Annotated in this window: 213 protein-coding genes, 3 tRNA genes and 5 pseudogenes (2 of these 221 running past the window's edge); 124 read left to right on the top strand and 97 right to left on the bottom strand. The window is 55.4% G+C overall.

Going from position 1 to position 228,959, the window contains the following annotated elements:
- The 6 genes from ACZ1G5_RS15055 to ACZ1G5_RS15080 all read left to right on the top strand — a co-directional run.
- Positions 1-351, top strand: partial view of a MauE/DoxX family redox-associated membrane protein gene (locus ACZ1G5_RS15055; protein WP_472733615.1) — the end only. Its footprint begins 399 nt before the window's first position; 351 of the gene's 750 nt are visible here — the last part of the coding sequence; its start codon lies off the left edge, out of view; it ends in the stop codon at positions 349-351.
- A gap of 73 nt (positions 352-424) precedes the next feature.
- The gene (locus tag ACZ1G5_RS15060) at positions 425-859 is read left to right on the top strand and encodes a c-type cytochrome (protein ID WP_472733616.1); all 435 of its coding nucleotides are present in this window, start codon (positions 425-427) and stop codon (positions 857-859) included.
- A gap of 27 nt (positions 860-886) precedes the next feature.
- Entirely contained in the window at positions 887-1,228 is a 342-nt protein-coding gene (locus ACZ1G5_RS15065) for a copper resistance CopC family protein (protein WP_472733617.1), read from the top strand.
- A 2-nt stretch (positions 1,229-1,230) separates the two neighbouring features.
- Positions 1,231-2,079: a copper resistance D family protein gene (locus ACZ1G5_RS15070; RefSeq protein WP_472733618.1), complete on the top strand. Its 849-nt coding sequence runs from the start codon at positions 1,231-1,233 to the stop codon at positions 2,077-2,079.
- 8 nt (positions 2,080-2,087) lie between these two features.
- Positions 2,088-3,386: a multicopper oxidase family protein gene (locus ACZ1G5_RS15075; protein WP_472733619.1), complete on the top strand. Its 1,299-nt coding sequence runs from the start codon at positions 2,088-2,090 to the stop codon at positions 3,384-3,386.
- On the top strand, positions 3,383-3,808 hold the full coding sequence (locus ACZ1G5_RS15080) for a c-type cytochrome (protein WP_472733620.1): 426 nt from the start codon (positions 3,383-3,385) through the stop codon (positions 3,806-3,808). Before ACZ1G5_RS15075 ends, ACZ1G5_RS15080 begins: the two co-directional genes overlap by 4 nt.
- A gap of 18 nt (positions 3,809-3,826) precedes the next feature.
- On the opposite strand, the gene ACZ1G5_RS15085 is transcribed toward ACZ1G5_RS15080, so the two are convergent.
- Together ACZ1G5_RS15085 and merF are read right to left on the bottom strand one after the other, a co-directional pair.
- Positions 3,827-4,051, bottom strand: a complete 225-nt coding sequence (locus ACZ1G5_RS15085; protein WP_081498354.1) for a GDCCVxC domain-containing (seleno)protein — start codon at positions 4,049-4,051, stop codon at positions 3,827-3,829.
- Positions 4,030-4,236 (bottom strand): mercury resistance system transport protein MerF, encoded by a 207-nt coding sequence (merF, locus tag ACZ1G5_RS15090; RefSeq protein WP_081498355.1) that lies wholly within the window; start codon positions 4,234-4,236, stop codon positions 4,030-4,032. The genes ACZ1G5_RS15085 and merF overlap by 22 nt, the downstream gene beginning before the upstream one ends.
- 107 nt (positions 4,237-4,343) lie before the next feature.
- Here merF and ACZ1G5_RS15095 point away from each other — a divergent pair, with 107 nt between their 5' ends.
- Complete coding sequence (locus ACZ1G5_RS15095) at positions 4,344-4,751, top strand: MerR family transcriptional regulator (RefSeq protein ID WP_014874030.1); 408 nt, start codon at positions 4,344-4,346, stop codon at positions 4,749-4,751.
- Between the two features lie 28 nt (positions 4,752-4,779).
- Here ACZ1G5_RS15095 and ACZ1G5_RS15100 read toward each other — a convergent pair whose 3' ends face one another.
- The gene (locus tag ACZ1G5_RS15100; protein WP_472733621.1) at positions 4,780-5,292 is read right to left on the bottom strand and encodes a Crp/Fnr family transcriptional regulator; all 513 of its coding nucleotides are present in this window, start codon (positions 5,290-5,292) and stop codon (positions 4,780-4,782) included.
- A gap of 118 nt (positions 5,293-5,410) precedes the next feature.
- On the opposite strand from ACZ1G5_RS15100, the gene ACZ1G5_RS15105 reads away from it, so the two are divergent.
- From ACZ1G5_RS15105 to ACZ1G5_RS15115, 3 genes are all read left to right on the top strand, one after another.
- A complete protein-coding gene (locus ACZ1G5_RS15105; RefSeq protein ID WP_369438745.1) occupies positions 5,411-5,932 on the top strand; it encodes a hypothetical protein in 522 nt (173 codons plus the stop codon).
- 163 nt (positions 5,933-6,095) lie between these two features.
- A complete protein-coding gene (locus tag ACZ1G5_RS15110; RefSeq protein ID WP_472733622.1) occupies positions 6,096-6,656 on the top strand; it encodes a recombinase family protein in 561 nt (186 codons plus the stop codon).
- Between the two features lie 241 nt (positions 6,657-6,897).
- Positions 6,898-7,488, top strand: a complete 591-nt coding sequence (locus tag ACZ1G5_RS15115; RefSeq protein ID WP_472733623.1) for a hypothetical protein — start codon at positions 6,898-6,900, stop codon at positions 7,486-7,488.
- Positions 7,489-7,601: 113 nt separating this feature from the next.
- On the opposite strand, the gene ACZ1G5_RS15120 is transcribed toward ACZ1G5_RS15115, so the two are convergent.
- The gene (locus ACZ1G5_RS15120; RefSeq protein WP_472733624.1) at positions 7,602-8,846 is read right to left on the bottom strand and encodes a hypothetical protein; all 1,245 of its coding nucleotides are present in this window, start codon (positions 8,844-8,846) and stop codon (positions 7,602-7,604) included.
- Between the two features lie 294 nt (positions 8,847-9,140).
- Here ACZ1G5_RS15120 and ACZ1G5_RS15125 point away from each other — a divergent pair, with 294 nt between their 5' ends.
- From ACZ1G5_RS15125 to ACZ1G5_RS15135, 3 genes are read left to right on the top strand one after another with little or no spacing between them, the layout of a single operon-like run.
- Positions 9,141-9,305 (top strand): hypothetical protein, encoded by a 165-nt coding sequence (locus ACZ1G5_RS15125; protein ID WP_472733625.1) that lies wholly within the window; start codon positions 9,141-9,143, stop codon positions 9,303-9,305.
- 46 nt (positions 9,306-9,351) lie between these two features.
- Positions 9,352-10,011 carry a hypothetical protein gene (locus ACZ1G5_RS15130; RefSeq protein WP_472733626.1) on the top strand — a complete coding sequence of 220 codons (660 nt, stop codon included), beginning with the start codon at positions 9,352-9,354 and terminating at the stop codon, positions 10,009-10,011.
- Positions 10,011-11,084, top strand: coding sequence for a helix-turn-helix domain-containing protein (locus ACZ1G5_RS15135; RefSeq protein WP_472733627.1), 1,074 nt, complete (start codon positions 10,011-10,013; stop codon positions 11,082-11,084). Before ACZ1G5_RS15130 ends, ACZ1G5_RS15135 begins: the two co-directional genes overlap by 1 nt.
- 376 nt (positions 11,085-11,460) lie before the next feature.
- Here the strand turns inward: ACZ1G5_RS15135 and ACZ1G5_RS15140 are convergent, their stop codons facing one another.
- The 3 genes from ACZ1G5_RS15140 to ACZ1G5_RS15150 are packed head-to-tail and all read right to left on the bottom strand — an operon-like array spanning position 11,461 to position 13,487.
- Positions 11,461-12,252 carry a hypothetical protein gene (locus ACZ1G5_RS15140; RefSeq protein ID WP_472733628.1) on the bottom strand — a complete coding sequence of 264 codons (792 nt, stop codon included), beginning with the start codon at positions 12,250-12,252 and terminating at the stop codon, positions 11,461-11,463.
- A gap of 31 nt (positions 12,253-12,283) precedes the next feature.
- Positions 12,284-13,162: a heparin lyase I family protein gene (locus ACZ1G5_RS15145; RefSeq protein ID WP_472733629.1), complete on the bottom strand. Its 879-nt coding sequence runs from the start codon at positions 13,160-13,162 to the stop codon at positions 12,284-12,286.
- A gap of 55 nt (positions 13,163-13,217) precedes the next feature.
- Positions 13,218-13,487: a hypothetical protein gene (locus ACZ1G5_RS15150; RefSeq protein ID WP_472733630.1), complete on the bottom strand. Its 270-nt coding sequence runs from the start codon at positions 13,485-13,487 to the stop codon at positions 13,218-13,220.
- Between the two features lie 62 nt (positions 13,488-13,549).
- Here ACZ1G5_RS15150 and ACZ1G5_RS15155 point away from each other — a divergent pair, with 62 nt between their 5' ends.
- Positions 13,550-13,774 carry a hypothetical protein gene (locus ACZ1G5_RS15155; RefSeq protein ID WP_472733631.1) on the top strand — a complete coding sequence of 75 codons (225 nt, stop codon included), beginning with the start codon at positions 13,550-13,552 and terminating at the stop codon, positions 13,772-13,774.
- Positions 13,775-13,790: 16 nt separating this feature from the next.
- Complete coding sequence (locus ACZ1G5_RS15160) at positions 13,791-14,288, top strand: helix-turn-helix domain-containing protein (protein ID WP_472733632.1); 498 nt, start codon at positions 13,791-13,793, stop codon at positions 14,286-14,288.
- Between the two features lie 11 nt (positions 14,289-14,299).
- Here ACZ1G5_RS15160 and ACZ1G5_RS15165 read toward each other — a convergent pair whose 3' ends face one another.
- Both ACZ1G5_RS15165 and ACZ1G5_RS15170 read right to left on the bottom strand, forming a co-directional pair.
- The gene (locus ACZ1G5_RS15165) at positions 14,300-15,946 is read right to left on the bottom strand and encodes a tyrosine-type recombinase/integrase (protein WP_472733633.1); all 1,647 of its coding nucleotides are present in this window, start codon (positions 15,944-15,946) and stop codon (positions 14,300-14,302) included.
- A gap of 93 nt (positions 15,947-16,039) precedes the next feature.
- Positions 16,040-16,124, bottom strand: a tRNA-Tyr gene (locus tag ACZ1G5_RS15170).
- Positions 16,125-16,249: 125 nt separating this feature from the next.
- On the opposite strand from ACZ1G5_RS15170, the gene rlmB reads away from it, so the two are divergent.
- The 5 genes from rlmB (at position 16,250) to ACZ1G5_RS15195 (ending at position 20,095) form a co-directional block, all read left to right on the top strand.
- Positions 16,250-17,026 (top strand): 23S rRNA (guanosine(2251)-2'-O)-methyltransferase RlmB, encoded by a 777-nt coding sequence (rlmB, locus tag ACZ1G5_RS15175; protein WP_472734355.1) that lies wholly within the window; start codon positions 16,250-16,252, stop codon positions 17,024-17,026.
- 17 nt (positions 17,027-17,043) lie between these two features.
- Positions 17,044-17,367: a hypothetical protein gene (locus ACZ1G5_RS15180; protein ID WP_472733634.1), complete on the top strand. Its 324-nt coding sequence runs from the start codon at positions 17,044-17,046 to the stop codon at positions 17,365-17,367.
- Positions 17,368-17,440: 73 nt separating this feature from the next.
- The gene (locus ACZ1G5_RS15185) at positions 17,441-17,914 is read left to right on the top strand and encodes a YHS domain-containing (seleno)protein (protein WP_472733635.1); all 474 of its coding nucleotides are present in this window, start codon (positions 17,441-17,443) and stop codon (positions 17,912-17,914) included.
- A 182-nt stretch (positions 17,915-18,096) separates the two neighbouring features.
- Positions 18,097-18,570 carry a CoA-binding protein gene (locus ACZ1G5_RS15190; protein WP_472733636.1) on the top strand — a complete coding sequence of 158 codons (474 nt, stop codon included), beginning with the start codon at positions 18,097-18,099 and terminating at the stop codon, positions 18,568-18,570.
- 208 nt (positions 18,571-18,778) lie between these two features.
- On the top strand, positions 18,779-20,095 hold the full coding sequence (locus tag ACZ1G5_RS15195; RefSeq protein WP_472733637.1) for a serine/threonine protein kinase: 1,317 nt from the start codon (positions 18,779-18,781) through the stop codon (positions 20,093-20,095).
- Positions 20,096-20,098: 3 nt separating this feature from the next.
- Here the strand turns inward: ACZ1G5_RS15195 and ACZ1G5_RS15200 are convergent, their stop codons facing one another.
- Both ACZ1G5_RS15200 and hisF read right to left on the bottom strand, forming a co-directional pair.
- Complete coding sequence (locus tag ACZ1G5_RS15200) at positions 20,099-20,410, bottom strand: phosphoribosyl-ATP diphosphatase (protein ID WP_472733638.1); 312 nt, start codon at positions 20,408-20,410, stop codon at positions 20,099-20,101.
- Positions 20,407-21,168, bottom strand: coding sequence for an imidazole glycerol phosphate synthase subunit HisF (hisF, locus tag ACZ1G5_RS15205; RefSeq protein WP_472733639.1), 762 nt, complete (start codon positions 21,166-21,168; stop codon positions 20,407-20,409). The genes ACZ1G5_RS15200 and hisF overlap by 4 nt, the downstream gene beginning before the upstream one ends.
- A 102-nt stretch (positions 21,169-21,270) precedes the next feature.
- On the opposite strand from hisF, the gene ACZ1G5_RS15210 reads away from it, so the two are divergent.
- A complete protein-coding gene (locus ACZ1G5_RS15210; protein WP_472733640.1) occupies positions 21,271-21,717 on the top strand; it encodes a DUF302 domain-containing protein in 447 nt (148 codons plus the stop codon).
- Here ACZ1G5_RS15210 and ACZ1G5_RS15215 read toward each other — a convergent pair.
- Together ACZ1G5_RS15215 and hisA are read right to left on the bottom strand one after the other, a co-directional pair.
- Positions 21,714-22,166 carry a DUF2867 domain-containing protein gene (locus ACZ1G5_RS15215; RefSeq protein WP_472733641.1) on the bottom strand — a complete coding sequence of 151 codons (453 nt, stop codon included), beginning with the start codon at positions 22,164-22,166 and terminating at the stop codon, positions 21,714-21,716. The genes ACZ1G5_RS15210 and ACZ1G5_RS15215 overlap by 4 nt on opposite strands.
- 3 nt (positions 22,167-22,169) lie before the next feature.
- Positions 22,170-22,889 carry a 1-(5-phosphoribosyl)-5-[(5-phosphoribosylamino)methylideneamino]imidazole-4-carboxamide isomerase gene (gene hisA / locus ACZ1G5_RS15220; RefSeq protein WP_472733642.1) on the bottom strand — a complete coding sequence of 240 codons (720 nt, stop codon included), beginning with the start codon at positions 22,887-22,889 and terminating at the stop codon, positions 22,170-22,172.
- 142 nt (positions 22,890-23,031) lie between these two features.
- Here hisA and ACZ1G5_RS15225 point away from each other — a divergent pair, with 142 nt between their 5' ends.
- Entirely contained in the window at positions 23,032-23,421 is a 390-nt protein-coding gene (locus tag ACZ1G5_RS15225) for a DUF2147 domain-containing protein (protein WP_472733643.1), read from the top strand.
- Positions 23,422-23,601: 180 nt separating this feature from the next.
- Here ACZ1G5_RS15225 and ACZ1G5_RS15230 read toward each other — a convergent pair whose 3' ends face one another.
- The 4 genes from ACZ1G5_RS15230 to hisB all read right to left on the bottom strand — a co-directional run bounded on the left by ACZ1G5_RS15230 (position 23,602) and on the right by hisB (position 26,805).
- On the bottom strand, positions 23,602-24,708 hold the full coding sequence (locus tag ACZ1G5_RS15230; protein WP_472733644.1) for an ankyrin repeat domain-containing protein: 1,107 nt from the start codon (positions 24,706-24,708) through the stop codon (positions 23,602-23,604).
- Between the two features lie 207 nt (positions 24,709-24,915).
- Positions 24,916-25,392, bottom strand: a complete 477-nt coding sequence (locus tag ACZ1G5_RS15235; protein WP_472733645.1) for a transglycosylase SLT domain-containing protein — start codon at positions 25,390-25,392, stop codon at positions 24,916-24,918.
- 190 nt (positions 25,393-25,582) lie between these two features.
- Complete coding sequence (hisH, locus tag ACZ1G5_RS15240; protein WP_472733646.1) at positions 25,583-26,221, bottom strand: imidazole glycerol phosphate synthase subunit HisH; 639 nt, start codon at positions 26,219-26,221, stop codon at positions 25,583-25,585.
- Positions 26,218-26,805, bottom strand: coding sequence for an imidazoleglycerol-phosphate dehydratase HisB (hisB, locus tag ACZ1G5_RS15245; protein WP_472733647.1), 588 nt, complete (start codon positions 26,803-26,805; stop codon positions 26,218-26,220). The genes hisH and hisB overlap by 4 nt, the downstream gene beginning before the upstream one ends.
- Before the next feature lie 145 nt (positions 26,806-26,950).
- Here hisB and ACZ1G5_RS15250 point away from each other — a divergent pair, with 145 nt between their 5' ends.
- Complete coding sequence (locus ACZ1G5_RS15250) at positions 26,951-27,619, top strand: imidazoleglycerol-phosphate dehydratase (protein WP_472733648.1); 669 nt, start codon at positions 26,951-26,953, stop codon at positions 27,617-27,619.
- Positions 27,620-27,696: 77 nt separating this feature from the next.
- Here the strand turns inward: ACZ1G5_RS15250 and ACZ1G5_RS15255 are convergent.
- The 6 genes from ACZ1G5_RS15255 to ACZ1G5_RS15280 form a co-directional block, all read right to left on the bottom strand.
- Positions 27,697-27,771, bottom strand: a tRNA-Gly gene (locus ACZ1G5_RS15255).
- A gap of 101 nt (positions 27,772-27,872) precedes the next feature.
- Complete coding sequence (locus tag ACZ1G5_RS15260) at positions 27,873-28,679, bottom strand: metallophosphoesterase (protein WP_472733649.1); 807 nt, start codon at positions 28,677-28,679, stop codon at positions 27,873-27,875.
- Between the two features lie 5 nt (positions 28,680-28,684).
- Positions 28,685-29,074, bottom strand: a complete 390-nt coding sequence (locus ACZ1G5_RS15265; RefSeq protein ID WP_472733650.1) for a VOC family protein — start codon at positions 29,072-29,074, stop codon at positions 28,685-28,687.
- Positions 29,074-29,565 (bottom strand): DUF2314 domain-containing protein, encoded by a 492-nt coding sequence (locus ACZ1G5_RS15270; RefSeq protein ID WP_472733651.1) that lies wholly within the window; start codon positions 29,563-29,565, stop codon positions 29,074-29,076. The genes ACZ1G5_RS15265 and ACZ1G5_RS15270 overlap by 1 nt, the downstream gene beginning before the upstream one ends.
- A gap of 6 nt (positions 29,566-29,571) precedes the next feature.
- On the bottom strand, positions 29,572-33,015 hold the full coding sequence (locus ACZ1G5_RS15275; RefSeq protein ID WP_472733652.1) for a pyruvate carboxylase: 3,444 nt from the start codon (positions 33,013-33,015) through the stop codon (positions 29,572-29,574).
- 60 nt (positions 33,016-33,075) lie between these two features.
- Positions 33,076-34,215: an alpha-hydroxy acid oxidase gene (locus ACZ1G5_RS15280; RefSeq protein ID WP_472733653.1), complete on the bottom strand. Its 1,140-nt coding sequence runs from the start codon at positions 34,213-34,215 to the stop codon at positions 33,076-33,078.
- Positions 34,216-34,354: 139 nt separating this feature from the next.
- Here ACZ1G5_RS15280 and ACZ1G5_RS15285 point away from each other — a divergent pair, with 139 nt between their 5' ends.
- The gene (locus ACZ1G5_RS15285; RefSeq protein WP_472733654.1) at positions 34,355-36,748 is read left to right on the top strand and encodes an ATP-dependent helicase; all 2,394 of its coding nucleotides are present in this window, start codon (positions 34,355-34,357) and stop codon (positions 36,746-36,748) included.
- Positions 36,749-36,810: 62 nt separating this feature from the next.
- Here the strand turns inward: ACZ1G5_RS15285 and ACZ1G5_RS15290 are convergent, their stop codons facing one another.
- Entirely contained in the window at positions 36,811-37,410 is a 600-nt protein-coding gene (locus ACZ1G5_RS15290; RefSeq protein WP_472733655.1) for a LysE family translocator, read from the bottom strand.
- Between the two features lie 72 nt (positions 37,411-37,482).
- Between ACZ1G5_RS15290 and ACZ1G5_RS15295 the strand changes: the two genes are divergently transcribed.
- The 7 genes from ACZ1G5_RS15295 to mnhG all read left to right on the top strand — a co-directional run bounded on the left by ACZ1G5_RS15295 (position 37,483) and on the right by mnhG (position 43,966).
- Complete coding sequence (locus tag ACZ1G5_RS15295) at positions 37,483-37,935, top strand: Lrp/AsnC family transcriptional regulator (protein WP_472733656.1); 453 nt, start codon at positions 37,483-37,485, stop codon at positions 37,933-37,935.
- A 116-nt stretch (positions 37,936-38,051) separates the two neighbouring features.
- Complete coding sequence (locus ACZ1G5_RS15300; RefSeq protein WP_472733657.1) at positions 38,052-40,925, top strand: monovalent cation/H+ antiporter subunit A; 2,874 nt, start codon at positions 38,052-38,054, stop codon at positions 40,923-40,925.
- A gap of 1 nt (position 40,926) precedes the next feature.
- Positions 40,927-41,271 carry a Na+/H+ antiporter subunit C gene (locus tag ACZ1G5_RS15305; protein WP_472733658.1) on the top strand — a complete coding sequence of 115 codons (345 nt, stop codon included), beginning with the start codon at positions 40,927-40,929 and terminating at the stop codon, positions 41,269-41,271.
- A complete protein-coding gene (locus ACZ1G5_RS15310; protein WP_472733659.1) occupies positions 41,268-42,815 on the top strand; it encodes a monovalent cation/H+ antiporter subunit D in 1,548 nt (515 codons plus the stop codon). Before ACZ1G5_RS15305 ends, ACZ1G5_RS15310 begins: the two co-directional genes overlap by 4 nt.
- A gap of 1 nt (position 42,816) precedes the next feature.
- On the top strand, positions 42,817-43,317 hold the full coding sequence (locus tag ACZ1G5_RS15315; protein WP_472733660.1) for a Na+/H+ antiporter subunit E: 501 nt from the start codon (positions 42,817-42,819) through the stop codon (positions 43,315-43,317).
- Positions 43,314-43,601, top strand: a complete 288-nt coding sequence (locus ACZ1G5_RS15320) for a K+/H+ antiporter subunit F (protein ID WP_472733661.1) — start codon at positions 43,314-43,316, stop codon at positions 43,599-43,601. Before ACZ1G5_RS15315 ends, ACZ1G5_RS15320 begins: the two co-directional genes overlap by 4 nt.
- Positions 43,598-43,966: a monovalent cation/H(+) antiporter subunit G gene (mnhG, locus tag ACZ1G5_RS15325; RefSeq protein ID WP_472733662.1), complete on the top strand. Its 369-nt coding sequence runs from the start codon at positions 43,598-43,600 to the stop codon at positions 43,964-43,966. Before ACZ1G5_RS15320 ends, mnhG begins: the two co-directional genes overlap by 4 nt.
- On the opposite strand, the gene ACZ1G5_RS15330 is transcribed toward mnhG, so the two are convergent.
- Positions 43,963-45,198, bottom strand: coding sequence for a urate hydroxylase PuuD (locus ACZ1G5_RS15330; protein ID WP_472733663.1), 1,236 nt, complete (start codon positions 45,196-45,198; stop codon positions 43,963-43,965). The two genes, mnhG and ACZ1G5_RS15330, sit on opposite strands and share 4 nt — an antisense overlap.
- Positions 45,199-45,296: 98 nt before the next feature.
- Between ACZ1G5_RS15330 and ACZ1G5_RS15335 the strand changes: the two genes are divergently transcribed.
- The gene (locus ACZ1G5_RS15335) at positions 45,297-46,208 is read left to right on the top strand and encodes a LysR family transcriptional regulator (RefSeq protein WP_472733664.1); all 912 of its coding nucleotides are present in this window, start codon (positions 45,297-45,299) and stop codon (positions 46,206-46,208) included.
- On the opposite strand, the gene uraH is transcribed toward ACZ1G5_RS15335, so the two are convergent.
- On the bottom strand, positions 46,205-46,558 hold the full coding sequence (gene uraH / locus ACZ1G5_RS15340) for a hydroxyisourate hydrolase (RefSeq protein WP_472733665.1): 354 nt from the start codon (positions 46,556-46,558) through the stop codon (positions 46,205-46,207). The genes ACZ1G5_RS15335 and uraH overlap by 4 nt on opposite strands.
- A gap of 151 nt (positions 46,559-46,709) precedes the next feature.
- On the opposite strand from uraH, the gene puuE reads away from it, so the two are divergent.
- The 3 genes from puuE to ACZ1G5_RS15355 are packed head-to-tail and all read left to right on the top strand — an operon-like array spanning position 46,710 to position 50,097.
- The gene (gene puuE, locus ACZ1G5_RS15345; protein WP_472733666.1) at positions 46,710-48,122 is read left to right on the top strand and encodes an allantoinase PuuE; all 1,413 of its coding nucleotides are present in this window, start codon (positions 46,710-46,712) and stop codon (positions 48,120-48,122) included.
- Positions 48,119-48,610 carry an ureidoglycolate lyase gene (locus tag ACZ1G5_RS15350; protein ID WP_472733667.1) on the top strand — a complete coding sequence of 164 codons (492 nt, stop codon included), beginning with the start codon at positions 48,119-48,121 and terminating at the stop codon, positions 48,608-48,610. The genes puuE and ACZ1G5_RS15350 overlap by 4 nt, the downstream gene beginning before the upstream one ends.
- A gap of 47 nt (positions 48,611-48,657) precedes the next feature.
- Positions 48,658-50,097, top strand: coding sequence for a nucleobase:cation symporter-2 family protein (locus ACZ1G5_RS15355; protein WP_472733668.1), 1,440 nt, complete (start codon positions 48,658-48,660; stop codon positions 50,095-50,097).
- 59 nt (positions 50,098-50,156) lie between these two features.
- Here the strand turns inward: ACZ1G5_RS15355 and ACZ1G5_RS15360 are convergent, their stop codons facing one another.
- Positions 50,157-50,498 (bottom strand): RidA family protein, encoded by a 342-nt coding sequence (locus tag ACZ1G5_RS15360; protein ID WP_472733669.1) that lies wholly within the window; start codon positions 50,496-50,498, stop codon positions 50,157-50,159.
- Between the two features lie 26 nt (positions 50,499-50,524).
- The gene (locus tag ACZ1G5_RS15365) at positions 50,525-51,349 is read right to left on the bottom strand and encodes a bifunctional allantoicase/(S)-ureidoglycine aminohydrolase (RefSeq protein ID WP_472733670.1); all 825 of its coding nucleotides are present in this window, start codon (positions 51,347-51,349) and stop codon (positions 50,525-50,527) included.
- A gap of 218 nt (positions 51,350-51,567) precedes the next feature.
- Here ACZ1G5_RS15365 and ACZ1G5_RS15370 point away from each other — a divergent pair, with 218 nt between their 5' ends.
- The 3 genes from ACZ1G5_RS15370 to ACZ1G5_RS15380 all read left to right on the top strand — a co-directional run bounded on the left by ACZ1G5_RS15370 (position 51,568) and on the right by ACZ1G5_RS15380 (position 53,849).
- Positions 51,568-52,191, top strand: a complete 624-nt coding sequence (locus ACZ1G5_RS15370; RefSeq protein ID WP_472733671.1) for an outer membrane protein — start codon at positions 51,568-51,570, stop codon at positions 52,189-52,191.
- Positions 52,192-52,227: 36 nt separating this feature from the next.
- On the top strand, positions 52,228-53,046 hold the full coding sequence (locus ACZ1G5_RS15375; protein WP_472733672.1) for a hypothetical protein: 819 nt from the start codon (positions 52,228-52,230) through the stop codon (positions 53,044-53,046).
- Positions 53,047-53,117: 71 nt separating this feature from the next.
- Positions 53,118-53,849, top strand: a complete 732-nt coding sequence (locus ACZ1G5_RS15380; protein WP_472733673.1) for a LytTR family DNA-binding domain-containing protein — start codon at positions 53,118-53,120, stop codon at positions 53,847-53,849.
- A gap of 336 nt (positions 53,850-54,185) precedes the next feature.
- Here ACZ1G5_RS15380 and ACZ1G5_RS15385 read toward each other — a convergent pair whose 3' ends face one another.
- Positions 54,186-54,419 (bottom strand): DUF1127 domain-containing protein, encoded by a 234-nt coding sequence (locus ACZ1G5_RS15385; protein ID WP_472733674.1) that lies wholly within the window; start codon positions 54,417-54,419, stop codon positions 54,186-54,188.
- A gap of 231 nt (positions 54,420-54,650) precedes the next feature.
- Between ACZ1G5_RS15385 and ACZ1G5_RS15390 the strand changes: the two genes are divergently transcribed.
- The 10 genes and pseudogenes from ACZ1G5_RS15390 to murD all read left to right on the top strand — a co-directional run bounded on the left by ACZ1G5_RS15390 (position 54,651) and on the right by murD (position 65,849).
- The gene (locus ACZ1G5_RS15390; protein ID WP_472733675.1) at positions 54,651-55,724 is read left to right on the top strand and encodes an Mrp/NBP35 family ATP-binding protein; all 1,074 of its coding nucleotides are present in this window, start codon (positions 54,651-54,653) and stop codon (positions 55,722-55,724) included.
- Entirely contained in the window at positions 55,721-56,212 is a 492-nt protein-coding gene (locus ACZ1G5_RS15395) for a GNAT family N-acetyltransferase (RefSeq protein WP_472733676.1), read from the top strand. Before ACZ1G5_RS15390 ends, ACZ1G5_RS15395 begins: the two co-directional genes overlap by 4 nt.
- 592 nt (positions 56,213-56,804) lie before the next feature.
- Positions 56,805-57,299: a division/cell wall cluster transcriptional repressor MraZ gene (locus ACZ1G5_RS15400; RefSeq protein WP_472733677.1), complete on the top strand. Its 495-nt coding sequence runs from the start codon at positions 56,805-56,807 to the stop codon at positions 57,297-57,299.
- Positions 57,300-57,302: 3 nt separating this feature from the next.
- Positions 57,303-58,283, top strand: a complete 981-nt coding sequence (gene rsmH / locus ACZ1G5_RS15405; RefSeq protein ID WP_472733678.1) for a 16S rRNA (cytosine(1402)-N(4))-methyltransferase RsmH — start codon at positions 57,303-57,305, stop codon at positions 58,281-58,283.
- The gene (gene ftsL / locus ACZ1G5_RS15410) at positions 58,284-58,643 is read left to right on the top strand and encodes a cell division protein FtsL (RefSeq protein ID WP_472733679.1); all 360 of its coding nucleotides are present in this window, start codon (positions 58,284-58,286) and stop codon (positions 58,641-58,643) included.
- On the top strand, positions 58,640-60,424 hold the full coding sequence (locus ACZ1G5_RS15415) for a peptidoglycan D,D-transpeptidase FtsI family protein (protein ID WP_472733680.1): 1,785 nt from the start codon (positions 58,640-58,642) through the stop codon (positions 60,422-60,424). The genes ftsL and ACZ1G5_RS15415 overlap by 4 nt, the downstream gene beginning before the upstream one ends.
- A 15-nt stretch (positions 60,425-60,439) precedes the next feature.
- Positions 60,440-61,927, top strand: coding sequence for a UDP-N-acetylmuramoyl-L-alanyl-D-glutamate--2,6-diaminopimelate ligase (locus ACZ1G5_RS15420; protein ID WP_472733681.1), 1,488 nt, complete (start codon positions 60,440-60,442; stop codon positions 61,925-61,927).
- Positions 61,924-63,357 (top strand): UDP-N-acetylmuramoyl-tripeptide--D-alanyl-D-alanine ligase, encoded by a 1,434-nt coding sequence (locus tag ACZ1G5_RS15425; protein ID WP_472733682.1) that lies wholly within the window; start codon positions 61,924-61,926, stop codon positions 63,355-63,357. Before ACZ1G5_RS15420 ends, ACZ1G5_RS15425 begins: the two co-directional genes overlap by 4 nt.
- A 10-nt stretch (positions 63,358-63,367) precedes the next feature.
- Positions 63,368-64,449: pseudogene (gene mraY / locus ACZ1G5_RS15430) on the top strand (phospho-N-acetylmuramoyl-pentapeptide-transferase).
- Positions 64,449-65,849, top strand: coding sequence for a UDP-N-acetylmuramoyl-L-alanine--D-glutamate ligase (murD, locus tag ACZ1G5_RS15435; RefSeq protein WP_472733683.1), 1,401 nt, complete (start codon positions 64,449-64,451; stop codon positions 65,847-65,849). The pseudogene mraY and the gene murD overlap by 1 nt, the downstream one beginning before the upstream one ends.
- On the opposite strand, the gene ACZ1G5_RS15440 is transcribed toward murD, so the two are convergent.
- Positions 65,838-67,025, bottom strand: coding sequence for a BaiN/RdsA family NAD(P)/FAD-dependent oxidoreductase (locus tag ACZ1G5_RS15440; RefSeq protein WP_472733684.1), 1,188 nt, complete (start codon positions 67,023-67,025; stop codon positions 65,838-65,840). The genes murD and ACZ1G5_RS15440 overlap by 12 nt on opposite strands.
- Positions 67,026-67,210: 185 nt before the next feature.
- Between ACZ1G5_RS15440 and ftsW the strand changes: the two genes are divergently transcribed.
- From ftsW to recN, 15 genes are all read left to right on the top strand, one after another.
- Positions 67,211-68,380 carry a putative lipid II flippase FtsW gene (gene ftsW, locus ACZ1G5_RS15445; RefSeq protein WP_472733685.1) on the top strand — a complete coding sequence of 390 codons (1,170 nt, stop codon included), beginning with the start codon at positions 67,211-67,213 and terminating at the stop codon, positions 68,378-68,380.
- A complete protein-coding gene (locus ACZ1G5_RS15450; protein WP_472733686.1) occupies positions 68,377-69,474 on the top strand; it encodes a UDP-N-acetylglucosamine--N-acetylmuramyl-(pentapeptide) pyrophosphoryl-undecaprenol N-acetylglucosamine transferase in 1,098 nt (365 codons plus the stop codon). Before ftsW ends, ACZ1G5_RS15450 begins: the two co-directional genes overlap by 4 nt.
- Before the next feature lie 17 nt (positions 69,475-69,491).
- The gene (gene murC, locus ACZ1G5_RS15455; RefSeq protein WP_472734356.1) at positions 69,492-70,889 is read left to right on the top strand and encodes a UDP-N-acetylmuramate--L-alanine ligase; all 1,398 of its coding nucleotides are present in this window, start codon (positions 69,492-69,494) and stop codon (positions 70,887-70,889) included.
- Positions 70,886-71,143, top strand: a complete 258-nt coding sequence (locus ACZ1G5_RS15460) for a DUF2484 family protein (protein ID WP_472733687.1) — start codon at positions 70,886-70,888, stop codon at positions 71,141-71,143. Before murC ends, ACZ1G5_RS15460 begins: the two co-directional genes overlap by 4 nt.
- The gene (locus tag ACZ1G5_RS15465) at positions 71,140-71,427 is read left to right on the top strand and encodes a UDP-N-acetylmuramate--alanine ligase (protein ID WP_472733688.1); all 288 of its coding nucleotides are present in this window, start codon (positions 71,140-71,142) and stop codon (positions 71,425-71,427) included. Before ACZ1G5_RS15460 ends, ACZ1G5_RS15465 begins: the two co-directional genes overlap by 4 nt.
- An 82-nt stretch (positions 71,428-71,509) precedes the next feature.
- Positions 71,510-71,794 carry a hypothetical protein gene (locus tag ACZ1G5_RS15470; protein WP_472733689.1) on the top strand — a complete coding sequence of 95 codons (285 nt, stop codon included), beginning with the start codon at positions 71,510-71,512 and terminating at the stop codon, positions 71,792-71,794.
- Positions 71,795-71,840: 46 nt separating this feature from the next.
- Positions 71,841-72,125 (top strand): hypothetical protein, encoded by a 285-nt coding sequence (locus ACZ1G5_RS15475; protein WP_472733690.1) that lies wholly within the window; start codon positions 71,841-71,843, stop codon positions 72,123-72,125.
- Positions 72,122-73,060 (top strand): UDP-N-acetylmuramate dehydrogenase, encoded by a 939-nt coding sequence (gene murB, locus ACZ1G5_RS15480; protein ID WP_472733691.1) that lies wholly within the window; start codon positions 72,122-72,124, stop codon positions 73,058-73,060. Before ACZ1G5_RS15475 ends, murB begins: the two co-directional genes overlap by 4 nt.
- 117 nt (positions 73,061-73,177) lie before the next feature.
- The gene (locus ACZ1G5_RS15485) at positions 73,178-74,056 is read left to right on the top strand and encodes a D-alanine--D-alanine ligase (RefSeq protein ID WP_472734357.1); all 879 of its coding nucleotides are present in this window, start codon (positions 73,178-73,180) and stop codon (positions 74,054-74,056) included.
- Entirely contained in the window at positions 74,056-74,943 is an 888-nt protein-coding gene (locus ACZ1G5_RS15490; RefSeq protein WP_472733692.1) for a cell division protein FtsQ/DivIB, read from the top strand. The genes ACZ1G5_RS15485 and ACZ1G5_RS15490 overlap by 1 nt, the downstream gene beginning before the upstream one ends.
- A complete protein-coding gene (gene ftsA, locus ACZ1G5_RS15495) occupies positions 74,943-76,274 on the top strand; it encodes a cell division protein FtsA (RefSeq protein ID WP_472733693.1) in 1,332 nt (443 codons plus the stop codon). Before ACZ1G5_RS15490 ends, ftsA begins: the two co-directional genes overlap by 1 nt.
- Positions 76,275-76,451: 177 nt before the next feature.
- Entirely contained in the window at positions 76,452-78,077 is a 1,626-nt protein-coding gene (ftsZ, locus tag ACZ1G5_RS15500) for a cell division protein FtsZ (protein ID WP_472733694.1), read from the top strand.
- Positions 78,078-78,300: 223 nt separating this feature from the next.
- On the top strand, positions 78,301-79,218 hold the full coding sequence (gene lpxC, locus ACZ1G5_RS15505) for a UDP-3-O-acyl-N-acetylglucosamine deacetylase (RefSeq protein WP_472733695.1): 918 nt from the start codon (positions 78,301-78,303) through the stop codon (positions 79,216-79,218).
- A 136-nt stretch (positions 79,219-79,354) separates the two neighbouring features.
- On the top strand, positions 79,355-80,203 hold the full coding sequence (locus ACZ1G5_RS15510) for an outer membrane protein assembly factor BamD (RefSeq protein WP_472733696.1): 849 nt from the start codon (positions 79,355-79,357) through the stop codon (positions 80,201-80,203).
- A 36-nt stretch (positions 80,204-80,239) separates the two neighbouring features.
- On the top strand, positions 80,240-81,892 hold the full coding sequence (gene recN / locus ACZ1G5_RS15515) for a DNA repair protein RecN (protein ID WP_472733697.1): 1,653 nt from the start codon (positions 80,240-80,242) through the stop codon (positions 81,890-81,892).
- Between the two features lie 694 nt (positions 81,893-82,586).
- Here recN and ACZ1G5_RS15520 read toward each other — a convergent pair.
- The 6 genes from ACZ1G5_RS15520 to ACZ1G5_RS15545 all read right to left on the bottom strand — a co-directional run bounded on the left by ACZ1G5_RS15520 (position 82,587) and on the right by ACZ1G5_RS15545 (position 88,695).
- Positions 82,587-82,814 (bottom strand): hypothetical protein, encoded by a 228-nt coding sequence (locus ACZ1G5_RS15520; protein ID WP_472733698.1) that lies wholly within the window; start codon positions 82,812-82,814, stop codon positions 82,587-82,589.
- Between the two features lie 114 nt (positions 82,815-82,928).
- Positions 82,929-83,360, bottom strand: a complete 432-nt coding sequence (locus ACZ1G5_RS15525) for a rhomboid family intramembrane serine protease (protein WP_472733699.1) — start codon at positions 83,358-83,360, stop codon at positions 82,929-82,931.
- Positions 83,361-83,567: 207 nt separating this feature from the next.
- A complete protein-coding gene (locus ACZ1G5_RS15530) occupies positions 83,568-84,800 on the bottom strand; it encodes a hypothetical protein (RefSeq protein ID WP_472733700.1) in 1,233 nt (410 codons plus the stop codon).
- 37 nt (positions 84,801-84,837) lie between these two features.
- Complete coding sequence (locus tag ACZ1G5_RS15535; protein WP_472733701.1) at positions 84,838-85,422, bottom strand: polysaccharide biosynthesis/export family protein; 585 nt, start codon at positions 85,420-85,422, stop codon at positions 84,838-84,840.
- 129 nt (positions 85,423-85,551) lie between these two features.
- A complete protein-coding gene (locus tag ACZ1G5_RS15540; protein WP_472733702.1) occupies positions 85,552-87,978 on the bottom strand; it encodes a tetratricopeptide repeat protein in 2,427 nt (808 codons plus the stop codon).
- A gap of 39 nt (positions 87,979-88,017) precedes the next feature.
- Complete coding sequence (locus ACZ1G5_RS15545) at positions 88,018-88,695, bottom strand: sugar transferase (RefSeq protein ID WP_472733703.1); 678 nt, start codon at positions 88,693-88,695, stop codon at positions 88,018-88,020.
- A 509-nt stretch (positions 88,696-89,204) separates the two neighbouring features.
- Between ACZ1G5_RS15545 and ACZ1G5_RS15550 the strand changes: the two genes are divergently transcribed.
- The 3 genes from ACZ1G5_RS15550 to ACZ1G5_RS15560 are packed head-to-tail and all read left to right on the top strand — an operon-like array spanning position 89,205 to position 92,521.
- A complete protein-coding gene (locus ACZ1G5_RS15550; RefSeq protein WP_472733704.1) occupies positions 89,205-90,002 on the top strand; it encodes an ExeA family protein in 798 nt (265 codons plus the stop codon).
- 2 nt (positions 90,003-90,004) lie between these two features.
- A complete protein-coding gene (locus tag ACZ1G5_RS15555; protein WP_472733705.1) occupies positions 90,005-91,573 on the top strand; it encodes a GumC family protein in 1,569 nt (522 codons plus the stop codon).
- A gap of 18 nt (positions 91,574-91,591) precedes the next feature.
- Positions 91,592-92,521, top strand: coding sequence for a CpsD/CapB family tyrosine-protein kinase (locus ACZ1G5_RS15560; RefSeq protein ID WP_472733706.1), 930 nt, complete (start codon positions 91,592-91,594; stop codon positions 92,519-92,521).
- 76 nt (positions 92,522-92,597) lie between these two features.
- Here ACZ1G5_RS15560 and ACZ1G5_RS15565 read toward each other — a convergent pair whose 3' ends face one another.
- The 3 genes from ACZ1G5_RS15565 to xrtD all read right to left on the bottom strand — a co-directional run bounded on the left by ACZ1G5_RS15565 (position 92,598) and on the right by xrtD (position 96,044).
- Positions 92,598-93,206 carry a VPLPA-CTERM sorting domain-containing protein gene (locus ACZ1G5_RS15565; RefSeq protein WP_472733707.1) on the bottom strand — a complete coding sequence of 203 codons (609 nt, stop codon included), beginning with the start codon at positions 93,204-93,206 and terminating at the stop codon, positions 92,598-92,600.
- Positions 93,207-93,483: 277 nt separating this feature from the next.
- Positions 93,484-94,434 (bottom strand): sulfotransferase family protein, encoded by a 951-nt coding sequence (locus tag ACZ1G5_RS15570; protein ID WP_472733708.1) that lies wholly within the window; start codon positions 94,432-94,434, stop codon positions 93,484-93,486.
- A gap of 11 nt (positions 94,435-94,445) precedes the next feature.
- Positions 94,446-96,044 carry a VPLPA-CTERM-specific exosortase XrtD gene (gene xrtD, locus ACZ1G5_RS15575; RefSeq protein ID WP_472733709.1) on the bottom strand — a complete coding sequence of 533 codons (1,599 nt, stop codon included), beginning with the start codon at positions 96,042-96,044 and terminating at the stop codon, positions 94,446-94,448.
- 206 nt (positions 96,045-96,250) lie between these two features.
- Between xrtD and ACZ1G5_RS15580 the strand changes: the two genes are divergently transcribed.
- The 6 genes from ACZ1G5_RS15580 to ACZ1G5_RS15605 all read left to right on the top strand — a co-directional run bounded on the left by ACZ1G5_RS15580 (position 96,251) and on the right by ACZ1G5_RS15605 (position 102,221).
- Positions 96,251-97,366, top strand: coding sequence for an acyltransferase family protein (locus tag ACZ1G5_RS15580; RefSeq protein WP_472733710.1), 1,116 nt, complete (start codon positions 96,251-96,253; stop codon positions 97,364-97,366).
- A gap of 319 nt (positions 97,367-97,685) precedes the next feature.
- Positions 97,686-99,275 carry a hypothetical protein gene (locus ACZ1G5_RS15585; protein WP_472733711.1) on the top strand — a complete coding sequence of 530 codons (1,590 nt, stop codon included), beginning with the start codon at positions 97,686-97,688 and terminating at the stop codon, positions 99,273-99,275.
- A complete protein-coding gene (locus ACZ1G5_RS15590; RefSeq protein ID WP_472733712.1) occupies positions 99,263-99,574 on the top strand; it encodes a hypothetical protein in 312 nt (103 codons plus the stop codon). The genes ACZ1G5_RS15585 and ACZ1G5_RS15590 overlap by 13 nt, the downstream gene beginning before the upstream one ends.
- Positions 99,575-99,938: 364 nt before the next feature.
- Positions 99,939-100,202 carry a hypothetical protein gene (locus ACZ1G5_RS15595; RefSeq protein WP_472734358.1) on the top strand — a complete coding sequence of 88 codons (264 nt, stop codon included), beginning with the start codon at positions 99,939-99,941 and terminating at the stop codon, positions 100,200-100,202.
- A complete protein-coding gene (locus ACZ1G5_RS15600) occupies positions 100,130-101,458 on the top strand; it encodes a GMC oxidoreductase (protein ID WP_472733713.1) in 1,329 nt (442 codons plus the stop codon). Before ACZ1G5_RS15595 ends, ACZ1G5_RS15600 begins: the two co-directional genes overlap by 73 nt.
- Positions 101,448-102,221 carry an SDR family oxidoreductase gene (locus ACZ1G5_RS15605; RefSeq protein WP_472733714.1) on the top strand — a complete coding sequence of 258 codons (774 nt, stop codon included), beginning with the start codon at positions 101,448-101,450 and terminating at the stop codon, positions 102,219-102,221. The genes ACZ1G5_RS15600 and ACZ1G5_RS15605 overlap by 11 nt, the downstream gene beginning before the upstream one ends.
- Here the strand turns inward: ACZ1G5_RS15605 and ACZ1G5_RS15610 are convergent.
- A complete protein-coding gene (locus ACZ1G5_RS15610) occupies positions 102,160-103,692 on the bottom strand; it encodes a hypothetical protein (RefSeq protein WP_472733715.1) in 1,533 nt (510 codons plus the stop codon). The two genes, ACZ1G5_RS15605 and ACZ1G5_RS15610, sit on opposite strands and share 62 nt — an antisense overlap.
- A 269-nt stretch (positions 103,693-103,961) precedes the next feature.
- On the opposite strand from ACZ1G5_RS15610, the gene ACZ1G5_RS15615 reads away from it, so the two are divergent.
- Both ACZ1G5_RS15615 and ACZ1G5_RS15620 read left to right on the top strand, forming a co-directional pair.
- A complete protein-coding gene (locus ACZ1G5_RS15615; protein ID WP_472733716.1) occupies positions 103,962-104,738 on the top strand; it encodes a glycosyltransferase family 2 protein in 777 nt (258 codons plus the stop codon).
- Between the two features lie 199 nt (positions 104,739-104,937).
- A complete protein-coding gene (locus ACZ1G5_RS15620; RefSeq protein ID WP_472733717.1) occupies positions 104,938-106,302 on the top strand; it encodes an oligosaccharide flippase family protein in 1,365 nt (454 codons plus the stop codon).
- A gap of 4 nt (positions 106,303-106,306) precedes the next feature.
- On the opposite strand, the gene ACZ1G5_RS15625 is transcribed toward ACZ1G5_RS15620, so the two are convergent.
- Positions 106,307-107,155, bottom strand: coding sequence for a glycosyltransferase family 2 protein (locus tag ACZ1G5_RS15625; protein WP_472733718.1), 849 nt, complete (start codon positions 107,153-107,155; stop codon positions 106,307-106,309).
- A 247-nt stretch (positions 107,156-107,402) separates the two neighbouring features.
- Positions 107,403-108,155: a VPLPA-CTERM sorting domain-containing protein gene (locus ACZ1G5_RS15630; RefSeq protein WP_472733719.1), complete on the bottom strand. Its 753-nt coding sequence runs from the start codon at positions 108,153-108,155 to the stop codon at positions 107,403-107,405.
- 331 nt (positions 108,156-108,486) lie between these two features.
- Between ACZ1G5_RS15630 and ACZ1G5_RS15635 the strand changes: the two are divergent.
- From ACZ1G5_RS15635 to ACZ1G5_RS15660, 6 genes and pseudogenes are all read left to right on the top strand, one after another.
- Positions 108,487-114,926, top strand: a pseudogene (locus ACZ1G5_RS15635) (type I polyketide synthase).
- Positions 114,927-115,916 (top strand): glycosyltransferase family 2 protein, encoded by a 990-nt coding sequence (locus ACZ1G5_RS15640; protein ID WP_472733720.1) that lies wholly within the window; start codon positions 114,927-114,929, stop codon positions 115,914-115,916.
- 4 nt (positions 115,917-115,920) lie between these two features.
- The gene (locus ACZ1G5_RS15645) at positions 115,921-118,587 is read left to right on the top strand and encodes an LLM class flavin-dependent oxidoreductase (RefSeq protein WP_472733721.1); all 2,667 of its coding nucleotides are present in this window, start codon (positions 115,921-115,923) and stop codon (positions 118,585-118,587) included.
- Positions 118,497-120,488: a MupA/Atu3671 family FMN-dependent luciferase-like monooxygenase gene (locus ACZ1G5_RS15650; protein ID WP_472733722.1), complete on the top strand. Its 1,992-nt coding sequence runs from the start codon at positions 118,497-118,499 to the stop codon at positions 120,486-120,488. Before ACZ1G5_RS15645 ends, ACZ1G5_RS15650 begins: the two co-directional genes overlap by 91 nt.
- Positions 120,488-121,117: a 4'-phosphopantetheinyl transferase family protein gene (locus ACZ1G5_RS15655; RefSeq protein ID WP_472733723.1), complete on the top strand. Its 630-nt coding sequence runs from the start codon at positions 120,488-120,490 to the stop codon at positions 121,115-121,117. The genes ACZ1G5_RS15650 and ACZ1G5_RS15655 overlap by 1 nt, the downstream gene beginning before the upstream one ends.
- On the top strand, positions 121,110-122,048 hold the full coding sequence (locus ACZ1G5_RS15660; RefSeq protein ID WP_472733724.1) for a hypothetical protein: 939 nt from the start codon (positions 121,110-121,112) through the stop codon (positions 122,046-122,048). The genes ACZ1G5_RS15655 and ACZ1G5_RS15660 overlap by 8 nt, the downstream gene beginning before the upstream one ends.
- Before the next feature lies 1 nt (position 122,049).
- On the opposite strand, the gene ACZ1G5_RS15665 is transcribed toward ACZ1G5_RS15660, so the two are convergent.
- The 6 genes from ACZ1G5_RS15665 to ACZ1G5_RS15690 all read right to left on the bottom strand — a co-directional run bounded on the left by ACZ1G5_RS15665 (position 122,050) and on the right by ACZ1G5_RS15690 (position 127,550).
- On the bottom strand, positions 122,050-123,285 hold the full coding sequence (locus ACZ1G5_RS15665; protein ID WP_472733725.1) for a glycosyltransferase family 4 protein: 1,236 nt from the start codon (positions 123,283-123,285) through the stop codon (positions 122,050-122,052).
- Entirely contained in the window at positions 123,242-124,111 is an 870-nt protein-coding gene (rfbA, locus tag ACZ1G5_RS15670) for a glucose-1-phosphate thymidylyltransferase RfbA (RefSeq protein WP_472733726.1), read from the bottom strand. The genes ACZ1G5_RS15665 and rfbA overlap by 44 nt, the downstream gene beginning before the upstream one ends.
- Positions 124,098-124,979 (bottom strand): dTDP-4-dehydrorhamnose reductase, encoded by an 882-nt coding sequence (gene rfbD, locus ACZ1G5_RS15675; RefSeq protein ID WP_472733727.1) that lies wholly within the window; start codon positions 124,977-124,979, stop codon positions 124,098-124,100. The genes rfbA and rfbD overlap by 14 nt, the downstream gene beginning before the upstream one ends.
- The gene (rfbB, locus tag ACZ1G5_RS15680; protein WP_472733728.1) at positions 124,976-126,013 is read right to left on the bottom strand and encodes a dTDP-glucose 4,6-dehydratase; all 1,038 of its coding nucleotides are present in this window, start codon (positions 126,011-126,013) and stop codon (positions 124,976-124,978) included. The genes rfbD and rfbB overlap by 4 nt, the downstream gene beginning before the upstream one ends.
- Complete coding sequence (gene rfbC / locus ACZ1G5_RS15685) at positions 126,010-126,576, bottom strand: dTDP-4-dehydrorhamnose 3,5-epimerase (RefSeq protein ID WP_472733729.1); 567 nt, start codon at positions 126,574-126,576, stop codon at positions 126,010-126,012. Before rfbC ends, rfbB begins: the two co-directional genes overlap by 4 nt.
- 140 nt (positions 126,577-126,716) lie before the next feature.
- Positions 126,717-127,550: a 2OG-Fe(II) oxygenase gene (locus ACZ1G5_RS15690; protein WP_472733730.1), complete on the bottom strand. Its 834-nt coding sequence runs from the start codon at positions 127,548-127,550 to the stop codon at positions 126,717-126,719.
- A 299-nt stretch (positions 127,551-127,849) separates the two neighbouring features.
- Between ACZ1G5_RS15690 and ACZ1G5_RS15695 the strand changes: the two genes are divergently transcribed.
- The 6 genes from ACZ1G5_RS15695 (at position 127,850) to ACZ1G5_RS15720 (ending at position 134,480) form a co-directional block, all read left to right on the top strand.
- On the top strand, positions 127,850-128,890 hold the full coding sequence (locus ACZ1G5_RS15695) for a glycosyltransferase family 61 protein (protein ID WP_472733731.1): 1,041 nt from the start codon (positions 127,850-127,852) through the stop codon (positions 128,888-128,890).
- Between the two features lie 162 nt (positions 128,891-129,052).
- A complete protein-coding gene (locus ACZ1G5_RS15700) occupies positions 129,053-129,601 on the top strand; it encodes a serine acetyltransferase (RefSeq protein ID WP_472733732.1) in 549 nt (182 codons plus the stop codon).
- The gene (locus tag ACZ1G5_RS15705) at positions 129,598-131,163 is read left to right on the top strand and encodes an AMP-binding protein (RefSeq protein WP_472733733.1); all 1,566 of its coding nucleotides are present in this window, start codon (positions 129,598-129,600) and stop codon (positions 131,161-131,163) included. Before ACZ1G5_RS15700 ends, ACZ1G5_RS15705 begins: the two co-directional genes overlap by 4 nt.
- Before the next feature lie 37 nt (positions 131,164-131,200).
- Positions 131,201-131,437 carry an acyl carrier protein gene (locus ACZ1G5_RS15710; RefSeq protein WP_472733734.1) on the top strand — a complete coding sequence of 79 codons (237 nt, stop codon included), beginning with the start codon at positions 131,201-131,203 and terminating at the stop codon, positions 131,435-131,437.
- Between the two features lies 1 nt (position 131,438).
- On the top strand, positions 131,439-132,659 hold the full coding sequence (locus ACZ1G5_RS15715; RefSeq protein WP_472733735.1) for a type III PLP-dependent enzyme domain-containing protein: 1,221 nt from the start codon (positions 131,439-131,441) through the stop codon (positions 132,657-132,659).
- Between the two features lie 210 nt (positions 132,660-132,869).
- Positions 132,870-134,480 (top strand): chloride channel protein, encoded by a 1,611-nt coding sequence (locus ACZ1G5_RS15720; protein WP_472734359.1) that lies wholly within the window; start codon positions 132,870-132,872, stop codon positions 134,478-134,480.
- Here ACZ1G5_RS15720 and ACZ1G5_RS15725 read toward each other — a convergent pair.
- From ACZ1G5_RS15725 to cobS, 6 genes are all read right to left on the bottom strand, one after another.
- Positions 134,477-134,818 (bottom strand): DUF427 domain-containing protein, encoded by a 342-nt coding sequence (locus ACZ1G5_RS15725; protein WP_472733736.1) that lies wholly within the window; start codon positions 134,816-134,818, stop codon positions 134,477-134,479. The two genes, ACZ1G5_RS15720 and ACZ1G5_RS15725, sit on opposite strands and share 4 nt — an antisense overlap.
- Positions 134,819-134,884: 66 nt before the next feature.
- Complete coding sequence (locus ACZ1G5_RS15730) at positions 134,885-136,669, bottom strand: aminopeptidase P family protein (RefSeq protein ID WP_472733737.1); 1,785 nt, start codon at positions 136,667-136,669, stop codon at positions 134,885-134,887.
- Between the two features lie 48 nt (positions 136,670-136,717).
- Positions 136,718-138,598, bottom strand: a complete 1,881-nt coding sequence (gene cobT / locus ACZ1G5_RS15735; RefSeq protein WP_472733738.1) for a cobaltochelatase subunit CobT — start codon at positions 138,596-138,598, stop codon at positions 136,718-136,720.
- Between the two features lie 72 nt (positions 138,599-138,670).
- Entirely contained in the window at positions 138,671-139,036 is a 366-nt protein-coding gene (locus ACZ1G5_RS15740) for a hypothetical protein (RefSeq protein WP_472733739.1), read from the bottom strand.
- 94 nt (positions 139,037-139,130) lie between these two features.
- On the bottom strand, positions 139,131-139,505 hold the full coding sequence (locus ACZ1G5_RS15745; protein ID WP_472733740.1) for a hypothetical protein: 375 nt from the start codon (positions 139,503-139,505) through the stop codon (positions 139,131-139,133).
- 149 nt (positions 139,506-139,654) lie between these two features.
- On the bottom strand, positions 139,655-140,641 hold the full coding sequence (cobS, locus tag ACZ1G5_RS15750; RefSeq protein ID WP_472733741.1) for a cobaltochelatase subunit CobS: 987 nt from the start codon (positions 140,639-140,641) through the stop codon (positions 139,655-139,657).
- Between the two features lie 202 nt (positions 140,642-140,843).
- Here cobS and msrB point away from each other — a divergent pair, with 202 nt between their 5' ends.
- Positions 140,844-141,299 (top strand): peptide-methionine (R)-S-oxide reductase MsrB, encoded by a 456-nt coding sequence (msrB, locus tag ACZ1G5_RS15755; RefSeq protein WP_472733742.1) that lies wholly within the window; start codon positions 140,844-140,846, stop codon positions 141,297-141,299.
- Between the two features lie 352 nt (positions 141,300-141,651).
- Positions 141,652-142,167, top strand: a complete 516-nt coding sequence (locus ACZ1G5_RS15760) for a hypothetical protein (protein WP_472733743.1) — start codon at positions 141,652-141,654, stop codon at positions 142,165-142,167.
- Between the two features lie 46 nt (positions 142,168-142,213).
- On the opposite strand, the gene ACZ1G5_RS15765 is transcribed toward ACZ1G5_RS15760, so the two are convergent.
- Positions 142,214-142,849 carry a DnaJ domain-containing protein gene (locus ACZ1G5_RS15765; RefSeq protein ID WP_472733744.1) on the bottom strand — a complete coding sequence of 212 codons (636 nt, stop codon included), beginning with the start codon at positions 142,847-142,849 and terminating at the stop codon, positions 142,214-142,216.
- Positions 142,850-142,927: 78 nt separating this feature from the next.
- Here ACZ1G5_RS15765 and ACZ1G5_RS15770 point away from each other — a divergent pair, with 78 nt between their 5' ends.
- Positions 142,928-143,179, top strand: a complete 252-nt coding sequence (locus ACZ1G5_RS15770; RefSeq protein WP_472733745.1) for a BolA family protein — start codon at positions 142,928-142,930, stop codon at positions 143,177-143,179.
- On the opposite strand, the gene ACZ1G5_RS15775 is transcribed toward ACZ1G5_RS15770, so the two are convergent.
- From ACZ1G5_RS15775 to pepN, 4 genes are all read right to left on the bottom strand, one after another.
- Positions 143,180-143,596 carry a DUF4177 domain-containing protein gene (locus tag ACZ1G5_RS15775; RefSeq protein WP_472733746.1) on the bottom strand — a complete coding sequence of 139 codons (417 nt, stop codon included), beginning with the start codon at positions 143,594-143,596 and terminating at the stop codon, positions 143,180-143,182.
- 86 nt (positions 143,597-143,682) lie between these two features.
- Complete coding sequence (gatB, locus tag ACZ1G5_RS15780; RefSeq protein WP_472733747.1) at positions 143,683-145,194, bottom strand: Asp-tRNA(Asn)/Glu-tRNA(Gln) amidotransferase subunit GatB; 1,512 nt, start codon at positions 145,192-145,194, stop codon at positions 143,683-143,685.
- Positions 145,195-145,267: 73 nt separating this feature from the next.
- The gene (locus ACZ1G5_RS15785; RefSeq protein WP_472733748.1) at positions 145,268-146,137 is read right to left on the bottom strand and encodes a 1-acyl-sn-glycerol-3-phosphate acyltransferase; all 870 of its coding nucleotides are present in this window, start codon (positions 146,135-146,137) and stop codon (positions 145,268-145,270) included.
- 102 nt (positions 146,138-146,239) lie between these two features.
- Positions 146,240-148,792 (bottom strand): aminopeptidase N, encoded by a 2,553-nt coding sequence (pepN, locus tag ACZ1G5_RS15790; protein WP_472733749.1) that lies wholly within the window; start codon positions 148,790-148,792, stop codon positions 146,240-146,242.
- Between the two features lie 125 nt (positions 148,793-148,917).
- Here pepN and ACZ1G5_RS15795 point away from each other — a divergent pair, with 125 nt between their 5' ends.
- The 4 genes from ACZ1G5_RS15795 (at position 148,918) to ACZ1G5_RS15810 (ending at position 152,658) form a co-directional block, all read left to right on the top strand.
- On the top strand, positions 148,918-149,073 hold the full coding sequence (locus ACZ1G5_RS15795; RefSeq protein WP_472734360.1) for a DUF2256 domain-containing protein: 156 nt from the start codon (positions 148,918-148,920) through the stop codon (positions 149,071-149,073).
- Positions 149,074-149,167: 94 nt separating this feature from the next.
- Positions 149,168-151,312, top strand: a complete 2,145-nt coding sequence (locus tag ACZ1G5_RS15800; RefSeq protein WP_472734361.1) for a malate synthase G — start codon at positions 149,168-149,170, stop codon at positions 151,310-151,312.
- Positions 151,313-151,329: 17 nt separating this feature from the next.
- The gene (locus ACZ1G5_RS15805) at positions 151,330-151,758 is read left to right on the top strand and encodes a GlcG/HbpS family heme-binding protein (RefSeq protein ID WP_472733750.1); all 429 of its coding nucleotides are present in this window, start codon (positions 151,330-151,332) and stop codon (positions 151,756-151,758) included.
- Positions 151,759-151,890: 132 nt separating this feature from the next.
- Positions 151,891-152,658 carry a gamma-glutamyl-gamma-aminobutyrate hydrolase family protein gene (locus ACZ1G5_RS15810; RefSeq protein WP_472733751.1) on the top strand — a complete coding sequence of 256 codons (768 nt, stop codon included), beginning with the start codon at positions 151,891-151,893 and terminating at the stop codon, positions 152,656-152,658.
- A gap of 63 nt (positions 152,659-152,721) precedes the next feature.
- Here ACZ1G5_RS15810 and ACZ1G5_RS15815 read toward each other — a convergent pair whose 3' ends face one another.
- From ACZ1G5_RS15815 to ACZ1G5_RS15825, 3 genes are all read right to left on the bottom strand, one after another.
- On the bottom strand, positions 152,722-154,956 hold the full coding sequence (locus ACZ1G5_RS15815; RefSeq protein ID WP_472733752.1) for a xanthine dehydrogenase family protein molybdopterin-binding subunit: 2,235 nt from the start codon (positions 154,954-154,956) through the stop codon (positions 152,722-152,724).
- 2 nt (positions 154,957-154,958) lie between these two features.
- Positions 154,959-155,426: a (2Fe-2S)-binding protein gene (locus ACZ1G5_RS15820; protein ID WP_472733753.1), complete on the bottom strand. Its 468-nt coding sequence runs from the start codon at positions 155,424-155,426 to the stop codon at positions 154,959-154,961.
- Between the two features lie 121 nt (positions 155,427-155,547).
- Positions 155,548-156,711: an FAD-binding domain-containing protein gene (locus tag ACZ1G5_RS15825; protein WP_472733754.1), complete on the bottom strand. Its 1,164-nt coding sequence runs from the start codon at positions 156,709-156,711 to the stop codon at positions 155,548-155,550.
- A gap of 104 nt (positions 156,712-156,815) precedes the next feature.
- Between ACZ1G5_RS15825 and ACZ1G5_RS15830 the strand changes: the two genes are divergently transcribed.
- Positions 156,816-158,264, top strand: a complete 1,449-nt coding sequence (locus tag ACZ1G5_RS15830; protein WP_472733755.1) for a TrkH family potassium uptake protein — start codon at positions 156,816-156,818, stop codon at positions 158,262-158,264.
- Between the two features lie 2 nt (positions 158,265-158,266).
- Positions 158,267-159,880, top strand: coding sequence for a thiamine pyrophosphate-binding protein (locus ACZ1G5_RS15835; protein WP_472733756.1), 1,614 nt, complete (start codon positions 158,267-158,269; stop codon positions 159,878-159,880).
- Here the strand turns inward: ACZ1G5_RS15835 and ACZ1G5_RS15840 are convergent.
- Positions 159,867-161,600, bottom strand: a complete 1,734-nt coding sequence (locus ACZ1G5_RS15840; RefSeq protein WP_472733757.1) for a serine protease — start codon at positions 161,598-161,600, stop codon at positions 159,867-159,869. The genes ACZ1G5_RS15835 and ACZ1G5_RS15840 overlap by 14 nt on opposite strands.
- 177 nt (positions 161,601-161,777) lie before the next feature.
- On the opposite strand from ACZ1G5_RS15840, the gene ACZ1G5_RS15845 reads away from it, so the two are divergent.
- The 9 genes and pseudogenes from ACZ1G5_RS15845 to glmM all read left to right on the top strand — a co-directional run bounded on the left by ACZ1G5_RS15845 (position 161,778) and on the right by glmM (position 173,107).
- Positions 161,778-162,698 carry a glycine--tRNA ligase subunit alpha gene (locus ACZ1G5_RS15845; protein ID WP_472733758.1) on the top strand — a complete coding sequence of 307 codons (921 nt, stop codon included), beginning with the start codon at positions 161,778-161,780 and terminating at the stop codon, positions 162,696-162,698.
- Positions 162,698-163,213: a DUF6446 family protein gene (locus tag ACZ1G5_RS15850; RefSeq protein ID WP_472733759.1), complete on the top strand. Its 516-nt coding sequence runs from the start codon at positions 162,698-162,700 to the stop codon at positions 163,211-163,213. The genes ACZ1G5_RS15845 and ACZ1G5_RS15850 overlap by 1 nt, the downstream gene beginning before the upstream one ends.
- Complete coding sequence (locus ACZ1G5_RS15855; protein ID WP_472733760.1) at positions 163,213-163,914, top strand: FkbM family methyltransferase; 702 nt, start codon at positions 163,213-163,215, stop codon at positions 163,912-163,914. Before ACZ1G5_RS15850 ends, ACZ1G5_RS15855 begins: the two co-directional genes overlap by 1 nt.
- Positions 163,915-163,944: 30 nt before the next feature.
- Positions 163,945-166,251: a glycine--tRNA ligase subunit beta gene (glyS, locus tag ACZ1G5_RS15860; protein ID WP_472733761.1), complete on the top strand. Its 2,307-nt coding sequence runs from the start codon at positions 163,945-163,947 to the stop codon at positions 166,249-166,251.
- A 78-nt stretch (positions 166,252-166,329) separates the two neighbouring features.
- Positions 166,330-168,884 (top strand): annotated as a pseudogene (locus tag ACZ1G5_RS15865) (putative PEP-binding protein).
- A gap of 189 nt (positions 168,885-169,073) precedes the next feature.
- Positions 169,074-169,742: a cell wall hydrolase gene (locus ACZ1G5_RS15870; protein ID WP_472733762.1), complete on the top strand. Its 669-nt coding sequence runs from the start codon at positions 169,074-169,076 to the stop codon at positions 169,740-169,742.
- Positions 169,743-169,836: 94 nt separating this feature from the next.
- Positions 169,837-170,757, top strand: a complete 921-nt coding sequence (locus ACZ1G5_RS15875) for a dihydroneopterin aldolase (protein WP_472733763.1) — start codon at positions 169,837-169,839, stop codon at positions 170,755-170,757.
- On the top strand, positions 170,754-171,767 hold the full coding sequence (folP, locus tag ACZ1G5_RS15880; RefSeq protein ID WP_472733764.1) for a dihydropteroate synthase: 1,014 nt from the start codon (positions 170,754-170,756) through the stop codon (positions 171,765-171,767). Before ACZ1G5_RS15875 ends, folP begins: the two co-directional genes overlap by 4 nt.
- Positions 171,764-173,107: a phosphoglucosamine mutase gene (gene glmM / locus ACZ1G5_RS15885; protein ID WP_472733765.1), complete on the top strand. Its 1,344-nt coding sequence runs from the start codon at positions 171,764-171,766 to the stop codon at positions 173,105-173,107. The genes folP and glmM overlap by 4 nt, the downstream gene beginning before the upstream one ends.
- 3 nt (positions 173,108-173,110) lie before the next feature.
- On the opposite strand, the gene ACZ1G5_RS15890 is transcribed toward glmM, so the two are convergent.
- The 3 genes and pseudogenes from ACZ1G5_RS15890 to ACZ1G5_RS15900 form a co-directional block, all read right to left on the bottom strand.
- The gene (locus ACZ1G5_RS15890; protein WP_472733766.1) at positions 173,111-173,965 is read right to left on the bottom strand and encodes a tellurite resistance TerB family protein; all 855 of its coding nucleotides are present in this window, start codon (positions 173,963-173,965) and stop codon (positions 173,111-173,113) included.
- 70 nt (positions 173,966-174,035) lie between these two features.
- The gene (locus tag ACZ1G5_RS15895) at positions 174,036-174,941 is read right to left on the bottom strand and encodes a DMT family transporter (RefSeq protein ID WP_472733767.1); all 906 of its coding nucleotides are present in this window, start codon (positions 174,939-174,941) and stop codon (positions 174,036-174,038) included.
- 14 nt (positions 174,942-174,955) lie between these two features.
- Positions 174,956-175,255, bottom strand: a pseudogene (locus ACZ1G5_RS15900) (antibiotic biosynthesis monooxygenase family protein); the annotation flags it as partial.
- 67 nt (positions 175,256-175,322) lie between these two features.
- Between ACZ1G5_RS15900 and ACZ1G5_RS15905 the strand changes: the two are divergent.
- A protein-coding gene (locus ACZ1G5_RS15905; RefSeq protein WP_472733768.1) for an IS3 family transposase occupies positions 175,323-176,451 on the top strand; the annotation gives its coding sequence in 2 pieces (ribosomal slippage) (positions 175,323-175,573 and positions 175,572-176,451; 1,131 coding nt in all).
- Positions 176,452-176,529: 78 nt separating this feature from the next.
- Here the strand turns inward: ACZ1G5_RS15905 and ACZ1G5_RS15910 are convergent.
- Positions 176,530-176,853 carry an NIPSNAP family protein gene (locus ACZ1G5_RS15910; protein WP_472733769.1) on the bottom strand — a complete coding sequence of 108 codons (324 nt, stop codon included), beginning with the start codon at positions 176,851-176,853 and terminating at the stop codon, positions 176,530-176,532.
- 78 nt (positions 176,854-176,931) lie between these two features.
- Here ACZ1G5_RS15910 and ACZ1G5_RS15915 point away from each other — a divergent pair, with 78 nt between their 5' ends.
- Complete coding sequence (locus ACZ1G5_RS15915; protein WP_472733770.1) at positions 176,932-177,615, top strand: ArsR/SmtB family transcription factor; 684 nt, start codon at positions 176,932-176,934, stop codon at positions 177,613-177,615.
- 61 nt (positions 177,616-177,676) lie between these two features.
- On the opposite strand, the gene ilvC is transcribed toward ACZ1G5_RS15915, so the two are convergent.
- The gene (gene ilvC / locus ACZ1G5_RS15920; RefSeq protein ID WP_008234219.1) at positions 177,677-178,699 is read right to left on the bottom strand and encodes a ketol-acid reductoisomerase; all 1,023 of its coding nucleotides are present in this window, start codon (positions 178,697-178,699) and stop codon (positions 177,677-177,679) included.
- 131 nt (positions 178,700-178,830) lie between these two features.
- Between ilvC and ACZ1G5_RS15925 the strand changes: the two genes are divergently transcribed.
- The 3 genes from ACZ1G5_RS15925 (at position 178,831) to ACZ1G5_RS15935 (ending at position 180,993) form a co-directional block, all read left to right on the top strand.
- A complete protein-coding gene (locus tag ACZ1G5_RS15925; protein ID WP_472733771.1) occupies positions 178,831-179,286 on the top strand; it encodes an Lrp/AsnC family transcriptional regulator in 456 nt (151 codons plus the stop codon).
- A complete protein-coding gene (locus ACZ1G5_RS15930; protein WP_472733772.1) occupies positions 179,283-179,735 on the top strand; it encodes an Lrp/AsnC family transcriptional regulator in 453 nt (150 codons plus the stop codon). Before ACZ1G5_RS15925 ends, ACZ1G5_RS15930 begins: the two co-directional genes overlap by 4 nt.
- 130 nt (positions 179,736-179,865) lie before the next feature.
- Complete coding sequence (locus ACZ1G5_RS15935; RefSeq protein WP_472733773.1) at positions 179,866-180,993, top strand: aminotransferase class V-fold PLP-dependent enzyme; 1,128 nt, start codon at positions 179,866-179,868, stop codon at positions 180,991-180,993.
- Here ACZ1G5_RS15935 and ACZ1G5_RS15940 read toward each other — a convergent pair.
- Entirely contained in the window at positions 180,990-182,180 is a 1,191-nt protein-coding gene (locus ACZ1G5_RS15940) for a UbiH/UbiF family hydroxylase (RefSeq protein ID WP_472733774.1), read from the bottom strand. The genes ACZ1G5_RS15935 and ACZ1G5_RS15940 overlap by 4 nt on opposite strands.
- Positions 182,181-182,219: 39 nt before the next feature.
- Positions 182,220-182,867: a pyrimidine 5'-nucleotidase gene (locus ACZ1G5_RS15945; protein ID WP_472733775.1), complete on the bottom strand. Its 648-nt coding sequence runs from the start codon at positions 182,865-182,867 to the stop codon at positions 182,220-182,222.
- A gap of 100 nt (positions 182,868-182,967) precedes the next feature.
- Between ACZ1G5_RS15945 and ACZ1G5_RS15950 the strand changes: the two genes are divergently transcribed.
- Positions 182,968-183,621 carry a GntR family transcriptional regulator gene (locus ACZ1G5_RS15950; protein ID WP_472733776.1) on the top strand — a complete coding sequence of 218 codons (654 nt, stop codon included), beginning with the start codon at positions 182,968-182,970 and terminating at the stop codon, positions 183,619-183,621.
- 106 nt (positions 183,622-183,727) lie between these two features.
- On the opposite strand, the gene carA is transcribed toward ACZ1G5_RS15950, so the two are convergent.
- The gene (gene carA / locus ACZ1G5_RS15955) at positions 183,728-184,864 is read right to left on the bottom strand and encodes a glutamine-hydrolyzing carbamoyl-phosphate synthase small subunit (protein WP_472733777.1); all 1,137 of its coding nucleotides are present in this window, start codon (positions 184,862-184,864) and stop codon (positions 183,728-183,730) included.
- 174 nt (positions 184,865-185,038) lie between these two features.
- Here carA and ACZ1G5_RS15960 point away from each other — a divergent pair, with 174 nt between their 5' ends.
- A complete protein-coding gene (locus ACZ1G5_RS15960) occupies positions 185,039-185,500 on the top strand; it encodes a GatB/YqeY domain-containing protein (RefSeq protein ID WP_472733778.1) in 462 nt (153 codons plus the stop codon).
- 11 nt (positions 185,501-185,511) lie between these two features.
- On the opposite strand, the gene ACZ1G5_RS15965 is transcribed toward ACZ1G5_RS15960, so the two are convergent.
- From ACZ1G5_RS15965 to ctaD, 3 genes are all read right to left on the bottom strand, one after another.
- On the bottom strand, positions 185,512-186,009 hold the full coding sequence (locus ACZ1G5_RS15965; RefSeq protein WP_472733779.1) for a DUF2244 domain-containing protein: 498 nt from the start codon (positions 186,007-186,009) through the stop codon (positions 185,512-185,514).
- 62 nt (positions 186,010-186,071) lie between these two features.
- Positions 186,072-186,908 (bottom strand): glycosyltransferase family 25 protein, encoded by an 837-nt coding sequence (locus tag ACZ1G5_RS15970; RefSeq protein ID WP_472733780.1) that lies wholly within the window; start codon positions 186,906-186,908, stop codon positions 186,072-186,074.
- 92 nt (positions 186,909-187,000) lie between these two features.
- Positions 187,001-188,674: a cytochrome c oxidase subunit I gene (gene ctaD / locus ACZ1G5_RS15975; RefSeq protein ID WP_472733781.1), complete on the bottom strand. Its 1,674-nt coding sequence runs from the start codon at positions 188,672-188,674 to the stop codon at positions 187,001-187,003.
- A gap of 249 nt (positions 188,675-188,923) precedes the next feature.
- On the opposite strand from ctaD, the gene ACZ1G5_RS15980 reads away from it, so the two are divergent.
- The gene (locus tag ACZ1G5_RS15980) at positions 188,924-189,556 is read left to right on the top strand and encodes a hypothetical protein (protein ID WP_472733782.1); all 633 of its coding nucleotides are present in this window, start codon (positions 188,924-188,926) and stop codon (positions 189,554-189,556) included.
- Positions 189,557-189,688: 132 nt separating this feature from the next.
- The gene (locus ACZ1G5_RS15985) at positions 189,689-190,318 is read left to right on the top strand and encodes a TIGR02466 family protein (RefSeq protein WP_472733783.1); all 630 of its coding nucleotides are present in this window, start codon (positions 189,689-189,691) and stop codon (positions 190,316-190,318) included.
- Here ACZ1G5_RS15985 and lipB read toward each other — a convergent pair whose 3' ends face one another.
- Both lipB and ACZ1G5_RS15995 read right to left on the bottom strand, forming a co-directional pair.
- A complete protein-coding gene (gene lipB, locus ACZ1G5_RS15990) occupies positions 190,319-190,969 on the bottom strand; it encodes a lipoyl(octanoyl) transferase LipB (RefSeq protein ID WP_472733784.1) in 651 nt (216 codons plus the stop codon).
- On the bottom strand, positions 190,970-191,740 hold the full coding sequence (locus tag ACZ1G5_RS15995) for a LytTR family DNA-binding domain-containing protein (protein ID WP_472733785.1): 771 nt from the start codon (positions 191,738-191,740) through the stop codon (positions 190,970-190,972).
- A gap of 88 nt (positions 191,741-191,828) precedes the next feature.
- On the opposite strand from ACZ1G5_RS15995, the gene ACZ1G5_RS16000 reads away from it, so the two are divergent.
- Together ACZ1G5_RS16000 and ACZ1G5_RS16005 are read left to right on the top strand one after the other, a co-directional pair.
- Positions 191,829-192,332, top strand: coding sequence for a DUF2306 domain-containing protein (locus tag ACZ1G5_RS16000; protein WP_472733786.1), 504 nt, complete (start codon positions 191,829-191,831; stop codon positions 192,330-192,332).
- A gap of 22 nt (positions 192,333-192,354) precedes the next feature.
- Positions 192,355-192,441, top strand: a tRNA-Leu gene (locus ACZ1G5_RS16005).
- Positions 192,442-192,770: 329 nt separating this feature from the next.
- Here the strand turns inward: ACZ1G5_RS16005 and ACZ1G5_RS16010 are convergent.
- From ACZ1G5_RS16010 to ACZ1G5_RS16075, 14 genes are all read right to left on the bottom strand, one after another.
- On the bottom strand, positions 192,771-194,522 hold the full coding sequence (locus tag ACZ1G5_RS16010; protein WP_472733787.1) for a phosphate ABC transporter substrate-binding/OmpA family protein: 1,752 nt from the start codon (positions 194,520-194,522) through the stop codon (positions 192,771-192,773).
- Positions 194,523-194,597: 75 nt separating this feature from the next.
- The gene (locus ACZ1G5_RS16015) at positions 194,598-195,890 is read right to left on the bottom strand and encodes an ABC transporter substrate-binding protein (protein ID WP_472733788.1); all 1,293 of its coding nucleotides are present in this window, start codon (positions 195,888-195,890) and stop codon (positions 194,598-194,600) included.
- Positions 195,891-196,145: 255 nt separating this feature from the next.
- Positions 196,146-196,625, bottom strand: a complete 480-nt coding sequence (locus ACZ1G5_RS16020) for a winged helix-turn-helix domain-containing protein (protein WP_472733789.1) — start codon at positions 196,623-196,625, stop codon at positions 196,146-196,148.
- Positions 196,597-196,857: a response regulator transcription factor gene (locus ACZ1G5_RS16025; protein ID WP_472733790.1), complete on the bottom strand. Its 261-nt coding sequence runs from the start codon at positions 196,855-196,857 to the stop codon at positions 196,597-196,599. Before ACZ1G5_RS16025 ends, ACZ1G5_RS16020 begins: the two co-directional genes overlap by 29 nt.
- Positions 196,857-198,803, bottom strand: coding sequence for a PAS-domain containing protein (locus ACZ1G5_RS16030; protein WP_472733791.1), 1,947 nt, complete (start codon positions 198,801-198,803; stop codon positions 196,857-196,859). Before ACZ1G5_RS16030 ends, ACZ1G5_RS16025 begins: the two co-directional genes overlap by 1 nt.
- Before the next feature lie 177 nt (positions 198,804-198,980).
- Positions 198,981-201,542 carry an aconitate hydratase AcnA gene (gene acnA, locus ACZ1G5_RS16035; RefSeq protein WP_472733792.1) on the bottom strand — a complete coding sequence of 854 codons (2,562 nt, stop codon included), beginning with the start codon at positions 201,540-201,542 and terminating at the stop codon, positions 198,981-198,983.
- 18 nt (positions 201,543-201,560) lie between these two features.
- On the bottom strand, positions 201,561-202,034 hold the full coding sequence (gene rraA, locus ACZ1G5_RS16040) for a ribonuclease E activity regulator RraA (protein WP_472733793.1): 474 nt from the start codon (positions 202,032-202,034) through the stop codon (positions 201,561-201,563).
- Between the two features lie 8 nt (positions 202,035-202,042).
- A complete protein-coding gene (gene otnC / locus ACZ1G5_RS16045; protein WP_472733794.1) occupies positions 202,043-202,684 on the bottom strand; it encodes a 3-oxo-tetronate 4-phosphate decarboxylase in 642 nt (213 codons plus the stop codon).
- Entirely contained in the window at positions 202,681-203,958 is a 1,278-nt protein-coding gene (gene otnK / locus ACZ1G5_RS16050; protein WP_472733795.1) for a 3-oxo-tetronate kinase, read from the bottom strand. The genes otnC and otnK overlap by 4 nt, the downstream gene beginning before the upstream one ends.
- Positions 203,952-204,701, bottom strand: coding sequence for an aspartate/glutamate racemase family protein (locus ACZ1G5_RS16055; RefSeq protein ID WP_472733796.1), 750 nt, complete (start codon positions 204,699-204,701; stop codon positions 203,952-203,954). Before ACZ1G5_RS16055 ends, otnK begins: the two co-directional genes overlap by 7 nt.
- 18 nt (positions 204,702-204,719) lie before the next feature.
- Positions 204,720-205,805 (bottom strand): isocitrate/isopropylmalate dehydrogenase family protein, encoded by a 1,086-nt coding sequence (locus ACZ1G5_RS16060; RefSeq protein ID WP_472733797.1) that lies wholly within the window; start codon positions 205,803-205,805, stop codon positions 204,720-204,722.
- Between the two features lie 49 nt (positions 205,806-205,854).
- Positions 205,855-207,399 (bottom strand): tripartite tricarboxylate transporter permease, encoded by a 1,545-nt coding sequence (locus ACZ1G5_RS16065; protein ID WP_472733798.1) that lies wholly within the window; start codon positions 207,397-207,399, stop codon positions 205,855-205,857.
- An 11-nt stretch (positions 207,400-207,410) separates the two neighbouring features.
- Complete coding sequence (locus tag ACZ1G5_RS16070; RefSeq protein ID WP_472733799.1) at positions 207,411-207,842, bottom strand: tripartite tricarboxylate transporter TctB family protein; 432 nt, start codon at positions 207,840-207,842, stop codon at positions 207,411-207,413.
- Between the two features lie 67 nt (positions 207,843-207,909).
- The gene (locus ACZ1G5_RS16075; protein WP_472733800.1) at positions 207,910-208,890 is read right to left on the bottom strand and encodes a Bug family tripartite tricarboxylate transporter substrate binding protein; all 981 of its coding nucleotides are present in this window, start codon (positions 208,888-208,890) and stop codon (positions 207,910-207,912) included.
- 383 nt (positions 208,891-209,273) lie between these two features.
- Between ACZ1G5_RS16075 and ACZ1G5_RS16080 the strand changes: the two genes are divergently transcribed.
- The 3 genes from ACZ1G5_RS16080 to ACZ1G5_RS16090 all read left to right on the top strand — a co-directional run bounded on the left by ACZ1G5_RS16080 (position 209,274) and on the right by ACZ1G5_RS16090 (position 211,370).
- A complete protein-coding gene (locus ACZ1G5_RS16080) occupies positions 209,274-210,188 on the top strand; it encodes a GntR family transcriptional regulator (RefSeq protein WP_472733801.1) in 915 nt (304 codons plus the stop codon).
- A gap of 1 nt (position 210,189) precedes the next feature.
- Complete coding sequence (locus ACZ1G5_RS16085; protein ID WP_472733802.1) at positions 210,190-210,582, top strand: methylglyoxal synthase; 393 nt, start codon at positions 210,190-210,192, stop codon at positions 210,580-210,582.
- 266 nt (positions 210,583-210,848) lie between these two features.
- Entirely contained in the window at positions 210,849-211,370 is a 522-nt protein-coding gene (locus ACZ1G5_RS16090; protein WP_472733803.1) for a winged helix DNA-binding protein, read from the top strand.
- Here the strand turns inward: ACZ1G5_RS16090 and ACZ1G5_RS16095 are convergent.
- The 3 genes from ACZ1G5_RS16095 to ACZ1G5_RS16105 all read right to left on the bottom strand — a co-directional run bounded on the left by ACZ1G5_RS16095 (position 211,367) and on the right by ACZ1G5_RS16105 (position 214,220).
- A complete protein-coding gene (locus ACZ1G5_RS16095) occupies positions 211,367-212,665 on the bottom strand; it encodes a TRAP transporter large permease (RefSeq protein ID WP_472733804.1) in 1,299 nt (432 codons plus the stop codon). The genes ACZ1G5_RS16090 and ACZ1G5_RS16095 overlap by 4 nt on opposite strands.
- A 2-nt stretch (positions 212,666-212,667) precedes the next feature.
- Entirely contained in the window at positions 212,668-213,192 is a 525-nt protein-coding gene (locus ACZ1G5_RS16100) for a TRAP transporter small permease (protein ID WP_472733805.1), read from the bottom strand.
- Positions 213,193-213,260: 68 nt separating this feature from the next.
- Positions 213,261-214,220 carry a TRAP transporter substrate-binding protein gene (locus ACZ1G5_RS16105; protein WP_472733806.1) on the bottom strand — a complete coding sequence of 320 codons (960 nt, stop codon included), beginning with the start codon at positions 214,218-214,220 and terminating at the stop codon, positions 213,261-213,263.
- A gap of 112 nt (positions 214,221-214,332) precedes the next feature.
- Between ACZ1G5_RS16105 and ACZ1G5_RS16110 the strand changes: the two are divergent.
- Positions 214,333-217,933 (top strand): annotated as a pseudogene (locus tag ACZ1G5_RS16110) (hydantoinase B/oxoprolinase family protein).
- 133 nt (positions 217,934-218,066) lie between these two features.
- On the opposite strand, the gene ACZ1G5_RS16115 reads toward ACZ1G5_RS16110, so the two are convergent.
- Complete coding sequence (locus ACZ1G5_RS16115) at positions 218,067-219,500, bottom strand: hypothetical protein (protein WP_472733807.1); 1,434 nt, start codon at positions 219,498-219,500, stop codon at positions 218,067-218,069.
- Entirely contained in the window at positions 219,497-220,060 is a 564-nt protein-coding gene (locus tag ACZ1G5_RS16120; RefSeq protein ID WP_472733808.1) for a pseudouridine synthase, read from the bottom strand. Before ACZ1G5_RS16120 ends, ACZ1G5_RS16115 begins: the two co-directional genes overlap by 4 nt.
- Before the next feature lie 239 nt (positions 220,061-220,299).
- Between ACZ1G5_RS16120 and ACZ1G5_RS16125 the strand changes: the two genes are divergently transcribed.
- The 3 genes from ACZ1G5_RS16125 (at position 220,300) to ACZ1G5_RS16135 (ending at position 224,259) form a co-directional block, all read left to right on the top strand.
- Entirely contained in the window at positions 220,300-221,472 is a 1,173-nt protein-coding gene (locus tag ACZ1G5_RS16125) for a type III PLP-dependent enzyme (RefSeq protein WP_472733809.1), read from the top strand.
- 128 nt (positions 221,473-221,600) lie between these two features.
- Positions 221,601-222,881, top strand: coding sequence for a DUF3422 family protein (locus ACZ1G5_RS16130; protein WP_472733810.1), 1,281 nt, complete (start codon positions 221,601-221,603; stop codon positions 222,879-222,881).
- A gap of 64 nt (positions 222,882-222,945) precedes the next feature.
- A complete protein-coding gene (locus ACZ1G5_RS16135) occupies positions 222,946-224,259 on the top strand; it encodes a cytochrome-c peroxidase (protein ID WP_472733811.1) in 1,314 nt (437 codons plus the stop codon).
- On the opposite strand, the gene ACZ1G5_RS16140 is transcribed toward ACZ1G5_RS16135, so the two are convergent.
- Both ACZ1G5_RS16140 and ACZ1G5_RS16145 read right to left on the bottom strand, forming a co-directional pair.
- The gene (locus ACZ1G5_RS16140) at positions 224,256-225,722 is read right to left on the bottom strand and encodes a CRTAC1 family protein (protein ID WP_472733812.1); all 1,467 of its coding nucleotides are present in this window, start codon (positions 225,720-225,722) and stop codon (positions 224,256-224,258) included. The genes ACZ1G5_RS16135 and ACZ1G5_RS16140 overlap by 4 nt on opposite strands.
- The gene (locus ACZ1G5_RS16145) at positions 225,719-226,924 is read right to left on the bottom strand and encodes an ROK family protein (protein WP_472733813.1); all 1,206 of its coding nucleotides are present in this window, start codon (positions 226,922-226,924) and stop codon (positions 225,719-225,721) included. Before ACZ1G5_RS16145 ends, ACZ1G5_RS16140 begins: the two co-directional genes overlap by 4 nt.
- A 269-nt stretch (positions 226,925-227,193) precedes the next feature.
- Here ACZ1G5_RS16145 and xylF point away from each other — a divergent pair, with 269 nt between their 5' ends.
- Positions 227,194-228,222 (top strand): D-xylose ABC transporter substrate-binding protein, encoded by a 1,029-nt coding sequence (xylF, locus tag ACZ1G5_RS16150; RefSeq protein ID WP_472733814.1) that lies wholly within the window; start codon positions 227,194-227,196, stop codon positions 228,220-228,222.
- Between the two features lie 91 nt (positions 228,223-228,313).
- Positions 228,314-228,959: the 5' portion of a sugar ABC transporter permease gene (locus tag ACZ1G5_RS16155; protein ID WP_472733815.1), read on the top strand. It continues 620 nt past the right edge of the window; 646 of the gene's 1,266 nt are visible here — the first part of the coding sequence; it begins with the start codon at positions 228,314-228,316; its stop codon lies off the right edge, out of view.

The raw sequence follows: 228,959 nt of genomic DNA on the forward strand, positions 1-228,959 counted from the left end.
GTCTTGTTGGGTCTACAGAAACTGCAAGATGTTGAACGGTTCGCCACCATGTTCCTGAATTATGACCTGTTGGCTCAGCGGTGGGTTCGATATGGATATATCTATCCGTTTGTTGAGACGGGTGCGGGGCTGCTCATGATGGCGGGCGTTCTCACATGGTTGTCTGCACCAGCCGCGTTGTTTGTGGCAAGCATCGGCGCGATCAGTGTGTTCAAGGCGGTCTACATCGACAAACGCGAACTCAAGTGCGCCTGTGTCGGCGGTGACAGCAAAGTTCCACTTGGGTTCGTGTCGCTTACCGAGAACCTGATGATGATCGGTATGGCAATCTGGATGCTCTCAAAGCTGTGATAAAAAAGCGTTTGACCCTCCACCAACTGGAAGGCTTAGCGATGGCAGAAAGATGTGAGGAGCAGTGCCTTCAATGAAATCGACTATCGCTATTGCTGCTATTCTGGTTGCAGGTGGTGTGGGCTACGCGATGTGGCCCACAGTACCGCACACCACAACGACAAACGCTGCCATCGCCATGGAAGACGGAGTTCTTGCAAATGTCCTGCTGCCTGACACGTTGTCGCAGAATGCCCAGATCGGGCAACTCGCCTATGAGGCCAAATGCGCGGCTTGCCACGGGCTGAATGCGGCGGGCCAAGATGGCGTCGCACCGCCGCTGGTCCACGTTATCTATGAGCCAAGCCATCACGGTGATGAAGCCTTCCAAAGGGCTGCTGCCATGGGCGTTAGGGGCCACCACTGGCCGTTTGGCGACATGCCGCCAGTTGAGGGTGTAACACGGGGCGATGTCACCATGATCATTGCCTACATTCGAGAACTGCAACGTGCCAACGGGATCAACTGATCTCCAACAACAAGACTGGAAACAACAATGAAAGCTATTCTACTCGCAGGCATGATCGGGATTTGGGCGACAGGTGCGATGGCACACTCGCCCCTAGACGCAACGACACCAGCTAACGAGGCCATCGTCACAGAGATGCCGACCGAAGTCTTGATGAACTTCAAAGGTGACATCCGCCTGACGCGGGTCGCGATCACACATGCCGACACCCACAGTATGGACATGGACCTTGGCGAACAAACGGCCTTCACGCAGGGGTTTGCGTTGCCGATGCACGACATGGGTGCGGGAACCTATGTGGTTGAATGGCGCGGGCTTGGTGTCGATGGCCATGCCCTGAACGGTAGCTTCAGCTTCACTGTCGAATAACGATGCCTGATGCGTTCGGTCTGGCGGCCATCGTCACAAAATTTGCCCTCTACCTTGGCGTGATGACTGCGGCTGGCACTGTCATGGCGACGCTGATGTTTCGGCTAGATCGCACACGTGGTTTGGCCGCAGCATTCGCTGTTCTAGGGTTGGCGGCGACCATCCTTGCCTTCTCATTACGCGGAGCCAACCTGACGGGTGATCTCAGCGGTATGACTGACCCAGAGATGCTGGGCCTGCTATGGACGACCCCTGTCGGTACGGCACTGCTATTGCGTTTGGTGGGTCTCGGCCTGTTGATCGCTGGCTTGTTCATGGGGCGTGTTGGAGCTTGGGTCTCGGCTCTCGGTGGAGTCGTGGCAATCTGGTCATTCGATCACGTAGGACACGTCTCTAGCCGAGACACGACGCTGCTCGACATCGCTTTGACGTTGCATTTGCTGACCGTCGCCCTGTGGATCGGTGTTCTCACTCCATTGAAACGCCTGGCATCGTTACCCGACACCTTTAACATGGCTGCGAACGTGGGGCATCGATTTGGTGTTGTTGCGACCGCCACAGTCCCCGTGCTGATCATCGTTGGTGGTTACATGGGCTACCAGCTTGTTGGGTCGTTCACCGCACTTATCGGGACTGGATACGGGCAAGCATTGATCATCAAGGTTCTTCTCATAGTTGCTCTGCTGGGGTTGGCTGCGGCCAATAAACTTCGGTTCATTCCCGCGCTCCGAGCAGGTGATTCAGCCGCTGCAAGCCATCTCTCCAAATCTATATCGGTTGAATGGCTGATCATCCTTGCTGTGCTTGGCACGACCGCTGTTTTGACAACACACCTGACTCTGCCAGCATGAGGCACCACATGAATAGACGATACTTCTTGGCCTCCGTTTCAGCCACCGCGATCTTACCTATGCCCATATTCGCAGCCGAAGATACGTTACGATTGAAGGCAGAAGCGGTGACGCAACAAATCCTACCAGATGGAAGTGGTGTGACATCCATGCTGGGCTTCAACGGATCAATGCCAGGTCCCGAACTGCGGGTGCGTCGTGGTGAGCGTGTGAACATCGATGTTGAGAACGGTCTTGAAGAAGGCACCGCAGTGCATTGGCACGGCATCAGGCTGGAAAACCAGATGGATGGTGTGCCGATGCTGACGCAAGAGTTGATCGAACCCTCCGACACCAAAACCTATAGCTTTATACCGCCAGACGAAGGCACCTATTGGTATCATTCCCATTACATTTCTCATGAACAGGTCGCACGTGGCATGATGGGACCGTTGATTGTTGAGGACGAAACGCCCCCAGATATCGATCACGACATCACCGTGTTGATGGCAGATTGGCAGATGCAGGAAGATGGTAGCCTGTCCAAAGAGTTTACCGATATGCACAGTGTCGCCCATGGCGGTTACATGGGGAATTTCGCCCGTGCGTTCCTGTCCCAAGATCAGGTGAAGACTGGAGATCGTGTTAGGTTTCGGTTGATTAATGCAGCGACGAATCGCATTTTTCCTGTAGCGGTAAGCGGCGTCAGCGGGTTGGTTGTGGCCTTGGATGGCATGGCTCTATCGGAGCCACGTCCTATGGCCAAGCTTACCCTCGCACCTGCACAACGGGCAGACTTGATCGTTGATGTCACTGGCCCCGTTGGGTTTGATATGCTGACCCGTCAGGGACCATATCAGTTGGCTGATCTGGCTGTGAGTGGCACAAATACGGATAGGGTGGATGGGCCGATCATGGCTCTGTCACCGCCCAATCTGCCAACACCTACTGATCCCACGCAACATCTGACGTTGACGATGATGGGTGGTGCAATGGGCGGTCGCCACGATGGCGACAATATCTGGGCCTTCAACAACGTTTCGGACCTACAAGGCGACCCGTTCGGATCATTCCAAAATGGCGAGACTGTGCGGATCACATTTGTAAACGACACCTCGTTCCCGCACGGCATCCACCTGCATGGTCACCACTTCTACGAGGTTGATGAGAGTGGGGCCTTGGGCGATCTGCGAGACACAACTCTGGTAAACGCAGGTGAAAGCCGTGATGTGATCTGTGTCTTCGATAACCCTGGTCGCTGGTTGATCCATTGCCACATGCTCAGCCACGCCGTTGGCGGAATGCGCACATGGGTGAACGTTGCATGAGGTGTTTGATCCCGATCTTGCTGTCTTTTGCATCCCCAGTCGCTGCTGATCACAACTGGGAGCATCGCGACATCGTTGCAGGTCAAAGCCTGTATGCAGACAACTGCGCATCGTGCCACGGTGCCAACCTTGAGGGACAGCCGAACTGGCAATCTCCAAACGCTGATGGTGTGCTTCCAGCACCGCCTCATGACGGGACAGGTCACACGTGGCACCATGATGATGAACTGCTGTTCGAATATACTAAGCTCGGTGGCACTGCCGCATTGGAGGTTAGGGGTGTCACTGGGTTCAACAGCGGGATGCCAGGCTTAGGCGGAACACTCACAGATGATGAGATATGGGATATCCTCGCCTACATCAGATCAACTTGGTCTGAGCGGGAACGCGAAGTCCAAGCCAGCAGGATCCCTCCCCACTAACAATTCAGTGGAGTCGCTTCATCCACAACAGGACTTGCCCTCTTGTATCGGCGGGCAAGGAACCGTCGCATACGAACAGTAAACGCAGCAGTCACCGCTCAGTGGCTTGAGTACAGTTTGGCATGACTTGCATTCATAAAACCACTGACACGCATCTGTTGGCATCATTTCAGTTTCGACATGCCCACAGTCGGGACAGGTCAGTGTGGACTCAAGAACAACTACTGTTTCCGTCGTTGCCATATCGCGTACCCCGTAAGAATAAGAAACCCTGCCAGAATTGGCAGCAAAACTGCGTCGTTATACAGCACACCCAATAACCTAGTAAGACCGAGTGCGGTCAAAACGATTGGTAGCAACGGCGTAAAGCAACACAGCGCAGCAAGCAGCGTTCCCCCAATGCCAAATGCCAATAGTTTATTTTTCATATTGCTATCCCTCGTCGTACCGACTGTGCGGTTATAGCCAAGGTTTGATTTGCATTGGCACCCGCCATCCAGTCATAGCTCCTGTAGCGACTACAGGAGCAAGAGAAATGTTTACCATCGGGAAAGCTTCGCAGAAGAGCGGCGTCCACATTGAGACGATCCGTTATTACGAACGTGAGGGGCTTGTTCCGAAACCTGATCGCTCGGCGGCAGGGCGACGCCTGTATACCGCTGATGAAATCGCAAAGTTGCGTTTCGTAAAGCGTTGCCGTGATCTTGGGTTTCCGATGTCGATCATCCAAACGTTGCTTTCATTGAACGACCAGCAAGGCCGTTCTTGTAAGGAAGTGAAGAGCATGGCCGAGGACCAACTAGTCGCGATCAATGCCAAGATTGATAGTCTTGAACGACTTCGTGCGGCCTTACAGAGCCTGTCTGCGAGTTGTGATGAGGGGACATCTTCATGCCCGATGCTGGATAGCTTGATGAGCGAGGCTCCAACGGTGCCACTTTAGCTGACTATCAGCCAACTGATCTGAATGATTACGTTAGGCTGTACTGTCCACGTCCTGTTTGAACCACACGACCGTCATCACACAATGCCCGCAGTGCGCGATAGCAGGCTTCTTGACTGAGATTGATGCGGGTGGCCAACTCGGTCACCGTAGCATCGAAGTACCCTGCCTGAACCGCAGCCAAGATGCGGTCTTTGGCCGACGGGATTGCCAGCAACTCGATATGTGCGCGGTACTGTTGGACCTGAATTGCAAGCAACCTTGTGAAGCCTTCGAAGAACTCTGGATTGGATTGCAATGTGGCTTTGACATCTGCCTTTGCGATCTTCGTGACGCTCCCAGCTTCAGTGCAAATCGCATCGCAATGGTAGGTCTCTGAGAAGACTGATGCCTCAGCAAACAGCCCGCCCGAAACCGCCCTATGAAGGGTCAAAGTGTCGCCACCCAGCCCAGTACGTTTCAGCGTCACGCACCCAGAGACGACACGGTAAAGTCCTGATGTTGTCTGGTTTTGGCGAAACAGCACGTCACCTTTTTGCATGTCAATTGCGCGACACGCAGTCCTGGGTAGATGGGAGAAAGGATCAGCAATCATATGATTGAGATCATAAGCGGCCAGAGTGAAGTTGGATAGGGTTATCAAGAAATAGGAGGATTCAATGAAGCTAGGACTTTTATCAGCAGCCATGATGTTCGTCGCATCCAACGCCATGGCACAACATGCGCATACGTCGGGGTCACCAAACGAAGCGGGTCAGTCCCAGTTCGCAGCGATTTCTGAGATCGTGAAATTGCTGCGTGACGACACAGACACGGACTGGACGCAGGTAGATATCAAAGCACTGCGTGATCACCTCGTGGATATGGACAACGTGACGACGAGGGCATCGGTTGAGCGAAAGGTCGATGAGTTGAGTGTGACGTTCACAGTCACGGGAGATGATGTGGTAGCATCGTCCATCAGACGCATGGTGTTGGCACATAGCCCGATGTTGCAGGGATCATCGGATTGGACCGTCACCGCTGGGGAAATAGATGATGGCGCATCGATGCTGGTCCAGGTCGGGTCAGATGAAGAGCTAAACCAAGTGCTGGGATTGGGATTCTTTGGATTGATGACAATCGGTGCGCATCACCAACAGCACCATCTCATGATCGCGACTGGGCGGTCGCCACACTAACCGCTTCGTTTCTCACAAACGGTCGGTTACGAGGTTCTCGATTGACCCCAGTACGCACGTAATCCTGGCCCATATATCACTAGCATTAGGAATCTCATTACCCCCTATCGAAACCCTTCAGTGATGTTGATAGACTTCTGACGAGTATTGAGAAGGAGGATGTATGAAGGTTGGCTACGCAAGGATCAGCACAGATACACAGACCCATGATGCACAGGTTGCAGCACTGAAGGCGGCAGGGTGTGAACGCATCTTCACAGAGGTTGCGTCGGGTTCAAGGAAAGATCGCCCAGTGCTTGCCGAGGTCATGGGATACCTACGTCCTGATTCGTGTGACACTTTAGTGGTCTACAAGTTGGATCGGGTTGCACGAAGCCTCCCACATCTCATCGAAATCATGGATCACCTGAAGGCCAATGGCATCGAGTTCCAGAGTGTCACTGAGGCCATTGATACAAACACGCCTGGTGGGCGTTTATTGTTCCACGTGGTTGCGGCCATCGCTGAGTTTGAACGTGACCTTATCCGCGAACGTACTCAAGCTGGTCTGAAGGCGGCACGAGAAAAGGGACGTGTTGGAGGTCGGCCCCGTCAGATGACCCAAGAGAAGGTCATGGCCGCGAAAGAACTCCTGACTAACGGTACTGCCGTGAGAGACGTGGCAGAGGCCATGGGTGTCTCAGTCCCGACACTATACAGATGGCTACCTGCGTCGGTGCGGTGAGGACCCCTCGAACCCAGTTGCACACCCGCTGATCCAGACCTATCCGTAACGGATGAAGGTATCTATTCCCGTTACGGCTTGTCGGCATTGCAAAGCCGAACTCTCACCTAATAGCCATCGTTCTGATCGGAAGTTCTGCTCAGACCGATGCAAGCAAGCTGACTATAGACGCCGACGGAAGATTAAAGAGAAACCAGTCGAAGCACTGATACGGGGTGACAACGCCGACCTGATCAGGAACGTGGCCAGTCTGTACGCCACTGATCCCGCCCTCACCATTGCTGATGTGACCTATGGCAAAGGTGCGTTCTGGAGGAAAACGCCTCATCTGAAAATCACGGGATCGGACTTGCTGACCGTGCCAGACCGTCCATATGATTTTCGCAACTTGCCATATGACGACCAGTCGTTCGATATTGTGGTGCTTGATCCCCCGTACCTCGTCTGGCCTGGCAACCACATGTCGGATGACCGCTACCGCAATGCAGAGACGACCAAGGGCATCGATTACAAAGGCGTCCGTCAATTGTACCAAGACGGGCTCCTGGAGGCTGCACGGGTCGCCAGGCGACAGATATGGGTGAAGTGCAAAGACACCGTGGAGGGGCCACGTCAACGGTTCCTGCATGTACACCTGCTACAGGATGCTGAGGCATTGGGTCTGCGGGGGCGTGATCTGTTCGTATTGGATGCGACTAGCAGGATGCCGAACAACCATTTGTCCACGCAAAAACACGCACGGAAAACCATGTCGTATCTGTGGGTCTTTGATGTCTTGGATCAGGCACAACCAGCCGTTCACCGTCGCGCTGATGGTGTCAAATCTGAATGAAAGGGTTCAAAATCGCCCCCAGTCTTGTACTCAAACCCGCATCTTCCCTGATTTCATCAACTAACATGCCATTTTGGGCATAAGAGCCGAAGTGCGGATGTTGCAGATGGCAATTATTCGAGCAGGGCATCCGCATAGTCAAAGAAACAAGGTGCTTCGGGACTATCCTCGGCACACCAGTTCTTTACTAAGGCCAAAGACTGAAGGAAGCGATCAACTGTCGTAAGACCAAGATTGACCCACTTGCTAGGCTTCTTAATGACCTTGATCATCCCTGATCTCCACATGTGTAAAAACCACTCGGCATATGCTTCACCGTCTTTGTTCTTCTTGATCCATTCCAGTCGTTCAATCAGCAGAAGTTCATCAACCCGATCCTGATCAATCTTTGCACCAGTCACAGAAAGTGACTTACCCATGGAGAACGACTTGTTCCGTTTCGTCCATGTCTTGGACAGACGGGCATGGGCGATAGTCGCTTCTTCACGTTGCTTGGCAGTGTCGAACTTGATCTCAACCTTATCCATAGCAGCATATTCCAAGTACCCCTGACCACCACGAGTCCGTTCACCGTCTTCGGTTTCTTCTTCAGGCTGAACCTTTCTGACGCAAACACGATGACTGCCAGGGAACGCATCAACAACGATGTCACGCACCTGCCTCTTGGTCAGGAACGGATCGGAGATGTCACAGTGGATGTGGAACAAGGCGAAGAGTTCGTCTGGGCGGTTCACAGGATCAAATCCGTCAGGCCACTCATCTATCGGGAACATTGCTTGGAGGTATGCCGCAGTCTTCATCACATACGAAAACATGCCTTCGATCTGTACGCCGAATGAGAACCCAACCAGCTTGCATCGTAGGTTCTGCCGCTGGAGATCGGCTGCAAGTTTCAAGCATCCCCAAACAGGTACGATGCAAAGGTTGATGGTTGTTGGATGACGCATCACGTCTGGAAAGCCCGCCTTCTTCGCCTCCATACGTGCACCAGCACGATTGGCATACGAACGTCCGACCTCAAGTCCACATTCGTTGAAGCCTTCTGGTGACCTGTAGTCTTTGCGGCCACCTGGTTTTCTGCTGGCATTGGCCCGACGTGTGCGACGTGGCGATGCATGTTCACAAGCGGCTTTGTACTGGGCCTCCAGCTTATCTTGTTCATGCAGAACCGACATCAGGGTCATATCGCCAGTGATCTCTGCGGTGTTGCGCAGTACCCGTCTCTTGTTCTTCTGATCGGCTGCAAGGCCCGCTTTGCCGATATTGATGGCAGCAATACCGCTTCTCATCTGATGAATGTTTGGTCTCGTCATTGTTGGATATCCCCATACTCGTGATTTGCTCGACCCAAAGAACATAGTGAGATTGCAGGCGATGCGGTGACATCCATCTGAATTTTCTTGGGTGTGGGGGCAGAGATGCTGCTCGGAAGCTGGTGCATCATCAATGATGCCCAGTGTGTTAAGTGTTGTTGTGCCATGAAAATCTCCTCAGTTGTGATGCATTTGCAGTGCATCGTCGGCGAGGTATTTGGGGATTCATGACGAATAATGTGTGCGGTTCTGATCCATACTGCGATCTACCTTGAAAGCTGGCAAAGTCGGCAGTGCATGTGCACCCCAAACCCTAAATATGGGTAGGAGGATCACACGATGTCGGATCGCAAACAGGTAACAATTCGGGCCGTGAAGGTCACAACTTACGAACGTCTGAGAGAGATTAAGAGATCGTCACGTACGCCCTTGGGTGCCTTACTGGACGAAGCAGTTGAGCTTTGGTGGGATAGCTTGCCTGAGGAAGAAGAAGCTTGCGTTTAATATTTTTCCCCTCTAAGTATGGAGAAAATATTAAACGGAGCAGTTCATGCCATCTTTCAACGCGTCAATCGTTGACGAACATACCGCCATCGAAGCACGTCTTGCCGACTTTGGCCTGAACATTGGACAGTTCCTGTCAATTCGTGACTCGGCGAGGGCAGCGACTGATGATGCCAGTCCACTGATGCCACTGAATGCGCCAGGTACACTTGGCTATATCCATGGTGTAGAAGCTTTACGTGGGCAAGTCCTAGACGGGACATGGCAGATCGACAGGACACTTGGTGTGGAGGCTGTCATTAATCGTGAGATGGGCATTCGGATCGGCTACCAGAACGTCGATAAGGCTTGTGATCCTGTGTTCAAGCCCATGCCACGAACTGCAAAGGGACCAGCATCCGAGAAGATGTGTGGAGCCTCTCTATTCGAACACTATGGCATGGCACTGGAGACTGACGCCAACCGTCTGCCAAGTGAAGACGTTAAAGACCCTCTTGCAGATCAGGTGACAACTTACTTCGTTATGGTGGGTGAAGATGGAAGTGTTGAGCTTTCTCGTCCGATTATACGAAATCATCGTTATGCTGACTTTGTGGAACGTATTTTCATCGAAACCCCTGATGCCGATTGGGAAGAAAAGATCGAAGGTGAGGACGGTCCACTGGACGACTTTGATGTCGATGTCAGCTTTAAAGACGTAAGATAATGTTCTCAGCAGAACGACTGAAGATAGCCCGTCATCGGCGGAAGCTGTCTGGTAAAGGACTCGCTGAACGAGCAGGTCTTACCCCTGTTACCGTGTCCAAGGTAGAGAATGGACATCAGCCTGATGAAGATACGGTGGTCAAGCTGGTCGATGCATTGTCGTTCCCTCGTGACTTCTTCTTCATGGAGAACCCTGAGGTCCTTGACGCTCGTGAGGTCTCTTTTCGCAGCTTAAAAAAGATGAGCGCCGCCGAACGTAACGCATCCTTGGCTGCTGGTACGCTCGGCATATCATTCTATGAGTGGATAGATGAACGCTTTAATCTTCCCCAGCCTGACCTGATCGACCTGAGTAAGGAACGGGAACGCCCTGAAGTCGCAGCCCGACTATTGCGTCAGCACTGGGGGCTTGGGGACCGCCCGATTGGCAATCTCTTGAAGCTGTATGAAGCCAAGGGCATCAGAGTGTTGTCGTTATCGGAAAATACACGCAACGTTGATGCGTACTCGTTCTGGCATTCGGACAGTCCATACATGTTCCTGAATCAACAGAAGACCGCCGAACGATCAAACTTTGACTCAGCACATGAGCTTGCGCACCTCGTTCTTCACTTTCATGTGGATGCTGCCACTGCACCAACCGAAGATGCTGAGAAACAAGCCGATCAGTTTGCATCGGCGTTCCTGATGCCCGAGGCTGACATCAAAGGGCGGATCGGCCACGTGTATTCGGCTTCCCAGATTATCAAGGCCAAGGTCCGTTGGAAAACATCTGCAATGGCACTGGCGACTAGGCTCCATCACCTGGGTATGCTGACCGAATGGAACTATCGGTCAATCATCATCGAGCTTGGGAAGCGAGGTTACCGCACTGGCGAACCGATAGGGGTCGAGCGAGAAAACTCTATCATTCTGGAAAAGGTGTTCCGTGCACTCTGGGGCAATGGGCTTACGAAGTCAGGTATCGCAGAGGAATTGAACGTTCCATGGGAAGAGGTGGAAACATTGGTATTTGATCTGGCGGGCAAGCTACCCAGCCCATCAAGTGACTCAAAATTGCGTTTGGTAAGGTAGGGCCGAATCCATCAATCGTGCCATGTCATTGGCCCTCAGTTGGAGCGTACTGTTCAAGCATTTTCACCATGTCTGGCTTCTTTGCCCGTGAGTCGAAGATGCCTTGCTCCCGATACAATCTAGCCACCGCACTATGATGCAGTTTTACGGCCAGCAGGGTCGAGGGGTGAACCCAACAGGCCAATCTGCGGACTGGAATGCGGCAACCAGGTACGGCTCCAACAGCATGTTGTATCGATGTTCTTCGGTCAATCTCAACTTCCTCTTGAATACGGTTGGAACATGAAACTGGCGAATGCCGAGTTCTCGACGGATGGCATTCTTATGGCGGAGCTTCCTGAACAAGACCTGTTTTTCCATGGATGATACCAGCAGGTCAGAAGTCCTCCGATGGGAGGCATGGAACGTCGCCAAGGGCGTCACGTGAACCACGCAAGCTAAATGCTGCTGAGCGGCCATTAGAGGCGCGTACAGTCAACAGATTGCCAGCCGCTGTTGCTTCCCAGAGTGCGGTATAAGTATCGGCACAGACGGTGCACTCAGTATTGACACTGCCACCATCGGCCCACACGGTCGTTGGGAACGTCTCGCCATCAACGTCGAAGGTGATTTGCCCACCAGCCACAGGCTGACCACCGAGTTCGACATATAGACCACCATCCTCGCCGATATCGTTGCAGGAGAACGAGATCGAATTCCCAGTGGGATCACGTGTGCTGCTCTCAGAGAAGCCCTGGCGAAAGTCGTAGACCCATTTGCCATTGGTCGGCTGTGTCGATGCGTCCTGAGCTTCAGAGAGGCCCTGAGTGGCCCCACAGGCTTCCCAGTAGACGGTTGATCCATCCCGTTCGAGGCTCAGGCCATTTGCGGTCGGTGTCAGGGTCAGGTCTTCGCGGTATTCTTCGCCTTCTGCCGAACAAACTGCTGTGTACCTTGTACCAGTGCCATCGGGTCTCGGAGAGGTGAGTTCGCAACGATTCTCGACGCCATTGAGGGCATCACCTTGTATCGACAATGCCCCACCATCCATGCCGACCTGATCCGCAGAACAAGACCACGATGCCCCTGAGGGTTGGTAAAGACCATCGATGCTTTGAGCATGGCCCGCAATTGCCCAGCTTAGGGCAGCAGATTGGGCCAGTAACCATAGATTGGTTTGGTTCTTCATGAATGATCTCCTTCGCGGCGGCTCGATGATGTCAGTCTACAGGTGGCAACCCTGCCTGCTCAATCAGTCTGATGTCCACGTCTTGGCGTGACCGTCCGACACGAAACTCATCGTAAAACGCAACCATCGTCGGCTTTGGTATGTTCGGCTGGACCCGATCCCATCTCGTTGTAGAGCTACCGTAGATTCCACGTCGGACATTGGGACCTGGATACAGCGACGTGTCGGTGATGACCGAGATCGGGCCAGAATAGTCGCAGCGTTGGTCGCCATTGATCCAGACACGAAGGTATCCATCGGTACCTGCGCTGAAGTTCGTGTTGATCACTATATCCGTCCAACGTCCACGTGCTTGGTCAACGCTGAAGAGGCGGCAAACAATGCCCCAGTTGCGGCGCTCACCCCAGTTCAAGCCCTCGTTCGCATCGTCCATTTGGATGACAACATCTTGGGTGCGGTTGCCATTGCGGTAGGCTTCGCCACGTCCAATCTGCACCAGCTTGATACTGGGCGGATTGCTGCCCCCCATCTTCCACTGGCCAAACACATTCATCAGGCTGACACTGGCGGGGTATGATTGGATATTCTGGTTGTAGAAAGACCAGCCGTACCAGATGTCTTCACCAATGCGGGCTTGAGTACGGTTTGATGCCAGTCGCACTTCGCTGCGATACCGTGGACTGATGCAATCATCGCCGCCACAATCGCCATCACGCAGTTCATACCTCTCGCTGACCAAGCCAGCCCGCACAGGTTCACCTTCGGTGGAATATCGAAACCCATGGCTGTGCGGCATAAGATTCCGCAGATACCCGTTAGGGGCATCGGCATTGCGTGAGACGCTGGCGAGGTTTGTCATGCAGGCTGATAAAGCTAGGATCAGCGTTATCGGGAACAGACTTTTCTTCATGAATGACTTTCCAAAGGTGCGGGTGCGGTCGGCTGGTGGATAAACTGCGGTGCTGCTACCACCGACACGTCGTCGATTGTAAATCAGGCGATCCCTGGATCAGGTACTTTATGAATCGCGTCGCGCTCCCGTCGCCGTACGACTGGTAAACTTCGACCTCGACCACATCCGTCAGGTAGACGCTGTGGTTTCTCTTGATCCCATATTGGCGGCTGCTCTGCTCCAGACAGTCACGGACATTCTGGCGCTCTACGCCCTCTGCGATCCAGAAATACAGACCAACACCTGCTGCGATGCAAGCAGCCCAACCAATCAATCGCCCCATATCTAACCTTCTCCTTCGTCTCTTCCATCAACGTCTTCTGCGTCTGTGCGGGCGCTGCACCGATGAACACAGTGAAGTCCTACGAGGTCATTTGGCGTCACAAGACCATTCGTTGCTTGATAGATGCGATGCATCAGGTCTCTGCGGGGCACGACGGTGCCATCGGCAACGCGACTAATGGTGGCCGTGGTCGTCCCTACCGTTTGCGCAAAACTGGCCATGGAAGTGCTGTTGGAAGTGAGGAAGTCATTGAGTTTCATGTCCTTACGGTATTACGAATTACGTAAGTGATTCGCCACCCCAATGTTCGAATTTGGATCAGGGCTTCACGAGCGTTACAAAAAATGTAAGGGTGGAAGAGATATTGCTGACGAGACGAACACCTTGCCGATCCACCAAACCCTCAAGCAAGCCCGAGAACAGGCTGGCCTCACTCTGGAGAAGGCTGCTGAGCTTATTGGCATCAGCGGAGCCAGTTTCTCACGAATGGAGAATGGGCTATCGAAAATCACTATGGATCGGTTGGAGATGCTGGCCGCCTTGTACGAGGTGTCAGCCTCAGCTCTGGTCGAAGGCAGTATCGTGACGAGGCCTTCAACCATCGACATCGACCGCCTGAAACTGGTTGTGGAAGTTGTGCAAAAGGTGGTGAACGACCAGGCGGCACATCCGTCACCAGAGAAGATGGCCTTGGCCGTGAGTGAACTTTATCGCCTAGAAATCACTCATATCGTCAACGATGCCAAGGCAGAGTTCGATCCGACGCGGCACTTGGGCATCGTAACGGCTATGTTTAAATGATGCACCTGATTTCACCTCGTTCTTGGATCAGTTGCCTTCACCCATTTTTGCTTAACATCAAATTCAGGACCATCGTCATAGTGCCTAATCGCACCAGCCTCCTTGTGGCCCAGTATCGCCCGCTGAACCTGAATGTCAGCACCAGCACGTCGCATTGCGTTAACGAAAGTTGAGCGGAGTGAGTAGAGGGTCTTCTTGGGGTCTTTGATCGGTTCCTTCATCTTTTGGCGGAGCAGGCGACCAAAGTTGTGTCGGACAGAACCTACCTGATCTGTCTTGATTGACTGGAACGTTTCGAGGCCACCTGATGCAACCCACTCAGGGAAGTCTGCGATCTCGGGATGCAATGGAACAACCCGCGTTGAGCTTTCGGTTTTGCTGCCCGTTATTCGAATGAGTGTGTCGTTCACATCGTCAGGCTTTAGTCTGATAACCTCGACAGGGCGCATCCCAGAGAATGCGAGGACACGCACCACCATGTAGATCGCTTCACGCCGAGCATCTGAAAGGCCAATTGCTGGGTGACCCCAGTGTTCTTCGGCAGCCTCCAGGATACGAGTGAACTCCAAAGGTTCAAAGGGCTTCCATTTCCGCTCTTCGATAGGGCGTTTGTCTCTCGGCAACTTGACACCTTGCATCGGGTTCATCTCGACCATGCCCTCGTCGAACGCAAAACCAAAGATGCCCTTGATCGGAGTGAAGACCGCTTGGATCGAAGCAGGTTTTATCTGACCGATTAGGTCGTCGCGAAGTCGCCGCAAGTCCTCGACACGAACATGTCCAATTGGCACGTCCCCAGTGATCGCTGTTAGACGAGCGACCTCCCGACGATACTTTGATCGTGGACCTGGGCGTATCGAGTTGAAGTCACAATACCTCTCCAGCACCCTATTGAGTGTATTCGGATCGGGGGAAAGCTCGGATATCTTCCGTTCCAGCTTTCGTTTGATGAAGTCGTATTCATCTTTCTGATCTGGATCAGATGGCGGCTCCCGATCTGGACCGAAGCCAATATCATACGCAGCCTGCAACCTATCCAGGAATAGATCGGGGTACATTGGCATCAATGGAGTGTCGCGTATCTCGATCTTCGCAGCCGCAACCAAATCGGGGGCCAGAGTAGCAACGTACTCCTTTAACCCTGGTAACCCAGGCAGGGACTTCGTGCCTACGATAATGTCGCCACGTTGCAATTCTTCGATCCGAGAGTTGATCTCTCCAATCGGTACGTCCAATGAAGGTTTTCCTGCGTAAGCTGCCTCAGCTTCTGCCAGCATCTTCGCCGCCGCTTGCCAAGGTCGGGGGAGGTCATCTCTGGTAAAGAATTGTTTTTCGCCTTCCAACCGCTCCGTCATCTCGTAGAAGCCAGGCAGGTCTAATGGATCAGGCTCAGCAGCACGTCTGGCCCTGGCTTGTCGTACAGCAGCTACACCAGCCTCTCTTAGCTTGTCGGGGTTATGAAGGTTGGCGATAAGCTCGTCATGCTCTTCAGCCCAAGTCACTACCTTCTGAACGGCCTTGGAGTAGCTGACATTGCCACATGGTAGCTGCCATCGACGAATGCCGAGGTGTGCCTGCATCTTCTGAGGTACGCGACGCTGGTAGAAGTATCGACCACGGTCGATCTTGAGGTAGGGAACCTTCTCTTCGTCACTCATTGTATCGAAATCATATCTGTTTGTATCGAATATCGGCCATGTAGGGTGCATGGTAGCACCCCATGGTCATAAAAAACAGCATGTTGATTAGAATGGTGGGCGACCCTGGAATCGAACCAGGCGTGAGGTCGCCTCGAGGGAGTTACAGTCCCCTGCCACACCTTGCGGCCTGTCGCCCACTGCGGGGGTGACTACCTGCGGCCCCATGATGCGTCAACCACAAAAGTGGCCTGAGATGCGATCCTCTTCACAGCCTGACCAATGTCGGGTATCGCCTGCGTGAACGCAAAGGTTGGGACCGATATGAAAAAGCCAAAGTGGGTGATCGCAAAAGAGCAAGCCAAGCGGGTTGCAGCGCAGGAAACCGTTTGGCTGTTTGGCCTGCATGCGGTGCGCGATGCGCTTGAAAACCCGGCCCGTCAAAGACTGCGTTTGGTGGTGACGCGAAACGCGCTTGAACGGTTGGGTGACGCTGTCGAAAAGGGCGGTATTGAGCCCGAGATTTCTGACCCCCGCAAGTTTGCAGCCCCCCTTGATCCGCAATCGGTCCATCAGGGTGCGGCTTTGGAGGTCAAAGCGCTCGATTGGGGCAGCCTGGATGATGTCGCATTGGGCGAGGGACCAATGCCGCCGCGCATTGTCTTGCTCGACCGCGTAACAGATCCGCATAACGTGGGGGCGATTTTGCGGTCGGCTGAGGTGTTTGGCGCGCGCGCAGTTGTTGCCGTCCAACGGCACTCAGCGCCTGAAACTGGGGCACTCGCCAAGACTGCCAGCGGTGCGCTGGAGCGCCAGCCCTATTTGCGCGTCCGCAATCTGGCTGATGCAATGGAAGCACTAAAAGGCATGGGGTATCTTGTTCTTGGGCTTGATGGCGATGCAGACCGCACGGTCGAGGCCGCCGTGGATGGCAAACGTGATCGCCCCGTGGCGCTTGTGATGGGCGCCGAGGGTCCGGGTTTGCGCGAAAAGACCCGCGAAACCTGCGATGAACTGGTTCGCATTGACGCAGCCGCAGGATTTGGGTCGCTCAACGTCTCAAATGCCGCCGCAGTTGCCCTATATGCAGTAAAAGGCTGAACGTGAGGACCGAACAGATGGGTGCCACAAAAATCGCAACATGCTGCTATTGCGGCACCAAGGCCGCGCTTGTGCTTCGCGGCAAGGACAAGCACGAACTGACCTGTGGGACATGCGGCGCGCCATTGCGCAAGCTGAAAATGTTACCAACGCAGTCAGGACGGGCAACTGCGCCTGCGGCGACACCCGCCCGCCCGACCCACCGAAAACGCGTCGAGAAACACGCGCAATACCGGGTAGAGAAGCCCAAGAAACGTAAGAAATCCAAAGGCTTCGGGCAACGTGTGATGTCGGGTCTTTGGGACGTGGTTGAAGACGTCGTCGATGAGATTTTCGACTAGAGACTGATCACCTTCGCTCACGGCTGGGCGAGGGGGCTAGCCAGGCGCAGGCTGCATATCCCATTTTGCAGTTATGTTGACCCCGAACGCATCATCCGCCTTGTCGCGCCGCAGTTTTATCTGTGGGATCTCTCTTCTGCCGCTGACTATGCGCCCGGCATTCGCAGGCACCCCGGCCATATTTTCCAAGAACGGTCTTGCCATTCATGGGATTGATCCTGTCGGCTATTTCACCCAAGCGCGCCCTGTGCCCGGATCCGATGTGTTTCGCCTGCAGTGGCGCAACGCCATTTGGCGGTTCGCATCTGCGGATAATATGACGGCGTTTGAGCGCAATCCACACCGGTTTGCCCCGCGCTATGGCGGCTTTTGTGCAATGTCGATGTCACAGGGTGGCGTATCGGAAAGCCAGCCCGCCGCATGGGCGATCCATCAGAACCGCCTTTATCTGGCGCATTCCGTTGTGGCGATAGAGCGTTGGCAGCGCGACCCAGTGGCATATATCGCTCAGGCGGATGCCCACTGGCCAACAGTCCTTTGTCCGTAACCGCACGCGCAGATCACGTTTGCCTGAAGAGCTCTGTAAATCCTGTATGTCCTTCATAGCTGTTTGTCAGAGGCATACCGCTGGAACAGGTATGTTTCTTCTCACTGTCCCTCGTTCCATAACTTGCGCCCGGTTCAACCCGGGCGCTTTTTTGTTTGATCGGCGCGCGCTAGGGTGATGCCATGATATACTCAGATGATTTTCTGCGCCGCATTCTGGAGCGGACCAAAACCATTGCTGTTGTTGGTGTGTCAGCCAATCAGGTCCGCCCGAGCTTTTATGTCGCGCGATATTTGGGCCTGAAAGGATATCGCGTCATTCCCGTTAATCCTGGTTTGGCCGGCCAGACCCTACTGGGAGAGATGGTCTATGGCGATGTGTCTGAAATTCCCGATGACGTGGACATGGTCGACATCTTTCGCCGGTCCGAGGCTGTGCCGCCGATTGTCACGGCGTCATTGGCGCGGTGGCCGGGGCTTCAGACGGTCTGGATGCAGATCGGGGTTCAGCATCCTGAGGCCGCTGCGATGGCCCAAGCACGCCACGTCGATGTGATACAGGACCGGTGCCCAAAGATCGAATATCAGCGACTTTTTGGTGAGTTGCGGATGGGTGGGTTTGCGACGGGAATCATTTCTTCGAAACTTAGGCTCTAACTCTGGGTTGAGATCGCGAAAGTCTGTCCGGCTATTCACGTGGCGTTAATTTTGGCCCTGATTTCGCTGATTTCCATGCAAAAAGATTGAAAAAGCATTAAATTGCAATCGCTTATTCGTTGACTTGGCCCCCTGTGATCTACCTATAATCAAGTTCCTCTTAAGAGTGTTCGTTTTCCCATTGTTGCGTTGAACCTTAGGACAACAGATGCAAGAGACCCGTATTATCGATACTTCACAGACTTATGAATACGAAGGGCAGGCATTGCCCGCCGGATCGGTCCTGCTTGATGGCAAGTTTACGATTGACCGTCAGATCGGGGCGGGCGGCTTTGGTATTACATACATCGCCAAAGACAGCTTTCTTGAGCGTGCCGTCGTAATCAAGGAATGCTTTCCTGAGTCGATTTGTGTTCGGTTTGGCGAAAACGTCACGGTGAACTCGCACACCCACGAGCGTCAGTATCGCCACATTGTCGATATGTTCATGCGCGAGGCGCGCAGCGTCGCAAAGCTGCGCCACCCCAATATCGTCACCGTGCATCAGGCGTTTGAGCAGAATAGCACGGCATATATGGTGCTGGATCTGTTTGACGGGCGCGATCTGATGGACCTGATCGACGATGAGAATGACCTTCTGAGCCCCGATCAAATTCGCGATGTGATGGTGAAACTGCTGGACGCAATCGGTCTGGTGCATCGCAACGATCTGTTGCACCGTGATATCTCACCTGACAACATTCTGATCGACAAGTGGGGCAGCCCAGCCTTGATCGATTTTGGTGCCGCGCGCGAAGATGCAAGCAAGAAAACCAACAATGTATCGACCATGTTGGTAGTCAAGGATGGCTACTCTCCGCATGAGTTTTATGTCGCCGGAAGCAAGCAGGGACCGTATAGTGACCTTTATGCGCTGGGCGCGACGATGTATCACCTGATCTCGGGACAGGCGCCACCTGATAGCCAGACCCGTGTGGCTGAGCTGACCAACAACAATGGTGATCCTTACGTCCCGCTTGCGGGGCGTTTCCCGCAATACGAACCCAGCTTTTTGGATGCGATTGACAAAGCGATGTCCGTGCCTCCCAAGGATCGCATCCAAACTGCTGACGAATGGCTGAGCCTGATCGAGCAGGAAAGCAAGAAAGTCAAAACAGTCAATATCCCTGAACCAAAGGGATTGAGCAAAACCCTGAGCGAATTGATCGCTGAGACCAACCATCATGTGCGCAGCACGCCACTTGCCGCTGCCGCAACAGAGGCGATGCCAAGGGCACCGCGGCCTGCAAAAAGTGATGTGTTCCGGCCCGAATGGGTCGATGAGTTCAACCGAGAGACCGCTGAAGTGGCCGCGCGTCGCCGCGAAGAAGCGCGCGCCGCAGCCGAGGCTGCACGTCAGGCCGAAGAAACCCGTATTGCAGAAGAAGCACGCATGATCGCACAGGCGCAGGAGGCGGAATTAGCCCGTCAGCAAGAGGCGCGATCGTCAAAGATACTTGATTGGGTTTCACGCAGTCGCGCTTAGACTTCAGGTGCCGCGTGATGATTTCTCGGCAATCCCGGATGTACTCTGACGCGCCGCAAGTTTTGCCATAACATCGGCAAGCGGCACATCGGACGCGGCCAGCATCACCAGCAAATGATACAAAACATCAGCCGCCTCTGATGTCAGCGCGTCCTTGTCCCCCTTCACGGCCTCTATGACGGCCTCAATAGCCTCTTCACCGAATTTTTCGGCGCATTTTTCCGGGCCCTTGGCCAGCAATTGTGCGGTCCAGCTGCTGGCAGGATCAGCATTTTTTCTTGCGGCGATGATATCGGCAAGATCTTGCAGGGTCATGTCAGCCTCACTGGAATGCCGGCGGCGGCCATATGGGCCTTGGCTTCGCCAATTGTATGGGTGCCAAAGTGAAAGATCGATGCAGCCAGCACGGCTGACGCACCACCTGCGGTCACGCCTTCGACAAGGTGGTCCAAGGTGCCCACGCCACCCGATGCGATCACAGGCACGTTGACAGCATCTGAGATCGCCCGTGTCAAAGGCAGGTTGAAACCCGCCTTCGTGCCGTCGCGGTCCATCGAGGTCAGCAGGATTTCCCCAGCCCCTTTTTCAACAACGGTCTCGGCAAATTCTACGGCATCAATGCCCGTCGCGCGCCGTCCACCATGTGTAAAAATCTCCCATTTGCCGGGGGACACTGTTTTGGCGTCAATTGCCACCACAATACACTGTGAACCAAAGCGCATCGCGGCCTCGGCCACGACATCGGGGTTGGCCACGGCTGCAGAGTTGAAACTGACCTTGTCAGCACCCGCCAAAAGCAAATCGCGCACATCATGGTGGCTGCGCACACCGCCACCAATGGTCAGCGGCATAAAGCATTGCTCTGCCGTGCGGGTGGCCAGATCAAACATCGTGCTGCGGTTTTCTTCCGTGGCCATGATATCGAGAAAGCAAAGCTCGTCCGCGCCGGCGGCATTGTAGGCGATCGCGGCATCAACAGGATCGCCAGCATCAACCAGATCGACGAAATTCACGCCTTTGACCACGCGCCCTTCGGCGACATCAAGGCAGGGTATGATACGGGTCTTCAACATAGTCCGTTCTCTATGCACAATTGCGTGAAATGGGAAGGGGCAGGGTGGTGTCGCGTGATGAACTCCGGCTTAGTCAGGCCACTGGAAAACGGGAGCAATACCATGAAAATCTCACTCACTGCCGCCCTGATTGGGCTTTGCGCTGCACCACTTTGGGCTGAAAATATGATGAAATCCTCACCACTCTCTGTTGCTGAAACAATTGACGGGCTCGAAGCCGCCGTGAATGGCGCAGGCGCCACGGTCTTTGCCCGCGTCGATCACGCCGCAGGAGCCGCAAGCGTTGGCAAAGAAATTCCTGACGCGACCTTGCTGATCTTTGGCAACCCGGCCTTGGGTACTTTGGCGATGGAAGACGATTTGCGCGCAGGTCTCGTGCTGCCGCTGCGTGTGTTGGCCTATGAAGACGCGGACGGGAACACGCAAATGACGTGGACCCCGGCAGAGGATCTGTTTGCAGGTCTTGATATTGCGGCGGACGCCGACGTCGTTGGTAAGGTGAACGGCGCGCTTAACATGCTCACTGACAAAGCAATGAGCGCGAACTAAGCGCGGCCCACGCGCGCCAAAGCGTTGCGCGCAATCGCGATATGAAACGGCATGATGGCGGCAAGGTAGATCTTGCCGCCCATATTGTGTGGATTGACCCATGTCGCCAGACTGACGTGGCCTGCATGCGCCAGTACAGACACCCGAAAGTTCAGGTGCTTGTCGTCGAAACCTGCGATCAGTTCGTGATCGGTCTCCGTCTCAACCGGGAAAATACCAACCTTATCAGCCACGTCCGGCCCGTCATTATCAAGCCCAAAGGGGGCAGTGACCACCCGGCGGATGATCAGTAAGCCCTTCGCCCAGCCGGGGAAGGTTGTGATGACGTTGGCCGCATCGCGCGGGTTCATGGCAGAGGGAACACTGTAGCAATCCAGAAAGTCACCCGGTACGCGACGGTCATGTAGCGCGCTCACTTCCGGGAGTGCGGTTTTTCTGACCTGCACCATGTTCTATCCTTTCAGATGTGCCAAAGCCTGTTGCAGATCAATCGCCCCGTCATAAAGCGCACGGCCAGAGATCGCGCCGGAAATCGCGCCTGTCGCCTTTAACGCGGTCAAATCCGCCATCGACGACACACCACCCGAGGCAATCACCGGGATATCCACCGCACGGGCCAGATCAGCGGTCGCATCAATGTTCGGCCCCTTCATCGCACCATCGCGCAGGATGTCCGTATAGATGATGGCGGCTATCCCTGCGTCCTCGAACGATTTGGCAAGATCGGTGACCATCACGTTCGTTTCTTCCGCCCATCCCCGTGTGGCCACACGCCCGTTGCGCGCATCAAGTCCGACGGCGACCTTGCCGGGGAAGGTTTTGGCGGCGTCCCGCACCAGACCGGGATTTTCCACCGCAACAGTGCCAAGGATCACCCGCGCCAACCCTTTGTCCAGCCAGCGTTCTATCGTCGCCATATCGCGGATACCGCCGCCCAGTTGGGCAGGTACAGGACAGGCCTTAAGGATCGCCTCGACCGGGGCGGCGTTGACGGGTTCGCCCGCAAATGCGCCGTTCAGATCAACAAGGTGCAACCACTCACAGCCCGCGGCGACGAATTCTTTGGCCTGTGCCGCCGGATCGTCATTAAAGACGGTGGTCTGATCCATGTCCCCATTCACGAGCCGGACTGCATTACCGTCTTTGAGGTCAATCGCGGGGTAGAGGATCATTTTTGATTACCTTTTGTCTGTTTGGCTGCGTTTATGCATGGCCTTTACCGGATTGCAACGCACGGCTTTGACCCAACGTCTTACTTGATCGGGCGGCGGGGGCGAGGGCATGATTGCCCCAGAACTCAGGGAGGAATTGAGTATGAAGAAAATCGTAATGACAGCCGCCGCGCTGATGGCGCTGGCCAGCACTGCCATCGCCGACCCGCTAGAAGGGCTGTGGCAGACAGCCCAGGACGATAACGGCAACTTTGGGCATATTCAGGTTGCCCCATGTGGTGCGGCCCTTTGCGGGACATTGGTGCGATCGTTTGACGCCAGTGGTGCGCCGTTGCAGACCGATAACATCGGACGCCAGATTATCTCGGAAACGGTGGCAAGTGGTGGCGGCGAATATAGCGGTAAGGTCTACTCACCCGATCGCGACAAGACGTATAGTTCGCGCCTGCGCCTGACGGGCGATCAGTTGTCCGTATCCGGCTGCGTATTTGGTATCTGCCGTGACGGCGGGACTTGGGTGCGCGTGCAGTAGGCGCGACGGCAGTCAAAAGACAGCGCCTGCCCCGAGGGGCAGGCCCTTTTTTGAGCCTGGGTTTCAGTTCATATTGACTGATACCCAGCCATATTTAAAGGCCTGCTTTTGCGAAATGGGCCTCGGCCTGTCCTGTGCGGACATCAAAGCCCACGATCGTTTCTGAGCGTGTCGCCGACATCATTCTGCCTCAGCCGCGCGCAACCGCGCGATTGCTTCAGGTGCGTCCAGGTTGCCCAGTTCCATCGCTTGTTGCAGTGCCGTCCGCCCATTGTTGTCGCGTGCACTTGCATCAGCGTTCGCATCCAAAAGTGCCATAAGGATATCCGTGCTTCCCATCGCTGCGGCCAGCATAAGTGGGGTCCTGCCAAATGAGTCTGGCGTATGAATATCTGCGCCCAACGCCATCAGTGCCTGGAAACTCTCTGTTTTGCCGCCCATCACGGCCAAAGAGAGCGGTGTCAGTCCGAGAACATCTCTGTGATCGATATCCGCCCCCGCTGATAGCAGCATCCGGACAGCCTCAGGGCTGCCCCATTGTGCCGCAACCATAAGCGCGGATTGGTCATTGTCGTCCTTGTGGTTCACATCTGCCCTAGCGTCGAGCAACGCCGCCATGACGTCCAGATTGTTGTCAAAGGTTGCTTCCAAAAGCGCGGTTTTGCTTTTGGCATCTTGCGCATCCACATCGGCCCCTGCGTCAAGCAGTAGTCTTGTTGCTTCAATCCCACCATGACGTGCAGACAATATGAGTGTGGGTTCGTTATCGGGCCCAGGCGCATTGATGTCGGCCCCGGCCTCGATCAACGCCGTTATGCTGCCCAGGTCCTGTTCCAGAACCGAGAAGGTAAGCGGTGTCCATCCGTCATCATTTTTCGCATTCGGATCCGCGCCTGCGTTTAGCAACGCAATGGCAATATCAGGCGTCCTGTTGTCAAGCGCCATCATCAGTGCCGACTGTCCGGTTCTGTTCGTCTGATTAAGGTCCGCGCCTGCATCTATCAACGCAGCAACGATATCAGCATGGTCATCGTCAGTTGCCCACATGAGTGCGGTTTGCCCGTTCTCGCTGGCGTAGTTCACGTTCGCCTCAGCTGCGAGCAGCGCCACGACCCCATCCAGACGGCCCATAAATATTGCATGATTAAGTGCCGTATCGCCATATTCATCCCGCGCGTTGATATCTGTGTCCAGAATGGCGGATTTGATATCGTCTTGCGACGCGCTGTCCCAAAATGCGCTGGTACACAGCGTTGAACAGGACTGGGCCAGTGCAGGTGACGTCATAGATAGCGTGATCAACAACAGGCCTCCGGACAAATATGGGTGCAAAACTCATCCTCCGGATGCATCAAAGTTGGCGCAACATACTGAGACCGGAAAACGGATTGCAAGCGCCGAGGTGCAGCGCGATGAGTATAAAGCTATCCGGCTTGACGTGCGACAACTGAAATGAACTTGGACAGGTGTTAGCTCTGCGGCTCTGCCCGTTGTTTACCCTGACCGCAATCCTGTTTCCACAAGCATCCCGCGTCGCTTGGCCTCGTAGTAGTAGCCGCGCGCATACCAGTTGACGGCCGTTTGCTCGTCGCCGTCGGATATCAGCCATGCGCCGCGCAGATAGCGGCCTGCGTAGATCAGGTTTGTTTCGGCATCGAGCAACCCTTCGGGTGATCCGCGATAGCCCATCGTGCGTGCCGTTTCGGGCAGGATCTGCATCAGGCCATAGTAGGGACCGTTGCGCGCCGCCGGATTATGCGTGCTTTCGCGGATGATAACGCGGTGCAACAGGGTCACCGGAATGCCGTGCACCCCAGCATATTTGTTGATGAGCGTACGAAGTTCCGGTGTTTCGTTAGGGTAAAGCGGGATGTCCGCCGCGCGGCTGACACTTGGCGTATCGCGACGGCGATTGCCGCATGCGGCCAGCCCGCTGGCGGCGATGATCATGAAATGGCGACGGTTCAACATGGGTTCTGCTCTCGTTCGGGCGCTCTTGTACGGCGCGGTGACGGGTCGTTTACCTTGGCGACATAGAACCATCGTTAAGGATGTCTTTCCAGACAGGCCCATGGAGTCCGACGATCTGCCGACGGGTGGTTGACCCACGGCTGACAGTCGTTTGACGCGCATTGCTATGCAATATCAACTGGTTGGTGCCTTAAGGGGTCCAACGCAAAAAATTGCCGATCATTCGCAAACCGGCGGCCTGACTTTTTTCTGGGTGGAACTGTGTGCCGATCATTGTGTCGCGTCCGATAATGGCGGTCACATCACCGGCATAGTCCACATGGGCCAAACGCTCAGCCGGGTTGGTCACATCCATCGCGTAGGAATGCACGAAATAGGCGTGATCGCCTGTCGCAATCCCGTCCAGCACAGGGTGGGGATTGTCGATGACCAGATCGTTCCAGCCCATATGAGGGACCTTCAGGCGCGGATCAGCGGGCGCAATTTTGCGGATATCGCCTGAGACCCAATCAAAGCCGGGGGTTTCCTCATACTCATGGCCTGTCGTGGCCATCATCTGCATGCCGACGCAAATACCAAAGAAGGGGCGCGCGCGGATCGTGACGGCCTCGACAATCGCCTCTGCCAATGCAGTGCGGGCAAACAGTTCGGCCCGGCAATGCGGGAAAGCGCCGTCACCGGGCAGGACAATACGGTCAGCCTTGGCCAAGATGTCAGGGTCGGAGGTCACAACAATGGGGCCGGCCCCGACGTCCGCCGCCATCCGCTCAAACGCCTTTTGTGCGGAATGCAGGTTGCCGCTGTCGTAGTCGACAAGTGCTGTGGTCATAGGCTGCCTTTGGTCGATGGGATGGCGTCCGCCTTGCGCGGGTCGGTTTCAAGCGCTTCACGCAGCGCGCGCGCCACAGCCTTGAACGCCGCCTCAGCGATGTGGTGGGCGTTGAAGCCGTGCAGCTTGTCGATGTGCAAAGTAATACCGCCATGTGTGCTAAGCGCCTGAAAGAATTCGCGCACCAGTTCGGTGTCAAAGGTGCCAATCTTGCCAAAGGGCAGATCCAGATTGCAGATCAGGTAAGGGCGCGCCGATAGGTCCAACGCACAGCGTACCTGCGCATCATCCATCGCCAGGTGGCAACTGCCATAGCGGCGAATACCGCGCTTGTCGCCCAAAGCCTCGGTCAAAGCCTGACCCAGTGCGATACCCACATCCTCGACCGTGTGGTGATCATCAATGTGCAGATCACCCTTGGCGCGGACTGTCATGTCAATCAAAGCATGGCGCGACAGCTGATCCAGCATGTGGTCAAAGAAACCAACACCGGTTTGGTTGTCATAGCTACCGGTACCATCAAGGTTGATGGTGACGGTGATATCAGTCTCGGCGGTGGCCCGTGTGATCGTCGCTGTCCGCATGTGCGCGTCCTTTGATAGTGCACCCGCTCTATAGGCGGAACGAAGGCAGGGGCCAAGCCCACCCAAAAACTGTTGTGACTTTTCAGCAAAATTTAATGGTTCGATTCTTATGGTGACGTCAGTTGCCAATGATCAGGAGAATCCGATGAAAGCCCTCATTCTACGTCACGATGCTCAGGCATCTGTCGCTGTCGCCCGTGAACTTACTGACAAAGGGTTCCAAATTCTGTCAGTTGATACACTTGCGGTGGCGCATGCACTGATCCGCATTGATACAATTGACCTGCTTGTTCTGGATGAGCGGGTAGAGGGGCAGCTGACCCATTCTCTCGCGCTCTCAGGTGAGCGGAAAAACCCTTACCTGAGTGCCATATTGCTGACTGATCGGCCACGGGAAGAGACCGATGACCTTTATGACTTGATTCCGTCGCTTTATGCGCTGGTTGGTGGGGAAACACCGGCAAACCTGTTGGGCCAACTTGCCTTGTCAGCGGTCAGCAATGTCGACGCTGCCGCGGCGCGGGTGGCTGAAAATGCCGCGATTGATCAGGCGGAAGAGGCAGCCAGCGTTGAAGCTGCGCCACTGATCTTGACCCCATCGGATATGACCACGCCCGCAGAGGTCATTGATGACGATATGCCAACTTACGCCGATGTTGCCATTGCGGCACCCGCGTTGGCCGAGATTGAGCGACGCATGCTTCTGGACACGACAGATGACACTGTGAGCGCTGAAGTTGCAGCACTATTTCGAAAGCACCCTTTGCCGCATTTCTTGCAGGCGGATCGCGTTGTCGCTGCAAAAGTGGGGTAACCGTTGCGGCAAACGCTGTGCCCCAAAAACAAAGAACCACAGCAAATGCTGTGGTTCTTTGTTTTTAAGCTTCGAAATGGAGCGGGCGATGAGATTCGAACTCACGACCTAAACCTTGGCAAGGTTTCGCTCTACCCCTGAGCTACGCCCGCAACCGCTTCGTTGCGCTGATCTATAAAGAGTTTGGCGGTTCTGCAAGACATAAATCGCAAGAATTTTTGTTTTTGTTGGGAGCCGAAACTTGAGCCGGTACTTAATCGCCATAGTCGCCAAAGACCTGCGCGCCGGTTTCAACGTCAACGCTGTGAAGGATCAACCCATCGTGGGCCAGCAGCGCCAATCCGTAACTGCCCGCCTCATCTGATGACAGGCTAGTATTGTCCTTGGTCAGCGTCACAACCCCCTGGTGGCAGGTGCTTTTGAAGACGGTCCACGGAATCCCGCGTGCATTGCCGCTAATGGTTTGGTGCAAATGCCCGCAGATCAGATGCAAGTTGCCATGGCGCGCGAGCAGATCCAGCACATCGGCCCCATTGCGCAGGCTGATTTTATCCATACCAACGACACCGGTCAAAAACGGTGGATGGTGAATGCAAACAATCGCATGGCGTCCGTCTCGACCGGTCAATGCGTCATCGAGGAAGGTGAGCCGCTCCGCGCACAAGAAACCCGCATGATGCCCGGCGGGATGGGGCGGCCCATCCAGCGAATCCAATATAATCAGCCGGTGCTGCCCGATATCGCGCCACTGCTGAATATGCCCGGCCGGCGTTTGAGGGGCGTCGGGGAATTGGTTGAGAAAGACCGCACGGATGTCGTGGTTGCCCATCATCGGGATGACCGGGATCGCGACATCGGCCAAGATGCGGTGCAATGCGCGATATGCGTCGGGTGACCCTTCATGTGTGAGATCACCAAGCAAGATGAGGGCCTTGGCATCGGGATGGGCTGTCAAGGCGGCCTTTAGGACTTGCGACAGGCGCGCAGAAGGGTCCAGGCCAATGATTTTTTTGCCGGAATCACGCAGATGCGGGTCGCTGAGAAAGAGCAATTTCTGCATGCCGCCTAACCTTTGAACTGGATCAAGTCCCACCTGTTCCCAAAAGGATCACGAAATACTGCGACCTGACCATAAGGTTCATCGCGCGGGGCTTCTTCAAACTCTACGCCTTTTGCCGTCATCAGCTCGTAGTCCTTGTCGAAATTATCGGTCTGCAAGAACAGCCAGACGCGCCCGCCACCCTGATTGCCGATCGCAGATTCTTGTTTGGGGCCAACCGCACATGCCAACAGAAAACCTGTTTGTGCGCCCGCAGGGGCCACACGGACCCAGCGCTTGCCATTGCCAAGATCCGTGTTTTCCAGCAACACAAAGCCAAGTTGATCAACGAAAAAAGCGATCCCTGCGTCGTAGTCGGGCACCAGCAGGCTGATGAAGGCAAGCTGCCGCTGCACTACCACGTTGCGGGAACAGGATCGTCCGACATCTCAGGAACCATATCGGGCGTGACTGCGCCACTCGCCACCATTTCGCGGATCGTATAGCCGCCGTACATCACACCATCGCTCGCAAACACGGCCCAATCAGCGATTTGCTTGCTATCGAATGTGACAGTGTCGCCAGCGTTTACCCCTTCCATAAATTGAGGCTGATTTGCCAATACGCCGATCCATTCGTTTGCAGCGGTTTGGGCGAATGGGGTGATCCAGATAATCTCATTACCATTTGACGCTGGCATGCTGACCTTGAGCATCGTTTGTGGCCCGGATTGCCCATCGGCCAGGGTGTTTTCGAGGAATGTATCCAGCGTGCCACGGGCTTCGGCGATCGCGGCGTTCATGCGCGGATCGTCTTTCGAGAAGTTGAAGACCGGATCACCGTCGGCCCAGATGGGTGCGCCGAACGCTAGAAAAGCGATAGAAGCTAAGATGGTAAGCTTTGACATTGCATTCTACTCCAACTCGACCAGCAGGTCCTTGGCGTCGATCTGGCCACCTGCCTGCACATGCACAGCCTTTACGACCGCATCACGTTCGGCATGGATACCGGTTTCCATCTTCATCGCCTCGATCGTTAGCAAAAGATCACCCTCCTTGACCTCTTTGCCGGCAATTGCTGCAACCGTGGCCACAACCCCCGGCATCGGCGCGCCGATGTGGTTGGCATTGCCATCCTCAGCCTTGGGGCGCGAGATTTTTTCCGCCGCAGCCAGTCGGTTCATCACACGAATTGTGCGCGGTTGACCATTGAGTTCAAAGAAAACTTTGACCTCGCCATCTTCGTTCATGTCCGCCACAGCCTGCAGGCGGATTTCCAGTGTCTTGCCGGGGTCAATTTCGGCCACGATCTCTTCGCCGGGTTCCATCCCATAAAAGAACGTGCGCGTCGGCAGCGTGCGGACCGGGCCATAGGTCCGGTGCCGTCCCATGTAATCAAGGAAGACCTTGGGATACATCAGATAGCCATTCAGGTCTTCATCGTCGACGGTCTTGCCATCAAGTTGCGCGGACAAGTCAGCGCGGGTTTTTTCCATGTCAACGGGTTTAAGCGACTTGCCCGGGCGATCCGTGATCGGCTTGCCGCCCTTCAATACCTTTTTCTGGATTGCTTTTGGCCAGCCACCGGGCGGCTGACCCAGATCACCGTGCAGCATTTCCACAACGCTGTCGGGGAAGACAACATCAACGGTCGGGTCTTCGACCTGCGCGCGGGTCAGGTTCTGGCTCACCATCATCAACGCCATGTCGCCCACGACCTTGGACGATGGTGTCACCTTCACGATATCGCCAAACATCTGGTTCACATCCGCATAAGTTTGGGCGACCTCGTGCCAGCGTTCTTCCAGTCCCAGAGACCGTGCTTGCGCCTTGAGGTTCGTGAATTGCCCACCGGGCATTTCGTGCAGATAGACTTCGGATGCTGGGGCCTGCAACCCGCTCTCGAACGCTGTATAGTGGCCGCGGACCTGTTCAAAGTAGTTGCTGATTTCGCGGATCGCCGCAATATCAAGCCCGGTGTCACGTTCGTCACCGCGCAAGGCCTCAACGATAGAGCCCAGCGTCGGCTGAGAGGTGTTGCCTGACAATGCATCCATCGCGCCATCCACGCAGTCAACACCAGCCGCAGAGGCCGCCAATACTGTCGCAATTGCAGCGCCAGACGTGTCATGCGTGTGGAAGTGGATCGGAAGATTTGTTTCTTCTTTCAGGGCCTTGACCAGCGAAGTTGCAGCGGCGGGCTTCATTAGCCCCGCCATGTCTTTGAGGCCCAGCACATGTGCACCAGCGGCTTCCAGTTCTTTCGCCATTCCCACATAGTATTTCAAGTCGTACTTGGATCGGTTCGGATCCATCAGATCGCCCGTGTAGCAGATTGTGCCTTCGCAGACCTTTTCGGCCTTGATCACTGCGTCCATCGCGACGCGCATGTTTTCGACCCAGTTCAGGCTGTCAAAGACGCGGAACACATCAACGCCAGACGTCGCTGCCTGTGCCACAAAGCTTTGGACCACGTTGTCAGGGTAGTTGGTGTAGCCCACTCCGTTGGAGGCGCGCAGCAGCATTTGCGTCATGATATTGGGCATTTTTTCGCGGATATCGCGCAGGCGCTGCCATGGGCATTCTTGCAAGAAGCGGTAGGCGACATCAAAGGTCGCACCACCCCAGCATTCCACGCTGAACAGCTGATGCATATTGGCGGCATAGGCGGGTGCCGCGTTGATCATATCTATCGAACGCATTCGCGTGGCGAGCAGCGATTGGTGCCCGTCGCGCATTGTCGTGTCGGTGATCAACAACTGCTTTTGGTCGCGCATCCAGTCGGCCACGGCCTCCGGCCCGAATTGGTCCAGAATGTTGCGGGTGCCGGGGGTCACGTCGGTCGTTGGCTTCACTGGCGGACGCGGTGGTTTCACGTCTGCGGCAGGACGTGGGCGGCCCGCTGTTTCGGGGTGCCCGTTCACGGTGATATCCGCGATGTAGGTCAGGATTTTCGTGGCCCGATCACGGCGTTTGGTAAAGTTGAACAGGTCCGGTGTCTCATCAATGAATTTGGTGTGGTATTCGTTGGTCAGGAAGACCGGATGTTTCAGCAGGTTTTCCACGAAAGCAATGTTGGTGGAAACGCCACGAATACGGAATTCGCGCAGGGCGCGGTCCATGCGGGCAATCGCCATCTCAGGCGTGGGTGCGCGGGCGGTGACCTTGGTCAGCAAGCTGTCGTAGTAGCGGGTGATCACAGCGCCGGAATAGGCGGTGCCGCCATCCAGACGGATGCCGGGGCCGGTGGCAGAGCGGTACATCTGGATGCGGCCATAGTCGGGGATAAAGTTGTTCTGCGGATCCTCAGTTGTGACCCGGCATTGTAGGGCGTGACCATCGAGTTTTACGTCATACTGCGACGCGCAGCCCGTTGCCTCGACTAACGACTTGCCCTCAGCGATAAGTATCTGGGCGCGGACGATGTCGATGCCGGTGACTTCTTCAGTCACCGTATGCTCCACCTGTACGCGCGGGTTTACTTCGATGAAGTAGAATTCACCGCTGTCCATATCCATTAGGAATTCGACGGTGCCTGCGCATTCATAGTTCACGTGCTGGCAGATTTTCTTGCCCAAATTGCAAAGCTGTTCGCGTTGCGTGCCCGACAGATAAGGGGCCGGGGCGCGTTCCACGACTTTTTGGTTGCGGCGTTGGACGGAACAATCGCGTTCCCACAGGTGATAAATCTGGCCGTGGCTATCGCCGAGGATTTGCACCTCAACGTGGCGGGCGCGCATGATCATCTTTTCCAGATAGCCCTCGCCGTTACCAAAGGCGGCTTCAGCCTCGCGACGGCCTTCAAGAACTTTTTCTTCCAGCTCATCCTCAGACATGATCGGGCGCATGCCGCGACCGCCGCCGCCCCAAGAGGCTTTCAGCATCAGCGGATAGCCAACCTCGGCCGCCTCTTTCTTGATCGCTTTCATGTCATCGCCCAGAACTTCTGTGGCTGGGATCACAGGCACGCCAGCCTCAATCGCGACGCGGCGCGCGCTGGCTTTGTCGCCCAACTGGCGCATGGTCTGCGCTTTGGGACCGATGAAGGTGATGCCGTTGGCGGCACAAGCATCGACAAAATCGGGGTTTTCGGACAGCAGGCCATAGCCGGGGTGGATCGCATCAGCACCGGACATTTTGGCGACGCGGATAATCTCGTCAATTGACAGATAGGCGGCAACCGGGCCCAGATCCTCACCAATCCGGTACGCCTCATCCGCCTTGAAGCGGTGCAGGCCCAGTTTGTCTTCCTCGGCAAAGACCGCGACCGTTTTCTTGCCCATCTCGTTGGCCGCGCGCATGATGCGGATCGCAATCTCGCCCCGGTTGGCAATCAGGATTTTTTTAAAGTCAGTCATGGCAGTCCCCTTCGCAGTTGCAGCATTCGTAAGGGGCAAATGATGTGACGTCTATAACGATTACTGGGTAGATCGCAGGCGATTTGCCAATTCTTTGAGCGTTTTGGTGCCCAACTGCCCCATATTGCTGATCATATCCTGCCGCAGAATATCCAGCACATGTGCCGCCCCTGGTTCCCCCAACGCGGCCAATCCGTAGTGAAATGCACGGCCCAGCATGACAAAATCGGCCCCCAAGGCCAAGGCGCGCAAGATATCAAGCCCACCCTCAATGCCGCTGTCGAAAATGATCGGCAGGTGCGTGGCGGCGCGCACCAAGGGCAGCGTTTCGATGGTCGCTGGTCCCCCGTCAAACTGGCGACCGGCATGGTTGCTGACCCAGATCGCGTCGGCACCTTCATCGGTCAGGCGCGCGGCGTCATCGGGGTTGCCCACGCCTTTGACGATCAGGGAGCCGTCCCAAACATCGCGGAGCGATTTGAAATATTCCCAATCGGGTGAGGTGCGCAGCAGGTATCCGACGTGTTCGTTCGAGGGCAGCGTGCCTTTGACGTCAGAATAGCTTTCCATCAGACGCAGGCGAGGCATGCCGGTTTTGCGGATGCCATTCAGCCACGCGGGGCATTGCGCCGCCTGTAATGCCAGTCGCGGGGTTAGCTTTGGCGGCTGGGTCAGACCGCCCCGTGTTTGCCTTTCACGGCGTGATGCGACGGGGACATCGACGGTTAGTACAAGGGTATGAAAGCCGCTGTCCTTGGCCCGTTTCAGAATGTCATCGCGAATACCCGGATCACGCGGGGGATAAAGTTGGAACCACGCGTGCGCGCCAGCATGGGGCCCCACATCCTCTGGCAATTGGCTGGCCACCGTGGACAGGGTGAAGGGAATGTTTTGGGTTGCAGCCGTGCGCGCCAGCATTTGTTCTGCACCGGGCCAGATTAGGCCAGACATGCCAACCGGGGCGATGCCGATGGGCAGCGGATGCGTTTGATCCAGCAGCGTTGCCGACAGATCGGGTGTGAATTCGCCATGCAGGATGGATGGGTTCAGCAGCACGCGATCCAACTGATCGCGGTTGCGTTTTTGCGTCGCCTCTACCCCGGTGGCGCTATCAAGGTATTCCCAGACGAAATGCGGGATGCGGCGGCGCGCGCGGGCTTTCAGATCAGCGATGGCGGGATAACGGCTGTGCAGGGTCATGCGGTGCACGCTATTGCGAGTGCTGCGTGCTTGGCAATCCTTCGAAGCCTCCGGCGGAGGTATTTTGGGAACATGAGAAGAATAGAACGGAAGTAGAACAAGGCTTTTCACGCGGGGCGGTTGGCGCTATGTGTGAGGGATGAGTGGATTTACCGAAGATGATGCGTTCGAAGCGGCGGCTGTGCCGCTCAGCCAGCGCGCGATGGCGCGGCCCAGTGCAGCTTATCTGGATGGGTTGAACCCAGCACAACGCGAGGCGGTTGAAACGCTCAGCGGGCCGGTTTTGATGTTGGCGGGTGCGGGCACGGGTAAGACCAAAGCGCTGACCACACGGATTACGCATTTGCTGGCCACCGGCACGGCGCGTCCGCATGAGATTTTGGCGGTGACCTTTACCAACAAAGCCGCGCGCGAGATGAAGTCGCGGATTGGCGGACTAATGGGAGAGGCCGTTGAGGGGATGCCTTGGTTGGGCACTTTTCATGCGGTTTGTGCCAAGCAATTGCGCCGTCATGCTGAACTCGTCGGTCTGAAATCGAACTTCACCATCCTCGATACCGACGACCAAATCCGCCTGATGAAACAGCTGATCGAAGCGGCTGGCATTGATCACAAGCGTTGGCCTGCGCGCATGCTGTCGGGCATTATTGATGGCTGGAAAAACAAGGCGCTGACACCGGATAAGATACCGGTCGCTGAGAGCGGCGCTTTTGACCACAAGGGCCCGGAGCTTTATGCCGCCTATCAGCGTCGCTTGCTTGACCTGAATGCTGTCGATTTTGGCGATATCCTGTTGCATATGGTCACGATCTTCCAAACGCACGAAGACGTGCTGCAACAATACCAACGCTGGTTCCGTTATATTCTGGTGGACGAGTATCAGGATACCAACGTCGCCCAGTATATGTGGCTGCGTCTGCTGGCTGCTTCGCATAAGAACATCTGCTGCGTGGGTGACGACGATCAGTCGATCTATGGATGGCGCGGGGCTGAGGTGGGCAATATCCTGCGGTTTGAAAAGGATTTTCCGGGCGCGCACGTCGTGCGGTTGGAAGAAAACTATCGCTCGACTGGGCATATCCTGGCCGCAGCCTCTGGCGTGATTTCCGCCAATAAGGGGCGGCTGGGCAAAACTTTGTTTACCAATGGGGATGACGGCGAAAAGGTCCGCCTGATCGGCCATTGGGACGGCGAGGAAGAGGCGCGCTGGATTGGTGAAGAAGTAGAGGCGATGCAGCGCGGGACGCGGGGCATGGCGCCTGTGGGTCTGGATGATATGGCGATTCTGGTGCGCGCTTCCCACCAGATGCGTGCCTTCGAAGATCGTTTTCTGACCATTGGGTTGCCTTATCGTGTCATCGGCGGCCCCCGCTTTTATGAACGGATGGAGATTAGGGACGCGATGGCCTACTTCCGGTTGGCCGTTTCCCCCGATGATGATCTGGCGTTTGAGCGGATTGTGAACACGCCCAAGCGTGGTTTGGGTGACAAGGCGGTCCAGACGATCCAGCGCACTGCACGCAGCAATGGCGTGTCGCTGGTTGAGGGCGCGCGGTTGGTGTGTCAGGGTAAACTGCTAGGTGGTAAGGGCCTGAAGGAGCTGACGATCTTGGTCGCCGGGTTGGATCGTTGGGCCGGGCAAGTGCGGGCAGAGGCAGATACCCATGTCGAACTTGCCGAGATGATCCTCGATGAGAGCGGCTACACCGGCTTTTGGCAGAACGACAAAACGCCCGAAGCGCCGGGCCGCCTCGAAAACCTCAAGGAACTCGTCAAAGCGCTGGAGAATTTTGAGAACCTGCAAGGCTTCCTCGAGCACGTCAGCCTGATCATGGATAATGAGCAGGAAGAGCAGGGCGAGAAGGTCAGTATCATGACCCTGCACGCCGCCAAGGGCCTTGAGTTTCCGGCGGTCTTCCTGCCCGGCTGGGAAGATGGATTGTTTCCGTCGCAACGCTCCATGGATGAAAGCGGGATGAAGGGCTTAGAGGAAGAGCGTCGCCTTGCTTACGTCGGTATCACGCGGGCGGAGGAGATTTGCACGGTTTCCTTTGCTGCGAACCGTCGCGTTTATGGTCAATGGCAATCGGCCATGCCCTCGCGGTTCATCGATGAACTTCCCGAAGACCATGTCGAGGTCCTGACCCCACCCGGCCTTTATGGCGGAGGTTTTGGGGCGGCTGGCATGTCGACCTCGGCCTCGCCGGCGGCGCAAGGTGTGGTGGGCTCTGACCTGCATGAAAAGGCGCATAAGGCCGATGTGTATAATTCGCCCGGCTGGAAGCGCCTGCAATCGCGCAGCCAGCAGCGCGGCATGTCGATGCCATCTGAGGCGCGCAATATGACGATTGATATGGATGCGGTTAGTGCGTTTACGGAAGGCGAGCGGGTGTTCCACCAGAAATTCGGCTATGGCGAGGTGATGGGGATTGAGGGCGACAAGCTGGTCATTGAGTTTGACAAGGCCGGCTCAAAGCATGTGGTGTCGCGGTTCATTGTGAGTGCCGATAAGGCCGATGATGTGCCTTTCTAGGGAGCAGAGATTTTTCTTGTAAAATCTTTGCTCGTAACAATTTTCGTGAAAATTGTTCGCCGTCAGTGCGTCAGCATTGGATAGAGTGAGACGACCAACAGCACCGCCATTGAGACGTTGAAGATCCGCAACCGCTTGGCCGTGCCCAGCCAGCGTCGTACTTGTACGCCCATCCAAGCCCAGATCGTGATCGACGGCAGGTTGGTGGTCGCAAAAATCCCAGCCACCATCAGAGATCCGATCAGCACGCCTTGTTCTTGTGGTGCATAGGCGCTGATCGCAGTGATCGCCATGAACCATGCCTTTGGATTGACCCATTGAAACGCCGCTGCTTGCAGGAAGGTGAAGGGTTTACCGGTGACCTCTTTCGCCTCGGGCGGGACCGCGTTGGCGATTTTCCATGCAAGCCAGAGCATGTAGGCCGCGCTCACCACTTTCAGTACAATGTTGAGCACCGGATAGGTTTCGAACACTTGCAGCAGCACGAGCCCCACCATCGTCACCATGAACGCATGCCCCAGTGAGATCCCCAGCATATGCGGCACTGTGCGCCGCAGTCCGTAATTGGCACCTGACGCCATCAGCATCAGGTTGTTCGGGCCCGGTGTGATGGAGCTGGCTACGGCAAACCCGATGAGGGCGATGAGGACTTCATAGGTCATTGCGCAATGATAGGCGGTCTGGAACACAATGAAATTGCTAAAATGGTGCAGTTTACTGTATTACTGCAATCCATGACGAAGATTGACCCAGTCAACGACAAGATATTGCGCGCATTGTCCCGCGATGGGCGTATCAGCAACCTGCAATTGGCGGATGCCGTTGGTCTGTCGCCGTCGGCCTGCCTGCGCCGTGTGCAGGAATTGGAGCGCAGTGGTGTGATCAAGGGCTACCGCGCGCGGCTTGATCCCGCACAGACGGGCCGTGCTTATGTGGTTTATGTGGCGGTCGGTTTGGCCGAACATACCAAAGCTGCACAAGTCGGTTTTGAGCAGGCTATGGAGCAGGCCGATGAGGTGGCCGAGTGTCACAATGTGGCAGGGGCCTTTGAATATATGCTGCGTGTCGAAGTGGCGGATCTACCAGCGTACAAAGCGTTCCACACCGATATCCTTGGAACGGTGCCGCATGTCCGTTCCATCACCAGTTATATGGTGATGGGATCGCCAAAAGATGTGCGCGGTTGAATTGCAGACCTGCGCAAGCTTTGTTACTGCGCAGGGTGCCAATAATCGTATTTCACCTTTTGCAAATCCGGTGAGTTTCTGCGCAAGTTAGGCAAGCCATTGGATCAGGAGTTCTCGTGTCTCTCTTCTTTATTGTTGCTTTGCCATTCTTTGGGGCTTTGCTGCCAGGGTTGATGAACGCTGCGGGCCGTTCGGCGACCGCTGGGGTCACATTCACTGTGACATTGGCGGCCTTCATCGGCTTGCTGACGAACCTGCCCGCCATTTTGGCCGGTGACGTGGTGATGGCGCGGGTCGATTGGATGCCTGCCCTTGGCCTGAACTTTACGTTGATGCTGGACAGCTTGGGCTTTTTCTTTGCGATGTTGATCCTTGGCATCGGCCTATTGATCATTGCCTATGCCCGCCAATATCTGAGCCGCGACGACCATATGGGCGAGTTTTTTACCTACTTGCTGCTGTTCCAAGGCGCGATGGTTGGTATCGTTATGAGCGATAACATACTGCTTTTGTTGATTTTCTGGGAATTGACGTCGCTGTCGTCCTTCCTGCTGATCGGGTTTTGGAAACATCTACCCGAAGGTCGGCAAGGCGCGCGTATGGCGCTGACTGTCACCGGCATGGGTGGTCTTGCAATGATCGGTGGCATGCTGATCCTGGGCCAGATTGTGGGCAGCTATGACCTGAGCGTTATTTTGCAGAACCGCGAGTTGATTCAAGCTGATCCGCTTTATGTGCCTGCGCTGATACTGATCCTGCTGGGCTGTTTCACAAAGTCCGCGCAGTTCCCGTTCCATTTCTGGTTGCCCCACGCGATGGCGGCCCCAACGCCGGTGTCGGCATATCTGCACTCTGCCACGATGGTGAAGGCCGGTATTTTCCTGATGGCGCGTATGTGGCCGGTTCTGTCGGGCACGACCGAATGGTTCGTGATCGTCACGACGGCGGGTTTGATCACGATGGTTGTTGGTGCGGTGATTGCGCTCTTTAAACACGATCTTAAGGCGCTGCTGGCGTTTTCAACCGTCAGCCATCTAGGCCTGATCACGATGCTTTTGGGCACGGGCACGGCCTTTGGGGCGATGGCTGCGGTGTTTCACATCCTCAACCATGCGACCTTTAAGGCGGCGTTGTTTATGTCTGCGGGGATCATTGACCATGAGGCGCATACCCGCGACATCCGGCGGTTGGGTGGTTTGAGGACCTTAATGCCGATTACCTTTATGATCGTGTCGCTGGCGGCGTTGTCCATGGCCGGGATTCCGCTGCTGAATGGTTTTCTGTCCAAGGAAATGATGCTGGAAGAAGCCAATCATACGGTGCTGTTCAATAATCCTTGGCTGGTGCCGGTGCTGGCAACGATTGGGTCGTTGTTTTCGGCCGCTTACTGTTTCCGTTTGATCAGTCACGTCTTCTTTGGTCCGGTACGCGATGACTATCCGGCAAAACCACATGATCCCGGTGCAGGGCTTTGGTTGCCGCCTGCGCTGTTGATCATTCCGGTTGTTGTGATTGGCGTCGCACCATTTTTGGCAGAGCCATTCGTCAAGCTTGTCACCGCTTCCGTGTTGGGCGGTGCCGCCGAGATGCCGTCAGCGCATTTGAAAATCTGGCATGGGTTGGTGCCTGCACTTTATATGTCGATCATCGCAGTTGTCGGTGGTTTGGCCATGCTGGCGATCTTCCGTCCGGCGCTGCGACTTTGGGATATTGCACCGCGCCCTGAGGCAAAGGTCATCTTTGAAGCCATCGTGGAAGCCGCCGCGCGTTTGGCGCAAGTATTGATCCCGCCGCTGCACAATGGCGCGTTCTCGCGCTATGCCGCGATTGGCACAATCACGATTGTTGTGGCCGGGTATTATGCGTGGACCACCGGCACGATCGGCGCGCCAACGCATGCCGTGCAAACGGCTGATCCGGTTCTGATCTCTGGGTGGGGCATGTTGGTTGCGGCAAGCATCGGCATGGTCTTCCTGCATCGCAATCGTTTCTTGTCACTGATCCTTATCGGGATTGTCGGCCTGATGGTGTCGATTGGTTTCGTCTTCCTGAGCGCACCTGATCTGGCGATGACCCAGTTCACGGTTGAGGTGGTGACGATCATCCTGATGCTGCTGGCCTTGAACTTCCTGCCCAACCGAACACCGATTGAAAGCTCTGTTTTGCGGCGCATGCGCGATGCCGGTGTGGCGATTGCCGGTGGTTTGGCCAGTTTTGCGCTGGCCTATCACTATATGCTGCGCGATCCCGTGGCGGCGTCGATTTCTGAGTTCCACCTGGCGAACTCCTACAAAGGCGGTGGCGGCACCAATGTTGTGAACGTCATTTTGGTCGATTTTCGCGGCTTTGATACCTTCGGCGAAATCATCGTACTCAGCATCGCGGCCTTGCTGATTTACGCCCTGACCGAGACTTTGCTGGACGGTCCAGTGCGCGCGCGCTTGCTGAACCGTAAGCCCGATCAACCACGCGCGGGTGACATGCACCCGATGATGATGGTGGTGCTGACACGCGGCATGATGCCGGTTGTGATGATGGTTGGCTTCTACATTTTCCTTGCCGGTCACAATGAACCCGGTGGTGGTTTCATCGCCGGTCTGATCGTGTCGATTGGTTTTGTCATGCAGTATATGGCGAGTGGCTTTTCCTGGACGTCTGCACGTTTAAAATACCCGTATCACGGGGTCATTGGGGCAGGGGTTCTGGTGGCCGGGTTCACTGGGATTGGGTCATGGTTCGTGGACAAGCCGTTCCTGACCTCCGACTTTACCTATGTGCGCATCCCGCCGTTTGAAAAGTTTGAACTGGCAACTGCGGCGCTCTTTGATCTGGGTGTGTTCTTGTCGGTTGTGGGGGCGGTGATGCTATCGCTTGAAAGCTTCTCACGATTGGCGCGTACGGCCTCATCATCTGATAGCCCGCACCCAATGGATATTGATCCATCACGGACCGATCCATTGCCCTACCAGCTTGAAAAGGAGGGTGTGTAGCATGGAATTTCTGATCGCATCCGCCATTGGCATCATGACTGCCGCCGGGATCTACCTGGTGCTGCGCCTGCGGACCTTCCCGGTGATTTTGGGCATATCGCTGCTGACCTATGCCGTGAACGTCTTTTTGTTCACCTCGGGTCGCCTTACCGTTGGCGCGCCGCCGGTGCTGCGCGACGATGTCACGACCTATACTGATCCGCTGCCGCAGGCTTTGGTGCTGACGGCCATTGTGATTTCCTTTGGTATGACGGCCGTTGTCGTGATGATCGGCCTTGGCGCGTTCTTGGGGTCAGATGATGACCACGTTGACGACCGACCGGACGGCTCGGAGGGTTCATCATGACCCATTGGTTGATTGCCCCCGTGGTGCTGCCTGCGATGTTGGCGCCGTTCATTGTGTTGGCAGCGCGTTACCATATAGGTATCCAACGTGTCTTTTCGCTTGTTGGTGTTCTGACCCTGATCGTGATTTCCGGCGCGCTTGCTTGGGCGACGTCCGACGGGACGATCATGTTGTATCAGCTGGGGGATTGGGCGGCACCTTTTGGCATCGTGTTGGTGGGTGATCGCCTATCCACGATGATGGTTTTGCTGACGGTTGTTCTGGCGCTGTGTGTGCTGGTTTACGCCATCAGCTCTGGTTGGGATGATCGCGGGCGGCATTTCCACGCGCTGTTCCAGTTTCAATTAATGGGCATCCTTGGGGCGTTCCTGACGGGCGATTTATTTAACCTGTTTGTGTTTTTTGAAGTCCTTTTGATCGCATCCTACGGTCTGATGATCCACGCAGGCGGTAACGAAAGACTGCGGGCTGGTGTGCAATACGTACTGTTCAACCTCATCGGTTCAACCCTGTTTTTGTTTGCGCTGGGCGCGATCTACGCCGAGACGGGTACGCTCAACATGGCTGACCTCGCCAACCGGGTCACGCTGATTGGCCCAGAGGAAACCGTTGGCATCCGCGTTGCTGCCGTCTTGCTGCTGCTGGTCTTCGCCATCAAAGCGGCGCTCGTGCCGCTGCACTTCTGGCTGCCCTCCAGCTATGCCGAAGCCCCTGCGCCGGTTGCGGCCCTCTTTGCGATCATGACGAAGGTTGGCGCCTATGCGATCATCCGTGTTTACACGATGATCTTCCCGCCTGATCTGGCGGTAACGTCGGGCTTGCACAATACGTGGTTGTTGCCAGCGGCATTGATATCGCTGGCCATCGGGATGACGGGTGTTTTGGCGGCCAAGAAACTGGACCGTCTGGTGGCGTTTTCCGTCATCGGGTCGATGGGTATGGTGATGGTGTCCATCGCGCTGTTCACGCCCGAGGGGATCGCGGCGGCACTATACTATATCATCCATTCGACCTTGGCCGGGGCTGCGTTGTTCTTGATCGCGGATATTGTGCGTTGCGGTCGTGGCAATCTGGAACTGACACCACAAGCACCTGTGGCTGGCGCGACACTTACCGCGGGCCTGTATTTCGCCGCAGCGATTGCAATGGCAGGTCTGCCGCCACTGTCTGGGTTCTTAGGGAAACTGCTGGTGTTGGATGCCGGTTTTGACAGCGAATTGATGGTCTGGATTTGGGCGATTGTGCTGGGGTCTAGCCTGATCAGCATTGTGGGGTTTGCCCGCGCGGGCAGTGTGTTGTTCTGGAAGGCGCAAAGCGTCGCGCCGAGCGATGATGACCCGGTGAAGTCACATCCCGCGATGATGTCTTATGTTGCGGTTGGCGGTCTTATCACGTTGCTTGCGGCGCACACAGTTTTTGCAGGTCAGGTGCATGGGTATAGCACCAAGATCGCCGCGCAACTGTTCGCACCTGCGCCCTACATCTCGACCGTGGTGGATACAGCGGGCAAGCTCAGCGACCCAACGAAAGAGGAGGATCACTAACATGGCACGCGCGTTCAACTGGCTGATGCCACACCCTCTTTTGACGCTGATTCTGACGATTGTCTGGATACTATTGCAAAACGAACTGTCGGCCGGGATGGCGGTCTTTGGTCTGATCCTTGGGATCATCATTCCGTGGAGCACATCAATTTGGTGGCCAGAGTCCCCTAAAGGGTTCCGCGCTGGTAAAATGATCAGCTACAGCTTTGTGGTGATCTGGGACATTGTTGTCGCCAACATCCAAGTGGCCTGGATCGTTCTGACGGTGCCAGTGTCCAAGCTGAAGCCAGATTGGATTGTTGTCCCGCTTAAACTGCGCGAACCCGAAGCGATCACGATGCTGGCAGGGACGATTACACTGACGCCCGGTACCGTCTCTGCCGATCTGTCGAGCGAAGGGCACAGCATTTTGGTGCATGTGCTGCATACAGATGACCCTGATGCCGTGCGTGAGGATATTCTGACCCGCTATGAGGCCCGCTTGTTGGAGATTTTCTCATGATCCTTGCAACACAATTTCTGAACATTGCACTGGTGATCACCTTTGTCGCGCTGGCCTTGGGGCAGGTGATGTCGATGGTCCGATTGGTTTTGGGGCCAACGTCGGGCGACCGTATCCTTGCGCTCGATACGATGGTGATCAACGCGCTGGGTCTGGTGATTGTGCTGGGTATTCACCAAGGCGTGCAGGTCTATTTTGAGGTTGCCTTGCTGATCGCCATGTTGGGCTTTGTATCCACCGTTGCGATGGCGCGGTTTATTCTGCGGGGGGACATCATCGAATGACGGCTGTTATTATCGGCACTTACATCACCGGGCTGTCCCTTATCATTGGGTCAGGCTTTGTTCTGGTAGGTGTCATAGGGTTGCTGAAATTCAACGACCCCATGACCCGCCTACATGCGCCGACCAAGGTGGGCACGGTGGGGATTGGTATGCTTTTGATCGCCTCGATCATTCACTCTTACGATATTGGCAAGCCGTCCTGGCATGAGTTGTTGATCATGGCATTCTTGTTTGTGACGGCTCCGATTTCAGCGAACTTCATCGCCAAGGTGAACATCCACCGCCGCGCTTGTGATACACCGCCCGAACCGCCGCGCGATGATACTTGGTCGACGCTCAACGTGCCGGAGGATGACGCAGCTTAGTCGCCGTCGCGGACGTCCCGAACCCACGCCACCAGAGTTTGGCGGGCCTCTAAATCCATTTGCACCGCGTTGGGCGGTGGCATGGCGTGGCTGACGCCAGCTTGCAGGTAAATGTCAGACGCATGGCGCGCAACGTCGCTGGGCGTCTCTAAGTACACGCCCTTGGGGGCCCATTGCATATTGCCCCAGACAGGTTCGCGTGCGTGGCACATAGAACAATTCCCAATGACAGTATTGTAGGCCGCGTCAAAGCTGGGCGCTGACGCGAACTTTTCCTCATAGGGTGTGAGCGCGCGTGCCTCGGCCTCTTGCCATGTGTCGCCGGTGCGCACGGTGGACAGCCACGCGATGATGAGCATCAACAGGATGGTGACCGCCCATGTCCAATGCGGCCCTTTGCCGGTCTTGTGCATGGTGTTGAAGTAATGCCGGATCGTGACGCCAGTGAGGAATATCAGGCTGGCGATGATCCATGCGTATTCGGTGCCAAATGACAGCGGATAGTGGTTCGACAGCATCAGAAACACGACCGGCAACGTCAGATAGTTGTTGTGGGTCGAGCGCACCTTGGCGATCTTGCCGTATTTGGCATCCGGCGTGCGCCCTGCCTTAAGGTCTGCGACAACGATACGCTGGTTGGGCATGATCTGAAAGAACACATTGGCGGTCATGATGGTGGCGGTGAACGCCCCAAGATGCAGCAGGGCCGCGCGCCCAGTGAAGATTTGGTTGTAGCCCCAGGACATCGCCACGAGGATTGCAAATAGCAGCAACATCAGCAGGGTCGGCTGTTCGCTGAGCTTGGACTTGCACATCGCGTCATAGGCCAGCCAGCCGATTGTCAGCGAGCCCGCAGAGATCACGATGCCTTGCCAAAGCGCCAGGTCAGCTTTGGTGGGGTCCAGCAGGTATAGCTCTCCACCCACCCAATAGACGATCATCAGCAGCGCAGCGCCAGACAGCCATGTGGCGTAGCTTTGCCATTTGTGCCACGTCAGATGCTCGGGCATTTGGGCGGGGGCGACCATGTATTTGGTGGTGTGATAGAACCCGCCGCCGTGCACTTCCCACTCTTCGCCGGATGCGCCTTCGGGCATGTGTTCGGCGGGCCGTAGCATCAAATCGAGTGCGATGAAATAGAACGACGCGCCGATCCACGCCATCGCCGTGATGACGTGCAGCCAGCGGACAGAAAAGGCGATCCAGTCCCAGAAGATAGCAAGATCGTACATTGAATTCTCCCGACGTCTCGATTCTTCGTCACACTATGCGACTGTGCATTCTTCTGGTATTCCTTGATGACGCCAAACAGCATCAAAAAAACAAGTAAATGTCCTACTTCAATAATATCCGTACCTTCGTCCGCGTCTACGAGCTTGGTAGCATGTCTGCGGCCGCGCGCGATCTGCGGATATCGCCGGCGGTGACATCGGCCCGGATTTCGCAGTTGGAAGGGCATCTGGATGTGCGCCTTTTTCAACGTACGACCCGCAGTTTGACCCCGACAGAACAGGGCAAGGCCTTCTATGGTGGGGCCTGTGAAATCTTGGAATCCGTTTCAAACGCGGAAACTCAGGTGGTCAATATCACCGAGAACCCCAAAGGCGCGCTTTATGTCGCGGCCCCCCTTGGTGCGGGGCGTCGGTTGATTGCACCGCATGTGCCAGAATTTCTGCAACTCTATCCAGAGATTACCCTGCGTTTGCGCCTGACGGACCGTAAGGTGGATATGACGACAGAGGGCCTCGATCTGGCGTTCTTTCTGGGTCAGCCAGAAGACAGCAACCTACGTATTCGCAAAATCGCCGACGTTGAACGCATCTTATGTGCGTCACCCGCCTATATCGCGGCGCATGGCACGCCGAAAACGGGTGATGACCTTGTGTCGGGCGACCATGAGTGTCTGAATTTGCGATTTCCGGGTGCGGCAGAATTTCAATGGCGGTTGATGACGCCGGACGGCCCAAGGCGGTTTCGCGTGAAAGGGCGCTACGAATCTGACGATGGGGATGTGCTGACCGATTGGGCGCTCAGCGGGAATGGGATCGCTTTGAAACCACTGTTTGAGGTGGCTGAACATGTCAAAGCAGGGCGGCTGGTGCCGGTGATGATCGACACGCCGCCCGCACCTATCCAGATGGCTTGTCTTTTTACCCATCGCCGGAGGCAAGATCCGAAAACGCGGTTGTTTATGGAATTCGTGATTGAACGGATTAGCGCCGTGGTCAGCGAAGCGGCCTAGCTGCCGCGGTAGGTGGAATAGCCAAAAGGCGAGAGAAGTAGCGGGACATGATAGTGTGACGCCTCTGACATCCCAAAGCGTAGCGGGATCTGGTCAAGAAATCGCGGGTCCTCGGACGGTGCGCCCGTCGCATCAAGATATGCGCCTGCGTGAAATACCAGTTCATATGTCCCTGTTGCGAACCGTTCAGCGGGCAAAATCTGTTCGTCCGTGCGCCCGTCATCGTTTGTTACCAGCGTTTTCAGAAGCTCCCGTGTGTCACCCGTGATCCGAAACAGCTCAATTTTTAGCCCTTCTGCGGGGCAACCGCGCGCCGTGTCCAGAACATGCGTCGTCAGGTATCCGGTCATCGCATCTCTCCTTGTGACTTGCGTTGTTGATGCCAGACTACCTTTGGAACTGCAAAGCACAGCAAGCAAGAGGCTCTTTCGTGAATTTTTTGAAAACGAAATTGATTGGATCGTATTATAGAAGACCAAATCTTTGCAGGAAGGCCGCAGTTTGACCCGCTACCCACGTGATATGACAGGCTATGGTGCCACGCCCCCTGCCGCCAATTGGCCCAATGGTGCCAAGATCGCGGTCCAGATTGTGTTGAACTACGAAGAAGGCGGCGAGAATAACATCCTGCATGGTGATGCCGCATCAGAGGCTTTTTTGTCCGAGATCACGGGCGCTACCCCTTGGCCGGGCCAACGCCATTGGAACATGGAAAGCCTATATGAATACGGCTCACGTGCAGGGTTCTGGCGTTTGCACCGCTTACTGGGCGATTTGCCAGTCACCGTTTACGGCGTGGCGACTGCCTTGGCCCGTGCGCCTGAACAGGTTGCCGCGATGCAGTCCGCCGGTTGGGAAATCGCCAGCCACGGTCTGAAATGGGTCGAGCACAAAGACATGCCCGAGGATGTGGAACGTGCCCAGATGGCAGAGGCGATCCGGTTGCATACCGAGGTCACAGGCGCCGCACCGCGCGGCTGGTACACGGGCCGTTGTTCGAACAACACCGTCCGTCTGGCCGCCGAGACGGGCCAGTTCGCCTATGTCGCCGATAGTTATGCCGATGATCTGCCCTATTGGATGCGCTTTGGTCGCGCAGATCAGCTGATCGTGCCCTATACGATGGATTGCAACGATATGCGCTTTGGCATTCAGGCGGGGTTCACCAATGGCGATCAGTTTGAAAGCTATCTCAAAGACAGCTTTGATGTGCTGTATGCCGAGGGTGGGGCAGGTGCTGCCAAGATGCTGTCGATTGGGTTGCACTGTCGTTTGATGGGACGTCCGGGGCGAGCTGCGGCTTTGGCCCGTGTGATCGACTATATCAAGTCGCACGACGACGCGTGGTTCGCGACCCGGCTGGAGATTGCCGAACATTGGGCGCAGGAACATCCTGCCACGACGCGCATGCGACCATCTGAGATAGATCAGGCAACGTTTGTTGCCGAATTTGGCGGTATATTCGAGCACAGCCCCTGGATTGCCGAAGGCGCATATGCGCTGGAGCTTGGCCCGACGCATGATACCACACAAGGTGTGCACAATGCACTGGCGCGGGTGTTCCGCGCCGCGTCAGAAGAACAGCGCCTTGGCGTGCTGACCGCGCACCCTGATTTGGCTGGTAAGCTGGCGGCTGCGGGTCAATTGACCGCTGAAAGCACCGCAGAGCAGGCAGGCGCGGGGCTAGACCTTCTGACCGATGCGGAACGCGAGACGTTCCAAAGCCTGAACGCGCAATATGTCGACAAGCATGGGTTTCCGTTCATCATTGCGGTGAAGGACAACACCAAGGCCAGCATTCTGGCAGCCTTTCACGCGCGTATCGAAAATGACCGCGATATCGAATTTGCAGAGGCCTGCCGTCAAGTTGAACGCATCGCGCAATTGCGCTTGATCGAAAAGCTGGGGCCATGACCCGGACGATTCAACTTGAGCCGTTGACAGCCACGGCGTTTGCGCCGTTTGGGGACGTTCTTGAGGTCGCTGGCGATCCCGATAAGATTATCAACCAAGGCCTATGCGGGCGCTATCATGACCGCGCCGATATCGACATCGTGGATGGCAAGGCAGGCATCAGCCTGTTCAAAGCCCAAGCCCGGCAGTTCCCGATCACGCTTGATATGATGGAACGGCACCCGGACGGCAGTCAGGCCTTTCTGCCGATGTATTTTGAACCCTTTGTTGTTGTTGTAGCCGCGGATGATGGCGGCATACCGGCCCGCCCGCGCGCGTTCCTGACGACGCCAGGGCAGGGGGTGAACTATGCGCGGGGCACTTGGCATGGGGTGCTGACCCCCATTCATGCGCCCGGCTTATTCGCTGTTGTAGATCGGATCGGTGACGGCCCGAACCTGCAAGAGCATTGGTTTGATACTCCATACATCATTGGAGGTCCGACCTAAAACGCCAGCGGGACGACTGGCTGATCTGTCTGACAAGGGGACATACTATGGTAGACACTACAATCGGGACGCTGGAGCAACTCCGCGATCCTAACTATACACCGGCGCTTCATCGTGCTGTGCCACTCGGGATCCAGCACGTGCTGGCGATGTTTGTTTCAAACGTCACGCCCGCGATTATCATTGCGGGGGCTGCCGGGTTTGGCTTTGGCTCTGATGCGGGCGCGCAGGGTTTCCCTGACATGACCTATTTGATCCAGATGTCGATGCTCTTTGCAGGGATCGCGACACTGTTCCAGACCATTGGTTTTGGCCCGGTTGGTGCGCGTCTGCCGATTGTACAGGGCACAAGCTTTGCCTTTATTCCTATCATGATTCCGCTAGTTGCGGGCAAAGGCGTTGAGGCGCTGCCTGCGCTGTTCGGCGGTGTTGTGATTGGCGGTCTTTTCCATGTGCTGATTGCGACTTTCATTGGCAAAATCCGCTTTGCCTTGCCGCCTTTGGTGACAGGTTTGGTGGTGACAATGATTGGTTTGGCCTTGGTCAAAGTCGGCATTCAGTATGCGGCTGGTGGCGTGCCAGCGATCAATTCGCCTGAGTATGGATCGCTGCTGAACTGGTCCGCAGCTTTGGTTGTTATCTTTGTGACGCTGGCATTGAAGTTCTATGCGAAAGGCATGTTGGCCGTGTCTGCCGTCGTGATCGGTATCATCGTTGGCTACTTTTACGCCACGCTGATGGGTATGGTCACATTCGAAGGCATTGCGACAAGCTGGGATCGTGCTGCAACAATCGCCTTTCCAAGCCCTTTCAAATACGGGTTTGAGATCAGCTTCGCCGCTGTGATCGGTTTCTGCCTGATGGCCTTTGTGTCCGCCGTTGAAACGGTGGGCGACGTATCAGGGATCACCAAAGGTGGTGCAGGGCGTGAAGCAACGGATAAAGAGATTACGGGTGCGACTTATGCTGACGGTGTTGGTTCTGCGGTTGCGGGCGTCTTTGGTGGGTTCCCGAACACGTCGTTCAGCCAAAACGTGGGCCTGATCGCCATGACCGGTGTAATGAGCCGCCATGTCGTGACCATTGGTGCTGTTTTCCTGATCATCTGTGGTCTTGTGCCCAAGGTCGGTGCCGTGATCCGCACGATTCCGATTGAGGTCTTGGGCGGCGGTGTGATTGTCATGTTCGGGATGGTTGTGGCCGCTGGTATCTCGATGTTATCAGATGTGAATTGGAACCGTCGCAACATGGTGATCTTTGCGATTGCCTTGTCGATTGGTCTGGGTTTGCAGCTTGATCCGAAGGCGGTTCAGTACCTGCCGGATACGCTGCGCATTCTGATGACGTCAGGCCTGTTGCCTGCGGCATTGATCGCAATCGTGTTGAACCTGATCCTGCCGGAAGAACTGACAGGTGAAGCGACCGAAGAAGTCTCTGGCGGTATGGCCGGACATGGGACCGGGGCGTTGCCGAAGGGTGGCGAATAGGTTCGACTGATCTGAAAATAGAAAAGGCCCGGTCACAAGACCGGGCCTTTTCGTATCCGTCAGGCGTATGCCGCATCCACGATGAATTCGACCTTCAGTTCAGGCCGTGCCAGCTTGGCCTCGCCGCAGGCCCGGGCAGGGGCGTGGCCTGCGGGAACCCAAGCGTTCCACACCTCGTTCAGCCCCGCAAAATCATCCATATCCGCCAGCCAGATCGTCACCCGCAGCATCTGTTCGCGCGATGATCCCGCTCTGACCAGCAGGGTGTCGATCTTTTCAAGGCAGGTGCGCACCTGATCCTGGATCGTGTCCCCTTCGGCCACTTGGCCGGTCAGGTATGCAACACCGTTGTGCTTGACGATCTTTGAGGAGCGTTCCCCGGTTTCGATCCGTTCAATCATTCCAATTCCCTTTTGCCTAGGTTTGCTCAGCGCAAGCGCAGCTTCATGTGACGGTTCACGTCTTTATACAGCAGATAGCGGAATTTGCCCGGTCCGCCTGCGTAACAGGCCTGCGGGCAGAAGGCACGCAGCCACATGTAATCACCTGCTTCAACCTCGACCCAGTCGTTGTTGAGCCGGTAGGCGGCTTTGCCTTCCAGCACGTACAGCCCGTGTTCCATGACGTGGGTTTCCAAGAACGGGATCACTGCACCCGGCTCAAACGTGACGATGTTGACGTGCATGTCGTGGCGCAAGTCGGCAGGATCAACAAAGCGGGTGGTCGCCCATTTCCCATCGGTGCCGGGCATTACAGTGGGCGCAATGTTGTTTTCATTGGCAACAATGACCTCTGGCTTATCCAGTCCCGGTACAGCCTCATAGGCTTTGCGGATCCAATGAAAGCGCAGCATGTCGTTGGAGGTATTGTGCAGCGTCCAGTCTGTTGCAGGCGGTATGAAAGCATAGCCACCGGGTGTCAGCGTATGCACCGCACCGCCGATGTTGACCGTCGCATTGCCTTCGGCAACAAACAGCACAGCTTCGGCATCCGGGTCTGGTTCAGGCGTGTCAGAGCCACCACCGGGCGACACTTCCATGATGTATTGCGAAAACGTCTCGGCAAAGCCGCTCATCGGGCGGGCGATGATCCAAAGGCGGGTGTTATCCCAAAACGGCAGATAGCTGGTCACGATGTCCCGCATGGTCCCTTTGGGGATGACGGCATAGGCATCGGTGAAAATAGCCCGGTCGGTCAGAAGCTGGTCTTGGCCGGGGTGCCCGCCCGTTGGCGCAAAATAGGTCGCTGGCATCTTTGGTCCTGTTTGCTTGGATTTGTGTTGAATATGGGCGGGTTCAGCCTGTGATACCACCCGTCATTGCGCAACAGCACTTTTCGCCTTGGTTTGATAGTCTGACGCATAGCGACCGTTCGTGCAGAAAACCGGTTCATTGGTGCAGGATCGCTTTCTTTATTGGGCGATGCGCCAAAGTGTCAGGTCATGTTTCACACCACAAAGGAAATGACCTCATGTCTACAATCACACGCACCTTCATTTTATCAACTGTCCTAACGTTTACCACTTCTGCGGCTTTCGCCGACGGATATTACGCCAAAGGTTATGTCGGGCCGTCCACACTGCAGGGCAGCGACGTGACAATTGATGATGTCACCTCGGACCTATCCTATGAGGGCGGGATCACCGGTGGCGGCGCGATTGGCTATACCTACCCTGACAGCCCGTTTCGCGCAGAACTGGAATACACCTACCGCTCTGGCACAGTGACGGATCTTGACGCCAGCGTTGGCTCTGGCGGGGATTTTGCGTCCACGTCCCTTTTGTTGAACGGCTACTATGTCTTCGACACCGGCGCAAAGTTTACGCCCTATGTCGGCGCAGGTTTTGGGTATGTAACCGAGATCGATTTTGACGTCGAAGATGCGGTCGGCGCGGATGAGTTCAGCGAAACCGGCCTGTTTGGCTATCAACTAATGGCGGGTGCGGAATACCCTGTGTCTGATCAACTCGCCGTTTTCGCCGAGGCACGCTATTTCAGCGTGAATTCCCCCGAGCTGAAAAGCGAGAGCGGAGGCACGTTGAGCGCGGACTATGACACGCTGGACATCGTCACCGGCGTTACATGGTCGTTCTGAACCTATTCCCTCACCCAAAACTAGATGGAGGCCGCTATGGCTTTTCTTGACACAGACTTCGTTCACCGGGTGCCTATCACAAGCTTCGATGGCTACCGGGGATTTTTGAACCTTACGTGGGCGGCAGTCGCACTTGTCGTGATCACCGGGGGGCTGCTATCGCTGGACCCCCGGCTGCTGGGCAGCGAGCTGACGTGGCTCAAACCGTTCAAGTTCGCAATTTCCTTTGCCGCACTCTTTGCCACTTTGGCGATCTTCACCAAAACCTTGTCGGAGGCCAACCGCTACGGCGTCATTGTCATCGGCGCGGTTCTGGCCTGTGCTGCGGCGTTCTTGTTCGAGATGGCCTACATGATGGGGCAGGCTGCACGGGTGGAGCTGTCGCATTTCAATGAAAGCTCGCCCTTTCATGAAACGATGTATGGTTTGATGGGTGTTGGTGCGACTGCATTGATGGCATCCATCGCGGCCGTCGGTGCGCTGGTGCTGCTCGATAAGTCGGCCAACATCGGCCGTGCCACACGTCTGAGCATTGTGCTGGGGGCGTTGATCACTGCGGTTCTCACATCATGGATCGGGGGCGAGTTGGCAGGCAACGGCGGGCGCTTTGTGGGCACACCCAGTGTCGGTGGTCCGACGATCCCTATCGTTGGCTGGTCAATGGAGGTGGGCGATCTGCGCCCTGCGCATTTCCTGTCCTTGCATGCGCTGCAAGTGATCCCTTTGATCGGGTGGTATGCTGACCGGGCCGCGCGGTCTGACTTCATCGTCTGGTCATCGGCGGCGCTATATAGTTTGCTCACGGTTGTGATCTTCTTTCAGGCGCTGGGTGGCGCGCCGCTTATCTCGCTATAGGACGACAGACCTTGATTGCTTCGCCTCAACCTCGCCAAACAGGATGGATCGCGTATCTTAGCGTTTGTGCCATGGGCCTTGCTCTTGCGCTGACGTGGTTGGGGCCGCGATCCTCCGAAGGGTTGGGCACGCTCAATGCGCTGGCTTTCTGGCTGGCGCATGCGGGCATGGGTCTGGTGATCTTGGCGACGGTGCAACTGGCGATCGGGCGGATCTCGTGGGTCGGCAAGCTGCCCCCGGTAGCGCAGGTGTTTCTTGGCGGTGTTTGTGCTGCGGTTATCTTTATTCCGGTTGCCGTGGGTCTTGATCTGATTTTTGACGCGCCAGAGGCGGCGGACGACATCGACGGTAGCCTTGTCATGGAACTCGTGATGGAGTTTGTGCAGGTTCTGGTGCCTTTCGTGCTGATCTGGCTGCTGATCAACGCACCAAGTCTGGTCAAGCTAGAGCGCGAGGAGGCGCAACAAACAGACGTGGCCACCGCCGATCCTGCTATTGCGTTCTGGAGCAAAGTTCCCAAAGCGCTAGGGCGTGACCTAATCGCGCTGAGCGCTGAACTGCATTATTTGCGAGTCTATACCAGCGCTGGCGATACGCTGATCTTGTTTGCCTTTGGCCGCGCCATAGAGTTGCTGGATGATGAAGCATCCTGCCAAATCCACAGATCGCATTGGGTACGTTTTGCACATATTGATGCGCTGGATCCATCGGATGGCAACCTGACCTGCGCGATGGATACAGGGCTGCGGCTTCCTGTCAGCAGGCGCTACCGCAAGGCGGTCAAGCTTGGGTTTTCCAAGTAACTAAGCCCCCCAAAAACGAAAAAACGGCCATGCCCGGGAGGAGGTGGGCATGACCGCTCTTATTATCAGCGCCTCCTTGCGTCTCGGGAGGAGAAGAAGCAAGGCGCGTCCTCGCCAGCGTTGCTCGGGAGGAGGTGAGCGCGACTGGCGGTATCATCGGTTCCAACCCGGGAGGAGGATGGGCGGTTCCGAAACTGGTTGTCATAAAGCGGCGACATCCGGGAGGAGGTGGATGCCGCCACCTTATTGTGGACCCTGCGCCTCGGGAGGAGGTGAAGCGCGAGGCCTTGTTCAGATCTGCCTAAAGGGAGGAGGTGGCAGACCCGAATACGTTGCTCATTTGCCGTATGCGGCTTCGTAAGCGATCGCCTTGATCGATGCGCGAGCAATTCCAAGGTCGGCGAGGTCACGGTTTGACAGCGTCTCAAGCTCCGCGAGTGTTGTGCGGTAAACTTTGCGTTTCGCGGCACTTTCCGCCATATCAGTCCGGAGCGCGGCAAAGCGCTGCCCCAAAGAGAAACCTGCAAAACCTGTATCTGTGTTGTATGTCATCTGTTCGTCTCTACTCATGTCCGTCGGATGATTGCTTTCATCCCGTTGCATCCAACATGTATGACGATGCTGCGCTTGCACAATGTTCGTTTTGACATTGCTGCTATGCAGAAAATGCATAAGCATTGCTGACCTACTGTCATCAATCTGACTCATTTTTGTGCATCTGTTTCCTGACCCTTGCGCTTTGCCCAGAACCTGCCAGATGGTGGGTGGAATTTAGACACTTTTGAAACTTGAGGTCTCAATATGGCTGTTACGCGTGATGAAATTTTGACCGCCTTGTCGCGACTCACTTTGCCGGGTGGCGATGATTTGGTGTCGCGCGACATGATCCGTGCCCTGACAATAGACAGTGGCGCCGTTCGATTTGTGATTGAGGCGGCGGATCCGGGTGAGGCCGCAAAGATGGATGGCGTTCGGCGTGCGGCCGAAGATATTGTGCGGCGGTTGCCAGGTGTTGAAAGCGCCTCTGTCGTGCTAACCGCGCATGGCCCTGCACCCAAAGCGCCAGAACCACCATCGCTCAAGGTCGGTCGTCATCCCACACCACAGGCCGGACCTGCGAAGGTTACGGGTGTTGATCGCATCTTGGCAATCGGATCTGGCAAGGGCGGTGTCGGCAAGTCGACGGTCTCGTCAAACCTCGCCGTGGCCCTTGCCAAAGAGGGGCGGCGTGTTGGTCTTTTGGACGCCGACATTTATGGACCCTCGCAGCCGCGCATGATGGGCGTGAGCAAGCGCCCGGGCAGCCCGGATGGCAAGACGATCATCCCATTGCAGGCGCATGGCGTTACGATGATGTCCATTGGCCTGATGATGGAAGAGGGCAAAGCCGTCGTGTGGCGTGGTCCGATGTTGATGGGTGCCTTGCAGCAGATGCTGGGTCAGGTGCAATGGGGTGAGTTGGATGTGTTGATCGTCGACCTGCCGCCCGGAACCGGAGACGTGCAGCTGACGCTTTGCCAAAAAACCGAACTGACCGGGGCTGTCGTTGTCAGCACGCCGCAGGATGTTGCCCTTTTGGATGCGCGCAAGGCGCTTGATATGTTCAACTCTCTGCGGACGCCTGTGCTGGGCATGATCGAGAATATGTCGACCTTTGTTTGCCCGTCTTGCGGCACCGAAAGCCATATTTTTGGCCAAGGTGGTGTTGCGGCAGAAGCCGAAAAGATCGGCGTGCCGTTCCTTGGGGCGTTGCCGATTGATCTTGAAACCCGGCTGGCAGGTGATGCGGGTACACCTATTGCGGCCGGTGATGGCCCGATGGCAGAGGCTTACCGCGTGTTGGCGCGCCGGTTTATCGACGGTGGCATGGCTTGATTGCGATCCGCAAAGCCACGCTTGCGGATTTTGATGCTATCTGGCCGCTTTTGCGCGATGTTTTTCGCGCAGGTGATACCTATGCTGTTGATCCGCAGATCAGCAAAGAGGATGCCTGCGCGTACTGGATGACGCAGACGGCCGCGACTTATGTTGCCGAAGGGCCGGGCGGCATTGTTGGAACATACTATATAAAGACCAACCAGCCGGGTGGCGGTGCGCATATCTGCAATTGCGGCTATATTGTCAGCCCGGCAGCACGCGGGCAGGGGATTGCCGCGCAAATGTGCGAACACTCGCAGACAGAGGCGGCCCGGCTTGGATACCGCGCGATGCAGTTCAATTTCGTGCTTGCCAGCAACGACGGCGCCGTCCGACTTTGGCAGCGGCTGGGGTTCGACACGATTGGCGCCATTCCAGATGCGTTTGATCATCCAAAGCAGGGCATGGTGGATGCTTACGTGATGTATAAGCGTCTGAACGGCTAAATCCGCGCCCCGCTGGCAAATCGGTCACAGCGGTGGGATTTCATGGAATCGGCTTCAGATTCGAATCATAAATCTGCAAAATTTTGTGTAATGGTGATATCAGAACACTTTTTGACGATGTATTCCTCGTCAATCACAAAATAAGTGGAATTTTCTTGAACTTATGGGAAAGCATTGATCTGCACTACATCTTGTGTTCTAGTTTCAGAAAAACCCTACAAATACGTATTGATCGGGCTGCCTTAGTCCAGATGTTGTTTTCTAGAGCATCCGAAAACACCATGTAGTACCATGAATTCCCAAAAAGTTGTTGCTTGGTGAGGAAACAGGTGTCACAACAGTCTCACGGTAATGACGGACAGACTTTCAAAAGGGGCAAATTAAGAACCCCAACCGGCATAAGCAGGTTTCATACAGGCTTCGCCATTACCCAATAGATCCGGCGCGTGAGCGAGCAGACATCCCCCCAGGTGGCACGCGCAGTCGGACTTCCCGTAAGGGACGAGGCGGCGGATTGATCAGTGGCAGCAGATCAATCCGCCGTTCTCACATCTAAGGCAAATTTCCGGGGGCAAGTGAGGACCGAGGGACAGTGGTTCTGAGTTTTACAGGCGAACACACCCAAAAGGTGGACGGTAAGGGGCGCATGTCGATCCCTGCCGATTTTCGTCGTGTGCTCGAAGCTGGTGATCCGGAATGGACCCCAGGCCTGTCGCCCCGCATGTATCTTCTTTACGGGGATCACCTGAAAAACCAACTGCACGGCTACACGGTTGATGAATTCAATGCGGTGGTTGAGCAGATCAATGCCATGCCCCGTGGGTCTGCAGATAAGAAGAAGCTGTCACGATTGATTATTGGCCAGTCCATTAAGTTAGACGTTGATAAGGATGGCCGCACGGTCATGCCGATTAAGCAGCGTCAAAAGCTGGGGCTGACAGATGGCGAGCTGACCTTTAGCGGTCTCGGTGATCATTTTGAGATTTGGAAGGCTGAGACATTCAGCAAAGAGGTCGCAGATGATCTCTCTGGTTGGTTGAGCGAGCAGGAGGATGGGTATGACCCACTCATCCTATTGGATGGCTGAACGATGTCTGCTGCCGCTGAAACCTCACCCCATATTCCTGTTCTGATTAGACCGCTCATCGCAGCGGTCTCGCCCGTTTCTGGGGTCTGGTTGGATGGAACGTTTGGTAATGGCGGATATACCCGCGAACTGCTGGCCGCTGGCGCCGATAAGGTGATTGGTGTGGATCGTGATCCGTTGGCCTTTGAAATGGCCGTAGATTGGATTGGCGGCTATGGCGACCGGATTGAAACGGTCGCGGGCGTGTTTTCCAAGCTGGATGAATGCGGTTCTGATCTGGATGGTGTCGTACTGGACCTTGGTGTCAGTTCGATGCAGTTGGATTTGGCCGAGCGCGGTTTTTCTTTCATGCGCGACGGCCCGCTGGATATGCGGATGTCCCAAGATGGGCCGTCCGCTGCAGATCTATGCAATGACGCGGATGAGGCGGAGCTCGCTGATATCATTTTCCTTTACGGGGAAGAGCGTGCATCGCGCCGGATTGCAAAAGCGATTGTTGCTGCGCGTCCACTGACGACCACATTGCAACTCGCGAAAATCGTAGAGGCGTGTTTGCCCCGCGCAAAGCCCGGTCAATCGCATCCCGCAACACGTACATTCCAGGCGCTGCGCATTGCTGTGAATAACGAATATGGCGAGTTGGCCGATGGGTTGATGGCCGCCGAACGTGCTTTGAAACCCGGTGGTCAATTGGCCGTTGTGACCTTTCATTCGGTCGAAGACCGGATGGTGAAGCGTTTCTTACAGGCGCGATCCGGCAATACAGCGAATGCGAACCGCTACGCGCCTGAAATCGAGCAGGTCACACCGGCTTGGCGCATAGAAAAGCGTAAGGCGATTGGGCCGGATGACGCGGAGCTGGCGGAAAACCCGCGTTCGCGTTCGGCCAAGCTGCGTGTGGCGATCCGTACGGACGCGCCAGCCGAAGGGATTGATCCGGCAAAGCTTGGCATGCCGATGAAAAAGAAAAAGGGGGGCCGGTAAGTGCGTGGTCTGTTTTATGTTTTGACGGCCTTGGCTGTCATGGGGCTCGCGTTTTGGGCCTATCAAGAGAACTACAAGACGCAATCGGCGATTGCTGAAGTGCGTGGTTTGCACAGCGAAATCGGTGCCGCACACGAGCGTTTGGGCATGTTGCGTGCGGAATGGGCCTATCTGAATAGGCCGGATCGGCTTGCTGATCTCGCTGATCTGAACTTTGACCGCCTTGGCCTGCTGCCATTGATGCCCGATGCCTTTGGTGCGGTTGACCAGATCATCTATCCTTTGCCGCCGATCTTGCCGATTACGAACCCGATTGAATTGTCCTTCGATCAGCTTGAGCAGATGGAGAATGACCTATGAGTCGCGCGCCCTTGCGTCCCTTGGCGCGCATCCTCAAAGCGCGCGCACGGGGTGAGAACCCTGACGCGATCGAAGCAGAAAACCGCGCCCGCCGTCATGAAGCTATGGCCGACAAGCAGCGCCAGCGGGCCGAAGGGCGTTTGCTAGTTCTTGGCTTGGCTTTCTTCTGCGCGTTTGGTCTGATTGGGATGCGGATGGGCGCGCTTGCCTCCTCTGTGCCAGAAGAGCCGCGCGCATCGACCGTTGGTAATGCGATTATTGGTCAACGATCAGATATCGTTGATAGAAATGGGCGTATTCTGGCGACCAACCTGCAAACACATTCGCTCTATGCGCACCCCCGCGATATGATTGATCCGGCGTATGCCGCGAACGGTTTGGCTGAAATCTTCCCGGAGTTGGACGAAGCAGAGCTGCTTGAAGATTTCGAGGGTGACCGCCGTTTTTTGTGGATTCGCCGCCAGATCAGCCCCGAACAGATGCAAGCCGTCCATGATATCGGCTCACCTGGACTGCTCTTCGGACCACGAGAAATGCGGTTGTATCCAAATGGTCCGATTGCCTCGCATATTCTGGGTGGTGCCAGCTATGGGCGCGAAGGTGTTGCCAGTGCTGAGGTGATTGGCGTTGCGGGGGTTGAGCGGAAATTCGATGCGTTCTTGCGCGATCCGGCGAATGAAGGCGCGCCTTTGGAATTGTCGCTTGACCTGACCGTTCAGGCCGCTGCCGAGCAGGTGCTGGCGGGCGGTATGTCGATCATGAATGCCAAAGGTGCAGCATCCGTGCTGATGGACATTCATACAGGCGAGATCATTTCGATGGTTTCTTTGCCTGACTTTGATCCCAATAATCGTCCGCGCGTACAGACGACCGGTGATCAGTCCGACAGCCCGCTGTTCAACCGCGCTGTGCAGGGAGTGTATGAACTGGGGTCCGTGTTCAAGATTTTCACAGTGGCGCAAGCCATGGAACTTGCGTTGGTTAACCCCAACACTATGATCGATACCCAAGGACCACTGACATGGGGGCGTTTTCGCATCCGTGATTTCCATGACTATGGGCCTGAGCTGAGTACCACAGACGTGATTGTCGAAAGTTCCAACATCGGGACGGCGCGGATCGCGATGCAGATCGGGGCGCAGCGGCAACGCGCGTTTCTGGATTCACTTGGCTTCTTAGAGCCCACACCGCTTGAAATGGTCGAAGCACCGACGGGTAAACCGCTGTTGCCACCTAATTGGTCTGAGATTTCAACGATGACGATTTCTTACGGTCATGGGTTGTCGTCGTCTCCGGTACATTTGGCCGCGGGCTATGCATCGTTGCTTAACGGCGGTACGCGGGTTGAACCGACTTTGCTGCGTCGCGAGATCCCGGTTGTCGGTCCGCGCATTGTCAGCGAGGCGGTCAGCGCCCGCGCCCGCAGCATGTTGCGTCAAGTGGTCGAGCGTGGCACGGCATCTTTTGGAGAGGTGCCAGGCTATGAGGTGGGCGGCAAGACCGGAACCGCAGACAAACCGCGCGCGGCAGGTGGCGGGTACTATGATGACAAGGTCATTTCGACCTTTGCGTCGGTCTTCCCAGCCAATGATCCGCAGTATGTTTTGATTGTGACATTGGATGAACCTTCCGAGAATTCAGGTGACAAGCCACGTCGTACCGCCGGATGGACAGCCGTTCCAATTGCGGCGGAAATGATCCGTCGTACCGCCCCGCTTTTGGGGCTGCGTCCGCAAGTGGACACGCCGCAACAGGTCGGTGTAACACTCACGGCAAACTGATCGAGGGCGCGGCATATGAAATCACTGGCGGAACTGGGGCTGACGGCACGCGGTGGGCGCGAGGCGCAGATCACTGGATTGGCCGTGGACAGCCGGGAAGTGAAACCGGGCTTCTTGTTTGCCGCATTGCCGGGCGCGCGCGTGCATGGCGGCGAGTTTATTCAATACGCGTTGCGCATGCAGGCCGGAGCGATCCTGACGGACGCCGCCGGGGCCGAGATTGCTGCAAATGAGCTCGCGGCATCTGACGCCGCCCTGATCGTCGCGCAAGACCCGCGCCAGGCATTGGCGCAGACCGCGTCACTTTGGTTTGGGGCACATCCGGAAATTGTGGTGGCTGTGACCGGGACCAACGGCAAGACTTCTGTCTCCACCTTCTGCCGTCAAATCTGGGAAGAACTTGATCTGGCGGGCGTGAACTTGGGAACGACCGGGGTTGAGGGCGCATGGAACCATCCGCTGAAACATACCACGCCAGAGCCAATCACGTTACACCGCGTTATGGCAGAGGCTGCGCAAAATGGTGTCACCCATGTCGCGATGGAGGCCTCATCGCATGGGTTGGATCAGCGCCGCTTGGATGGCGTTTTGCTGGCAGCTGCCGGGTTTTCGAATTTTACCCAAGATCATCTTGATTATCACGAGACCTTTGCGGCCTACTTTGAAGCCAAGATGGGCCTGTTCAAACGCGTTCTTGCAGAAGATGGCGTCGCTGTGATCAACCTCGATGACCCGAAAGGCGCAGAGGTGGCAACGATCTGCACGGCGCGCGGCCAAGAGATCATTGGCGTAGGGTGCCATAAAGATGCCCGCTTACGTCTGACCGGACAGCGATTTGATGCAACCGGTCAGGACCTTTTGTTTGAATGGCAAGGGCGTGCCCGTCAGGCGCGTCTTGATCTGATCGGCGGCTTTCAGGCCGAAAACGTGATGCTCGCTGCTGCCTTGGTGATCGCTGCGGGCGCGGAGTCAGAGAGTGTTTTTGAGTCCCTGCAATATCTAACGACTGTTCGCGGCCGAATGGAGTTGGCCGCCACGCGTGAAAGTGGTGCCGCGGTTTTTGTCGATTATGCCCATACGCCAGATGCTGTTGAAACAGCGCTGAAAGCGATGCGGCCACATGTGATGGGCCGGATTATCGTTATTGTTGGTGCAGGCGGTGACCGCGATGCGGGCAAGCGTCCTTTGATGGGTGCCGCCGCTGCGCAGCACGCCGACATTGTGATTGTAACTGACGACAATCCACGCTCCGAAGATCCAGCGAAAATTCGCGCCGCAGTGATGGCAGGCGCAGTCGATGCGGGCGGCTCAGACAGTATCACCGAAGTTGGTGATCGGGCTGAGGCAATTCTGCGTGGCATTGATATGCTGGGCGCAGGTGATGCCCTGCTGATCGCGGGCAAGGGGCATGAAACAGGCCAGATCGTTGGGGACGCGGTTCTGCCATTTGATGATGTTGAGCAGGCAAGCGTCGCCGTGGCAGCCCTTGAGGGGTGGATATGACGGTGCTTTGGACCTCTGCCGAAGCGGTTACCGCGACGGGCGGTCAATCGACCCGGAACTGGACAGCACAGGGCGTTTCCATTGACACCCGCAGTTTGCAGAAAGGTGATCTGTTTGTGGCGCTCAAGGATGTGCGCGACGGGCATGAATTTGTAGCACAGGCTTTGGAAAAAGGCGCAGCAGCAGCACTTGTCACCCATCGCCCTGATGGTGTGGCCACGGATGCGCCGCTCTTGATTGTGCCCGATGTGTTGGACGCATTGGGTAATTTGGGGCGTGCGGCGCGCGCCCGAACAGATGCAAAGATTGCGGCGATCACGGGCTCTGTCGGGAAGACGTCGACCAAAGAAATGCTGCGCGCGGTTCTGCAACGGCAAGGCAAGTGCCACGCGGCAGAGGCCTCTTACAACAACCACTGGGGTGTGCCTTTGACCTTGGCGCGCATGCCAGCCGACACCGAATATGCCGTCATTGAGATCGGAATGAGCAACCCCGGTGAGATCACGCCACTTTCCCAAATGGCGCGGCCACATGTGACAATGGTAACCACCGTGGCGGCGGCCCATTTGGCGTCTTTTGACAGTCTTGCCGGGATTGCCGTTGAGAAAGCCAGCATCATGGATGGGCTGGAGTCGGGCGGTGTCGCAGTCTTAAATGCTGACATTGAGACGACGGACATCCTGCAGGACCACGCAAAGTCATTGGGTATAATGTCTGTTTTGTTTGGAGAAAAAGGACGCGATTGGCGGATCAAAGACGTGCGTTTGCGGGGCGACGTCACGGTGATCTCGGCCACCGGTGGGGATGAGACCTATCTTTTCAAGCTGTCAGTTCCGGGTCGCCATTTTGCGATGAATGCGGTTGGCGTGCTGGCGGTAGCCAACGCGCTTGGCGCTGATCCGGTTGCGGCCTCTTTGGATATCGCGGCTTGGGTGCCACCGGCGGGACGTGGCACCCGGGAAGTGATCGTCACCGATATTGCAAATGACGGCGAAAGCCTTGAGTTGCTTGATGATGCGTTCAACGCAAACCCCACATCGCTTGTTGCATCGCTAGAGGTGCTTGCCGCCTCGATACCTGCAGACAACGTCGGCCGGATTGTCAAAGGCCGTCGTGTGGCGATTTTGGGCGATATGCTGGAGCTGGGGGCGCAAGAGGTGCCAATGCACCGCGCTATCGCTGAGAATGCGCATCTTCAGAGTCTGGACGTTGTGCATTGCGCGGGACCACTGATGCACAACCTGTGGCAAGCGCTGCCAGAAGCCCAACGCGGGCGCTGGGCCGAAACTGCCGCTGAACTTGTCCCCCAGGCTGCGCGGCTTGTGGATGCGGGCGATGTTGTGTTGGTCAAAGGATCAAAGGGCAGCAAAGTCAGTCTGATCGTTGACGCGATACGAAAACTCGGGCATCGCCGCCCGCAACAAGACTAAAGGAACATCCATGTTATATTGGCTCACGGCACTGTCGGACGGCGGCGACTTCTTCAACCTGTTTCGCTACATTACCTTCCGGGCAGGCGGAGCCTTTATGAGTGCTCTGTTCTTTGGCTTTATCTTTGGCCCGCCCCTGATCAACGTGCTGCGCCGTAAGCAAGGTAAAGGTCAACCGATCCGCGATGACGGGCCCGAGGGTCATTTTGCCAAGGCGGGCACACCAACGATGGGTGGTCTGTTGATTGTCGGCGCGCTGACTTTTTCAACGCTATTGTGGGCGCGGCTCGATAATCCGTTTATCTGGATGGTGCTGTTTGTGACGCTGTCTTTTGCGGCCATTGGGTTTGCGGACGATTATGCCAAAGTATCAAAGCAGAACACCAACGGTGTGTCTGGTAAGGTACGGATATTGCTGGGGATCCTGATCGCGGCAATCGCGGGTTACTGGGCTGCGGCTTACCATCCAGAAGACCTGAGCAATCAACTGGCGTTGCCGATTTTCAAAGATACCCTCATCAATCTTGGTATTCTGTTCATCCCTTTTGCGATTATTGTGATCGTCGGAGCGGCAAATGCCGTAAACCTGACGGATGGTTTGGACGGTTTGGCGATTATGCCTGTGATGATCGCGGCGGGCACCTTTGGTATCATCGCCTATGCTGTCGGGCGGACCGATTTCACCGAGTACCTTGATGTGCACTATGTGCCGCAAACAGGTGAGATATTGATCTTTGCGGCAGGCTTGATTGGTGGCGGCCTTGGGTTCCTTTGGTATAATGCGCCACCTGCCGCCGTCTTCATGGGCGACACGGGCTCACTCGCGTTGGGGGGGCGTTGGGTGCGATTGCCGTTGCGACCAAGCACGAGATTGTACTGGCCATCGTGGGCGGTCTTTTCGTCGCGGAAGCGCTGAGCGTGATTATCCAAGTGCTGTATTTCAAACGAACCGGCAAGCGAGTTTTCCTGATGGCACCGATCCATCACCACTATGAGAAAAAAGGTTGGGCCGAACCGCAGATCGTCATCCGGTTTTGGATTATCTCGCTGATTTTGGCGATGATCGGACTTGCCACCTTGAAGGTGCGGTAATGATCCCGGTTCAAGGATATTCCGGGCGCGTCGTTGCCGTGTTGGGCCTTGGCCGAACCGGTCGCGCCGCTGCGGCGGCGCTGCAAGAGGGCGGTGCACATCCTGTCGTTTGGGACGATAGCGCGGTTGCGCGTGACGCCGCCGACGATGACGGTCTGGAATTGCGTGATCTGCACAGGCAGGACGCCTTTGACGACGTTGCCGCCTTGATCGTCAGCCCTGGTATCCCGCATCTTTACCCAAAGCCGAACCCGATCATCGCTGCGGCCTGGCATGCCGATGTTCCTGTAGACAATGACATTGGTCTGTTTTTTCGTTCCTTCGCGACGCCGGAGTGGGACAATTTTGACGTCACGCCCCGTGTAATCGCAGTGACTGGCTCGAACGGCAAATCCACAACCGCGGCACTGATCCATCATGTTTTGGTCGAGAACGGACGGCCCGCGCAGCTGGCTGGTAACATCGGGCGTGGGGTTCTGGATATCGACCCGGCGCATGATGGCGAAGTCGTGGTACTTGAATTGTCATCCTATCAGACCGATCTGGCGCGCAGTATGACGCCGGACATTGCTGTTTTTACCAACCTCAGCCCTGATCATCTGGATCGCCATGCGGGTCTTGGCGGCTATTTCGCAGCGAAGCGACGTTTGTTTGCCGAAGGTGGCCCCGATCGTGCGATCATTGGTGTCGATGAGGCTGAGGGACGTTACATCGTCAATCAACTGATCGAAGGGTCGGGGGATGATCGGGTGATCCGGGTGTCATCAGGACAGAAGCTGACCGGACCGGGCTGGAACGTTTTTGCGCGCAAAGGCTTTTTGTCGGAGCATCGCAAAGGCAGGCAAGTGGGTTCGATTGATTTGCGACCGATTGCTGGATTGCCGGGTGCGCACAATCACCAAAATGCCTGCGCCGCCTACGCCGCGTGCCGCGCTTTGGGGCTGGGTCCCAAGGGGATTGAGGCTGCAATGCAAAGCTATCCCGGCCTTCCGCATCGTAGTCAGCTTGTTGCCACGCGCAACGGCGTGAACTTTGTCAACGACAGTAAGGCCACCAATGTTGATAGCGCCGCGAAAGCCTTACAGGCCTTTCCCAAAATTCGCTGGATTTGTGGTGGGTTGCAAAAGGAAGGCGGCTTGGACCCGCTGCTGCCTTATCTCAGCCATGTCGCAAAGGCCTATGTGATCGGGCGCGAAGCGGAGGGTTTTGCCAGACAACTCGGCGGGGCAGAGGCAGAGGTCTGCGGCACAATGGATGTCGCTGTGGCGAAAGCTGCGTCTGAAGCGGACGCTGGCGAAGTTGTCCTGCTGGCACCCGCGGCGGCCTCTTTCGACCAGTATGACAGCTTCGAGAGACGCGGCGATGATTTTATCAGATGCGTGCGGGCTCTACCTGTCTGAGCGCGCTGCAATCGCCTGACCCGCTGCCCATCCTGATGACCAGGCCCACTGGAAATTGTATCCGCCCAACCACCCTGTGACATCGACGCATTCACCAATAAAGTAAAGCCTGGGGACAGACTTGGCCTGCATGGTCTTGAACGACAGCGCATCGGTGTCAACACCGCCGAGCGTGACTTCCGCCGTTCGGTACCCTTCCGACCCAGCGGGTGTGAGGGTCCAATCTGAAAGCTCATCGCAAAGTGACTTGAGTTTTGCGTCGCTCTGATCGGCGATATTGCCATGTAGGTCCAGATCATCTTTGAGGTGGTCCACAAGACGCGCCGGCAGATGTTGGGCAAGTACTGTTGTCAGCGCTTTGCGCCCGTCGCTTGTCCGGTTGCTTTTGAGGCTCTGCAAAAGATCATCGGCAGGGGTCAGATTGATGCCAATCCTCTGACCTTCTTGCCAATAAGAGGACGCTTGAAGCACGGCGGGCCCGGACAGGCCGCGATGCGTGAAAAGGATCGCCTCGTCAAAACTGGTGGCATCCACACTCACGCGAGCGGGGGCCGCGACGCCTGCGAGTGGTTTGAACCGATCGTCAGAGAATGTGAGCGGCACCAGACCGGGTCGGGGCGTAACAACCGGAAGACCAAACTGTACCGCAATTTGATAACCCAAACCTGTTGCGCCCATCTTTGGGATCGATTTTCCGCCGCAAGCAACCACAAGATTGCGGACCTGAATAGCTTCGCTGCGCCCGTCGCGGACCAGCGAAACAATGAACTGGTCGCCTTGATGGCTGATTTCCCCGACCTGTGTTTGAAGCCAGAGCCGCGCCTTTGCCTGATCCATTTCGGCCCGTAACATCGTGATGATGTCTTTGGCCGAGGTGTCGCAAAAGAGCTGACCCAGTGTCTTTTCATGCCAAGGGATGTGGTGCTGATCCACAAGGTCTAGGAAGTCCCATTGCGTATATCGCCCCAGAGCGGATTTGCAGAAATGTTTGTTTTGGCTGATGAAATTCTGCGGGCTGGCATGTAGATTGGTGAAGTTGCAGCGCCCGCCGCCCGAGATGCGGATCTTTTCACCGGGGGCCTTGGCGTGGTCAACGATCAGTACACCGGGGCCCGCGTGGGCCGCGCACATCATGCCTGCGGCCCCTGCGCCGATGATCAGAGTTTCTACCTTCATGGCCGCCCATATGGCGCAAGCGGTAGGGGAGATCAAATTTTGCAAATTTGATCATGCCTCCGGCGGAAGTTTGATCGGACATAGAAAGTCCAAGGTGCGGTTTTTCAGTGGAATCGTGGTGAATTGCGGGTTAAGGTGTCCGCAGACCCGGAAAACGGGCGAAGATAGGCAAAGAGCGGTGATCCATGACGGAAATGGTCTATGGGACGGTCCCGGTGCAATCCGGCGACCCGGTTCTGCCCCGGTGGTGGCGGACAATTGATAAATGGACGATGTCATGCATCCTGCTGTTGTTCGGGATTGGTTTGCTATTGGGTCTGGCGTCTTCGCCCCCTTTGGCCGCCAAGAACGGATTGGAGCCATTCCACTATGTCACCCGTCAGGCAATCTTTGGCGGTATGGCCATGATGGTGATGTTTTGCGTATCTATGATGTCGCCAACAATCGTGCGCCGCTTGGCTGTTCTGGGGTTTTTATGCGCCTTTGTGGCGCTGGCTTTACTGCCTGTTTTTGGCACTGATTTTGGCAAGGGCGCGACGCGATGGTATTCGCTTGGGTTTGCCTCGGTGCAGCCTTCTGAATTTCTCAAACCCGGTTTCGTCGTGATGGCGGCGTGGCTTTTGGCGGCGTCACAGCAATTGGGTGGTCCACCGGGTAAGATCTATTCATTTGTTTTGACGATTGCGATCGTTCTGATGCTGGCGCTCCAACCTGACTTTGGTCAGGCTGCATTGATCTTATTTGCATGGGGTGTGATGTATTTTGTGGCCGGTGCGCCAATGTTGCTGCTGATCATTCTGGCAGGTCTTGTCGTTTTCGGTGGAACGATTGCTTACGCCAACTCCGAGCATTTCGCCCGCCGTATCGATGGGTTTCTGTCACCCGACCTCGACCCGAATACCCAACTTGGCTATGCCACCAATGCCATTCGTGAAGGTGGTTTTTTTGGTGTTGGTGTGGGTGAGGGGCAAGTGAAATGGTCGCTTCCAGATGCACATACCGATTTTATCATTGCCGTGGCTGCAGAGGAATATGGGTTGATCTGTGTGCTGGTGATCATCGCGCTTTATGCCGTGATTGTCGTGCGTTCGCTGCTGCGGTTGATGAAAGAGCGCGATGTGTTCATCCGCTTGGCAGGCACCGGCTTGGTCTGCATCTTTGGTGTGCAGGCCATGATTAACATGGGTGTGGCCGTGCGATTGCTGCCTGCGAAGGGGATGACTTTGCCGTTTGTGTCTTATGGCGGCTCGTCGTTGATTGCTGGTGGCATTGCCGTTGGTATGTTGCTGGCGTTCACGCGCAGTAGACCCCAAGGCGCCATGGAAGACATCTTGTTGCGCAGGGCCAATCGATGAGCGCACCTTTGCTGATTATTGCGGCCGGTGGGACCGGTGGGCATATGTTCCCCGCGCAAGCTTTGGCCGAGGCGATGCTGGAAAAAGGTTGGCGCGTGCGTCTGTCTACGGATGCGCGCGGTGCCCGCTATGCGGGCGGTTTTCCTGATGCGGTTGAAATTAATGTTGTTGGTAGCGCCACGTTTGCCCGTGGTGGTTTTTTGCAAAAGCTGCTGGTCCCATTTCGCATTTTGGGTGGCATTGGCGCGGCGAAGTGGCGGATGTTTCGTGAGCGACCTGCCGTGGTTGTCGGCTTTGGTGGTTATCCGGCAATCCCGGCAATGGCGGCGGCATGGGCGTTGCGTGTTCCGCGCATGATCCATGAACAAAACGGTGTCTTGGGTCGTGTGAACCAGCTGTTTGCCAAACGCGTGCATCAGATTGCCTGCGGGACTTGGCCGACTGAATTGCCCAGTAACATCGAGGGCATGCATACAGGCAACCCTGTGCGTGCATCTATTCTGGAGCAGGCCGGGTCGCCTTATATTCCGCCCGGTGACTATCCGATGTCGGTATTGATCATGGGCGGATCGCAGGGCGCGCGCGTAATGTCAGATATCGTGCCCCCCGCCATCGCCGCCTTGCCGCAAGAGATCCGCCGCAATATCCGGGTAAGCCATCAAGCGCGCCCCGAAGACCTGAAGCGGGTACAGGAATATTACGACAGCGAAGTTATCAAAGCTGACGTGCAGACATTTTTTGATGATGTGCCGCGCCGTATGGCGGATGCACAGTTGGTCATTTCACGCTCTGGCGCATCGACGGTTGCGGATGTCAGTATCATCGGTCGGCCCGCAATCTGGGTACCGCTAGCAAGCGCAATCCGCGATGAGCAAACCTCAAACGCGCGTCAGTTGGTCGAGGCGAGGGCAGCGGTTGTGATGACCGAGGCGGAATTTGAGGTCGGTCCCTTAACCGAGAAGCTGACCGAATTGCTATCGGACGAGCAGGGTATGATGCAAATGGCAATTGCGGCGGCGGCTTGCGGTGTGCCGGATGCAACGACGCGTCTTGTAGAGTTGGTTGAAAATCTGGCAGAGGCAGGCAAAAAATGATGGATGGGAACCCAGTGATGAATGCAGCAACGAAACTGCCCCTTGATGTCGGTCCGATCCACTTCGTAGGAATTGGTGGTATTGGGATGTCTGGTATCGCCGAGGTTTTGCTGAACCATGGTTATACCGTTCAGGGGTCAGACCTGAAGGCATCCAAGATTACGGATCGGCTCAAGTCCCTTGGTGCGATGATTTATGAAGGTCAGCGTGCCGAAAACCTTTCTGGTGCAGAGGTTGTTGTGATCTCATCAGCCATCAAACCCGGCAACCCGGAACTGGATGAGGCGCGGGCGAAGGGCCTGCCAATCGTGCGACGCGCCGAAATGCTGGCCGAGCTGATGCGGCTGAAGTCGAATGTTGCGGTTGCGGGCACCCATGGCAAGACGACGACAACGACGATGGTTGCGGCATTGCTGGATGAGGGTGGCATTGATCCGACTGTCATCAATGGCGGCATTATTCACGCCTATGGCTCAAACGCCCGCATGGGGCAGGGCGAGTGGATGGTCGTTGAGGCCGACGAGAGCGATGGTACGTTCAATCGCTTGCCTGCGACTATCGCGATTGTCACGAATATCGATCCCGAACATATGGAACATTGGGGAACGGAAGAGGCGCTGCACAAGGGCTTTTATGATTTTGTGTCGAATATTCCGTTCTACGGTCTTGCCGTGTGCTGCACTGATGATCCAGACGTTCAATCGTTGGTTGGCAAGATCACGGATCGCCGGGTCGTGACCTATGGCTTCAATGCACAGGCGGATATTCGTGCAGTCAATCTTACCTATAAGGCCGGCGTTGCGCATTTTGACATCGCGCTACAGGCCGAGGATATGGTGATCGAAGGCTGCCAACTGCCGATGCCCGGGGATCACAATGTGTCAAACGCTTTGTCTGCTGTGGCCGTTGCGCGGCATTTGGGGATGAAGCGGGATGAAATTCGCAAAGCCCTCAAAGAGTTCAAAGGCGTCAATCGCCGGTTCACAAAGGTTGGTGACGTCGGTGGTGTCGCCATTATTGACGACTATGGTCATCACCCTGTTGAGATTGCCGCTGTGCTGAAAGCTGCCCGGCAAGCCACAGAGGGTCGTGTCATTGCCGTTCACCAGCCGCACCGGTTCACGCGGTTGTCGCATCACTTTGATGAATTCTGCGCGTGTTTCAATGACGCCGATGTTGTTGGAATTGCCGAAGTGTTTGCGGCTGGCGAAGAGCCGATCGAGGGCGCGGGGCACCGCGATCTGGTGGCGGGACTGATCCGTCACGGACACCGTCATGCGCGGACTGTCGAATCTGAGGATGATCTTGAGCGTCTTGTGCGTGAGCAGGCAAAACCCGGCGATATGGTTGTTTGCCTGGGTGCGGGGACAATCAGCACATGGGCTAATGGATTGCCTGACCGTCTGAAGGCGTGAATGATCCTATCATCCTGATCGGGCTTTGGGTTGTTTTGGCGTTCGTGATGGCGGCTTTTCCATCGACGGACAATCACTGGCGGCGCGCCTACATCCTGATCACCGTTGGTGTGCCATTGTTGATCTGGATTATCTGGCAACATAGTATCTTGTTTGGCTTGCTTGGATTGATGGTTGGATGCATGGTCTTGCGTTGGCCGGTGTATTTTGCCTGGAACTGGGTCAAGAAGAGGCTGGGAAAGGAGAGCGAATGACGCAATTGCTTGTTTTTGGCGGCATGCTAATTTTTGCAATGATCCCATTCGTACTGATGACCTGGCTGATGCGGTCTGGACAAACAGGTCTGGCGCTCACGATTGTGTCGGTCATCGGTGCGACGTTCGTGATTTTTCTTTATGCCAGCGGACGGCCGTTCGGGGTTGATCCCGTGTTTGCGATGACTGTTGCGATGTTAGCCTGTGTGCCCGCGCTGTTGGGTAGCACGGCGGGTACTTTCCTAGGCTGGCTTTTGCGCCGACAGGATGACCGTCGCGTCTGAAGCTCTATTTCAACAAAAAAACTTGAACATAGTTCATAACCATGGCATTGAATTGAACACTGTTCAAGTATGGAGTCGAATCATGAATGAAAATCTGATTACGTTTGTATTTGCGCCCGTGGCATTCGTGGGCAGCAGCTATCTGGCCCATCGATTCGGCGCAGTCCGTAACAAGGCGGCGCTATTGGCCTTGGCTGCAGTCTGGGTGCTTTTCTCCGCAGTGATGTACGGTGCTATGGTGAATGCGACGTGGAATTGGGGCGACTACCTTGTGGCACTCGTTTTCATCAGCGCACCTACAGCGCTGGGCATGGTGGTGAGTGGTATCACCGGCTGGGTGCGGTCTAACCCTCACCAAAAGCACTAATTTTTTAATCAAGATATGAACATAGTTCAAGTTGAAGGTAATTGAGATGAATGGTGATATCATTGTATTCGGCATTGGGTTCCTTGCATTTCTGATCCCGTTGCTTGCGACGTTCTACTTTGGAAAGCGCCACAACCGTTTTGGTCTTGGGGCGGTTTGGCTGATCTGGGCGGCCTTTACAGGACTGTTCTTTTTTGGAATGACCACGACTGACGGTTGGGACCCATTAGGATTTGCGATCTTGCTGATGTTCCTGAGCGGGCCGAGCGCGCTTGGCGCTTTTATCGGCGGTATCGCAGGGTGGTGGACAGAGGATGCTGGCAAGACATGACTGACTTTCCACCGGTGCGCGGTACATTGACGGCGCACCGATCACTGGCAGAGCTTACCTGGATGCGCGTTGGCGGTCCTGCGGATGCCCTGTTTCAGCCCGCCGACATCGAAGATCTGGCCGCCTTTCTGGCTGAACTTGACCCTGCCGTTCCTGTGTTTCCAATGGGCGTCGGAAGCAATCTGATCGTACGTGATGGCGGGATCAGTGGCGTTGTCATCAGGTTGGGCCGTGGGTTCAACGGTATCGAAGTCAGTGACAATGGCGCTGTTGCGGGTGCAGCGGCGCTTGACGCGCATGTGGCCCGCAAGGCCGCTGATGGCGGCGTTGACCTAACTTTCCTGCGCACTATTCCCGGAACGATTGGCGGTGCCGTCCGTATGAATGCGGGATGCTATGGACAGTACATTGCAGATGTCTTGCAATCTGTAACGGTGGTGCTGCGCGATGGATCCATCGTCGAAGTGCCTGCCGACAAGTTACAATTGGCTTACCGGCAAAGCACGCTCCCCGATGGTGCAGTTATTGTCGCGGCTCGGTTTTCTGCACCGAAAGGGGATGTTGACAGCCTGCATCAACTTATGGCCGATCAATTGGCAAAGCGGGACGAAACCCAACCAACAAAGGACCGGACCGCTGGTTCCACTTTCCGCAATCCTGCTGGATTTTCTTCCACCGGACGGGCCGATGATGTGCATGACCTCAAGGCGTGGAGGGTCATTGATGAGGCCGGCATGCGCGGTGCTATGATAGGTGGTGCAGTGATGAATACGATGCACTCTAACTTCCTGACCAATGCGGGCGGGGCAACGGCCGCCGACCTAGAGGATTTGGGCGAGCTGGTGCGGAAAAAGGTTTACGATTCCCAAGGGATCACGCTACAATGGGAAATTAAGCGGGTTGGTCATCATCTGGATGGAAAAACCGCGAAATAACGGGCCAAAATGGCCATGACCTTAGGCAAAGGTCGCAATAAATGACGGGTCGCAAAAGGCCCGCGTATAAGGCGGTAGGGTATGTCGAGCTGGACAAACCCGAAAGTTGTTGTTCTGATGGGCGGCCCATCTGCGGAACGTGAAGTTTCGTTGAGTTCGGGCCGTGAATGTGCGGCGGCTTTGCGGGAAGCGCAATGTGAGGTGATCGAGGTCGATGCTGGCCCCGATGTCGCTGCGCGTCTGATCGAAATTGCACCCGATGTTGTTTTCAATGCCTTGCATGGTCGTTGGGGCGAAGATGGGGCGATCCAGGGTATCCTTGAGTGGTTGCGCATCCCTTATACGCATTCGGGCATTCTGGCCTCGGCGCTCACCCTAGACAAGCAACGCACCAAGGATGTTTATCGCAAGGTCGGCTTGCCTGTCGTTGAGAGCATTCTTGCTGCGGCCGATGATGTGCGTGCAGCCCATGTGATGCCACCGCCGTATGTTGTGAAGCCTTACAACGAAGGTTCCAGCGTCGGCATCTACATCGTCAACGAAGACGCCAACGGTCCGCCGCAGCTGGCCGATGATATGCCTGAACAGGTCATGGTCGAAGCCTTTGCCCCGGGTCGCGAGTTGACGACGACGGTGATGGGCGACCGCGCGTTGACGGTCACCGACATTATTACAGACGGCTGGTACGACTATCACGCCAAATATGCGCAGGGTGGATCGCGCCATGAATTGCCTGCGGATGTTCCGGCCGAAATTTTCGATGCCTGCATGGACTACGCCTTGCGCGCCCATGATGCTTTGGGCTGCCGCGGTGTCAGCCGCACCGATTTCCGCTGGGATGAGGCGCGCGGCATCGATGGTTTGATTTTGCTCGAAACAAATACCCAGCCCGGTATGACGCCCACATCACTCACGCCCGAACAGGCGGCGCATGTGGGCGTCACTTTTCCGGAGTTTTGCCGGTGGATGGTGGAGGACGCGTCATGCGATCGTTGATGCGGCGCCCCGTCCCACAACCTGCGCCGCGTGATCCTGCGCCTTCGCGCATGGTCTATCGCTGGCAGCGGTTGATGCTGACGCCGGGGTTTCGCGCCTCGGTGCGGATTGGTGTGCCGATCCTGCTCATCCTCACGATTGCAGGGTCCTGGTATTCGCAGCCCGAAAACCGGGCCGCTTTTATGGCGTCCATTGAAGAAACCAAACAGGGTTTCCAGCAGCGCCCGCAGTTTATGGTCACAACGATGAACCTGACCGGCGGCGATCTGGCGATGGCGGCCGATGTGCGGGCGTTGGTACCTGTCGAATTTCCGGTGTCGTCCTTTGATCTGGACCTCGAAAAAATCCGTGCGGATATCGAAGCGCTGGATCCGATCAAATCCGCCAGCGTGCGGGTCGGGCAGGGGGGTGCGCTTGAAGTTGCACTGAACCCGCGGGTGCCAGCCGCCCTGTGGCGCGATGGTGCGATCTTGCGCTTGATTGATGCTGATGGGGTGCAGTCTGGCCAAATTTCGGCGCGCGCAGATCGCCTTGATCTGCCATTGATTGCGGGCGACGGCGCAGAGGCAAATATCGACGAAGCGCTCCGCTTGTTTGCGGCAGCTGGTCCTTTGAATGACCGGGTGCGCGGCCTTGTTCGAATGGGTGAGCGGCGCTGGGATATGGTGCTGGACCGTGATCAGCGCATTCTTTTGCCAGCAGAAGGTGCGGTTGCGGCGCTGGACCGCGTGATCGCACTTAATGATGCGCAAGACATGCTGAACCGCGACGTGGCTGTCGTGGATATGCGCAATGCAGACCGGCCAACGCTGCGCATGAACGAAGAAGCAGCGATTGCGCTGCGCCGGGTCAATACAACAACAAACGAAGATGGGGCGAGTAACTGATGGGCGATCTATACGACAGCCAACGGGCAATGCGGCAAATGCGGAAAGCAGCGATGCAGCGGGGCGTGGTGGCCATTTTGGATGTGGGCACGTCCAAGATCGCGTGTTTGGTGTTGCGCTTTGACGGACCAGAGCAGTTTCGGACCGATGGCGTCGGCTCGCTTGCCGGGCAATCGCAGTTTCGCGTGATTGGTGCCGCGACAACGCGGTCGCGCGGTGTCCGATTTGGTGAAGTTGACGCGATGCAAGAGACTGAGCGGGCGATCAGGACCGCTGTGCAGGCGGCCCAGAAGATGGCGAATGTGCGTGTGGACCATGTGATCGCCTGTCTGTCGGGTGCGCGTCCTCGATCTTATGGGCTGGATGGCACGTTGGATGTGTCCGGCGGTACTGTTACTGAACAGGATATCTCTCAAGTGATGGCGTCTTGCGATGTACCCGATTATGGCGCTGATCGCGAGGTTTTGCATGCGCAACCGGTGAACTTTGCGCTGGATCATCGCTCTGGTCTGGCTGATCCGCGCGGGCAGATCGGCAATCAGCTGAAGACCGATATGCATATGCTCACTGTCGATGCGCATGCGATCGAGAACATCTTTTACTGCATTAAACGCTGCGATCTTGAACTCGCTGGTCTGGCGTCATCCGCCTATGTGTCGGGCATGTCGTCCTTGGTTGAGGACGAGCAGGAACTTGGTGCGGCGTGTATCGATCTTGGTGGCGGGTCCACGGGCATTTCCGTCTTTATGAAAAAGCACATGATTTACGCGGATAGCGTGCGGATGGGCGGGGAACATGTGACCTCTGACATCTCGATGGGTTTGCAAATTCCAGCAAACACGGCCGAGCGGATCAAGACCTTCTATGGTGGCGTGATGGCCACCGGCATGGATGATCGCGAGATGATCGAAATCGGTGGCGATACCGGCGATTGGGAACATGATCGACGGACTGTCAGCCGGGCAGAGCTGATCGGGATCATGCGTCCGCGCGTCGAGGAGATTTTGGAAGAAGTCCGGGAGCGTCTGGACGCATCCGGGTTCGAGCACCTGCCAAGCCAGCAAATTGTTCTCACGGGTGGCGGAAGCCAAATCCCTGGATTGGACGGACTGGCAAGCAAGATCCTCGGGCAGCAGGTCCGTTTGGGACGTCCTTTGCGCGTGCAAGGTCTGCCGCAGGCCGCAATTGGGCCCGCGTTTTCCAGTGCTGTTGGCCTGACGCTTTTTGCGGCTAACCCTCAAGACGAATGGTGGGACTTTGAAATTCCGGCAGATCGCTACCCGGCCAAGTCACTGAAACGGGCCGTGAAATGGTTTAAAGACAACTGGTGATGCGCAATATCTTGCTGATCCGTCGATATCCGGCGGAATAAGGCGAATTTTTGTCCAGATTTGGTGGATATTTTGTGTTTTTGTCGTGACCTTTGTGCATCACATCGTTAATGTGAGTCTCAATAAGCAGTAAACGCCCGCGGGCACGGGCAAATATAAAAACAGGCGGATCGAGTTATGACATTGAATCTATCCCTCCCGGGGCATGAAGAACTGAAGCCACGTATCACCGTGTTTGGTGTAGGTGGTGCTGGCGGCAACGCAGTGAACAACATGATTGAGCAAGAGCTTGATGGCACTGAGTTCGTCGTGGCGAACACAGACGCGCAAGCGCTGCAGCAGTCGCGCGCGACGGCAAAAATCCAGATGGGTCTGAAAGTGACCGAAGGTTTGGGCGCAGGCGCACGGGCAACCGTTGGGGCCGCCGCTGCCGAAGAAAGCATCGAACAAATCGTTGATCACCTCGCCGGTGCGCACATGTGTTTCATCACCGCTGGCATGGGCGGGGGCACCGGGACAGGTGCTGCACCAATCATCGCGCAAGCGGCCCGCGAGTTGGGTGTTCTGACCGTTGGCGTTGTGACCAAGCCCTTCCAGTTTGAGGGTGCCAAGCGCATGAAGCAAGCCGAAGAAGGTGTTGAAGCCCTTCAGAAAGTTGTCGATACGCTGATCATCATTCCCAACCAGAACTTGTTCCGCTTAGCGAATGAAAATACCACCTTTACCGAAGCATTCTCGCTTGCTGATGATGTGCTCTATCAAGGCGTCAAAGGCGTGACTGACCTGATGGTTCGTCCCGGCTTGATCAACCTCGACTTTGCAGATGTCCGCGCTGTGATGGATGAGATGGGCAAAGCGATGATGGGCACAGGCGAAGGCGAAGGTGAAAACCGCGCCATTCAGGCCGCTGAGAAAGCCATCGCGAACCCGCTTCTGGACGAGATTTCGTTGGAGGGCGCCAAGGGTGTGCTGATCAATATCACGGGTGGTTATGACCTGACGTTGTTCGAACTTGATGAAGCTGCCAACAAGATCCGTGAAAAGGTCGATGGCGACGCGAATATCATCGTGGGCTCCACGCTGGATACTGGCATGGAAGGCAAGATGCGCGTGTCTGTTGTGGCCACGGGTATCGACGCGCTTGAGAAGTCTTCAGAGACACCTGTTCCGCGTCGGTCCATGGCCGCGCCGCTCGCGCCTGTCGCTGAGGTTGCCGAGGTCGCTGAAGCGCCGCAAGTCGAACCTGCCGCAGTCGTTGCTGAGGCTGTGCCAGAACAAGCACCTGCTCCGCAGGAGCGCAGCTTGTTCGAAAACCTAGATGTGCCGGCACCACAGCCTGTTCAACCGCAACCTGCACCCGTACAGGCGGCGCCAGTTCAGCAACAGCCAGCGCCCGCACCACAGCCAGCGGCCGTCGATGATTTGCCGCCGCCGGCTTACACGCCACGTCCAGAACCTACATTGACTGAAGCAGACAATTTTGTCGCGCCACGTGCGGCAGCTGCCCCTGGTACGCCGTCGCCCGAAGCGATGGCGCGCCTTCAAGCCGCCGTCAATCGTGTGCCAAATGGTGACGTGCAACAGCCTGCCGCCGCGCCAGCGCCGGTGGCGACTGAAGCGGACAAACCGCGCTTTGGTATCAACTCTTTGATCAACCGGATGACCGGGGCGCAGGCTGAAGGAACACAGCAACAGCCGGCCCGTACGCAGCCACAGGTAACAGCTCTGCATCAGGAACCTGAGCAGGGTGATGATCAGGACAAGATCGAAATTCCCGCATTCTTGCGCCGTCAAGCGAACTAAGCACCAAAAATATGGTGCGATGACGCCACGGCACGATAACAAGAAAGGCTGCATACGTGCAGCCTTTTATTTTTTGTTTTCAGAGTGTTAGGGATTTTGCCTTGGTGTTGACACAGTTTGTGACACTGATATTTCAGACCGTTGTAAAGAGTGAGTTGAGAGATGAGTGATTGCGACTTACTTCGATATCACGGGACAAAATTCTGCAAGGGCGAACTCACGCGTGCAAACGACACTGAAATCTGACGTCATCTTTGAGGGCACTGGTCTGCACTCTGGCGAAGCTGTGCGTGTCGTTCTGCGTCCTGCGGCCGCGAACAGCGGGATTGTATTTCGTCGTACTGATGTTGCCGGAATGCCGTCACTCCCCGCGAATTTTCGCGATGTCATTGTGTCGCCTTTGAATACTCGTCTGAGCAACGCGCAAGGTGTGACCATCTCAACGATTGAGCATCTGATGGCTGCGCTTGCGGGTTGCGGCGTCCACAACGTAATCGTTGATGTTGATGGGCCCGAAGTGCCAATCCTTGACGGGAGTGCTGCGAGTTTTGTGCGCGGGATCGTTGTGACGGGCCTGACACGATTGTCCGCGCCATTGCAGGCGATCGAAATTCTGCGCGAGGTAACTGTGTCTGATGGCGACGCGGTTGCAAGCTTGTCGCCGTCGACAACCCTTCAAATCGATTTTGAGATTGAGTTCACCGATGCCGCGATTGGCCGTCAGAAAAAGACGCTGAACATGGCAAACGGCGCGTTCGTCCGAGAGTTGTGTGACAGCCGCACATTCTGCCGCTCTGCTGATGTTGACGCGATGCGTGCAAACGGTCTGGCGCTTGGCGGTACTGTTGAAAATGCAGTTGTTGTGGATGGCGACAAGGTTCTGACACCAGGTGGTTTACGCCACGCAGATGAGGCCGTGCGCCACAAGATGCTTGATGCGTTGGGCGATCTGTATACAGCGGGTGCACCGATCCTCGGACGCTATACAGGTTCGCGAGCGGGTCATGCGATGACAAACAAACTGTTGCGTGCCTTGTTCGATCAGCCAGAGGCTTGGCGTTTTGTGCGCTGTGACGCAAAAATTGCGGCACGTTTGCCGGGTGTCGGCGTCAGCGTTGCTGATCTGGACGCCGTCGCTTAACAGCGTTCCCACCGACAGTTGATCGCAGCAGGATCAAAAGGCATTTTGCACCCGATTTTTCTATGTTAGACCGTGCGTAACCGTCGGGGCGTCGCCCTGAGGCGAGAGCAGTCAAGTGTGAGTGAGGGCGCGAAAAATGTCATTCAGTAACGGCAACAGCAACCGCTGGATGTTTCGCATCGGCGCCGTTGTCAGCTTGGCGGTTTTGGCGGCCTGTAGCCAAGAACGTGGTGGCGAGCCCCTTGATGATCTGAGCGCGCAAGCCATTTTTGAACGTGGCGAACGTCAGATTGAGCGTGGACGGCCAGACGATGCTGCCTTCACGTTCGGAGAGATTGAGCGGCTGTATCCATACTCAGAGTTTGCGCAACGCGCACTAATCATGCAGGCTTTTGCCTACCATCGCGACGAAGATTATCCCAACAGCCGCGCTTCTGCGCAACGCTACCTCGACTTCTACCCAGCCGAACAAGATGCGTCTTACGCGGCTTATCTGTTGGCGCTATCCTACTATGATCAGATCGACGAAGTTGGACGAGATCAAGGGCTGACATTTCAGGCACTTCAGTCATTGCGCCGCGTGATCGAACAGTATCCCGACAGCGAATATGCGCGCACTTCGGTGCTGAAGTTTGATCTGGCGTTTGATCACCTGGCCGCGAAAGAGATGGAAATTGGGCGTTACTACCTTAAGCGCGGCAACTACGTCGCGGCGTCCAACCGGTTCCGAACTGTTGTCGAGGATTTCCAGACAACGACCCATACAGCAGAGGCGCTGCACCGATTGGTGGAAAGCTATTTGTCATTGGGGCTGGTCGAAGAAGCACAAACTGCCGGGGCAATCCTGGGCTATAACTATCAATCCAGCGAATGGTATGAATCCAGCTTTGCTTTGCTCACGGGGCAGGGGTTGTCCCCTGATGCAGCGGGCGACAATTGGTTGGCGTCAATCTACCGGCAGGTATTGCGCGGTGAGTGGCTGTAATCATCGCGGGGGCGTCCCCGCCCTTTGGGCTTTGTGATGCTGCGCGGTTTAGACATTCGAGATATGTTGATTATCGACCGCTTGGAACTCGCGTTTCAGCCCGGCCTGAACGTGCTCACGGGGGAAACAGGTGCGGGCAAGTCGATTTTGTTGGACGCGTTGGGGTTTGTGCTGGGTTGGCGGGGTCGGGCGGAACTTGTGCGCCAAGGTGCCGATCAAGGCGAAGTTACCGCGTGGTTCGATTTACCGGCAGGTCATCCGGGGTTTGCTGTTTTGGAAGAAGCGGGGATCACGGTTGACGATGAATTGATCCTACGACGTATCAATACACGCGACGGCCGGAAAACAGCATGGATCAATGACCGCCGCGTCAGTGGCGAGGTGCTGCGCAATCTGTCGGAAACATTGGTCGAACTTCATGGCCAGCATGACGACCGTGGCCTGCTGAACCCACGCGGCCACCGGCAGATGCTTGATGCCTATGCCGGGCTGAGCGTGGAACTCGACCGGGCCCGAGAGGCGTGGCGCACCCTTTCAGTTGCAAAACGAGAACTGGCGTCGGCAGAGGCCCGGATTGCAGAGGCACGCGCCGAGGAAGATTTTCTGCGCCACGCTGTGGCCGAACTGGATGCACTTGCGCCAGAGGCTGGCGAAGAGGCTGCGCTGGATACGCAGCGCCGCTTGATGCAGGCCGCTGAGAAAATCCGTGCCGACATTGCCAAAGCTGCTGAGGCCCTAAGCCTGCAAGGGGCTGAAGGTCAAGTTGGTGATGCGTCCCGGTGGCTTCAGGGTGTTGCGACGGAAGCAGAAGGACGCCTTGATGAACCTCTTGAGGCGCTGGAGCAAGTGATGCTGGGATTGGATCAGGCGCAACGCGGGGTCGCTGACTGCCTTGATGCACTGTCCTTTAACACGGCCGAGTTGGAAGATGTCGAAGAACGGTTGTTCGCAATCCGTGGTTTGGCACGCAAGCATGGTGTTCAACCGGATGCATTGCGAGGCTTTGCTGACGATCTGCGTGGCCGGTTGGCAATATTGGATGATGGCGCGCGGGATTTGGATCTGCTCATGCAGGCGCTGGAGACGGCACAGTCAGGCTATGACGCTGCCGCTCACGCGCTGAGAAAAAGACGAACAAAGGCTGCAAAACAACTTGACGACGCAATGGCGAAAGAGCTTGCCCCGCTGAAAATGGAACGGGCCGTCTTTGCGACGACACTGACGGATGCAGAGCAGGCGGGCCCGGAAGGCATTGATGCGGTTGCTTTCACAGTGGCAACAAACCCCGGCGCTCCGGCGGGACCGCTGAATAAGATTGCATCGGGCGGTGAGCTCAGCAGATTTCTTCTGGCGTTGAAGGTTTGCCTGACCCAAGCCGGCGAAGGTCTGACAATGATATTTGACGAAATTGACCGCGGTGTCGGCGGTGCGACAGCCGATGCGGTTGGACGGCGGCTTGCAGAACTGTCTCAGGATGGTCAGGTGTTGGTTGTCACCCACTCACCTCAGGTGGCGGCGCTTGGCGGGCATCATTGGCGGGTTGAGAAGCAGCAGACCCAAGATGAGACGCTTTCAACGGTCGTCGCATTGGATGACGTGGCCCGCGTCGATGAAATCGCGAGAATGTTGTCTGGTGATCGTGTGACAGAGGCTGCAAGGGACGCCGCGCGCGCACTGATCAATGCGTAAATGAAGCGGGCGTCGCACGAATGCGACGCCCTGAACATATACCGGTTACCCAGCCCACTCATAATTGCATATCTCGGCCACTCACCTCCGCGATATACACTGTCCATTTCAGAAGGAACTAGAAGAGCCTTCTCTAACTACATGTACTGTTTAGCAAAATTGCAGGTCAGCACATTCTTACTCACCACACTGAGAAGCAACACACGCTTCTTGACACGTGAATATCAGAAGCTGTCAGTACCCATCAACCTATACCAAAGTATGTCAATATTACTGACATAACCATTTTAAGTTGATCATGTTCCGAAGTTAGTTTCGTGTCATTTTCGTGGGGACCTACGGAAAACTTTCCGAATACTATTTATAAAACGGGCGTTTCCGCAGCGCATCCGATAGTTTCGCGGGAAAGTCTTCTAAATATTACGTAAGTAAACTTTGCGGGTGATACACGTCTAAGTGGTTTTCGATTTCGTCTGCCTCGTCGTATGACGAGCGGCAGAAACCTCACTATTCATTTCAATTTTGAAGTAAATTCGGACGACCCCGTGCGGGACCGATCATTCGTGCAGGTTAGCGAAACAATGATGTACCAGATGATGGATTAACGAGCCTTTATGCGTTGCACAACCATATCATTGTGCCACGAAAAAAAAATTCATTCGGACGTTACGGCGACACAGTGCTAACGCAAAGGTCAGAGGTTTGTCCAGCTGTTGGGTGTTGTCGCAGCCTTGGATGCGACTTCATCACGCGGTGCCAGGGACCAAAGGAGCCCAGCGGTCATTCCTCCAATGCCCGCAAGGATGTACGCGAGGAAAGCCACAAATAGAGTCGAACCAGACAGTAAAGTCACGATCGCTGCGATCGTGCCAAAAACAAATCCGAAGGCGATATAAACAATGAACACCAACAACTCCTTCATGTATGGGACCTACACAAAGCGAAAAGATTGTTCGCTATGTTTTATTTGCCCAAAGATAGTGACGAAACTTTGTCCACATTCTGTTTAGATTACACGCGGAGCGTTAACATAAGCTTAACGCCGCAACCGCGATCCAGAACAAACTCCACCACTAATCCAGCCAGCGATATAGCCACCAAAGTGTGTTTGCCAAGCGAGAGCACCATCGTACCACACGTAGAGAGCGAGATTTAGCCCAATCAAGAGGCCAATAACGGCCAAAATCCGCAGTTTTCGGCGAAATCTGCTGCTTTCGGCCTGCCATTGCCAGCTGAGCCAGAGGCCAGCAAGCCCAAAAATTGCGCCTGATGCCCCAACCATTGGGATATTTCCCGGGCTCATCACTGCAAAACACAGTGCACCACCCACCGCACTCAGCAGGAAAATCAAAGCGAAACCAACCTGCCCAGTCCGTGCGCTGATCACCGGCCCAAGCGACCAAAGCGAAATTGCATTCCCAAGCAGGTGGCCAATGCCGCCGTGCAGGAAGGAATAGGTGAAAAACATTGTCGCTGATTGAAAGGGATAGTGAGGCCGCCATTCCCCTAGCAAACCGGGCCAGAACGCGCCGAAATGAAAAGCGTTACCGCGCCACTGGCGAGAACCTATCAAACCTTGATCAGACGCTTGCAAAACCAGTTCGATCCCAACAATTGTGACAACAATAATGAAGACTACAGCACTAGCAGGCGAATTTGCCCTCAGCATGCGACCTTATCGTTTCCACGCGATTTGACGATCAATTGTCAGAAAAATGGTTTCGCTGCGACTAAAGGTACCATCATCGTCTCGTAGGTCAACGCGTCCGCCGGCACTGAGTTCCCAGAATTCGGCAACGGTCACACCGTACTGCGCGGATACGCTCCCTGTGGCGAGTGGCTCGCTGCCGTCTGCGTTGCTTGCCTGCGCGAAGTCTACGCCAAAACGCATCGTACTGACCGGGCTGAGCTCTTGCAGGAAACCTGCACGAAAGGTTGTCGTTGATCGGTCGGACCCAGCCGTCAGCGCATGTATGGCTGCCACGTCGAGCTGTCCGGCTGGGCGTGGTAGAATATAGTCGAGCCGTCCGGTGAGGCGGGGGTCACCGTCTTCGTCTTGCGCAAAACCGAGGGACCCATTCAGCGTACGACTAGCCAATTCATAGCGACGATCGATTGCTCCCGCCCAGAAAACGTCACCATCGTCTTCGCGCGTTGCACTGAGTCTCGCGGTCAAATCGCCCAAGGGCCGATCAAAGATCAGGGCGCTTTCGAGCGTTGTGAAATCTTCGGCTTCTGCGCCATCTTCGTCTGTGACGGTGTAGCGCAGATCAATATTCCCGGTGGTTACTGCGTTGAAGTCCAGACGCAAGCCCGCGTTGACGCTGCTGGTATCACTGTCGATCAAGCCGGCACCAGCATCCTGATATCTCAAAAGACGCTGGCTCAGGCCGACCCGATATCCTATCGGTGCCGTTTCGCCCCAGCGGAGTGATGCTGCCAATGTGGCTTCTTGACGAATACCGGTGCCTGTTAGGTCGTCAAAATCGTCCGGTAAGACCAGTTCACCATCGGCGTTTATGAAATCATCTATGTCCCGCAGAAACGCGATGTCGTCACGGTTCAGGGTTGCGGAAACGTTGAGAACAGCGTCAGCGCTATTGCGTTCATAAGCCAGCCGGAGGTTGGTATCGTCCCCGGAAAACGTGTCGTCGCTCAGCCGTAGCCCCGTGTCAACGTCGAACGCAAGGCGTTGTTCCCGTGTCTCCGAAACAACGCCGAAACCAAGCGTTGTCACGCTGTCAAAGCCTTCATCGGCTTCTGGCGTTGTCAGATCTCGGTCGGTGCCCGCCTCGAAGGATTGGTTTAGGTTAAACGTAAAGAACACACCGCCTGGCTCGGCTTCTTGCGCAAAGCCCAGGGCAGGGCAGAACCATGCCAAGACGATCAAACTATGTGTGGTTTTCATGTTGCCGCCCCCCAACGGTGTCATAAGGACCGCAGCCTTACTCAAAGAGCTTTCGTTGCGGTATGACGATCACATCACCTTCATGCATGCGAACAGCGCCATTTCGGCTGCTCCCATCAAGAATTTTGTTGTAATCGATGGTGTAAATCTCTGATCCGCGACGGAGCTGAATACGTCTTACCGCAGCAAAGTTTGTGAAACCGCCAAACTGAGCGAAGGCCTGCATCAGTGTTGTGCCCGGTTCGAGTTCGATACGGCCGACTGTGTTTGCCTCGCCAACCACAAAAATTGCCGTTACGGGATCCTCTTCCTCTTCTTCTGGGGCAAGGGCTTCGACAGCGACGAAAACGCTTGGGCGGCTGACAAAGCTTGGCTCAAGGCGTGTCGCGAGTGTTGCCTGAATTTGATCAATAGTCCGGCCACCAGCGCGCAGATTACCTGCGCCGGGAATGGAAATGCGACCATCAGGCGATACCAGCACCGTTCGGTTGAGGCTTGCATCCTCAACAACTTCGATGCGAAGGGTATCCCCCGGCTGCACACGGTATTCCTGGGCAAAAGTCATCGTCGAAGCAAAGACTAGGGTCAGAATGAACCCCAAAAAGGTTACAAATCGGGTCATGACGCGGCCTCTCGTAAATCAACCAATGGGGCGGACTTAGTATGTCCGCAAACCTAATTCTACCGCGAATATTGCGGCTTCCCAACGCAAAAGCACGTTGCCACATGCGCAAAACCGGAAAATGGTGCCTTATTGACCCAGTTCTTGTAGTTTCGCGCGGGCAATATCGAACTGCGGCAAAGCGCTCTCACCTGCAAGTTGCAGGGCGCGGGTCAGTTGCTCTTTAGCAGCTTCGGTTTCACCCAAGGCCGCATAGGTCATCCCAAGGTGATATTGAACCAACGGATCATCTGGCAACCCCGCAGCGGCCGGTTCCAAATAGGTCTTTGCTTCCGCATAGTCTGATTGCCGATAGGCGATCCAACCGTAGGTGTCCTGAAATGGCGGTGCGTCCAACTCACGCAGTCGTTTCGCAATTGTTGCAGCGCGGGCGATGCTTTCGGGGTCATCTTTATGTGTCGCAATCAGCGACGCCAGATTGTTGGCGATCATGACAGCGGACGAGTTCGCTGCATACATATCTTCGTAAATCGCGATAGCGCCGTCGATATCACCGCGTCCTTCGTGCAACCCCGCACTAATCCAGCGCAGGTTCATCGCGTCGGGTTGCGAGACGAGTGCGGCATCGACAACGGCTTCGGCTTCGGCGGCTTTGTCTGTAGAGACTAGCAGGTTATATAGTCGCAAGACCGGACCCTCGGCCTGCGGATTGTCAGCGATCAATTTACGAAAGACCTCCTCCGATGAGGTAAAGTCACCTGAAATCGCAAATAAGCTCGCGTTCAGCATTTGAAGGGTGCTGTCGTCTGGATTGTCTGTAAGTGCCTGATCCAAGTAACTCCGGGCGGTGTCGATGTTTCCTGATTGCAGGTGGATTTGAACCACCTGAGCAATGGCCATAACATCAGCGTTGCCCTGTTCGATCTCACTTTGCAGAAACGCGAGGCTATCCTCGACCCGGTTTTGACCCAGTAATAAAGCGGCCTGCAACGAGGTTGCTGCTTCCTGCGCCTGCGGGGTGTCGGTTCTACGCAAGGTATTTGCAATTCCTTGCGCTTCGACCCAGGCGCCTTCGCTCAGCAAGACCCGGGCAAGTGCTGTCATTACATCAATGTTCGTCGGGTTTGCTGTTCTTGCGTCAGTCAAAACGTTGCGCGCTGCTGCTGTGCGCTCTTCGCGCTGCAAGAATGATGCATAGCGCATCGCTTCTGCAGGCGCAGAACCAGAGACGTCGACCGCAAGCGCCAGCCTTTCCCCCGCAAGGGCAATACTGCCTTCACGCTCATGTGCTTGCGCCATCAATGTCAGTATTTCCGCGTCACGGGGCTGTTGGCCCAATGCGCGGCGTAGATCAAGGATCGCTTCGTTGGCGCGGTCGTCCTCGATAGACCATGCCGCGCGTAGCTTAAGCGCTTCAACATTTGAGGCGTCGTCGGCGAGGATGGTATCTACCTCGGCACGTGCGCCATCAATGTCACCGGTGGCAATCAGCAAACGGGCGAGTGTATTCCGGATGCGCCATGTCTGTTCGTTCGGCTCGGCTGTACTGAGGATATCTTCGAAAGTTGCGACAGCTGCATCCTGTTGACCTGCTTCGAAACCGATGACGGCAGCCAGCGACTGGTAGACGGCTGCATTGGGCGTGCCATCGTTGGCCGCTGCAAGCCGGTCGAGTTCCTGCCTTGCGGCCTCTGGGCCCTGTGATGCCTGAATAAGTTGTACGACGGTCAGATGACCCTCGGGGGCACTGGTGTCATCGCCGGCCAGATCACGCAGATAATTCTCTGCACCTTCCAGATCGCCTTGTGTAATGTACCAAGCAATCAATGATTGGGTCAGTTCCGGGTCCTCGGGGAACAGTGCCACCATTTGTTGCAATTGAGCGCCGATACCGGCCATGTCCTGTACCTGTACAAGAAGGCGCAAGCGCAGCGTGTGATACAAGTTGCTTTCAGGGGCCCCAACCAAAGCCATGTCAATCAAGGCCATTGCGTCCAACGGTGTTTCGCTGCGCAGCAGATCGTCGATAACGATACGGCGGGCAACATCATCGTTTGGATTTTCATTCAGTAGCGCGCGCGCTTGCGTGGCAGCGGTTGCAAGAGCCGCCGTATCCTGAACCAATGTCGCCTCACGATATGCCAGAGCTGCCCCGATTGATCGTGCTTTGGGATCGTCCGGAACCAAAGCCAATGCGGCCTCGCCATGCCGTTTTGCCTCTTCCCAATTGTTGATATCAACAGCGATACCCGCGAGGATCAGTCTGACCTCTGCGGTGTCTGGGTACTGTTCAATGAGGCGCAGATATTGGCTATAGGCTGCGGGGATATTGCCCTGCTCGACGCGAATGTCGGCAAGCTTATGGCGCGCGTCCTGATGGAAGCCATCATGCTGAAAAACATTCAGAAATTCGATGGCAGCCCGATCTAGGTCGCCCGCTTCCATCAGACCTAGGCCAGACTTGTAAAACTCATCAGCCTTTTCGGCACCAGTTTTGCAAGCGGCCAAAGTAGTGAAGCTGATGAAAATCAGGCAAACGCGAAAAAAGCGTAGCATTAAAAGACCTTGTATCCGTGGAAAGGGTTGGGCCCTATCTTAGTACCCGGTCCCTTTTATCACAACACGGACGGTTGCCAAAAGCAGTCTGATATCTTGTGCAAACGACATGTCCGCAACGTAGTCGGTATCAAACCGTGCGCGGTCCGCGAATGTGCTTTCATTTCGCTCAGACACCTGCCAACGACCAGTAATACCAGGGCGCTGCGTGTAATAGGCGCGACCGGGGTACATCTCGACCTGATCTGGCATCATCGGACGTGGGCCAACAAGGCTCATGTCGCCAATCAACACGTTCCACAACTGTGGCAACTCATCCAATGATGTCTTGCGCAGCATGCAACCGGTCCGCGTAATCCGAGGATCGCATTTCAGCTTTTGGGTCAGCGCCCACTCCGCTGCCGCATCGGGGTTCTTGGTCAGGTAGTCGGCCAACATCTGGTCGGCGTCGGCAACCATCGTGCGCAGTTTCCAGATACGATAGATTTTGCCATTGAGGCCAACGCGGTCCTGGCTGTAAAAAGCTGGGTTTCCGTCACGGGACACAACAAACGCCAAAATAGCGATGACCGGCGCGACAAAGGGCAGCGCCAAAAGAACACAGACGACATCAAATACGCGCTTTAGACCCAACTCGTACGGGCCCACCTTTGGCAACACCGGGGCGATGGCCCGCGATTTCGCATGTTCTGGAACTTCAGAATAATCTGTAGTCATAATTTTCTCACTCGTTCTAACTCTTACGTGCCCATAAATTGCGACACACTCTCAACAGGGATGGTGCCTTCAAGGCACCGACTTCTAAAGTCATTTATCAATGTAGTAGACGCAGCAACATATTGTGCCGCTATCTACACATCTTAACGGATTGTTAGCCATAAAAACATACAAATCTTCGCGAAAAAACGATTTGTGACGTAGTTTTAAGCGATTGATAATCCATATTTTTCCCTATTGTTGCTGCTTGAGCATCAATGTGTCGCGTATTGACGTTTACCTAAAGTAAGTGATTCCATACCTTTCCAACTCTGCTGGCGTGAAATGGAGTTTTCAGCTAGAGAAAGAAGCTGCACCGACTCGGGCACGAGTGGGCGGCTAAGGATGCAGAGTTGCATTGTATTGGGGTTCCGATGAGTCACGCGATCAACATCTATTTGGATCACTTTGGCTTGCGTGAGCGACCGTTCAGCTTGGTGCCTGACCCGGACTTTATCTATTGGTCGCCTATGCATGAACGTGCCTACGCGATGTTTGAGTATGGTATTGTGACGCGTGCGCCCATTACACTTATCACCGGCGAGGTGGGGGCCGGTAAGACTACTTTGCTACACCATCTACTGAAATCGCTTGAAGATGATCTGCAGGTTGGGTTGATTTCCAACGCTCACGGCAACCGTGACGAACTCTTGCGCTGGGTATTGCAGGCACTGGATCAAACGGTTCCGGCGGGAGCCGACTATGTTGCGCTCTTTGGGCAATTCGAAGAGTTCCTGATAGGAGAATATGGTGCGGGCCGCCGTGTCGTTTTGATCTTTGACGAAGCACAGAATCTAAGTCGCGAGTCACTTGAAGAGTTACGCATGTTCACCAACATCAACGCTAACAAAGATGAACTGTTGCAACTGGTGTTGGTTGGGCAGCCTGAGCTGCGCGATAACGTGCGCCATCCTAAGCTGACCCAATTTGCGCAACGTGTCGCATCCAGTTTTCATTTGCCCGCACTTAACGCAGACACCGTGCGTGACTATATTAATCATCGATTAGATGTTGCTGGCGCGAAAGATGCCATATTTACGCCCGGAGCCTGCGATAGAATATTCAGTGAAACCCGCGGTGTACCGCGCCTGATCAACCAACTCTGTGACTTTTCATTGCTCTATGCCTATACGGATGAAGAGAAGATGGTGACTGATAAGATCGTTGAGCAAGTGTTGAATGATGGTGTGTTCTTCGGGGGTGGTGTTGAGGTTGATGAACCGGAAACCAATGCATTCCGGCCCAAAGATGTAAAAAGTGATTGGTAACGATGGACCTTAAATTCTATCTCGCAGTTTTTTGGCGACGGTTTCCTTACTTCCTTATATTGTTGTGCCTCGGCACAGCGGCAGGGCTTGCCGTCGCTTTGACGATGAAACCGATTTACGTGGCCGAAGCACGGCTGGTTGTCGAACAACAGCAAATTCCGGATGATTTGGCAGCCTCCACGGTGCGCACTGACGCGTCAGAACAACTGCAAATCATTCGGCAGCGTATCCTGACGCGGGACAACTTGCTTGAAATGGCGAACCGACTGGGAATCTATCGCGATGTCGAGGCATCAGACAAGCGGCTGACCCCAGATGAGCGCGTGGATGATTTACGCCAACGGATCAATATCATCACAACGGGCGGGTCTGTTGTACGCGGTCAGGCGACGGCCATCATCGTCAGCGTCAGTTTTGATGCTCCGACGAGCCAAATGGCCGCCGCAGTTACCAATGAAGTTGTTACGCTCATCTTGCAAGAAAACGTAGAAATGCGGACGACGGTCTCTGGCCAGACGTTGGAGTTCTTTGCACAGGAAACAGCTCAACTGGAGCAGGAGCTGTCTCAGATTAGTTCAGAGATGCTGGCCTTTCAGGAGGCAAATCTTGATGCGCTTCCGGACAGTCTCGAATTTCGTCGGTCCCAGCAAGCGGCGGAACAAGAGCGTTTGCTTGATCTCGAGCGGGAAAAAAACCAGTTGCGAAATCGGCGTGACCGTTTGGTCGAACTCTATGAACAAACCGGCGAGGTTGGCCTGGTTGGCGTTGTAGCGCGCACTGCTGAAGAGGCAGAGTTGCAAGAACTGCAAGACGAGTTGACGCGGTCATCTGCTGTTTTGTCCGCGGATAACCCGCGCATTTCGGTCCTGCGCGTGCAGATTGCGGCATTGGAGCGTATTGTTGCGGGGCAACAAGCGGCCGAAGGGTCGCTGGGCGTTAACCCTGAAGGCGCACCACTGACCCCATTTGAGCTGCAATTGGCTGATTTGGATGGGCAGATTGCCTTTATCGATGAACAGAAAGTCATCATCAACGAAAATCTGGAGGCTTTGGCCGAGTCTATCGGTGCAACACCAGGAAACGCACTGACGCTCGCGACCCTAGAGCGGAACTTTGATAACCTTCGTGCGCAATACGACCGTGCGGTGCGGAACCGCGCGGCGGCGGAAGTTGGTGACACGATCGAAGCTCTGTCAAAGGGACAAAGGATTTCGGTGATCGAACAGGCCATTGCGCCAACCAGCCCGTCGCGCCCCAATCGCAAAAGAATAGCTGCGATGGGTGTCGCAGGGGGATTGGCGATGGGATTTGGGCTGATTGCGTTGCTTGAGCTGTTGAATACATCGGTTCGGCGACCTGCTGATATGATCAATGGTCTGCAGGTCACGCCTATTATGACGATGCCATATATGCGCACGCGACGGGAAATCTGGTTCCGACGCTTTGTTATTCTGTCCGCAGTACTGATCGTGTTGATCGGCTTGCCTGCCGCGCTTTGGTATATTGATGCAAACATTCGGCCGCTGCAGCCTCTGTTCGAAGAGTTGCTGCGTCGTGCTGGTTTGACATAGGAAGAGGCGAACTCGACAATGGACAAGATACAAGCCGCAATCGCCAAAGCACGCGCTGCCCGCCAAGAAGGCGGCACACAGATACCTGTGCCACCGCCGCCCGCCGCGGAACCCCAAGTCCCGAGCAATGATGGCGTGCCGACCGGACCAAAAGTTCCGCTGCGCCGTCCAGATGCAATTTCACGCATACTGGCTCCAAAACCACCAACGCCGCAGATCGCGCGTGCTGTTGAATGGCTGCCTTTGGCAACTTTTGCGCCGCCGCCAAAGCGCATGGAACGCAACCGGATTGTGACATTTGACAACGGGGCCAAAAAGGCATCCGGTGCCGTTGCATTTGACATGTTGCGTACAAAAATCCTGCAGGAAATGCGCGCAAATGGATGGAAGCGTTTGGCGATCACGTCGCCCGGCCCAAAGTGCGGGAAGTCGACAACAGCTTTGAACCTTGCGTTTTCGTTGTCCAAACAGCCAGAGACTTACACTATCGTTGCGGAAATGGATATGCGCCGTCCGTCATTGGCCAAGACGCTTGGCATATCTGGCAATGCGAACTTTTCAACCGTACTTGAGGGGAAGGGCGATTTTGCTGATATCGCCAAGCGCCCACGACCTAACCTAGCATTTGGTGTCAACTACAACCAAGCGCGCAATCCTTCCGAGCTGTTGCAAAGTTCAACGGTTGGTCGGGTGCTGTCTGACATTGAAAAGCGGTTCGAGCCTGATCTGACGATTTTTGATATGCCACCGATGCTGATCACGGATGATACCATGGCGTTTATGGGGCAAATTGATTGCGTACTTCTTGTCGCGGCGGCAGAGTCGACAACACTTGACGAAATCGATGTTTGTGAAAGGGATCTGGCGGCGCAGACCAATGTGTTGGGCGTGCTTTTGAACAAATGTCGTTACATGGACAAGAAGACCGGCAAAAGTGGCTATGAATAGTACTGTATGTCAGTGAATGCAAAAAAGGGCCGGCGCGATGCCGACCCTTTTTCTAGTCGCGGTCAATAGCCCCACTTCACGCGATATCTTTTTTCCGGCGCATCACAGCGACGCCGCCAAGGGCCGAAAGAAGCAACAGCAGGCCCGCCGGCAATGGCACGGCAGCTACGTCAATACGAATGGCCATATCGTCAAAATCCCGGTCGCCTGCAGCGATATCGTCAAACAGGACGTAGAACGAGTCGCTGTCGATTTGCACAAAACCCATGGCAAAGTGCGGTGAGTTTGGATGTGCCAAGCCGTGATTGAGGAATAGTCCAATACGACGCAGTGGCGCATAGGTTCCAAAGGCGAACTCTAGAAGGCCGCTTGCTTCTTGAACAACTGAAAACTGATCGCCGACATCACTGGAGCGCCAACCGCGGTTAAAGAACGCGCCGCCACCGACAGAAGCCCCGTAGTTGTAGTTCCCAGCCTCAGCACCAATGAAGGTGTAGGTAACGTTTGCAGCCGCACCAGCCAAGTCGAGGAACAAACCGTTTTCAGCGGATTTCACATCGCCTGTAATGATGTCGATCGTTGTGTTGAACGCAGCATCAACATCGTTCCCGCTAACTGAATGGGTTTGGCCACTGCCTACAAAATTCAGCGTTGCTGCTGTTGCTGTGGAAGCTGTCAAAGCCAAGCATGTCGCGGCTATCGTCAGGAAATTTTTCGTCATAGTATGTACCACCAATCGTAAACCGAACAAACACTGGAGCAAAAGCGCCGATTAACTTTCTGTTAACTACCAAATGCTGTTTTTGCAGTCGGAGCAAGCAAAAAACCGCCAAATGTGACCAAAAGGTCAGATTCGCTCTTTTGGGAGAGCTATCTTGCTTCAAAACTCGTTGCTTTCCGGCGGGATCAGCTTTGTTGTTTCTGTTTGGGAAATAATTGATCATCGCTGATGACGAAGTTTTTCACCGCACGCTTTTTGCATCATTTTCATTCATGCGTTGTCTCAGATGCCGATGTAGTGGACCAAGCGACAGCCAGCGGGTTATCTTTTCCAGAAAGAAGGTCGCAGTACCATGTTGCTTGATACCAAAGCTCCAAATCGCCAGCTTGTTGCGCAGGGCCAACCTGACAAGCGTAAGCGTCCGAAGTTCGAGCGGAGGCATTTCTCGCGCGTATCCCCGGTTTTCCATGAGGGGGCCGGTCCGTGTTTCGATCAAAGCGATGTCGTAGGGATCGGCTTTCTTGCGCCATTGCTGTACTAAAGCTGGATCAGGTGCATCATAGGTCGTGCCCTCGTAGTACGACATGATTTGTGATGTGTACGGCAATCCCAGGAAATCGCAAACTTCTCTCAGCGTATGCTCTGTGTTTTGAAACAGTGTTTCATACTTGAATGTCATAATGCGTTCTTCGGGCTGCGCACCGATCCCATCGTCCCATGCTTTTTCGGTTTCAATCCAGTGATCTACGGCATGATATGTCGTGCCGGCCCAGCCCATTACGATGGATGATCGCGCGACATCTCGTGGATCGCGCAGCATGTGAATAAATCGGGCATCGGGCAGCGTCGCGACAATGCGGTCCAAATGACGGTGGATATTGATGGAAAATACGCGTTCTGTGTGCTCTTGGCGGAGTGTGTTCAGAAAATGTTCCAGCAAGTCCAAACCGTCTGTTCCATTAGGGATCGGCATTACGTGGTGCTGATAAATGCGGTCCAATTGCAACCCATCGATATCGTATCGCCAGCCGGTGGGATGGCTTGGATCAGGATGCAGATAGTCGAACAGATAGTCCATTTCGCCTGGGTTGGCGATGTCGGGGTGTGCATCCAACATCAGCCGGAAGACTGTCGTTCCTGAGCGCAATGCGCCGTAGACAAAGACAATGTCGCTGGCATCCAGAGTTTTCATATCAACCACCTTTATAGTCCGGGCACAAAGCGCGGCAGGACAGCCGTTGTTTCGCGGAACATGTCCTGAAGACGTGCTTCCGCTTCCGCCTCGGTCTCATGGTCCAGGATGGGTGTTGTCAGGCGGACCAGCGCGCCGTCAGTGCGGCCAATTGTAATGCTATCCCACAACAAATACATTTTGGCTGCAAAGTCCCATGCTGTATGGCGCCCATGCTGTTCGAACCAGTAATAAACGAGCATGCGCGTTTGACCTTTTTGGATGATGGCGCGGTTTAGGTTGTATGGTTCGGCAAATCCCATTTGGGGGGCAATATCAATGCGGTCAAGCTTGGCAATCTCCCAACCAGCCCCGGGCAAGCAAACCTCAGGAGAGTGCGTGCCGCCTTTGGTTTGATCATTGTACCAGGCGATAAACAACCCAACGGGCGCAGTTTCTGCTGCACTTGAGAACTGGACAGAATGGTAGTCGTCAGCTGCCAGAGACGCTTGGACGCCGTCTGAAAGAGCTTCGGGAATACCACCTTTCCAGCCGCCGAGTGTTGTTGGGAACACGACAAATGGTTCACGGTCCACAATCGTCGTGCCAACTTGCGCCCGTGTTTCCCATGCGATCGCACCGGTACCCAATAGCACGGCCGACAATATCAATGCCCGTGACGGTGCAATCAGGCTCACGCGGCGCGCTTGTGCCCCCCACCCGCTGGTGTCGAGGTCGAGCGCATCGATCAGGCTCATCTTTGATCCGGTGAAGCGCAGCATCGCCCATGCCAAAATGAACAAGAGCACGACGCAGATCATAAAGATGATCCAGCCCTCGAAGAAATGTGTGAAACCTTCGAGATATTCGAGGCCAACATAGTTCACCAACCATCCCGCGAAGGCGATCCGTACGGAATTCATAACGATCGTGATCGGGACGGCAGCCAGCAAAAGTATGGCCTTATGCCAGACTGTCCCTTTGAAGAGCACAGCAAAGATGTATGAAAACGACATGATCGGGAACAGGTAGCGCAGACCGGAACACGCTTCGGCGACATGCAACTTGTAGACGCCCAAATCAATAATGTTGCCTTCAAGAAAGACCGGTACGCTAATCAGTTGCAGCATCCAGACGCCCAGCTCGGACGAGATGATCTGCAGGTAGGTTGAGACTTTGTAGTAAATCAAACCGGGTAGCGGCAGCATATAGACCAGATGCACAACCGGCGGCCAAAAGTGCTTGCCCTGTTGCCATCCCCAAGAGATCAGCAAGATCGCACCCACCCAAAGAATGATTGCATAGGCGACGACTTCGTCAATCTGGCTTAGTTTTCCGAGGATCCCGAAGAGGACGGCAAAGATCAACAATGCTATGCCGGGGCCGCGGTCTGTCACGGGGCCGGGCTTTATGGGTACTTCTTTCAACTGCCGCAGAAATAGCAGGAGCGATAGGACAGGGATCAATGGTCCGTGACTATACTCTGGCAGCTGCCATGCCACCAAAAGCGCATTGAACCCTTCCTGAAAGAAGAAGAGTGCCGCAATCGTTGAGAGGGCCAGCCAAAAGACACCGGCGTGAATATACGCCGCAAGACCAGATGCGGGATGATGTTCATGAGTGGCAGTCATAAGGAATCACTTGTTACGTTTGGGCAATTAGATACCTGTTAAAACAAAATTGAGGCAATCCGATGGTGAGAACTTTACATGATCGCGCCGCCCAGCAATAGATCGTAAAGACAAAAAACTCTCTGCGCGCTGGATTAATCATTGCAAACGTCAACTATCAATTTCCCCAAGGCCTACGCAAACTTTTGTCGATGGGTCCCCGCGTGATGACAGATAGATCAGTGGCAGATTTTGAAACCTATCAGAGCACGCGTCATTTTGGTTCGCTCAATGGCCTGCGGTTCTTTTGCATCGCGGCGGTGCTTTGGCATCATGGCCCGGTATGGACATCGCAAGAGGCTCCAGCACAAATTCTAACGCGTGGTTTCGTAGGGGTTGATTTTTTCTTTGTTCTCAGTGGGTTTCTTATCACAACTCTTCTGTTGCGTGAGGCCAGTAGAGACGGGGTGTTTTCACTTCGCGGCTTTTACTGGCGTCGCTTTCTACGCATCGTTCCAGTCTATTTCTTGGTCGTCACTGCGGTTGCGCTCTTTTACATCGGGGTCAAAGGTGAGACGAGGTATTCGACCCAGCTTCCGTACTACTACCTCTTCCTGTCGAACTTTCTGACGTCGGACATCCCGCTATTGTCACCGATGTGGTCACTTGCCGTGGAAGAGCAATACTATCTGATATGGCCGGTGCTGCTGATGATTTTGCCCCGCAAACTGCTGATACCCGCATTGATTTTCACGATCGCCGTGAATGTCGTTGCAGTGATCGGCTGGCTTGGTGTCTTTGGTATCGGCGCTTTTGAGGTCGGTCCCCTACGATTTGCAATGTTCAACGCGACCTACGCGCCCATCCTTATTGGTTCTACGCTGGCACTGTTTTTGGATCGCAAACAGTCGTTTGACGCTCTTTCAGGCGTATTGGGCCGCACGCCGATGGCAATCGTTAGTGTGGTGGTGCTCGTATCTTTGCTGCAGTGGCTACCGCAGGATTTGATCGGGTGGCCGAACCTCATACTGCACCTCGCGATGGCGGCTGTTCTGACGGCGATCGTTGTACGCGAAGACAATGTGTTTGCATCGTTGCTGTCGGCAAAGCCCATCGCGCGCGTTGGTGAGATCAGCTACGGGATCTATCTTTATCACCTGATCGGTTTGCACATTGCGACTGTTGGTTTGGGTCGGCTAGGACTTGCGGATCAAAGTTGGGCTATTTTATTGCTGTATAGCGTCATTTCCATTGCTATTGCTGAGATGAGCTTTCGTTGGTTTGAAAGCTATTTTCTGTCTTTCAAGCACAAGGGCTGGGGCGCATCACGGCGTGCACTCTAGCTGAGCTGTGACGTTTTGCGTGGGACAGATTCGCATTTTGTTATTCCGATTTTGTGTTGGAGTGGGTATGATCACACTGACTAAGCCAAAAATATTTTCCACGAGTAATTTGAGTATGTGAGGTAACATTTCTATGGCTCAATCTTCTTTATTCGCGTGGCCGTCCTCCAGGGTGTTGAAATCTGTCACGCGTATAATCTACTGCGGTATTCTGATCGTATTTGGTTGGACGAGTATTGTGCTGGCTCAGCCGGCCCAAGGTCTCCAAAACCCAACCGTCTCCTTCAATCTGGCAGACGCGAATGACTATAGCCCGGGCATGCAGTTCATTGACCTTGTCAAAATGATGCGGCCGTGGATCGGGCACGAGGAGCAGGACGGCTGGGGCGGCATGAACGAGCAGGAATTGCGCGACGCCGGGTTTTTGGACGCTGACGGATGGGTCAAACAGATTCCGCCCGGATTTCACCGTGTGGGAACGATTTGGAGTTGGCAAAGTTTCCGCGATATCGCCGGTGATGATCATGCCGGTACTTACGTCCTGACCTATGATGGCGAAGGCGAAATCAATCTACGCGGCGGGGTCCGTGTGGTAGCATCGAGCCGTGGGCGCATTGTGTTCGAGAATGAGAACGCAGATACCTTTATTTTGGACATTTTGCGGACTGATCCTAACAATAACGGCAGCTACATCCGCAACATTTCAATCGTATCCGAGAAGAACATGGACTTGCATCAGGCAGGAGCAGTGTTCAACCCGGCTTGGTTGGAGACGTTGGAAGATGCGCGTGAAATTCGCTTCATGGACTGGATGCATACCAACGGGTCGACCGTCACGTCCTGGGAAGACATACCTTCGGTACATGGTCCGGGGACCTATCGGGGTATGGCAGTTGAATATATGGTCCAGCTTGCCAATGAACTTGGTGCCGATCCTTGGTTTACAATGCCGCATCTGGCGGATGACACCTACATCCGAAATTTTGCAACCTATGTCCGTGACAACCTCGACCCCGCTCTGACAGCGCGCGTTGAGTATTCCAATGAGCTTTGGAATTTTTCTTTTGCCCAAACGCATTGGTCACGTGATCAGGCAATAGCGGAATGGGGCGAGGAAGCTTATGTCGACTATCACGCCAAGAAGGCCGTGGAAACGGCGTTGATCTGGGAAGAAGTATACGGTGACGAGGCAGATAGCGGCCGTCTGACAAACGTCTTGGGCGCCTTCCTTGCCAACCCTTGGGTGACGTCTCGTCTATTGGAGGCACCTGTATGGCGCAAAAACGAACCTGACACTTTTGTTGATCCTAAATCAGTGTTCGAGGAAATCGCCGTTGTGACCTATTTTGGTGTGGCAACGATGAGCAACGATGAAATGCGTGCAGAATTGATTGCGAAGGTGAAAGATCCAAGCGTTGATGCCCACGCATGGCTGGCCGAACAATTGATGGACCCAGACTATCGTGGATCGATACCAACAATAGAGAATTTTCTGGCCGAGAATTCCGCTATTGCCGAAGAAAACGGCATGCGTTTGGTTGCCTATGAGGGCGGTCAGCACGTCCATCACTCTTTTGCAGTCGCTGGTCTGACAGAGCAGGATATCGAAGCGCTCAATGGTTTTATGGCCGACTTCGTCCGGGGCCCTCACATGGCTACCTTGTATCAGATGCTTTGGGATACGTGGAAAGAACATGGGCATGGCGCCTTTATGCAATTCACTGATATCGGTGCAACCAGTCGTTGGGGTACATGGGGGTTGCGCAATAGCCTGACGGACAGCACCCCCCGTGCGGAGTTGCTGACGTCCCTCAACGCCAAGACGACACCTTGGTGGGAAGGGGCCGAGGGGGGGCTTTCCGTCAGCAAGGCGTCACAAACCGCGGAACAAGCAGCATGGATACGCTGATTGGGACGGACCAAGAAGACTATCTTATGGCGGGCATGGGCGATGATATTATCGTGGCCTCGCCTGGAAGAGATGGAATCAATGGTGGTCCGGGTTTTGATCGCTTTGTTTTGTCGCAAGGCGTTGCGCAATATGCGCTGCGTGCCGAAGGTGACGGGTATCGTATGGCCGGTCCAGACGGTGATGATTTCATTATCTATGTCGAAGAACTGCAATTTGGCGATGGGGTGCTTTTGACATTGGCGGACCTTGCCGTAGACGCCGATGGTTCTTTGGTACTTCCAGCTTCAAATCAATAGGTTAAGCTTAGGTTGCGTACCTTGACGATCCAAGCTTAGCCCTGCGTTTGCAAACGACATCTTCTTGCCGTATGCACCTGCGACATTGGCGCTGAGAAATGCATCAAAAGTCGGATTGATAGAATGTGAAGTCCGATCTCTTTCGACCAAGACTTTTGAAGGACGACAAGTTGCGCTCTTACCCTCAAGACATTGCTAGCGGGCACGTCAATGCTGCTCACTATCCAACTTGTATGTCTGTCAATGATGATCTGTGCCGATGCATCGGCAATCCGGTGCTTGTCAGGGTTGCGCAATGACCCCGCAAGAGGCAGTTCACCAACAATGGGACGTTATTGTCATTGGTGCCGGTATGGGGGGCGGGATGATTACGCGCAGGCTCGCCGAACAGGGGTTGCGTGTTTTGGTGCTCGAGAAGGGCCCCAAAGGACACGACCAAGAGAGGCAGGGCATTGATCGCGAAATCACCCACCCAATTGCACGGCATGTCCGCAGCTACTGGCCAAAAAGGTCCACGCGACGGTCGACAACCGGGCGCGCGAGTTCTTTGCTCCTTTGGGCAGCGGTCTTGGCGGGTCTTCGGTGTTTTATGCGGGGACGCTGGAACGCCCCGAACGCCATGATCTAGAGGCAACCCCTGCCATGCCCCACCCAACCGGCGGGTGGCCGGTGTCGTATGATGCTTTTGCGCCGTATTTTGCGCAGGCTGAAGGGTATCTTCATATCTCTGGCAGCCATGATCCGCTTTCGCCTGAGCCTCCAGCGTCGTTGGCCACACCGCCCGAAATCGGCCCAAATGAAACGAAGACGATGGATGACCTGACCGCGAGTGGCCTACATCCTTATCGGCAACACTTGGCTTTTCGCGATATCCCCGGCTGTTTGTCGTGCCTTGGTCATAAGTGCCCACGCAATTGCAAGATGGACGGCCGTTCAGCAGGGCTGATGCCTGCAATGAAAACCGGCAACGTGACTGTGCTGACCGATTGTACGGTGACTCAAATCCTGTTTGATGCGGACAAGGTGATTGGCATCAAAACAGTATGTCACGATGTTGAAACGACCCTGACCGCCCGAGCCTATGTCCTGTCGGCAGGTGCGCTACATTCACCGCGTTTGTTGCTGATGTCAAAACGCGCCGATGGAACGGTTTGCGCGAATTCCAGCGACTGGGTTGGGCGCGGCCTGATGTTCCACCTTGATGAACTTTTTGCGCTTTGGCCGAAACGCGGTAATCGGTTCGCGGGTGCATCCAAGGCGATTTCTATCAGAGACATGTATACTGTTGATGGTGCCCGTATGGGAGCGATCCAGTCCATGGGACTAGAGGTTTCGTTTGGACTTATCGCCGCCCACTTGGCGGACATTTTTGATCAGTCAATTCTCGGCCGTTTTCGCAAGTTGCGGTATCTGATGAATGTTCCAGCCCTTGTGGCATCGCATCTTTTTGGAGAGGCGAAGATGTTTGTCGGAATTGTCGAAGATCTGCCATACCCGGAAAACCGTGTTTTGTTGCATGACAAAGATCCTGAAACACCGCGGTTTGTCTATAACCTCCCGGCAGAGCTGCTGGCACGCCGCAAGTTGTTCCGGCGGACCCTCAAAAAGAGATTTCGCGGTTATCGGATCATGCTGCTGCGTGTAACGCCCAGCATGAACTATGGACATCCTTGCGGCACGCTCAGATTTGGATCGGATCCTTCTGAATCAGTATTTGATGCCGACTGCAAGTCGCACGACTTGGATAACCTGTTTGTTTCTGATGCATCTTTCTTTCCGACATCCATGGGGGTGAACCCCAGCCTCATGATTGCGGCCAATGCGCTTCGCGTAGGAGATATCATCGCACAACGTCTGAATACGGAGACGACTGATGGAGAATGATCGTGGAAGTTCGCGTGGTGTGATTGTGGTCACAGGCGCGGGCAGGGGGCTTGGCAAGGCGCTATGTCTGGAGTTGCTCAAGCAAGGTCAAAGCGTCGCGGCACTCAGCCGGTCTTTGTCATCAATGCAAGAGCTGACAAATGCGGCGCCACGTGATCAGTTGCTGACGGTGCCAGTCGATATCGCAGATCCAGCGGCAGTCAGTACCGCTTTTGCAGAGGTTCGCGAAAAAATGGGCGCTGTTTCTGGATTGATCAACAATGCTGCGGTTTATTCTCGCCGCGATATTCTTGATGAAACCTACGAAAGCTTTATGCGCACTTTGAACGTTAATCTTGGAGGCATGATCGCATGCACTCAGGAAGCGCTTCAGGATATGGTGGCCATCGGAGAAGGCAAGGTTATCAACGTCACCTGCTATGCGGGCACGTCGCCGGCACCGGCGAGCGTGGCCTACTCGGTGTCCAAAGGTGCAACACGTATCTTCAACAATGCTCTTTTCGCAGATATTGAGGACCGCTTCCCAGATATTATTATCAACGAATGGCTTCCAGGGCCGCTGAATACCGATATGGATGTGCCGCAAGGTTTGGATGTTGCTGAGGTCGCTCGGTGGGGCACAAAGCTTGCACTGTTGCGGGATCCGGCCATTTCCGGGCTAATGTTTGATCGCGATCGATCCGTTGCCCGGCCCGTCGGGTTTAAACGGCGCGTGTTGAACCGGATCTTGCAGCGGCAGGAGCGCGTTGTCCACCTCGCCTAGTGGCCGTACTGGTTTGTCGCTTGGGTTCGTCTGAAGCGGCACTTGTTCGCCTCTCAAATCGGCCCAAGAGCGCCCCCGCGATCATCCAGGTAAGCGGCGTAAGCCCCGAGTTTGGCAAGAGATCAATCAGGTTCACAACCAGAACGATACACAGCCCCTGTGTTGCGATCGAGGTCCGTATATCCCCGCGAGCAAAAAAGCACGCAAAGACAGGCAGTGTCAGCAAGCCAAATTGTGCCAGGTAACCGATCCAGCCTGAATAGCCGAAAACGATAACCCATGCCCCATCGGGAACAGATGTGATCTGGCCTGTGTACTCGGAATATAGCAAGTTGCGTCCCCAACCGCCCCATCCGAGGAGTGGTTTCTCAGCCGCGCGATCAAGCAGTATGTCTTCGTTATCCAACCGAAACTTGAACGACTGTGCGCGGTCTTCATTGATGCTCAAAGCAAATTCATGGATCTGCTCGACTGGGGCAAGGCCCGCGGACCTGACCATGGGATAAAGCAGAACAACCAAGGCGAAAGCGGCCGCCATATAACGCCAGTGATGCGGTTTGGTGAAAAAGACTAAAGGGGCGAAGATGCAAGCCAGTGCAAATGCGCCAAGCGTCTTGCAGATGAACAAGATGGCGAACAGATACAGCGCAACGTAGAGCGGCAATCCTTTGTCCTGGGATGTTGCGGATGCCGTATTGCGCAAGCCAACACTTTTGCGTTTCTGTGCTTGCTTTATTTTGTAAAGGGCAACAGCAGCCAGAACTGCCATCAGGATAAACAGACTAACCCTCAGGCCGTGCTGTACAAATACCATGGGTCTGAAACCACCCGCCCGAACTTGTTGGCCAAAAGAATGTGCGTGAAACCCATAGATCCAGTTGTGGAACTGAGGACTCAGGCGCACTTCGACCAGAATCAGAATTGAATAGACAAGGGCTCCGGTTACAATTGCCCAAAGTAGTCGCATATGCGCTTCATGGTCGCTGAGATAGCGCCTTGCCAACAAGAATGGCATCAACATCACGGCCGCATTCAAGATCATCGAGAAGATATCATAGGCTCTCAGACCCGGAATAAACCTGATGCCAGCATCAACCCAGTCGGGGTTGGTCATAACGATCCCGACCGGTGCTACAAAAATTGTCAGAATGCAAAGATTAGCAATCTTGCTTGAGCGTACCGTAGGGCTGACCGAAACGGCAGCTAAGTCCTTGCGGCCAGAACGTGCCGCCTTGCGCAATCCCTGCTTTGGTTTTGCAAGTAAACACATAATCGCAGCGGCCAGGCTGGGCACAAGGACCTTGTCCGCCGACGGTAGCAGTGGAAGGTCAATTTCCGTGCGCTCCGGCAGGAAAAGATACCCACCCAGAATGGCCCAGATCAACGCTTGCTGTAACGGCAACCGGCGAAACAGCACGATAACGACGAGCGGGTACGCGAAAAGAACAAGAAAGGCGAAACTATTGGGCATTAGCGGACTATGATTTTCTGGGGCCGGATGGGGATATTTATCACTTTTGGCAGCTGTTGTCGCTATCCTGTATAGACAGCTTGGAAGCCCGAAGTTTTATGCTATGTAGCAGCGTCCGATTGTAGTCTGGCGTTTTGGTTTGGCAATGAGTTCTCACTTAACTGTGCTTTGATGGTATTAAATTTGTGCTCTTATAGAAACCGCGATAACGGCGGTGTTCTGATGATCGGTGCCGATATGACACTTCAAGCACGATATTTCTTCCTAGTATGACAGATACCCGTTCCGAAATTGGTGTGGTGATTATTGGCCGCAATGAAGGTGACCGTCTGCAGGCCTGCCTTGCTTCGCTGCCGTCGGATTTGGCGCGCGTCATATACGTGGACAGCGGATCGACTGACGGATCGATCGAAGCGGCCAAAGCGGCAGGTGCTCAGGTTGTTCAGCTTCAGACTGATGTTCCGTTCACGGCCGCGCGGGCGCGAAATGCCGGCCTTGCGGCATTGGGTCGGGATACACCTCCTGACTATGTTCAATTTATCGACGGCGATTGCTCCTTGGATCCTGATTGGATCAGGAAAGCGCGGGATTTCCTATCTGACAATCAAAAGGTTGCAGTTGTCTGCGGTCGACGTCGGGAGCGTTTTCCTGAGGCTTCAGTCTACAATCGCATGTGCGACGCAGAGTGGGATACCCCCATCGGTGAGACGGCAGCCTGCGGCGGTGACGCGCTGATGCGCTGGGCGGTACTTGATGCGGTGGGGGGGTATGATCCCCGTTTGATTGCGGGTGAAGAGCCCGAGATGTGTTTGCGGATGCGGCGGTTGGGCTGGGCGATATGGCGTCTGGATGCAGAGATGACATTGCATGATGCAGCCATGACCCGGATTGGCCAGTTCTGGAAACGTGCAGAGCGCGCGGGTTTTGCCGCTGCCGAAGGGCGGGCGATGTACGGCAAGGATCCCGAAAAACATGGCGTCGCCGCAACCCGACGCGCTTTGATTTGGGGGGTGTCTTTCCGTTGGTTATCCTTGGGGCGGCACTGATGGTTGGGCCGGTAGCATTGTGGGGCGTTCTTGTTTATCCAGCGCAAGTTGCAAGGCTTGCGGCCCGGGAAGGTGGCGATCTATTTGCTTGGCAGCAGGCAATGCTATTGACCTTGGGCAAGTTTGCTGAGACCCGTGGCATCGTTGCGTACTATTGGCGCAGATGGCGGGGACAACAGTCGCAACTGATCGAGTATAAATGACCGACCAAAACCAACCCACAACAACGCAACAAGCGTCGCTCGGGCGTCGTGTCCTGAAAGCGGGTAGCTGGAGCCTTACGCAAGTTGTTGTCGTGAACGGGCTACGCCTGACCAGCAACTTGATCATGACGCGGCTGTTGCTGCCCGACGCCTTTGGCCTGATGGCAATGGTCGGTCTGTTGATCGCGGGTATGACGCTGTTTACCGACATTGGCATTAACCGGTCTGTGTCGCGCGAACCCGATGGGGACCAAGACCACTTTCTGCGGGCCGCTTGGTTTTTTCGGATTATACAAAGTATCTTGATTGCCAGCGGTGTTTTCCTCGCAGCAGTTGGTCTTTGGCTCTTTGCACCTAGTCTTGCGGCAGAGGGGTCCGTGTATGCAGATCCGCGTTTGCCAACGCTTGTTGCGGTTGCAGCTCTTGTTCCGTTGATATTTGGTTTGGAATCGATGGTGACAACGCTGGCCATGCGAAACCTCATGCTGAAGTATGTGACGCTGATGGAAATCGGCGCGCAGGTGATCCAAGTCATCGTGATGATTGTGTTCGCCTGGATTTCACCAACTGTTTGGGCGCTCTTGGCCGGTATGCTGACCGGGTCCCTTGTTAAAACGATTGTCAGCCATCTGCTTATCCCGGGGCCGCGCATGGGTTTCGTGTGGGATCGCGAGATTGCGCTGCGTCTATGGCACTACGGTAAGTGGCTGATGGGCTCGTCTATATTCTCTTTTGTTGCGTTGAATGCCGACCGGATGATCCTTGGCGGCCTGATGAGCGTGACACTTTTTGGCATTTTCGTCATTGCACAAATCTGGGTTGGCACAGCCTCTATGGTGATTGGACGCCTGATTGATCAGGTTGGCTTTCCTGCCATCAGCGAGATGATCAGGACCCGTCCCAAAGACGTACCGCGGCTTTATCGCAAGCTGCAAACCGGGGTAGATGCGATGTGTATCGCGGCTTTTCTCGCTTTGCTATTTGGCGGTCAACTTCTCATCGATGTGTTGTACACGGATACCTATCAGGCCGCAGGCCGCTACGTGCAAATTCTTTCGGTGTCGTTTTTGTCGTTGCGGTTCTACAGCCACAATACGCTGCTGATGAATCTTGGAAATAGCAAGGAAATGATGCTGATTTCCATCATGCGCGCGGTGTCGATTTGCGTGATCCTGCCGTTGACCTATCACTATTTGGGACTGGATGCCGCACTTCTGGCCATCGCGTTGAACCCCTTGGTTTCGAGCTACTATTCCCTCAAGTTGTTGCGTCCATTCCTCGGCGATGGACAAGTACAGTTCGATTTGCTGTGGGTCGGTATGACGTTGCTTGTCGGCGGTCTGGTATTCGCGTTGGTCTGACCGATCAGTCGCGTCCACGTCGCCAGATAAAGGTTTCGCTGTTCTTGCTTTTGCTGGCGCGGATGTTGCTGACAAAAAAGATCATCACAAAGACGGCCGACGAAAATGGCGTGCGGAACAGGCCCATCATGTTGCTTCCCGTCTTGTTGCGCTGACTGTCATTGGCGATCAGATCCGGATACTGCTCTGCCAGTTCCATGTTTCCCTCGCTCCAGCGGTGCCGCACGTGGACCAGATTTCCAAAACCCTCTGGTAACGGCCAATCATAGGTCGCCTTGGTTTTGTGGCGTTCGTGCGGGCCAAACTGCAACCGGACGAAGCGGTCGTCAGAATAGATTGCGGGAAACTCTGCCCATCTGGACCGACCCGCGGCGTTCATGGCGTAAAGACCGATACCTGGCACGCCGTCGCGAACAAACGGCAGATTCGCCCAAACCTTGGCGTAGGCGCGGCTGGCGATGCTCCTGGGACGTGGAATATTGATTGTGCCGCTGGCATACCGGGGCTCGTCGCTGTCCAGCAGCAGCGCCAGCTCCAGCAAGAGAGGTGGGCTGAGGATGACGTCTGCATCTAGAAAGGCTCTAGTGGCGTACTTGGCAACAGCTTCGGCTTCGTTAAGGGCGTTCATCTTGTTTCCGCGCTCAATGTCCAGCACGACAAGGTCAAAACCCTTTTCGTGGAAAACCGCAACTTTCGCCTGCGCGAGTGCTACAGTGTTATCTTTGCAGCCGTTTGCAGCGACGATCACCTGGATGCCATGATCGGCAGGCAAGTCTGCTTGCGCCAAGACAGCATCAAGGCAGGCTTCGATGTAGTTTTCTTCGTTGTAGCTGGGGATAATGACTGTGAGCACTGATCAACCTATTGAAAATGATGTCTGGGATATGCCGCCATGTCCGTACTGTTGCAAGTCGCGAGTCAGGGCTGATCTCGTCTAAAGACCGATCAAAAGGCTAGCACATGGGGCAATCACGTCATTTGCCGCCGGTCAAAGCTACCATCTGTATGGCCAGAAAAGCGAAAGGCCCACACACAAGCATGGGCCAATACAGATACTGACAAATGCGATAGCGGGCGAGGGCCCCGTCGGCCATCGCAGATCAAGCGACCTTTTGGCAGGCAGCCTTACGTCGCATCATGCCAAAACCAGCAAGCCCCGTCAGCATTAATAATCCACCAGCGGGTAGTGGCACGGAAGGGACAACCGGTGCGAGATCGCCTGCAACGGCAAGGACATCTGTATCAGCGCTCCAGATCAGGTCACCAATAAATCCGCCACCGGCAAGGCCAGTAAAGTCAACAAACAGCTGCGTAAACGCATCCTCTCCAGTGGTGTGATCGCCTATTTGGACTTGGCCCGAATAGCTCGCTTGGATTTCACCTTCAAAATTGTCGCTGTCGCCACCACGTACGCGGAACTCGTGGCCGCGCTTTGTCGTTGGCGAATTTCGTGGATCATCGTCGGCATAGTCCCCAATATCCCACACCGTGCTGGCACCAACGAGATCAAAGGCGAGAGAGGCTAACCCCTTCATCGCATTGATCACATAACGCTGATTTACGAAGCCGATCGTCAGATCATCACTGATATGGTCAGTGCCGGCGTCCCAGACAGAGTAGGGGTTGGTATAAATCCACTCCCACGTCTCGGTCGTGCCATCAGTGTAGACTGCGGTAATATCAAGGCCAACAAGGTCACGTGAGCCAGTCGCGGTATTTGCGCGAATCCCGTGCTCCGAGTGGTATGCCGAATCAAGGTCATATTTCACGTCAACTGTGGCAGCCTGCGCCGGGGCAGAGACAGCCAATGCGGCGAAAACCGCGGGCAAAAATGCAGAGTAACGAAGTTTCATGGTCCACCAAACAATCAATAACCTCTTTGCTAGTAACACAAAATTTGCAGATGGGAAGGGATTTGCCGATTTGGTGCCACATTAGTTTGATTGTGCCTTAATTCGCCCACCATTGTGATGGTAATGGACGAATTTGGCATCAATTGTTAACAAATAAGAAACATTGCGTTTGGCGCTGGTTGGGATTACCTGACTGGACTGCAATTCTAACACTGCGAATAATAACAATGATTTTTCCGCCACCTTCTTTTTGCTGATCGAAAGGTGACATATTTTTGACTATTCTCGCTGGTATCCTTAACGCCGTGCACGAAAACATGTGGTTGATTTAATGAGTCTTAATTTATCTGACGGCGACGTGGCTGAAACCGACATTGCCATTGTCGGCATGGCCGCCCATTTGCCAGGGTCCGACACGGTTGCCGCTTATTGGGAAAACCTTAAGGAAGGGATTGAGTCGATCCGCCACTACGCCAAAGAGGAACTCTTGGCTGCTGGCGAGGCCGCGCATCGCTTCAATCGCCCAGACTACGTCGCGGCCGCTGCCCCGTTGAGTGGTTATCAGAATTTTGACACGGAGTTCTTCGGTCTTTCTGCTAAAGAAGCCGCAATCATGGACCCCCAGCATCGTCGTTTTCTTGAAGTGTCGTGGGAAGCATTGGAAAACGCAGGCCATATGCCAGAGCATGCCAAGGGCCCCATAGGTGTTTTCGCGGGCTGCGGCATGGGCAGCTATTTCTATTTCAATATCTGCTCAAACCCAAAGCTGGTAGATAATGTCGGCATGTTTCTGTTGCGCCACACAGGCAACGATAAGGATTTCTTGTCTACCCGCCTGAGCCACATCCTCGACCTCAAAGGTCCCAGCGTGAATGTGCAGACCGCCTGCTCGACCTCATTGGTGGCCACACATTATGCGACGCAGGCCCTGCTGTCGGGTGAATGCGATACCGCATTGGCGGGTGGCGTCACCATCGAGCTGCCGCAGGATCGCGGATATATCTACAAAGAAGGCGAAGTGCTGTCGCCCGACGGCCATTGCCACGCTTTTGACCATCGCGCCCAAGGCACCGTTTTCGGGTCCGGCGCGGGTGTTGTCGTGATGCGCCGTCTGAAGGACGCCATAGCGGACGGCGATCATATCTGGGCCGTGATCAAAGGATCAGCCATCAACAACGATGGCGCGGCCAAAGCCGGTTATCTGGCCCCTTCCGTCGATGGACAAGCCGAGGCTATTGCTGAAGCGCAGATGATTGCGGACACCCCCGCCGACACCATCGACTATATCGAATGCCACGGCACAGGCACCTATCTGGGCGATCCGATTGAGGTTGCGGCACTCACGCAGGCTTTTCAGGAAACGACCGATGAGGTTGGCTTTTGCCGCATCGGATCGGTCAAAACCAACATCGGCCACCTCGATACCGCCGCTGGCGTTGCCAGTCTGATCAAAGCGTCGCTATCGCTGCACCATCAGCAGATCCCCGCGTCTCTTGGCTATGAAAAGCCGAACCCGGCGATTGATTTTGAAACCTCGCCATTCAAGGTCAATGACACGCTCACAGACTGGATCAGTCACAAAGGTCCGCGTCGTGCCGGCGTAAACTCCCTTGGTGTGGGTGGGACAAACGCGCACGTCGTGTTGCAAGAAGCACCGGTTTTGCCGGCGTCGGACGAATCCGATTGGCCGTTCCAGATCCTGACGGTTTCGGGCCGCAACAAGGCAGCCCTTGATGCCAACTGCGCAGCCCTTGCCGCCCATTTGCGTGATAACCCCGATCAGCCATTGGCCGATGTCGCCTGGACCTTGCAAAAGGGCCGCCGCGCGTTTGAGCGTCGCCGCGTAATCGTGGCCGAGACCCATGAAGATGCCGCAGCCCAGTTGGAAAAGAACGACCCGCGCCGCGCGTTCAGCCACACAGTCGTCGGCGAAGACCCGGACTATGTTTTCATGTTCCCCGGTGGCGGTGCCCAATACGCCGGCATGGCCCGCGATCTCTATGAGACCGAGCCGGTTTTTGCAGAGTGGATGGACAAGGGCCTCGATATTCTGCAACCCAAGTTGGACTACGACATTCGCGCAGTTTGGTTGCCGGAACCGGGTCAGGAAGAGGCCGCTGACGCCAAATTGACCCAGCCTTCGGTACAACTACCGTTGATTATGATTGTTGAATATGCGCTGGCCCAATTGTGGATGAGTTGGGGCGTGAAACCTGCCGCCTTGACCGGCCATTCGATGGGCGAGAATACCGCCGCATGTGTGGCGGGCGTGATGTCTTTTGAGGATTGCATCGGCCTCGTGCATCTACGTGGCAAACTGTTTGATACGGTGCCTGCCGGGGGTATGCTGTCAATTGCCTTACCCGCTGATCAATTGGAGCCGCTCTTGGGCGATGACCTTGATCTGGGGGCCGTGAACGCACCACAACTCAGCGTGGCGACAGGCCCGCAAGCTGCATTGGATGACCTGGAAAGACGTCTGAAAGGCAAAGATATTGACTGCCAACGCATCCAGATCGACATCGCCGCGCATTCGCGGATGCTGGAGCCGATCCTGAAAGATTTTGGCGATTACCTGCGTTCGATTGAACTGCATGCGCCGCAAATTCCTTTTACCTCAAACCGTACCGGCGCGCTGATCACTGACGCGCAGGCCCAAGACCCTGAATACTGGGTCGGTCACCTGCGCGGCACCGTGCATTTCGCCGATTGCCTGACTACGTTGGCCGAGACCGAAGAACGCGTCTTCATCGAAGTCGGTCCCGGCCGCGCGATGTCCTCGCTTGCTGGTCAACATGGCAAAGTTGTCGCCAATCAGGTGATTTCCAGCCTGCGTCACCCCAAAGATGACATCGCGGATGATGCGTTCTTTATGGCAATGCTGGGTCGCGTCTGGGCCGTGGGTGGCACGTTTGACTGGGGCCAGATCTGGGGCGATGCGCGCCGGTTGAAGGTGCCGCTGCCGACCTATGCATTCCAGCATGCGGCCTATTTTATCGAACCGGGCACCGCGACTAGCGATGAAACCAGCGAATGGGTGACCCGCTCTGAAACGCCCGAAGATTGGGGGTATCGCCCTGCGTGGCTGCCGCGTTATGCGGCTTGCGATGTGGATGTGACGGGTGATCTGTCAGAGGCGGAAAAGCAAACTTGGTTGGTTTTCGCAGATGATGCTGGATTGACCGCGACGGCAGCGCTGCGCCTGCGCGACGCTGGCCATGATGTGATTACCGTGCGCCCCGGCGATACTTTTGCCCGCGACGGCGAAGTTGGTTATTTCATCGCGCCCGAACGGGGCCGCGAAAGCTATGATCAACTGATTTCAGACCTGAACACCCGCGATCTGATCCCGACACGTATTCTGCATGGCTGGATGATTACGGCGGATGAAAGTTTCCGTCCTGGATCAAGTTTCTTCCACCGTGTGCAGGAACAAGGCTTCTACAGCCTGTTCTTCCTTGCCCAAGCGATTGGCGGCGAAGACCTGCCAGACAATATCCACATCTGCGCACTCACAGCCGGGGCCGCGCAGCACAAGGATGAGGCACTGGCCCATCCCGAAAAGGCCACGCTTGCCGGGCCTGCACGGGTTATCCCGCGCGAGTTTCCACAGCTGACCGTCTCGACGCTTGATTTGGATTTGCCTGCAGCAACTGGCCGCGAAAAGCGCGGGTTTGCTAAGGTGGACACAGATAGACTGGTTGATCATATCCTTGAGGATGCGCTCGCCGAGCCGGGCAATGGAACGGCATTGGTGCGCAACGGCAAGCGGTTCGAACTGACATACAAGCCTGCGGTGCTGACCGATCTGCCCGATGATGGCCCGTTGCCCGTTCTGAAAGACAAAGGCGTCTATCTGATCACTGGTGGTTTTGGTGGCATCGGTCTGACCTTGGCTGAAGCGCTGATTAAGCAATGTGACGCCCGTATCGCCCTGCTTTCACGGTCTGCTTTGCCTGCGCGCGAGACTTGGAAAACCGCGCTCAAGAACACTCCGCCCACGTCGTCATTGGCCCGCCGGATCAAGGCCGTCCAAGCGTTGGAAGCGATGGGCGGCGAAATCCTGTCTGTTGCCGCAGACGTCAGCAACGTCGAAGATATCCGCGATGCGCGCGCGCAGGTCGAGGTCGCATTTGGCCCCGTCAACGGCGTGATTCATGCCGCGGGCCACATCGACGACGCGCCCATCATGGCCAAGGATGTGACCAGCATTGAAGATGTGTTCGCCCCCAAAATCCACGGCACGCAAGTGCTGGATGAGGTCTTCCCGGACGGTGATCTGGATTGGCTGGTGCTCTTTGCGTCAAGCTCCACGGCGACCGCCCCCTTGGGCAGGTCGACTATGTGGCGGCCAACGAATACCTCAACGCCTATGCTAAATCACGCAGCGGCGGCAAAACCACCGTGCGCGCGATCAATTGGGGTATCTGGGCTGACGTGGGTATGGCCGCTGACGCTATGGAAGCGCGCACTGGATCGGGCGTCCCGGCAGAGGCAATGGACGCTGCCGCCCCTATGCTGGATGCGATGACATTTGACCGTGCTGGCAACCGGATATTCACGGCCAATTACACCGTTGCCGACCGCTGGTTTCTGGACGAACATCGCACCAAAGCGGGCGATGCCTTGGTGCCAGGCACCGGCTATCTGGAAATGGCCGCCGAGGCCTTACATGAAATGGGTGAAACGGCAGCTTTTGAAATCCGCGATCTGTATTTCCTGCGCCCCTTTGCGGTTGGTGACACCGGATCAGTTGACCTGCGCCTCACCCTGCCACGCAGCGAGGCGGGCTATGAGTTTTTAGTCGAAAGTGGCAGCGATGGCGCCTATGCGCAAAACGCGCAAGCCAGCTTGCAAATCCTCCCGCTGGCCGCACCTGAACCCTTGGATATCGTGGCTATTGCTGCGCGCTGCGAGGCGCCGATTGAAGCAGGCGATCTCGGCTGGATCGCCTCTCCGCAAGAGGTGCACCTGAACTTCGGCCCGCGCTGGCGTGTGCTGCAATCAACCGCCTTTGGGGACGGTGAAGGCCTCGCCACATTGGCGTTGCCGGAAGCTGCGGTGAATGACCCGGCTGCGGGCTATTTGCTGCATCCTGGCATGATGGATTTGGCCACCGGCTGGGCGATGAAACTGATCACAGGCTATGCGTCACAGCACCTTTGGGTGCCTGTGTCTTATCGGTCAGTTAAAGTGCACGCACCGCTTCCCGCAGAAATCGTCAGTTGGGTGCGCAACGCGCGCGACAACACAGCAGACAGCGACATCGCGAGCTTTGACATCACGCTTGCCGCCCCTGATGGGACCGTCTGTGTTGAAATTACTGGTTTCTCCATTCGGCAAATGGCCGAGATGGCAGGCTTTGGTGCGCAGGATGAAGCCAAACCGACGCAGTCCGAGGACGAAGCCGCACGGCCTTTGTCACCCGCCGAAGAACGCCTGCGCCACAACCTGTCGCAAGGTATCCGCGCGGAAGAAGGGGCGGACCTGTTTCTGCGTGCGTTGCTCAGTCCGCATCAACAGGTGATCCTGTCGTCGCTTGATCTGGACGCGCTGATCGCGCAGGCCGGGCAAAAAGATGATGAAGATGCCGAGGACGGGCAGAAATTTTCGCGTCCGCAGTTGGATAGCGATTTCGTGGAACCCGAAGGGCCCATCGAGGAACGGCTGGCTGCCTTTTGGCAGGATTTGCTGGGTGTCGACCAGATCGGGGCCGAGGACAGTTTCTTTGATCTCGGCGGGCATTCCCTGATTGCGGTGCGCCTCTTCGCGCAAATTCGCAAAGCGTTCCAAGTCGATTTCCCCATTTCGGTGCTGTTTGAGGCTCCGACAATTCGCAAATGCGCCGAACTGATCGCCGCACGCGGTGTCACGGTGGACGGCGAAGAGGCACCCGCCGATGCGCCCAAAGCGCCGACGCGCCGGTTCACGCATCTGGTGCCGATGCACCAAGGCGAAGGCGGACATAAACCGCCGTTCTTCTTGGTCGCGGGCATGTTTGGCAATGTGCTGAACCTGCGCCATTTGGCGCATCTGATCGGCAGTGACCGGCCCTTCTATGGCCTGCAAGCGCGTGGCCTTTTGGGCGACGAAGAACCGCACCGCACGATTGAAGACGCGGCGACCGACTACATCGCTGAACTGCGGCAGGTCCAACCGCACGGGCCGTACTATTTGGGCGGCTTCTCTGGTGGTGGGATCACCGCCTATGAAATCGCCCATCAGCTACGCGCGCAGGGCGAAGAAATCGCGGCCCTTGTTTTGCTCGATACGCCTTTGCCGGTGCGGCCGGGTGTCGAAAAATCAGATAGGCTGCGCATGAAGTTGCAGGATATCCAGCGTGGTGGTCCGGGGTATTTCATCAATTGGGCCAAATCGCGGATCGCGTGGGAGCTCGAAAAGCGGCAAGGCCGCGATGAAAGCGCTGAGGAAGGCCAGCAATTTCATAACCTTGCAATCCAAGATGCATTCTTGGAAAGCGTGGGCGCTTATCAGGTCAAACCATGGGATGGTACGCTGGCGCTGTTCCGTCCGCCACTGGCTGCAAAATGGACGATAGGTGATCGTCTGATCAGCGAAGAGCGTGTCTACCTTTATGAAGACAACGACTGGACCAAATTTGCGCCTGGAATAGAGGTTTTCGAGGTGCCAGGAGATCATGACAGCATGGTGCTGGAACCGAACGTGCGCGTGCTTGCCGCCCGCATTCGTCGGTATTTGGAACGTCCCGTTGCATCGCCCAGCCTGTCCTACAAAGAAGCGGCTGAATAGATGTCGGACCGGCGGATCCTTACAATTGTACTGAACTACAAGACGGCTGAGATGACGCTGCGCGCGGCCGAAGCCGCACGCGTCGCGATGCAAGGCTTGCCGGGCGAGGTTGTGATCGTCGATAACGATAGCCAAGATGGTTCGTTTGATACCATGAGCGCGCATGTCTTGTCCGAAGGATGGGACAACACCCGCGTGATCCAATCCGGCCGCAACGGCGGCTACGGCGCTGGCAACAACGTAGGTATCAGGGCGGGCATGTCAGATGGAGGCCGGCCGGACTATGTCTATATCCTGAACTCAGATGCGTTTCCGAAGCCAGACGCGATCCGGGTACTCTACGAGCATCTGAATGCAACGCCGGGCACAGGTTTTGCGGGGAGTTTCATCGAAGGCGAAGATGAAATTCAACATACGACAACGTTCCGTTTCCCGTCGATATGGAGCGAACTTGAGGGATCAATTCGCTTTGGCCCCGTGAGTAAGATCTTGAAAAACTACCGGGTGCCACGCGAGTTGACACGGACCGTCCCTGTCGACTGGCTGGCTGGGGCGAGCGTGATGATGCGCCAAGACGTGCTTGATGAAATTGGCCTTTTTGATGAAACGTTTTTCTTGTATTTTGAGGAAACGGACCTGTGTCGGCGGGCGCAGCGCGCAGGCCATCAGGTCATGTTTCTGGCCGAAAGTGTTGTGACGCATCTTGGCTCTGTTTCCACCGGTATGAAAGAATGGAAGCGTGTGCCGGACTACTGGTTTGCATCGCGCTGGCACTATTTCACTAAGAACCACGGGCGCGCCTACGCTGCTTGCGCCACCACGCTGCATTTGTTTGGCGGCAGTCTGCACTGGTTACGTTGCAAGCTGACACGCAAACCTCATGGTGGCGCCCCGCATTTCCTGCGCACGCTCGCCCGTCACGATATTACCGCCCTATTTAAGCCTCAGCGGGGAAAGCTCATGCAGCCCAGCCCGCAAATTGGAGAATGATTTGATGTCTTCTTACAGTGCCCTAATCATTGGCAATGAATCTCTTGCGATCCAATGCGGAGAAATGCTGCGGGACGCGGGCCATACCGTTGCCGCTGTCGTGACACGCAATGGTGACGTCGCTGATTGGGCGGCCGGTGCCGGGCTTTCCGTTATCTCCTCAGATGCGGATTTGGTCGCCGAGTTGTCGGAGATTTCCTTTGACTGGCTGTTGTCGATTGCCAATCTGGACATGATCCCTGATGCGATTTTGGCCCTGCCAACCAGAGGCGCTGTCAATTTCCACGATGGGCCCTTGCCGCGATATGCAGGGCTGAATGCACCCGTCTGGGCACTGCTTGCCGGCGAGGTCGAGTATGGCATCAGCTGGCATATGATTGAGGGCGGTGTCGATGAAGGTGGGCTGCTCGCCCAGAGTTTCTTTGATGTCGCACCTGATGAAACGGTTCTGACGCTCAATACCAAATGCTACGCTGCTGCGATCGACAGCTTTGGCACCGTGATTGACAAACTGGCGACTGAAGCACCTGTGGTCACCGCTCAAAACCTTTCGCAAAGAAGCTATTTTGCCAAAAACGACCGACCTGCAAACGCTGCGCAGCTCGATTTCACACAGACCGCCCGCAAGATTACTACCCTCGTGCGTGCGCTTGATCACGGCGACTACTGGAACCCGTTGACCTGTCCGAAAATCGTGACGCACACGGGCGTGTTCCTTGCTGGCAAAGCAGTCGCCGAAAAGGCGACCTCTGACGCCAGTGCTGGCACAGTTATTGCCGTCGATGAAGGGTCACTGACTGTTGCGACGGCGACAGCTCCTGTCACTTTGAATGATTTGCGCAATGTGACAGGAGATGCTGTCTCGGGTCATGACATTGCGGCAGTGGGCGACCAGCTGCCGGCGATCACAGCGGATGAAGCTCTCGCCGCCGCACTGAAATCAACATTGAAGCACGAAGCCCACTGGCGCAAAGCACTTGAGACGATGTCGCCAGCAACCCTGCCGCAAATTGACATGAGCGCGCAGCCGGGAGAGGTGATCAACCTTGCATTGTCGGCCGACGCCGCCGACCTTGCCACCGCGATGGGCCATCTTGGGGATGCTTTGTCTGACGATCCTGTGACGTTGGCGTTGGGCGTTGTACACGATCACCCCGGATACTTTAACGACTGGGTTCCGGTGCGGGCCGGCGACGACTTGGCCGTCGCAAGAGATCGCGGTCCTTTTGCCGCAGATCTTTGCGCGCGAATACCCGGTGGGGTCATCACACCCGCGCTGGGGCTGTCGGAGACGGGACATATTCCCGGCACCGCTCTCAGCGTGGTGGGCACGACGCTCTATGCTGATACCGGGAAGATCAGCGTTGCGTACGCTGAACTTATGGCAGCGCGTTTGACGCATATTGCATCCCAGATTTCCAATGGTGAGACGGTTACACTTCTCCCGGATGCTGAGCGTCAGAAGGTTCTCTTTGAGTGGAATGCGACTGCGCAGGACTATCCTGCTGATCTATGTATTCATCAGGCGTTTGAGGCGCAGGTTGCGCGCACGCCAGACGCTGAAGCGCTGTCATTTGAGGGCGAAAGTCTGACATATGCGCAACTGAATGCCCGCGCGAATAGCCTTGCTTATCTGCTACGAGAAAAGGGGGTTGGCCCGGATACGATCGTCGGACTGCACCTGCGCCGTTCATCTGCGCTTTTGATCGGCGCTTTGGCTATCATGAAGGCTGGCGGTGCATATTTACCAATGGATCCGGCCTATCCAGCCGACCGAACAGCCCTTTATATCGCGGACAGCGGGACAAAGGTCATCGTCACGGACAGCACACTTGCGTCTGCCCTGAAGACCGAGGCTGAAGCAGTTCTGGTCGATACGTTGCCATTGGACGGCGACGCGGAGAACCCGAACAGCGGCGTCACCGGCGCGCATATGGCGTATATGATCTATACGTCAGGTTCGACCGGCAGACCCAAAGGTGTGATGGTTGAACATCGCAATGTCGCGAACTTCTTTGTCGGCATGGATGACCGTATTTCGCATGATCCTGCCAGCGTTTGGATGGCTGTGACCTCTTTGTCATTCGACATTTCTGTGCTGGAACTGTTCTGGACCCTCGCACGCGGATTTAAAGTTGTGATCTCAGGCGATGAAAGCCGCGCTCTGGTCGCTGGTGAAGGCGCTGCGCCTGGCGTTGGGATGGATTTCAGCCTGTTTTACTGGGGCAATGATGACGGCATCGGTCGCGACAAATACCGTTCCCTGCTGGAAGGTGCACAGTTCGCCGACAAGAATGGGTTCTGTGCAGTTTGGACACCAGAGCGGCATTTTCATGCTTTTGGTGGTCCGTACCCTAACCCGTCTGTGACCGGTGCGGCGGTGGCTGCCGTCACGGAAAATCTGGCTGTGCGCGCAGGCTCTTGTGTCGCGCCATTGCATCATACCGCGCGGATCGCCGAGGAATGGGCCGTTATTGACAACCTGACCAATGGCCGGACTGGCTTGGCAATTGCGTCCGGCTGGCAACCGGATGACTTTGTGTTGCGACCGGAAAATACGCCCCCCAGAATAAGCCTGCCATGTTTGACGCAATCCGGGATCTGCGCAAATTATGGGCCGGCGAAACGGTGGAGTTCCCCCGCCAGAACGGCGAAATGCACGGCGTGGTGACGCAACCACGCCCGGTTTCCAAGAAATTGAATGTTTGGGTGACGACTGCTGGCAACCCGGAGACCTGGAAAGAAGCCGGCACCAATGGATGTAATGTGTTGACCCACCTGCTGGGTCAGAGTGTAGATGAAGTTGCGGAAAAAATTGTCATTTATCACGATGCGTTGCGCGCGGCGGGCCACAATCCGGATGACTTTACTGTCACCTTGATGTTGCACAGCTTCTTGTCCGACACCCGTGATCACGCGCGTGAAATTGCCCGCGAACCGATGAAGGACTACCTGCGCGCCGCTGCCGGCCTCATCAAGCAATATGCATGGGCCTTTCCAGCCTTCAAAAAGCCGAAGGGTGTGGAGAACCCGATGCAGATCGACCTTGGCTCTTTGGACGAGGATGAGATGGATGGCATCCTCGAATTCGCGTTTGAGCGGTATTTCAACGACAGCGGCCTTTTTGGTACTGTTGAGGATGCCATCGAACGGATCAAAGAGGTCAAAGCCATTGGCGTCACCGAAGTCGCTTGTCTCATCGATTATGGTATCGACGTGGATTTGGTGCTGAAGGGGCTGAAGCCTTTGGCTAAAGTTGTGGCCGCCAGCAATCAAGAGGTGAATGACGACGACTATTCGATCGCGGCGCAAATTATCCGTCACAAGGTGTCGCACTTGCAGTGCACGCCGTCGATGGCGCAGATGTTGACGATGAATGACGAAGCCCGTGTCGCCTTATCACAGGTCAAGCATATGATGGTCGGCGGGGAGGCCTTGCCGGGTGCACTTGCAGATGAATTGCGCAAGCTGACCGGTGGAACTGTCGAAAATATGTACGGGCCGACTGAGACAACGATTTGGTCAACGACGCAAACCGCCGATCCGGGGCAGGGTGCTGTGCCGATCGGAACGCCTATCGCAAATACGCAAGTCTATGTCCTCAATGACGCGATGGAACCGCAGCCTATCGGCGTGCCGGGTGAACTTTATATTGCGGGTGATGGCGTTACGCGGGGGTATTTTCAGCGCGACGATCTGACGGCTGAACGGTTCCTGCCCAACCCATTTGCAGATGGCCGGATGTACCGGACAGGTGATTTGGTGCGTTGGCGCGAAGACGGCAGACTTGATTTTCTTGGGCGCGCGGATTTTCAGGTCAAGTTGCGCGGTTACCGCGTTGAACTGGGCGAAATCGAGAGCGTTATCGATCAGCATGCCGGTGTACAGCAATCGGTGGTCATCGCGCGCGAGGACACACCCGGCGTGGTTCAGCTTGTTGGGTATTTGCTGGCGGACGGCACGGTTGATGAAACTGCCTTGCGCAATGAGATGCTGAAATCCTTACCGGACTATATGGTGCCGCGTCACTTTGTGACCTTGGACGCTTTCCCTTTGACGCCGAACAAGAAGGTGGATCGAAAGGCATTGCCCGCACCAGTTCTGGGTCAAGCCAAACCAGCACCCGTTGCCGCTGCGTCGCCCGCACCCGCAACGCCTGCGGCGGCAGTAGCGTTGGGGTCTGAAGCGGAGATCAGCGAAAAGATTGCTGCCATTTGGTCAGGCATGCTCGGTGTTTCCCAGATTGGACCCAAGGACAGCTTCTTTGATCTTGGTGGGCATTCGCTTTTGGCGGTGCAGGCGCATCGCGAAATTCGGGCGACAATGGGTGTGCAGAAGCTGTCGATCACAGATATTTTCCGCGCGCCGACCTTGGGTGCTTTGGCTAAGATTGTCGCGAGCAAAGCAGGCACGCCTGCCGCGCCCGTCAAAGCGATGCCTGTGACATCTCCTGCGCCAGCACCTACCGCGCCAGCAGCACCTGCTGCGCCAGCGACACCTTCTGCCGGCGATCCATTGCAGGACGCTATGGCACGGCGGCGCGAAATGCGGGAACGGCGGCGCAATCGCTGATGCAGGCTATTCAAGCTGCATTGCAACAAATTCTTGGCCCGGATGTTGGGATTGGTTTTGCAGATCCCAGCGCACATGACCTAGATTTGTGGCCCGAGGAAGCTGCCATCGTTCAGCGCGCCATACCCAAACGCCGTGCGGAATTTGCGGCCGGTCGCCGGGCTGCGCGTCAGGCGCTGCAACAGCTTGGCTTAACTGCAGGAGCGATTACGCAGGACGCGAACCGTGCGCCCATCTGGCCTCAGGGTGTGACAGGATCAATCGCGCATTGTGACAGTCACTGCATCGCAATTGCAGCTGATCAGCCTGATAGGCTGACGCTTGGGGTTGATATTGAGCCTGCCACCCCGCTTGGCACCGATTTGACCAGCATTGTTTGCACGCCTCCTGAGCAGGAGTGGATCAATTGGCAATCAGATCCCGGCCTTGCCGCAAAGATGATTTTTAGCGCCAAAGAGGCCGTTTATAAGGCGCAGTACCCGCTCACAGGTGCCGTCATTGGCTTTGACGCGGTGACACTGGAGATCGCAGACGGTGGCTTTCGGACGCTGCCCAAGACAGACTTCCCAACTCTTATTGGAACGATCTTGACCATCGATGGTTTGATTTTATCTGTAGCGCATGTCTAAACGTTTGATCCTTGCTGTATTGACACCCGTCCTTGTTGTCCTTGGCGCGTTGGGCCTCTACGCCCGTGACCCAGAGCCATTGGACGCAGAAACATTTGCGAGCTTGTATACCGAGCCTGCACCCACTGTGAGTGGGCCAAGGCAGGTCTATCACCTGGGTCACAGCTTGGTCGGGCGTGACATGCCCGCGATGTTGTCACAGTTGGCTGGCTACGGGCATGAATTTGCAAGCCAATTAGGATGGGGTTCCACGCTGCGGTCACATTGGGATCCAGACGTCCCGGTGAACGGGTTCTCCGAAGAGAACGCCCATCCGGACTATCGCGATGCGCATGAGGCGGTAGGGTCGGGGGACTATGACGCGCTGGTCCTGACCGAGATGGTTGAGATTGCCGATGCGGTGCAGTATCACGACAGCCCCGTTTATGTGAACAACTGGGCGCAAAAGGCGCAGACACAAAATGCGACCGTTTATCTTTATGAAACGTGGCACCGGCTTGATGATCCGGCGGGTTGGTTGGAACGTCTTGACCGCGACAAGGCACTCTATTGGGAAGACGCCGTACTACGGCCCGCGTTAGCCCGGGCTGAACCGCTGAGACCTATATATGTCATTCCCGGTGGGCAGGTCATGGCTGCATTTGCGCGTGCCTTGCAGGAACAAGGGCCAGTCGGACCGCTGTCGAGCTATAGCAACCTTTTCCGTGACGACATTCACTTCAATGACTATGGCGCGTACCTTATGGCACTGACCCACTACGCCGTGCTTTATCAAACCAGCCCGGTTGGCCTTCCGCATCAGCTGTTGCGGGCCGACGGCACACCCGCAGACGATCCCGGTTTGCAGGCTGCCGCCCTGATGCAACGCGTCGTTTGGGATGTTGTCAGCATCTCGCCAATGACCGGTGTTCCAGCAGCGATTGCCGAATAGGTCAGCGCGCGGGAAACAAGGCGCGCAAGCTGGCGGCATTCTTGGCCTGATCATGCGCGTCCACCACGCGTGCCCGACCAGTCGCCCCGAGGGCTGTCAAGGTTGCATCATCAGCAGATAATGCCTGAGCGACAGCCTCTCGCAAGGCGGGAACATCTCCTGCCTCAACGATCCAACCGCAGTCTTGATCGACCAGCTCGGGGATCCCTGTGATCTTTGTTGTGACAACGGCGCGACCCATTGCGAGGCTTTCCATCAACACGATGGGCAAACCTTCAGCAAAGCTTGGCAGTGCAAAGATGCGTGCGCCCTTGATTGCAGCCCGGACCTCTTCTCCGGTTCCCCAACCGGCCAATGTGACATGCTTTTGCAATCCAAGTTCCACAATGCGGGCCTCAATCCCGGGACGGTCTTCGCCATCACCGATAAACACCAGATCAAGGGCGGGGTGGTCCGCGACAAGCGGCGCGACCGCTTCAACCAAAAGCGCCTGCGCCTTTGCCGGACACAAACGACCAACACAGACAATGCGGGCATTCTGAGGTGGGGGCGTCACATCGAATTCATCGAGATCAATGCCGCACCGCACCACATGAATTTTGTCGGCGTCTTCGCCTGAGGTCGCCTCTAGGATAACACCGCGGGCATAGTCGGTGATTGCCGCCACAAATGCGCTCTGCGCGACTTTGACTGGCAGGCCGTTGCCCGCAGGATCGTCGAACTCATCTGGTCCATGCGCTGTAAAGCTGTAACTGGGTCCACCCATCCGGCGGGCCAGCAGGGCGACAGCCGCTGAATTTGTTGAAAAGTGTGCATGAACATGATGGATGTCCTGCGCTCTGGCAGCTTGTTTGAAGAAGACCGCTTCAACCAGATAGGCCACGTTCTTGAGCCCTGTGCTGCCGGGCCGTGATGCCAGATGCAGCATCGTTGCAAATGCACGGACAAACCCGACAGGATTTGTTACCACTTCTTTCAGCGTGCGGGCCAGCAATGCGCCTGCACCTTGTTTCAGAATATAGGTCGTCTTGCCCACCTCGTCGCGATCACGGGGATCGACAGGCACCTCGGCCCAATCGCGTATCGCAAACCGTGCGATAGGTACCCCCGCTGCTTCATGCGCATGGATTTCGCGCCGCACGAATGTGGTCGACGTAATCGGGTAGGTATTCATCAAATAGGCGATGCCCATGTTAGAGCAATCCACGCAGGTAGGTGCCGTACTCTGTCTTGGCATAGCGGTCTGCCAGCGCGATTAATTGCGTATCATTGATCCAGCCCGCACCGTGCGCAATTTCTTCGGGGCAACCGGTCTGCATGCCTTGGCGGCTTTGCAGTGTGCGTACAAAGTTACCTGCATCCAGCAGACTGCCATGTGTGCCGGTGTCCAGCCACGCATATCCGCGACCCATACGCTCCACGTTCAGGGCACCTTCGGCCAAGTAACTTTCGAGAAGTGTTACGATCTCCAACTCACCACGCGGGCTGGGTTGAATATTGCGTGCGCGATCCGGTGCGCTGCCATCCAAAAAATACAGACCAGTGACCGCAAAATTCGATGGCGGCACGTCTGGTTTTTCGATAATTTCGGTCACGCGGCCCTCGTCATCCATGCCCACGACACCATAGCGTTCGGGATCAGCGACCCTGTAACCGAACACCGTACCACCGGTTGTTTGCTTGTCCGCACTGTCCAGCAGCTCGGGCAGTCCATGCCCGAAAAAGATGTTGTCCCCCAGCACCATCGCCGACGGACCGCCATCGAGGAATTCTTCTGCGATCAGATAAGCCTGCGCCAGTCCGTCCGGGCTGGGTTGCACAAGCCAGGTGATCGCGACGCCCCATTGCGATCCGTCGCCCAACAGGTTCTGAAATTGCTCTTGATCTTGCGGTGTTGTGATAATCCCGATGTCGCGAATGCCCGCCAGCATCAGCACTGACAGCGGATAGTAGATCATGGGTTTGTCATAAATTGGCATTAACTGCTTCGACAGACCTTGCGTGATCGGCCATAGTCGCGATCCGGTGCCGCCGGCCAGTATCAGTCCTTTACGTGTGCTCATTGATATGTCCTCGTTCTGCGGCACGCAGCATTTCTTTCAGGGCTTGACGCCAATCCGGGCGAGCAATGCCAAACACCGCCTCCAAAGAAGAGCAATCAAGGCGTGAATTGGCAGGGCGTTGTGCGGATGTGGGGTACTCTGCGGTCGTCACATCGGTGACAGCGACGTCGCGCTCTGCGGTTTCAAAGATGGCGCGGGCAAAATCGGCCCATGTCACATCGGGTGCACCGCTGAAGTGAAATACGCCGCTTGCCCCTTTTCCTGCAATGAGTGCTTTCGCAATGTGCAGGCAGGCGTTTGCGATGGCACCTGCCGGAGTGGGGCCGCCGGTTTGATCGTCCACGACCTTCAGTGTCTGGCGAGATTGCGAAAGGCGCAGCATCGTGGTGACAAAATTCTTTCCTGTTCCATCAAAAACCCACGCCGTGCGCAGAATGACATAGGCACCACCGGCCGCTGCAACGCCACGTTCGCCGGCAAGTTTTGTGCGGCCATAGGCACCCAAAGGCGCAGTCGGATCGTCCGGCCTCCAAGCAGGGCCATCGGTGCCGTTAAAGACATAATCAGTTGAGATATGAATGAATGGGATACCTTTTGCGGCACATGCTGTCGCCATTGCCTCTGGCGCCTGGGCATTGATGACATGCGCATCTTCTTCATGGTCTTCGGCGGCATCCACAGCCGTCCACGCGGCGGCGTTGATCACGACCTCAGCGTCACTTGTATTGATAGCCGCGGCACATGCATCAGGATCACTCAGATCGGCAGCGTTACGTCCCAATGCCGTGATTTGCACGTCCATCGGTGGCCCCACGGCAATCAGGGCCCGCGCAACCTGTCCGGTTTTGCCAAAGACCAGAGCTTTCATGCCTTGCCCAGTCGCGTTCCGACGCCATCACGATCCAGCAGCGGTTGCCACCAGTCTTGGTTGTCCAGATACCAGGTGACAGTCTTTGCAAGCCCTTCTTCAAGCGTGACAGACGGGCGCCAACCCAATTCTGCGCGCATTCGCGACGGGTCGATCGCATAACGCAAGTCATGTCCGGGTCGGTCCGTGACGTAAGTAATCAAATCCGCATGTGGCGTGCTATTGGGGCGATGCTGATCAAGCAGCCCGCAAATCATGTTCACGAGGTCGATATTGCGCGCTTCGTTTTCGCCGCCGATATTGTAGCTGCGGCCGATTTTTCCGCGCGTCAAAACCGTGAGCAGGGCATCAGCATGATCTTCCACATAGAGCCAATCGCGCACGTTTTCGCCTTTGCCATAAACAGGGATTGGTTTGCCATGCAACGCATTCAGAATGACAACGGGGATCAGTTTTTCTGGAAAATGAAACGGGCCATAGTTGTTGGAACAATTCGTCAACACGACTGGCAGGCCGTAGGTTTCTGCCCATGCCCGCACCAGATGATCGCTGGCGGCTTTGGATGCGGAGTAGGGGCTACGCGGATCATAAGGCGTATCTTCGGTGAACTGTCCCTCTGCGCCAAGCGATCCATAGACTTCATCAGTCGAGATGTGGTGAAAGCGAAATCCGTCCGGCTTCCCTTGTTCTTCCCAATAGCTGCGTACAGCCTCAAGCAAGGTGTAGGTGCCGGTGACATTTGTCTGTATGAACGCACCGGGCCCATCAATTGAGCGATCAACATGCGACTCAGCGGCCAAATGCATGATGGCATCGGGGGTGTGGCTTGTCAGGATCCGATCCATTGCTGCGCGATCACAAATGTCGGCCTGTTCAAAAGCATAGAGCGGATCATCTGCCACGCTGGCGACATTTGCCGGACAAGCGGCATAGGTTAGTGCATCAACATTCACCACCGCATGACCTTGTACAATAGCCTGACGTACAACTGCCGAGCCGATGAACCCGGCCCCACCTGTGACAAGAATTTTCATGGTGTGGGTCCGTATTTGAAGGGTGATTGAAAAGAATTGAACGATCTGGCGGCCGCGTCCTTGTCGGACAGCATGACCTGTTGAGGATCAATACCCCAATCGATCGCCAGATCCGGGTCGTCAAACCGTACGGCCTCTTCCCGTTCAGGAGCGTAGGTCGCGGAGCATTTGTAAGCGACAACGCAATCAGGGGCGCGTGTCACAAATCCATGCAGGAACCCGGCTGGGATCAACAATTGATTGCCGGCCGTGTCTGACAACTCGACGGCGACCCAGCGGCCGAATGTAGGCGACCCGTTCCTGATATCGACGGCAACATCCCAAACAACACCTTGCAGAACGCGCACCAATTTGGCCTGAGCAGCAGGCGGCGCCTGCATGTGGAGGCCACGCACCGTGCCAATATCGTAGCTGTAGGACTGATTGTCCTGTACGAAAGTGGTCATGATCCCATGATCAGCGAGAGTTTCAGCATTATATGTCTCACTGAAATGTCCGCGGTTGTCCGCAAAGCGCCGGGGCGTGATCTCGAGGACACCTTCAATCTTAGTCGTTCGTATCATGTCCTACCGCCGGGCGTGGTTATTTGCGCAAGCATCTACATCTGCTTATGTCGTAACCGCGTCATGCTCCACGCTTATTTCCAAAAAGACCGTATCGTTTTTATCACATCCGCACTGCGGACCATCAGGTTACGAAAACGTCAACGGCGCAATTTGCCAACCAGGTTGCGGGTCTTGCGATAAAGAAGCGGCGGCACCAGATCACGAACAACGCGTAAGGTCGCTTCATTGTCGCGGGCATCTCCTGATCCCGGACGCTGCTTGAACACAGTTGATTGCGACGTGCGTCCATCTTCCCATGTCGCCGTATAGTAGTACAGCGCAATGGAGAGGCGCGGGTCATCGTTGGGATGATTGACCGGTTCAGGGTTGCCGTGCATCGTGTTGTCACCGGTAGAAAAGCAGCACATCCGGTTCATGATTGGTGCGAAACCGGCAACCTTCTCACTCATATCGTCGGTCCAAACCTCGAACGAGCCACCATATTCTTCTTTCCAGTCGGGGTTGAGGTAAATCAAAAGGTTCAGACGTCGTTCAAGGTTCATGATCGAGTGATGATTGAAGTCCGCGTGGATCCCAAGAAAGCCAGTCGTGTTTGTGCGGTGAATACCCCCACCCATATAGTATGGGTCTGGTATCAGGCCGTTAATCCCTGACATTTTTTCAAGAAACTGAATGAATGGCCGCGAATTCAACGCGTTAAAGACAGCTCTGGAGTAGGTCGGCATCCGATCAGGATTGAAAGACGTCTTCAGCCTCTCGTTCCCGCTGGCATTTTCTGCGGGTTTGTCGCCCATCAGCAACGCCTCTTCGCGCACTTTTGATAGGATTTCAGGCGGCAGGAAGTCATCCACACAAATATAGTGATAAGGCGTCTTGGACTGATAGTCGGCCGCAATAGACTCCCCAATTTCCTTTGCCTTGGAACTTGAGATTTCGAGAGTTTTTGGCTCGAGTGGAAGAAAGGCTGACATCAGATTTACCTATAAAAACAATAGGGTTGGACACTAAAATATATTCATTAACGGGTCAAGTCATGTCGGGCTGACTTGACCCGCTAATGGCGGGGTCATTTTGTACGGATTTTGCCCATGAGATATGGGCCAAACGCCCAACTCCAAAATAACCATCGAATGTCGGCGGCGTGCGTTCACGTTTTCCATACCTTGCGTCGCAAGCGGGTTCAGCGCAGTATTTGCCAGTATTTGTAATGACGATGAATTTAACGATTGAATGCCCTGCGACGACGCAGGCGGTTTGGCAAAATAGAAACATGATTTCGACACGACCTCTGAGCGCCTACATCGGCAAATTTCTGCGCCGGCCCATGCCGGATTTGGTCCATTGCGCGCATGATCAGTGGGACGTGGCACGAGGGTGCGTGCACTATATTCCGTCGGCAATTTGTCTACCTGGACAATTTGATCGAATCAGAACCACTGAATTTGCCTCGTTAGAGACTGTTCTGCGGAGTTTCCGCGGAGACTTTGACACGGAGGAGGGACCGACTATTGGCTACCGTATCTCCGATGTCGATTTGGCGGATGGCGTGCTTTACGCCAAGGGAGGCGTACGACATCTGAAGGCCCGCAAAGCGCGCTCTTTGACATATAATGTTCCAACGGAAGTCACGCGTGGGGCCATGTATGAAAGCTGGCTCGGCAACCGTTGGTTTGGCAATTGGCTCATTGATGACTGTCTGACCCATAGTCTTGCTCAAGCCGCTGGGCCGACAGTGACGTCGTTCTTGCAACCGGTACATCATATGCCGCGTTACGAGGAACTGCTCGGTATCGCGCCGCAGCGCACAGATCACATTCATTTTGATGAATTGATATTGTTTGATGACACAGCCAACAATAACGCGAAGACACAGCGCGCCGCAGATATGCGCGCGCTCATTTTGGCTGGGCGTCATCCAACTCCGATGCCAGGCGTTTTCTTATTGCGCGGCCAAAGTGGCGATGCGCGCATCATGGCGAACGAACGTGATATAGCCGAAAAATTGGAAGTGAATTACGGCTTCCATACGCTAGATATCACAAAAGCGTCGGTCGATGACATCGCTATGCACTGCGGGAATGCGTCAGTTGTAATGGGGGTTGAAGGCAGCCAGCTTGTTCATGGGCTGGCAACAATGCCGGAGGGTGCGACGCTTTTTGTCATTCAGCCGCCAGACCGGACCGTCGCATTCCTGAAAACTGTGACAGACCGTCAGAATCAGCGCTTTGCATTCGTGATTGGTGAGGGCGAGACGTCGGGTTTTACGGCTGACTGGGATGACATAAGGCGCACACTTGATTTACTTGAATGAACAGATTTTCTTGACGGCCTTTCCCTCTTTGCGCGATGATCGTAGTCAGCGTGCTGACATCACCATATTTTAGTCCGTTGAGTACGTAGCTAAATATAATTTTTTGTTGGTCGCTTAGTATATGGGCGGCATGGATTTTAAGCAAGCGGCGAGGATTGGCGCGTGTTCCGGGTATTAAAGAGTGACTATTATCGCCATGGTGGCTCCGTTCTTGAAGCGGCGTTCATCTCACTGTTTATCTATCGTTACGGGCGTTGGGCTTCGCTGATCCACAACCCCGTCCTGAGGTGGTTTGCCAACAAAATCTATGGCATCTTTCGGGTTCTTATCTTGAACGTGACAAAGATATGGATCCCACCACAAGTTGTGATCGGGGAAGATTTTCATATCATCCACGCTGAAGGTAGCCTTTCAATTCACCCTAATGTTGTGATCGGTGATCGTTGCGGCGTGATGCACAATGTGACCATTGGCACAAATATGGCGGATGGCGCGCCTGTGATCGGTGATGATGTGTTTATTGGTGTAAACTCCACAGTCTTAGGGGATGTTCGAATCGGTGACCGGGTGCACATTGGCGCAAACACTGCCGTCGCAACGAACGTACCAGACGACTCCACGGTCTTTGGATCGCCTGCACAGATATTTCCGCGGTTGACGCCTTTTGTTCCGCCAAACACACAGACTGCCACAGGCGCCGGTTCCAAATGATGGATCAAAACCAAAGTATCTACCGTTTGTTGGCTGACAATCACCCGGCAAACACAGATAAAATTGCGCTGATCGACGCGGACCAATCCGTCACCTATGGCGCTCTTTCAAAGCTGGCAGATGACGTAGCAGACCGGCTAGTCAGCATCGGCGTTTCCCATGGCGATCGGGTGATTGTGCACTTGCGTAAAGGGATTTCTGAAGTTGCGGCCATGTTCGGCGTAGCGAAACTGGGCGCAGTTGTTGTGAACGTGAACCATCAATGGACTGCTGAACAGCTGTCATACGTGGCGGCAGATAGTGGCGCACGGGCAATGATTGTAGGAGCGTCTGCGCGTAAATCAGTCCTTGGCATGGAACAACCCGAAGGTTTGCTGGGTATTCTTTGTGCAAATGATGGCGGATGGGAAAGCCTTTGGCCCGACCACGCAACACGCAAACATGCAAAGGAATTTGTTCCATCGGGGCATGATTTGGCGATGATCATCTACACCTCAGGTTCGACCGGCATGCCCAAGGGTGTGATGCTGAGCCACAGCAACATTCTGATGGGGGCTGCCTCAGTTGCAGAGTACCTCGGACTGCGCAGCACTGACCGGCTTTTGTCAGTGCTACCTTACAGTTTTGACGCCGGACTTAACCAACTGACGACTATGATGATGTTGGGCGGCAGCGTTGTTCACCAACCGGTTGTTATGCCGACCGAGATTGTGCGAGCAATTAATACCCATGAGGTGACGGGATTTGCTGGCGTCCCACCGCTGTGGAACCAGGTTGTTCGGCTTTTGGACGATACGCCAACGTCAATGCCAACGCTGCGACTGATCACAAACACTGGCGGTAAGGTACCGCCCAACACACTTGATTTGATGCAAACGGTGTTCCCGGACGTTGATATCTACCTGATGTATGGTCTGACAGAGGCGTTTCGGTCTACCTATCTGCCTGCGCATAAATTCGCGGCTAAGAAGGGCGCGATCGGTCAAGCGGTGCCATACGCCGGCGTCTACGTCGTGCAACACGGGCATGGGGTTGCAGGTCCGGGAGAGCAGGGTGAGCTGGTTCATGCGGGGCCATTGGTCAGCATGGGCTATTGGCAAAAACCAGAACTCTCAAAGGAAAAAATTCGGCCCTGTCCCGAACTGAGACACATTATCGGTGACGCGCCAGTGGTCTATAGTGGTGATCTGGTCCGCGTGGATGATGATGGTGACTTGTGGTTCGTCGGGCGTATGGACGACATGATCAAGACCAGTGGTTTCCGCCTTAGCCCGACAGAGGTGGAGGACATCGTATCGCGCAGCGGCATGGTCATTGATGTGGTGGCTTACGGTGTCGAAAATGACGATCTGGGCCAAGTTGTGCATGTGGTTGTTTCAGGGACTGACGATTTCGATCAAAACGAGTTGCTGAAGCACTGCCGCAAAGCCATGCCGCACTACATGGTCCCGCGCCGCATAGATGTTTGGACCGGATCAATGCCCCGAACCGCGAGCGGTAAGCTGGACAGACCGACGGTTATCGCCCAAACAGTACAAGAAATGCATGAAAACACAGTATGAATTTACGAACGACCCGATCTGAAGGTACGAATTTGACATGACACTTACCGCAGAAAAATTGACGACTTTCCTCAAGGAAACCTTGAATGTTGAGGGAGATGTCGCGCCTTCAACAACGCTCTTTTCCAGTGCAATGCTCGATTCTGTGGCGATGATGAACGTGATTGGTTATGTCGAAGAAGTTGCGAGCATCACCGTACATCCGGGTGACGTGACACTGGACAATTTCGACACCATCGAGCGGATCGTGCAATATGTGCAGGATCAGGACTGAGATGGACAACCTTGATGCGCGTCTGGCGGCGGTGGCCGAAAAGTTTGGAACGCCAACTTATGTCTATTTGACAGACGCAATTGAGGAAAAACTCGTGACCATCCGGTCGACGCTTGGTGACCGGTTCTCGCTCAGCTATGCAATGAAATGCAATCCAAACCCCGGTGTCATCGGGTGGTTGATCGACAAAGTCGATTTTGTCGACGTATCCTCGATCGGCGAGTTACGTCTTGCATGCAAAGCGGGCTGGGACCCGGCGCGGGCGAGCTTTACCGGCCCGGGCAAGCGAGATGCGGAGATCACAGAGGCGATCGACCTTGGTGTTGGGGAGCTCGTGATCGAAAATCTGCGAGAGGCTAAGGTCGCAAGTCGGGTCGCAGGACAAACCGGGAAGGTGCAGGATATCCTGATCCGCCTTGCGCCATCCTCGGTGCCCAAGGGTTTTGGGGACCAGATGGCAGGTCGCCCCAGTCCTTTTGGTTTTGACATCGAAGATGCCGCAACTGAGTTACCGCATGTGTTGGCATTACCGCATCTGAATGTTGTTGGGCTGCACATCTACTCGGGAACACAATGTCTGAAGCCTGACGCGATTTGCGAAAACTACCGGATTTTCATGTCGGTGTTTCGGCAGATCTGCGAGGCGCATGACATTACACCCCACAAGCTTGTATTCGGCGCTGGTCTCGGAATCCCATATCACGAAGGTGATAGTCCGCTTGATCTAGACCTGATTGCCAGCGGAATAGGCGGCGATCTTGACAAATTCACCACAGAACCGCGTTTCAAAGATGCGCAACTTATTCTTGAACTGGGACGGTTTTTGGTTGGTGAAGCGGGATATTTTCTGACCAGTGTCATCGGTGTCAAGCAGTCGCGCGGCCACACCATAGGCATCTGCGATGGCGGTATGAACAATCATCTTCCGGCATCGGGCCATTTTGGTATGGTCATCCATCGCAACTATCGCATGCACCGCGTTGGTGGTGGGGACGCTAGCGAAAAGTACAATCTTGTCGGCCCGCTTTGTACGTCGATTGATCGGCTCGCCGGTGGTGTCATGCTACCTGAACTGACCGAAGGTGATGTCATCGCTGTGCATGCCAGCGGCGCTTACGGTCCAACCGCCAGTCCGATCCATTTCATTAGTCATGCCGCGCCCAATGAAGTTCTGATTGAAGGCGAAACAGCGCGGGATGTTTCGCGCCGCTTTGAAAACTAGCCGTTTGGGCATGCCTTCCGAATTTTCCCTTGGAAGCGACATCCGCATGAAATAGACCGAAGAAGAGCTCAAGGCTTGTCTTTGGCGTACAGATTTTGACAGCGCACCCGCGCTTGCAAGAAAGCAGACCTGATGGGGAAGCCAGTAAAAGCGTTGCTGCAGCAGGGAATTGCTGATGCGACGACGGCCTGTCGGGACGCCGCCAAAGTGATGAAGACTCATGGACCGAACCAAATTCAATTTTGGTTCATCGCATTGGCTATCGGGATTGCGGCAGGGTTTGCCGCCGTGCTTTTTCGGCTGGGTATCTATGCCATCCAAACAACGGCTTATGGTACCGATGATGTTCTGACCCTGCATTCATTTGCCGCCGGTTTGGCGTGGTACCAAATCCTCTTGATCCCGATCTGCGGCGGACTGATCGTTGGTCTGATACTGGACAGGTTCACCGATGATGGCCGCGTGCGGTCGGTTGCCGACGTGATCGAAGGGGCCGCATTGTCCGAAGGTCGGGTCGAGGTGCGGCGTGGATTGGCCTCTGCCGCGGCATCCATGATCACGCTGTCAACAGGGGGGTCGTCAGGCCGGGAGGGGCCGGTTGTTCACCTTGCCGCTGTGATCTCGACAGGTGTTTGTCGCTGGATAAATGCCAACGGCATCACCGGGCGCGACTTGTTGGGGTGTGCTGTTGCTGCAGCGGTTTCGGCCAGCTTTAATGCACCCATCGCCGGGGCATTGTTCGCGCTTGAGGTGGTCTTGCGCCATTTCGCAGTCCATGCCTTTGCACCGATCGTCATCGCATCCGCAGTCGGTACCGTGATAAATCGGTTGGTGTTTGGCGATGTGACCGAATTTGTGTTGCCGGTACAGAACGCGCTTGGCTTTTATGTCGAACTCCCCGCCTTTCTGATCCTTGGTCTTGTTTGCGGGCTTGTTGCCGTCGCCTTGATGAAAGCGATCTTTTGGGCCGAAGATCTGGCCAACTATGTGCAAGGTGAAACAGGCATCCCGCGTTACTTGCGCCCGGCCATTGCCGGAGCACTCTTGGGGACTTTGGCCATCTGGTGGCCGCATATCATTGGTGTTGGATACGAGACCACATCCGCGGCACTGACGGGAGAACTGGTCCTGCATGAAGCGATCGTCTTTGTCATCCTAAAAGTCGTCGCCGTTGCGATTACGATGGGTGGGCGCATGGGCGGTGGCGTGTTTTCACCCTCTTTGATGGTGGGTGCGCTGACAGGTCTCGCTTTTGGTCTGATCGCCACCCCGATTTTTCCCACAGTGTCTGGAAGCGAAACGCTCTATGCTTTGGCGGGGATGGGGGCCGTTGCGGCGGCTGTGTTGGGCGCGCCGATCTCGACAACACTGATCGTGTTTGAACTGACGGGCGATTGGCAAACAGGCCTTGCCGTCATGGTGGCGGTATCGCTGTCGTCGGCCTTGTCGTCGCGACTTGTGGACCGTTCATTCTTTTTGACCCAACTGGAACGGCGCAACGTGCATCTTGCCGCGGGACCACAAGCCTATCTTTTGGCAACCTTCAAAGTTTCATCCATCATGCGCGCGATGGACGCAAAAAATGCGGCACCAGAGGATGAGTGCTGGGATTTGGTCCGTGAGGGCGTCTATGTGGACGGCAATGCAACCTTGGAGCAGGCGATGCCGATTTTTGATGGCGCGGGGCACCGCTTTATCCCGGTTGTCACATTGGGTGGTGAAGATGCCCCGCCAGAATTGTGGGGGGCACTGTTTCAGGTCGATGCCTTGCGTGCAATGAACCGCGCCTTGTCAGAGACCGCAGCCGAAGAGCACTCTTAAACCTGCTCGACGGCTACTTTTTCATGGTAAAATGCGATGTGCTCTTTGATCTGAGCAACCGCATCGATGGGGTTTTCGTAGGACCATGCGGCATTTTGAATCGGTCCACTCTTCGCCTCAATAGTGAAATAGCTTGCATCACCCTTGTACGGGCACTTTGATGTCAGGTCCGTTGGTTCAAGGAATGCCATGGCAAGATCGGTTCGCGGAAAGTAGATGACAGGGGGGTAATCACCTTCTGCCAGTTCAAGCGCGTTGGTGCTTTCGCCGATGACGGCACCGGCTGCACGCACAACCCAGGTGCCAGTTGCAGGGCGAATTTTGATATGATCAGCCATGGTGATTTCCTTTTCGTCAGCATCGGTCGTCGGGAGACTTTAGTGCGTCACTGTGACGGTGCTATGTCAAAGTGGCGCGCAAGCCCTGGTCAGCCATACACCCGTTTTTTCATCCAGTCGTGGAGCCAGAAGCGTCAATGTATCTGCATGATAGCGATCAATCCACCCCCGTTCTGCCTCTGACAGCATCCGAGTGTCGATCAGGCGGCGCTCAAATGGCACGTATGTGAGCGTGTCAAAGGACAGCATGTTGCGATCATCTCCGCCCTCAATGGCAGGAGCGTCGGTGACAACGATGAGGTTTTCAATACGAATGCCAAATTCACCTTCGCGATAATATCCAGGCTCATTGGATAAGATCATCCCGGCTTTCAACGCGACCTCTGATCGCCTTGAGATACCCTGCGGGCCCTCGTGAACGCTGAGATAACTACCCACACCGTGACCGGTGCCATGATCATAGTCTTGACCTGCCATCCAAAGTGGTGCGCGCGCCAACGCATCGAGGTGCTGGCCACCAACGCCGTGTGGAAACCTGACACGGCTGACAGCAATCATGCCCTGCAAGACCCGCGTATAGCAGGCCCGATGATCCTGCGTTGGTGTGCCAATAGCAACGGTACGTGTGATATCTGTGGTGCCGTCCACATATTGTCCGCCACTGTCTACCAGCAGCAAGTCGCCTTCAGTGATCTTTCGATTCGTCTCCTCAGTCACGCGGTAATGGACGATTGCACCATTTGGACCAGCGCCACAGATTGTTTCAAAGCTGATGTCGCGCAGCGCGTTGGTCTGCATGCGAAACCCTTCCAGCGCCTTGACAACGTCAATCTCGGTCAAGCCGCCCGTAGGCGCTTCGGCCTCCAGCCAGGACAGGAACCGAACTATTGCCAAGGCGTCGCGTTCGTGGGCGGCCTTCGCGCCCGAGATCTCGACGGCGTTCTTGCAGGCTTTGGGTAGGACGCATGGGTCGTTGCCTTCCACCACGTCGCATCCAGCAGTGTGCAGCTTGGTTGCAACGATTGCCGGGCAAGACCGCTTGTCGATAAGCACCTTGCCGGACAATGTTTCCAACGCATCAAGAAACTGACTGATTTCATACACCGAAATATCTGGGCCAAGATGTGCTACAATGGCGTCCGCTTTGCCGCTTACTGCAAACAGATCAACGCGCCCATCGTCATGTAGGATCGCAAATGCCTGCGGAACCGGATTGCGCGCAATATCGGTGCCACGGATATTCAGAAGCCATGCAATGCTGTCAGGCAGTGTCAGCACAGCGGCACTTTCATCCATATCCTTGGCCAATCGGGCGCGTTTGTCATTGTGCGCCTCGCCAGCGTGTTCAATGGCATGGGCAGTAAACGGGGCGTCGGGTGGCGCGGGCTGATCATCCCAAATGGCATCAATCAGATTGTCCGTTTCGATCAATTTGAAACGCGACAACGTCTTCCGTAGCTCCGCGATTTCCGCCACGGTGTGCAACCAAGGATCAAATCCCAGCGTGCCGCCAGACGGTAGTTGGGTCTCTAACCATTCGGCCAATTTGGTTTCTGGCCAATGCACTGGGGTGAACACATCAGCGACCTGCGCGCGCACCTGAACACGGTAGCGACCATCGATAAACACCCCTGCCACATCCTGTAACACGGCGCAAAACCCGGCGGACCCCGAAAAACCTGTCAGCCATTCCAATCGCGCATCCCGCGGGGCCACATATTCGCCCTGGTGCGCATCGGCACGTGGGACCAAGAACGCGTCAAGCGCACGCTCTGCCATCAGTTTGCGCAATGCGGCCAGTCGTGGCGGCCCCTGATCGGGCGAAGATTGCGCCTCAAATGTTTGAAACATCTACCACCCCAATCAACTTTCTATGTCCAATCAAACTTCCGCCGGAGGCTAACCTGCCTTCCGCATTCCCAAAACACGGGCGCGTTTGCGCGGATCACTATCAAAAAGGCTGGCCAACTGCTCGGTCATCGCACCAGCCAGTTGTTCAACGTCTGTAATGGTCACCGCGCGCTCATAATAACGGGTCACATCATGGCCAATCCCAATCGCAACCAGCTCAACCGCCTTGCGCTTTTCAACCATCGCGATGACATCACGCAGGTGTTTTTCCAGATAATTCGCAGGGTTAACGGACAAAGTTGAGTCGTCAACAGGCGCGCCGTCTGAGATTACCATCAGAATTTTGCGCTGCTCTTGGCGGCCAATGATCCGGCGATGCGCCCATTCCAACGCCTCGCCGTCGATGTTTTCCTTCAGCAGTCCTTCTTTCATCATCAACCCAAGATTGGGTCGGGTTCGCCGCCACGGTGCATCGGCGGATTTGTAGATAATATGGCGCAGATCATTCAGCCGGCCGGGCGTCGCTTCGCGCCCATCAGCCAGCCATTTTTCACGGGACTGTCCGCCCTTCCAGGCCTTGGTCGTAAAGCCCAGAATTTCGACCTTCACATCACAGCGTTCCAACGTGCGGGCCATGACATCCGCACAAATGGCGGCGATGGAAATCGGGCGACCCCGCATGGAGCCGGAGTTGTCGAGCAGCAGCGTTACAACCGTATCGCGGAAATCGGTGTCTTTTTCGACCTTGAACGACAGCGGCGTTGTGGGTGAGGCAACAACCCGCGCCAAGCGCCCCGCGTCGAGGATGCCTTCCTCGCGGTCAAACTCCCACGACCGGTTTTGTTGCGCTTGCAGGCGACGTTGTAGTTTATTGGCCAGCCGCGACACAGCCCCCTTTAACGGTTCCAACTGTTGATCCAAATAAGCGCGCAGGCGTTCCAATTCCACTGGCTCCGCCAAATCTTCGGCACCGATCTCTTCGTCGAACTCGACTGTTGATACCTTATAGTCAGGATCAGCATCAGACACCGGCTGCGGGGCAGGCGGCTCTAGCGGGGCCTCACCCTCGGGCATTTCGGCCTCTTCACCCATCTCGGCATCTGCCTGATCATCCATGCTGACTTGCGCTTGGCTGGCATCTTGTTGATCTTCCTGAGATTGCTCTGGTGTACCTTCGGCCTCTTCGCCCTCGCTGTCGTCTTCGCCGGTGCTATCAGGCTCATCCTGCTGATCGTCGCTGCCTTCTTCGGCTTCGTCTTCCTGATCATCGTCAAGACTGTCGGGGTCATCACCCAACTGATCGCCATACCCCATGTCGCTGATCAACTGACGTGCAAATTTCGCAAATGCCTGCTGGTCGTTCAGCGTGTCTTCAAGGCTGTCCAGCGTTCCGCCGCAGTGATCCTCAATAAACCCGCGCCACAACTCCATCACGTTGTCGGCCCCTTTGGGCAGATCGCGGCCTGTCGCCAGATGGCGGATCAGATAACCAGCTGCAACCGCCAAAGGCGCGTCTGAGGCTTGGGCGATTTGGTCGTAGCCTTTGCGCATGGCTTCGGTACCGATCTTGACATCGATATTGCCCGCAGTACCGGGCATGTACTCAGCGCCCACCGCCTCAATCCGGGCGGTTTCCATTGCTTCATAGAGGTCTTGGGCCATCTGTCCTTGAGGCATGTAGCGAGCAGAGACTTTAGGATCATGGAATTTGTGGCGCAGAGCGAAAGCATCTGCGGTGCCGCGCGCCAAAAGGACTTCATCTCGCGTCATGCGCCGGGACACTTGGGGCAAGCGGATCGTGTCAGAGGTTTGCCCCGCAGGATCAACCGAATAGGTGACCGCCAACTCAGGGTCATCCGCCATTACTTTGGTCGCTTCGGCCAACGCTTTTTTGAAAGGATCGGCTGGGTTGTCGGATGGTTTGTTCATGGCGGGGTCCTTTGCTCCGCCACAAACTAGAACTCAGCAAGGGTAAAGACCAGTCCCCGAGCGCTGCAATTCCTATTCGTCGACGAATTCGGGTTCCTCAAATGTGATCCCGGCCTCTGGGTCGATTTCGAACGGCTCTTCGGCCAAAGCATGCAGCGTCACCAGGTCCGCGGCTCCCGGCAGAAGCGCACCGTTCTCATCCACAAATGCCAGACGGGGACGGAAGGTTTTACCGCCTAGTTCGATTTCACCTTCATCGAACAGATACGCCAGTTCTGTCACAATCCCTTCGACGTTGGCTTTGGCCATCTCCTCGCTCATGTTTTCGGCGAACAGCGGTAGTAGCGTATGGGCGATCAAGGTCGATGCTGTTTCCGCCAGATCCTCATGGCTGACCACATAGTCGTCAGGCAGCGGGGTTCCGATCTTCATTTTCATGGAATGGCTCCGGTCCAAATAAAATTTCGTGGTATCATTCCTAGAAAACCGGCTGGAGTATGACAAGCTCGTGGCATTTCTGAACAGATTGAACTTAACTTAACAAAAGCCCCGTGCACTCGCGTTCATAAAGGGTTGCTTGTTCCCGGGCCCAAGCTGCGTCAGTCGCATCTTGATTGAATGTGGCGCGGGTCAATAGTACGCCCTGCGCCTGTTTTCCGGTCAATCTCCAGCTCAATACCTGTCGGCCCATGTCTGGCTCCATGACTGCCGATATCAATTCCAGCACAGTTTCTCTTTGGGCTTTGGTTCGTTCGGACGCATCGCCGTCAAACATCCACTGGTACTCCATAACGGCAGACAGGCGGCCAGCACAGGTCGCGAAGGTTCGCAGCTGCGCATGATCTTGGGCTCGCAATGCAGGGGCGAGTGAAAGCAAAACTGCACAAGAGGCAAGAAAAGTGTTCATACTGCATGTAAACCGGGCAATGTGGCGAAATTATAGCCCAAATTATTTGCTACGTACGAAAATTTGGTTGTGCCGACTGATGGCCACAGCAAAACGAGGCCCTGCTGCAAGGTCAGCAGGACCTCAAAAACGACGCTTTAGAAATTTGATCAGCCGAGGCTGAGGCTCGCAGCGCTTTCTGGCAGTTCCTCGTCAAAGCACCGCTGATAGAATTCAGCGACGGTCTGACGTTCAAGCTCGTCACACTTATTCAGGAACGACAGGCGGAAGGCATAGCCGACATCTTGGAAGATACGCGCATTCTCTGCCCAAGCGAGGACGGTGCGTGGCGACATAACCGTTGATAGGTCACCATTCATGAACGCCGTACGCGTTAGGTCTGCGACCGTCACCATCTGGCTGATCTGCTTGCGTCCCGGCTCTGTATTAAAGTGCGGGGATTTCGACAGGATGATCGCCGCCTCCGCATCATGGCTGAGGTAGTTGAGCGTTGCTACCAATGACCAGCGGTCCATTTGCGCTTGGTTGATTTGCTGCGTGCCGTGATAAAGGCCTGTTGTGTCACCGAGCCCAACCGTGTTTGCTGTAGCGAACAGGCGGAAATAGGGGTTCGGTGTGATGATTTCGTTCTGATCCATCAGTGTCAGCTTACCATCGGTTTCCAGCACACGCTGGATCACGAACATGACGTCCGCACGGCCTGCATCATATTCATCAAATACGATGGCCACAGGGTTGCGCAAAGCCCAAGGTAGAATGCCTTCATGGAATTCGGTGACTTGTACGCCGTCGCGCAGTTTGATGGCGTCCTTGCCGATCAGGTCGATCCGGCTGATATGGCTATCCAAGTTTACGCGTACAGCAGGCCAATTCAGGCGGGCCGCGACCTGTTCAATATGCGTCGACTTACCGGTGCCGTGATACCCTTGGATCATCACCCGGCGATTATAGCCAAAGCCCGCAAGGATCGCCAAAGTCGTGTCGGGGTCAAACTTATAGGTGCTGTCGATCTCGGGCACGCGGTCAGAGCGATCTGCAAAACCTTTGATCTTCATGTCGCTGTCGATGCCAAAGACTTCACGGACCGAGATTTCTTCGGTTGGTTTTGCTTGCATGTCCGTCATACCGTCCGCCATCTTGAGGCCCTTTATAAATCGCCGCGTATCGTTTCCTCGGAAATGCAACATAACGCGAGGCGCTGCAAGGGAAAGGGCGCAATTCATCTCACACGCGCAGCAAATGACAGTCGATCACATGCGCGTGGTTTCGTGCCTTTGTGCTAGGCGGGTTGCGGGCGGTGCGCATATATATATCGCAAAGCTAAAGGATATTGTCATGATGAACCGCCGTACATTTACTTTGACCGCGTTGGCAGGCGCTGTCGCACCTGCCGCACTTCAGGCCCAGCAGTTTGAAGTCACCCGCACCGAAGCGGAATGGCGCGCAATGCTGACCGCGGCGCAGTACCGTGTCATGCGTGACGAGGGCACAGAGCGCGCGGGAAGCTCGCCCTTGGACAAGAATTATGCAGATGGCACCTATTTTTGCCGCGGCTGCGATCTGGCGCTGTATCCGTCAGCAACAAAGTATGACAGCGGCACAGGTTGGCCCAGCTTCTATGATAACCTACCTGGCGCAATCGGGACGAAGCCGGACCGGAAGCTGTTACGCGTGCGCACGGAAGTTCATTGTCGACGTTGCGGGAGCCACCTTGGGCACATCTTTGACGATGGCCCGCAGCCGACCGGCAAACGGCACTGTTTGAATGGTGTGAGTCTCGTCTTTCGCGCCTGATATTTGCGGAAAAGTCCGCCGCGACCGACCATGAGCGATTCTAATGGTTAACAAAACGTAGCCAGAAATCTGCTGTTTTTTTGGACAAGTGCCTTAACAAAGCGTAAATGCGCCGACTTTATCGTTTCTGTATTGGAATAAATGGTAGGGAAAACCTTACCTTAGTCCAAGTTAACGCTACCAATTGCTGGTTTGTTCTTGAGAATGAGAACAGTTTGTGGCAATTTCTTGCCTATAGAATAGTTTTTTGTTGTGATGTTTCGCACAGACCATTGACCGGCCAAAAGCGTACACATCACGAACTAACGAGTTATGGGGGATAAACGCTATGTTCGCGCGTTTTGCAGAAAAAATGTACCTGACTAAAGGCGAGAAATCTTTTGCTATCGCTTACGCCGCTGTCATCGCAGTGACAGCGGGTATCACGATGATGATTGTCTCGGGACTTGAAGTGGCGAATGCCCAGCCCAAGCAATCCATGGTTTTTGTTGCCTGGACGATCCTTGTTGGCGGGGCCAGCGGTGGCGTGGCTTTGTACCTTGCACGCGGCTGGATGGGCCGTGCCGGAGCGATGGGTTTCGCACGCGCTGCTGTTGGCAGTGTGGCGGTCGCGTTGATCGCTGCGGTTGGTGCGGGACTGCTGATCATGCCGCTGTCTGGCGCAGTCTACGCACCCGTATTGCTGGTGTCAGAGTTTATCGCCAAACCTTGGTTGGCCGCTGCTTGGTTTGTGGTACTGATCGGCGCTCATTACCTGATGGGCTTTCTTGCTGAAGAACGTGCTTTTGGGATTGGACGCGCAACAGGGAACCGCGCAACGGACCGGTTGAGCACTTTGTCGCGGGCGCAACTTTACCACCGCGACTGATAGCGAAGTAAGAGTTGTTAGAAGTAAAGGGCGCCTTGGGGCGCCCTTAATCTTTGTCGCGGAAGTTACGGCTGACTTTAATCTGATCCCAAGCCCAAACAACTTCTGACAATTGTTCTTCTTGGCTGCGGTCACCGCCGTTCATATCCGGGTGCAGCACTTTGATCAGGGCTTTATAAGCCTTGCGAATTTCTTGTTTGGACATGTTGTCCTTGGCTTCCAAAATCTCGATAGCACGCCGTTCCGTTGGCGGTAGCTTGCGCCCCGCAGCCGCACCACGGCCAGGATTGCGCGTTGCGTTTTCTCCCAGAACTTGATGCGCATCGTCAACACCAAGCCGCGCCCATGCGGCTTCTTCTACCGTGCGCTTGAATGGCTTTGTCGGTCGTTCCCAAACACGGTCGCTATCCATTTGCGCGGCCAGCTCAGCCTCTGAAGTGCTGTCAAAGAAATTCCATTTGAGGTTATATTCGCGGACGTGCTGTTGGCAGAACCAAAAGAAGTCATCCAAAATATCGGGTGACTTTGGTGCGCGATATTTACCAGCTTCTTCACATCCCTCATGGTCGCAAACCCGTGTGGATGTTTCGGACGCACCCGACATACCGCGCCGTCCACGCGGATTCTTTTTCTTTGAACTCGACACTGACATGTCAAAACCAAAAGGATCATCTTTCTTCATGATGCGTCTCGCCTTTTCGACTCGGAGAAGTAACTTTAGACTCTGCAGCGAGAGATTGAAGAGGGCAGCTTAAAAATAATGACACTTGAAACAGAAATTCGTGACGCGCTGGGCGACCTTTCGCCAGAGCACCTAGAGGTCCTGAACGAAAGCGCCTTGCACAGTGGACATGCAGGCGATGATGGATCGGGCGAAAGCCATTGGCGGGTTGTCATCAAGGCCGCATCCTTGGACAACATGTCGCGGATTGGCCGCCACCGCGCCGTTCACGCCGCACTGGGCAAAGATATTATTGGGCGCATTCACGCCCTCGCTATCGATATTCAGTAACTACTCGGCTGCCAGGTCGGTCTTTTTGTCGGTTTCCGGCTTTGGATCCGTATCGATCTTTGGTGCATCCTTCGGCTCCGCCTTGGGTGTCGCCACGAGTTTCTTTTCGATCAGACGTTCCTCACCTGTTTTGGGGTGGGGTGCGGTGACGACAGGCTCTGGAGCAGGCTGAACGGTTTTTGTGGCATCTTTTGTGCGTCGGAACACAAGCATGTTCTGATAAACGGTTGTCTTGCTCATCAATCCTTCGCGCTGCTCGCTCGGCAAAGTATCCGCGCGCTGGTATTCCCAACCATCGGCAGCCAGTTCATTGATTGCTGTCTGCAATGCGTTGGCAAAGCGATCTTCAGCAGTTTTTACGCCGCGCGCCTTAAGTCCACGCACCGGCGCTGGAACGACTTTATATTCAAAGGTCATGGCCTCACCCCACTATTCCACCGGCATGGTGTATCAAACCTGAAGGTTTGTGCCAATGCATTCCATCGTTGCCTGAATGGCAGGGCTCAGAGCCCGAGCTTCGCCGTCACAATCTGGTTTACGGCCCCAGGGTTGGCTTTCCCACCCGTAGACTTCATGACTTGGCCCACAAACCAGCCCACCAACTTTGGATTGGCTTTCGCCTTTTCAACCTGCGCGGGGTTGGCGGCGATGATTTCTTCGACTGCGGTCTCGATCGCCCCGGTGTCGGTGACCTGTTTCATGCCTTCGGTTTCGACAATTTCGGCCGGATTGCGGCCCGACGTGTAGCAGATTTCAAATACGTCTTTCGCAATTTTGCCGTTGATGTCGCCGTCTTTAATCAAGCCGATCAGTTCGCCAAGCTGCTCCGCTGACACCGGACTGTCTTCGATATTGTGGTCTTCTTTCTTCAAACGTCCGAAGAGTTCATTAATCACCCAGTTTGCGGCAAGCTTTCCATCGCGGCCTTCGGCAACTTTCTCAAAGTATTCGGCGTTCACAACCTCCGCTGTCAAAACAGAGGCATCATAGTCTGACAGGCCGAAATCACTGATAAAGCGCGCCTTCTTTTGATCCGGCAGTTCAGGCAATGTTGCTTTGATATCATCGACCCAGCCCTGCTCAATTTCCAATGGCAATAGGTCAGGGTCAGGGAAATAGCGGTAGTCGTGTGCTTCTTCTTTTGATCGCATCGAACGTGTTTCATTCTTGTCGGGATCATAGAGGCGTGTTTCCTGTACGACCTCTTGCCCATCCTCAATTAGCGCGATTTGACGACGCGCCTCATAGTCGATGGCCATCTGAATAAAGCGCATCGAATTCATGTTCTTGATTTCGCAGCGTGTCCCAAGATGGCCGAAATCCTGGGTTTCCTGATAACGCTCATAGTCGCCCGGCTTGCAGACCGAGACGTTCACGTCTGCACGTAAGTTTCCGTTCTGCATGTTCCCGTCACAGGTGCCCAGATAGCGCAGGATTTGACGTAGCTTCAAAACGTAGGCAGCGGCCTCTTCTGGTCCACGAATGTCTGGGCGGCTGACAATTTCCATCAAGGCAACGCCGGTTCTGTTCAGATCCACAAATGACATCGCGGGGTCCATGTCATGAATGGACTTACCCGCGTCCTGTTCCAGATGGATCCGCTCAATACGTACTTTGCGGGCCATGCTATCGCCCATCTCGACAAGCACTTCGCCTTCGCCGACGATCGGATGGTAAAGCTGTGAAATCTGGTAACCCTGCGGCAAGTCCGGGTAAAAGTAGTTCTTGCGATCAAATGCAGAGGAAAGGTTGATTTCGGCATTCAAACCCAGCCCGGTTTTGACTGCTTGTGCCACACATCCTTCGTTGATCACAGGCAACATGCCCGGCATGCCGGCATCCACGAAAGCGACATTGCTATTGGGCTCAGCGCCAAACAATGTGGAGGCGCCTGAAAACAGTTTCGCGTTTGTGGCGACTTGCGCATGTACTTCAAGACCAATGACAAGCTCCCAGTCGCTGGTCGCACCTGCGATCACTTTTGGGGCGGGGGCATCATAGGTCAGATCAAGCATGGCGCGCTTCCTTTTGTCTGCGTTGCCTTCATGTAAAAGAAGGCGCAGGCAGCTTCAAGGCGGCATGACATCTCTAGTCGGGGTGGGGGGTGCGCATCCAGGCGCGTGACGCGGTAACAAGATTCACAGTGGGCGCGTGCTTGCCGCCCAATGCCAAGGTGGCACGCCGCAGCATCTCAATTCCCTCGTCGGAGTGACGCGGGATGGATGCCGCGGAAATTGGTTCACCAACAGTCACTTTGAACGGCTGACGGTCCTTGTTCAGTGTTTCATGGAACAAGGTGATGTCGCGAAGTGTCGGGTGGATCAGATCGAATAGATAAAACAGTGCAGAATTACGCGCTTGGATGTTGACCGGGATCACTGGCAAATCGAACTTGCGGGCAAGCATCGCTGCCGATGCCATCCACGGGCGTTCATGCAGTCGCAGTCTGCGCCGTTTGGCAAGACGGCCAGATGGAAAAATCACCCCAAGACGGCCCTCTTGCGTTGCCGTGCGCACATAAGACATTGTCTCGCGGGTTTTGGCGTGGCTGCGCTGTTCGGGGCGCCATTCGACGGGCGCTATCATCGTCTCCATCTGAGGAAAGACCCGCAGGATATCGCGGTTGGCGAAGAAATATGCGTCGGGACGGGCAGCACAGATCAAACCATTCAAAATGATACCATCGGCGATCCCCGTCGGATGATTGGCAACAATCAGGGCAGGACCATGTCCTGGGATTTGCCCCAGTCCACTGACCACGACCATTTTTGACAACCGATCGGCCATCGCGCCCATAATCTTTTCGGACGGTGCATCCTGAAGCGATTTGGCGATATCGAGCGTGGTGTTATATCCAAGAATGCGGTTCAGGCACCGCTTAGCGATGCGTGTTCCGGGGCGATCACTGTAAAGCCACGGGGCGCGTTCAGCGATCAGCGGGTCAATGCGATGTTCCATGCTGCTTGAATGCACCCGGCAACGTAACGGTGCCATGACAAACGTATGACACTCCGCCAACGGCAAAACCTTGCAGCATTTGCTTATCTAGTTCGGCAAAAACTAGCCCAATATGCGCGTCACCATTTCGCTGGTATCACGGGATAAGTCGGGCGCTTGTGCAATTCGGGTCAAGGCCGCGCGCATTTTCTTTTGCCGATCAATATCATAGCGTTTCCAAGTATCGAAAGCAGTCGACATGCGCGCCGCGGTTTGCGGGTTCAGCTGATCAAGGCGGATCAGCCAGTCAGCAAGCAATCCGTAAGCATCGGCTGATTTATGATGAAATCCTGCGGTGTTTGCCTTCAATCCAACAAAAACGGCGCGGAAACGGTTTGGATTTTTGATATCAAAAGCGGTATGTGCCGTCAGACGTTCCGCAATCGTCGCGGCCTCATGTGGTGGCGCAAGACTGACCTGTAAGCCGAACCATTTGTCCATCACAAGGCGGTCATGCTGCCACTGCGTCTCAAAGGTCGCCAGTTCTGGCGCACCTTTCGCGATTTGCAGCAAAGCACGCAACGCGCCCAGTTGCTGGGTCATATTGTCGGCCGTTGCAAACTGCTTCGTTGCCTGTTTTCCGCCGTCAAGCTTGCTGATCAGAGAGAGGATAGCATTCCCAAGCGCACGTTTCCCTGCCGGACCGGCATCGGGCGCATAGGGGCCGGTGACGACCATATCAGCATAAATGCGCGGCAAAAGGTCCTGCATATGCTGCGCAATATGCAACTTTAGCGTTTCATGTGTTTGATTTATCGCCGTTGGGTCCGGGACGTGCCCACTGTCAAAAATTGCTTGTGCGGTATCTTCTTCGCTGGGAAGGTGCAGGACCAATGCCCGAAAAGCGGGGTCAAGGGTATCGTCGCGCAGCACAGCCGCGAGCGCATCTAGGAAGGCCGTGTCTGGGGTCGCATCGTGGTGCACCATATCGACCAGCATCTCTTGGGCTAATTTGCGGCCTGCCTCCCATCGATTAAACGGATCGCTATCATGTGCCAGGATCACGGTGCGGTCTGCGCGCGTGAGGGCATCGTTCACCAACACCGGGGCGGAAAAGTTGCGCAGAATTGAAGGGATGGGTTTGTCGCTGAGACCATCAAACGTGAACGTCTGCTTGGCGTCCGTCATTTCGAGAACAGTTGTCGACAGGACTTCGTTGCCTGAAGGATCCAATAGTCCCAAAGCAATGGGTAGCACCATAGGTTTCTTCTCTGACTGGCCCGGTGTTTCCGGTGTTTCTTGCTGTAATTGCAGCGTGTAGGTGCCGTCGGAAAAATCATCTTGCACCGTCAGACGCGGCGTCCCGGATTGGCTGTACCACAAGGCGAATTGGGTCAGATCACGGCCGGTCGTGTCGGTGAAGACTTGCAGCCAATCTTCAATCGTCGCGGCGTCGCCGTCATGGCGATCAAAATAGAGGTCTAACGCCTTGGCGTAGGCGTCATCACCCACCAACAGCTTCAACATACCGATCACTTCGGCGCCTTTTTCATAGACAGTCGCCGTATAAAAGTTGTTGATTTCAACAAAGCTCTCGGGCCGGACGGGGTGCGCAAGCGGTCCATTGTCCTCGCGGAACTGATAGGCGCGCAGCACCATCGCGTCATCGATACGTTTGACTGCGCAGCTGCGCAGATCGCTTGTAAATTGTTGATCGCGAAAAACTGTCAGACCTTCCTTCAGGCACAGCTGGAACCAATCGCGGCAGGTGATCCTGTTGCCGGTCCAGTTGTGAAAATATTCATGCGCAATGATCGCCTCTATCCGTTCAAAATCCGCATCTGTCGCAGTTTCGGGCGAGGCCAGAACAGCAGAGGCGTTAAAAATATTCAGTCCCTTGTTTTCCATCGCTCCCATGTTGAAGTCATCGACCGCAACGATGTTAAAGATATCCAGGTCATACTCGCGCCCGTAGACATTCTCATCCCACACCATCGACTTTTTTAGCGCCTCCATACCAAAGGCGCATTTTGCCTCGTCACCACCTGGGCGGACCCAGATGTTGAGGTCAACCGACCGGCCAGATCGTGTGGTGAAACTGTCGGAGTGTGAGACGAGATCACCAGCGACCAACGCAAAAAGATAAGCTGGTTTGGGCCATGGATCATGCCACTCGGCCCAACCTTGGCCCGCGCTGGTGGGGTTACCGTTTGACAAAAGAACGGGCAGATCGCTTTCGATCCGGACAGTAAAGACCGCCATGACGTCGGGACGGTCAGGGTAGAAGGTGATTTTGCGAAAACCTTCCGCTTCGCATTGCGTGCAATACCTGTCGTTCGACATATAAAGACCTTCGAGTGCCGTGTTGGTACTTGGGCTGATCTCGACCTCTGTCTCAAAAATAAACGGGGTGTCCGGAACATCGCACTGCAATCCGTCTGCACTGAGATCAGGCGAGACGCTTTGTCCGTCGATCGTTGCGCTGATGAGTTTGATATCGCTGCCATGGAGGAAAAACGCGGTGTCCTTTACGTCTGGGTTCGGCCGAAAGGCGATCCGCGATGTCACCCGTGTAGCGGTTGTATTCAGGCGAAACGTCAGATGTACCTCGTCCACCAGATAGGCGGGCGGCGTGTAGTCGCGAAGATAGATAGTCTGAGGTGCTGCATCTTTCATTGGATGATCCTTGCTTTGGCTCTGCCACGGTAGAGCGCCTTGGAGTGACGCGCTACCGCCTATCCCAGAGGCACGCAGAAACTTGCAATGATCTGTCGGCGCTTTACCTCTTGCGCATGCCCAAGATGCGCCGCAAGGCTGACCTTCCCCAAAAGACCTGTGCGACCTGCGGTCGCCCATTTGGCTGGCGCAAGAAATGGGCACGGGTTTGGGAAGATGTGCGCTATTGTTCGGAGCGCTGCAAATCGGAACGAAAGTCATCCGCAACAAATTCGCAGTAGGCTTGTTGCCTATCGGAAACATTCGCTCTACCTCATGCGCGAAGCGGCTTGTGTGCCGCAGTATGCAGCCGATGTCAGGGAGGGCTTTACAGTGATGGATCGCGTCGAAAGAAACGGCTTAAAGGTCGCGGTAGAGTTATCTAATTTTATTGAAGAAAATGCTATAGTTGGTACTGGAATTGATAGTGCCAAATTCTGGTCCGGGTTTGCCGATGTTGTCGCTGAAATGACGCCGCGCAACCGGGCCGCATTGGCAAAGCGCGATGACTTGCAGACCCGGATTGATGAATGGCACGTAGCGCGGCGTGGTCAGGCACTTGATCGCACAGCGTATGAGGCTTTCTTGCGCGAGATCGGATATTTGGTGGACGAAGGTGCAGACTTCACCATCGATACCGCGAATGTTGACCCAGAGATCGCAACGGTCCCCGGGCCTCAACTGGTTGTCCCGATCACGAACGCCCGTTTTGCGCTCAACGCTGCCAATGCCCGATGGGGCAGCCTCTATGATGCATTTTATGGCACTGACGCGATGGGTGTGCAGCCGCCCAAGGGCGCTTATTCGCGCGGACATGGCGCCCGTGTTGTCGCACGTGCCCGCGTTTTTCTGGATGAGGCATTTCCAATTGCGGGGTCCAGTCATGCTGACGTGTCTCGGTACTACGTGCGCGATGGTGCGCTGCTGATTGATGACAACCCGCTGCGTGAGCCCGGAAAATTTGTGGGATATCGGGGCAACCCCAAAGCGCCGGACGCGATACTTCTTAAAAACAACGGTTTGCACGTCGAACTGATCTTTGATCGGGCACATCCTATTGGCAGTCGCGATCAGGCGCTGTTGGCAGATGTGAGATTGGAAAGTGCTGTCTCGGCTATCATGGATTGCGAGGACAGCGTGGCCTGCGTCGATGCTGCGGACAAAGTCGAAGCTTATGCAAATTGGCTCGGGTTGATGAAAGGGAATCTTTCTGCCGAGTTCCAAAAGGGCGGCCAAACCATGACGCGTCGCTTGGCGGACGACATTGCCTATGTGGCCGCAGATGGTGGTGGTCTCACATTGAAGGGCCGGGCGTTGTTGTGGATCCGCAATGTTGGGCATTTGATGACGAACCCAGCTATTCTTGATGAAAACGGGAATGAGGTCTTTGAAGGCCTGATGGACGCGATGATCACTGTGCTGATCGCGATGCATGATCTGAAACGGGACGGTGGCAACTCTGCTTTGGGGTCGGTTTATATCGTAAAGCCGAAGATGCATGGGCCCGAAGAAGTGGCACTGACCAACGACATCTTTGGCAAAGTCGAAGATGTGCTGGGTTTGCCCCGCAATACAGTCAAAATCGGAATCATGGACGAGGAGCGCCGCACGACGGTGAACCTCAAGGAGTGTATCCGCGCGGCCAAATCCCGCGTGGCGTTCATTAATACCGGTTTTCTGGATCGGACTGGCGACGAAATTCATACCTCAATGGAGGCGGGTCCATTTAGCCGAAAGGACTTTATCAAGCGCAAACAGTGGATTGGCGCTTATGAGGATCAGAACGTCGATATTGGTTTGGAATGCGGTTTTTCCGGCAAAGCCCAGATTGGCAAGGGCATGTGGGCGATGCCTGACATGATGGCGGCGATGCTGGAGCAGAAAATCAGCCACCCGCAATCGGGTGCCAATTGTGCCTGGGTGCCCAGTCCCACGGCAGCCACGCTGCATGCGTTGCATTATCACAAGGTCGATGTGATGGCGGTGCAGCAAAAGCTGCTTAAGAGTGGACGCCGCGCTTACGTGTCGTCGATCCTTGATATCCCGCTGGCGCAGTATCAGCGCTGGTCGGACGCGCAAAAGATCAAGGAAATCGAGAACAACGCGCAAGGTATCCTTGGCTATGTCGTCCGTTGGATTGATCAGGGTGTCGGGTGTTCCAAAGTTCCTGACATCAATAATGTTGGCCTGATGGAAGACCGCGCCACTTGCCGCATTTCCAGCCAAGCGCTCGCGAACTGGTTGCACCACGATGTTGTGAGCGAGGCGCAGGTGATGGAGGCGATGCGCAAGATGGCCGCAGTGGTTGATGGCCAAAACGCAGATGATCCAGTCTATCGTCCGATGGCACCAGACTTTACTGGGATCGCGTTTCAAGCGGCTTGTGATCTGGTCTTTAAGGGGCGTATCCAGCCGTCGGGCTATACTGAGCCCGTCCTACATCAGCGCCGGTTGGAACTGAAATCGCAGCGCAATCACTGAAACATTGGAGAGTCACTATGGCCGAAATTTCCACCAATAAAGCCCGTACGATCATCCGCAAAGCCTTAGCAAAGGGCGATGAGATGGGGTTCAAACCACTGTCAGTTGTCGTCCTCGACGCTGGCGGTCATGTTAAAGCGTTTGAGCGCGCTGACGGCGCGGCACCAGGGCGTTTTGGGATCGCACATGGCAAAGCCTACGGGTCGGTCATGCTGGGTATGGCAGGCACGGCGCAAATGGCACGCGCCGAACAGCAGGCCTACTTTATGGCGGCCGTAAATGGGGTCTACGGCGGTCAGGTTGTACCTGTACCGGGCGGCGTTTTGGTGCATGACAAGCGTGGGAATGTCATGGGTGCGGTTGGCGTCACTGGCGATACGTCGGACAATGATGTCATCGCCGCGATGGCAGGGATTGAGGCAGCCGGACTTATCGGAGAGGCCTAAACCCGTCCAACACATCATGCATGCTGCCAAAAATTGCGGCATGTGCGGTTTTGCCGGCGCAATTGTGCATTTCATCGGCTTTCATTGCGGCCCTTTGAGCGCTACTTAAGGTGGAACCGGAAAGGATCACTTATGGCGCGACCTGTTGTTGGCATCATCTCGAACTCGCATCTGATCAACGACGAGTACCTTGTGCAAGGTGCAGGTGCGATGAACGTTCAGGCGTTGTCTGAAGTATCCGGTGTGGTGCCAATCATCATTCCGGCTGAACCAGATTTGCTACAGGTCGAAGAATTGATGGCAACCTGCGATGGTTTCTTCTTTCCAGGTGGCCGCCCAAATGTGCACCCTGAAGAATATGGCGAGCTCGAGACGGAAGCCCACGGCACGTTCGAGCGTAAGCGCGATCGCCTGACGCTGCCGCTAATCCGGGCCTGCGTCACACGCGGCCAACCAGTCATGGGGGTTTGCCTAGGATTTCAGGAAATGAATGTCGCGATGGGTGGTTCGCTCTATCCCGAAATTCGCGATCTGCCGGGGCGCGACAACCACCGCATGCCCCCGGACGGTACGCTGGAAGAGAAGTTTGAACTGCGCCATGAGGTCACCCTGACAGAAGGTGGACCCTTTCATCGCATTTTTGGCAGCCACAAAGTGATGACGAACACGTTGCACGGGCAAGGGATCAAAAAGGCGGGACCGCGCATTGTCATCGACGGATATGCCCCAGACGGCACACCCGAGGCGATATATGTCGCGGATGCGCCGGGGTTTACGCTGTCGGTGCAATGGCATCCAGAGTGGAACGCAGATGCCGATCCCGTATCGCGCCCGCTGTTTGAAGCGTTTGGCGATGCCTGTCGGCGTTGGGCTATCGGCGGCCTGCGCAAGGCTGGATAGGCCGTTCAGTCAGGTTTGGTTGTTGGCGTGCGGACCACGTCGGGATTTTCGGAAAGCGCCGCGTCAAAGAATAAGATCAAAGGTCTTGATCAGCGGCAGCTCACGCGCCCGCGTTCCTGTCAGGTCGAACAGTGCGTTTCCCAAGGCCGGCATTGACGGCGGCGTGCCCGGTTCGCCAGCGCCACCCATGAAGGGGTTGGCCTCAAGCAGGCGCACCTCGAATTCCGGCACAGTGTGCATGCGCATCGCGTCATAGTCATAAAAGTTGCTTTGCTCTGCCATACCATCTGAGAACGTAATCTCGCCCTGCATCGCGGCAGAGAAACCATAAACTGCGCCGGAGACCATTTGTGCCTCTACAATGCTCGGGTCCAGCACTGTTCCCAGATCGCAAGCAATCCAGCACTTATTGATCTTGATCCCGTTCCCAGTGTCTTCAACCTCAACAACTTCAGCAACCGGGGTTCCGAAAGAGAAGGAAAAACCAACACCGCGCCCGATCTTGTCAGGTGTTTGACCAGTCCAATTGGACATATCGGCAATTGCCTCCAACACACCAGCAGAGGGGGCGTGTTCATCACGTGTCAGATCAAGTCGGAATTGCAGGGGGTCGGCGTCGGCTGCATGCGCCATTTCATCAATGAATGTATCCAGCATGAAACCATTGATCGAAGCGCCGACAGAGCGCCAGAAGCCGAGCGGAATATCTATATCGGCCAAATGCCCCGCAATCCGGAAATTTGGAATGGCATAGGGCTGGTCTGCGGCACCTTCAACATGTAGCCTGTCCGGGCCGGGTGGTACAACACCCGTCTGGCGCCGCGACGAGCTGTGGAGTACCGATGGTGCTGCAATTTTGCCGTCCAGCAGCACCGGTTTGCCATCCTGAACCACGCCGCGAAAACGCGCAAGCGCGGCAGGACGGTAGAAGTCGCGGCGGATATCCTCTTCGCGACTCCATGTCATACGGATCGGCGTGCCGGGCATCGCTGCCGCGATCCGCGCAGCTTGGGTGGAGAAGTCCATTTCGCCCCTGCGACCAAACCCACCGCCCAACAAGGTCGTGTGCAACGTGACCTGCTCAGCTGCCAGTCCAACAGCCTTGGCACAGGCGTCACGGATCAAAGTAGGCGCTTGGTTGCCGGACCAAACTTCCAGCGCATCGCCTGTGAACAGGGCGGTTGCACTCATCGGTTCCATCGTCGTGTGGGCAAGCCATGGAACGTAATATTCTGATTTTATTTCAGTGCCTTCCATGGCGTTATTCACGTTCCCGTCATCGCGCACGGTGCTATTGGGCTTTATGTTAAAAGATGCTGCGATTGCAGCCCGCAACCCGTCGGTGTCCGCTGGGTAGTTCGCCGGGCTCCAAGTAACATCGACAGCTTCGGCAGCTTGAATGGCCAACCATGTGTTGGTTGCAATGATAGCGATGCCATCGCCCAGATCGACAATTGCTTCGACCCCGTCCATGTCTTTGGCAAAGCTGTCATCATAGCTTTCCATGCCGGCGCGTGTGGGGCTCATACGGACCGTCGCAAACCGCATACCATCCAGCTTTTTGTCCGTCGCGAAATCCGCTGTTCCGGTCGATTTTGCGACCATATCAACGCGCGGCATTGGCTTGCCGAGATACTTCCACGTTGATTTCGCGCGCAATTCGACGTCGGGTGGAGTGATCGTGCGTACAGCTTCTGCCAATTCGGCATAGGCGATAGCCGTGCCATCGGCGGCAATGACTTTGCTATCTTGCGTATCCAATGTGCTCGCGTCGACGCCCAAACGCGCTGCGGCGGCGAGCTTTAGCGCTTCACGTGCAGAAGCCCCGGCATGGCGCATACGTTCGTAGAAATCTTTCATGGACGTGGAGCCACCGGTCGCTTGAAGGTTGAGCAGTTTTCCCACCTTGCCGACCTGTTCACGCACGCCGTGTTTAAATGGCGTGTCCTTATAGTGCGCACCGGGAAGCGCCATGCCGAGGAAAACCGAGTTATAGTAAGCCTGTGCCGGCGGGCCGTGCAGAACCTTGATGTCGTCCCACGCCACATCCAATTCTTCGGCAACCAATGCCGCCAGCGTTGTGTGCACACCCTGACCCATTTCCGCGCGGGGTGCGATCAGCGTCACACCGTCTTGATTGATCAACACAAAAGGGTTCAGCGTCGCTTCGCCGTCGCCGGCAATCAGTGGGTTTGGCGCGTCTTTGTTGATCTGGTAGGCACCAAATGCGACACCCCCGATGATGGCGGCAGATCCAATAAGAAAAGTCCGACGGGCGATTGTTCTGACACGTCCCATGATTATGTCTCCTCCGTCATGCGTGCGGCGGCGTCTTTGATCGCTGCGCGAATGCGCGGATATGTTCCGCATCGGCACAGGTTGCCCTGCATGGCGTCATCAATGTCTTGGTCGGTCGGTTTGGGGATTTCGGCAAGAAGTGCAGCTGCATTCATGATCTGACCAGATTGGCAGTATCCGCACTGTGCCACCTGATTGTCGACCCATGCCTGTTGAACAATGGCCATGTTTTCGGGGGTTCCGAGTCCTTCGATCGTTGTCACCTCACCCCAAACGTCGGCAATCGCGACCTGACAAGAGCGGACAGCTTCACCGTCAATATGGACGGTGCAGGCCCCGCAGGCCGCCACACCGCAACCGAACTTTGTGCCGGTCAGGCCGACTTCATCTCTCAGCGCCCACAGCAAGGGAACATCACCTGGTAAATCGATCTCAATTTCTGATCCGTTGATCGTTAGACTGGTCGCCATATGATCTCTCCCAAAGTGAACGGTTTAGTTTAGAATATGATCGACAGTTGCTGGTATGCAAGGGTCCAAAGGACAAAACGCGCAGAATGGCGGGTGGCGCCGATATCATTGGCTTGCGATGTCAGCTCAACTTTAATCCTTTTATGTCAGCAAGGAGGTTGGGTATCTTTTCTTTGAAGCGAAAGAAGCCGTGCGTGGCATGCGGCCACGCCGCTGCGTCATAATGGCGGAGCAGTTTGACAAGTCTGGTGCCTTCCAGCGCATCATGCGTTGGTCCGACAGGAACATAAGCCGTCACCACCTGATCTAATGCGTTTTCGCGCATCCAGTCTTCTATCTCATCCGGCGTCACTCGGCTTACCGGTCCCAAACGATCAGAAAATCGCATGGTGCAGTCCGCCATTGCAGCCTTGGTGAAGGACGTCACACGCTCGCTAACCTGCAACGGACTTCGGTGGGCCGTTGCCTGCAACATCGCAGCCGCCACGGGCTCTACCTGATCAAGCAACCAGCCCAACGATAGGTCCTCCTCAGTGATGAGCACACCCGTGCGCTTGTTGGGTTCGATGATGTCTGAGGTTGGGATGGGGTCGCGTGATGGATGTGGCAATCCGTCCAAAGGGGCGGCAAATGGCGCTAGCCCCTCTGGCTGAAATCGCCCGTGCGTATATTTTGCAATGTTGTCAGCGCGCGCGAGATAGGTTTTGCCAATGGTTTGTAGCCCGCCAACCCAGCGCCACGACAACGTATTTGAGGCCGGGTCCCCATCCAGCAAATGCCGTAAGAAAAAATCGGCACCCAATGCCCACGGCAGGCGAAGTGTGAAAATCCAGATTGATGCGAACCACATCCGTGCGTGATTGTGCAGATACCCCGTCTCGATCAGTTGCCTCGCCCAATGATCAAAGCAATCGATGCCGGTCTCGCCTTTGCAGGCCGTTTCCCAGTTGCGGCGGAGGCCGGCCTCAGTATGCACTCTGTTCAAGTCGGCATTCAGCGTCGTGCGGTACATCGCCCAGACGCCCGGCCGCATCTCAAGCCAACCTTTCCAGTATGTGCGCCAAAAGACCTCTTGCGTGAACTTCTCAGCCGTATGCGCACTATGGCGGCTCAGGACCGCTTTGAGCACCTCTTCTTCGGTGATAATGCGATGCCGGATGTAGGCAGAAAGCGTTGAGACGTGGGCGAGGTCGTCATAGTTGCGCTGGCTGGCATAGTCGCGGCCAGCCTTTGGGACAAAGTCATTCAGCTGTGTCAAAGCGGCCGCATAAGAAGGATCAAACATGAGCGTGAAGTAAACCACACGCCTATGCTTTCAAGCGACAGTTTGGCCTGATTGTCGATTTGCCGTTCTTGACACCGGCTTGTGGTCAGGCCAACGCTGCGCGCATGCTTGATTTACGTCCAGTTGGATATGTCATCGGTCTGCTTGTGGCGTCGCTTGGTATCACCATGTTGGCCCCATTGGGGGCTGACCTGCTGGCTGGCAATGGGCACTGGTTCGTCTTTTTCGAAAGTGCAGTGGTTACCGTCTTGACTGGGGGGCTCATTGCGCTGGCTTGCGCAAATGGCGTGACACAAGGCTTGTCCTTGCGACAAACCTTCCTTCTGACATCACTTGTCTGGCTCAGCCTGCCTGTTTTTGGTGCAATTCCCTTTGTGTTGGGGGCAACCGAAGCAAATTTCACCGATGCGTTCTTTGAGGCGATGTCCGGCCTGACAACAACAGGTGCCACGGTGCTCGATGATTTGGAAGACTTACCAGATGGCCTGAAGCTCTGGCGCGGTACGCTGCAATGGATGGGTGGTGTTGGCATTGTTGTTGTTGCGATGGTCTTTTTGCCAGAGCTACGCGTCGGGGGCATGCAAATCTTCCGGTCAGAAGGCTTTGACACCAGCGGTAAAATCCTGCCCCGTGCCGGTGAAATCGCAACTAGCATTTCCTTCATCTATGTTGGCCTGACGATCGCTTGCATCGTAGCCTATTCTGCTACCGGGATGGGTGGCTTTGACGCGATCGTTCACGCGATGACGACGGTGTCGACCGGTGGCATGGCAAACTATGATGCGTCATTTGCAACTTTTGGGCCGGGGGTGCACTACGTCGCCGTTATCTTCATGGTTTTGGCGGCGCTGCCTTTTGTTAGATTTGTCCAGTTGTTGGCCGGAACAGCGCAGCCATTGTTCAAGGATCGTCAAATTCAGGTTTTCCTGATGATTGTGATTTTTTGCGTGTTGTTGATGACGTCTTGGCTTTGGGGACGCGGCGGAACCTTTACGGAGAAAGGTTTTCGCGATGCGTTGTTCAACGTTACATCCATCATGACGGGCACAGGTTATGCCAGCGCGAACTACATGGCATGGGGCACATTTCCGGTCGTGATGTTCTTCTTGATCGGGCTGATCGGCGGCTGCGCTGGATCAACGTCATGTTCTGTCAAAGTCTTTCGCTATCAATTGGTCTTTGCGGCGATCAAGAGCCAGATCCGTCAGATTCATTCACCCCACGGTGTTTTTACGCCGCGGTATGATGGACGCCCCATCAGCGAGGACGTTCTGAACTCAGTCATCGCATTTCTGGTTGCCTTCATTCTGTCCTTGGGTGGCACGGCTGTGCTCTTGGGTCTCACCGGTCTTGACTTCATTACGTCAGTGTCAGGTGCTGCGGCTGCCTTGGCCAATATCGGGCCGGGCTTGGGGCTCGAGATTGGGCCTGCGGGAAACTATGCCAACATCAACGACACGGCAAAATGGATCTTGGCGATTGCCATGTTTGTGGGACGTTTGGAAATCATGGTCGTGCTGACAATTCTATCCATCAAATTCTGGAGACCCTGACGATGACAACCCGGCCCCTTGGTGCTCAGATTTCTCATATGCTCAAGGATCGGGGCGTTGACGTCATTTTCGGCATCCCCGGCGTGCATAATCAGGAAATGTACCGTGGGATCGAGGAGGCAGGGATCACCCATGTGCTGGCACGGCACGAACAAGGGGCGGGCTTCATGGCCGACGGCTATGCCCGCGCGACGGGAAAACCGGGGGTGGCCTATGTGATTTCTGGACCGGGGCTATGCAATATTATGACGCCGATGGGGCAAGCCTATTCGGATTCTGTGCCAATGCTGGTGATATCATCGGTGCTGGATGAAACCGTGGCCACGCGTGGGCAGTTGCATCAGATGAAAGATCAGGAAGGGGCAGCGGCAGCGGTTTGCGATTGGTCAGTGACGGCACGGACGGCCGAGGCGGCTTACGCGTTGATTGATCGGGCATTTGGAGAGTTTGATACTGAGCGAGAACGACCAAAGCACCTGCAAGTTCCTATCTCACTATTGGAGGCCGACGCGGAGGAGACCGTCTACAAGCGGACTTTTGAACGTTGGGGTCCTGTTAGGGTTTGTCGGGATGAATACGCATCAAACCAGATTGCGTTGGCGTTAGTCGAAGCCAAGCGCCCGATTATTGTCTTTGGCGGCGGTGCCAGAGCGATGGGTGCATCACTTTGTACTAAACTTGCAAAGCGTGCTGGGGCAGCCACATTTACAACTTATGCTGGTCGAGGGCTTATCGAGCCTAACTATCCGTTGAACTTCGGCTCATCCCTTGCGCGCCCAAACTCTGCGGAAGTGTTTGTCTCAGCAGACCTTGTTTTGGTGGTGGGTTCTGAGCTGTCCGAAGTTGATCTTTGGCGGCAAAGCCTTGGTCATGATTGCAAGGCAATTCACGTCGATATTGACCCTGAGCCTCTGACGGCACTGCCGCAGCCAGATATCCAGAGTTTTTTGGTTGGTTGCTATCCTATGCTTGAAGTTACTTATGATCTTCTGGCCGATAACGCGCCAAAAACAGAGTGGACGGCAAAGCTGGTTGGCGACCATGTTTCCAAATGGCGTGCCGAAATCGACGCCGAACGTCCCGGCATCCTCCCCGTCGCTGACGCTCTCAAGAACGCACTCCCAGCCGACACCATGATCTATTCCGACATGACCCAATTCGCTTACGCCGCCAAAGAGGTCTATCCGATGGACCGTCCCGGCCATTGGCACCACCCTTACGGCTTTGGCACGCTTGGTTATGCCCTGCCTGCCGCGATTGGCGGCAAGATCGGGGTGGGCGATCAACCGGTCATCGCGATCCTTGGCGACTATGGCTTTCAGTATACCGTCCCGGAACTCGCCGTCGCGGTTGAGATGGAACTGACCTTACCCATCATCATCTGGGACAACGGCAAACTGGGCGAGATTGAGGACAGCATGGTGCGCGCGCAGATCGCACCGAACGCAGTGATCCAACGCAACCCTGATTTCCTGAAACTGGCCGAGGCTTATGGTGCCGCGTCAGCCGAGCCCGCCAATCTGGCAGAATTCACAGAGACCATGCGAACAGCGCTCGCCGCTAAGGGCCCCACGGTTATCAGGGTCAAGTCGGACATCGCACTTACCAGCAGCTAACCAACACGGCCAGATCCGCCGCCTTGCGCGACAAAGCAACCGAGCTTATCGCTGGGGCAGCCGTACTTTGGTTTGTTACCACGCCTTGGCTTTCCAAGAACGCAATGATTTCCGTAGCGTCGAGTGAGAACTGCACGTTTGCTGGCAGGGTTTGCGTCGATCCGGCTTCTTCCGACAACAGCATCCCGAGCACAGCGCCGCTTTCGTCAAGGACTGGGCCGCCGGCATTGCTGACCTGCGTCAACATCGACAGGCGCTTGAAACGGGCATCACCATCAAGGCTGCGAATATCCTCGACCGCGCCGAAGGTCAGGGTCGGCGCATTGAGAACGCCGTTAAACGGATAGCCCGCGACGGCGACGCGGTCCTGCAGGCGGGGAATGTCTGACCGGAACGTCGCAACATTGATCGGTGATAGTGGATCTAGCGGGCGCAACATCGCGACCCCAAGCTGCGCGTCCAGCGCGACAACTTCGGCGGGGGTTTCACGATCAAATGTGATCCGGTCACAGCTTTCAACAACTTCAGGCGTTGTCAGAACGGTACCATCGGTCGCCACATAAAAACCGCTGCGCGAAAACTTGGGTTGGCGCACCGCAAGCCCTGCGATCATGTCAATTGCTTGGTCTTCACCGGGTGGCACAAGGTTGGGATCAAGGACACCATCCAACCGGGCAAAGCTCGACTGCATGACATCGAGGACACGCGCGCGGCGTCGGTCATCACCGGTTGGCCAAACCAGAACAAAGCCCTTGATTTCGCCGTCCTGCAACGTGGCGGTCGCGTAGGAATGGATGCTGTCGCCAATACCTTCGATTACAAAGCCGTCGCGTCCGATCCCGCGTTCACCCTCGGGGGGCATGATGTCGAGCACCTGAAGGACTTCAAAAAGCCCTCTCAGCCGCCCGGCGTCGCCGGGCTGCGAGATCATTAAAACCTGTGCCGACGGAAGACTGCTTTGACCTTCGAATTTTGCAAAGGGTGGCTGGTAATCGGTAAATGCAACAACAGCCGCAGGAATTGCCATTTGGATGCCGGCCGAATTGTCGCGCGTCAGTTCCATGCCAACATCGATCAAGACCGCATTGTACTGCCGGATCAGCAACTCGCGCTGACGGGCAGTCAAAACACCAGTGGGCTCTTGCGCATTGGCAATCTGCCAGCTTTCCATCGCAAGGCGGGTGCCACGGCCAAACGCGCCGTCAATTGCGGCACTGTAGAAACCGGCCCATTGCAGCGCTTCTTGCAACTCTTCACGCTCTTCACGTGACAGCGCGCGTTCTGATGCACGTGCTTCGCGCAATGTCTCTTCGGGGGCGGTTAATGGTGTCTGGGGCAGGGCGCTAATCTCTTGCGCGAAAGACTCCTCGGCCGATGGTCCGGCAGGTTCCGAACTTCCGCCGCCGATAGGCCAAAACTGTTGCTCAAACCGGCGGCCATTTTGCAGATAACTGTCAGAGGGAATTTGGCGGTTTCGCAACAACCGTGTCAGTTCCGCTCGCGCGAGGCTTTCGCTATAGGGCCCAAGGACGATGCCATAGAACCCGCGACCCAGGTAATATCCCTGCACATCATCAAAACTGCGGGCATAGACACGGGCCCGTTCCGTCGCGTCGCTTAACGTCTGGCGGGCCTCGATCTGTACCCAGAAACGATCCTGAGCCTGCGCCGATAGGGCAGACAAGCAAACAAAAAGACCGACAACAAAAGCCCTGAACATCGTAAACCTCGGCAGCAGAATGGCGCATTGGCGTTTGTGTTGGCGTTGTGTGCTGCGTTGTGCAAGTCAAACAGGCGTGAAACGCAGCATCAGGCGACAAAAAATCGCAACCCGTTGCCCAATTGACCCTTCTCGCCCGGCACCCTATTGAACGGGCCAAAGCACACGAGGGTTCAGATGGCGGATAAACCACGCAGTTTTCAGGAAATCATCCTGCGGTTACAAACCTACTGGGCCAGCAAGGGCTGCGCTATTCTGCAACCCTACGATATGGAAGTGGGCGCGGGAACATTTCACCCTGCGACAACCCTGCGTGCGCTGGGCAGCAAACCTTGGGCTGCCGCCTATGTGCAACCGTCGCGCCGTCCGACCGATGGCCGCTATGGCGAGAACCCGAACCGGTTGCAGCATTACTATCAGTATCAGGTGCTGATCAAACCATCGCCGCTCGACATGCAGGACCTTTACCTTGGCTCGCTTGAGGCCATCGGGGTTGACGCATCGGTCCACGATATTCGCTTTGTAGAAGACGACTGGGAAAGCCCGACACTGGGCGCGTGGGGTCTGGGCTGGGAAGTCTGGTGCGATGGGATGGAAGTCAGCCAGTTCACTTACTTCCAACAGGTTGGCGGGCATGATTGCAAACCGGTCTCGGGCGAGCTGACTTACGGGCTAGAGCGTCTTGCGATGTACATCCTGAATGCAGACCACGTTATGGATATGCCGTTCAATGACCCGCAAACACCCATTCCGCTGACCTATGGCGACATCTTCAAACAGACAGAGCAGGAATACGCGCGCTGGAACTTCGATGTGGCCGATACTGAGGTGTTGCTGCAGCACTTTATTGACGCAGAAAACGAATGCCAGCGTATCCTTGACACATCTGCGGATGACCCCAAAACCGGGCTCAAAATCATCATGGCGCATCCGGCCTATGATCAATGTATCAAAGCGTCTCACGTCTTTAACTTGCTTGACGCACGCGGCGTTATCTCAGTTACAGAGCGGCAAGCCTATATCGGGCGCGTGCGGGCGCTGGCCAAAGCCTGCGCTGACGCATTCGTGCAAACCGAGGCAGGCGGGGCCGCGGCCTGATGGCGAGGATCTTGATTGTGGCCATGCTTTTGTCAGCGGCGGTGTTGGGTGGCGTGCTCTACTACCAGCAAGTCTATGCCTACTATGATAAGGTGCAGGCGAACGCGGACGCCGTGATGCTGACCTCTGTTAGCACCGGCGAGGCGGAACCGATTGTTGTACAAAGCTTTGAGGGCATTGACGCGGTCAGCAGCCCGCTACGCTACCGATCCTGCTTCGAAACGACGCTCAGCCAAGCCATGCTGACCGAAACCTTCGTCATCGTCGAAAATGCCGAACCGCGCGTCGCACCAGGCTGGTTCGACTGTTTTGATGCGGCCCAGATCGGCGCTGATCTGCAAACCGAAGCAATCGCCTTTATGGGGGTTGAGAACATCGAATACGGTATCGACCGCATCGTCGCGATCTATCCTGACGGACGTGGCTATGCATGGCACCAGATCAACGCATGCGGCGAGGTCGTTTTTGATGGCAACCCAGTTCCCGAAGACTGCCCCCCGCAGGAGACCGAATAGTGGCCGAGTATCGCCCCATAGGTGCCTGGCAGCAGGTGCTGAACCTCTTGTCTGGCGGCAAGGGTTGGCTGGGGTTCAAGGCACGCAAGAAACTACACCGGGCCTATGTGGCGCGGGCGCTCGCGCATTTTGAGGGGTTGGAGCGGACGCTGGGGCCGGATGACGTATGTGTCGACCTTGGTGCCAACTACGGCACATTTACCAAACAGCTTGCAGCGACCGGCGCGACGGTACATGCCTATGAACCCGACCCCGATACCTTTGCGATCCTGCAAAAGAACGTCGGGAACCTGCCCAATGTGATTTTGCACCAAGAAGCCGTGGCGCAAACCGAAGGAACATTGACCCTGCACCGGTTGGCCGCACATCTTGCCTCAACCGAGGAGAAACGATCATGGGGCTCTAGCCTGATCCCGTCTGATCGCGCGTCCGAGGGCGACGGCGTTGAAGTCAAAGTGGTCTCATTCGCGCAGATGCTGGCGACGGTTGGCCGTCCAATCCGCATCATCAAAATGGATATCGAAGGATCCGAGGTGGAAATCCTCCGGGATATCGTCGGTGCACCGACGCGATATGACATCGACACCCTTTTTGTTGAAACCCATGAGAAGCAGCGCCCAGAACAACTGGCTGATGTTTTGAGCCTCAGAGCCGCTGTTGCCAAAATTCAGCGTCCTGATATTCACCTCTACTGGCCGTAGACCGAAGCCTCTTCCTGAAAGCACCCAGTAATGCCTGATCTTTTGATAGAACTCTTCTCCGAAGAAATCCCCGCCCGGATGCAAACCCGCGCGGCGGATGATCTGCGCAAGCTCGTCACGGACGGTCTGGTTGAGGCCGGGTTGACCTATGCGGGGGCTGCCGCCTTTTCAACGCCGCGCCGTCTGACGCTGTCGCTGGATGGGCTGAGCGCCGAAAGCAAGGCCGTGCGCGAAGAGCGTAAGGGCCCGAAAGTTGGCGCGCCCGATCAAGCCGTTGACGGGTTTTTACGCGGGGCCGGTGTGGCGCGCAAAGACCTTGAGGTGCGCGACGACAAAAAAGGGCAGGTCTATTTTGCAATCATCGAAAAGCCAGGACGCATGGCGGTGGACATCATCGCCGAGGTGCTGGAAAAGACGATCCGCAACTTCCCGTGGCCCAAGTCGATGCGCTGGGGTGACGGCCCGCTGAAATGGGTCCGCCCGCTGCATTCCATCCTGTGCATTCTGAGCGATGAAGCCGGGGCAGAAGTCGTGCCGTTCGATGTCGATGGCATCACATCAGGCAACACCACGCGGGGGCATCGTTTCCTCGCGCCAGATGCATTTTCTGTCGTGAATTTCGATGATTACGAGGCAAAGCTAAAGCGTTCCAACGTTGTGCTGCGCGCCGATGAGCGGGCCGAGGCGATCTGGAACGAGGCGACGACGCAAGCCTTTGCGTTGGGCCTTGAAGTGGTCGAAGATCGCGGTCTGTTGGCCGAGGTCGCGGGTCTGGTCGAATGGCCTGTCGTGCTGCTGGGTCAGATTGATGATGACTTCCTAAGGTTGCCGCCCGAGGTGCTGCAAACTTCAATGAAAGAGCACCAGAAATTCTTTTCTGTTCGCAACCCCAAGTCCGGCCGGATCGAACGTTTTGTGACCGTTGCAAACATGGAAACCGCCGACAATGGTGCCACCATTCTGGCGGGGAACCAAAAGGTGCTGGCCGCGCGTTTGGCCGATGCAAAGTTCTTTTGGGAAAACGATTTGCGCGTGGCCAAAGGCGGTATGGACCCGTGGTTGGACAGCCTGTCGAATGTGACGTTCCACAACAAACTGGGATCGCAGAAAGACCGGATCGAACGCATCGCCGCCTTGGCGCGTGAGATTGCGCCAAGTGTGGGCGCTGACCCTGATCTGGCAGAGCAGGCGGCGCGTGTCGCCAAGGCCGATCTGTCGTCCGAAATGGTCTATGAGTTCCCAGAATTGCAGGGGCTGATGGGGCGGTATTACGCGACCGAGGCGGGTTTGCCTGCTGACGTCGCTGCGGCCTGTGAAGAGCATTATTCCCCGCTGGGGCCATCGGACGATGTGCCGACAGCGCCTTTATCAGTGGCAGTGGCGCTAGCCGATAAGATCGACACGCTGACCGGGTTCTGGGCGATTGATGAAAAACCGACCGGGAGTAAGGATCCGTTTGCGCTGCGCCGCGCGGCGTTGGGGGTTGTTCGGTTGGTTTTGGAGAATGGCGTCAGACTGAACACTACCCCAAGAATTCAGAAAGCCTACCTCACGGCTCTCAAATCCTTTGCTTTTGACAAGCAAAATGTCTTTTTGAAGTTTGGTGAAGATGAGGGCACGACTTTCTACACAGTTAGCTGTGTAGAGCCCAGTATTAAGGGGATCAATTTCTCATTAAACGAGGCGGTCGACGTCTCGATTTTTCTCTTAAGAGGTTTGGAAGAGACACAAGATGTGTTGTCGCAACGGATGTCAGTCCATAAACCTGAACATTCAGCCGAGACGCAACTTTCTTCGATATCAACTTTGGCTGAAAACCTCCTCTCCTTCTTCCACGACCGCCTCAAAGTTTTCCTCAAAGACAAAGGCGTCCGCCACGACATCATCGACGCCTGCATTGCGATGCCGGGCAATGATGACCTCACGCTACTTGTCAAACGGGCCGAGGCTTTGGCCGAAACCCTTGCCACCGACGACGGTGAAAACCTGATCCAAGGGTTTAAGCGCGCCAACAACATCCTCACCCAAGCCGAGGAAAAGGATGGGGTGGAATACTCCTATGGCGCGGATATCAAATTCGCTGAAGATGACGCCGAAAAAGCCCTTTTCGCGGCCCTCGATGCTGCAGATGCAAAAATCGCCCCGGCGATGGCTGCGGAAGATTTCAGCACTGCGATGACCGCGATGGCAGCACTTCGCGCGCCGATTGATGCATTTTTCACCGATGTGCAGGTCAACGCCGATAGCGAAATTCTACGGCGCAACCGCCTTAACCTATTGTCCCGTATCAGGAATATCTGTCTCAGCGTCGCTGATCTGACCAAGATCGAAGGCTAGACAGAAAAACTGTAAAGTTTTGTGTACAGGTTGGCGATTTCACGTTTATGCTGCACCTGAACAATAAATGGTGCCGCAGTGCAGCAACAAACGACATATGGACCGCTGACGCTGGTCACGCCGACCGCGCCGATGAAGGCGTCGGTGCATGGACGGCGTGCGAAATGCCTGCAACGGCTGCTGCGTCTCGACATGCCGGTGCCAAAGACCGTCGCCCTGTCATTTGATGCCGTGCACGAGGTCGCGCTGGGCAATTTGCCGGATATGGCGGCACTTCTGGCGCCCTTTGGTGACGGGCCGCTGCTGTCGGTGCGACCCTCCAGCCAAGACCCTGATTGGGGGGGCCGAGCGCGATCATCAATGTCGGCATGAACGACACCAAGTTGGCCGAGATGAAGCAGCTGCTGGGTGCGACGACGGCGATCAAGCTATATTTGCGGTTCATTCAGTCCTACGCGATCCACGTCGCACGCCTTGATCCCGATGAATTCTATTTGCCTGATGTGGCGGATGCGACAAGCCTCAAAGCGATGCTGGATACATTCGAACTCGAAACCGATACGCCATTCCCACAAGATCCGGCGGTGCAACTGGCCGAGGTTCTGCGATCAATGGCACGTGCCTGGGATGGGACGACCGCACGGCTTTTGCGCCAAGCCAAGGGCGCACCGGCGAATGCGGGACTGGGCCTTGTGGTGCAGGCGATGGCTTTGCACGGCGGGCAGGGCGAATGCGGGTTGGGTGTAATGCAGTTTGTCGATTCCAGTTCTGGCAATCGCAAGGTCATTGGCCGGTACCTTAGCAACGTGCAAAGCGAAGGCTATGACGTCGGATCCGATACCGAAGGTGCGATCTATCTGACCCATGATCCCCGTGGTCCCGCGCTCGAAGATATCTGCCCGGATCAATATGCAGAACTGGTGTCATACGGCGAGGTTTGCCGACGTCGCTTGCGCGAAGAAATGGAAGTGAAGTTCACGCTGTATAATGGGGCCGTGCAGATCCTTGATGCGATCCCCGCGCAGCGGTCTTCGCGGGCGTCAGTGAATATTGCGGTGGCCTTGGCGGAAGATGACATTATCCCCCGCGAAGAGGCCGTCATGCGGGTCAAACCTTCTGCGCTGTCAGAACTGTTGCACCGCCAGATCGACCCGGACGCCGAACGTGACATGATTGTGCGGGGCATTGCCGCAAGTCCCGGCGCCGCCTCTGGGCGCATTGTTTTAACAGCGAATGACGCACAGGCCAGTGCCGCGCGTGGCGAGGCCTGCGTTTTGGTGCGCCGCGAAACGACACCTGAAGACATTCGCGGCATGCATGCTGCCCACGCCGTGTTGACGATGCGCGGCGGCGTGACCAGTCATGCTGCGGTGATCGGTCGTGGCATCGGTTTGCCATGCGTTGTGGGTGCGTCTGACCTGACGATTGATCGCAAGAACGGGTTGATCACTGCCCCTGATGGTCGCCAGTTCAGGGCCGGCGATGTTATCACTGTTGATGGCAGCACCGGACAAGTGCTTGTGGGCGAACCCCCAATGCTGGAAGCAGCATTGGATGGTGCGTTTCAGACCTTGCTGGAATGGGCGGACGAATTCCGCGATATCGGTGTTCGCGCCAACGCAGATACGCCGGCGGACGCGCAAACAGCGCAAAACTTTGCCGCCGAGGGCATCGGCCTTTGCCGGACCGAGCATATGTTCTTTGATGGTGATCGTCTTGGCGTCATGCGCGAAATGATATTTGCCGAAGACAGTGAAGACCGCCGCGCTGTTTTGGATCGTCTGTTGCCGATGCAGCGCGCAGATTTTCAGGCCCTGTTCGAGATTATGGCCGGGAAGAATGTTTGCGTGCGGCTGTTTGATCCACCGCTCCACGAGTTTTTGCCATCTGACAAGGCAGGCATGCGTGATCTGGCAGAGCAAGTTGCCCTGCCTTTGCCTGATGTTATTGAACGCGTTGATGCTTTGGCCGAATATAATCCAATGCTGGGGATGCGTGGTGTGCGCTTGGGGATCGCAATTCCCGAGATCTACGAGATGCAGGCGCGTGCAATTTTCGAGGCATTGGTTGCAGTTGGCCAAAAAGGCATCGTGATCGACGTCGAAATCATGATCCCGCTTGTTAGCGCGATGCGCGAAGTCGAATTGCAAAAGGCACGGATTGACGCGGTCGCGACTGCGGTACAGGCGAAAAGCAAAACTGAATTCGACTACCGGCTTGGTGTCATGGTCGAAACACCACGTGCGGCACTGCGCGCGGAAGATATCGCGGAACATGCGCAGTTTCTGTCGTTTGGCACCAATGACTTGACCCAAATGACGTATGGTTTGTCTCGCGACGATGCCGGGCGTTTCATGTCGTCCTACGTTCAACAGGGGGTCTACGCCGAAGATCCGTTTCACACACTTGACCTCGAGGGGGTAGGCGAACTGATTTCGCTTGGTGCAGAACGCGGTCGGTTGGGGCGGCCAGACGTCGTCTTGTCGCTATGTGGCGAACATGGTGGTGATCGCTCTGCCATCGCATTCTGCCGGGCGCAGACTTTTGACTACATCTCCTGTTCACCATTCCGCGTACCGGTTGCGCGACTCACCGCCGCGCAACTCGCGTTGGAAGAGCAGGTGTTGCGCTAATACCAAACCACATTTTGTGGCATATATGCCGCGAAGGACCTTATTTTGGGAAATAGTCCGCCGTGTCACCGCGTTTGTGTTGCCGCTTTCTCAACAGTGATGAGCGGGGGGTAGACCTCTGCACATGTTTCCCTTAAGGACAGCCGCGCTAGCGCGGGGCAATGCCGCGTCGTTTCCTGGGTGGGAAAAATGACTGTTATTAAGGCGATTTTCGCCGCACTTTCTGCGGCAACCTTTTGTGTTGGGGCAACTACCGCCTCAGCCGACGAACTTCTTGCAAGCCGCTTGGGCGCAATACTGGGTCAAGAGCGCCAAGCGCTGTCCGTGGTCCCCGACAACCGGATGAGCATGCTGACAAGCTTGCCACCGGCCGCCGAGCGCGGTGTCGCGACACAAAGCGGCGTAATCTATGATCGTGAGTTTTTGGCGTCGCAACCCTTCATCGAAGGGGACGCTGACTGGCAGTGTTTGTCCGAGGCGCTGTATTTCGAAGCACGCGGTGAAACAGTGCGCGGGATGTTCGCGGTGGGCGAGGTGATCTTGAACCGGGTCGATAGCGACGCCTATCCAGACTCTCTTTGTGGTGTGATCAATCAAGGCACCGGTCGCCGCTTTGCATGCCAGTTTACCTACACATGCGATGGCAAGCCTGAAACAATTGCGGAGCCCCGCTCGTGGGAGCGTGTGGGCAAGGTCGCGCGGATCTTGATGGATGGTGTTCCACGCGCCCTGACTGGTGGTGCAACGCACTATCATACAAAGTCCGTGAACCCGTCATGGGCGCAACGTTTTCCGCGTACTGCTGCCATTGGCTATCACTATTTTTACCGTCAGCCCGTGCGGACTGCGTCCAAGTAGCGTCGCATGATTGCGGGTGAGCGTCGCGCAGACGCTTGCCGCTCCCTTTTCCCCTTAGTATCTCAAGGGGAAATGATCTTGCGATGGACGCCCCATGACCGATGACATTCGCCTTGCTTTCGCCCATCCAAGTGAGCGCGCAGAAGCCAGCAGCCAAACGCCTTGCGATCGTATTTCTTTGCGCGATTACATCGTAGAAGTTGAAATTGGGGCCTTTCAACAAGAACGGGGCACGTTGCAACGTGTTCGGTTCAATGTGGTTGTTGAGGTTTTGCCGCTAAGCGGGCCGATTGATGACGATGTTGATCGCATCTTGTCCTATGACAAGGTTACCGAGGCGATCAGCGTTGAGTTGGATGCTGAAAGGATCAACCTGCTCGAGACATTGGCCGCACGTGTCGCCGAACGTATTTTGCTGGAGCCGCAGGCAGAGCGCGTCTTTGTACGCATAGAAAAGCTCGACCGTGGCCCATTTTCGCTCGGGGTTGAGATTGTACGTTCGCGTGATGGCGTTGATCTTGCCGGGCAAGAACATGTTGAAGCGCCGCATCCCCGGATGGTCTATCTGTCCAATGACGCGGTTGTCGCCCCGCATTTGACAGCGTGGATTGACCAGCTGGCTGCGATGGATGCCCCGCTGATCCTTTGTGTCGGCCCTTCGGACGTTGCGGCACCACAGGCAGGCAATGCGATGGCACAACGTCGCATTGATCTACTTGCCATTGAGCAAAACGCATGGTGTTTGGCTGCACGCGACCGACGCTGCAAGGTTGTAGGGACGCGTACCGAATTGGACTGGGCGATGAAGAACGATCAGATTTGCATCTGGGCGCCATCCAAGATCGTGCTTGATGCGGTGGACGGTCCTTCTGCAAGCCCTCGTGACGCGGTCGCGTTGGTTGCATGGTTCGCCGCTGACATTGAAGCCAAAGAGCTAATGGTCATCGGTGCACCAGCCCCAATTGCAAGTATCCCAGTACGTGCGATCAAGGCAGATAGCAAAGTCCTGTTATGACAGAGTATTTCCGCCCCGTTGCGCGCTTTGGAGAAACGCCGACACGAGGAAGCTTTCCACTTGCGGGTGGACTATGCTGGTTCGATACGGTTGCCGTTCATGAGCGCGGCGGCGGGATGCACGCAATTTCTGCAAGCGAAGTTCCTGAAGATACTCTTGGCAAGCTGGTATCCGCCCGCGCCCCGATTGCCGGGCTGGAAATGACGGCACCAAGGATCATGGGTATCTTAAACGTGACGCCCGACAGTTTTTCTGACGGCGGACAATTCGGTGCGCCTGAACGCGCGCTAGAGCATGCCTTGTCAATGCAAACTGCGGGTGCCGCGATTATTGATGTCGGTGGCGAGAGCACACGCCCCGGTGCCCAAGAGGTTCAGATCGACGAAGAGATCAACCGCACGGCACCCGTGATCGCCGCCATTCGAAAGCAAAGTGCAGTTCCCATTTCGATTGATACCCGCAAGTCTGCGGTTGGGTCTGCAGCGTTGGAGGCTGGTGCCTCGCTTGTGAACGATGTGGCTGCATTTACATTTGATCCTGCGCTTGCAGATGTCGCAGCCGAGGCCAAGGTGCCGGTCTGTATCATGCATGCCCAAGGCTCTCCTGAGACCATGCAGCAGGATCCGACCTATGATGATGTTCTGCTGGATGTTTACGATTTCCTGCGCGATCGGGTCGAGGCTGCAGTGGCCGCGGGTATTCCGCGCGACCAGATCGTGATTGATCCCGGCATTGGTTTTGGCAAGACGGTCGAACACAATCTGGTCCTGCTGCGCGGTATTGCGATTTTTCATGGGTTGGGCTGTCCCATCTTGCTGGGCGCATCCCGCAAGCAGTTCATTGGTGAGATCGGGGGCGGGGCCGGTGCCAGCGACCGGGTAAGCGGATCTGTAGCTGTTGCACTTTTTGCGGCAAGGCGGGGCGTGCAAATCCTCCGCGTCCACGATATATTCGAGACGAAACAAGCGTTAGACTTGGAATGGGCAATCGGTGGGGCAGCAATCACATGACACGTAAACTCTTTGGCACAGATGGTGTGCGCGGCAAGGCGAACACCCATCCGATGACCGCTGACATGGCGCTTAAGATTGGCGCAGCGGCGGGGCGGTACTTTCGCAACGATGGTTCCAATGGGCATCGTGTGGTCATCGGAAAAGATACGCGCCTGTCGGGGTACATGTTCGAAAATGCGCTGACCGCAGGTTTGACCAGCACCGGTATGAACGTCCTTTTGTTGGGGCCTGTCCCAACGCCTGCGGTTGGTCTGCTGACGACTTCGATGCGTGCCGATTTGGGCATCATGATCTCGGCAAGTCATAATCCGCATCATGACAACGGGATCAAGTTCTTTGGCCCTGACGGCTTTAAACTGTCAGATGAGGCGGAAGCGGAGATTGAAGCGCTTATCGCAAGCGAGATTGAACCCGCAAAGGCGCAGAACATCGGTCGTGCAAAGCGGATTGATGATGGACGATTTCGTTATGCAGAGCGGATCAAGTCAACTTTTCCCGCCGATATGCGCCTTGACGGGCTGAAGGTCGTTGTCGATTGCGCAAATGGCGCAGCGCACCGTGTCGCGCCCGAGGTCTTGTGGGAACTCGGTGCGACAGTGATCCCAGTGGGTGTCAGTCCGGATGGCTTCAACATCAATGATGGGTGCGGGTCAACTGATCCGTCTGCCGCTGCATCCGCGATCCAGCGCGAAGGGGCGCATGTGGGTATTTGCCTTGATGGCGATGCGGATCGCGTGATGATCCTCGATGAGAATGGTCAAGTCGCTGACGGTGATCAGCTGATGGCGCTCATGGCCGGACGTTGGGCTGATCAGGAGCGCCTCAGAGGCGGTACTTTGGTAGCGACAGTGATGTCCAACCTAGGCCTTGAGCGGTATCTGGATAACCGGGGGCTACGGTTGGAACGCACGGCTGTCGGCGACCGCTATGTTGTCGAGGCGATGCGCGCGGGTGGTTGGAATTTGGGCGGAGAACAGTCGGGCCATATTGTGATGACCGACTATGCAACGACCGGTGATGGTCTTTTGGCGGGCCTGCAATTCCTCGCTGCAATGATCGAGACGGGTCAGCCAGCAAGTGCGCTCACTCGAAACTTTGAAACTGTGCCGCAGATGCTCAAGAACGTGCGTTATGCGGCGGGGCAGGATCCTTTGGGCGCTGATCAGGTAAAGAAATCCATCGCGGATGCGGAGGCTAAGCTGGTTGGCAGGGGGCGGTTGCTGATCCGCAAGTCGGGGACTGAGCCCCTGATCCGCGTGATGGCCGAATGTGAAGACGACGACCTGCTTGCACAGGTCGTCGATGAGATCGTCGCCGAGGTGGAAGCTGCAGTCTAATGTCTAAACGGGCGCAGGTTCGCCCGCGCCACTACTGACAACTTCTTGCAGTAGCGCCGAGACTGTGCCGCCATCCATCTTCATGGCTTGGGCCAGCCCGCCGACGAAAGCCTTTTCCCTGCCGTCAAGCCGTCCATCGGACGCAATAACCATGAGTACCGCACGCATCATGTCCAGCTGCTCGAGCTTGGTGCGGCCATTGGCAAGGCGTAAGAATCCTTTGGTTTCGACCTTTTCTTCGGCCAGTTGCGCCATTTCCTGCACCATTTCCAGCGAGATGCTTTCACCCGTCAACTCTTGCGCGACGCTCTGAATCGTGCCGATTTCGGACGGTGCAATGTAGCCATCTGCCTTGGCGGCGTGGCACATTGCATCGAGAATGGCTTTGGCGGCTGGCGATGCATGCGACACCATCGCCATCCGCTTGGCGGTACGACGGCGTACATTCAGCGCCTTGGCGCCCGCAACGGCGAGCAATATAGCCAATGCGCCAAGCCCCCAAAAGCCTTCAGCCAGTTTGCCAATCGCGAGTTTCGGCTCTGCCGGGATGCCCTCGGGGATCATACCTGCCGCTTGCGCGTCAATCACATCAGCCGCGCTCATGTCGTAATATTGGTCTGTTTGGCAATTTTCACCGGCAAGAGCATAGCCGTCCAACGTGCGCCAAAAGTTCACAAAGATCACCGCGCGGGTGGTGACAAGGTGGCATAGGGCCAAAGGTCCGTCGGCATCAGTCAACTCGGTTTCACTCACAAACAGCATGCTCTGCGTCGTGCTATAGCTGCCGCGTGCTTCGGCCTGAGTGCCCATAGTGGTCGTAAGGAAGGCCGCAAATAAGCCGATGAAAATAGTCCGCATTGAAATCTCCTGGGTAGCGTTGCGACCGGAGTGGTCGTCCAATGTGGCTACAATTAGAAGAAAATCGTACTTAATGCGCGCGGCGGAACAGTTTCTTGAGGCCGCCCCATTGGCTGATGACGAGCCCAAGCATAATCAGCCCGAGGGCAATAAAAAACCGCAGTGGTAAGACTTCGCTAAGGATCCATGCACCAAATATCATGGACCATAGCGGGACCTGATAATTGACCAATGTCATGAAGATCGCCCCGGCGGACCGGATTGTTGCCACCCGGATCAGTGCAGCCAAAGCAGTTGGAACAAAACCCAAAACGACAATGGCGATGGTCGGGCGCATTTCGCCCACCGCCGGGATCCCTTCGAGCCAGAGCATGGCCGGGATCAATGCAACCGAGCCTACGGTCAGCAATAGCGCAGCCATCGTAATCGGATCAATCGGCGGGCACCGGCGCGTCATTATGCTAGAGACTGCATAAGAAATTGATGCACCGATACAGGCCAGCTGACCCAGCGGTTCCATACCCGTGCCAATTGCAAGAACGCCGGGGCCAATCAGAACTGTCGCACCGATAAAACCAAGAATGACGCCCAAGGTATTGCGAAAACTCATTTTTTCGTCGGTAAAGACATGTGCCAGCGGTAAGACGAAAAGCGGCAATGCAGCCATTGAGATACCAGCGAAAGCTGACGGCACAAACTGTTGCCCCCAACTCAGCAGCGCGAACGGTAGTGCCGTATTCAGAAGCCCGATCAAAATGAGGTACCGGCACATTCGGGGTGTGAAGTTAGGTAACGGTCGTTGTAGCACCGCCATCAGCGCCACCAGTGCGATTGCGCCCAAAGTGGTCCGCGCGCCCGCGACCGTGAGCGGACCATACCCCTCAAGCGCGATCGCAACGACCATAAAGGTCGCCCCCCAGATCAACCCAAGAGCTGCGATAGAAAGCCAGTTTGCGGGGGTTGGTTGGGTTGTCATTTTGATCCTTATACTCAGCCGTGATGCAGCCTGCTGTCTTTGGGCGCTTGCGCGCGATCATGCAAGCCATAGTCCCGACAAACATCTGCTATACGCAGGCGATAGTCTGCAAATATACCGCCGCGACCCGCCGTTTGTGTGCTGCGGTGGTGCTGCGTATTGCGCCAAGTCGCGACGGCTGCTTCGTCTTGAAAGAACGACAGTGATAGCATCTTGCCGGGATCGACGAGGCTGCGAAACCGCTCAACCGTGATGAAGCCCGGTTGCGTATCGAGTTGAGGTCGCAACGCCGCTGCATGAGCAAGGTAGGCATTGGTTTGGTCTTGTCACGGTTTAGTTCCGGTCTCTTTCGAGCAATGTTTGCTATGAAGGAGACAAGGAATGGCAACGAGATACACTGACGAGTTTCGACGTGATGCAGTGCGCATCGCAATGACCAGTGGCCTAACGCGGCCTCAGGTTTCATCTGATTTGGGCGTTGGGCTTTCGACGCTGAACAAGTGGGTTCAGAAACACCAGCATGATGATTTGATGTCGGGCCCTCATGAAGATGTGGAACGGGAGAACGAGCGGCTTCGCAAGGAAGTCCGCCTGCTGCGAGAGGAGAGGGAAGTGTTAAAAAAGCGGCGATCTTCTTTGCAGGCCAAAGTCGGTGAGGTTCGCCTTCATCGACACCTGGAGAGAAGAATGGCCGATTGAGTTTCTGTGCCGCGTTATGCGGGTCACAGCACGTGGGTATCGTGCTTGGCGCGTCCGCCCAATGTGCCAGCGACAGCGCGATGATATGGTGATCTTAGCTCATATTCGTGACCAGCATCGCCTCAGCCTGCAAAGCTACGGCCGCCCCCGGATGACTGAAGAGTTACAGGAACTAGGGCTAGAAGTAGGCCACCGACGTGTGGGGCGCTTGATGCGGGACAATGGCATAAAAATTGTGAGAACTCGTAAATTCAAGGCCACGACAGACAGCAATCATGCTTTCAATATCGCTCCAAACTTGTTGGATCAGGATTTCTCTACTGATGGTCCAAACCAAAAGTGGGCTGGCGACATTTCATATATCTGGACCAGTGAGGGCTGGCTGTATCTGGCGATCATTCTCGACCTGTACTCCCGTCGCGTCATCGGTTGGGCGGTCAGCAATCGTATGAAGCGGGATCTGGCGATCCGGGCATTGGGTATGGCTGTGGCGCTGCGACAGCCCCCTAAGGGCTGCATCCATCACACGGATCGCGGGTCGCAATATTGTTCAGGCGACTATCAGAAACGGTTGTCCAAACATGGCTTCGAGGTATCAATGAGCGGAAAAGGCAATTGTTACGACAATTCCATGGTTGAGACGTTCTTCAAATCACTCAAGGCAGAGCTGATTTGGCGCAACCGTTGGGAAACCAGACGCCAAGCAGAAGGTGCTATATTTCAGTATATTAATGGCTTCTACAATCCACGACGCCGACACTCGTCATTAGGTGGCAAAAGCCCCTTGGCCTTCGAACGAAAGGCTGCATAAATGAACTGAGAGACCGGAATGTAAACGCGACAAGACCAGTTTGGCCCTCGGCTGGCTGTACTTCAAAGATGACGGCGATCATGCGGGTACCTTATGCGGGGTTGAGACACAGCGCAGAAATGTGCGGTCTTCCCGCATGATGAACTTGTTTTTCTGCGCGAATGCATAGTTCTTTCGACCTATCGGATCTGCTGCCAGCCTTTCGCGGTACTGCTCATAGGCGGCGAGTGATGACACATTGTAGATGCCGTAAGCGAGGGTGGATGACCCTTCGTGTGGTGCAAAATACCCGATCAGATCAGCGCCATTGCGCGGAATGGCTTGTCCCCAATTCTGCGCATAGGTGATGAATTTGTCTGTTTGGGTGGGGTCTATTTGGTATCGGATAATACAGGTCAGCATTTGACATGTCCTTGTTGAGTGTAACTGCCATTTGCCTATCTGATTGCTTGGGTCTAATGCTTCGGTTATGGTCGAACTATGCGAGAAGGACCAGATATTGCACGAGTCGCGACGTTGATCGGTGATCCAGCACGGGCAAATATGCTGACGGCACTAATGACCGGCAAGGCGCTGACCGTTACCGAATTGGCCGGAGAGGCTGGGATTACCGTTCAAACGGCCAGCACACATCTGGCAAAGCTGATGGGCGGCCAGCTGCTGCAAATGCGCAAGCAAGGGCGACATAAGTACTTTGCACTGGCCCATGCTGACGTTGCGACCACAATCGAAGCGCTGATGGGGTTAGCGGCAAGCCATGGTGCCACACGTACACGCACCGGCCCAAAAGATGCGCCCATGCGTCAGGCGCGGGTCTGTTACAATCATCTTGCTGGTCAAATGGGCGTGCAGATGTTCACGAGCATGCTGAACCGTGGGTTGATTTGGGAGAAAGGCGAAGACCTTGGATTAACCCCGCGGGGTGAAGTGTTTATCGGCGACTTCAGCGTCAGTCTTGATCCCCTGATGGCAGCTCGCGCGCCGCTGTGTCGCAGTTGTCTGGATTGGAGCGAACGGCGCACGCATTTGGCCGGATCACTGGGCCGGGCGATGTTGGCGCGGATGGAAACGCTTTCATGGGTGCGCCGGGACAAGGATAGCCGTGCCTTGTTGTTTAGTCGCAGCAGCCAGAAATCTTTTGCTGCAGCATTCCCAAACGTATAGGGGCACCCGGGGCCGGATGCCCTTTGTCGTAAGGTGGATCATGATCCACCTTACCTGTTGATCAGTTCTTTGCTTTATCGACCATTTTGCCTGCGGAGATCCATGGCATCATCGCGCGCAGCTTTTCGCCAACCTGTTCGATCTCGTGCTCATCATTGATACGGCGTGTCGCCTTAAAATATGGCTGACCAACGGCATTTTCCTGCATGAAGTCACGCACAAACTTGCCCGTCTGGATGTCGGTGAGAACGTCCTTCATCCGCTTCTTGGTTTCATCATAAGGCAGGATGCGCGGGCCAGATACATATTCACCATACTCAGCCGTGTTCGAGATGGAGTAGTTCATGTTCGCAATGCCACCTTCATAGATCAGGTCAACAATCAGCTTGGTCTCGTGCAGGCATTCGAAGTAAGCCATTTCCGGCTCGTAACCGGCCTCGACCAGTGTTTCGAAACCCATGCGGATCAGTTCAACAATACCACCGCACAGAACGGCCTGCTCACCAAAGAGGTCAGTTTCGCATTCCTGACGGAAGTTGGTTTCGATGATGCCGGAACGCCCGCCACCGATGGCAGAACAATAGGATAGGCCGATTTCCATCGCCTTGCCGCTTTCGTCGCGGTCCACAGCCACAAGGCAAGGCACGCCGCCACCTTTGGTGTATTCGCCGCGCACTGTGTGACCGGGCCCCTTTGGCGCCATCATGATCACGTCAACGCCGGGCTTGGGCTCGATCAGGCCGAAGTGCACGTTCAATCCGTGGGCGAAGGCAATGGCAGAGCCTTCTTTGATATTGTCATGGACATATTTCTTATATGTCTCTGCCTGCAATTCATCGGGCATGGTGAACATGATCACATCGCACCATGCAGCGGCTTCCGCGATACCCATTACCTTCAGGCCTTCGCCTTCGGCTTTGGCAGCAGAAGGCGAGCCTTCGCGCAGCGCCACGACAAGGTTCTTGGCACCGCTGTCGCGCAGGTTCAGGGCATGGGCGTGGCCCTGAGAGCCATAGCCGAGGATGGCGACTTTTTTGTCTTTGATCAGGTTCACATCGCAATCGCGATCATAATAAACGCGCATGTTGGCATTCCTTTGGTTGGTTTCTGGGATGCGTTATAGCGTCTGTCTGATCAGATGTGAGTGTTGGTTGGCGAAAATATTTGCAGTATTGATGATTGTTATGCGCAAAATAATAAAATAGTCGTGTTTTCATGCTTGATGATGTTGATCGCCGGTTATTGCGCCTGTTACAGACAGACCCTTCGCGCGGTGTGCCAGATTTGGCGGATGCCACCGGGCAAACCCGCGCGCGGGTGATCCGTAGGTTGGATCGGTTGCGTGATGAAGGCGTGCTGAAGGGCAGCCACGTCGTGATCAACTGGGCCGTCTTGGGCTATGCTGTGTCTGTCAGTTTACGGATTACGCTGGATAAGACTGTTTCGCGCGCGTTTGATGATTTTATCGCCGCTGCGCGACAGGTCCCAGAGATTATTGAAATCCAGACCTTCTTGGGGCGCGTCGATGTGCGGTTGTCGCTGATCGCGAAAGACTTGCCTGACTATCAACGCATCTATCGTGAACAGATTCTACCGTTGCCACATATCGCCGATATCGAGGCACTGATGACGGTGGCCAGTGTAAAAGCCGACGAAAGCCTGCCGATATGACTTTGGATGATCTGGATTTCGCGATTTTGCGGGCGTTGGCCGCCAGTGCAGAGCAGTCAACAAAACAGTTGGGCCAAAGACTGGGGCTCAGCCAGCCTGCCACATGGCGGCGGATCAAGCGGTTGCAGGATGCGGGCGTGATTGCAGGGCGCAGGCTGGATTTGGATGCCGAAAAGGTTGGCTTTGGCGTGACTGTATTTCTGGGGGTCAAGCTGGCAACGAAAGGGCGGGTCAGCCTTGAGGATTTTGAACGGGCCATTGGTGCAATCCCCGAGGTGCAAACCGTAGACCACGTGCTTGGCCTCTATGATTACCGCCTGCGCGTTGTGGCCCGTGATCTGGCCGATTTTGAACGTGTCCTACGCCGTCGCATTATGACGATGCCGGGCGTCGGCGACGTGGAAGCGAATGTGCTGTTGTCCGAAGAACGCAGACCGGGACCGATTTAAGCATCGCTTTGACGCCTATCGGAAATCTGGCCTGCTGGAATTGGCTGATCTGTATGAATGTATACCAAGATAGGCTTTGCGTTCATGGACGCCTCACAGTAGCCATCCATCCAAAGATGGAGGATTTCCCATGGATGGCGCACATTCACCCGTTGACCCAGATGGTCTGCTTGAGTTTTCAGTAGTCTTCACTGACCGGTCCTTGAACCACATGTCAAAGGCGTTTCAGGGCGTGATGACAGATATTTCGGGGATGCTATGTGAAGTCTACAACGCCGATCATGTCGCGTTGATCCCCGGTGGGGGCACTTACGGCATGGAAGCGGTCGCGCGCCAGTTCGGTGCAGATGCCCACGCTTTCGTGGTGCGCAATGGGTGGTTCTCTTATCGGTGGAGCCAGATTTTCGAAGCTGGGAATTTCACGGCGAAAACAACCGTGATGAAGGCGCGCCAATCCGGTAACGACACCCGCGCGCCGTTCGCACCTGCCCCGATCGAAGACGTGACAGCGGCGATCAAAGAGGCGAAACCCGATGTCGTCTTTGCCCCGCATGTCGAAACTTCCGCCGGGATCATCCTGCCGGATGACTATATTAAAGCCTTGGCCGATGCCGCCCATGAAGTGGGCGCGCTGATGGTGTTGGATTGCATCGCATCCGGCTGTGCTTGGGTTGATATGAAGGCGACAGGCGTCGATGTGCTAATCTCGGCCCCGCAAAAGGGCTGGTCTTCGACACCATGTGCGGGCCTCGTGATGATGTCTGATCGCGCGGTGGCGCGGCTTGAGCAGACGACCTCGAACTCCTTCACCGTCGATTTGAAGAAATGGCACAGCATCATGCAGGCCTATTTGAATGGCGGCCATGCCTATCATGCCACCATGCCCACCGATGGGTTGCGCGCTTTCCGTGATACGATGTTGGAAACCCGCGCCTTTGGTTTTGACAAGCTGAAAGATGCGCAATGGGCCTTGGGCAATGCGGTACGCAAGGTTCTGGCCGACAAAGGCATCCGCTCTGTCGCGGCTGAGGGTTTCGGCGCACCCGGCGTTGTTGTCAGCTATACCGATGATCCGGCGATCCAGAATGGGTCCAAATTTGCAGCCGAAGGCATGCAGGTTGCCGCAGGCGTGCCGCTGCAATGTGATGAACCTGATGATTTCCGTACATTCCGCTTGGGGCTGTTCGGGCTCGACAAGCTTTATGATGTCGACGGGACACTGGACCGCTTGGTGCCTGTATTGGACAAGGTGCTTTAGCGCGCACCAAGGCCCATTTGCATCAGCTTTTTGCGGACCGGACTAATGCCGTAAAGCGTCTCGATCCCCTTGCTGCGCAATGTCTGTAAACCCGGTGCACTAGCTATTGACGCGCGGTTAAGTGCATCAATGCCTTGCACCCGCAGTTTGATATCAGGGTGGCGGCGGCGGGCGTATTGATCCAGCATTGCGGGGCTGCCCAGCTCTTGCGGCTGCCCTGTGGCGAGGTCCAGCAGGCACGCCAAATCCGTTAGGGACATGTTCAAGCCCTGCGCGCCGATTGGCGGCATGACATGAGCGGCCTCTGCTACCAATGCCGTGCGCGGACCGGTGATACTCTGGGCGATTTGGCTGATGATTGGCCAAATGCTGCGACGGGAAGCCAGCTTTAGCGGACCATAAAGGAGCGCAGATCGGTCATTTGCAGCGTCTTCAAACCCGGTCGCATCCAACGCCGACAACCGCGTTACTTCTGCTCCGTTTTCCATCCAAACGACGGCCGAACAGGGCGTGCCGTCATGATCGGGTAAGGGAACAAGTGTAAAAGGCCCGCCAGAGCGATGAATTTCAGTCGAGATATTGTCGTGTGGGGCCGCATGAGTGACTGCAAAGGTTAGCGCTTTTTGTCCGTAGTGGGTGGTTTTCACGGGGATATCACATGCTTGTCGCACTGCCGAGCTCCGGCCATCTGCCCCAATCACCAGCTTTGCAGTGACCTGGGATCCGTCGCTGAGCGTTACAATCGTTTCGGCGCTGCGCGCCAGCATAGTCTTGAAGCCGACACCGGAACGAAAATCCACATTGGGCAGTTCGGCCAGTCGGGCGACCATTTCCCGACGCAACAGCCAATTTGGCAGGTTCCACCCGAAAGGACGGTCAGAAATGTCCGCGGCGTTAAAATCGCGCGTGACACGGGCGTCTGTTCCGATATCGACGATGCGCATAATTTGCAGCGGGGTTGCGTGTGGATCAAGACGATCCCAAAGACCAGCGACTGCCAAAAATTGTTGCGCCGGTTGCAAAAACGCGGTCGTCCGGAGATCGGAGCCTTCTTTGTCACCCGTTGTGATTGGTGGCGTCGGGTCCACGATTGTCACGCGAAACCCAGCGGTGCCAAATGCCGTCGCAGCGGTCAATCCGGCAACCCCGCCACCGGCGATAACGATATCTGTTGAAACCCGTCCCATATCCAAAGACATAGGCCCGTTTCACCTGCGCGGAAAGGGTTACGGGACCAGCTGCGACAAGAAACCTACAAGATCGTCTGTATGGTGGTGCACGTGGTCAAGATCGCTTGGCGTTTGATGCACGTGTACTGTCCGCATACCCAAAGCGTGCGGCACCGCCAAGTTGCGCACTTCGTCCTCAAACATGGCAGCCTTTGTTGGCGCAACACCGTCTTTGGCAAAGACCCGTGTGAATGCCTCATGTGTTGGTTTTGGTTTGAAATCGGCCTGTTCAACACCGTAGACGGCATCAAACTGAGCCGTGAGCCCGCGTGCGGCCAGAACGCGTTTGGCATGGCTGTTGGACCCATTGGTATAGACAATCTTGCGCCCGGGCAGGTTGCTGATTGCAACGCTCAGCCCGGCATCCTGCGTCAAATGCGACAGGTCAATATCATGAACATCGGCCAAAAAATGATGTGGGTCAACGTCGTGGTGTTCCATCAGACCGGTCAAGGTGGACCCATAAGTTGTCCAGTAGTCCGCGCACAGCTTTAAGGCGCGGGCATGGTCCAGCCCGGTGAGCCGCGCAACATATGCCGAAAATCGCGCATCCATTTGGCCAAAGAGGTCGGCGGACGGCGGGTACAAGGTGTTATCAAGATCAAAAACCCACGTGTCCACATGGGCAAAATGTCGGGCCAGCATGCAAGGATATTATGGGTGTTGAAACGGTGGTGCAATCGCTTTGGCTTGATTGCGGGGCAAGCCAAAGCGTATGGTTCGTTGATTACGAAAGGGACAACAGATGAATGATCCGCGTGCATCAAATAAGGATGCCTATGCCCTGATCCTCGAGGCGATCGATAGTCACATTTACAAACCCGGCGACCGGCTGGTGGAAAGTGAATTGGCCGAACGGTTTGGCGTTTCGCGTACACCCATTCGCGAAGCATTGCAGCGGTTAGAGACGCAGTCATTGCTGACGCGAGATGGTCGGTCCTTAATCGTCGCCTCTCTGGATCATTCGCAACTCTCTGAACTCTATGTAGTACGCGGGGAATTGGAGGGTTTGGCAGCACGTTTAGCCGCCCGCCACGCAACCCCAGAAGAGGTGAAAGTGCTGCGTGATATGCTCAACGCTGATCAGAAATTAGCGAATGATCCCAAAGCGCTAAGTCGTGCCAACAGGCGGTTTCACAAACAAATCCACCTCGCGTCGCATAACCGGTTTTTGGTGCAGCAATTGGATTTGGTTCATCGGTCCATGGCCTTGTTGGCGACCACGTCCATTGCCGCCGAGGGTCGCGGGGCAGAGACCCTAGAGGAACACGCGGCGATTGTCAGTGCGATTGAAGCTGGTGACGGAGACGCCGCCTATAAAGCGTTGCGCGATCACATTTCAGAGGCCTTTGTGACCCGGCTGAAACTCGATGCAGAGGCGGTGGAAGCTGCAGAATAGCCCTACTGCAGCCCACTTCAAAAAGTGCACGAAGCAAACCTTCACACGTCGACTCACAACTGACGGCTTCGTAGCTGCAATTTGACCCAATTGCGTTAAGCGAAGGTTAAGCGCTCATCGCTTTTGTGAAGCGTTCAAACAGATAGTAGCTGTCTTGTGGCCCGGGACTCGCTTCGGGGTGGTATTGCACACTAAAGACTGGCCGATTTGCGATGCGGATGCCACAATTGCTGCCATCGAAGAGCGATACATGTGTTTCTTCGACCCCATCAGGAAGTGTCTGGCTGTCGACCGTGAAACCGTGGTTCATCGACGTGATCTCGACCTTGCCTGTCTCCATGTCTTTGACGGGGTGGTTGGCGCCGTGGTGTCCGTGGTTCATCTTGATGGTCTTCGCACCAACCGCGAGTGCAAGCATCTGATGCCCAAGGCAGATACCAAAGACTGGCAAATCCGCGTCCAAAACACCTTTGATCATTGGCACGGCATATGCGCCTGTGGCTGCCGGATCGCCAGGGCCGTTTGAAAGGAACACGCCATCGGGGTTCAGGGCCAGCACCTCTTCAGCAGTTGCCGTGGCCGGCAAAACCGTCACGTCACATCCGGCACTCGCAAGGCAGCGTAGGATATTGCGTTTCGCGCCAAAATCGACGGCAACAACCTTATGTTTGGGATTGGTTTGGGGCGCATAACCTTTGGGCCAAGCCCACCGCATTTCGTTCCACGAATATGACTGTGTGCAGGTCACATCTTTGGCAAGGTCCAGCCCTTCAAGCCCTGGGAAGTCACGTGCTTTTTGAACAAGCGCTGCGATATCGAAGTTGCCTTCTGGATCATGCGCCAAGGCAACATGAGGTGCGCCCTGCTGCCGAATGGCGCGCGTCAGGCGACGGGTATCAACGCCGCCCATGCCGATGCGGTTCCGCTTGCGCAACCAGTTTGTCAGCTCGTCGGTCGATCGCCAATTTGAAGCATTGGTCGGGTCCCATTTGACAACCATACCTTCGGCGACCGGGTCAGCGGTTTCATCGTCGTCGGGGTTTACGCCGGTATTGCCGATATGGGGAAAAGTGAAGGTCACAACTTGGCCAGCATATGACGGATCGGTCATGATTTCCTGATATCCGGTCATAGCCGTATTAAAGCAAAGCTCTGCCACGGTTTCACCAGTGGCACCAAAACCGACGCCATAAAAGATCGTCCCATCCGCAAGGGCCAAACAAGCCGTTGGTTTCTGCGTCATGACGGATCCCTTCTTATGCCAAATTGTGCCGGGTGTACGCAGGCCCGTCCGTAGGGTCAAGGCCAGATCGTGCCTTGCAAACAAGGGCTGACGTTGCGGAGCCTGTGCTTGTCACGCGGACGCAGGCACACTATGTTGCCGGTTCGTTTGACGACACTTGTACGGGACACGTTTATGGACATGCGCGATAGGGTCAGTGCGGCTTTGAAGGATGCAATGCGTTCGAAAGAGGCGGATCGTCTTTCTACCTTGCGGCTTATCAATGCTGCGATCAAAGACAAAGATATCGCGGCGCGCGGTTCGGGCGATGACGAAAGCGGCGTCACCGACGATGATATTCTTGCGATCATGGGGCGCATGGTAAAGCAGCGGCAGGAAAGTGCGCGCGCCTATGAAGAGGGTGGGCGGCTTGAGTTGGCTGAGAAAGAACTTGCAGAGATCAAGATCATTGAAGAGTTCCTACCCAAACAGCTGAGTGAGAGCGACGTTGCCAAGGCTGTCGACGCTGCCATTGTCGAAGTGGGGGCGGAAAGTATCCGCGATATGGGCAAAGTGATGGGTGTCTTGAAAGGCAAGTTCACGGGTCGCATGGATTTTGGCAAAGCCGGACCAATGGTCAAAGACCGTCTGGGGTGAGAGCCGGACCATCACCCGTCATGTGGGCGCAGCGCCCGTTTAAGGTCATCATAAAGTGTTAGTCGCTCTTCGGCGTCCAGAAATGCGCCGATTTCGACCTCTCGATCACCCCCGCGGAGTGTAATGTAGTTCTCGACGGGCCCGCCTTTGGGATGCAAGTGGACCGTAACCCAGTAGCGGTTAGCCTCCCACACTTGCAGATCGCCCTTCGGATTGTGACGTGTCAGGTGAGCACGGGATTCATCCACTTTAAGTTCTTCTAAAACCTCGCCTCTCTTGTAGCTGACGTGCAGTGCGTACCAGATTCCAGCGATCATCATCAAAAAGAACGGCAGCAAGCCCCAAAGCACGGGTTGTCCGAGCAGTGTTAGCAAGGGTAGGGACATCAGTACGGCGGTGCCACCTATGAATATCACGAAGTCTTTGCGCAGCAGTGATCTGTAGGGCCACAAGCAAAGCTGCCACTGGGCGTCCTTATGCGGCGGTTCGGGTGTCCATTCGTAAGGCATGACGCAGGTCTATCGATTTGTGCGTAAAGTTCAAATGTGCAGGTTTGTCGCTGTTTCAGAGTCTATTTACGAAACGGGATATCGGTCCAAGTACTGTTCAATTGTGCGGCTCGGCGGGTCATGCGACGATGAGTTTGAACTGCGATCATCTTATTTACTTTTTGATGCAGTCTCTTTCGCCAGCCTTTGTAATTCACCCGTGGTTTGACCAGACTATATGTAACGCAGCGTGGTTCGGCATTACTGGGCAAGAAGGCGTCGATCTTGCTGTTTTTTTGCTGAATGCAGACCGCCGGATAAATTTGCCAAATACGCAGATCCGATAACGGGTTGAATTTCGTGCTGTTGAGAAGGACGTCCACGGGCTTGTGAAATACTTCAGTTGTGGCAACTAACGCGGCCGCCACATCAGTCCGCAGCATGTAGCCTGCCGCGCCAAGTGAAAATGATCTAAGTTCACGCAACTCTCGGTGCGCGGTGACATGTGTCCCATCTTTGGACATGAGGACATGTTTATTGGGGAAGGTTTCGAGCCTGATAATTCTGACGTCGGGCGGTATCCAAGCGCAGGTCCTAAGCAGGTCTGCGATGTCGGCGGAAAGTGATATGTCGTCCTCAAACAGACAGCCCCATTCTACACCGCTATCCACGATAGATTGCCACGCCTTTCGGTGGCTCAGAAAACAGCCAATCTCTGACTTGGTGAGCGGTTTGGTCTTAGGTTGCGCCGGGTTTACGGTTTGGCAAAACGCAGTGTCGAGCGCTTCGCCATCGATCGCCGCGATCCGTTCTGCCGGAAGGCCGTGCGCTTGCAACATCGCTTGCATATAGCTGCGGCGAACAGGCGCGCGATCGAGGTTTATGTAAAAGCATGCCGGCGCATCAGTTTTTGACGTCATGGTTTTGGTCCTCGCGGCTTTGACCCACTTACTGGAATACCAAAGCAAAAGGCCCCGCCGCGAGGGCGAGGCCTTTCTGAGTATGGAAGACGCTAGTGCGCGTGCTGCTTGTCCCAATCAGACTGTTTTGGCAGCGTCTCAAACGTGTGCTCTGGTGGTGGGCTTGGTAGTGTCCACTCCAACGTATCCGCATATTCGTTCCAAGGATTGTTCTCGGTGACGCGCTTGCCCTTTGTCAGTGTCCAAACCATCACACCGATGAAGAACAGGAACGATGCGAATGATAGGAACGCACCCCAGCTTGAGATGTAGTTCCAGTAGGCAAACGCCTCGGGATAGTCGATGTAGCGGCGTGGCATACCCTGACGGCCCAAGAAGTGCTGTGGGAAGAAGGTCAGGTTGGCGCCGATGAACATCGCCCAGAAGTGCAGCTTACCTGCCCATTCAGGATACATGCGGCCCGACATTTTCGGCAGGTAGAAGTAGATACCCGCGAAGATCGAGAAGACTGCACCAAGGCTCATCACATAGTGGAAGTGCGCCACAACATAGTAGGTGTCGTGATACACACGGTCCACACCAGCCTGCGACAGCACGATGCCTGTCACACCACCCAGGGTGAAGAGGAACAAGAAACCCATCGCCCAAAGCATTGGTGTTTTAAACTCAACCGAGCCGCCCCACATCGTGGCGATCCAGCTAAAGATCTTCACACCTGTCGGCACCGCGATGACCATCGTGGCCAGCATAAAGTAGGACTGCTGCGTCAGCGACATGCCCACTGTGTACATGTGGTGCGCCCAAACAACGAAGCCCAGAACACCAATTGCAACCATCGCATAGACCATCGGCAGATAACCAAAGATTGGCTTGCGGCTGAAGGTTGCGATGATGTGGCTGATGATGCCAAAGCCCGGAATAACGATGATGTACACCTCAGGGTGACCAAAGAACCACAGGATGTGCTGGTACAGGATTGGATCACCACCGCCTTCAGGCTGGAAGAAGGTCGTGCCAAAGTTCCGGTCTGTCAGCAGCATCGTGATCGCGCCGGCCAGTACGGGCAGGGCGAGAAGGATCAGCCATGCTGTCACAAAAATGGACCAAGCAAATAGCGGCACTTTGTGCAATGTCATGCCCGGCGCACGCATGTTCAGGAAGGTCGTGATCATGTTGATTGCACCAAGAATCGACGAAGCGCCGGAAAGGTGCACAGCAAAGATTGCGAGGTCCATCGACATCCCCGCTTCTGACGTTGAGAGCGGCGCATACATGACCCAACCAACCCCAGAACCAGCCTGACCATTGCCGCCCGGCGCCAGCATGGACGCGACACCAAGGGACGCACCGGCCACAAACATCCAGTAAGACAGGTTGTTCAGACGGGGGAAAGCCATGTCCGGCGCACCGATTTGCAGCGGCATGAAGTAGTTGCCAAAGCCACCGAAAAGCGCTGGGATAACCACAAAGAACATCATCAGAATGCCGTGGTAGGTGATCAAAACGTTCCAAAGGTGACCGTTTGGCGTACATTCACCCGCTGCTGCGGCTGTCATACGAGCGCCTTCAAGACACATGTATTGGACACCGGGCTCCATAAGCTCCAACCGCATGTAGACGGTGAAGGCGACCGAGATAAAGCCAAGCACACCTGCGGTAAACAGGTACAAAATGCCGATATCTTTGTGGTTTGTGGACATAAACCAGCGGGTAAAGAAACCGCGCTCGTCTTCGTGTGCGTCGCCGTGGATGGCTGCGTCTGCCATGTGGCTCTCCTCGTATTGGCTACTTTTAACACCGCCGAGTCGTTGCCGGGCGGACGTTTGGCAATCTTCTAGTGTGTCAAAGCTTAAGGAGCAACAAAGGATGCACCGAATTGGCTGGGTTACTTTGGCGCAGGGTCATCTGGCGTCTGGCGCTTCTGCGCAATAAATACCAAATTTTCACCAGATATCTGCGTGGAAGCACGCCAGGCTGAGCACATACAGCCCGCAACGCAACGAACCGAGCATCCAATGGCAAGTATCAATACTGTACCGCGCGCCGTTTGGCTGGTGCACTTTGCTTGCGTGTGTACGGTGGTTCTTTGCCTTGGACATATGCAGATCACAGCTTTAACCGACACTGTCGGCTTTTCGAGTAACCGCGATTTCTACTACGCTACGCTGCATCCGATACGGACAACGGTCCGTATGGGTTTGTTGATAGTGGGACTGGGCGGCATCGCCATCTGCATGGCGCTTTTGGGGCGGCATGGGCACCAGTCCGTGCTACGTGCGATCTTGGTGCTTTCTGGTGTCTGCGCGGGCAGCGCTTGTTTTGGAGCGCTACTGCTCATCACCGTCATGGTCCCTGCAATGATGCGCGGCGAGGTGGCGTTAATTGAGGTGTTGTTGGCGGCTGCATTTCTTGTGCCGTCGCTACTGGGAGTGATTGTCGCCTTGCGTCTATTCCGCAAAACAGTACCGACATTTGACCGACGGTTACCCCTACTATCGCTTGTTTTGCTTGGACTGCAGTCGGCCTTGCTGGTTCAAGAGGGCATCCGGGTCTTTTTCCCCACTTTGATGGTGGTTTGCGCTTTTCTAACCTTGGGCTTTGTCGTGTGGCTGCTGGCCGTTGCGCGGGACCGTCGTTTGTCCGGGTGAAAGGGAGACAAGCTCTGATCCGCGGCCTAAACTATATGTTGCGGCAACAGCGGCTGGAACGAGCGACAAAAACACTTGGTGCCATTGTGGCCGTCCCGATGTCTGATTGCCAGACCGATCTGTGAGGAACCGATGTTTGAGAATACAAAAACCGAGATGCTCTTTGCAACGCCGTTTGCACGGATAAAGGTCGCGGACCATGATATTCTGGACGCCGAATTGCTGGCTGAAGGGGCGCGCTTACGCGGACAAAGCGAAGGGGTGCAAAAGTCAAACCGCGGCGGTTGGCACTCCGAAGGCAACATATTCGACAATCAAGCCGAGTGTATCCAGCAACTCCGTGCTGCGGCTGTGGCCGCGATCCATGATCTCACGCGGCAGGTCACTCAGCGGGTTGACCCAGTTGATCTTGATATGAAGCTGAGTGGATGGATGAATGCCAATCCCCAGGGGGGCTTTAACGCGCCGCATACGCATCCGGGTGCGCATTGGTCAGGTGTCTACTACGTGTCGCAACCCGATGTGACTGACGGCAATTCCAGTATGATTGAGTTTCTTGATCCGCGTTCCGATTTGCCCAACTGGCGTATTTTGCGCGCGAACACATTTCGACCGAAGCGCAAAATCAGGCCCGAAGCGGGCGAAATGATTTTGTTTCCGTCCTATCTCGTGCATTGGGTTTACCCCAATGAGACCAACAATGAACGTGTCACAATCGCATTTAACGCGACGTTCAAGAAAAAGCGCAAGAAGCGAAGTTGATCAGCTGCCGAACCGGTCTGCGAAGGTGGCTTTCAAGGCCACATCCAGATCGTCGATTGTGACGGGCAGGCCGAGATCAACCAATGATGTCACCCCGTGATCGCGGATGCCGCAGGGCACGATCCCATCGAAATGACTGAGATCTGGTTCGACGTTGATCGAGAGCCCGTGAAAAGAAACCCACTTGCGCAAGCGAATGCCAAGGGCTGCGATCTTGTCTTCGGCGATGGTGCCATCGGGGTTCAATGGTTTATCGGGTCGTTCCACCCAAACGCCGACACGCCCTTCACGGATTTCGCCTTTGACGTTGAAACTGTCTAAGGTGGCGATCACCCAGTTTTCCAGATATTTCACAAACTGGCGCACATCATGGCCGCGTTTCCCAACGTCTAGCATTACATAAGCCACGCGCTGCCCCGGCCCATGGTAGGTGTACTCGCCCCCGCGCCGCGCCTCATAGACCGGGAAACGGTCCGGATCGACCAGGTCATCCGGCTTGGCCGAGGTGCCAGAGGTATAAAGCGGGGGGTGTTCCAGCAGCCAGATACATTCATCCGCCGTGCCATCAATGATCCCCGCGACCCGGGTTTCCATAAAGGCCAGCGCGTCTTCATAGGGGGTCAGCCCATCGGTTGTGATCCATTCCACCATCTAGGGCGCATCCATCCGTGATTTGGGTAGCAGACCTGCGGCCTTGACCGCGGCCATATAGCTTCGGCTGACGGGTATCTCTGCGCCATGCGACATGGTCAAGATGGCGCGCCCATTTTCGCGCCGGGCCGCTGTGATCTGATCGCGCGCGACCCAGTGCGAGCGGTGGACACGCAAACCATCCACCCCGGCCTCTTTGATCGCGTCTGAAAGGCGGATCAGGACCAGTGCGTTCCCCTTGGTCGTGACCACATCGACATAGTGATCAGTGGCCGTCATCGCGACAAGCGCACCGCGCTTGTCCAAGGGCAGCCGGGCAAGGATATTGGGTGTGTCCTTTGGGGCGGGGGATCGCAGAAAGCCTGATGCCACCTCGATCACCGCCGCAATCGCCATGACGATCATAAATAATTCCACCGCATCCCAGATCGTGTCTGGCCAGACGGCAAAGACCGCCGCATTTGTCGCAATCAAGAACGCCGTCACCGCCACACCGACGGAGGGCACCGTAAAGATCATGCGCCGCATACGGCCCAATCGCGGCGTCAGTTTGGCAATCAGGATGATGACCAGCGTCCCAAGGCTGAAGGTCGCGCAGGCCACAAACACCCAATACAGCACACGCGGGATCAGCGTCAGTTGGCGCAGGGTGTCGAACGGACCCGATATCCCAAGGATCACACCGGCGCCAATCATGCCGACCAAAACAGGTCGGCGCAGCAAATCCGCGCGCCATTCACGCAGCGCGGATGACACGACCGCGCCGTTCACGCAGCCCGCCTTGCATTGGCGCATAACGGCTTGGTTGCGGGGACGGGGGTGGCACGGGTTGCATAGCGTCAAAACTATGGAAGCCCGGATGACTTTTGAACCCCTCTTATCAATCCCGCTGATCGTGCAAGCCCATGTTCTGGCAGCAGCCCTGTCGTTGCTTTTGGGGCCTGTTGCTTTGCTGCGCAAGTCACGCGACGAGTGGCACCGGGCTGTGGGTTATCTTTGGGTTCTGGTGATGGCTGCCACCGCGATCACGTCGTTCTGGATCAACAGTCTACGTCTGATCGGGCCCTTCGGTCCGATCCATGCTCTATCGATCTATGTGCTCTGGACGCTCTGGAGAGGGATTACACAGGCGCGCATGGGCGACATCGCGCGGCACCGCGCAACGATGGTAGGCCTCTATTTTTGGGCGCTTTGTATTACAGGGATACTCACCCTGACGCCGGGACGGCAGTTGAACCAGTTGATCCTTAGCGGGTCTAACATGCTTGGGGTCTTGGTGCCTGCCTTGGTCATTGTCGCACTTTTGCTGACAGTTTATCGCAAACGCGTTTTGCCCCTTGGCAAGATCGGGGACAGGCACTAGAAGCAGCCGAGCCTAAGATCGTGCGGTCGTGGCGGAATTGGTAGACGCGCAGCGTTGAGGTCGCTGTGAGGTAACACTCGTGGGGGTTCGAGTCCCCCCGACCGCACCAAGGTTTGGTAAATCCACTACCCTTGTTTAAGATTAGGAACTTCGGATATGCCCGATGTGCACCTTGCGTCTAGCCTGTCACAGTTCGGAATAGTTGACCATAGCAGTGGCTTGAGCAGAACCAATGTGACGGATCTTAGATATCTTTGCTGGCCCGTTGGCATCGTCTGACACAATGTAACACGTGTAGCGGCGACCGGCGGCAAAGATACAATGTTGAGAAATATGCCTGCTGAGCTTCGGACATTCAAATCAGTGTCACGTTGTAAGAGTGTTGGCTCGGTCCCCCGGTCTGACGTTTGTGTCTCTGGGGGCCGAGCCATGGGTGTATCAGTTCACGATATCTCTGGTCCAGACCTCAACGCGTCGGTTGATGGCGCGCCCGTTGACGGTTTCGTTGCAACCAAGTGGCGACATTTCTCCGTACCCGATGACGCTGACATCGTTTGCGAACTGCGCAGCACCTCTAGTCTGTGCCAGAACAGTGTCGCGAACTTGGTTCGCTCTGGCTTCGCTTAGCCCAACATTGATCTCGCCCAAGCCAATCGAGTCAGTGAAGCCGATGAACAAAACTTCTTTACCTTCAAAGTCACCGTTTTCAATCATGCGCGCCAGTCGGGTCGCATCGGCCTGCGATCTTGTATCAAGCCGGGCAGAACCGGGATCGAAGCGGAAAGTCAGGGACAGACGGTCAGCTGCAACAAGATCCGTCAGCATGCCCTGAATATCGTCATAGGTTGCATCTGCATCTGTCGGCAAAACAGCAGACACAAAGCGCAAGCCCTGTTCGTTCACTGAAACCGACGTGACGTCCTGGCCGATGTAGCCAGCTTCGGTCACAACAGCTTGAGCTTCTGACGACTTCACGAAGTCGACAAAGTCAGTTGCCGTCTGCGGAATACTGTTGACCGGCCGATACATGTAGATACGGCGTGCGAAGGGATACTCTTCGGTTTTGATCGTAAATTCGGTGGCAGGTGTCTGAATTCCGCATTCGCCGCGAATGGCCAGCGGCTTTGCCGTATTGAGTGCAGAAAAGCTGGTGTATCCAATGGCGCTCGGGTCACTTTCCACCGCTTCTGACACGGCCTTGTCAGAGTCCAGCAACATTGCTGCTTCGGCAATATTCTGGCGCGCAGGTTCCATCACAAGTGAATTGAAAACGGTGGTAGTTCCACTGTCATTTACCCGACCGTAAAGTTTGATTGGGCCCTGATTACCGCCAAGTTCAGACCAGTCTGAAATTTCACCAGAGAAAATTCGGGCGATGTTTGCTTCGCTGATCGCCCTTACGGGATTTTCAGGGTGGACGGCGATAGATAAAGCATCAAGCGCAAGAACTGTTTCTGTGTTTGCGCGGGTGATATCATCTGCGTTTTCACCGATCAGCGACGTCCGCTCATCTTCAAAAACAGGGCGTGTTGTCGCCGCAAGATCGGCTTGACCCGCAAGCAATGCTTGAACAGCTCTGGAAGAGTTTCCCTTGTCCATACGGATACTTGCAAAAAGCTCCCCCTCGCCAGTTTCCAGGTTCAAAAGCTCGACGCCATCCTCGTCTTCTGCACGGACGAATTGTGTGTCCTGCCGTTGGGCAAAATGCTGCAACAATTGCATCATCAACCCGTCAGACAGTTCACCCGAAGACGCAATGCTTACTTCGGTGTCGCTCAGGTTCAGTTCAGGGCAGCTCACCCCTGTACACGTATTTCCGGCAGCCTGGATTTGCAGTTTTCCAAATCCAGTTTCCAGTAGGTAGGTATCGTTTTCAAATCCAAGAAGACGTCCCTCAATGGTAACGGAATTGTCCGACGATTGGATGATAACCCGATCATTCGCTTCAGTAGATACCGGTGTGATTGTTGGGCAGGCATCACCAAAACAGTCTACGCGTTCGGCGCTGATATTGAGTGCGCCAAGGTCTGTCCGAACGGTATATGTCCCGTCTACCAGAGAGATGAAGCGTCCAGAGATGTCTACAGTGCCGTCTTGAGACCGCAGGTTAATTTCTTCTTGGGCCGTCGCTGATGTGATGCAAGCGACTGTAAGTGCGGTGGATAGCGTGAGTATTGATTTAAGGGTCATGGTTATCACCTTTCATTGCTTTTCTAGCTGGTTTTCAGCCGTAACTTGTGACTTTGGGGCAGGTCGGGGTACTTGCTAACAGCCGGCTGGCTCCATCTCGGCTTGCGCTGCAAAAGCCTGAGAGGCGGCTTCGATTTGCGGCTGAATGAGATCGTTGTTTGGCTCGTAATAGTCGGTGACGATTTCCCAACGTCGGATCCGGGAGTCCCATTGCTTGACTGCGACCAATCCAGTCCCAACATGGTTTTCGCAACTCACCTCAAGCGGCGGTACGAAACCTTCCATCCCAAGATCGATCATGTTCTGCTCGGTCATCTCTAGTTGCTCAAGGCCATCACGCACCATCGCAGGTGTCACGTCTGAAGAGCCGTGAATGTCCATCGCCAACCGGATCGCTTCGGTCGAAAAGATCGCGGCCATGATGCCCCGGTTGTAAAGGACCTCACCGATGTTGTTCATTTCACCGCGTGCTTTACCGGTTTGATAGACCAGCAAGCTCATGTCGTTGAAAATTTTGAAACCGGTTCCGACCGCATGGAAGGTCACAGCTTTGTACCCATCGGCGTCTGCGCCAAGTGGCTTGAGGTCGCTTTCGCTTGTCGACCACCAGACTCCAAAAAAGCGATCCATGGGAAAACCTGTCTCAACGGCCTTTTCAAGCGCGACAGTATTCATGACGCCCCAACCCCACAGAAGAATGTAGTCTGGGTCTTGCTCTTGCACGCGCTCCCACGTCGCATCCTGATCCTCACCCGGATGATCCACGGGCATCAGCATCAACTCAAACCCTTCTTCCTGTGCCAAGGCTTCAAGGGTGTTGATCGGCTCTTTGCCGTAGCCAGAGTTGTGATGCATGTGCATGATGCTCACACCTTCAAGAGAACCGCCTTCGACATCTTTGATATGGGCAATCTGGGTGGTTGCGGCGTGCCAGTAGTGGGCAGGAAAGTTAAAGGCATAAGGGTAGGTTGCCCCGTCTGCCGCAGCCGTGAGGCCATAACCCATAGTATGAAGAGGTATGCCAAGTTCATGCGCGCGGGGAATAAGCGCGTAGGTCACGCCTGTGGACAGCGGGTTAAAGATCAAGCCGCCTTGGTCAACCAATTCCTCAAAGCAGGCGATCCCGCGCTCTGTGTTGTAACCATATTCACATTCCGCAAGCTGTAGGCGTTTGCCGCCAATACCACCGTCTCGTTCGTTCAGCAGTGTAATGTAGTCTGCAAAACCATCTGAGAATGGAATACCGCCACTGGCATAGGGACCAGTACGATAAGTCATGGAAGGAACAACAAGTTCATCTGCTTGAACAAGGTCTCCTGCCAATAGCGCGCCGATTGTGGCGACTATTCCGGCGAAGATAGGTCTCATATTTCAAATCCCTCGGTTGTCGCAAAGTACTGCGGATTTCTGTCGCACCTGCATCGCATGCAAAGGTGATCGCAGTTTTGATGACCGCCCGATCAGTCGCCAAAGTGACGAAATCGGACGACAACCGGTATCAATTGTATCGAATTGTATCTTTAGGACATGAAGGAATCGGCGTCGCAAAAGCCAAAACGCCGCCGCGATGATTGAAAGAAACGTCACAATCAAAGGTGCAGCACGACGGCGTCTGTCTTTGGATCAGTACCAGTCGACTTTGGTGGCAAAGATGTATCCTGCGCCATAAACAGTCTTGAGCAACTGCGGGGACTTTGGGTCGTCATTCAGCCTCTTGCGCAACCGTGAAATCCGCGCATCAACGCTGCGGTCAAACGGGGCGTCATCACTTTGGCGAATATGATCCATAAGCTCGGCGCGGCTTAGAACGCGACCGGCAGATTTCAAAAGCAGATACAGCAATCTGGTTTCAGCGGCACTGATGTCGATTACATTGCCATCGGGGTCAGTCAACGTGCAGCCACGGAAGTCGGCCTTCCATCCAGCAAACGTAGCGAACTGGTCTGCTTGTGGATGGCTTTGCTCTGCCGCACTTCTGTTCCGTCTGAGAACCGCGCGGACCCGGGCAACAAGTTCGCGGGGTTCAAACGGCTTGACGATATAGTCATCAGCACCGACTTCTAGGCCAACGATCCTATCGGTGACCCCCCTTGCCGGTGACAACAATGGCTGGAATACCGTTGGTCTGGGCAAAACCCGTCACCACGCTGAGGCCATCCCCATCAGGTAGCGCCAGATCTATCAGACACAGATCAGGTTGTTGACGCATACATTGCGCGAGGAAGCTTTGCTTGTTTTTGAAGGTCTCGGTCAAAAAACCTTCATCCCGAAGTGTACGCGCAATTAGATTTGCGATGTCCGCTTCATCTTCCAGAATGTAAATCAGAGGTCTCATCAGGTTTCGGATTCCATGATGCTGCGTGCCATTTTTGCGCTGGAAAGTGCATTGGATAGATCGGCATTGCTGAACGGCTTGCGCAGAAGGGTTGTGCGATCATTCACCGACTTAAGGTGATCCGCAACATCTTGGTTGCCGCTCATTAAGACTACGGCGATATGCGGGTGGGTCTGATGCACGATTTTCATTAGATCGATCCCGCCCATCTCTCCGGGCATGATGACATCTGTGACGATCGCGAAAACACCTTCAACAACGTCTAGAAGATCAATGGCGTTGGCCGCATTGTCTGCCTCAATCGTTGAGACCCCAATATCGGTTAACTGCCGGCAGACGACTTTGCGAACTTCTTCATCGTCTTCCACAAGCAAAACAAGTGGCTTGTCTTCTGACAGCACCAATGGTGCCGCGACCTCTTTTTGTGGTGGGACTGGACTTGCTTCGGCCGTTGTCGTGGGAAGGATCATTGTGAAAGTGCTGCCTTTGCCGAGTTGGCTTTCCACCCGGACTGCGCCATTTGATTGGCGCACAAAACTATAAACCATCGCCAGACCAAGGCCTGACCCTCCAACGTCTGCTTTAGTTGTGTGGAACGGTTCAAAAACCTGTTCAGTATCAGCCGGACTCATCCCGATGCCACTGTCGGTCAGGGTGACTTTCAAATAGCTACCTTGGGCAATGCGCAGAACACTGGCCTCTTCATTCTGCAAGTCAATGACCTCGGTCTTGATTTCAATTGAACCGGCACCCGAGATCGCATCACGGGCATTTACGACCATATTCAAAATGGCTGTTTCAAGCTCGGATCCATCAACCCGGACACAAACGTCAGGGGCACCAAGCTGAACGTCTAGATCAATGTTCTCTGGGATAGAGCTGCGCAAAATATCCACCATGTCCGACAAGGCATTGTCAGCGATGGTTGTTTGCGGATTGATTGGCCTTTGTCGGGCAAGATTAATCAAACGCTCAGTCAGGCTGGAACCACGACGCGCCGCGGAAATGGCGGGCCCAAGAAACTCGGATCGCAGATCGTGATCTTTGATGCGTTCTTCCAATGGAAGCAGGTTTCCCAAAATAATGGTAAGAAGGTTGTTGAAGTCATGGGAAATGCCGCTGGATAGACGGCCAAGCGCATCCATCTTCTGTGCACTCAATAGCGCGGTCGTTGCGGCCTTGTTGCGCGTCACGTCCACGCTCAGAATGTAGACGCTTGATGCATGGCCCTCCAGCGCTTTAGCAGGTCGCAAGTAGGTCCGAACATCACGGACGATGCCCTTGGGCATCCGAACCTTCATCTCGAAATCGACAACACCACCTCTTTGAGCAGGCTCAATATAGGCCTTGGCTTCTGCCATGGTTTCAGGATGAAGAACCTCTTCACAGTTCATTCCGACGATGCTTTCCGGTGTCAGACCATAGGCGCGCGCAAACTTACGGTTGGCGAACAGAAAGTTCATCTTGCCATCAACATGGGCAATACCGGCGGGTACTTCATTTGCGATCAGTTGAAGCCGGGCCTCACTGCTGGCGAGGGCGCGGGTGCGTTCAAACGCCTGCGCCTCAAGTTCCAATTCTCTCTTCTTTTGGAAAGTAATGTCCGTATAGATCGATACGAAGCCACCGCTTGGTAACGGCGATCCGCTTACTTCGATTACGGTGCCATCCGGTCGCCTGCGTTCCAGTCGATGTTTCTCAAAGCGGCGGGCAACGTCGACCCGTTCTGAAACAAGATCTTCGATGTTGCCGTCACCATATTCCCCCATCTCTGCCTTGCTGCGAATAAAGGATTCAAAAGACGCCCCCACAAAGGCCATTTCACGCGGCACATCAAGCAACTCAAGGAACCGTTCATTCCAGAATACAAGCTCAAGTTCTTGGTCAAAGATGGTGACGCCTTGGTTGATAAGCTGAAACACGTCCCAGGCTTGTGTCGCGTTCATTGACAATTTGGGTGACAAATTTTGAGCCCCGACCGTAGATTTGGATACAACTTAGCATCAGTGGTGGGGACACAAGAGAATTTCTTGCGCGTGTTACAATTCGGTACATTTACTCTTCTAAAGGTCCCGTCTGAATTGATCAGAGCTAGTGCGTATTCGAACAGGGGACTGTCAGGCTTACTTCAGTTGTGTCGCCAGGATGTGAGGTAGCACACCCCCAGCGCGGAGCAATGTGATTTCCTGATTGGTTTCTACAGCAACGCGGCAAGCGATCTTCTGCGATGATCCTCCATGTCGGTCCAACGTTACCGTCGTTGTCTGTCTGGGGGTAAGGCCGGCACTTGGCACATCAACGAATATGCGATCCCTTGGATTGATCTGCGACGACGCTGGATCGAATGCATCGGTGATCTCTAACGGTAGCACGCCCATGCCGATTAGGTTTGTTCGGTGAATCCTCTCAAAGCTTTTGGCGACAACGGCCTTGGTTCCCAGCAATGCCACACCTTTGGCGGCCCAGTCACGGCTTGACCCCATTCCATAGCGGTCGCCAGCGAAAATCACGGCCCCTAGGCCTTTGCGACCCAGTTCCGCAGCTGCTGTGTGCAAGGGAAGGATACCCCCACCATCAGTGACGGTTTCAGATGGTGCAAGTCCCGCCGCCAGATGGTTTTTGACCGACCTGTTCGTAAACAGACCACGCAGCATCACTTCCCAATTTCCACGATGGGCGGCGTAGACATTCAGGTTGTCCGGATCGCCACCCCTTGCGACCAACCATTGACCTGCCGCACTTGTCGGAGAAATCCATCCAGCAGGAGAGATATGATCTGTCGTAATGTCATCACCCAATACCATAAGGGCCCGTGCTTCATATCGACCAAGCCTTGTGCCGGGTGGGTGCGAGGCAAACTTTGGGCACCGCAAGTAGCTTGATTGAGAATCCCATGGGAATAGAGGCATGTCTGGCGTCGCAATATCCCGCCATGTGGGCTCTTTCGACGCTTTGACGAAGGCCTCTTTGACATCCTCACTGCGGTATCCTTGCGAGAGCGCTTTTGCGATGTCTCCCGGCTCGGGCCAGATATCCCTTAGAAAGATCTCTTGTCCGTCTTTTCCTGTACCCAGCGCATCCTTCAGAATATCGCCGCTGATATCGCCCTTGAGCGCATAGGCAATGACAAGTGGTGGGGATGTAAGAAACCCCAGGTCAAGTTTGGGATGCACGCGCCCTGGAAAGTTGCGGTTGCCGGACAAAATAGCAGCAACGGCCTTGCCTTCTGTAAGCGCGGTTTCGATACTGACAGGCAGCGGTCCAGAATTCCCTATGCAGGTCGTGCATCCGAAACCGACGATATCGAAACCCAATGCGGACAAATCGCCCGTCAGATTAGCTCGGCGAAGAAGGGTCTGGGCCGACGGAGAACCGGGTGCCAGCGAGGTTTTGACCCAGGGCGCGGGCCTAAGACCCAGCTGACGGGCGTTGCGCGCAAGCAGTCCTGCGGCAACGAGTAGGTTGGGATCGGATGTATTGGTGCAGCTTGTTATGGCTGCGATACCGACGGCCCCGTCAGGAACGGATGTCGTTTGCACGCCAGCTGATGCCAGAGGGCGTTCAATGGCGATTTCGACGCGCGCGGCGGCTTCACCAGGACGGCACCGGTCCTGTGGCCGACGCGGGCCAGCAATAGCGGGCGAAAGGGCTGAGAGGTCAAGGTTAATTGTCCGGTCAAAGCGCGGACTTGCCTCCGGATCGAACCACAGGTCCATCGCGCGAAAAGCCGCCTCAATGTGCCGATATTGGGCCGGCTTCCGTCCTGTTCGCTTGAGATATTTGATGGTTTCGGTATCCACAGGGAAGTACCCCGTCGATGCACCGAATTCTGGTGCCATGTTCGCCACGACAGCGCGGGTGTCGGCGCTCAACTCTGATACTCCGGGGCCGAAGAATTCGACGAACTCACCGGTGACGCCAAATGCGCGCAACCTATGTGTGACCTCAAGCGCCAGATCGGTCGCCAGCATATGTTGCGGCATTTGTCCTGTCAGTCGGACGCCAACCGTTTTTGGCACAGCCAGCGATACCGATTGCCCGAACATCACGCTTTCGGCTTCCAGCCCCCCGATTCCCCATGCCATCACACCTATGCCATTGATCATGGTCGTGTGGCTGTCAGTGCCCAGAAGCATGTCCGGGTGAGACACACCATCTACGTTGATTTCTAACACTGTCGCCAACTGTTCCAGGTTGATCGTATGCATAATCCCGCTGCCCGGCGGGTGGACGCGCAGTCCCTCCATAGCCAGCGATGCCCATTTCATGAATGCATACCGTTCGCTGTTGCGGACGAATTCGTTACCAGAGTTGCGCTGCAACGCATCAGCAGTGCCAAAGGCATCAACAGCAAGGGAATGATCAACCGAGACATCCACGGGCAGCTTTGGGGAAAGGATCTTAGGATCAAGACCTGCGTCTGCAAGTGCTTCACGCAGACCCGCTATATCCGCCAAGGCAGGCGTGCAGGTCGTATCATGCATTAGCAAGCGGTTGGGACGGAATACGAACTCAAAGGTGTCGTCGTCCTGCAGGAAAGGATCAAGCGAGCCGCCCGACCTGATATGATTTTCGCATAAAAGCCGCATGGTTACGGGCAGTTCGTCCAATCGCCCACCAACTTCTGCCCGCAGGTCTACCACCCGCAGGTCTTTGCCAGCTGCCTTCACTGTGCGTAACTTCATAACATGCGGACCAAAACGTCAAATCAGCTTTTTGGTGCTGTGCAAAACACCATCGGCATCGCCATAGACCCAGTCGCCAGGGGAAAACCTGACGCCACCAAAGCTGATCTCACAACCGACCTCACCCCATCCTTTCTTGGCGCTCTTCACCGGGCTTGTGGCGAGGGCGAAAACAAGCGTGCTCATTTCGTTGATTTCCGCGCTGTCGCGAATGGATGCATTCAAAATCAACCCTGCCCAACCGTTCTTGATGGCAAGATCTGCAAGGATGTCTCCTAGTATGGCAATCCGGGTCGAGCCGCCGCCGTCAACGACAAGTACGCGCCCGTTGCCCGGCGTCTCGAGTTGGGCACGCAGGACTGTATTGTCCTCGAAACAGCGGATGGTCTGAATAGGGGCTGCAACGTTGTGCACCGTTCCAAACAACCGAAATGGCAGATGAACAAGCGTCAAGTCCGAAGCGTGGCTGTCGATCAAATCGGCGGTTTTCATGTGGATCCTCAAATCTGTCCAAAAGTCGTGCGGAGCTCAGCGACATGCTCCTCGTTCAGAAGTCGGGTTTTTTGACCCTGCAACGCCATCACAAGCTTGGCTGTTTCTTCCAGTTCCTCAGCGGCACAGACCGCTGAAAATAACGTCTTGCCGCTCACGACCGGTCCGTGGTTCGCAAGCAAGACCGCCGAGTAATTGCCATTGAGCTCGCGGATCATATCGCCTGTCCGCGGATCACCAGGTTTGACATAAGGCAACAGTTTCACTTGCCCAACGCGCATGACGACATAAGGCGTCAATGGTGGAATACAGTCGTCTGGATTGATGTCTGACAGGCAAGACAAAGCCGTCGCCCACGTTGAGTGCAGATGCACAACCGCGCCGGCACTTGGACGGGTCTCATAAAATGCCTGATGCAGAAAAACCTCTTTTGTTGGTTTGTCGCCCGAAACGTGATTGCCGTCTGTGTCAATCTTTGAAATGCGTTCTGCCTCAAGCGATCCTAAGGTCGAGTTGGTTGGCGTCATCAACATCCCATCGGCCACCTTCGCCGATACATTCCCTGCAGATCCAACCGAAAAACCACGATCAAAGAGCGACCGGCACAAGCGCACCATATCCTGACGCAAGCGATGTTCTTCATCTGTCATGTGCCAGCCTCCATCACGTCCAGCGCCTTTGCAAAAAAGTCAGCAGAGCCAAAATTTCCCGACTTCAGTGCCAAGGCGACCAAATTTTTCTGTCCGAGTGTTAGGACCGGAACGCCGGGGTCGATCTCGCTGCCAATCATCATCGCGGGAGAACCAAGTTCCTTTGCAGCGGCCTGCGCGACCGCTCCAGACGTTTCACCTCCGGCGACAACGATGCGTCGATAACCCTTCTGGATAAGTCCGGTCGCCGTATCGGCAAATAGGGAATCCAGTTTCTCCGCTACGTGTTCGCGTCCATATTGATCCTGCATTTCTTGGACTTGTTCAGGCGTACCCGAGGAATAGACCAATGGTTGTTGACCTTCGTTGGCCTCGTAGAAGGCGACAAGCGTCTCCACCGTAACCGTGCCATCCATGACGCCCGGTACATCAATGGCAAGGCATGGGTGGTTCTCTTTATGAACGTCAATTTGCCGTCGCGTCGCGCCCGAACACGACCCAGCCAGAATGGCCGCCGGTCCTGACACCGGCCGGTCTTCAGTTGATCGATCTTGCTGAGATGCCTCGGCGATAAAGTTCCTTGGCAAGCCAAGCGCAATCCCGGATCCGCCCGTGATCAAAGGCGCTCCGGACAATGCCCGCCCGAGGGTGAGCAGGTCTTTGTCCGTTACTGCGTCCGCGACAACAAACCGGTCTGGGGTTTCGCCCAAATACTGTTGCACTCTCTCTGTACCCTCTTGCACGGACGCCAAAGGCAGATGACCTACCGACGACGGCGTCTGATGACGCAACCAGCGTCGGATGTCGGGGTCACTCATCGGGGTGAGCGGATGATTTTGCATCCCAGACTCGCTGAGCAAGACATCATTCACAAAAAGATGCCCTTGATAGATCGTGCGACCGGTTGTGGGAAACGCAGGGCAGACGACAACGCCGGTTGCGCCAAGCGCCTCAGCCAATGCGTCGGCGACAGGGCCAATGTTGCCCTCGCGCGTGGAATCAAAGGTAGAACAATACTTAAAGACAATCTGCGTGCATCCTTGCCCCAGCAACCAATGCAGCGCTGACAAGCTCTCGCGGACGGCCTCATCGATTGGGGCGGACCGACTCTTAAGGGATATGACGCCCGCCTCAATCTCTAGGTCGGATGGCGTGTCGGGTATCCCCGCATACTGCGCTGTTCGCAGGCCACCTTCAGGGGCTGTGCCTTTGGCCAATGTATTCGCAATGTCACTTGCGCCTGTAAAGTCATCGGCAATCACGCCAATCAGCATGTGGTGTCCTGTTCTTTCGTTTCCATGCGGCGCTTGATTTCGGCCATCGCCGCCTCAGGGCTTGTGAGAACTGGAAGAGACGTGACCTTGCGCACGTGCTCTGCCGCGCCGGCCATCGAGAACTGCGCCAACAAGACCACATCGGCCCCATCTATGGATTGGGCGGTCTGCGCAATGAGCCGGTTGTGTAGCGCATCGTCGCCGGCGCGTTTGGCCTCCAATGCACCGTCACAAAAGTACGACTTGATTTCGGCGTGGCTTCCACGTTCGTTTGCCGCTTCACGAAACTCCTCTTCCATCCCTTCGGCAGCGGGCGGGAAGGTGTAAATCATTGCCACGCGGTTTCCGTGACTGAAGGCAGTGTCGAACATGGCCTCGTTTGGCTTCATTACCGGAATACCCGCCTCAAAGTTGGCGCGATCTATCGCAGATCCGAACGCTGAACATGTAAACAGAACGCCGTCGGCTTCTGCTGCTTCCGCATAGCGAGTGAGGTCCACGATGCGTCGTAACAAGTCGCCCGATAGCTCTTGTGTCTTTTGCCTGTCGACTGACAACCCTTCCTCCAGGATTGAAATGGTTTCTGCTTCGGGCCACAGCGTTTTCGCTGCAGACTCGATGGGCTCAATTGCAACACGCGTTGCATGTATCAATGCTATTCTGGGGTGACGGGTCATTTCATCGGTATGAATAAGAGGTGGTGCCACGGCTGCAGCGGCACCACCAGTTGGTGTGGACGGCATTGCCCACAGGGAGGGTGCTCAAGCAGCAACGGATTCCTTGGCGATCATTTCAGCAACGTGTGCACCGAAAGCGTCGGTGTTAACGTTGCCGCCAAGGTCTCTGGTGCGTTTGGACGGATTATCAATAACTGCATCGACTGCATCAGCAATCGCTTGACCTGCTTCCATGAGCTTTGGGACACGTCTTTGTTCGCCGAGCCAGATAAGCATCATTGCAGCCGACAAAATAAGTGACGTCGGATTTGCCACGTTCTGCCCCTGAATATCAGGTGCCGATCCGTGCTGCGCCTGGGCACAACAAAGGCCAGTTTCGGCATTGGCATTGATTGAACCTGCGAGCCCCAAAGAGCCAGACAGCTCTGAGGCTAGGTCTGAGAGGATGTCGCCGTAAAAATTCGTGGCAACCACCACGTCATACTCGTGTGGCTTGCGCACCAAAAGGGCAGCAAATGCGTCAACGATCAGTTCTTCTGTCTCAACTTCGGGGTAGTCCTTGGCGACTTCGCGGAAGCACTCGAGGAACAAACCATCGGTCATCAAGAAAGAGTTGGCCTTGTGGATCGCCGCCACCTTTTTCTTGCGCTGCATGGCCAGCTTGAACGCTTCACGGCAGATGCGCATCGACCCGTGGCGGGTAATCTTGCGCACCGATAGGGCCATGTCAGGGTCCGGCATCATCTCGCCCACGCCCTTGAACATGTTGCGATCCGGATAAAACCCTTCGGTCGCCTCGCGCATGATCACAAGATCCATGCCGGGGGCCTTGTTCGGCAAAAACTCCCGGCTGCGCGCCGGCCGCACATTGGCGTAGAGGTCAAGGCCAATCCGAAAACCCGCTGAAACATTGCGTCCACCTTCGGCCACTGGGGGGTAGTCCATGTGCGATTGGGTTCCGAGGATCACCCCATCAAACTCAGTTCGTGCGCGGTCCAGCACGTCATCGCGCAGGGTAATCCCGTGCTTTTTCAGACTGTTGAACCCAGATTCTTCCTCATGGAAAGTCAGGCCGAGGTCAAACCTCTTGTTTGCGGCTTCAACTACTTCAAGAGTTGCTGCCATGATTTCAGGACCGATGCCGTCGCAAGGCAGTGTCATGATACGCATTTGAATCTCCTATCTTTGGCCAACGCCAAGCGTGTTGTGGCGCGTCGGCTTACTTGTCCGATGCAGCATTTGTTTCTTTAAGCTCTGCCGCCATGCGCTTCTTTACGCGACGACCAAGAATGACGGGCAGCAAGAACCCAGTGATCGCGATGGCCCACAGGATCATAGCAAGTGGGCTGCCAACCAGAATAAACCAGTCCCCATCTGAGATCGTCATGGCACGACGCAAGTTGACTTCCATTTCATTGCCCAAAAGGATGCCCAAGATAATTGGCACAATTGGCACATCCATCTTGCGAAAGAGCCAGCCCAAGAGGCCAAAACCAACCATGGTCATCACATCAACTGTCGAGCCCGAAAGGCTATAGACACCAACGACCGAGATCATCGCGACAATCGGCATCATGATCCGGGTCGGCACCAACAGTACCCTTGTGAAGATCCCAACAAGCGGCACGTTCATAACCAGCAGCATGACATTCGCGATGAACAGTGACGCGATGAGGCTCCAAACAATATCCGGGTTCTTCGAGAAGAGGAGCGGGCCGGGTGTAATGTTCAACTGCAAAAGCAGTGCCAGCAAGATGGCTGTTGTGCCTGAGCCTGGGATGCCGAGCGATAGCATCGGAACCAAAGATCCGCCGGCCGCAGCGTTATTTCCAACCTCGGGCGCTACGACGCCGCGCGGATCTCCGGTGCCAAAGGTTTTGCCTTCACGGTCCACTGTTGCCTTTTCAAGCGAATAGGAAAGGAAGGATCCAAGCGTTGCGCCTGATCCGGGAAGAACCCCGCATACGAAACCGATCACGGTTGTCCGGCCCATGGTGGGGATGCAACTTTTGATCGTGCTCCATTTAGGAAGCAGCTTGCCGATTTTCATCTGTTTCGCGTCGCCAGTGGCCCCGCCCTGATGTTTTTCGAGGAAGTAAAACACCTCAGACAGAGCAAAAAGGCCTACAACTGCAACAAGGAAGCTGACGCCATCAAAGAGGTATATTTGCCCGAACGTGAAACGTTGCGAACCGGTCTGGCTGTCACTGCCGACCATGGCAATGGCCAAACCAAAGGCCACAGCAAAGAGCGCCTTGCCTTGGTTGTTGCTCATGATGCCGCCCAATGTGGCAAATGCCATGACGTAAAGGACGAAATATTCAGCCGGACCAAACAGCAGCGCAATCTTGACGAGCTGCGGCGCGAGAAAAACAAGACCCCAGGTTGCGATGAATGCGCCAACAAAAGAGGCAATAGCAGAGAGGGTCAATGCCTGACCAGGCATGCCTTTTTGGGCCATCGGGTGGCCATCCAAACATGTCATCATCGCCGCGTCGTCGCCAGGGATATTCAACAGGATCGCGCTGATCCGCGACCCATAGAGGGCGCCGTAATATACGCTACACAACAGAATAAGCGATGGAATTGGACCAAGGCCGAGTGAAAAGGCGATCGGGATCAAGATCGCCACTCCATTTGAAGGGCCAAGTCCGGGCAAGGCTCCGACAATTGTACCGATGAAGCAGCCGATCAAGGCTAACAGCAGGTTTTGCGCTGTGAAGGCGAGTGCGAACCCACCTGCAAGAAGAGATAGTGTTTCCAACGGTTCTGTCCTTAAAACCCAAGAGGGCCCTTGGCCAGTGACAGGCCAAGAATGAGATGGAAGACGATATAGATCCCGACAGACGTAGATGCGCCGACGATCAAAGACTGCAAAGGCAAGGTTCCCAGCCGCCATGTGAGGTATGCCGTTGCCAAAGCGGTCGAAATAATGAAGCCGATCTCCGGCAAAAACCGTCCATAAAGCATCATGACCACGGTCGCCGCCAAGATTTCCAAAACTCCGCCCAAGCTTGGCCAGTCTGGTTCATCGTCCGGACGGAGGATCATGTAGACGGATGTCAAAGCCAGCCCTGCGCCGATGAGGTAGGGGAATGTCCGTGGGCCGACGAGGTCGACCATGAATGTCAGTTTGATCGTGGACGCGGCCCAGATGTAGAAGATGGCAAGCGCCAACCCCACACCGCCAAAGATGCGGTCGCTCATGATGTCCTCCCAGGAAGATTTGAGTGCTGGCTGACCCGCTGCAAAGCAAGTCAGCCAGACGGAACCATTACTCGATGATACCGATTTCTTTTGACAGTTTGGTCACATCTTCAATGCTCTGTGCGACGAAGTTGTACATGTCGTCACCAAAGTTGTTGAAAGGTGCCATAGCTGCGGCTTCAAGGGTTTCCTGGAAAGCAGGATCAGCAACCATTGTTTGAATGGCGTTGCTCCAGAATTCCTTGGCCTCATCAGAGGCACCTGCTGGCATGTACAGACCGCGCCAGTTAGCGCCGATCACGTCGTAACCCTGCTCTTTGGCCGTTGGGATGTCAGGGAAGTTGCTCAAACGCTCTGGGCCCATGATCCCCAGGATCCGGATATCACCAGATTCAAGAAAACCCAGCATTTCAGAGAAATCGCCGGACAAAGCTTCGACCGAACCAGAAAGAAGACCTGTCATGGCTTCACCGCCGCCAGAGAAGGAGACGTACTTCAGTTGTGTGACGTCCTCCATGCCAGCCTCACGTGCAAGCAGCATTGGCTTGATGTGGTCAAAGCTGCCAACAGACGAACCGCCTGCGATACCAACAGACTTTGGATCGGCAAGAATATCATCCATCATTTCATTCAATGATTGATACTCAGAGTCGGCCGGAACAGCGATTGCACCATATTCCGCACCAAACGTCGCAAGGAAGTGAACGTCATCTTGCTCTGCACCTTCGTAGATGCCCTGAGCAATCCGAGCACTGGTCGACATTGATGCCGCAACGATGAGGTTGTTGTCCTCGTTGCGCTCTTGCGTAACGTGCGCGAAGGCAACACCACCGCCGCCGCCTGACATATTGGTCACCTGCATCGAGTCTTCGATGACACCAAGGTCAAAAAGGTATTTTGCGGTTGTCCGGCAGATGAAGTCCCATCCACCACCAGGATTTGATGGTGCAATGCACTGCGGGCTTTCAGCTTTGAATTCTGCTGTCGCGGTTGTTGCGCCAGCTACGGATGCTGCAATGGCAAATGCGCCAATGCGAGTAAGTTTCATAAACACGAGTGTCCTCCCAGGATGTTGTGTTCCGATGCGCGATTCTCACGCTGCCACCCGGATTGCATATTTATATCCATAAAGCCAATTCATTTTTGATTTTATGATAGCAAAAAAGCAAGTTAGCACTCGAACCGCAAAGTGACATGCGTTTAAGAACTTGATTTTTAACAGGAAATAAGAATAATATATCGTTCAATCTTAGCGCGCTGCATTCTTTTGGTCAGACCAAAGTCCAATTTTAGAAAGTAAGAGCCAATTTTCTTGCTGTGGAGAGCATAAATCTTTTGGATTTCTATGTGCATAAAAGCATATACCCGGCTATGATGTGGACATGATATGCAATCTACGTCCGATTTGCGAGAAAAAGAAGGCAGTAAAAAGTGCGAACAAGTGAACTGTCAAATAAAATATCGAATCGGATTCTTCATGACATTCTTGCGGGAACGCTGGAAGGTGGTCAGCATATCAGCGCACAACAAGTCGCTGATCGTTACGGTGTTTCACGAACGCCCGTGCGCGAGGCGTTGATTAGTCTTGAAGAGCTAAGCGTCCTCGTGCGGCACGAGAACCGCGGATACTTTGTAGCGCAGAAGCTTCCAAAAAAGGTCAAGGATCGGCTCGCAGATGCTGACCCGGCAGAGGCTGATGACTATCAAAGACTTGCGCACGACTGGCTAACCAATGAGATCGCTGAAGAAGTGACCGAACAATCACTTCGGCAAAGATACGATTGGACCAAGGCCAAAGTCAGCGAGCTTCTTGTCCGCGCTGCCAAAGAGGGCTGGGCGGAACGAAAGGAAGGCTACGGTTGGCGTTTCCTTCCTGTTGCGAAAACCCCTGAAGCCTTTGATGAAATCTACCGGTTCCGGTTGGCGATTGAGCCAGCAGCGATGCTCGAACCCTCGTTTGAACTCAACCGCAAGGTGCTGGATGAGCAAAGGCGGATTCAGGAAGGGATGCTTGAAATGGACTCGGATGTAGCGCGTGGTCAGCCGATGTTGGAAAACGGTTCCCTTTTCCATGAAGAAATCATCAAACTGTCAGGCAATCCATTTTTTCTGATGGCCTTGCAGCGCGTCAACCGGATGCGCAGGCTGATGGAGTATCGCGCTGAAATCAACCGCGAACGATTAGTGGAACAATGCACCGAGCATCTGGAAATTCTGTCCTTGCTTGAAAGCGGCAACATCGTGGATGCATCTTACAGGATGCGTCAGCACCTCAGTGGCGCCCTTAAAGTTAAGTCGCCTTTGACCTGGAGTTGGGCGGCGGACGCAACTGGCGTGGAACGGTGAATTGACGAACACCAGCAAAGGGAAACCAAATAAACCGCATCGCGTTGCGCTCGTGGCTCACGATCAAATGAAAGACAAGCTGGTGACGTGGGTCCAGAAGAATGCAGAGGTTCTAAAGGGCATGACCCTGTATGCTACAGGTACGACTGGTGGCCGTATCGAGGAAGCCACGGACCTGTCGGTCACGCGCCTGAAAAGTGGCCCGCTTGGTGGCGACGCACAGATCGGTGCCATGATTTCAGAGGGTCGGCTGGACACTTTGATCTTCTTCATTGATCCTCTGTCTGCTCTGCCACACGATGTAGACGTAAAGTCTCTCCTCCGGCTCGCGACGCTCTATGATACGCTGCTTGCCATCAATGAGGCAACTGCATCGAAGGTCCTTGGCGACTAGCTGTCGGTAACTAGGCTTCGGATCTGTCAAAAATTGCGTTTGGGGTAAGTATCCGCAAGACTTGGATCGTGACTGTTGTTGGCGCCAGTACCGTGAAAGAGGCCGCAAGCTCCCCATTCATCAGTACAGGCGATTGCATGCGTAGACGTGTTTTGATGGCTTGCCTCACATTCGCCAAATCAACTCTCAATCCCTCAATCCAAAATTGCGCTTTCCATTTGCTTTATGTAGGCTAAACGCGAGGAAAACGCTGAGGAAATACAGGTATGAGCGATCACGATATTCCCAAAAGACGCATTGTGTCATCGCGCCATCTGGCAAACGGGGAGAATTGGGAAGCCTCGGAAATCGAGTATGGTATGATCATTGCCTATAACGCATTTTCGCGGTGGATGACCCGCTGCATGTCGGCGGCGGGCAACACTGACCTGACCCCTTTGGAAATTCTAGTTCTGCACAATACCAATCACAGGGGTCGGGACAAACGACTGACAGATATCTGTTTTCTGTTGAACATCGAAGATACGCATACTGTGAATTATGCGTTGCGAAAGCTGATGAAGATGGAACTGTTGGTATCCGAAAAGCGTGGCAAAGAGGTGTTTTATAGCACCTCAAGGACGGGCGAAACGCTGTGCGAAGCCTATCGAGAAATGCGGGATCGCTGTTTTCTTGACGGGCTGTCTCGTCTGGATATGACAGGCGATGAGATGCGTGAAATCGCGGCGAGCCTGCGCGCCCTTTCTGGCCAGTATGATCAGGCCAGTAGGGCGGCAGCGTCGCTTTAGCTTGCCATAAACGTCGGTAGGAAAGTGACGATCTGCGGAAATAGGCAGATCAGCAAGACACCAAGTAAAAGCAGTAGGAAGAATGGGAATGCTGCTTTCGCGATACGCAAAATATCAATTCCGGTCAGGCCCTGAATAACAAATAAGTTGAACCCGACGGGGGTAATCTGGCTCATCTCGACGACGATGACCAGATAGATGCCAAACCAGATCGGGTCGATCCCAACGGCGCTGACCATTGGCATGATGATGGACGTGGTCAGTACAATGACAGAAATGCCGTCAAGGAAGCACCCCAGAACGATAAAGAAGATCGTCAAGGCAAAGAGCAGGGCGGCGACAGATAGGTTCATGTCGGAGATCCATGCTGCCAGATTACGCGGCAGGCCCGTGAACCCCATCGCGACCGACAGGAAGGCTGCACCAAGCAGGATGAGCGCGATCATGCAGGATGTCCGCGTCGCGGACATGACCGCTTCACCAAATAATTTCCAGCTGAATGCCCCGGAAGTCCAAGCAAGGATGGTTGCCAGCACAACACCTAACGCCGCCGCATCCGTTGGTGAGGCAAGCCCCCCGTAGATTGAACCGATGACACCGCAGATTAGCAACGCAACGGGGATCAGGCGACGCGACGCGCGGAATTTTTCACGCAACGAAAATGTCTCGTCGATGGCAGGGATCAAATCAGGGTTCATCCATGCGCGCACCGCGACATAGCTGGCAAACAGGGTCATCAACATGATGCCGGGGATGATCGCTGCGATGAACAGGCGGGCGATGGATTGCTCTGTCGCAACGCCGTACACGATGAGGATGATAGACGGGGGGATCAGCAGGCCCAGTGTTGCAGAGCCCGCGAGTGTGCCAAGGATCAGACTTTCGGGATAGCCGCGTTTTGTCAGCTCTGGCACCGACATACGCCCGATGGTGGCAGCGGTCGCAGCCGAGGACCCAGATACGGCCGCAAAGATCGCACAGCCAAAAACATTCACATGCAACAGGCGCCCCGGTGCGCGGCTCAGCCAGGGTACAAGGCCCGTGAACATGTCATCGCTCATCCGGGATCGAAGCAGGATTTCTCCCATCAGGATGAACAATGGTAGAGCTGTCAAAGCCCAACTGTACGAATGCCCCCAGAAGGTTGATGCCAAAACCAGACCAGACGGTGCGTTTGAAAAGAAGACAAGTCCGGCAAGGCCAACGAGCGAGAGGGAGATGCCGACCCAAACCCCGCTGGCGAGTAGCAGAAACAAAAATCCCAATAGAACAAGGCCGACCATAGGATCTGACATAACTATACCTCGTCCGGGCTAGAAAGGATTGGTTTTCGGGCGGCGAGCAACTCAAACAGTGTGTGGATCACTGCGACCAACAAAAGACTGATACCAAAGGCTGCAACACTTTGCGGGACCCACAGCGGGATAGGGACAATACCATTCGACAGATCGCCATAGTGGATGCTCTCACGCACAAGATCGCCCATGAAATACGCCGCGTATCCGATCAGAACAGCCGCAATCACCAACACAAACACCTCAGCGATAAACTGAGCCTTTTGGGGCAGGCGTGATACGACAAGGTTGACCCGAATGTGCCCTCCGGCCCGCAAAGTATGGGCCATTGCAAGGAACGTCGCCCCGGCAAGCATGAAGCCTGAAAAATCAGCATACGAAGGAATCGTTGACGGCAAGATCCCAGGTGCGATGCGCCCGAAGGCGTTCAAACAGATCTGGGCCGAGATCAAAAGGCAGATGCACAAGATCAACCCGCCCGCGATCATGCCGCATAAATCGTAGAGTTTTTGAAGTAAGCGAGACATCGCATTGGCGTCCTTTGATCGAAAAACTGGCCAGTCGCACAGATGCGACTGGCCAGTTCAGGGAAGGTTTAGTTGTTGTAGGCGTTCAGAACGGCACGAGCGCTGTCTGATGCGGCGGCATCCCAAGTGCCGAGCATTGTCTCGCCGATGCCTTGCAGACCTTCGATCAGTTCGGCGCTTGGCTCGTAAACGGTGATACCATTTTCAGCAAGGGCGGCGGTCATGCTGTCGGCTTCCGCCGCTGACATTTCCCAACCGCGGGTCTCGGCGGCCTCTGCTGCTTCCAACACCGCAGCTTGCGCGTCAGCATCCAGCCCGTCGAACATGCGTTTGTTGATGACAACAATGTTCTTTGGCACCCAGGCGTTGATTGGGGTGTAGTGGGTCACAAAATCCCAAGCGGTCGAGTTCACGCCAGTCGAGGGGGACGTGATCATCGCCTCGACCTGGCCTGTGGCAAATGCCTGCGGGATGTTGGACGCTTCGATCTGGACAGGCGACGCGCCCGCCAGCGTTGCGAATTCTTCCAACGCGGCGTTGTATGCCCGGAACCGCAAACCGTTCAGGTCATCAACTGTTGCGACTTCGCCGTTGGTGTAAAGCCCTTGGGCTGGCCACGGCACAGAAAACAAGGGCATCAGACCCTGTTCTGCCAATAGTTCTGTGATGACAGGCTCTTGAGCGGCCCAAAGACGGGCTGCGTCGTCATAGCTGGTGGCAACAAATGGCTGGCTGTCGACGCCAAAGGCCAAATCTTCGTTGGACAGGCGCGACAAAAAGAATTCGCCGAGCGGGACCGAACGGTTACGAATTGCGCCTTTAATTTCCGCGTGCGGGAAAAGTGACCCGGCGGAATGAAGGGTAATGTCCAAGCGGCCGTCTGTTGCTGCACGGACGTCGTCAGCGAATTGCGCAATGTTTTGTGTGTGGAATGTGCTGTCACCGTATGGCGTTGGCATGTCCCAGCTCTGCGCCGAGGCGGTTGTGGCGCAGGCAAGCGCGGCGGCGCCGAATATGAAGTGTTTCATGAGGTGTCTCCCTATCTGATCAGAACGGATCAACAAATTCGAATCCATTACGTTGACAATTTGTCAGCGTTATACCCATAAAGCAACAACAAATTGATTCTTGGAGGGTGAGTTGGATCACGCGCAGACAGGTAAATGGCAATTTTGGGTCGATCGCGGTGGTACCTTTACGGATATTGTTGCACGCAAACCTGATGGCACGCTCAAGACGCACAAACTTTTGTCCGAGAATCCAGAAGTATACCCTGACGCAGCCGTTTATGGGATCAAGTCCCTTCTGGACGTTGATCCGAGCGCGGACATTGCATCTGGCCAGATCGCGGCCGTCAAGATGGGTACGACCGTTGCGACCAACGCGCTGCTCGAGCGCAAGGGTGAGCGAACGGTTTTGCTGATCACAAAAGGCCTGCGGGATCTGTTGCGGATTGGATATCAAAACCGTCCTGATCTGTTTGCACTCAACATCAAACTGCCGGAACTATTGTATGAAGAGGTGATTGAAGTCGAGGAACGCGTCGCGGCAGACGGCACAGTCATCGACCCACTTGATACCAACAAGGCACGCGAAGCTTTGTCACGGGCATATGGCATGGGGTTTCGGTCCGTGGCAGTCGCGCTGATGCATGGCTACAAATACACGAGCCACGAAAAACAATTGGGTGAGATGGCTTTACAAGCTGGGTTCACCCAAGTTTCGCTCAGCCACGAAGTAAGCCCGCTGATCAAACTGGTCTCGCGTGGGGATACGGCCGTTGTTGACGCCTACCTTTCTCCGATCCTGCGCCGCTATATTGACCAAGTTGCCTCTGCCCTGAATGCAGGCAAAGGTGGTTGTGACAGTCTGATGTTTATGCAATCGAACGGGGGCCTTACAGACGCCGGGCGTTTTCAGGGCAAAGATGCAATCCTGTCCGGCCCGGCAGGTGGTGTTGTCGGCATGGCGCGGACTGCAGCAGATCTTGGGTTTGATCGTCTGATTGGCTTTGACATGGGCGGTACGTCAACAGATGTCTGCCACTACGCAGGCGAATTTGAACGGTCGTTTGAGACCGAAGTCGCGGGTGTGCGGATGCGGGCACCCATGATGTCAATCCATACGGTCGCGGCTGGTGGCGGCTCGATCCTGTCCTATCGCGACGGGCGCATGCAGGTCGGCCCCGAAAGTGCTGGCGCCAATCCGGGGCCGGCTGCCTACCGTCGTGGCGGGCCTTTGACTGTGACGGATTGCAACGTGCTTCTTGGCAAACTGCAACCCGACCAGTTCCCATCGGTATTTGGTCCAAATGCCGATGAACCGCTCGATGCAGATGTTGTAGCCCAAAAATTCACGGCGCTTCGGGCCCAGATCGGTACGGACAAAACCATCGAAGAGATCGCCGAGGGCTTCCTGCGTATCGCCGTTGAAAACATGGCGAATGCGATAAAGAAAATCAGCGTTCAGCGCGGATACGATGTGACCAAGTACACAATGAATTGCTTTGGCGGTGCAGGGGGCAGCATGCCTGCCTTGTGGCCGATACGCTCGGCATGGAGAGCATTTTTATACATCCGTTCGCGGGTGTACTGTCAGCGTTTGGGATGGGGCTCGCCGATGTGCGGGCGATCCACGAACATCAATTTGCCGGATCGATCAATGATACTGAGCAGGCCGAAATAGCCCTTAGCGATTTGGTCGCTGCGGCGCAAGCAGACGTCCTTGCCCAAGGCATCAGCAAAGGTGATATCTCAACGGTTGTCTCTGCACATATTCGTACTGACGGCGCACATCAGACGTTGGAAGTTCCCTTCAGCACGGCTGAAGATATGACCGAAAAATTCAACGCTGCCCACAAAACACGCTTTGGATTTGTGCCCCATGATGCAGAGTTGATTATCGATTTGCTTACCGCCGAGGCCATTGGGTCCACGGGGGAAAATGTGACCTTGTCCAACACGTCCCATGTCGACGCAGAGACAAAAACTGCACAGATGTATTCGCACGGTGGATGGACCGACGTGCCCTTGGTCGATCGCGCGACGCTTGCGACTGGCGCAACCTTGTCGGGTCCAGCTATTCTGACGGAACCGACGGGTACCAACATTATCGAGGACGGCTGGCAGGCTGAGTGCATGCAAGGTGGAAATCTCCTGCTGCGCCGCGTTGTTCCGCTCGAGCGTTCTGAGGCCGTTGGTACATCCGTTGACCCAGTCATGTTGGAGGTGTTCAACAATCTGTTCATGTCTATCGCTGAGCAGATGGGCGCAACACTTGCGAACACGGCCTATTCGGTGAACATCAAAGAACGGCTCGACTTTTCATGTGCGATCTTTGACCAGCATGGGGATCTCGTCGCGAATGCGCCGCATGTGCCGGTGCACCTTGGATCCATGTCGGGAAGTGTACGATCCATCCTGACCCAGAACGCAGGCAAGATCCAACCCGGTGATGTGTTCATGATGAACAATCCGTTCAATGGCGGCACCCATTTGCCGGACGTCACGGTGATTACGCCGGTCTTCGACGATGCAGGCGAGAACATCATTTATACTGTCGCATCGCGCGGCCACCATGCGGATATTGGCGGTACAACGCCGGGCTCCGCCCCTCCCGATAGCCGCCACATCGAGGAAGAAGGTGTGCTGATCGACAATTTCGTCTTGGTCAAACAGGGGGTGCTGCAAGAACAACAGACGCGTGAACTGCTGTCGTCTGCGAAGTACCCGTGCCGGAACGTCAATCAGAACATGGCTGATCTTTCTGCGCAGATTGCCGCGAACGCAACGGGCGAGCGCGAACTGCAGAGGATCACCCGGCAGTTTGGTCTGGACGTGGTGCACGCCTACATGAGCCACGTGCAGGACAATGCCGAAGAAAGCGTGCGCCGTGTGCTGGATGTGCTGCATGATTGTCAGTTCATCTACCCGATGGACAGCGGTGCCCAGATCAAGGTTAAGATCACCGTCGACAAGGGCGCGCGCACTGCCGAGATCGACTTTGCGGGGACATCCGACCAGGACGAACTCAACTACAATGCGCCTCTGTCGATCTGTCGGGCTGTGGTGCTTTATGTTTTCCGTACGTTGGTTGGCTCAAATATACCGATGAACGAAGGCTGCATGAAACCCTTGCAACTCAAGGTGCCAAAAGGGTCCATGATAAACCCCGATGCCCCCGCCGCTGTGATTTCCGGGAATACAGAGGTGTCGCAAGCCATTGCTGACACGCTCTATGGCGCGCTTGGGGTGATCGCAGGCAGTCAAGGAACAATGAACAATTTTGTTTACGGCAATGATACCCACCAAAACTACGAAACTATCTGCGGTGGAACCGGCGCGGGCGATGGTTTCGATGGCGCGAGTGCCGTTCACAGCCACATGACGAATACGCGCATGACCGACCCAGAGGTGCTGGAAACAAGATTCCCCGTCCGTGTGCAAGAGTTTTCCATCCGACGTGGCTCCGGGGGGCAGGGGAATTCAAAGGAGGAGACGGGATCGTGCGCAAGTTGCGCTTCAATGAACCGATGACGGTCACAACGCTCACCTCGCACCGTCAGACCGCGCCGCATGGGGCTGCTGGGGGTGCGCCTGGTGCAACTGGCGAAAACGCGGTTGTGCGATTGGACGGAACCGTTGAACCCATGCAGGGCAACGATGTTGCGCAGATGAACGAAGGGGACATTTTTGTGCTGAAATCGCCCGGCGGTGGTGGCTACGGTGCCGTCAAACCATAGGCGGTGGTTTTCACGCTAGCATCGCAGCGAGGTATGCCCGTATGGTCCGACATTTGGGCTTTCTGAACAAGGCTTGGTTGGATGTCGTGAATGTCGATCTGCTGGCCGCGCATTGATGATCTCTACCGTTTCATCACGGCTTTCGGCGCATGCGAAATATACGCGACAAAAAATTGCTATGCCCGGTTTCCGGCAAAGGTGGCGAGATGTTCCAATCTTTGCCAGCGGCCCGATCAAGTGAACCTTTGATCAAACCGAACGTCGCGACGCTGACCTGAATACAGGCCATTGTCAGCAACACGAATGCGATAAGAAAAGAGGTGGACCAACCAATCGATCCGTCCCCATCGCCAAAGATGACATTCAGCGATGATGTCACTGACCCGCGCGAGGCCGTGAACAACAAGACACCGGACCAAAGCGCCATCCGGAACATATGGCGCAAGAGCATTGCGTTGCTTGCGCCTTGATTTCCCATGCCATGGAACATTCTGAAAGCCGCCGTTGGGCGAAATGCAAGAGCCGCCTGATAGAAGAGCGGACCAACAACCGGTATCGCGAAAAAGTGCCGCAGCGGTCCTTTGTTTTGCAGCTGGTCAAGATCTTTGATTGCAGTCGCGAAACGGTGCATCTGGTGGCGCAGCGGAGCAAGTTCTGCGTCGCGAGATGCCTTGGTCGATTGAAGATAACGGAAGCTATGAAACGGGTGCTGGGTTTGCCATGCGATGGCTTGCACCGCAACGCTGTAGGGGGCGTCGTCAATTGCGGGCTCTTCAGCGTCATTCGCAAAGAGCACAACACCCTTGGACGTGTACCAAAGCGACCGGCTGGTTCTTGCAGTGTCCGGAGCGGAGAGTATGTTCCAGATGTTGAAATAGAGATCGATGCCCTGATCAATTACAGCCCGACCCCAGTCGCGCTCATCCGTTGACAGGCCATGTAGAATGCCTTCAGGCTTGAAGCCGTCATGGGGGTGCTTTTGAATCCGGTCGGCGAAGGCGTGACTGTTCAACGTCATGTCGATGATAGCCGCATCGCAGTCTTCGTCCGGCAGGATGTTGTAGCGAGCGCCGTTTTTTGTCATGCGAGACAGCAATAGGGCCAGTGCTTCTGGTGTCCGTGCGGCGCATTCATCTTCATACAACGCATTCAATCCGGTTCGCACATCGTTCGGAATGCTAGACGGCGCGTGTTTGTCATGGGGTAGGGGGATTTGAACCCAATCAATCTGCTCTAGGAAGGTCGCCTTTTTTCGGTCCGCATCAGCCGCATTTGGCAGTCCAAGTGCGTCGTAGGCCTCCGCGTGCTTGCGCAGGTCGTTTGCGAGAGTTTCTCGGCCTTCGGTTCGGTCGTACCTCTCACGTTCATTCTTCAACTGCCAATCAGTCAGCAACTTGGGATGTGCAAAGCGTTCTATGGCGCGCAGTTCCGCTTGAAAACTGCGCCAGTGCAGCGGGTCGGCATCTGCGTAGATAGTCATTTGTGCCAAAGTACGACGATACTGTTTTGCCAAAGCATCCCATGAACGGGTCGCAGCTTGCGGAAGCAAAAGGGCAGGCGTTTTCATGCGGTGGGTCCCTTCGCTGCGGTCTCGAGCCAGTCTCCGGTTGCGATCCCATCAAGGGTCCAGTTGCCGATGCGCCAGCGCACGAGCCGTAGTGTGGGGAACCCAACATGCGCTGTCATGCGCCGCACTTGTCGGTTACGGCCTTCGCTGATCGTGATCTCAAGCCAGGTGTCGGGGACCGACTTGCGGAACCGCACTGGTGGATCCCGGTCCCATAAGGCAGGGGTATCGATAAGGCGTACTTTGGCGGGCCGCGTCGGTCCGTCTTTCAATGTGACCCCGTCACGCAGCGGTTGCAGGTCTTTGTCTATTGGCGCGCCTTCGACCTGCACCAGATATGTTTTGGTCATTTTGTTTTTCGGATCAGCTATGCGGGCCTGCAATTTTCCATCATCTGTGAGCACCAAGAGCCCTTCGCTGTCACGGTCTAACCTGCCCGCTGGATAGACGCCCGGCACGTCGATAAAGGCCGAAAGCGTCGGGCGTGGTGTCGGGCTTTTCGCATCGGTGAATTGCGACAGCACACCAAAAGGTTTGTTGAAGAGGATCACGCGTGACATGCCACCTGACATGCCCCAGATATGCGGCCTCGTCTACGCTGCTATGTAAACTCACCTGACGTCATTTTCCCACTTGCAACGAATCCTAAACCGGTGCTTATGCGCGATATAGACGCCAACGCACGCGCCTCTGGCCGGTGAAATGCAATCCACTTGTGTTTACGCAGCGACGGTAACGTCTCCCTTGGAATTTATGCGGTCTTTGTTGGGATATCCCCAAAGGCCCTCGTCTTTTGGAGATGACCATGACACTACATTTTTCGCCCGATGAGGCGGTCCCTGTTGCTGTTTCCCGTCTTGATGCCTTTGTGGCGCGCCGGTCATTTGACCGACCGACGCTGGTCGTGGACCTTGACCGTGTGTCAGCGCAGTATGATGCTTTGAAGGCAGGCCTTGGCCGCGCCAACATCCACTATGCCGTCAAAGCAAACCCGGCCCGTCAGATCATCGCGCGGCTGGTTGATCTTGGATCGCATTTCGACGCCGCTTCGCGTGCTGAAATTGCGTTGTGTCTGTCGGAAGGGGCCGAGCCATCAGAGATATCCTTTGGCAATACTGTGAAACGTGCCTCTGACATCGCATGGGCCCATGCGCAGGGGATCACGCTGTTCGCTGCCGACGCTGAGGAAGAGTTGGAAAAGATCGCAGCCCACGCGCCGGGCGCGTCTGTTTATATCCGTCTGATTGTCGAACTCTCGCAGGCAGACTGGCCTTTGTCGCGCAAATTTGGCTGTGACCGCGCGACTGCGTTGTCGCTGTTGGATCAGGCCAAGGCGCTGGGCTTGAACCCGGTTGGTTTTTCGTTCCACGTTGGTTCACAGACCCGGCAGGCCGCGATGTGGGCCCCGACACTGGATGTCTTCTCCAAGATATGGGCGGCAGCGCATGACGCAGGGCACGCGCTGTCCCTCCTGAATATCGGGGGTGGTTTCCCGGCCTTTTATGGTGAAGAAATTGAGGCACCAGCGGCCTATGCCGCGCAAGTGATTGCCTTGGTCGAAGATCGGTTTCCTGGTGTAGCGACAATCATGGCCGAACCCGGCCGTGGCATGGTCGCCGAGGCAGGGGTCATCGTGGCGGAGGTTGTACTGGTCAGCCGCAAGTCAGCCCGCGACCTGCACCGTTGGGTCTATCTCGACATCGGGCGGTTCTCTGGTTTGGCCGAAACCGAGGGTGAGGCGATCCGCTATCAGTTCCAGACAGCGCGCGACGCTGACCCGATGGGGCCATGCGTGGTGGCGGGGCCAAGCTGCGACAGTGCCGATGTTCTTTATGAAAAGCGCCCGGTGGCCATGCCATTGACGCTGCAATCGGGCGATCGTGTCCTGATCCGCAATGCTGGCGCTTATACGTCGAGCTACTCTTCTGTTGGCTTCAATGGCTTTCCACCGCTTGACGTCGTGGTGATCTAACCCGGGTTGCTGGCGTACAGTATACGGTTGTACGCCGGTAACCATTTATAAATTAACAGCATTTTTGTTTACACGGCCCGAAACGCCGCTAGTTTGCACCGCAGCGATAGTAACAAGGGCGCGTTTTGATGCCACCCATTGCCGATCATCCGTTGCGCTACACAATGGCGAACGAACTTCATGCGCGCCCGTTCCCGGCCGTGGATGCCCCCAGTCGTGCAGCATATCTGGCGATCAAACCGGCCGAGAATGCGGCTGGCAGGGATCGCGATGCAGACCGCGCGCATTTGATCGATCTGTTGGACCGTTTCGGCGCACAGCACCCGCAACCTGATGCAACCCACTACTTTGGCACCATCGGCAAGCACCAGCTTAAGTGGGAAAGCCATACTGAGTTTGTGACCTACACAATTTTTGGCGAAGGGCTGGCCGAGCGTCCTTTTGACGCCGCGACCTTTGGCGTCTTTCCCGAAGACTGGCTAAAGACGGCACCGGGCACGCGCGTTACGTCCGCGTTGATCCGGATAGAGGTGGCAGATGGGGACGATGGGATCATCGAAAAGGCACATGGCTGGTTTGTGCCCGAAAGCCTCGCGATCAGCCGGGTGGTTGGTGATGACTTGGTAATCGCCGGTGATTTTCGGATCGACCCGACGGGCCACATGCGTTTTGCCGTTTTTGCACGTCCGCATATCGACAATCGGCGCATTGGCCGCGTCGTACAACGTTTGTGCGAGATTGAGACGTACAAAGCGATGTCGATGCTGGGCCTATCGCGCGCGCGTCAACTGGGCGCCAAGATGGGTGAATTTGACCGGCAGTTGACCAGCCTGCTGGAAGACATGCGCGGCTCTGATGCCGATCCAGCAAAGGTGTTGCAGGCGCTGCTTGAAGTGTCAGCGGAGATTGAGAATACAATCGCTCAATCGTCATTTCGATTTGGCGCGACAGGCGCTTACGAAACAATTGTAAACCAGCGCATTGATGTCTTGCGAGAGGATCGCTTTGAGGGACGCCAGACATTTGGCGAGTTTATGATGCGGCGGTTTGATCCTGCAATGCGCACCGTGAAATCAACCCAAGGACGGCTGCAGGCCATGTCTGATCGGGCCTTGCGGGCCGGTGATTTGCTGCGAACCCGTGTGGATGTCGAACGGTCAGCGCAGAACCAGGAATTGCTGACGAGCATGGACAAGCGTGCCGATCTACAACTGCGCTTGCAGCGCACGGTCGAAGGGTTGTCAGTCGTTGCAATCAGCTATTATGCCGTGAACCTCGTGCTCAACATGACCGGACCACTTGAGGCATCACTCGGTGTCGGCAAGGTGACGATGGCAGCAATCGCGACGCCCATCGTGCTGGCGCTGGTCTGGTATATGGTCAATCGCATCCGCAAACATATGGAATAGTCTGTCGCACTTGTGTGCGGGCTGATCCATGCTAACCATTCGATGTAAAAGCAGCGGGTGTGTGATGCGTATTCTTCTTGGAACAGTTTTCGCGGTGATTTCGGGCAACGCCGTTGCCGGTGAACTGCCTCGGCCGTTGACGGATGCGGATTTCGCGCCTGTCGACGAGGCCGAGGCGCGGCTGGGACAGCTCTTGTTTTATGATCCGATCCTATCAGGCAATCGCAATGTGTCCTGCGGCACATGTCATCACCCGGCGTTTGGGACGGGCGACGGATTATCATTGGGGATCGGCGACGGTGGTGTCGGACTTGGACCTGACCGTGTCGCGGACCCAGACAATATGCCCGAACAGCGCATTCCGCGAAATGCACCGGCACTTTTTAACCTTGGTGCGCATGAATTCACGGTTCTGTTTCATGATGGCCGGATTGAGGTTGATGCCGACCGTCCGGGCGGTCTGCGCACGCCCTTGGACGCAGATATGGTTACCGGCTTTGCCTCACTTTTGTCTGCGCAAACCATGTTTCCGGTTCTTAGCCCTGACGAAATGGCGGGACACTATAGTGAAAATGACGTCAGCCAAGCGGTGCGCCGTGGCGTGATCACGGGTGCCGAGGGTGCGTGGGACATTATTGCGCGGCGGATCAGCGATAACCCGACCTATCTGGACCAGTTTGTAAGCGTCTATGATCATATCAGCGCGCCCGACCAGATCACTTTTGCTGATATTTCGAATGCGATTGCTGCTTTCATGGAATTCGAGTGGCGATCTGACAATGCGCCATTTGATGCGGTTCTGCAGGGCGCGGATGACTTGCCCGAACCCGCGGCTACGGGCATGGCGTTGTTTTATGGTGATGCTGGCTGTGCGTCGTGCCATAGCGGGCCGTTTTTGACGGATCACGATTTCCATGCGATGGGCGCGCCGCAGATCGGTCCTGGCAAGGCGGCCCGGTTTGAAAGTCACGCCCGTGACGAAGGGCGGTTTCGGGTGACAGGCGAGGTAGGCGATCTTTATGCATTTCGCACGCCATCATTGCGCAACGTGGCACTGACCGGCCCTTATGGCCATGCCGGTGCACATAGCGATTTGCGCGCATTTGTGCGGGCGCACCTTGATCCTGTCGCGGCTTTAGAGGGCTATGACATCGCCGCGGCGACCTTGCCGAATTTGCCAGTTGATGACGAAGCGGGCCTGGCCGATCACGATGCGATTGCCGCCGCCGTCAGCTATGAACCGCGGCAGTTTGATGAGGCGCAGCTGACCGCGCTGATCGCATTTCTGGACGCGTTGACTGACCCTATGGCCGTCGAGGGGCGCTTGGGTATCCCGGATGCAGTACCCAGCGGGTTGCCGATTGATCGTCCGCGTTAGCGGCTGATCGTCACGGCAGCATTTGCCTCGGTTTGGACCGCGGTGATGGTTCCGTCCGGCCATGTCACGCTGATCGTGGCCTTATCCGCGTCACCCAAACCGAAATGCAGCGGCAATGCCTTGCCACCGGCATGGCCACCGCCAACCGTATTTTGCTGGCTTTGCGTGCCTGCTTCAGTTTGGACTGTCACAGTCGCACCAATCGCATTGATGTTTCCGCCGGTTTGCAACAGCGCGACCGTCACCCAATGGCCCGTCTGTTCGGTCACATTGCGATAAAGCTCCATCGGCGCGCGCCTGTTTACCACCAATAGATCGAGCCGTCCGTCGCCGTCAAAATCTGCCAATGCCGCCCCGCGGGACCGCTCCTTGGTCGCGATGCCAGCGGCGGCAGCAGTTTCGCGGAATGTCCCATCGGCGTTTTGCATCAACAGGTTATTGGGGTCTCTGATCGCCAGTCCGGGCATCTGATCGACGTTACCTTTGGCAATGAACAGGTCAGCGCGCCCATCATTATCGACATCTGCAAACTCGGCATGCCAGCCAGTTGAGGGGCGGCCATCGTCGCCTGTATGCGGGCGCTGGGCATAGGTGCCGATGGTGAAGGGTGCGGCAGCGTAGGTGCCGTTGTCCTGCGCCATCTGCATCAGTTGATCGCCCATAGACGTCAGCATCACCTCGTCCCGGCCGTCGCCGGTTAGATCCCGGCTCGCAATGCCCATGCCCCAAAGCGAGATATTCTGCCAGCCATCCGCGGTCCCCAGAAACCGCTCTTCTGCAATATCCCACATCTGCTCATACCCGCCGCGCACGTAATAGTGGCGGTCGTTGGAAATACGTAAGGTTGGGCGACCACGCGCATCATTTGCCGCCAACATAGAGAGGGGACAAAAGCCGGGGGTGAGGGGGGTGGTGTGATAGTCAGGTGCGCCAGCCGCCAGCAAATAGTTGTCGTCACAAGCCCCAAATGGCCCCTCTGGATCAGCACGATCCACGTAATTTCCTACCGCCATAACAAGTCTGTCGTCACGATCCCACCATGCTGTAAACGCGGTCGTCCAGTCATCGGAAACGGGTAATTCACTGCTACGACCAAAGCGGCAATCACCTTGACCCACAAGCAGTTGGTTTTGCCCAACACGCATCACAAAAAGATCCATAATGCCGTCGCTGTTGATATCGAGCGGATAGGCACCTGTGACGCCCTGCAACGCACCACTTTCTGTGGCATCAAACTCAAAGTCTCCTTGATTGACGAGAAGTTGTGCCGGATTTTCACCGCCGGCCGCAAAGATGTCGGGCAATGCATCCCCGTTGCAGTCAAACACAGCCACGCCACCACCGACAAAATGTTCCCATCCGCCACCATAGATATGGCTGGGCAGGCCCTCTGATCGGTCTTCGAACAGTGGGTCGGCGGCAGCGGGGAGGGCCAACAACATGCAAAATGTGACGCGGATCATATCTTGGCGTCGCCCAAGGCCGCATCGGTGACAGCGGCGAGCGCAAGGGCCGTAGCCCCGCGCGCCCAGACCAGATCGCCCCACGCGTGAATTTCAACCTTACAGGGTTGATGCCCGTCACTGAGCGTCAGTCGTTGCATCTCTGCCAGAACCTCGTCCGCATAAAGATAGTCATATTGCATACGTTCGCCCGACAGAATGATCAGCCCGGGATCAAAGAGTTGGACAACATTCGCAAGACCAACCGACAAATACCGCCCCGCGCGGCGAAAAATCGTGCGCGCCGCGTCATTGCCGGCTTTTGCCTGGGCAAAGAGCGCATCAAGCATCGCGTTTGGACTTTGCAGGTTACGCGGGTTGCGGTGTAGCGCCGTGGCTGCTTCACGGGCCAACGCATAGTCGGCAAGGTAGGCTTCCAGACAGCCGCGTTGCCCACATCTGCACAAGGCCCCGTCGAGATGGACCTTGGTATGTCCCAACTCAAGCCCCATACCGCGTGCGCCACGAAACAGGCGATTGTCCAGCACCAACCCCATGCCGACGCCATTTTCAATTGTGACAACGGCAAAGTCCGAGATTGACCGCCCCGCACCGAACCAAAGCTCCGCGAGGGTCAGCACATTTGCGTCATTGTCCACATGCAACGGAATACCAAAACGTGCGACAAAGGCGGTGCGCAGGTCGATATCAACGTCGGTGACCTGCGGCGACCACGAGATAATACCGGCCTCGTGGTCTATGATGCCGGACATGCCGATGCCTACTGCGGACACATCTGCAAGAGACTTTTGCGCATCTTTGAGTACGAGATCCATCAGGACATCGATCTCTTCCAGCAAATCGTCCAGCGATTTCCGGGCCGGCGGGGTCGGCAATGTGGCGTCAGCTAGAATGTTGCCGGCGAAATCGGTCAGGACAGCAGAATGGGCTTCATCCGATAGCTTTATACCAATGACATGATGCGCCTCAGGGACGACCTCGAGCGCGACGGGTGGGCGACCACGGCCCGCCTCGCGTGGCAGGCCTTCCACTTCGCGCAAAAGACCGGCGCTGATCAGATCAGCCGTCAGTGTTGTGGCCGAACCAGCGCTGATGCCCAGAGCGCGGGTCACATCAGCCCGAGCAGCGCGTCCGGCTGCACGCACATGTTCAAAAATTTGTTGGCGCAGCGGTTTGGCCTCAGCACTGTCAAGCGGCAGCAACGGGCCACACCCATCAGGCGCGCCCGATCTCGTCGTTTTGCTGCGTTATGACATCATACATAGTTCAAACCTTGAATTAATATGGCTCAACGGAACTGCAAAAATCCGTGTTTTTTCGAGATTGCCCAATAATTTGACGATTTCAAAGCAATTTCTTTCGCATTCAGGGCAATTTTTATTTTGACAACTGAAATTAATTAGGCATCCTGCACGATGTAGGGTCAAAAGACCCACGCCCCAATGCATGGGGCACACTATGGGAGGAAAACATGCATAAATCCGTTATCACGGCAGTCATTGTGGCTGCTGGTATGAGCTCTGCTGTATTTGCCGATGGCCACAGCGTGACAGTTGGTGTTAGCTGGTCTGACTTTCAGGAAGAGCGCTGGAAAACTGACGAAGCCGCTATGTTGGGCGCACTCGAAGCTGCTGGGGCAGAGTATCTGTCCGCTGATGCGCAGTCTTCTGCAACCAAGCAACTGGCAGATGTCGAAAGCCTGATCACACAAGGCGTTGATGCACTGATCATTCTCGCGCAAGACGGCGCGTCCATTGGTCCGGCGCTTGATGCGGCCGAAGCGGCGGGCATTCCTGTCATTGGCTACGACCGCCTGATCGAAGATCCGCGCGCTTTCTATCTGACGTTTGACAATGTCGAAGTTGGTCGCCTGCAAGCTGCCGCCGTTTTGGAGGCGCAGCCAGAAGGCAACTACGTCATGATCAAAGGCTCGCCAACTGACCCCAACGCCGACTTTTTGCGTGGCGGTCAGCAAGAGGTGCTGCAAGCTGCCATCGACAGTGGTGCAATTACGATCGTTGGCGAAGCCTACACAGATGGCTGGCAGCCATCGAACGCGCAGCGCAACATGGAGCAGATCCTGACACAGACCAACAACGAAGTTGATGCTGTTGTAGCATCCAACGACGGAACCGCCGGTGGCGTTGTTGCTGCTTTGGCGGCGCAAGGCATGGACGGTATTCCTGTCTCTGGTCAGGACGGTGACCATGCCGCACTCAACCGTGTCGCCCTTGGAACACAGACGGTTTCCGTCTGGAAGGACAGCCGTGAGCTGGGCCGGAACGCAGGCGAAATCGCCGTCGCATTGGCCGGTGGATCCATGATGAAAGAGGTCGCAGGTGCGGCTGAGTTCATGTCGCCCGGTGGTGTGACTGTGAATTCTATGTTGTTGGCACCACAGCCGATCACACAGGACAACCTGAACCTTGTTCTGGAAGCTGGATGGATCGAAAAAGACGTTCTTTGCCAGGGCGTCACAGGTCTTGCAGTCTGCGAATAATCTGACGAACTAAGATATAAGCCCCATCCGCCGGTGCGGGTGGGGCTTTCTAATGAGGCGGTCCGGCGACGGGCTGAAGGGGAGGGAACCAATGTCCGGCGGACTTGGGAATTTAATCAAAACACTACAGATCGACACGCGACTTTTGGGCATGATTGGTGCATTTATCGTGATCTCTGTGGTGTTTCACATCGCAACCGGGGGCACATTCCTGACCCCTCGCAATCTATTCACGCTGACATTGCAGACAGCATCAGTCGCGGTGATGGCGACGGGGATGGTTTTTGTGATCGTGACACGCAACATTGACCTTTCTATTGGGTCCTTGCTGGGCATCATCGGCATGCTGATGGGTGTCATTCAAGTGCAAATTTTGCCCGATATAGTTGGTTTCGGTAGCCCGTCCATTTGGATCATCACGGTTATTGTTGGTCTGTTGCTTGGTGCAGCAATCGGGGGTTTTCAGGGCTGGCTGATCGGTTATCTAACGATCCCGTCCTTTATTGTGACCTTGGGTGGGTTGCTGATCTGGCGCGGTGGTGCCTGGTGGGTGTCCAAAGGCACCACGATTTCACCTCTAGACCCGACTTTCGTCAAATTGGGTGGTGCCAGTGGGACCATTGGTGTGACTGCAAGCTGGGCGCTTGCGATCGTTGGCTCGATCTTGACGATCCTTTTCTTGATCAACACCCGGCGTAAGCACATCAGCCATAACTTTGCGGTCAAACCGCTGTGGG

This window comes from Yoonia sp. JB2-21, assembly GCF_055693545.1.

Bases quoted from the DNA above. Each gene is read 5' to 3' on its own strand.
- ACZ1G5_RS15060 (WP_472733616.1), top strand. From the start codon at position 425: ATGAAATCGACTATCGCTATTGCTGCTATTCTGGTTGCAGGTGGTGTG.
- ACZ1G5_RS15065 (WP_472733617.1), top strand. From the start codon at position 887: ATGAAAGCTATTCTACTCGCAGGCATGATCGGGATTTGGGCGACAGGT.
- ACZ1G5_RS15070 (WP_472733618.1), top strand. From the start codon at position 1,231: ATGCCTGATGCGTTCGGTCTGGCGGCCATCGTCACAAAATTTGCCCTC.
- ACZ1G5_RS15075 (WP_472733619.1), top strand. From the start codon at position 2,088: ATGAATAGACGATACTTCTTGGCCTCCGTTTCAGCCACCGCGATCTTA.
- ACZ1G5_RS15080 (WP_472733620.1), top strand. From the start codon at position 3,383: ATGAGGTGTTTGATCCCGATCTTGCTGTCTTTTGCATCCCCAGTCGCT.
- ACZ1G5_RS15085 (WP_081498354.1), bottom strand. From the start codon at position 4,051: ATGGCAACGACGGAAACAGTAGTTGTTCTTGAGTCCACACTGACCTGT.
- merF (WP_081498355.1), bottom strand. From the start codon at position 4,236: ATGAAAAATAAACTATTGGCATTTGGCATTGGGGGAACGCTGCTTGCT.
- ACZ1G5_RS15095 (WP_014874030.1), top strand. From the start codon at position 4,344: ATGTTTACCATCGGGAAAGCTTCGCAGAAGAGCGGCGTCCACATTGAG.
- ACZ1G5_RS15100 (WP_472733621.1), bottom strand. From the start codon at position 5,292: ATGCAAAAAGGTGACGTGCTGTTTCGCCAAAACCAGACAACATCAGGA.
- ACZ1G5_RS15105 (WP_369438745.1), top strand. From the start codon at position 5,411: ATGAAGCTAGGACTTTTATCAGCAGCCATGATGTTCGTCGCATCCAAC.
- ACZ1G5_RS15110 (WP_472733622.1), top strand. From the start codon at position 6,096: ATGAAGGTTGGCTACGCAAGGATCAGCACAGATACACAGACCCATGAT.
- ACZ1G5_RS15120 (WP_472733624.1), bottom strand. From the start codon at position 8,846: ATGTTCTTTGGGTCGAGCAAATCACGAGTATGGGGATATCCAACAATG.
- ACZ1G5_RS15125 (WP_472733625.1), top strand. From the start codon at position 9,141: ATGTCGGATCGCAAACAGGTAACAATTCGGGCCGTGAAGGTCACAACT.
- ACZ1G5_RS15130 (WP_472733626.1), top strand. From the start codon at position 9,352: ATGCCATCTTTCAACGCGTCAATCGTTGACGAACATACCGCCATCGAA.
- ACZ1G5_RS15135 (WP_472733627.1), top strand. From the start codon at position 10,011: ATGTTCTCAGCAGAACGACTGAAGATAGCCCGTCATCGGCGGAAGCTG.
- ACZ1G5_RS15140 (WP_472733628.1), bottom strand. From the start codon at position 12,252: ATGAAGAACCAAACCAATCTATGGTTACTGGCCCAATCTGCTGCCCTA.
- ACZ1G5_RS15145 (WP_472733629.1), bottom strand. From the start codon at position 13,162: ATGAAGAAAAGTCTGTTCCCGATAACGCTGATCCTAGCTTTATCAGCC.
- ACZ1G5_RS15150 (WP_472733630.1), bottom strand. From the start codon at position 13,487: ATGGGGCGATTGATTGGTTGGGCTGCTTGCATCGCAGCAGGTGTTGGT.
- ACZ1G5_RS15155 (WP_472733631.1), top strand. From the start codon at position 13,550: ATGAACACAGTGAAGTCCTACGAGGTCATTTGGCGTCACAAGACCATT.
- ACZ1G5_RS15160 (WP_472733632.1), top strand. From the start codon at position 13,791: ATGTTCGAATTTGGATCAGGGCTTCACGAGCGTTACAAAAAATGTAAG.
- ACZ1G5_RS15165 (WP_472733633.1), bottom strand. From the start codon at position 15,946: ATGAGTGACGAAGAGAAGGTTCCCTACCTCAAGATCGACCGTGGTCGA.
- rlmB (WP_472734355.1), top strand. From the start codon at position 16,250: ATGAAAAAGCCAAAGTGGGTGATCGCAAAAGAGCAAGCCAAGCGGGTT.
- ACZ1G5_RS15180 (WP_472733634.1), top strand. From the start codon at position 17,044: ATGGGTGCCACAAAAATCGCAACATGCTGCTATTGCGGCACCAAGGCC.
- ACZ1G5_RS15185 (WP_472733635.1), top strand. From the start codon at position 17,441: ATGTTGACCCCGAACGCATCATCCGCCTTGTCGCGCCGCAGTTTTATC.
- ACZ1G5_RS15190 (WP_472733636.1), top strand. From the start codon at position 18,097: ATGATATACTCAGATGATTTTCTGCGCCGCATTCTGGAGCGGACCAAA.
- ACZ1G5_RS15195 (WP_472733637.1), top strand. From the start codon at position 18,779: ATGCAAGAGACCCGTATTATCGATACTTCACAGACTTATGAATACGAA.
- ACZ1G5_RS15200 (WP_472733638.1), bottom strand. From the start codon at position 20,410: ATGACCCTGCAAGATCTTGCCGATATCATCGCCGCAAGAAAAAATGCT.
- hisF (WP_472733639.1), bottom strand. From the start codon at position 21,168: ATGTTGAAGACCCGTATCATACCCTGCCTTGATGTCGCCGAAGGGCGC.
- ACZ1G5_RS15210 (WP_472733640.1), top strand. From the start codon at position 21,271: ATGAAAATCTCACTCACTGCCGCCCTGATTGGGCTTTGCGCTGCACCA.
- ACZ1G5_RS15215 (WP_472733641.1), bottom strand. From the start codon at position 22,166: ATGGTGCAGGTCAGAAAAACCGCACTCCCGGAAGTGAGCGCGCTACAT.
- hisA (WP_472733642.1), bottom strand. From the start codon at position 22,889: ATGATCCTCTACCCCGCGATTGACCTCAAAGACGGTAATGCAGTCCGG.
- ACZ1G5_RS15225 (WP_472733643.1), top strand. From the start codon at position 23,032: ATGAAGAAAATCGTAATGACAGCCGCCGCGCTGATGGCGCTGGCCAGC.
- ACZ1G5_RS15230 (WP_472733644.1), bottom strand. From the start codon at position 24,708: ATGACGTCACCTGCACTGGCCCAGTCCTGTTCAACGCTGTGTACCAGC.
- ACZ1G5_RS15235 (WP_472733645.1), bottom strand. From the start codon at position 25,392: ATGTTGAACCGTCGCCATTTCATGATCATCGCCGCCAGCGGGCTGGCC.
- hisH (WP_472733646.1), bottom strand. From the start codon at position 26,221: ATGACCACAGCACTTGTCGACTACGACAGCGGCAACCTGCATTCCGCA.
- hisB (WP_472733647.1), bottom strand. From the start codon at position 26,805: ATGCGGACAGCGACGATCACACGGGCCACCGCCGAGACTGATATCACC.
- ACZ1G5_RS15250 (WP_472733648.1), top strand. From the start codon at position 26,951: ATGAAAGCCCTCATTCTACGTCACGATGCTCAGGCATCTGTCGCTGTC.
- ACZ1G5_RS15260 (WP_472733649.1), bottom strand. From the start codon at position 28,679: ATGCAGAAATTGCTCTTTCTCAGCGACCCGCATCTGCGTGATTCCGGC.
- ACZ1G5_RS15270 (WP_472733651.1), bottom strand. From the start codon at position 29,565: ATGTCAAAGCTTACCATCTTAGCTTCTATCGCTTTTCTAGCGTTCGGC.
- ACZ1G5_RS15275 (WP_472733652.1), bottom strand. From the start codon at position 33,015: ATGACTGACTTTAAAAAAATCCTGATTGCCAACCGGGGCGAGATTGCG.
- ACZ1G5_RS15280 (WP_472733653.1), bottom strand. From the start codon at position 34,215: ATGACCCTGCACAGCCGTTATCCCGCCATCGCTGATCTGAAAGCCCGC.
- ACZ1G5_RS15285 (WP_472733654.1), top strand. From the start codon at position 34,355: ATGAGTGGATTTACCGAAGATGATGCGTTCGAAGCGGCGGCTGTGCCG.
- ACZ1G5_RS15290 (WP_472733655.1), bottom strand. From the start codon at position 37,410: ATGACCTATGAAGTCCTCATCGCCCTCATCGGGTTTGCCGTAGCCAGC.
- ACZ1G5_RS15295 (WP_472733656.1), top strand. From the start codon at position 37,483: ATGACGAAGATTGACCCAGTCAACGACAAGATATTGCGCGCATTGTCC.
- ACZ1G5_RS15305 (WP_472733658.1), top strand. From the start codon at position 40,927: ATGGAATTTCTGATCGCATCCGCCATTGGCATCATGACTGCCGCCGGG.
- ACZ1G5_RS15310 (WP_472733659.1), top strand. From the start codon at position 41,268: ATGACCCATTGGTTGATTGCCCCCGTGGTGCTGCCTGCGATGTTGGCG.
- ACZ1G5_RS15315 (WP_472733660.1), top strand. From the start codon at position 42,817: ATGGCACGCGCGTTCAACTGGCTGATGCCACACCCTCTTTTGACGCTG.
- ACZ1G5_RS15320 (WP_472733661.1), top strand. From the start codon at position 43,314: ATGATCCTTGCAACACAATTTCTGAACATTGCACTGGTGATCACCTTT.
- mnhG (WP_472733662.1), top strand. From the start codon at position 43,598: ATGACGGCTGTTATTATCGGCACTTACATCACCGGGCTGTCCCTTATC.
- ACZ1G5_RS15330 (WP_472733663.1), bottom strand. From the start codon at position 45,198: ATGTACGATCTTGCTATCTTCTGGGACTGGATCGCCTTTTCTGTCCGC.
- ACZ1G5_RS15335 (WP_472733664.1), top strand. From the start codon at position 45,297: ATGTCCTACTTCAATAATATCCGTACCTTCGTCCGCGTCTACGAGCTT.
- uraH (WP_472733665.1), bottom strand. From the start codon at position 46,558: ATGACCGGATACCTGACGACGCATGTTCTGGACACGGCGCGCGGTTGC.
- ACZ1G5_RS15350 (WP_472733667.1), top strand. From the start codon at position 48,119: ATGACCCGGACGATTCAACTTGAGCCGTTGACAGCCACGGCGTTTGCG.
- ACZ1G5_RS15355 (WP_472733668.1), top strand. From the start codon at position 48,658: ATGGTAGACACTACAATCGGGACGCTGGAGCAACTCCGCGATCCTAAC.
- ACZ1G5_RS15360 (WP_472733669.1), bottom strand. From the start codon at position 50,498: ATGATTGAACGGATCGAAACCGGGGAACGCTCCTCAAAGATCGTCAAG.
- ACZ1G5_RS15365 (WP_472733670.1), bottom strand. From the start codon at position 51,349: ATGCCAGCGACCTATTTTGCGCCAACGGGCGGGCACCCCGGCCAAGAC.
- ACZ1G5_RS15370 (WP_472733671.1), top strand. From the start codon at position 51,568: ATGTCTACAATCACACGCACCTTCATTTTATCAACTGTCCTAACGTTT.
- ACZ1G5_RS15375 (WP_472733672.1), top strand. From the start codon at position 52,228: ATGGCTTTTCTTGACACAGACTTCGTTCACCGGGTGCCTATCACAAGC.
- ACZ1G5_RS15380 (WP_472733673.1), top strand. From the start codon at position 53,118: ATGGGCCTTGCTCTTGCGCTGACGTGGTTGGGGCCGCGATCCTCCGAA.
- ACZ1G5_RS15385 (WP_472733674.1), bottom strand. From the start codon at position 54,419: ATGAGTAGAGACGAACAGATGACATACAACACAGATACAGGTTTTGCA.
- ACZ1G5_RS15390 (WP_472733675.1), top strand. From the start codon at position 54,651: ATGGCTGTTACGCGTGATGAAATTTTGACCGCCTTGTCGCGACTCACT.
- rsmH (WP_472733678.1), top strand. From the start codon at position 57,303: ATGTCTGCTGCCGCTGAAACCTCACCCCATATTCCTGTTCTGATTAGA.
- ACZ1G5_RS15415 (WP_472733680.1), top strand. From the start codon at position 58,640: ATGAGTCGCGCGCCCTTGCGTCCCTTGGCGCGCATCCTCAAAGCGCGC.
- ACZ1G5_RS15420 (WP_472733681.1), top strand. From the start codon at position 60,440: ATGAAATCACTGGCGGAACTGGGGCTGACGGCACGCGGTGGGCGCGAG.
- ACZ1G5_RS15425 (WP_472733682.1), top strand. From the start codon at position 61,924: ATGACGGTGCTTTGGACCTCTGCCGAAGCGGTTACCGCGACGGGCGGT.
- murD (WP_472733683.1), top strand. From the start codon at position 64,449: ATGATCCCGGTTCAAGGATATTCCGGGCGCGTCGTTGCCGTGTTGGGC.
- ACZ1G5_RS15440 (WP_472733684.1), bottom strand. From the start codon at position 67,025: ATGAAGGTAGAAACTCTGATCATCGGCGCAGGGGCCGCAGGCATGATG.
- ftsW (WP_472733685.1), top strand. From the start codon at position 67,211: ATGACGGAAATGGTCTATGGGACGGTCCCGGTGCAATCCGGCGACCCG.
- ACZ1G5_RS15450 (WP_472733686.1), top strand. From the start codon at position 68,377: ATGAGCGCACCTTTGCTGATTATTGCGGCCGGTGGGACCGGTGGGCAT.
- murC (WP_472734356.1), top strand. From the start codon at position 69,492: ATGAATGCAGCAACGAAACTGCCCCTTGATGTCGGTCCGATCCACTTC.
- ACZ1G5_RS15465 (WP_472733688.1), top strand. From the start codon at position 71,140: ATGACGCAATTGCTTGTTTTTGGCGGCATGCTAATTTTTGCAATGATC.
- ACZ1G5_RS15470 (WP_472733689.1), top strand. From the start codon at position 71,510: ATGAATGAAAATCTGATTACGTTTGTATTTGCGCCCGTGGCATTCGTG.
- ACZ1G5_RS15475 (WP_472733690.1), top strand. From the start codon at position 71,841: ATGAATGGTGATATCATTGTATTCGGCATTGGGTTCCTTGCATTTCTG.
- murB (WP_472733691.1), top strand. From the start codon at position 72,122: ATGACTGACTTTCCACCGGTGCGCGGTACATTGACGGCGCACCGATCA.
- ACZ1G5_RS15485 (WP_472734357.1), top strand. From the start codon at position 73,178: ATGGGCGGCCCATCTGCGGAACGTGAAGTTTCGTTGAGTTCGGGCCGT.
- ACZ1G5_RS15490 (WP_472733692.1), top strand. From the start codon at position 74,056: ATGCGGCGCCCCGTCCCACAACCTGCGCCGCGTGATCCTGCGCCTTCG.
- ftsA (WP_472733693.1), top strand. From the start codon at position 74,943: ATGGGCGATCTATACGACAGCCAACGGGCAATGCGGCAAATGCGGAAA.
- ftsZ (WP_472733694.1), top strand. From the start codon at position 76,452: ATGACATTGAATCTATCCCTCCCGGGGCATGAAGAACTGAAGCCACGT.
- ACZ1G5_RS15510 (WP_472733696.1), top strand. From the start codon at position 79,355: ATGTCATTCAGTAACGGCAACAGCAACCGCTGGATGTTTCGCATCGGC.
- recN (WP_472733697.1), top strand. From the start codon at position 80,240: ATGCTGCGCGGTTTAGACATTCGAGATATGTTGATTATCGACCGCTTG.
- ACZ1G5_RS15520 (WP_472733698.1), bottom strand. From the start codon at position 82,814: ATGAAGGAGTTGTTGGTGTTCATTGTTTATATCGCCTTCGGATTTGTT.
- ACZ1G5_RS15525 (WP_472733699.1), bottom strand. From the start codon at position 83,360: ATGTTTTTCACCTATTCCTTCCTGCACGGCGGCATTGGCCACCTGCTT.
- ACZ1G5_RS15530 (WP_472733700.1), bottom strand. From the start codon at position 84,800: ATGAAAACCACACATAGTTTGATCGTCTTGGCATGGTTCTGCCCTGCC.
- ACZ1G5_RS15535 (WP_472733701.1), bottom strand. From the start codon at position 85,422: ATGACCCGATTTGTAACCTTTTTGGGGTTCATTCTGACCCTAGTCTTT.
- ACZ1G5_RS15540 (WP_472733702.1), bottom strand. From the start codon at position 87,978: ATGCTACGCTTTTTTCGCGTTTGCCTGATTTTCATCAGCTTCACTACT.
- ACZ1G5_RS15545 (WP_472733703.1), bottom strand. From the start codon at position 88,695: ATGACTACAGATTATTCTGAAGTTCCAGAACATGCGAAATCGCGGGCC.
- ACZ1G5_RS15550 (WP_472733704.1), top strand. From the start codon at position 89,205: ATGCATGAACGTGCCTACGCGATGTTTGAGTATGGTATTGTGACGCGT.
- ACZ1G5_RS15555 (WP_472733705.1), top strand. From the start codon at position 90,005: ATGGACCTTAAATTCTATCTCGCAGTTTTTTGGCGACGGTTTCCTTAC.
- ACZ1G5_RS15560 (WP_472733706.1), top strand. From the start codon at position 91,592: ATGGACAAGATACAAGCCGCAATCGCCAAAGCACGCGCTGCCCGCCAA.
- ACZ1G5_RS15570 (WP_472733708.1), bottom strand. From the start codon at position 94,434: ATGAAAACTCTGGATGCCAGCGACATTGTCTTTGTCTACGGCGCATTG.
- xrtD (WP_472733709.1), bottom strand. From the start codon at position 96,044: ATGACTGCCACTCATGAACATCATCCCGCATCTGGTCTTGCGGCGTAT.
- ACZ1G5_RS15580 (WP_472733710.1), top strand. From the start codon at position 96,251: ATGACAGATAGATCAGTGGCAGATTTTGAAACCTATCAGAGCACGCGT.
- ACZ1G5_RS15585 (WP_472733711.1), top strand. From the start codon at position 97,686: ATGCAGTTCATTGACCTTGTCAAAATGATGCGGCCGTGGATCGGGCAC.
- ACZ1G5_RS15590 (WP_472733712.1), top strand. From the start codon at position 99,263: ATGGATACGCTGATTGGGACGGACCAAGAAGACTATCTTATGGCGGGC.
- ACZ1G5_RS15595 (WP_472734358.1), top strand. From the start codon at position 99,939: ATGATTACGCGCAGGCTCGCCGAACAGGGGTTGCGTGTTTTGGTGCTC.
- ACZ1G5_RS15605 (WP_472733714.1), top strand. From the start codon at position 101,448: ATGGAGAATGATCGTGGAAGTTCGCGTGGTGTGATTGTGGTCACAGGC.
- ACZ1G5_RS15610 (WP_472733715.1), bottom strand. From the start codon at position 103,692: ATGCCCAATAGTTTCGCCTTTCTTGTTCTTTTCGCGTACCCGCTCGTC.
- ACZ1G5_RS15615 (WP_472733716.1), top strand. From the start codon at position 103,962: ATGACAGATACCCGTTCCGAAATTGGTGTGGTGATTATTGGCCGCAAT.
- ACZ1G5_RS15620 (WP_472733717.1), top strand. From the start codon at position 104,938: ATGACCGACCAAAACCAACCCACAACAACGCAACAAGCGTCGCTCGGG.
- ACZ1G5_RS15630 (WP_472733719.1), bottom strand. From the start codon at position 108,155: ATGAAACTTCGTTACTCTGCATTTTTGCCCGCGGTTTTCGCCGCATTG.
- ACZ1G5_RS15640 (WP_472733720.1), top strand. From the start codon at position 114,927: ATGTCGGACCGGCGGATCCTTACAATTGTACTGAACTACAAGACGGCT.
- ACZ1G5_RS15645 (WP_472733721.1), top strand. From the start codon at position 115,921: ATGTCTTCTTACAGTGCCCTAATCATTGGCAATGAATCTCTTGCGATC.
- ACZ1G5_RS15650 (WP_472733722.1), top strand. From the start codon at position 118,497: ATGTTTGACGCAATCCGGGATCTGCGCAAATTATGGGCCGGCGAAACG.
- ACZ1G5_RS15655 (WP_472733723.1), top strand. From the start codon at position 120,488: ATGCAGGCTATTCAAGCTGCATTGCAACAAATTCTTGGCCCGGATGTT.
- ACZ1G5_RS15660 (WP_472733724.1), top strand. From the start codon at position 121,110: ATGTCTAAACGTTTGATCCTTGCTGTATTGACACCCGTCCTTGTTGTC.
- ACZ1G5_RS15665 (WP_472733725.1), bottom strand. From the start codon at position 123,285: ATGCCAAGACAGAGTACGGCACCTACCTGCGTGGATTGCTCTAACATG.
- rfbA (WP_472733726.1), bottom strand. From the start codon at position 124,111: ATGAGCACACGTAAAGGACTGATACTGGCCGGCGGCACCGGATCGCGA.
- rfbD (WP_472733727.1), bottom strand. From the start codon at position 124,979: ATGAAAGCTCTGGTCTTTGGCAAAACCGGACAGGTTGCGCGGGCCCTG.
- rfbB (WP_472733728.1), bottom strand. From the start codon at position 126,013: ATGAAAATTCTTGTCACAGGTGGGGCCGGGTTCATCGGCTCGGCAGTT.
- rfbC (WP_472733729.1), bottom strand. From the start codon at position 126,576: ATGATACGAACGACTAAGATTGAAGGTGTCCTCGAGATCACGCCCCGG.
- ACZ1G5_RS15690 (WP_472733730.1), bottom strand. From the start codon at position 127,550: ATGTCAGCCTTTCTTCCACTCGAGCCAAAAACTCTCGAAATCTCAAGT.
- ACZ1G5_RS15695 (WP_472733731.1), top strand. From the start codon at position 127,850: ATGATTTCGACACGACCTCTGAGCGCCTACATCGGCAAATTTCTGCGC.
- ACZ1G5_RS15705 (WP_472733733.1), top strand. From the start codon at position 129,598: ATGATGGATCAAAACCAAAGTATCTACCGTTTGTTGGCTGACAATCAC.
- ACZ1G5_RS15710 (WP_472733734.1), top strand. From the start codon at position 131,201: ATGACACTTACCGCAGAAAAATTGACGACTTTCCTCAAGGAAACCTTG.
- ACZ1G5_RS15715 (WP_472733735.1), top strand. From the start codon at position 131,439: ATGGACAACCTTGATGCGCGTCTGGCGGCGGTGGCCGAAAAGTTTGGA.
- ACZ1G5_RS15720 (WP_472734359.1), top strand. From the start codon at position 132,870: ATGAAGACTCATGGACCGAACCAAATTCAATTTTGGTTCATCGCATTG.
- ACZ1G5_RS15725 (WP_472733736.1), bottom strand. From the start codon at position 134,818: ATGGCTGATCATATCAAAATTCGCCCTGCAACTGGCACCTGGGTTGTG.
- ACZ1G5_RS15730 (WP_472733737.1), bottom strand. From the start codon at position 136,669: ATGTTTCAAACATTTGAGGCGCAATCTTCGCCCGATCAGGGGCCGCCA.
- cobT (WP_472733738.1), bottom strand. From the start codon at position 138,598: ATGAACAAACCATCCGACAACCCAGCCGATCCTTTCAAAAAAGCGTTG.
- ACZ1G5_RS15740 (WP_472733739.1), bottom strand. From the start codon at position 139,036: ATGAAAATGAAGATCGGAACCCCGCTGCCTGACGACTATGTGGTCAGC.
- ACZ1G5_RS15745 (WP_472733740.1), bottom strand. From the start codon at position 139,505: ATGAACACTTTTCTTGCCTCTTGTGCAGTTTTGCTTTCACTCGCCCCT.
- cobS (WP_472733741.1), bottom strand. From the start codon at position 140,641: ATGGCGGACGGTATGACGGACATGCAAGCAAAACCAACCGAAGAAATC.
- msrB (WP_472733742.1), top strand. From the start codon at position 140,844: ATGAACCGCCGTACATTTACTTTGACCGCGTTGGCAGGCGCTGTCGCA.
- ACZ1G5_RS15760 (WP_472733743.1), top strand. From the start codon at position 141,652: ATGTACCTGACTAAAGGCGAGAAATCTTTTGCTATCGCTTACGCCGCT.
- ACZ1G5_RS15765 (WP_472733744.1), bottom strand. From the start codon at position 142,849: ATGAAGAAAGATGATCCTTTTGGTTTTGACATGTCAGTGTCGAGTTCA.
- ACZ1G5_RS15770 (WP_472733745.1), top strand. From the start codon at position 142,928: ATGACACTTGAAACAGAAATTCGTGACGCGCTGGGCGACCTTTCGCCA.
- ACZ1G5_RS15775 (WP_472733746.1), bottom strand. From the start codon at position 143,596: ATGACCTTTGAATATAAAGTCGTTCCAGCGCCGGTGCGTGGACTTAAG.
- gatB (WP_472733747.1), bottom strand. From the start codon at position 145,194: ATGCTTGATCTGACCTATGATGCCCCCGCCCCAAAAGTGATCGCAGGT.
- ACZ1G5_RS15785 (WP_472733748.1), bottom strand. From the start codon at position 146,137: ATGGAACATCGCATTGACCCGCTGATCGCTGAACGCGCCCCGTGGCTT.
- pepN (WP_472733749.1), bottom strand. From the start codon at position 148,792: ATGAAAGATGCAGCACCTCAGACTATCTATCTTCGCGACTACACGCCG.
- ACZ1G5_RS15795 (WP_472734360.1), top strand. From the start codon at position 148,918: ATGCGCCGCAAGGCTGACCTTCCCCAAAAGACCTGTGCGACCTGCGGT.
- ACZ1G5_RS15800 (WP_472734361.1), top strand. From the start codon at position 149,168: ATGGATCGCGTCGAAAGAAACGGCTTAAAGGTCGCGGTAGAGTTATCT.
- ACZ1G5_RS15805 (WP_472733750.1), top strand. From the start codon at position 151,330: ATGGCCGAAATTTCCACCAATAAAGCCCGTACGATCATCCGCAAAGCC.
- ACZ1G5_RS15810 (WP_472733751.1), top strand. From the start codon at position 151,891: ATGGCGCGACCTGTTGTTGGCATCATCTCGAACTCGCATCTGATCAAC.
- ACZ1G5_RS15815 (WP_472733752.1), bottom strand. From the start codon at position 154,956: ATGGGACGTGTCAGAACAATCGCCCGTCGGACTTTTCTTATTGGATCT.
- ACZ1G5_RS15820 (WP_472733753.1), bottom strand. From the start codon at position 155,426: ATGGCGACCAGTCTAACGATCAACGGATCAGAAATTGAGATCGATTTA.
- ACZ1G5_RS15825 (WP_472733754.1), bottom strand. From the start codon at position 156,711: ATGTTTGATCCTTCTTATGCGGCCGCTTTGACACAGCTGAATGACTTT.
- ACZ1G5_RS15830 (WP_472733755.1), top strand. From the start codon at position 156,816: ATGCTTGATTTACGTCCAGTTGGATATGTCATCGGTCTGCTTGTGGCG.
- ACZ1G5_RS15835 (WP_472733756.1), top strand. From the start codon at position 158,267: ATGACAACCCGGCCCCTTGGTGCTCAGATTTCTCATATGCTCAAGGAT.
- ACZ1G5_RS15840 (WP_472733757.1), bottom strand. From the start codon at position 161,600: ATGTTCAGGGCTTTTGTTGTCGGTCTTTTTGTTTGCTTGTCTGCCCTA.
- ACZ1G5_RS15845 (WP_472733758.1), top strand. From the start codon at position 161,778: ATGGCGGATAAACCACGCAGTTTTCAGGAAATCATCCTGCGGTTACAA.
- ACZ1G5_RS15850 (WP_472733759.1), top strand. From the start codon at position 162,698: ATGGCGAGGATCTTGATTGTGGCCATGCTTTTGTCAGCGGCGGTGTTG.
- glyS (WP_472733761.1), top strand. From the start codon at position 163,945: ATGCCTGATCTTTTGATAGAACTCTTCTCCGAAGAAATCCCCGCCCGG.
- ACZ1G5_RS15870 (WP_472733762.1), top strand. From the start codon at position 169,074: ATGACTGTTATTAAGGCGATTTTCGCCGCACTTTCTGCGGCAACCTTT.
- ACZ1G5_RS15875 (WP_472733763.1), top strand. From the start codon at position 169,837: ATGACCGATGACATTCGCCTTGCTTTCGCCCATCCAAGTGAGCGCGCA.
- folP (WP_472733764.1), top strand. From the start codon at position 170,754: ATGACAGAGTATTTCCGCCCCGTTGCGCGCTTTGGAGAAACGCCGACA.
- glmM (WP_472733765.1), top strand. From the start codon at position 171,764: ATGACACGTAAACTCTTTGGCACAGATGGTGTGCGCGGCAAGGCGAAC.
- ACZ1G5_RS15890 (WP_472733766.1), bottom strand. From the start codon at position 173,965: ATGCGGACTATTTTCATCGGCTTATTTGCGGCCTTCCTTACGACCACT.
- ACZ1G5_RS15895 (WP_472733767.1), bottom strand. From the start codon at position 174,941: ATGACAACCCAACCAACCCCCGCAAACTGGCTTTCTATCGCAGCTCTT.
- ACZ1G5_RS15910 (WP_472733769.1), bottom strand. From the start codon at position 176,853: ATGCTGACCTGTATTATCCGATACCAAATAGACCCCACCCAAACAGAC.
- ACZ1G5_RS15915 (WP_472733770.1), top strand. From the start codon at position 176,932: ATGCGAGAAGGACCAGATATTGCACGAGTCGCGACGTTGATCGGTGAT.
- ilvC (WP_008234219.1), bottom strand. From the start codon at position 178,699: ATGCGCGTTTATTATGATCGCGATTGCGATGTGAACCTGATCAAAGAC.
- ACZ1G5_RS15925 (WP_472733771.1), top strand. From the start codon at position 178,831: ATGCTTGATGATGTTGATCGCCGGTTATTGCGCCTGTTACAGACAGAC.
- ACZ1G5_RS15930 (WP_472733772.1), top strand. From the start codon at position 179,283: ATGACTTTGGATGATCTGGATTTCGCGATTTTGCGGGCGTTGGCCGCC.
- ACZ1G5_RS15935 (WP_472733773.1), top strand. From the start codon at position 179,866: ATGGATGGCGCACATTCACCCGTTGACCCAGATGGTCTGCTTGAGTTT.
- ACZ1G5_RS15940 (WP_472733774.1), bottom strand. From the start codon at position 182,180: ATGGGACGGGTTTCAACAGATATCGTTATCGCCGGTGGCGGGGTTGCC.
- ACZ1G5_RS15945 (WP_472733775.1), bottom strand. From the start codon at position 182,867: ATGCTGGCCCGACATTTTGCCCATGTGGACACGTGGGTTTTTGATCTT.
- ACZ1G5_RS15950 (WP_472733776.1), top strand. From the start codon at position 182,968: ATGAATGATCCGCGTGCATCAAATAAGGATGCCTATGCCCTGATCCTC.
- carA (WP_472733777.1), bottom strand. From the start codon at position 184,864: ATGACGCAGAAACCAACGGCTTGTTTGGCCCTTGCGGATGGGACGATC.
- ACZ1G5_RS15960 (WP_472733778.1), top strand. From the start codon at position 185,039: ATGGACATGCGCGATAGGGTCAGTGCGGCTTTGAAGGATGCAATGCGT.
- ACZ1G5_RS15965 (WP_472733779.1), bottom strand. From the start codon at position 186,009: ATGCCTTACGAATGGACACCCGAACCGCCGCATAAGGACGCCCAGTGG.
- ACZ1G5_RS15970 (WP_472733780.1), bottom strand. From the start codon at position 186,908: ATGACGTCAAAAACTGATGCGCCGGCATGCTTTTACATAAACCTCGAT.
- ctaD (WP_472733781.1), bottom strand. From the start codon at position 188,674: ATGGCAGACGCAGCCATCCACGGCGACGCACACGAAGACGAGCGCGGT.
- ACZ1G5_RS15980 (WP_472733782.1), top strand. From the start codon at position 188,924: ATGGCAAGTATCAATACTGTACCGCGCGCCGTTTGGCTGGTGCACTTT.
- ACZ1G5_RS15985 (WP_472733783.1), top strand. From the start codon at position 189,689: ATGTTTGAGAATACAAAAACCGAGATGCTCTTTGCAACGCCGTTTGCA.
- lipB (WP_472733784.1), bottom strand. From the start codon at position 190,969: ATGGTGGAATGGATCACAACCGATGGGCTGACCCCCTATGAAGACGCG.
- ACZ1G5_RS16000 (WP_472733786.1), top strand. From the start codon at position 191,829: ATGACTTTTGAACCCCTCTTATCAATCCCGCTGATCGTGCAAGCCCAT.
- ACZ1G5_RS16010 (WP_472733787.1), bottom strand. From the start codon at position 194,522: ATGACCCTTAAATCAATACTCACGCTATCCACCGCACTTACAGTCGCT.
- ACZ1G5_RS16015 (WP_472733788.1), bottom strand. From the start codon at position 195,890: ATGAGACCTATCTTCGCCGGAATAGTCGCCACAATCGGCGCGCTATTG.
- ACZ1G5_RS16025 (WP_472733790.1), bottom strand. From the start codon at position 196,857: ATGAGACCTCTGATTTACATTCTGGAAGATGAAGCGGACATCGCAAAT.
- ACZ1G5_RS16030 (WP_472733791.1), bottom strand. From the start codon at position 198,803: ATGAACGCGACACAAGCCTGGGACGTGTTTCAGCTTATCAACCAAGGC.
- acnA (WP_472733792.1), bottom strand. From the start codon at position 201,542: ATGAAGTTACGCACAGTGAAGGCAGCTGGCAAAGACCTGCGGGTGGTA.
- rraA (WP_472733793.1), bottom strand. From the start codon at position 202,034: ATGAAAACCGCCGATTTGATCGACAGCCACGCTTCGGACTTGACGCTT.
- otnC (WP_472733794.1), bottom strand. From the start codon at position 202,684: ATGACAGATGAAGAACATCGCTTGCGTCAGGATATGGTGCGCTTGTGC.
- otnK (WP_472733795.1), bottom strand. From the start codon at position 203,958: ATGCTGATTGGCGTGATTGCCGATGACTTTACAGGCGCAAGTGACATT.
- ACZ1G5_RS16055 (WP_472733796.1), bottom strand. From the start codon at position 204,701: ATGCCGTCCACACCAACTGGTGGTGCCGCTGCAGCCGTGGCACCACCT.
- ACZ1G5_RS16060 (WP_472733797.1), bottom strand. From the start codon at position 205,805: ATGCGTATCATGACACTGCCTTGCGACGGCATCGGTCCTGAAATCATG.
- ACZ1G5_RS16070 (WP_472733799.1), bottom strand. From the start codon at position 207,842: ATGAGCGACCGCATCTTTGGCGGTGTGGGGTTGGCGCTTGCCATCTTC.
- ACZ1G5_RS16075 (WP_472733800.1), bottom strand. From the start codon at position 208,890: ATGAAACTTACTCGCATTGGCGCATTTGCCATTGCAGCATCCGTAGCT.
- ACZ1G5_RS16090 (WP_472733803.1), top strand. From the start codon at position 210,849: ATGAGCGATCACGATATTCCCAAAAGACGCATTGTGTCATCGCGCCAT.
- ACZ1G5_RS16095 (WP_472733804.1), bottom strand. From the start codon at position 212,665: ATGTCAGATCCTATGGTCGGCCTTGTTCTATTGGGATTTTTGTTTCTG.
- ACZ1G5_RS16100 (WP_472733805.1), bottom strand. From the start codon at position 213,192: ATGTCTCGCTTACTTCAAAAACTCTACGATTTATGCGGCATGATCGCG.
- ACZ1G5_RS16105 (WP_472733806.1), bottom strand. From the start codon at position 214,220: ATGAAACACTTCATATTCGGCGCCGCCGCGCTTGCCTGCGCCACAACC.
- ACZ1G5_RS16115 (WP_472733807.1), bottom strand. From the start codon at position 219,500: ATGAAAACGCCTGCCCTTTTGCTTCCGCAAGCTGCGACCCGTTCATGG.
- ACZ1G5_RS16120 (WP_472733808.1), bottom strand. From the start codon at position 220,060: ATGTCACGCGTGATCCTCTTCAACAAACCTTTTGGTGTGCTGTCGCAA.
- ACZ1G5_RS16125 (WP_472733809.1), top strand. From the start codon at position 220,300: ATGACCATGACACTACATTTTTCGCCCGATGAGGCGGTCCCTGTTGCT.
- ACZ1G5_RS16130 (WP_472733810.1), top strand. From the start codon at position 221,601: ATGCCACCCATTGCCGATCATCCGTTGCGCTACACAATGGCGAACGAA.
- ACZ1G5_RS16135 (WP_472733811.1), top strand. From the start codon at position 222,946: ATGCGTATTCTTCTTGGAACAGTTTTCGCGGTGATTTCGGGCAACGCC.
- ACZ1G5_RS16140 (WP_472733812.1), bottom strand. From the start codon at position 225,722: ATGATCCGCGTCACATTTTGCATGTTGTTGGCCCTCCCCGCTGCCGCC.
- xylF (WP_472733814.1), top strand. From the start codon at position 227,194: ATGCATAAATCCGTTATCACGGCAGTCATTGTGGCTGCTGGTATGAGC.